This is a genomic window from Roseovarius sp. THAF9 (assembly GCF_009363715.1).
In the GTDB taxonomy this organism is placed as follows: Bacteria; Pseudomonadota; Alphaproteobacteria; order Rhodobacterales; family Rhodobacteraceae; genus Roseovarius.
In genome coordinates, this window is record NZ_CP045404.1 from 726,763 (window position 1) to 952,463 (window position 225,701).

General features: G+C 62.7%; 210 protein-coding genes, 1 tRNA gene, 3 pseudogenes and 1 riboswitch (2 of these 215 only partly in view). Of the genes and pseudogenes, 101 read left to right on the forward strand and 113 right to left on the reverse strand.

Features of this window, described 5'->3' with window-relative positions; genetic code table 11:
• On the reverse strand, nt 1-36 hold the start of the coding sequence (locus FIU86_RS03655; protein ID WP_152473822.1) for a cyclopropane-fatty-acyl-phospholipid synthase family protein. The gene continues 1,197 nt to the left of window position 1, outside the view; only the first 36 of its 1,233 coding nucleotides appear in the window; its start codon is at nt 34-36; its stop codon lies beyond the left edge, outside the window.
• Between the two features lie 265 nt (nt 37-301).
• Here FIU86_RS03655 and aspS point away from each other — a divergent pair, with 265 nt between their 5' ends.
• Entirely contained in the window at nt 302-2,080 is a 1,779-nt protein-coding gene (aspS, locus tag FIU86_RS03660; protein WP_152473823.1) for an aspartate--tRNA ligase, read from the forward strand.
• Nucleotides 2,081-2,174: 94 nt separating this feature from the next.
• On the opposite strand, the gene FIU86_RS03665 is transcribed toward aspS, so the two are convergent.
• The gene (locus FIU86_RS03665) at nt 2,175-2,651 is read right to left on the reverse strand and encodes a hemerythrin domain-containing protein (RefSeq protein WP_152473824.1); all 477 of its coding nucleotides are present in this window, start codon (nt 2,649-2,651) and stop codon (nt 2,175-2,177) included.
• Nucleotides 2,652-2,821: 170 nt separating this feature from the next.
• Between FIU86_RS03665 and FIU86_RS03670 the strand changes: the two genes are divergently transcribed.
• From FIU86_RS03670 to FIU86_RS03680, 3 genes are all read left to right on the forward strand, one after another.
• The gene (locus FIU86_RS03670) at nt 2,822-4,204 is read left to right on the forward strand and encodes a DUF1800 family protein (RefSeq protein WP_152473825.1); all 1,383 of its coding nucleotides are present in this window, start codon (nt 2,822-2,824) and stop codon (nt 4,202-4,204) included.
• A 16-nt stretch (nt 4,205-4,220) separates the two neighbouring features.
• Nucleotides 4,221-5,447 carry a DUF1501 domain-containing protein gene (locus tag FIU86_RS03675; RefSeq protein ID WP_152473826.1) on the forward strand — a complete coding sequence of 409 codons (1,227 nt, stop codon included), beginning with the start codon at nt 4,221-4,223 and terminating at the stop codon, nt 5,445-5,447.
• A gap of 61 nt (nt 5,448-5,508) precedes the next feature.
• A complete protein-coding gene (locus FIU86_RS03680) occupies nt 5,509-6,228 on the forward strand; it encodes a GNAT family N-acetyltransferase (protein WP_152473827.1) in 720 nt (239 codons plus the stop codon).
• 21 nt (nt 6,229-6,249) lie between these two features.
• On the opposite strand, the gene FIU86_RS03685 is transcribed toward FIU86_RS03680, so the two are convergent.
• Nucleotides 6,250-6,966 (reverse strand): response regulator, encoded by a 717-nt coding sequence (locus FIU86_RS03685; RefSeq protein WP_152473828.1) that lies wholly within the window; start codon nt 6,964-6,966, stop codon nt 6,250-6,252.
• Nucleotides 6,967-7,149: 183 nt separating this feature from the next.
• Here FIU86_RS03685 and mce point away from each other — a divergent pair, with 183 nt between their 5' ends.
• Together mce and FIU86_RS03695 are read left to right on the forward strand one after the other, a co-directional pair.
• Nucleotides 7,150-7,554 carry a methylmalonyl-CoA epimerase gene (mce, locus tag FIU86_RS03690; protein WP_152473829.1) on the forward strand — a complete coding sequence of 135 codons (405 nt, stop codon included), beginning with the start codon at nt 7,150-7,152 and terminating at the stop codon, nt 7,552-7,554.
• Complete coding sequence (locus FIU86_RS03695) at nt 7,554-7,832, forward strand: DUF1467 family protein (protein ID WP_152473830.1); 279 nt, start codon at nt 7,554-7,556, stop codon at nt 7,830-7,832. The genes mce and FIU86_RS03695 overlap by 1 nt, the downstream gene beginning before the upstream one ends.
• A 59-nt stretch (nt 7,833-7,891) precedes the next feature.
• Here the strand turns inward: FIU86_RS03695 and FIU86_RS03700 are convergent, their stop codons facing one another.
• Entirely contained in the window at nt 7,892-8,350 is a 459-nt protein-coding gene (locus FIU86_RS03700) for an Lrp/AsnC family transcriptional regulator (RefSeq protein WP_152473831.1), read from the reverse strand.
• A 114-nt stretch (nt 8,351-8,464) separates the two neighbouring features.
• Between FIU86_RS03700 and FIU86_RS03705 the strand changes: the two genes are divergently transcribed.
• Nucleotides 8,465-8,671 (forward strand): DUF6356 family protein, encoded by a 207-nt coding sequence (locus FIU86_RS03705; protein WP_152473832.1) that lies wholly within the window; start codon nt 8,465-8,467, stop codon nt 8,669-8,671.
• 38 nt (nt 8,672-8,709) lie between these two features.
• Here FIU86_RS03705 and FIU86_RS03710 read toward each other — a convergent pair whose 3' ends face one another.
• The 6 genes from FIU86_RS03710 to FIU86_RS03740 form a co-directional block, all read right to left on the reverse strand.
• Nucleotides 8,710-9,354, reverse strand: a complete 645-nt coding sequence (locus FIU86_RS03710) for a YitT family protein (protein WP_254703993.1) — start codon at nt 9,352-9,354, stop codon at nt 8,710-8,712.
• 145 nt (nt 9,355-9,499) lie between these two features.
• Entirely contained in the window at nt 9,500-11,707 is a 2,208-nt protein-coding gene (locus FIU86_RS03715) for an NADP-dependent isocitrate dehydrogenase (RefSeq protein WP_152473833.1), read from the reverse strand.
• 115 nt (nt 11,708-11,822) lie between these two features.
• On the reverse strand, nt 11,823-13,061 hold the full coding sequence (locus tag FIU86_RS03720) for an MFS transporter (RefSeq protein WP_152473834.1): 1,239 nt from the start codon (nt 13,059-13,061) through the stop codon (nt 11,823-11,825).
• 79 nt (nt 13,062-13,140) lie between these two features.
• Nucleotides 13,141-13,509 (reverse strand): potassium channel family protein, encoded by a 369-nt coding sequence (locus FIU86_RS03725; protein WP_152473835.1) that lies wholly within the window; start codon nt 13,507-13,509, stop codon nt 13,141-13,143.
• A 578-nt stretch (nt 13,510-14,087) separates the two neighbouring features.
• Nucleotides 14,088-14,738 carry a DsbA family oxidoreductase gene (locus tag FIU86_RS03735; protein WP_152473837.1) on the reverse strand — a complete coding sequence of 217 codons (651 nt, stop codon included), beginning with the start codon at nt 14,736-14,738 and terminating at the stop codon, nt 14,088-14,090.
• Nucleotides 14,725-16,251: a class I adenylate-forming enzyme family protein gene (locus FIU86_RS03740; RefSeq protein ID WP_152473838.1), complete on the reverse strand. Its 1,527-nt coding sequence runs from the start codon at nt 16,249-16,251 to the stop codon at nt 14,725-14,727. The genes FIU86_RS03735 and FIU86_RS03740 overlap by 14 nt, the downstream gene beginning before the upstream one ends.
• 67 nt (nt 16,252-16,318) lie before the next feature.
• Here FIU86_RS03740 and FIU86_RS03745 point away from each other — a divergent pair, with 67 nt between their 5' ends.
• From FIU86_RS03745 to FIU86_RS03755, 3 genes are all read left to right on the forward strand, one after another.
• Complete coding sequence (locus FIU86_RS03745) at nt 16,319-16,942, forward strand: helix-turn-helix domain-containing protein (RefSeq protein WP_152473839.1); 624 nt, start codon at nt 16,319-16,321, stop codon at nt 16,940-16,942.
• Between the two features lie 220 nt (nt 16,943-17,162).
• Nucleotides 17,163-18,278: an efflux RND transporter periplasmic adaptor subunit gene (locus tag FIU86_RS03750; protein WP_172977420.1), complete on the forward strand. Its 1,116-nt coding sequence runs from the start codon at nt 17,163-17,165 to the stop codon at nt 18,276-18,278.
• The gene (locus FIU86_RS03755) at nt 18,275-21,346 is read left to right on the forward strand and encodes an efflux RND transporter permease subunit (protein WP_152473841.1); all 3,072 of its coding nucleotides are present in this window, start codon (nt 18,275-18,277) and stop codon (nt 21,344-21,346) included. The genes FIU86_RS03750 and FIU86_RS03755 overlap by 4 nt, the downstream gene beginning before the upstream one ends.
• 12 nt (nt 21,347-21,358) lie before the next feature.
• On the opposite strand, the gene FIU86_RS03760 is transcribed toward FIU86_RS03755, so the two are convergent.
• The 3 genes from FIU86_RS03760 to FIU86_RS03770 all read right to left on the reverse strand — a co-directional run bounded on the left by FIU86_RS03760 (nt 21,359) and on the right by FIU86_RS03770 (nt 23,005).
• Entirely contained in the window at nt 21,359-22,054 is a 696-nt protein-coding gene (locus FIU86_RS03760; protein ID WP_152473842.1) for an EI24 domain-containing protein, read from the reverse strand.
• Nucleotides 22,051-22,629 (reverse strand): nitroreductase family protein, encoded by a 579-nt coding sequence (locus FIU86_RS03765; protein ID WP_152473843.1) that lies wholly within the window; start codon nt 22,627-22,629, stop codon nt 22,051-22,053. Before FIU86_RS03765 ends, FIU86_RS03760 begins: the two co-directional genes overlap by 4 nt.
• 136 nt (nt 22,630-22,765) lie before the next feature.
• Complete coding sequence (locus tag FIU86_RS03770) at nt 22,766-23,005, reverse strand: hypothetical protein (protein ID WP_152473844.1); 240 nt, start codon at nt 23,003-23,005, stop codon at nt 22,766-22,768.
• Nucleotides 23,006-23,133: 128 nt separating this feature from the next.
• On the opposite strand from FIU86_RS03770, the gene FIU86_RS03775 reads away from it, so the two are divergent.
• The 3 genes from FIU86_RS03775 to FIU86_RS03785 all read left to right on the forward strand — a co-directional run bounded on the left by FIU86_RS03775 (nt 23,134) and on the right by FIU86_RS03785 (nt 24,596).
• Nucleotides 23,134-23,844 carry a M48 family metalloprotease gene (locus tag FIU86_RS03775; protein WP_152473845.1) on the forward strand — a complete coding sequence of 237 codons (711 nt, stop codon included), beginning with the start codon at nt 23,134-23,136 and terminating at the stop codon, nt 23,842-23,844.
• Between the two features lie 9 nt (nt 23,845-23,853).
• The gene (locus FIU86_RS03780) at nt 23,854-24,213 is read left to right on the forward strand and encodes a YigZ family protein (protein WP_152473846.1); all 360 of its coding nucleotides are present in this window, start codon (nt 23,854-23,856) and stop codon (nt 24,211-24,213) included.
• A gap of 116 nt (nt 24,214-24,329) precedes the next feature.
• Nucleotides 24,330-24,596 carry a DUF6455 family protein gene (locus FIU86_RS03785; protein ID WP_152473847.1) on the forward strand — a complete coding sequence of 89 codons (267 nt, stop codon included), beginning with the start codon at nt 24,330-24,332 and terminating at the stop codon, nt 24,594-24,596.
• Nucleotides 24,597-24,620: 24 nt separating this feature from the next.
• Here the strand turns inward: FIU86_RS03785 and FIU86_RS03790 are convergent, their stop codons facing one another.
• The 3 genes from FIU86_RS03790 to rimO all read right to left on the reverse strand — a co-directional run bounded on the left by FIU86_RS03790 (nt 24,621) and on the right by rimO (nt 27,512).
• Nucleotides 24,621-25,319 carry a hemolysin III family protein gene (locus tag FIU86_RS03790; RefSeq protein WP_152473848.1) on the reverse strand — a complete coding sequence of 233 codons (699 nt, stop codon included), beginning with the start codon at nt 25,317-25,319 and terminating at the stop codon, nt 24,621-24,623.
• 125 nt (nt 25,320-25,444) lie between these two features.
• Nucleotides 25,445-25,951, reverse strand: coding sequence for a hypothetical protein (locus tag FIU86_RS03795; protein WP_152473849.1), 507 nt, complete (start codon nt 25,949-25,951; stop codon nt 25,445-25,447).
• A gap of 172 nt (nt 25,952-26,123) precedes the next feature.
• Entirely contained in the window at nt 26,124-27,512 is a 1,389-nt protein-coding gene (rimO, locus tag FIU86_RS03800; RefSeq protein WP_152473850.1) for a 30S ribosomal protein S12 methylthiotransferase RimO, read from the reverse strand.
• A 101-nt stretch (nt 27,513-27,613) separates the two neighbouring features.
• Here rimO and FIU86_RS03805 point away from each other — a divergent pair, with 101 nt between their 5' ends.
• Complete coding sequence (locus FIU86_RS03805; protein WP_152473851.1) at nt 27,614-29,575, forward strand: AsmA family protein; 1,962 nt, start codon at nt 27,614-27,616, stop codon at nt 29,573-29,575.
• 145 nt (nt 29,576-29,720) lie between these two features.
• Nucleotides 29,721-31,151, forward strand: a complete 1,431-nt coding sequence (locus FIU86_RS03810; protein ID WP_152473852.1) for an FAD-binding oxidoreductase — start codon at nt 29,721-29,723, stop codon at nt 31,149-31,151.
• A 165-nt stretch (nt 31,152-31,316) separates the two neighbouring features.
• Here FIU86_RS03810 and FIU86_RS03815 read toward each other — a convergent pair whose 3' ends face one another.
• From FIU86_RS03815 to FIU86_RS03830, 4 genes are read right to left on the reverse strand one after another with little or no spacing between them, the layout of a single operon-like run.
• Nucleotides 31,317-31,796: a DUF6505 family protein gene (locus FIU86_RS03815; protein WP_152473853.1), complete on the reverse strand. Its 480-nt coding sequence runs from the start codon at nt 31,794-31,796 to the stop codon at nt 31,317-31,319.
• A complete protein-coding gene (locus FIU86_RS03820) occupies nt 31,793-32,503 on the reverse strand; it encodes a biotin/lipoate--protein ligase family protein (protein ID WP_152473854.1) in 711 nt (236 codons plus the stop codon). Before FIU86_RS03820 ends, FIU86_RS03815 begins: the two co-directional genes overlap by 4 nt.
• A complete protein-coding gene (gene apbC / locus FIU86_RS03825) occupies nt 32,500-33,567 on the reverse strand; it encodes an iron-sulfur cluster carrier protein ApbC (protein ID WP_152473855.1) in 1,068 nt (355 codons plus the stop codon). The genes FIU86_RS03820 and apbC overlap by 4 nt, the downstream gene beginning before the upstream one ends.
• A gap of 2 nt (nt 33,568-33,569) precedes the next feature.
• Nucleotides 33,570-33,761: a DUF6494 family protein gene (locus FIU86_RS03830; protein ID WP_152473856.1), complete on the reverse strand. Its 192-nt coding sequence runs from the start codon at nt 33,759-33,761 to the stop codon at nt 33,570-33,572.
• A gap of 72 nt (nt 33,762-33,833) precedes the next feature.
• Between FIU86_RS03830 and FIU86_RS03835 the strand changes: the two genes are divergently transcribed.
• On the forward strand, nt 33,834-34,589 hold the full coding sequence (locus FIU86_RS03835; protein WP_254703929.1) for a cytochrome c: 756 nt from the start codon (nt 33,834-33,836) through the stop codon (nt 34,587-34,589).
• Here the strand turns inward: FIU86_RS03835 and FIU86_RS03840 are convergent.
• A complete protein-coding gene (locus FIU86_RS03840; RefSeq protein ID WP_152473858.1) occupies nt 34,583-36,541 on the reverse strand; it encodes a 4Fe-4S binding protein in 1,959 nt (652 codons plus the stop codon). The two genes, FIU86_RS03835 and FIU86_RS03840, sit on opposite strands and share 7 nt — an antisense overlap.
• A gap of 357 nt (nt 36,542-36,898) precedes the next feature.
• Between FIU86_RS03840 and FIU86_RS03845 the strand changes: the two genes are divergently transcribed.
• From FIU86_RS03845 to FIU86_RS03885, 10 genes are all read left to right on the forward strand, one after another.
• Entirely contained in the window at nt 36,899-37,468 is a 570-nt protein-coding gene (locus tag FIU86_RS03845; RefSeq protein WP_254703930.1) for a DUF3305 domain-containing protein, read from the forward strand.
• On the forward strand, nt 37,465-38,097 hold the full coding sequence (locus tag FIU86_RS03850; protein WP_152473859.1) for a DUF3306 domain-containing protein: 633 nt from the start codon (nt 37,465-37,467) through the stop codon (nt 38,095-38,097). The genes FIU86_RS03845 and FIU86_RS03850 overlap by 4 nt, the downstream gene beginning before the upstream one ends.
• Nucleotides 38,094-38,732 carry a molecular chaperone gene (locus tag FIU86_RS03855; protein WP_152473860.1) on the forward strand — a complete coding sequence of 213 codons (639 nt, stop codon included), beginning with the start codon at nt 38,094-38,096 and terminating at the stop codon, nt 38,730-38,732. The genes FIU86_RS03850 and FIU86_RS03855 overlap by 4 nt, the downstream gene beginning before the upstream one ends.
• Nucleotides 38,733-38,773: 41 nt before the next feature.
• Nucleotides 38,774-38,962, forward strand: coding sequence for a ubiquinol-cytochrome c reductase iron-sulfur subunit N-terminal domain-containing protein (locus tag FIU86_RS03860; protein WP_152473861.1), 189 nt, complete (start codon nt 38,774-38,776; stop codon nt 38,960-38,962).
• A 112-nt stretch (nt 38,963-39,074) separates the two neighbouring features.
• Nucleotides 39,075-42,185, forward strand: a complete 3,111-nt coding sequence (locus FIU86_RS03865) for a formate dehydrogenase subunit alpha (RefSeq protein ID WP_152473862.1) — start codon at nt 39,075-39,077, stop codon at nt 42,183-42,185.
• 12 nt (nt 42,186-42,197) lie between these two features.
• Complete coding sequence (fdh3B, locus tag FIU86_RS03870; protein ID WP_103762212.1) at nt 42,198-42,791, forward strand: formate dehydrogenase FDH3 subunit beta; 594 nt, start codon at nt 42,198-42,200, stop codon at nt 42,789-42,791.
• Between the two features lie 212 nt (nt 42,792-43,003).
• The gene (locus tag FIU86_RS03875; RefSeq protein ID WP_152473863.1) at nt 43,004-44,236 is read left to right on the forward strand and encodes a formate dehydrogenase subunit gamma; all 1,233 of its coding nucleotides are present in this window, start codon (nt 43,004-43,006) and stop codon (nt 44,234-44,236) included.
• Between the two features lie 12 nt (nt 44,237-44,248).
• Nucleotides 44,249-45,535, forward strand: a complete 1,287-nt coding sequence (locus FIU86_RS03880; RefSeq protein WP_254703931.1) for a c-type cytochrome — start codon at nt 44,249-44,251, stop codon at nt 45,533-45,535.
• A gap of 28 nt (nt 45,536-45,563) precedes the next feature.
• Nucleotides 45,564-45,695 carry a hypothetical protein gene (locus FIU86_RS22995; RefSeq protein ID WP_302848758.1) on the forward strand — a complete coding sequence of 44 codons (132 nt, stop codon included), beginning with the start codon at nt 45,564-45,566 and terminating at the stop codon, nt 45,693-45,695.
• A 3-nt stretch (nt 45,696-45,698) separates the two neighbouring features.
• Complete coding sequence (locus FIU86_RS03885; protein ID WP_152473865.1) at nt 45,699-47,081, forward strand: sigma-54 dependent transcriptional regulator; 1,383 nt, start codon at nt 45,699-45,701, stop codon at nt 47,079-47,081.
• 21 nt (nt 47,082-47,102) lie between these two features.
• On the opposite strand, the gene FIU86_RS03890 is transcribed toward FIU86_RS03885, so the two are convergent.
• Nucleotides 47,103-49,067 carry a cache domain-containing protein gene (locus tag FIU86_RS03890; protein ID WP_152473866.1) on the reverse strand — a complete coding sequence of 655 codons (1,965 nt, stop codon included), beginning with the start codon at nt 49,065-49,067 and terminating at the stop codon, nt 47,103-47,105.
• A 322-nt stretch (nt 49,068-49,389) separates the two neighbouring features.
• On the opposite strand from FIU86_RS03890, the gene FIU86_RS03895 reads away from it, so the two are divergent.
• From FIU86_RS03895 to FIU86_RS03930, 8 genes are all read left to right on the forward strand, one after another.
• Nucleotides 49,390-49,605, forward strand: a complete 216-nt coding sequence (locus FIU86_RS03895; protein WP_152473867.1) for a hypothetical protein — start codon at nt 49,390-49,392, stop codon at nt 49,603-49,605.
• Between the two features lie 5 nt (nt 49,606-49,610).
• The gene (locus tag FIU86_RS03900) at nt 49,611-50,528 is read left to right on the forward strand and encodes a 5-bromo-4-chloroindolyl phosphate hydrolysis family protein (protein WP_152473868.1); all 918 of its coding nucleotides are present in this window, start codon (nt 49,611-49,613) and stop codon (nt 50,526-50,528) included.
• A 2-nt stretch (nt 50,529-50,530) separates the two neighbouring features.
• A complete protein-coding gene (locus FIU86_RS03905) occupies nt 50,531-51,727 on the forward strand; it encodes a toxic anion resistance protein (RefSeq protein ID WP_152473869.1) in 1,197 nt (398 codons plus the stop codon).
• A gap of 24 nt (nt 51,728-51,751) precedes the next feature.
• Complete coding sequence (locus tag FIU86_RS03910; protein WP_254703932.1) at nt 51,752-52,693, forward strand: DUF2927 domain-containing protein; 942 nt, start codon at nt 51,752-51,754, stop codon at nt 52,691-52,693.
• A 98-nt stretch (nt 52,694-52,791) separates the two neighbouring features.
• On the forward strand, nt 52,792-53,922 hold the full coding sequence (locus FIU86_RS03915) for an SPFH domain-containing protein (RefSeq protein ID WP_152473870.1): 1,131 nt from the start codon (nt 52,792-52,794) through the stop codon (nt 53,920-53,922).
• A gap of 59 nt (nt 53,923-53,981) precedes the next feature.
• A complete protein-coding gene (locus tag FIU86_RS03920; protein ID WP_254703933.1) occupies nt 53,982-54,362 on the forward strand; it encodes a hypothetical protein in 381 nt (126 codons plus the stop codon).
• A gap of 4 nt (nt 54,363-54,366) precedes the next feature.
• On the forward strand, nt 54,367-55,470 hold the full coding sequence (locus FIU86_RS03925) for a TFIIB-type zinc finger domain-containing protein (RefSeq protein WP_152473872.1): 1,104 nt from the start codon (nt 54,367-54,369) through the stop codon (nt 55,468-55,470).
• A complete protein-coding gene (locus tag FIU86_RS03930) occupies nt 55,467-56,141 on the forward strand; it encodes a nitroreductase (RefSeq protein ID WP_152473873.1) in 675 nt (224 codons plus the stop codon). Before FIU86_RS03925 ends, FIU86_RS03930 begins: the two co-directional genes overlap by 4 nt.
• Nucleotides 56,142-56,177: 36 nt before the next feature.
• On the opposite strand, the gene FIU86_RS03935 is transcribed toward FIU86_RS03930, so the two are convergent.
• Entirely contained in the window at nt 56,178-56,522 is a 345-nt protein-coding gene (locus FIU86_RS03935; protein ID WP_254703934.1) for an Hsp20/alpha crystallin family protein, read from the reverse strand.
• Nucleotides 56,523-56,695: 173 nt separating this feature from the next.
• On the reverse strand, nt 56,696-58,594 hold the full coding sequence (locus FIU86_RS03940; RefSeq protein ID WP_152473875.1) for an acyl-CoA synthetase: 1,899 nt from the start codon (nt 58,592-58,594) through the stop codon (nt 56,696-56,698).
• Nucleotides 58,595-58,792: 198 nt separating this feature from the next.
• On the opposite strand from FIU86_RS03940, the gene FIU86_RS03945 reads away from it, so the two are divergent.
• Nucleotides 58,793-59,815 (forward strand): Fe(3+) ABC transporter substrate-binding protein, encoded by a 1,023-nt coding sequence (locus FIU86_RS03945; RefSeq protein ID WP_152473876.1) that lies wholly within the window; start codon nt 58,793-58,795, stop codon nt 59,813-59,815.
• A 159-nt stretch (nt 59,816-59,974) separates the two neighbouring features.
• Here FIU86_RS03945 and FIU86_RS03950 read toward each other — a convergent pair whose 3' ends face one another.
• Nucleotides 59,975-61,540: a 2-isopropylmalate synthase gene (locus FIU86_RS03950; RefSeq protein WP_152473877.1), complete on the reverse strand. Its 1,566-nt coding sequence runs from the start codon at nt 61,538-61,540 to the stop codon at nt 59,975-59,977.
• 263 nt (nt 61,541-61,803) lie between these two features.
• Here FIU86_RS03950 and FIU86_RS03955 point away from each other — a divergent pair, with 263 nt between their 5' ends.
• Both FIU86_RS03955 and FIU86_RS03960 read left to right on the forward strand, forming a co-directional pair.
• Complete coding sequence (locus tag FIU86_RS03955; RefSeq protein ID WP_152473878.1) at nt 61,804-62,469, forward strand: SDR family NAD(P)-dependent oxidoreductase; 666 nt, start codon at nt 61,804-61,806, stop codon at nt 62,467-62,469.
• A complete protein-coding gene (locus FIU86_RS03960; RefSeq protein ID WP_152476913.1) occupies nt 62,463-63,992 on the forward strand; it encodes a cryptochrome/photolyase family protein in 1,530 nt (509 codons plus the stop codon). The genes FIU86_RS03955 and FIU86_RS03960 overlap by 7 nt, the downstream gene beginning before the upstream one ends.
• Before the next feature lie 213 nt (nt 63,993-64,205).
• Here FIU86_RS03960 and FIU86_RS03965 read toward each other — a convergent pair whose 3' ends face one another.
• Nucleotides 64,206-65,729 (reverse strand): MORN repeat-containing protein, encoded by a 1,524-nt coding sequence (locus FIU86_RS03965; protein WP_254703994.1) that lies wholly within the window; start codon nt 65,727-65,729, stop codon nt 64,206-64,208.
• Between the two features lie 202 nt (nt 65,730-65,931).
• Here FIU86_RS03965 and FIU86_RS03970 point away from each other — a divergent pair, with 202 nt between their 5' ends.
• The gene (locus tag FIU86_RS03970) at nt 65,932-67,590 is read left to right on the forward strand and encodes an NAD+ synthase (protein ID WP_152473880.1); all 1,659 of its coding nucleotides are present in this window, start codon (nt 65,932-65,934) and stop codon (nt 67,588-67,590) included.
• A 69-nt stretch (nt 67,591-67,659) separates the two neighbouring features.
• Nucleotides 67,660-68,193 carry a hypothetical protein gene (locus tag FIU86_RS03975; protein WP_152473881.1) on the forward strand — a complete coding sequence of 178 codons (534 nt, stop codon included), beginning with the start codon at nt 67,660-67,662 and terminating at the stop codon, nt 68,191-68,193.
• 241 nt (nt 68,194-68,434) lie between these two features.
• Here FIU86_RS03975 and FIU86_RS03980 read toward each other — a convergent pair whose 3' ends face one another.
• Together FIU86_RS03980 and FIU86_RS03985 are read right to left on the reverse strand one after the other, a co-directional pair.
• A complete protein-coding gene (locus FIU86_RS03980; protein ID WP_172977421.1) occupies nt 68,435-68,686 on the reverse strand; it encodes a DUF6552 family protein in 252 nt (83 codons plus the stop codon).
• On the reverse strand, nt 68,676-69,380 hold the full coding sequence (locus tag FIU86_RS03985) for an SDR family oxidoreductase (protein ID WP_152473882.1): 705 nt from the start codon (nt 69,378-69,380) through the stop codon (nt 68,676-68,678). Before FIU86_RS03985 ends, FIU86_RS03980 begins: the two co-directional genes overlap by 11 nt.
• A 98-nt stretch (nt 69,381-69,478) precedes the next feature.
• Between FIU86_RS03985 and FIU86_RS03990 the strand changes: the two genes are divergently transcribed.
• From FIU86_RS03990 to FIU86_RS04020, 7 genes are all read left to right on the forward strand, one after another.
• Nucleotides 69,479-70,357: a LysR substrate-binding domain-containing protein gene (locus tag FIU86_RS03990; protein WP_152473883.1), complete on the forward strand. Its 879-nt coding sequence runs from the start codon at nt 69,479-69,481 to the stop codon at nt 70,355-70,357.
• Between the two features lie 683 nt (nt 70,358-71,040).
• Nucleotides 71,041-72,585, forward strand: a complete 1,545-nt coding sequence (locus FIU86_RS03995) for an ABC transporter substrate-binding protein (RefSeq protein WP_152473884.1) — start codon at nt 71,041-71,043, stop codon at nt 72,583-72,585.
• A gap of 92 nt (nt 72,586-72,677) precedes the next feature.
• Nucleotides 72,678-73,643 carry an ABC transporter permease gene (locus tag FIU86_RS04000; RefSeq protein ID WP_152473885.1) on the forward strand — a complete coding sequence of 322 codons (966 nt, stop codon included), beginning with the start codon at nt 72,678-72,680 and terminating at the stop codon, nt 73,641-73,643.
• Nucleotides 73,644-73,653: 10 nt separating this feature from the next.
• Nucleotides 73,654-74,493 carry an ABC transporter permease gene (locus FIU86_RS04005; RefSeq protein ID WP_172977422.1) on the forward strand — a complete coding sequence of 280 codons (840 nt, stop codon included), beginning with the start codon at nt 73,654-73,656 and terminating at the stop codon, nt 74,491-74,493.
• Between the two features lies 1 nt (nt 74,494).
• A complete protein-coding gene (locus FIU86_RS04010) occupies nt 74,495-76,105 on the forward strand; it encodes an ABC transporter ATP-binding protein (RefSeq protein ID WP_152473886.1) in 1,611 nt (536 codons plus the stop codon).
• A 424-nt stretch (nt 76,106-76,529) separates the two neighbouring features.
• The gene (locus tag FIU86_RS04015) at nt 76,530-78,125 is read left to right on the forward strand and encodes a peroxidase family protein (protein WP_152473887.1); all 1,596 of its coding nucleotides are present in this window, start codon (nt 76,530-76,532) and stop codon (nt 78,123-78,125) included.
• A 1,072-nt stretch (nt 78,126-79,197) separates the two neighbouring features.
• Nucleotides 79,198-83,145 (forward strand): tandem-95 repeat protein, encoded by a 3,948-nt coding sequence (locus tag FIU86_RS04020; RefSeq protein ID WP_152473888.1) that lies wholly within the window; start codon nt 79,198-79,200, stop codon nt 83,143-83,145.
• Nucleotides 83,146-83,263: 118 nt separating this feature from the next.
• On the opposite strand, the pseudogene FIU86_RS22765 reads toward FIU86_RS04020, so the two are convergent.
• Nucleotides 83,264-83,440, reverse strand: a pseudogene (locus tag FIU86_RS22765) (IS6 family transposase); the annotation flags it as partial.
• Nucleotides 83,441-83,471: 31 nt separating this feature from the next.
• A pseudogene (locus FIU86_RS04030) lies at nt 83,472-83,951 on the reverse strand (IS3 family transposase); the annotation flags it as partial.
• Nucleotides 83,952-84,177: 226 nt separating this feature from the next.
• On the opposite strand from FIU86_RS04030, the gene FIU86_RS04035 reads away from it, so the two are divergent.
• Nucleotides 84,178-85,824: a BCCT family transporter gene (locus FIU86_RS04035; RefSeq protein WP_152473889.1), complete on the forward strand. Its 1,647-nt coding sequence runs from the start codon at nt 84,178-84,180 to the stop codon at nt 85,822-85,824.
• 85 nt (nt 85,825-85,909) lie between these two features.
• Here FIU86_RS04035 and FIU86_RS04040 read toward each other — a convergent pair whose 3' ends face one another.
• From FIU86_RS04040 to FIU86_RS04070, 7 genes are all read right to left on the reverse strand, one after another.
• Nucleotides 85,910-86,935 (reverse strand): extracellular solute-binding protein, encoded by a 1,026-nt coding sequence (locus FIU86_RS04040; RefSeq protein ID WP_152473890.1) that lies wholly within the window; start codon nt 86,933-86,935, stop codon nt 85,910-85,912.
• A 31-nt stretch (nt 86,936-86,966) separates the two neighbouring features.
• The gene (locus FIU86_RS04045) at nt 86,967-87,773 is read right to left on the reverse strand and encodes an ABC transporter permease (RefSeq protein WP_152473891.1); all 807 of its coding nucleotides are present in this window, start codon (nt 87,771-87,773) and stop codon (nt 86,967-86,969) included.
• Nucleotides 87,766-88,662, reverse strand: a complete 897-nt coding sequence (locus FIU86_RS04050) for an ABC transporter permease (RefSeq protein WP_152473892.1) — start codon at nt 88,660-88,662, stop codon at nt 87,766-87,768. Before FIU86_RS04050 ends, FIU86_RS04045 begins: the two co-directional genes overlap by 8 nt.
• A 1-nt stretch (nt 88,663) precedes the next feature.
• Complete coding sequence (locus FIU86_RS04055; protein ID WP_152473893.1) at nt 88,664-89,725, reverse strand: ABC transporter ATP-binding protein; 1,062 nt, start codon at nt 89,723-89,725, stop codon at nt 88,664-88,666.
• Between the two features lie 62 nt (nt 89,726-89,787).
• Entirely contained in the window at nt 89,788-91,233 is a 1,446-nt protein-coding gene (locus FIU86_RS04060; RefSeq protein WP_152473894.1) for an amidase, read from the reverse strand.
• Between the two features lie 357 nt (nt 91,234-91,590).
• Nucleotides 91,591-91,986: a metallopeptidase family protein gene (locus FIU86_RS04065; protein WP_152473895.1), complete on the reverse strand. Its 396-nt coding sequence runs from the start codon at nt 91,984-91,986 to the stop codon at nt 91,591-91,593.
• A gap of 39 nt (nt 91,987-92,025) precedes the next feature.
• Nucleotides 92,026-92,940 (reverse strand): MBL fold metallo-hydrolase, encoded by a 915-nt coding sequence (locus tag FIU86_RS04070; protein WP_152473896.1) that lies wholly within the window; start codon nt 92,938-92,940, stop codon nt 92,026-92,028.
• 179 nt (nt 92,941-93,119) lie between these two features.
• Between FIU86_RS04070 and gltX the strand changes: the two genes are divergently transcribed.
• Entirely contained in the window at nt 93,120-94,445 is a 1,326-nt protein-coding gene (gltX, locus tag FIU86_RS04075; protein ID WP_152473897.1) for a glutamate--tRNA ligase, read from the forward strand.
• Nucleotides 94,446-94,504: 59 nt separating this feature from the next.
• Here gltX and FIU86_RS04080 read toward each other — a convergent pair whose 3' ends face one another.
• On the reverse strand, nt 94,505-94,939 hold the full coding sequence (locus FIU86_RS04080; protein WP_152473898.1) for a hypothetical protein: 435 nt from the start codon (nt 94,937-94,939) through the stop codon (nt 94,505-94,507).
• 202 nt (nt 94,940-95,141) lie between these two features.
• Nucleotides 95,142-95,732 (reverse strand): gamma-glutamylcyclotransferase family protein, encoded by a 591-nt coding sequence (locus tag FIU86_RS04085; protein ID WP_152473899.1) that lies wholly within the window; start codon nt 95,730-95,732, stop codon nt 95,142-95,144.
• A 131-nt stretch (nt 95,733-95,863) separates the two neighbouring features.
• Nucleotides 95,864-95,950, forward strand: a riboswitch (glycine riboswitch).
• A 155-nt stretch (nt 95,951-96,105) separates the two neighbouring features.
• Here FIU86_RS04085 and gcvT point away from each other — a divergent pair.
• The 3 genes from gcvT (at nt 96,106) to gcvP (ending at nt 100,613) form a co-directional block, all read left to right on the forward strand.
• Nucleotides 96,106-97,230: a glycine cleavage system aminomethyltransferase GcvT gene (gcvT, locus tag FIU86_RS04090; RefSeq protein WP_152473900.1), complete on the forward strand. Its 1,125-nt coding sequence runs from the start codon at nt 96,106-96,108 to the stop codon at nt 97,228-97,230.
• 17 nt (nt 97,231-97,247) lie between these two features.
• Nucleotides 97,248-97,607: a glycine cleavage system protein GcvH gene (gcvH, locus tag FIU86_RS04095; RefSeq protein WP_103762242.1), complete on the forward strand. Its 360-nt coding sequence runs from the start codon at nt 97,248-97,250 to the stop codon at nt 97,605-97,607.
• 153 nt (nt 97,608-97,760) lie between these two features.
• Nucleotides 97,761-100,613 (forward strand): aminomethyl-transferring glycine dehydrogenase, encoded by a 2,853-nt coding sequence (gcvP, locus tag FIU86_RS04100; protein ID WP_152473901.1) that lies wholly within the window; start codon nt 97,761-97,763, stop codon nt 100,611-100,613.
• A gap of 342 nt (nt 100,614-100,955) precedes the next feature.
• On the opposite strand, the gene FIU86_RS04105 is transcribed toward gcvP, so the two are convergent.
• The 3 genes from FIU86_RS04105 to FIU86_RS04115 form a co-directional block, all read right to left on the reverse strand.
• Nucleotides 100,956-101,831, reverse strand: coding sequence for an inositol monophosphatase (locus tag FIU86_RS04105; protein ID WP_152473902.1), 876 nt, complete (start codon nt 101,829-101,831; stop codon nt 100,956-100,958).
• A gap of 97 nt (nt 101,832-101,928) precedes the next feature.
• Nucleotides 101,929-104,430 carry an ABC transporter permease gene (locus FIU86_RS04110; protein ID WP_152473903.1) on the reverse strand — a complete coding sequence of 834 codons (2,502 nt, stop codon included), beginning with the start codon at nt 104,428-104,430 and terminating at the stop codon, nt 101,929-101,931.
• A complete protein-coding gene (locus FIU86_RS04115) occupies nt 104,427-105,125 on the reverse strand; it encodes an ABC transporter ATP-binding protein (RefSeq protein WP_152473904.1) in 699 nt (232 codons plus the stop codon). The genes FIU86_RS04110 and FIU86_RS04115 overlap by 4 nt, the downstream gene beginning before the upstream one ends.
• Nucleotides 105,126-105,174: 49 nt before the next feature.
• Here FIU86_RS04115 and FIU86_RS04120 point away from each other — a divergent pair, with 49 nt between their 5' ends.
• Nucleotides 105,175-105,801, forward strand: a complete 627-nt coding sequence (locus FIU86_RS04120; protein ID WP_254703935.1) for an arylesterase — start codon at nt 105,175-105,177, stop codon at nt 105,799-105,801.
• 131 nt (nt 105,802-105,932) lie between these two features.
• On the opposite strand, the gene FIU86_RS04125 is transcribed toward FIU86_RS04120, so the two are convergent.
• Together FIU86_RS04125 and FIU86_RS04130 are read right to left on the reverse strand one after the other, a co-directional pair.
• Complete coding sequence (locus FIU86_RS04125; protein ID WP_152473906.1) at nt 105,933-106,496, reverse strand: L,D-transpeptidase; 564 nt, start codon at nt 106,494-106,496, stop codon at nt 105,933-105,935.
• Between the two features lie 117 nt (nt 106,497-106,613).
• Nucleotides 106,614-107,780: an NAD(P)/FAD-dependent oxidoreductase gene (locus FIU86_RS04130; protein WP_152473907.1), complete on the reverse strand. Its 1,167-nt coding sequence runs from the start codon at nt 107,778-107,780 to the stop codon at nt 106,614-106,616.
• A 150-nt stretch (nt 107,781-107,930) separates the two neighbouring features.
• Between FIU86_RS04130 and FIU86_RS04135 the strand changes: the two genes are divergently transcribed.
• Nucleotides 107,931-108,254 carry a BrnA antitoxin family protein gene (locus tag FIU86_RS04135; protein ID WP_103762249.1) on the forward strand — a complete coding sequence of 108 codons (324 nt, stop codon included), beginning with the start codon at nt 107,931-107,933 and terminating at the stop codon, nt 108,252-108,254.
• A 64-nt stretch (nt 108,255-108,318) separates the two neighbouring features.
• On the opposite strand, the gene FIU86_RS04140 is transcribed toward FIU86_RS04135, so the two are convergent.
• The 4 genes from FIU86_RS04140 to FIU86_RS04155 all read right to left on the reverse strand — a co-directional run bounded on the left by FIU86_RS04140 (nt 108,319) and on the right by FIU86_RS04155 (nt 113,485).
• Nucleotides 108,319-108,780 carry a HEPN domain-containing protein gene (locus FIU86_RS04140; protein ID WP_152473908.1) on the reverse strand — a complete coding sequence of 154 codons (462 nt, stop codon included), beginning with the start codon at nt 108,778-108,780 and terminating at the stop codon, nt 108,319-108,321.
• 1 nt (nt 108,781) lies between these two features.
• Nucleotides 108,782-109,891 carry a DUF262 domain-containing protein gene (locus FIU86_RS04145; RefSeq protein WP_152473909.1) on the reverse strand — a complete coding sequence of 370 codons (1,110 nt, stop codon included), beginning with the start codon at nt 109,889-109,891 and terminating at the stop codon, nt 108,782-108,784.
• 4 nt (nt 109,892-109,895) lie between these two features.
• Entirely contained in the window at nt 109,896-111,551 is a 1,656-nt protein-coding gene (gene ettA, locus FIU86_RS04150) for an energy-dependent translational throttle protein EttA (RefSeq protein ID WP_152473910.1), read from the reverse strand.
• A gap of 80 nt (nt 111,552-111,631) precedes the next feature.
• Nucleotides 111,632-113,485 (reverse strand): bifunctional diguanylate cyclase/phosphodiesterase, encoded by a 1,854-nt coding sequence (locus FIU86_RS04155; protein ID WP_172977423.1) that lies wholly within the window; start codon nt 113,483-113,485, stop codon nt 111,632-111,634.
• A 180-nt stretch (nt 113,486-113,665) separates the two neighbouring features.
• Here FIU86_RS04155 and FIU86_RS04160 point away from each other — a divergent pair, with 180 nt between their 5' ends.
• The 3 genes from FIU86_RS04160 (at nt 113,666) to FIU86_RS04170 (ending at nt 116,590) form a co-directional block, all read left to right on the forward strand.
• Complete coding sequence (locus FIU86_RS04160; RefSeq protein WP_152473912.1) at nt 113,666-114,280, forward strand: nicotinate-nucleotide adenylyltransferase; 615 nt, start codon at nt 113,666-113,668, stop codon at nt 114,278-114,280.
• Between the two features lie 77 nt (nt 114,281-114,357).
• On the forward strand, nt 114,358-115,860 hold the full coding sequence (gene dacB / locus FIU86_RS04165; protein ID WP_152473913.1) for a D-alanyl-D-alanine carboxypeptidase/D-alanyl-D-alanine-endopeptidase: 1,503 nt from the start codon (nt 114,358-114,360) through the stop codon (nt 115,858-115,860).
• A 169-nt stretch (nt 115,861-116,029) separates the two neighbouring features.
• Nucleotides 116,030-116,590 carry a helix-turn-helix transcriptional regulator gene (locus FIU86_RS04170; protein ID WP_152473914.1) on the forward strand — a complete coding sequence of 187 codons (561 nt, stop codon included), beginning with the start codon at nt 116,030-116,032 and terminating at the stop codon, nt 116,588-116,590.
• A 14-nt stretch (nt 116,591-116,604) separates the two neighbouring features.
• Here the strand turns inward: FIU86_RS04170 and FIU86_RS04175 are convergent, their stop codons facing one another.
• From FIU86_RS04175 to FIU86_RS04210, 8 genes are all read right to left on the reverse strand, one after another.
• Nucleotides 116,605-118,383, reverse strand: coding sequence for a TadG family pilus assembly protein (locus tag FIU86_RS04175; RefSeq protein ID WP_152473915.1), 1,779 nt, complete (start codon nt 118,381-118,383; stop codon nt 116,605-116,607).
• Nucleotides 118,370-118,804, reverse strand: a complete 435-nt coding sequence (locus tag FIU86_RS04180; RefSeq protein ID WP_152473916.1) for a TadE/TadG family type IV pilus assembly protein — start codon at nt 118,802-118,804, stop codon at nt 118,370-118,372. Before FIU86_RS04180 ends, FIU86_RS04175 begins: the two co-directional genes overlap by 14 nt.
• 4 nt (nt 118,805-118,808) lie before the next feature.
• Nucleotides 118,809-119,786, reverse strand: coding sequence for a type II secretion system F family protein (locus tag FIU86_RS04185; protein ID WP_152473917.1), 978 nt, complete (start codon nt 119,784-119,786; stop codon nt 118,809-118,811).
• Complete coding sequence (locus FIU86_RS04190; RefSeq protein WP_152473918.1) at nt 119,779-120,720, reverse strand: type II secretion system F family protein; 942 nt, start codon at nt 120,718-120,720, stop codon at nt 119,779-119,781. Before FIU86_RS04190 ends, FIU86_RS04185 begins: the two co-directional genes overlap by 8 nt.
• Nucleotides 120,721-120,723: 3 nt before the next feature.
• Complete coding sequence (locus tag FIU86_RS04195) at nt 120,724-122,385, reverse strand: CpaF family protein (RefSeq protein ID WP_172977424.1); 1,662 nt, start codon at nt 122,383-122,385, stop codon at nt 120,724-120,726.
• The gene (locus FIU86_RS04200) at nt 122,382-123,590 is read right to left on the reverse strand and encodes a hypothetical protein (RefSeq protein ID WP_152473919.1); all 1,209 of its coding nucleotides are present in this window, start codon (nt 123,588-123,590) and stop codon (nt 122,382-122,384) included. Before FIU86_RS04200 ends, FIU86_RS04195 begins: the two co-directional genes overlap by 4 nt.
• A gap of 94 nt (nt 123,591-123,684) precedes the next feature.
• Entirely contained in the window at nt 123,685-123,894 is a 210-nt protein-coding gene (locus tag FIU86_RS04205; RefSeq protein ID WP_152473920.1) for a Flp family type IVb pilin, read from the reverse strand.
• A gap of 355 nt (nt 123,895-124,249) precedes the next feature.
• Nucleotides 124,250-124,684, reverse strand: coding sequence for an Lrp/AsnC family transcriptional regulator (locus tag FIU86_RS04210; protein ID WP_152473921.1), 435 nt, complete (start codon nt 124,682-124,684; stop codon nt 124,250-124,252).
• 110 nt (nt 124,685-124,794) lie between these two features.
• On the opposite strand from FIU86_RS04210, the gene FIU86_RS04215 reads away from it, so the two are divergent.
• The 3 genes from FIU86_RS04215 (at nt 124,795) to FIU86_RS04225 (ending at nt 129,357) form a co-directional block, all read left to right on the forward strand.
• A complete protein-coding gene (locus FIU86_RS04215; RefSeq protein WP_152473922.1) occupies nt 124,795-125,925 on the forward strand; it encodes a type III PLP-dependent enzyme in 1,131 nt (376 codons plus the stop codon).
• Nucleotides 125,926-126,008: 83 nt separating this feature from the next.
• Entirely contained in the window at nt 126,009-128,303 is a 2,295-nt protein-coding gene (locus tag FIU86_RS04220; RefSeq protein WP_152476921.1) for a xanthine dehydrogenase family protein molybdopterin-binding subunit, read from the forward strand.
• Nucleotides 128,281-129,357 (forward strand): DUF2235 domain-containing protein, encoded by a 1,077-nt coding sequence (locus tag FIU86_RS04225; RefSeq protein WP_152473923.1) that lies wholly within the window; start codon nt 128,281-128,283, stop codon nt 129,355-129,357. Before FIU86_RS04220 ends, FIU86_RS04225 begins: the two co-directional genes overlap by 23 nt.
• Before the next feature lie 62 nt (nt 129,358-129,419).
• On the opposite strand, the gene FIU86_RS04230 is transcribed toward FIU86_RS04225, so the two are convergent.
• The 3 genes from FIU86_RS04230 to metF (FIU86_RS04240) all read right to left on the reverse strand — a co-directional run bounded on the left by FIU86_RS04230 (nt 129,420) and on the right by metF (FIU86_RS04240) (nt 132,649).
• Complete coding sequence (locus tag FIU86_RS04230; protein ID WP_172977425.1) at nt 129,420-129,917, reverse strand: PaaI family thioesterase; 498 nt, start codon at nt 129,915-129,917, stop codon at nt 129,420-129,422.
• Nucleotides 129,918-129,988: 71 nt separating this feature from the next.
• Entirely contained in the window at nt 129,989-131,626 is a 1,638-nt protein-coding gene (locus tag FIU86_RS04235) for a calcium-binding protein (RefSeq protein ID WP_152473924.1), read from the reverse strand.
• Between the two features lie 156 nt (nt 131,627-131,782).
• Entirely contained in the window at nt 131,783-132,649 is an 867-nt protein-coding gene (gene metF / locus FIU86_RS04240; protein WP_152473925.1) for a methylenetetrahydrofolate reductase [NAD(P)H], read from the reverse strand.
• A gap of 101 nt (nt 132,650-132,750) precedes the next feature.
• Here metF (FIU86_RS04240) and FIU86_RS04245 point away from each other — a divergent pair, with 101 nt between their 5' ends.
• From FIU86_RS04245 to FIU86_RS04290, 10 genes are all read left to right on the forward strand, one after another.
• Nucleotides 132,751-133,674, forward strand: a complete 924-nt coding sequence (locus FIU86_RS04245; protein ID WP_152473926.1) for a LysR family transcriptional regulator — start codon at nt 132,751-132,753, stop codon at nt 133,672-133,674.
• 75 nt (nt 133,675-133,749) lie between these two features.
• Complete coding sequence (locus FIU86_RS04250; RefSeq protein ID WP_152473927.1) at nt 133,750-134,634, forward strand: carbon-nitrogen hydrolase family protein; 885 nt, start codon at nt 133,750-133,752, stop codon at nt 134,632-134,634.
• Between the two features lie 81 nt (nt 134,635-134,715).
• Nucleotides 134,716-134,934 (forward strand): translation initiation factor IF-1, encoded by a 219-nt coding sequence (gene infA / locus FIU86_RS04255; protein WP_005978431.1) that lies wholly within the window; start codon nt 134,716-134,718, stop codon nt 134,932-134,934.
• 88 nt (nt 134,935-135,022) lie between these two features.
• The gene (locus FIU86_RS04260) at nt 135,023-135,610 is read left to right on the forward strand and encodes a nucleoside triphosphate pyrophosphatase (protein ID WP_152476925.1); all 588 of its coding nucleotides are present in this window, start codon (nt 135,023-135,025) and stop codon (nt 135,608-135,610) included.
• On the forward strand, nt 135,607-136,632 hold the full coding sequence (locus FIU86_RS04265) for a ribonuclease E/G (RefSeq protein ID WP_152473928.1): 1,026 nt from the start codon (nt 135,607-135,609) through the stop codon (nt 136,630-136,632). The genes FIU86_RS04260 and FIU86_RS04265 overlap by 4 nt, the downstream gene beginning before the upstream one ends.
• Before the next feature lie 42 nt (nt 136,633-136,674).
• On the forward strand, nt 136,675-136,869 hold the full coding sequence (locus FIU86_RS04270) for a DNA gyrase inhibitor YacG (protein WP_152473929.1): 195 nt from the start codon (nt 136,675-136,677) through the stop codon (nt 136,867-136,869).
• A gap of 80 nt (nt 136,870-136,949) precedes the next feature.
• A tRNA-Phe gene (locus FIU86_RS04275) sits at nt 136,950-137,024 on the forward strand.
• Nucleotides 137,025-137,301: 277 nt separating this feature from the next.
• Nucleotides 137,302-138,561: a DNA (cytosine-5-)-methyltransferase gene (gene dcm, locus FIU86_RS04280; RefSeq protein ID WP_152473930.1), complete on the forward strand. Its 1,260-nt coding sequence runs from the start codon at nt 137,302-137,304 to the stop codon at nt 138,559-138,561.
• A gap of 17 nt (nt 138,562-138,578) precedes the next feature.
• The gene (locus FIU86_RS04285) at nt 138,579-139,037 is read left to right on the forward strand and encodes a very short patch repair endonuclease (RefSeq protein ID WP_302848759.1); all 459 of its coding nucleotides are present in this window, start codon (nt 138,579-138,581) and stop codon (nt 139,035-139,037) included.
• Nucleotides 139,038-139,128: 91 nt separating this feature from the next.
• Nucleotides 139,129-140,232 carry a type II restriction endonuclease gene (locus FIU86_RS04290; protein ID WP_216647200.1) on the forward strand — a complete coding sequence of 368 codons (1,104 nt, stop codon included), beginning with the start codon at nt 139,129-139,131 and terminating at the stop codon, nt 140,230-140,232.
• 108 nt (nt 140,233-140,340) lie between these two features.
• Here FIU86_RS04290 and FIU86_RS04295 read toward each other — a convergent pair whose 3' ends face one another.
• Complete coding sequence (locus tag FIU86_RS04295) at nt 140,341-141,105, reverse strand: site-specific DNA-methyltransferase (RefSeq protein ID WP_152473933.1); 765 nt, start codon at nt 141,103-141,105, stop codon at nt 140,341-140,343.
• Between the two features lie 168 nt (nt 141,106-141,273).
• On the opposite strand from FIU86_RS04295, the gene FIU86_RS04300 reads away from it, so the two are divergent.
• Genes FIU86_RS04300 through FIU86_RS04325 form a run of 6 tightly spaced genes read left to right on the forward strand, consistent with a single transcriptional unit; the run spans nt 141,274 to nt 143,439 of the window.
• Complete coding sequence (locus FIU86_RS04300; RefSeq protein ID WP_152473934.1) at nt 141,274-141,651, forward strand: hypothetical protein; 378 nt, start codon at nt 141,274-141,276, stop codon at nt 141,649-141,651.
• Nucleotides 141,652-141,704: 53 nt separating this feature from the next.
• Nucleotides 141,705-141,989 (forward strand): hypothetical protein, encoded by a 285-nt coding sequence (locus FIU86_RS04305; RefSeq protein ID WP_152473935.1) that lies wholly within the window; start codon nt 141,705-141,707, stop codon nt 141,987-141,989.
• Entirely contained in the window at nt 141,986-142,300 is a 315-nt protein-coding gene (locus FIU86_RS04310) for a hypothetical protein (protein WP_152473936.1), read from the forward strand. The genes FIU86_RS04305 and FIU86_RS04310 overlap by 4 nt, the downstream gene beginning before the upstream one ends.
• Before the next feature lies 1 nt (nt 142,301).
• Nucleotides 142,302-142,745, forward strand: coding sequence for a hypothetical protein (locus FIU86_RS04315; RefSeq protein ID WP_152473937.1), 444 nt, complete (start codon nt 142,302-142,304; stop codon nt 142,743-142,745).
• Nucleotides 142,742-143,104, forward strand: coding sequence for a hypothetical protein (locus tag FIU86_RS04320; protein WP_152473938.1), 363 nt, complete (start codon nt 142,742-142,744; stop codon nt 143,102-143,104). Before FIU86_RS04315 ends, FIU86_RS04320 begins: the two co-directional genes overlap by 4 nt.
• Nucleotides 143,101-143,439 carry a hypothetical protein gene (locus tag FIU86_RS04325; protein WP_152473939.1) on the forward strand — a complete coding sequence of 113 codons (339 nt, stop codon included), beginning with the start codon at nt 143,101-143,103 and terminating at the stop codon, nt 143,437-143,439. Before FIU86_RS04320 ends, FIU86_RS04325 begins: the two co-directional genes overlap by 4 nt.
• A gap of 15 nt (nt 143,440-143,454) precedes the next feature.
• On the opposite strand, the gene FIU86_RS04330 is transcribed toward FIU86_RS04325, so the two are convergent.
• Genes FIU86_RS04330 through FIU86_RS04340 form a run of 3 tightly spaced genes read right to left on the reverse strand, consistent with a single transcriptional unit; the run spans nt 143,455 to nt 145,561 of the window.
• A complete protein-coding gene (locus FIU86_RS04330; RefSeq protein WP_152473940.1) occupies nt 143,455-143,718 on the reverse strand; it encodes a hypothetical protein in 264 nt (87 codons plus the stop codon).
• Entirely contained in the window at nt 143,708-145,258 is a 1,551-nt protein-coding gene (locus FIU86_RS04335; RefSeq protein WP_152473941.1) for a hypothetical protein, read from the reverse strand. The genes FIU86_RS04330 and FIU86_RS04335 overlap by 11 nt, the downstream gene beginning before the upstream one ends.
• Nucleotides 145,259-145,270: 12 nt before the next feature.
• Nucleotides 145,271-145,561 carry a hypothetical protein gene (locus FIU86_RS04340; RefSeq protein WP_152473942.1) on the reverse strand — a complete coding sequence of 97 codons (291 nt, stop codon included), beginning with the start codon at nt 145,559-145,561 and terminating at the stop codon, nt 145,271-145,273.
• A gap of 247 nt (nt 145,562-145,808) precedes the next feature.
• On the opposite strand from FIU86_RS04340, the gene FIU86_RS04345 reads away from it, so the two are divergent.
• Complete coding sequence (locus FIU86_RS04345; RefSeq protein WP_172977426.1) at nt 145,809-146,945, forward strand: MobA/MobL family protein; 1,137 nt, start codon at nt 145,809-145,811, stop codon at nt 146,943-146,945.
• Between the two features lie 48 nt (nt 146,946-146,993).
• Here FIU86_RS04345 and FIU86_RS04350 read toward each other — a convergent pair whose 3' ends face one another.
• Nucleotides 146,994-148,187, reverse strand: coding sequence for a hypothetical protein (locus FIU86_RS04350; RefSeq protein ID WP_152473944.1), 1,194 nt, complete (start codon nt 148,185-148,187; stop codon nt 146,994-146,996).
• Nucleotides 148,188-148,419: 232 nt separating this feature from the next.
• Here FIU86_RS04350 and FIU86_RS04355 point away from each other — a divergent pair, with 232 nt between their 5' ends.
• The 3 genes from FIU86_RS04355 to FIU86_RS04365 all read left to right on the forward strand — a co-directional run bounded on the left by FIU86_RS04355 (nt 148,420) and on the right by FIU86_RS04365 (nt 150,357).
• Nucleotides 148,420-148,638, forward strand: a complete 219-nt coding sequence (locus FIU86_RS04355) for a hypothetical protein (protein ID WP_152473945.1) — start codon at nt 148,420-148,422, stop codon at nt 148,636-148,638.
• 143 nt (nt 148,639-148,781) lie between these two features.
• Nucleotides 148,782-149,864, forward strand: a complete 1,083-nt coding sequence (locus FIU86_RS04360) for an ArdC family protein (protein WP_152473946.1) — start codon at nt 148,782-148,784, stop codon at nt 149,862-149,864.
• Nucleotides 149,865-149,874: 10 nt separating this feature from the next.
• Nucleotides 149,875-150,357 carry a hypothetical protein gene (locus FIU86_RS04365; protein ID WP_152473947.1) on the forward strand — a complete coding sequence of 161 codons (483 nt, stop codon included), beginning with the start codon at nt 149,875-149,877 and terminating at the stop codon, nt 150,355-150,357.
• Between the two features lie 73 nt (nt 150,358-150,430).
• Here FIU86_RS04365 and FIU86_RS04370 read toward each other — a convergent pair whose 3' ends face one another.
• Nucleotides 150,431-151,192, reverse strand: coding sequence for a hypothetical protein (locus FIU86_RS04370; protein WP_152473948.1), 762 nt, complete (start codon nt 151,190-151,192; stop codon nt 150,431-150,433).
• A gap of 309 nt (nt 151,193-151,501) precedes the next feature.
• Here FIU86_RS04370 and FIU86_RS04375 point away from each other — a divergent pair, with 309 nt between their 5' ends.
• From FIU86_RS04375 to FIU86_RS04385, 3 genes are all read left to right on the forward strand, one after another.
• Nucleotides 151,502-152,203 carry a hypothetical protein gene (locus FIU86_RS04375; RefSeq protein ID WP_152473949.1) on the forward strand — a complete coding sequence of 234 codons (702 nt, stop codon included), beginning with the start codon at nt 151,502-151,504 and terminating at the stop codon, nt 152,201-152,203.
• Nucleotides 152,200-152,742, forward strand: a complete 543-nt coding sequence (locus tag FIU86_RS04380; RefSeq protein WP_152473950.1) for a hypothetical protein — start codon at nt 152,200-152,202, stop codon at nt 152,740-152,742. The genes FIU86_RS04375 and FIU86_RS04380 overlap by 4 nt, the downstream gene beginning before the upstream one ends.
• A 68-nt stretch (nt 152,743-152,810) precedes the next feature.
• A complete protein-coding gene (locus FIU86_RS04385) occupies nt 152,811-153,032 on the forward strand; it encodes a hypothetical protein (protein WP_152473951.1) in 222 nt (73 codons plus the stop codon).
• Here FIU86_RS04385 and FIU86_RS04390 read toward each other — a convergent pair.
• A complete protein-coding gene (locus tag FIU86_RS04390; RefSeq protein ID WP_152473952.1) occupies nt 153,016-154,353 on the reverse strand; it encodes a DUF6538 domain-containing protein in 1,338 nt (445 codons plus the stop codon). The two genes, FIU86_RS04385 and FIU86_RS04390, sit on opposite strands and share 17 nt — an antisense overlap.
• A 313-nt stretch (nt 154,354-154,666) precedes the next feature.
• On the reverse strand, nt 154,667-154,846 hold the full coding sequence (locus FIU86_RS04395; protein ID WP_216647201.1) for a BCCT family transporter: 180 nt from the start codon (nt 154,844-154,846) through the stop codon (nt 154,667-154,669).
• Nucleotides 154,847-154,874: 28 nt separating this feature from the next.
• Here FIU86_RS04395 and FIU86_RS04400 point away from each other — a divergent pair, with 28 nt between their 5' ends.
• Both FIU86_RS04400 and FIU86_RS04405 read left to right on the forward strand, forming a co-directional pair.
• Nucleotides 154,875-156,608, forward strand: coding sequence for a chloride channel protein (locus tag FIU86_RS04400; RefSeq protein ID WP_152473954.1), 1,734 nt, complete (start codon nt 154,875-154,877; stop codon nt 156,606-156,608).
• Nucleotides 156,595-157,656, forward strand: a complete 1,062-nt coding sequence (locus tag FIU86_RS04405; protein ID WP_152473955.1) for an extracellular solute-binding protein — start codon at nt 156,595-156,597, stop codon at nt 157,654-157,656. The genes FIU86_RS04400 and FIU86_RS04405 overlap by 14 nt, the downstream gene beginning before the upstream one ends.
• A gap of 568 nt (nt 157,657-158,224) precedes the next feature.
• Here FIU86_RS04405 and FIU86_RS04410 read toward each other — a convergent pair.
• The 8 genes from FIU86_RS04410 to FIU86_RS04440 all read right to left on the reverse strand — a co-directional run bounded on the left by FIU86_RS04410 (nt 158,225) and on the right by FIU86_RS04440 (nt 169,531).
• Nucleotides 158,225-159,217 (reverse strand): adenosine kinase, encoded by a 993-nt coding sequence (locus tag FIU86_RS04410; protein WP_152473956.1) that lies wholly within the window; start codon nt 159,215-159,217, stop codon nt 158,225-158,227.
• 10 nt (nt 159,218-159,227) lie between these two features.
• Nucleotides 159,228-160,643 carry an adenosylhomocysteinase gene (gene ahcY, locus FIU86_RS04415; RefSeq protein WP_152473957.1) on the reverse strand — a complete coding sequence of 472 codons (1,416 nt, stop codon included), beginning with the start codon at nt 160,641-160,643 and terminating at the stop codon, nt 159,228-159,230.
• Between the two features lie 34 nt (nt 160,644-160,677).
• Nucleotides 160,678-161,868, reverse strand: coding sequence for a methionine adenosyltransferase (gene metK / locus FIU86_RS04420; protein WP_152473958.1), 1,191 nt, complete (start codon nt 161,866-161,868; stop codon nt 160,678-160,680).
• A gap of 66 nt (nt 161,869-161,934) precedes the next feature.
• Nucleotides 161,935-164,601 (reverse strand): methionine synthase, encoded by a 2,667-nt coding sequence (gene metH / locus FIU86_RS04425; protein ID WP_368373151.1) that lies wholly within the window; start codon nt 164,599-164,601, stop codon nt 161,935-161,937.
• Nucleotides 164,598-165,671: a homocysteine S-methyltransferase family protein gene (locus FIU86_RS23085; RefSeq protein ID WP_368373152.1), complete on the reverse strand. Its 1,074-nt coding sequence runs from the start codon at nt 165,669-165,671 to the stop codon at nt 164,598-164,600. Before FIU86_RS23085 ends, metH begins: the two co-directional genes overlap by 4 nt.
• 15 nt (nt 165,672-165,686) lie before the next feature.
• Entirely contained in the window at nt 165,687-166,559 is an 873-nt protein-coding gene (gene metF / locus FIU86_RS04430) for a methylenetetrahydrofolate reductase [NAD(P)H] (RefSeq protein ID WP_152473959.1), read from the reverse strand.
• Between the two features lie 70 nt (nt 166,560-166,629).
• Nucleotides 166,630-168,321, reverse strand: a complete 1,692-nt coding sequence (locus FIU86_RS04435) for a methyltransferase domain-containing protein (RefSeq protein ID WP_152473960.1) — start codon at nt 168,319-168,321, stop codon at nt 166,630-166,632.
• 922 nt (nt 168,322-169,243) lie between these two features.
• Nucleotides 169,244-169,531: a DUF2218 domain-containing protein gene (locus FIU86_RS04440; RefSeq protein ID WP_152473961.1), complete on the reverse strand. Its 288-nt coding sequence runs from the start codon at nt 169,529-169,531 to the stop codon at nt 169,244-169,246.
• A gap of 124 nt (nt 169,532-169,655) precedes the next feature.
• Between FIU86_RS04440 and FIU86_RS04445 the strand changes: the two genes are divergently transcribed.
• The 7 genes from FIU86_RS04445 to FIU86_RS22775 all read left to right on the forward strand — a co-directional run bounded on the left by FIU86_RS04445 (nt 169,656) and on the right by FIU86_RS22775 (nt 176,882).
• Nucleotides 169,656-170,543 (forward strand): siderophore ABC transporter substrate-binding protein, encoded by an 888-nt coding sequence (locus FIU86_RS04445; RefSeq protein ID WP_152473962.1) that lies wholly within the window; start codon nt 169,656-169,658, stop codon nt 170,541-170,543.
• Between the two features lie 3 nt (nt 170,544-170,546).
• Nucleotides 170,547-171,500, forward strand: coding sequence for an ABC transporter permease (locus FIU86_RS04450; protein WP_152473963.1), 954 nt, complete (start codon nt 170,547-170,549; stop codon nt 171,498-171,500).
• Nucleotides 171,490-172,434, forward strand: a complete 945-nt coding sequence (locus FIU86_RS04455; RefSeq protein WP_152473964.1) for an iron chelate uptake ABC transporter family permease subunit — start codon at nt 171,490-171,492, stop codon at nt 172,432-172,434. Before FIU86_RS04450 ends, FIU86_RS04455 begins: the two co-directional genes overlap by 11 nt.
• Nucleotides 172,431-173,183 (forward strand): ABC transporter ATP-binding protein, encoded by a 753-nt coding sequence (locus tag FIU86_RS04460; protein WP_152473965.1) that lies wholly within the window; start codon nt 172,431-172,433, stop codon nt 173,181-173,183. The genes FIU86_RS04455 and FIU86_RS04460 overlap by 4 nt, the downstream gene beginning before the upstream one ends.
• A 164-nt stretch (nt 173,184-173,347) precedes the next feature.
• Nucleotides 173,348-175,303: a TonB-dependent receptor gene (locus tag FIU86_RS04465; protein WP_152473966.1), complete on the forward strand. Its 1,956-nt coding sequence runs from the start codon at nt 173,348-173,350 to the stop codon at nt 175,301-175,303.
• 206 nt (nt 175,304-175,509) lie between these two features.
• Nucleotides 175,510-176,190: a PAS domain-containing methyl-accepting chemotaxis protein gene (locus tag FIU86_RS22770; RefSeq protein ID WP_254703937.1), complete on the forward strand. Its 681-nt coding sequence runs from the start codon at nt 175,510-175,512 to the stop codon at nt 176,188-176,190.
• Nucleotides 176,191-176,255: 65 nt separating this feature from the next.
• Complete coding sequence (locus FIU86_RS22775) at nt 176,256-176,882, forward strand: methyl-accepting chemotaxis protein (RefSeq protein ID WP_254703938.1); 627 nt, start codon at nt 176,256-176,258, stop codon at nt 176,880-176,882.
• Between the two features lie 395 nt (nt 176,883-177,277).
• Here the strand turns inward: FIU86_RS22775 and FIU86_RS04475 are convergent, their stop codons facing one another.
• The 11 genes from FIU86_RS04475 to FIU86_RS04525 all read right to left on the reverse strand — a co-directional run bounded on the left by FIU86_RS04475 (nt 177,278) and on the right by FIU86_RS04525 (nt 186,822).
• Nucleotides 177,278-177,883, reverse strand: coding sequence for a chemotaxis protein CheD (locus FIU86_RS04475; protein WP_152473967.1), 606 nt, complete (start codon nt 177,881-177,883; stop codon nt 177,278-177,280).
• A 36-nt stretch (nt 177,884-177,919) separates the two neighbouring features.
• Nucleotides 177,920-179,836 (reverse strand): methyl-accepting chemotaxis protein, encoded by a 1,917-nt coding sequence (locus tag FIU86_RS04480; protein WP_152473968.1) that lies wholly within the window; start codon nt 179,834-179,836, stop codon nt 177,920-177,922.
• 25 nt (nt 179,837-179,861) lie between these two features.
• Complete coding sequence (locus FIU86_RS04485; protein ID WP_152473969.1) at nt 179,862-180,431, reverse strand: PDC sensor domain-containing protein; 570 nt, start codon at nt 180,429-180,431, stop codon at nt 179,862-179,864.
• Nucleotides 180,432-180,512: 81 nt separating this feature from the next.
• Nucleotides 180,513-181,742, reverse strand: coding sequence for a PAS domain-containing protein (locus FIU86_RS04490; protein WP_152473970.1), 1,230 nt, complete (start codon nt 181,740-181,742; stop codon nt 180,513-180,515).
• A gap of 47 nt (nt 181,743-181,789) precedes the next feature.
• The gene (locus FIU86_RS04495; RefSeq protein ID WP_152473971.1) at nt 181,790-182,140 is read right to left on the reverse strand and encodes a hypothetical protein; all 351 of its coding nucleotides are present in this window, start codon (nt 182,138-182,140) and stop codon (nt 181,790-181,792) included.
• 34 nt (nt 182,141-182,174) lie between these two features.
• The gene (locus tag FIU86_RS04500) at nt 182,175-182,561 is read right to left on the reverse strand and encodes a response regulator (RefSeq protein WP_152473972.1); all 387 of its coding nucleotides are present in this window, start codon (nt 182,559-182,561) and stop codon (nt 182,175-182,177) included.
• The gene (locus FIU86_RS04505) at nt 182,558-183,493 is read right to left on the reverse strand and encodes a protein-glutamate O-methyltransferase CheR (RefSeq protein ID WP_152473973.1); all 936 of its coding nucleotides are present in this window, start codon (nt 183,491-183,493) and stop codon (nt 182,558-182,560) included. Before FIU86_RS04505 ends, FIU86_RS04500 begins: the two co-directional genes overlap by 4 nt.
• Nucleotides 183,490-183,960 carry a chemotaxis protein CheW gene (locus FIU86_RS04510; RefSeq protein ID WP_152473974.1) on the reverse strand — a complete coding sequence of 157 codons (471 nt, stop codon included), beginning with the start codon at nt 183,958-183,960 and terminating at the stop codon, nt 183,490-183,492. The genes FIU86_RS04505 and FIU86_RS04510 overlap by 4 nt, the downstream gene beginning before the upstream one ends.
• On the reverse strand, nt 183,953-186,145 hold the full coding sequence (locus FIU86_RS04515) for a chemotaxis protein CheA (protein ID WP_152473975.1): 2,193 nt from the start codon (nt 186,143-186,145) through the stop codon (nt 183,953-183,955). Before FIU86_RS04515 ends, FIU86_RS04510 begins: the two co-directional genes overlap by 8 nt.
• A 15-nt stretch (nt 186,146-186,160) precedes the next feature.
• The gene (locus FIU86_RS04520; protein WP_152473976.1) at nt 186,161-186,523 is read right to left on the reverse strand and encodes a response regulator; all 363 of its coding nucleotides are present in this window, start codon (nt 186,521-186,523) and stop codon (nt 186,161-186,163) included.
• A complete protein-coding gene (locus FIU86_RS04525) occupies nt 186,520-186,822 on the reverse strand; it encodes an STAS domain-containing protein (protein ID WP_172977428.1) in 303 nt (100 codons plus the stop codon). The genes FIU86_RS04520 and FIU86_RS04525 overlap by 4 nt, the downstream gene beginning before the upstream one ends.
• 257 nt (nt 186,823-187,079) lie before the next feature.
• Between FIU86_RS04525 and FIU86_RS04530 the strand changes: the two genes are divergently transcribed.
• The 4 genes from FIU86_RS04530 to FIU86_RS04545 are packed head-to-tail and all read left to right on the forward strand — an operon-like array spanning nt 187,080 to nt 190,417.
• Complete coding sequence (locus tag FIU86_RS04530; protein ID WP_152473978.1) at nt 187,080-188,000, forward strand: branched-chain amino acid ABC transporter permease; 921 nt, start codon at nt 187,080-187,082, stop codon at nt 187,998-188,000.
• The gene (locus FIU86_RS04535; RefSeq protein ID WP_152473979.1) at nt 187,997-188,992 is read left to right on the forward strand and encodes a branched-chain amino acid ABC transporter permease; all 996 of its coding nucleotides are present in this window, start codon (nt 187,997-187,999) and stop codon (nt 188,990-188,992) included. The genes FIU86_RS04530 and FIU86_RS04535 overlap by 4 nt, the downstream gene beginning before the upstream one ends.
• Entirely contained in the window at nt 188,985-189,734 is a 750-nt protein-coding gene (locus tag FIU86_RS04540; protein WP_152473980.1) for an ABC transporter ATP-binding protein, read from the forward strand. The genes FIU86_RS04535 and FIU86_RS04540 overlap by 8 nt, the downstream gene beginning before the upstream one ends.
• The gene (locus tag FIU86_RS04545; protein ID WP_152473981.1) at nt 189,731-190,417 is read left to right on the forward strand and encodes an ABC transporter ATP-binding protein; all 687 of its coding nucleotides are present in this window, start codon (nt 189,731-189,733) and stop codon (nt 190,415-190,417) included. The genes FIU86_RS04540 and FIU86_RS04545 overlap by 4 nt, the downstream gene beginning before the upstream one ends.
• Before the next feature lie 114 nt (nt 190,418-190,531).
• Here FIU86_RS04545 and FIU86_RS04550 read toward each other — a convergent pair whose 3' ends face one another.
• The 5 genes from FIU86_RS04550 to FIU86_RS04570 are packed head-to-tail and all read right to left on the reverse strand — an operon-like array spanning nt 190,532 to nt 196,489.
• Entirely contained in the window at nt 190,532-192,031 is a 1,500-nt protein-coding gene (locus FIU86_RS04550) for an AMP-binding protein (RefSeq protein WP_152473982.1), read from the reverse strand.
• Nucleotides 192,028-193,431, reverse strand: coding sequence for an aldehyde dehydrogenase family protein (locus FIU86_RS04555; RefSeq protein ID WP_152473983.1), 1,404 nt, complete (start codon nt 193,429-193,431; stop codon nt 192,028-192,030). Before FIU86_RS04555 ends, FIU86_RS04550 begins: the two co-directional genes overlap by 4 nt.
• A gap of 60 nt (nt 193,432-193,491) precedes the next feature.
• Nucleotides 193,492-194,454, reverse strand: a complete 963-nt coding sequence (locus FIU86_RS04560; protein ID WP_152473984.1) for a tripartite tricarboxylate transporter substrate binding protein — start codon at nt 194,452-194,454, stop codon at nt 193,492-193,494.
• A 44-nt stretch (nt 194,455-194,498) separates the two neighbouring features.
• Nucleotides 194,499-194,963 (reverse strand): tripartite tricarboxylate transporter TctB family protein, encoded by a 465-nt coding sequence (locus tag FIU86_RS04565; RefSeq protein ID WP_152473985.1) that lies wholly within the window; start codon nt 194,961-194,963, stop codon nt 194,499-194,501.
• Entirely contained in the window at nt 194,960-196,489 is a 1,530-nt protein-coding gene (locus tag FIU86_RS04570) for a tripartite tricarboxylate transporter permease (RefSeq protein WP_152473986.1), read from the reverse strand. The genes FIU86_RS04565 and FIU86_RS04570 overlap by 4 nt, the downstream gene beginning before the upstream one ends.
• Before the next feature lie 139 nt (nt 196,490-196,628).
• Between FIU86_RS04570 and FIU86_RS04575 the strand changes: the two genes are divergently transcribed.
• Nucleotides 196,629-197,621 carry a substrate-binding domain-containing protein gene (locus FIU86_RS04575; RefSeq protein WP_302848766.1) on the forward strand — a complete coding sequence of 331 codons (993 nt, stop codon included), beginning with the start codon at nt 196,629-196,631 and terminating at the stop codon, nt 197,619-197,621.
• Here FIU86_RS04575 and FIU86_RS04580 read toward each other — a convergent pair whose 3' ends face one another.
• The 10 genes from FIU86_RS04580 to FIU86_RS04625 form a co-directional block, all read right to left on the reverse strand.
• Nucleotides 197,622-198,617 carry an NAD(P)H-quinone oxidoreductase gene (locus tag FIU86_RS04580; protein WP_152473988.1) on the reverse strand — a complete coding sequence of 332 codons (996 nt, stop codon included), beginning with the start codon at nt 198,615-198,617 and terminating at the stop codon, nt 197,622-197,624.
• Nucleotides 198,618-198,630: 13 nt separating this feature from the next.
• Complete coding sequence (locus FIU86_RS04585; RefSeq protein WP_152473989.1) at nt 198,631-200,013, reverse strand: hypothetical protein; 1,383 nt, start codon at nt 200,011-200,013, stop codon at nt 198,631-198,633.
• A complete protein-coding gene (locus FIU86_RS04590) occupies nt 200,006-200,833 on the reverse strand; it encodes an SDR family NAD(P)-dependent oxidoreductase (RefSeq protein ID WP_152473990.1) in 828 nt (275 codons plus the stop codon). Before FIU86_RS04590 ends, FIU86_RS04585 begins: the two co-directional genes overlap by 8 nt.
• Complete coding sequence (locus FIU86_RS04595; protein WP_152473991.1) at nt 200,830-202,332, reverse strand: tripartite tricarboxylate transporter permease; 1,503 nt, start codon at nt 202,330-202,332, stop codon at nt 200,830-200,832. Before FIU86_RS04595 ends, FIU86_RS04590 begins: the two co-directional genes overlap by 4 nt.
• Before the next feature lie 3 nt (nt 202,333-202,335).
• The gene (locus FIU86_RS04600; protein WP_152473992.1) at nt 202,336-202,857 is read right to left on the reverse strand and encodes a tripartite tricarboxylate transporter TctB family protein; all 522 of its coding nucleotides are present in this window, start codon (nt 202,855-202,857) and stop codon (nt 202,336-202,338) included.
• Between the two features lie 73 nt (nt 202,858-202,930).
• Nucleotides 202,931-203,914: a tripartite tricarboxylate transporter substrate binding protein gene (locus FIU86_RS04605; RefSeq protein WP_152473993.1), complete on the reverse strand. Its 984-nt coding sequence runs from the start codon at nt 203,912-203,914 to the stop codon at nt 202,931-202,933.
• A gap of 54 nt (nt 203,915-203,968) precedes the next feature.
• Nucleotides 203,969-204,682 carry an SDR family NAD(P)-dependent oxidoreductase gene (locus tag FIU86_RS04610; protein WP_152473994.1) on the reverse strand — a complete coding sequence of 238 codons (714 nt, stop codon included), beginning with the start codon at nt 204,680-204,682 and terminating at the stop codon, nt 203,969-203,971.
• Nucleotides 204,679-205,449, reverse strand: a complete 771-nt coding sequence (locus FIU86_RS04615; RefSeq protein ID WP_152473995.1) for a citryl-CoA lyase — start codon at nt 205,447-205,449, stop codon at nt 204,679-204,681. Before FIU86_RS04615 ends, FIU86_RS04610 begins: the two co-directional genes overlap by 4 nt.
• Nucleotides 205,450-205,452: 3 nt before the next feature.
• Nucleotides 205,453-206,964, reverse strand: a complete 1,512-nt coding sequence (locus tag FIU86_RS04620) for a class I adenylate-forming enzyme family protein (protein WP_152473996.1) — start codon at nt 206,962-206,964, stop codon at nt 205,453-205,455.
• A gap of 14 nt (nt 206,965-206,978) precedes the next feature.
• On the reverse strand, nt 206,979-207,788 hold the full coding sequence (locus FIU86_RS04625) for an IclR family transcriptional regulator (protein ID WP_152473997.1): 810 nt from the start codon (nt 207,786-207,788) through the stop codon (nt 206,979-206,981).
• Nucleotides 207,789-208,057: 269 nt separating this feature from the next.
• Between FIU86_RS04625 and FIU86_RS04630 the strand changes: the two genes are divergently transcribed.
• From FIU86_RS04630 to FIU86_RS04640, 3 genes are all read left to right on the forward strand, one after another.
• The gene (locus tag FIU86_RS04630; protein ID WP_216647202.1) at nt 208,058-208,567 is read left to right on the forward strand and encodes a methanogen output domain 1-containing protein; all 510 of its coding nucleotides are present in this window, start codon (nt 208,058-208,060) and stop codon (nt 208,565-208,567) included.
• 169 nt (nt 208,568-208,736) lie between these two features.
• Nucleotides 208,737-209,729 carry an ATP-binding protein gene (locus tag FIU86_RS04635; RefSeq protein ID WP_254703995.1) on the forward strand — a complete coding sequence of 331 codons (993 nt, stop codon included), beginning with the start codon at nt 208,737-208,739 and terminating at the stop codon, nt 209,727-209,729.
• On the forward strand, nt 209,722-210,159 hold the full coding sequence (locus FIU86_RS04640) for a response regulator (RefSeq protein ID WP_254703939.1): 438 nt from the start codon (nt 209,722-209,724) through the stop codon (nt 210,157-210,159). Before FIU86_RS04635 ends, FIU86_RS04640 begins: the two co-directional genes overlap by 8 nt.
• Nucleotides 210,160-210,565: 406 nt before the next feature.
• Here FIU86_RS04640 and FIU86_RS22505 read toward each other — a convergent pair whose 3' ends face one another.
• Nucleotides 210,566-210,781, reverse strand: a complete 216-nt coding sequence (locus FIU86_RS22505) for a hypothetical protein (RefSeq protein WP_172977431.1) — start codon at nt 210,779-210,781, stop codon at nt 210,566-210,568.
• Nucleotides 210,782-211,041: 260 nt separating this feature from the next.
• Here FIU86_RS22505 and FIU86_RS04650 point away from each other — a divergent pair.
• Nucleotides 211,042-211,680 (forward strand): annotated as a pseudogene (locus FIU86_RS04650) (site-specific DNA-methyltransferase); the annotation flags it as partial.
• Nucleotides 211,681-212,189: 509 nt separating this feature from the next.
• Here FIU86_RS04650 and FIU86_RS04655 read toward each other — a convergent pair.
• Nucleotides 212,190-213,155 (reverse strand): response regulator, encoded by a 966-nt coding sequence (locus tag FIU86_RS04655; protein ID WP_152474001.1) that lies wholly within the window; start codon nt 213,153-213,155, stop codon nt 212,190-212,192.
• A 317-nt stretch (nt 213,156-213,472) separates the two neighbouring features.
• Here FIU86_RS04655 and FIU86_RS04660 point away from each other — a divergent pair, with 317 nt between their 5' ends.
• Complete coding sequence (locus FIU86_RS04660) at nt 213,473-214,843, forward strand: cell wall metabolism sensor histidine kinase WalK (protein ID WP_152474002.1); 1,371 nt, start codon at nt 213,473-213,475, stop codon at nt 214,841-214,843.
• A 13-nt stretch (nt 214,844-214,856) separates the two neighbouring features.
• Here the strand turns inward: FIU86_RS04660 and FIU86_RS04665 are convergent, their stop codons facing one another.
• The 10 genes from FIU86_RS04665 to FIU86_RS22780 all read right to left on the reverse strand — a co-directional run.
• Nucleotides 214,857-216,101, reverse strand: a complete 1,245-nt coding sequence (locus tag FIU86_RS04665; protein WP_254703940.1) for a cytochrome P450 — start codon at nt 216,099-216,101, stop codon at nt 214,857-214,859.
• Between the two features lie 397 nt (nt 216,102-216,498).
• On the reverse strand, nt 216,499-217,632 hold the full coding sequence (locus FIU86_RS04670) for a two-component system response regulator (protein WP_152474004.1): 1,134 nt from the start codon (nt 217,630-217,632) through the stop codon (nt 216,499-216,501).
• A 152-nt stretch (nt 217,633-217,784) separates the two neighbouring features.
• Complete coding sequence (locus tag FIU86_RS04675; RefSeq protein ID WP_152474005.1) at nt 217,785-218,552, reverse strand: acyl-homoserine-lactone synthase; 768 nt, start codon at nt 218,550-218,552, stop codon at nt 217,785-217,787.
• Between the two features lie 187 nt (nt 218,553-218,739).
• Entirely contained in the window at nt 218,740-219,522 is a 783-nt protein-coding gene (locus tag FIU86_RS04680) for a hypothetical protein (protein WP_152474006.1), read from the reverse strand.
• A 26-nt stretch (nt 219,523-219,548) separates the two neighbouring features.
• Nucleotides 219,549-219,905, reverse strand: a complete 357-nt coding sequence (locus FIU86_RS04685) for a hypothetical protein (protein ID WP_152474007.1) — start codon at nt 219,903-219,905, stop codon at nt 219,549-219,551.
• Between the two features lie 26 nt (nt 219,906-219,931).
• The gene (locus tag FIU86_RS04690) at nt 219,932-220,798 is read right to left on the reverse strand and encodes a dynamin family protein (RefSeq protein WP_254703941.1); all 867 of its coding nucleotides are present in this window, start codon (nt 220,796-220,798) and stop codon (nt 219,932-219,934) included.
• 65 nt (nt 220,799-220,863) lie between these two features.
• A complete protein-coding gene (locus tag FIU86_RS04695; protein ID WP_254703942.1) occupies nt 220,864-222,852 on the reverse strand; it encodes a dynamin family protein in 1,989 nt (662 codons plus the stop codon).
• 212 nt (nt 222,853-223,064) lie between these two features.
• Complete coding sequence (locus tag FIU86_RS04700) at nt 223,065-224,333, reverse strand: GTP-binding protein (RefSeq protein WP_172977432.1); 1,269 nt, start codon at nt 224,331-224,333, stop codon at nt 223,065-223,067.
• Between the two features lie 19 nt (nt 224,334-224,352).
• On the reverse strand, nt 224,353-225,258 hold the full coding sequence (locus FIU86_RS04705) for a PP2C family serine/threonine-protein phosphatase (RefSeq protein WP_152476931.1): 906 nt from the start codon (nt 225,256-225,258) through the stop codon (nt 224,353-224,355).
• A protein-coding gene (locus FIU86_RS22780) for an FHA domain-containing protein (protein ID WP_254703943.1) crosses the window boundary here: on the reverse strand, nt 225,242-225,701 show its end. The gene runs 815 nt beyond the window's last position; 460 of the gene's 1,275 nt are visible here — the last part of the coding sequence; the start codon falls outside the window, past its right edge; the stop codon is at nt 225,242-225,244. Before FIU86_RS22780 ends, FIU86_RS04705 begins: the two co-directional genes overlap by 17 nt.

A 225,701-nucleotide genomic window follows, 5' to 3' on the forward strand; every position in this document is an offset into this window, starting at 1 on the left:
ATGTGTGACAAACACATCGAGCATCTTGGTCCACATGGCTCACCCCATTCTTGTCGCGCCCACAGAGGCGCATGTGCTGGTGTGAAACCTGCCGGTGTCGCGGTTTTCCCGCGTGTTTTCCGCTCGATAGCCGGAATCTTTGCGCAAAATTAACTTTCTGTAAATCTTTTAAGACGGGCCTTGGTTCCGCGCAGGCGGGAAATAGCCTTGCAGGCCTTGACTTTGCCGCCTTGCCAAGGTGTATCGGCGCGAACCGAATTGCACGCGAAATGGGCAGTTTCAGCCGCCCGGAGAGGACCTCATGCACGCATATCGCAGCCATACCTGCGCCGAGCTGACGAAATCGAATGTCGGGGACACCGTTCGCCTGTCGGGCTGGGTACACCGGATTCGCGATCATGGCGGGGTTCTGTTCATCGATCTGCGCGATCATTACGGCATGACGCAGGTGCTGTGCGATCCCGACAGCGCGGTGTTTTCCGAGGTCGAAAAGCTGCGCAGCGAGTGGTGCATCCGCATCGACGGCGAGGTGAAGGCGCGGGATGAGAGCCTTGTGAATCCCAAGATCAAGACAGGCGAGATCGAGGTCTTCATCCGCGACATGGAAGTGTTGGGCGGGGCCGGGGAATTGCCGCTGATCGTCTTCGGGGACCAGGAATACCCGGAAGAAACGCGGCTGCGCTATCGCTACCTAGACCTGCGGCGCGAGGCGATGCAGGAGAACATGAAGCTGCGCTCGGACGTGGTGGCCAGCATCCGGCGGCGGATGTGGGATATCGATTTCCGCGAGTACCAGACGCCGATCATCACCGCGTCGAGCCCCGAGGGCGCGCGCGACTTTCTGGTGCCCTCGCGCCTGCACCCGGGCAAGTTCTATGCGCTGCCGCAGGCGCCGCAGCAGTTCAAGCAGCTGATCATGGTCAGTGGCTTTGACAAGTATTTCCAGATCGCGCCGTGCTTTCGCGACGAGGACCCGCGCGCGGACCGCTCGCCCACGGATTTCTACCAGCTGGACATGGAGATGTCGTTTGTCGAGCAACAGGACGTGTTCGACACGATCCAGCCGGTGATCAAGGGCCTGTTCGAGGAGTTCGGCGGCGGTCGCGCGGTCGACCAGGAATGGCCGCAAATTTCGTACCGGGATGCGGCGCTGTGGTATGGCACCGACAAGCCGGACCTGCGCAACCCGATCAAGATGCAGGATGTGAGCGAGCATTTCCGCGGCTCGGGCTTTGCCATCTTCGCCAAGCTGCTGGAGCAGGATGGCACGGAAATTCGCGCCATTCCCGCACCCTCGGGCGGCAGCCGCAAGTTCTGTGACCGGATGAATGCGTTTGCCCAGAAAGAGGGCCTGCCGGGGATGGGGTATATTTTCTGGCGGGACCAGGGTGACGGGATGGAAGCCGCAGGGCCGCTGGCCAAGAATATCGGGCCGGAGCGGACGGAAGCCATTCGCGAGCAGCTGGGGCTGGGCGTGGGCGATGCGGCGTTCTTCCTCGGTGGCAAGCCGGCCGCGTTCGAGCGCGTGGCGGGCAAGGCGCGGGTGACGATCGGCGAGGAACTGGGGCTGACGGACGAGAACCGCTTTGCCTTTGCCTGGATCGTCGATTTCCCGATGTACGAGGCGGATGAAGAGTCGGGCGAGATCGACTTTTCGCACAACCCGTTCTCGATGCCGCAGGGCGGGATCGAGGCGCTGGAGGGCGACCCGCTGGAGGTTCTGGGGTATCAGTACGACCTGAGTTGCAACGGTTATGAGCTGGTTTCGGGCGCGATCCGGAACCACAAGCTGGAGACGATGATCAAGGCGTTCGAACTGGCGGGCTATGACGAGGCGGAAGTGCGTAAGCGGTTCGGCGGCATGGTCAATGCGTTCCAGTACGGCGCGCCGCCGCACGGGGGCTGTGCCGCGGGGATCGACCGGATCGTGATGCTGCTGGCGGACGAGCAAAACATTCGCGAGGTCATCATGTTCCCGATGAACCAGCGGGCCGAGGACCTGATGATGAATGCGCCCTCCGAGCCGACGAGCGACCAGTTGATGGAGTTGGGCCTGCGGGTGATCCCGCAGGAGGATTGAGCAGGCGCGGGGTGGGTTTTCACCCATCCTAAGTGACTGGTGAGAGGTCCCGGATCAAGTCCGGGACAGGGGTGCCGGAATGTCGCTTGCCGTCTCAGTCTTCCAGGCTGTCCTCACGCTTGTCGTCGATCAGTTTGCGTTCCTTCGACTTGCGATCTTCGAACCGCTGGCCGTAGCCTTCGATCTCGTCTTCGGGGATCACTTCCTGAGCGCGGGCAAAGACCTCGTCCTCTTCCTCGTCCATGTGGTGTTCGTAATCGTGTTTCAGCGTCTTGAAGCGGTTGAGCCAACCGGGTGAGGCCATGTCCGTTTCGTTCAGCTCTTCCATGATGTCGTCAAGTTGCTGATGTTCATGGACCGAGTGGCGGGCGGCGTCCTGGCCCCAGGTCTTGGAGATGAGCTTGGAATAGAACGTCTCTTCCTCGGCCGCCGCATGGGACTTCACGTCTTCGTAGAATTCCTGCCACGCGGACTTGCGGTCGTCGCTGTCGCCGGAGGTGTCTTCGATCCGGTTCAGCAGGGCGCGGTGGTTGTCGTGATCGGCGCGGATGGCGTCGTAGATATTGGGCATTGGCTGGTCCTCGGGATTGGCTTTCGGGAGCGAACGCGCGGCATGGCAAGGGGGTTCCCGATCGATGCGTAACTTGTTGCCGAGCCGCGAGGGGAGATGGAGCATGGCGCGTGGGATCCTGTAGGATGTCCCCCATATGAATCGCATGCTCGTTGCCGGAGAAAATGCCGATGCCGTTTGAGCCCAACCGCGCTGCTATTCGATTTGGCTGTGGTCTTTCGCCGAAGATCGCTGCGCCGTTGAATGTGGACGCGATGCTGGCCGCGCTGGAGGGGCCGGACCGCGCGGCAGAGCGGTTTCCGGTGGCCGGGTTCGAAGTGGTGGGACGCGCCACAATTGCCGTACAGCAGGCCGGGCGTGATTTCCGCAACGCCAAGAGCGAAGACGCGCGCGTCGCAGCACGTGAGGCGCGGAAAATGCACCTTCGCGGCCTGCGCGAAAAGGCCGGAGGTTGGGTTCGCAATGTGCTGTTGCGGCGGGCGTTGGCGCAGGACGGGTTCCGTGAACGGCTGGCATTCTTCTGGTCAGACCATTTCACCGCGGTTGGCCGTGCGGGGCCGCTCAGCCTAGGCTACCTGCCCTATGTGGAGGATGCGATCCGCCCGTATCTTGACGGGCGTTTTGCAGACATGTTGAAGGCTGTGATCACGCATCCGCATATGCTGATCTATTTCAAGCAGCATGTCACGGTAGGGCCCAACAGTGCCTTGGGCCAGCGTCGAAATCTGTCCCGGGACCTGAACGAAAATCTTGGGCGGGAACTGATCGAGCTGCACACGCTGGGAGTTGGGGCGGAGTATAGCCAAGCGGATGTGCGTGCCCTTGCGGAATTGCTGACGGGGATGTCCGTTGAACGCGAGACGAAATTCATGTTCCGACCGCGCTTTGCCGAACCTGGTGCGCACAAGGTGCTCGGCCGGGTCTATGGCGGCGCGGAGCTGTCTTTCGACAGGGTCGCGGCTGTGTTGGAGGACCTGGCCGCGCATCCGGCGACGGCGGCGCATCTTGCGCGCAAGCTGGCGGTGCATTTCACAGGTGACAGCCCAGATCCCGACATGGTTCGCACGATGGCCGAAGCCTACCGCGCCAGCGATGGGCACTTGTTGGAGGTCTACCAAGCCATGCTGAGGCATCCGGCGGCATGGCACGCCGGGCCGGGCAATGTGAAGCAGCCGATCGATTTCGTCGGCTCCAGTTTACGGGCCTTGGGTATTGCGCCTCGTCACGTGCCGGACGACCATCGCAAACTGAACCAGATCGTGCTGGGACCGATGGTGTTGATGGGCCAGACCTGGGGTGCGCCGCTGGGGCCGGATGGCTGGCCCGAGGCGGATACGGCGTGGATCACGCCGCAGCGGATGGCCGCGCGCCTGCAGTGGGGCATGACGGTGCCGTTCCGCCTGATGCGGCTGTTGCCGGACCCGCGCGAATTCGTCGAGGCTGCGCTGGGCCCGGATGCGCCGGAGCCGGTGCGCTTCGCCGCGAAGGCAGCGGAAACGCACGCCGAGGGCGTGGGGCTGGTGCTGGCGTCGCCGGCGTTCCAGAGAATGTAGGACAGGAGACCCGAGCATGACCGATACCTCACGTCGCGCGTTTCTTGGCCGGAGCCTTGCGCTGGGCTGTTCGCTGGCGGCCAGCCCGCTGGTGACGCCGGTGACCATGGCCAGCGCGCCGTGGGACACACGGCTGGTGGTGATCATCCTGCGCGGGGCGATGGACGGGCTAGACGTGGTGCGCCCGGTGGGCGATCCGGGCTATGCCGCGTTGCGGGGCGAGGCCGCGCCGCAGGGCGGTCTGGCGCTGGACGGCATGTTCGCGCTGCATCCCGGATTGTCCGGGCTGATGCCGCTTTGGGAGAAGGGCGAGCTGGGGTTCGTGCACGCTGTTTCGACGCCTTATCGCGACAAGCGCAGCCATTTCGACGGGCAGGACATTCTGGAGGCCGGCACGGGGCAGGACGCGCTGGGCGGTCAGCGCGACGGATGGCTGAACCGGATGTTGCAGGCGATGCCGGGGATCACCGCCGAGACGGCCTATGCGGTTGGGCGCGAGGACATGCTGATCCTGTCGGGGGACGCGCCGGTGGCGAACTGGTCGCCCGAGGCGGCGCTGGCGCTGAGCCCGCAGGCGCAGCGGCTTCTGGAGAGGGTGATGCATGACGACCCGCTGTTTCGCGCGACATTGGACGAGGCGATTGCCCTGTCGCAGACCGGTATGGCGGAGCTTGCGGGGGGCGGCACGCTGGACGCCGCTGACATGATGAACGCGATGCAGGACAACATGCGTCCCACGCGCGACCGTGACCGCGTGGGCAGCGTTGTGCGCTTTGCCGCCGAGCGGTTGCGGGGCGACAGCCGGATCGCGGCCTTTTCGCTGAACGGGTTCGACACCCATGCGCACCAGGAGCGGCATCTGGCGCGCGCGCTGGCGCCTTTGCAGGAGGCGGTTCTGACCTTGCGCGACGAGCTGGGCGATGTCTGGGGCAAGACGGCGGTGCTTGCGATGACGGAATTCGGACGCACGGCGCGGCTGAACGGCAGTCGGGGCACCGATCACGGCACGGCGGGGGCGATGCTGCTGGCGGGCGGGGCGATTCGCGGCGGGCAGGTTCTGGGCGACTGGCCGGGGCTGGCGGAGGCGAACCTGTACCAGCGCCGTGATTTGATGCCGACGCGGGACGTGCGCGCCATCGCGGGCTGGGCGATGCGCGGGCTTTTCGGGCTTGATCGGGCGCATGTGGAGGGCACGATCTTTCCCGGGCTGGAGTTGGGGGCCGACCCGAAACTGATCCTGTGACGTTTCGCTTTCCACTCAGAGCCGTGTCTGGCTATTGTCCGGCGGGAAAGATGAGGCGCAGATGACAGATGACCGCCCGGTGGGGCCGAAGATCCCCGATTGGACTGTGCCGCCGGTGCCGGGCATGGCGCCGTTGGAGGGACGCTACGTGCGGCTCGAGGCACTGGATGCGGATCGCCATGCCGCGATCCTGTTCAAGGCTTTCGACGGGCATGACCATGTGTGGGATTACATGCCGGTGGGGCCGTTTGCCTCGGCCGCGCAGTTTCACCGCTGGATGCGGGACGAGACGGCCAAGACAACGATCCTGTTCTACGCGATCTATGACAAGGACCGGGGCGCCTATGGCGGGTTCGCGTCTTACCTGCGGATCAAGCCCGAGTCGGGGTCGATCGAGGTGGGCTTCATCGCCATGGCGCCGCAGCTTCAACGGACGCGGGCGGCGACCGAGGCGATGTTCCTGATGATGCAATGGGCGTTCGACGCCGGTTACCGGCGGTACGAGTGGAAATGCGACGCGCTGAACATGCCCTCGCGACGGGCGGCGCAACGATTCGGCTTTACCTTCGAGGGGGTGTTCGTGCAGGCCTCGGTGGTCAAGGGCCGCAACCGTGACACCGCCTGGTTCGCCGTCATCGACAAGGACTGGCCGGCCCTGATGGAAGCCTACCAGTTCTGGCTGGCGCCGGAGAATTTCGACCAGGACGGCCGCCAGAGAGAACGGCTGGCCGACCTGACGCGGCTGGTGCGCCGGGGCGGCGACCCGGCGCAGGGGGGCTGACACGCCCCGGTTTGCAGGGGATCAGATGGCGACCCGCCGGCTGATCCGGTCCTGAACCATCGCGATCAGTGCTTTGACCGTGGCGTTGGGCGTGCGCCCGCGGGCGCGAAGCTCTGCCAGGTCGTTCGTGGCCTGCAAGAGCGCTTTGTCGTCGGCCGAACGGGCGACGCCATCGAGAAACTGCGCCACGTAATCCAGTACCGGGCCATCGCGATGATCTTCCAGCAGGTTGGCGGCATGGTTCATGTCGTCGCGATAGGCCATCGGGTCCGGCGTGATTTGAACCTGCGCCACAGCGCGGGGGCCGGCGGGACGGTAGGTTTCGGGCAGGGCCGCCAACACGCCCTGCTGAAAGGCCGCGAGGCTGTCGAGCGGTTTGTCGAGAAAACCGTCGGCGCCGGCGTTGATCGCCTCGGCCGCCATGTCGGTATTGCCGCTGAGCCCCAGAAGGCCTGTGACGCGTGGAATGGCCGAGGCCAGTTCCGCGATCAGGTCGAGGCCGGAGCCGTCGGGCAGGCCCAGATCGACGATGACCACGGAGGGGCGATAGACCGAAAGGTGCCGCCGCGCCGAGCGCAGGCAGTCGGCCCGTCGGATACGCGCCCCGCTGCGCAGGCACATCAGGCGGATCGCCTCGCAGGCGTATCGGCTGTCCTCGACCACGAGGATGGTCAAGCCCAGAAGCGGGCGTCGGGCAGTCGGCGTCTTGGTAAGTGTCAGGCTGTCATTTTCATCCATTGTGCTGCTCCATTCCGGCACCAGGTGAGTCGAAGCTAGGCAGGGTTGGCTAACGAAGGGTTAAGCGGTCGGTGAAAATTTTCGGGATGGCATGATTTGGCAGGTTGCGTCGGCGTGTCGCTTGCCCCCGGCGCACGTGCGGCCCATAACGTGGGCAAGAATTGACAGACCAAGGAGAGCGCCATGATCGGACGCCTTAACCACGTGGCAATTGCCGTGCCCGACCTCGAGGCGGCGGCGGACCAGTACCGCACCGCGCTGGGCGCCAATGTGGGCGCGCCGCAGGACGAGCCGGATCACGGGGTTACCGTGATCTTTATCGAGTTGCCGAATACCAAGATCGAGCTGCTGTATCCGTTGGGCGAGGACAGCCCGATCAACGGGTTCCTGGAAAAGAACCCGGCGGGGGGCATTCACCATGTCTGTTACGAGGTCGAGGACATCATCGCCGCGCGCGACCACCTGAAGGAAAGCGGGGCGCGGGTGCTGGGTAGCGGCGAGCCCAAGATCGGCGCGCATGGCAAGCCGGTGCTGTTCCTGCATCCCAAGGATTTCAACGGCTGTCTGGTCGAACTGGAGCAGGTCTGATGGGCATTGCGTCGGGTATCGTTCTGTTTCTTGTGATCTGGTTCATGACTTTCCTCGTTGCCTTGCCGATCCGGATCCAGACACAAGGCGAGGCGGGCACGACCGTGGAGGGCACGCACAAGGGCTCGCCCGAGAAGCATCACCTGCGTAAGAAATTCAAGATCGTGACGGCGGTGGCCTTTGTGCTGTGGGCGATTGCCGCCTATATCATTCTGGGCGGGGTAATCACGGTGGAAGACATCGACTTTTTCGGCACGATGTCGGGCGCGCGGAACTGAGCATGTCGCTCAAAAGTGGGAACCGGTTTTGAGCTTCTCGGACATGCGGCTGCAAAGACTCATAGCGGCAGGGCCGTGGTGTCCTTGATTTCCTCCATTACAAAGCTGGCCGAAACGTCGCGCATCGGCACGCGGGCGACGAGCGCCTGATAGAGGCGGTCGTAATCGGCCATGTCGGCCACGCGGGCGCGGATCAGGTAATCGAGATCGCCGGTCATCCGGAAGACGCCCATGATTTCCGGCATGGCGCGGGTGGCGCGGGCAAATGCATCGAGCCACTCGGCGTCATGCTGGGCGGCGCGGACCTGGATGAAAACGGTGAGGCCGAGGTTCAGCTTGGCGGCATCCAGAAGCGTGACGCGGGCGCGAATGATGCCGGCCTCCTCCATCGTCTTGATGCGGCGCCAGCAGGCGTTGCGCGAAAGCCCGACGCGGGCGCCGATGTCCTCAAGGCCGAGGGCGGCGTCGCGTTGCAATTCGCGCAGGATTTTTCTGTCAAGGTTGTCGATTTTCCACATAATAGGACTTTAGTGGGAAAGTCTCGCAAATAACAAGGATTTTAGTCAAAGATTGAGAAAACGTCTCGAAGAGGTGCTGCTAGGTTGTTGAAAGCCGAACAACAGGAGGCTTCCATGCTGACCCGTCTTTTCCTTTCCCATCCGCAGAAGGTCGATGAGACCTATTTGGAACATGCCCGGTTCGCGGGATCGTTTAGCGTTAAACTATTTGTCGCCGGGGTCTGTGCCCTGGTCCATGCGGTTCTGCCCTTCGCGTTCGAGAAGACGGCCAGCCGGATGATCGCGGAGATGTATGCCAAGACGCATGGGCGGGGAAAATAAGGGCGCAGGGGCGCGTGGGTTTCACCCACCCGCCGGATTTAGTTCGCAATATAGCGCTTGCGGTTATGGTTAAAGGTGATCACGAGGTTGAGCACCAATGCGCCCAAGAGCGACCAGCCCACCACGCTGAGCGGGAACAGGAGCGCGGCGACCGTGAAGATCACGGCGTCGGTCATCAGCTGGACGTAGCCCGCGCGGAAGCCTGTCTTCTCCTGCACCCAGAAGGCCACGACGCCAAGCCCGCCGAGCGAGCTTTTGTGGCGAAACATCGCTAGAAGCCCCATGCCGACCGTCGCGCCGAAGATCACCGCGCCGAGGGCGGGGTGCAGGTGGTCGATGGTGAAGCCGAGCGGAAGGAGATCGGTGACAACAGAGAGCAGCGCGACCGAGACGAGTGATTTCACGGTGAATTCCAGCCCGAGCTTGCCATAGGCCAGCGCGTAGAAGGGCAGGTTGATGAGGAAAAAGACCACGCCGAAGGACCACCCCGAAAGATAGCTGAGGATAACGGCCACGCCGGCGGTCTGGCCGGTGATAAGGCCCACGGTCGTTAGGATGTGGATGCCGACCCCGCAGAGGATCACGCCGAGGGCGATGCCTTGGGTGTCTTCGATCGGGGAATGGGGTACGGTGGGAGGGTCGGTGCTGTTCATCCGGGTGAGATAGGGCAGGCAGGCTGTCATTTCCACGCAGACGTGCCGCGATGCCCCCGTCTTTCGGGCCGATGCCGGATAAAGTTGCGTATCGTTCAAAGGTTGGACAGGTCTTGTAAAAAAAGCCGCCCCGGTGTCCGGCCGGGGCGGCTTTGATTTTACTATAGGCGGCCGGTTATTTGCCGATGATGCCATTCAGCGTGGGGCTGGGGCGCATCACGGCTGCAAGGCGGCCTTCGTCGGGGTGGTAGTAGCCGCCGATATCCGCCGGGCTGCCCTGGGCCGCGGCGAGTTCCGAGACGATCTGGGCCTCGTTCTCGGCCAGCGCCTCGGCCATCGGCGCGAATTCCTCGGCCAGTTTGGGATCTTTAGTTTGCGCGGCCAGCGCCTCGGCCCAGTAGCGGGCGAACCAGTAGTGGCTGTCGCGGTTGTCGGGCTCGCCGACTTTGCGCGAGGGCGAGCGGTTGTGGTCGAGGATGCCTTGGGTGGCTTCCTCGATGGTCTCGCCGAGGATGCGGGCGCGAGCGTTGTCTTTGGTCTCGCCCAGGAACTTGAAGCTTTCGCCAAGAGCGCAGAACTCGCCAAGGCTGTCCCAGCGCAGATGGTTTTCCGACTGCAACTGCTGAACGTGCTTGGGCGCGGAGCCGCCAGCGCCGGTCTCGAACAGGCCGCCACCATTCATCAGCTTCACGATCGACAGCATCTTGGCCGAGGTGGCCAGTTCGAGGATCGGGAAGAGGTCGGTGAGGTAGTCGCGCAGCACGTTGCCGGTGATGGCGATGGTGTTTTCGCCCTTGGTAATGGTTTCCAGTGACGCGCGGGTGGCCTCGCGCGGGGCCATGATCTCGAACTTGTCGGCGACGCCTTTGGATTCGAGGATGGGCTTCACGAAGGAAATCAGCTCGGCATCGTGGGCGCGATTTTCATCGAGCCAGAAGATCGCGCGGTAGCCCGTGGCCTTCTGACGTTCGATGGCGAGGTTAACCCAATCCTCGATCGGGGCCTTGCGGGCCGAGGCGGAACGCCAGATGTCGCCTTTCTTCACGTCATGCGAATGCAGCACGGTGCCGTCGTCGAGGATCATCTTGACGGTGCCGTCCTCGGGGATCTCGAAGGTGGTGGGGTGGGAGCCGTATTCCTCGGCTTTTTGCGCCATGAGGCCCAGGTTCTGAACGGTGCCAGCGGTGGCGGGGTCCAGTTTTCCGTTTTCCTTGAAGAACTTGATGGTCTCGTCATAGACCGGCGCGTAAGAGCTGTCGGGGATGACGCAGACGGCGTCGTGTTCCTTGTTGTCCGGGCCCCAGCCCTTGCCGCCCGAGCGGATGAGCGCGGGCATGGAGGCGTCGATGATGACGTCGGACGGCACGTGCAGGTTGGTGATGCCGCGGTCGCTGTCGACCATGTACATGGGCGGGCGCGCGGCACGGCAGTCCTCGATGGCGGCCATGATTTCGGCGTCGTCCTTCACGCGCTCCAAAAGGTCGCCCATGCCGGAGGCGGGGTTTACGCCCAGCTCCTTCATCCGGTCGCCGTATTTGTCGAACACCGGTTTCAGCCATTCCTTGACCGCGTGGCCGAAGATGATGGGGTCGGAGACCTTCATCATGGTGGCCTTCATGTGGAGGGAAAAGAGCACGCCCTCTTCCTTGGTCTTTTGGATCTCGTTGGCGAGGAAGGCGTCGAGGGCCGAGGCACTCATGTAGGTGGCGTCCACGACAGTGCCGGCGGGATAGCTGACGCCGTCCTTGAGGACGGTTTCGCCGTTGGTGCCTTCGAGCACGATTTTCGCGGTGGCGGCGCCGTCGAGCGTGGCGGATTTCTCGTTCGAGAAAAAGTCGTTGGCGTCCATCGAGGCCACGCGCGTCTTGCTGTCCGACGACCAGTCGCCCATGCGGTGCGGGTTGTTCTGGGCGTATTTCTTGACCGGCGCGGCGGCGCGGCGGTCGGAGTTGCCTTCGCGCAGGACGGGGTTCACAGCCGAGCCCTTGATCGCGTCATAGCGGGCGCGGACCTCTTTTTCTTCGTCGGTTTCCGGCGTCTCGGGGTAATCGGGAATATTATAGCCCTGACCCTGAAGTTCGCGCACGGCGGCGACGAGCTGTGGCACGGAGGCCGAGATGTTGGGCAGCTTGATGACGTTGGCGCCGGGTTGCTTGACCAGTTCGCCCAAGGCGGCGAGGTCGTCGGAGACGCGCTGGTCGTCTTTCAGGTGATCGGGGAAGGTGGCGAGGATGCGCCCCGCCAGCGAGATGTCGCGGGTGCCGACGGTGATGTCGGCGGCGGTGGCGAAACTTTGGATGATGGGCAGGAGGGACGCGCTGGCCAGCTCGGGGGCCTCGTCGACCTTGGTGTAGACGATATCGGGATTGGAGGTGTCGGCCATCGGAAATACCTTTCGATCAGGACATGACAAAGCGTGAGTCTTGCGCGCGTCATAGACCATGAAAGCGGTTTTGACCAGACGGTATGCGACAGTATACCGATTAAATTGTCGGCGGTCAGTGTACGGGGCTTTGCTCTCGGTCCAGCTTGCGCATGAATTGGGTTAGCAGGAGCGCCAAGCTGGCGAAGATCGCGACACCGATCAAGAGTGGCAGGGGGGTGCCGTTGAAGGCGAGGCCCACCGGGACGGCCAGCAGGATCGAGCCAACGGTAGCGAGACCGGCGGTGATCGAGGCAGCCATGCCCGCAATATGACCCAGCGGTTCCAGCGCGAGGGCGTTGAGGTTGCCCAAGGTCAGACCGATCTGGAAGAACACCGTGACCTGCCAGACGAAGTAGACCGGGAAGCTGCCGTAGCCGGAAAGGAAAGCGGCCAACACTGCGAGGGTCAGCCCGGACTCGATCATCAGGGCCATCTGGATCAGGCGGCGCATGCCCAGCCGCATCACGAGAGCGGCGTTCACGACGCTGCCGACTGCAGCGACGGCGGCAATGGCGGCGAACCAGAAGGGAAATTCCTCGGCCCGGTCATAGGTGACGTCCATGATCTGCTGGATCGAGCTGATCGAGGAAAAGAGCATGGCAAAGCAAAGCGTCTGCACGGCCATGGACAGGCGCACCATGGGATAGCGGAAGACCTCGGCGGCGGCGCCCAACAGCTTTTGCGGGCGGAAGGCGACGCGGCGGTCATGAGGCAAAGGTTCGGGCAGGCGGGCGGCCATCCAGAGCACGCTGATGCCCGAGAAGACGAGGAAAGAGACGAAGATGCCGCGCCATTCATAGAGTGCTATGATGCCTGCGCCCGCCATTGGGGCGATGGCAGGGACAAGGGTGAAGACCAGCATGATGAAGCTCATCAGCCGGGCCATTTCGCGGCCCTTGTAGAGATCGCGGATTATGGCCATGGCGACGACCCGCGCCGCGGCGGCGCCCAGCCCCTGCAGCACGCGGGCGGCCAACACTGTTTCGAGCGTAGGCGCCAGAAGGGCCAGCAGCGCACCGGCGCAATAGACGCCCGCGCCGTAGATGATGACCCGCTTGCGGCCGTAGGCATCGGACAGCGCGCCGACGAAGAACGTGCCAACGCCGAGGCCCAGCACGAAGCTGCCGATCACCAGCTGCGCCTGGTTCGGCGCGTCGGGCGACAGCTCGGCCCCGATGGCGGGCAGGGCGGGCAGCATGGCGTCGATGGTATAGGCGACCGTGGCCACCAGCATCGCCATCATCGCCACGAATTCGGCCCGTCCGATGACGGGTGCGGCGGAGGCGGCGGGATGGTCGGTGGGGGCGGTCATGACCGGGCGCTATCACGGTGCCGGGATGTGCGCCAGAGCGAGGCATGCACAGAGAGGGGGCCGTTTTCGCACAGCCCTGTCAGTCGTCGGGGCGGCGGTCGATATTGGCTTGTGAGCGTTCCTCGTCCGAAGGGCGGGGCGGGCCATGATGCAGCTTGCCCACCAGCCATTCGGTGTGTTCCTCGCGCTTGCGCATGGCGAAGGCGCCGATCTGTTGCACGGCGATGGCAAAGACGCCAAGGCCCACGAAAATAAAGACCGTGGTGCCGATCTTGCCCGCCGCCGTGGCCGGAACGAGGCTGCCGTAGCCCACGGTCGAAAGGGTGATGACGGTGAAGAAATAGCTGTCGAGCCAACTCCATCCTTCGATGTAGTGAAAGAACACAGTGCCGCCGAGGATGATGCCAGGCAGGGTCGAGAGTAGCAAAAGAAGTCGCAATCCGCGCATGTCAGCCCTCCATTCGGTGTCGCCCTCCCCAAAGGAACAGGGCTGCCGCCCAAATGGCAAGCTCTGCGAGGAAAATCGGGTGCAGGATAAAGCTGAGGATCCAGTGGCTGTGGACGGCGGGAACGGTGACGAGGTGGAAGAAACGGTCCGAGTATGGCCAGAGCCACTTGATGTCGCCTGCCAAGGTGTCGAGCAGCAGGTGCACGATGATCGAGGCGAAGAACGCGAACGCCGGGCGAGACCAGCAAGGACCGCGCGACGCGGCAGTGGCAGAAAGATGGCGGCGATCGCCGCCCAGAAGGCGGGTATGTGGACCCAGTAGTGATGATGGTGCAAGGCACGGTCGTCCACAAGGTAGAACCAGATCAGATCGAGGTCGGGCAGGATGCCACCAAGCATAGCGGACCAGAGGACCGGCCCCGAGTGGGCGAAGGCGCGGCCAGTGACGTAGCCGGCGGGCAGATGGGCGGTAATCATGGCCGCAGCCTGGGCCGGTCAGTGCGGATTAGTTTCGCAGCGATTCATGATTTTTCGCGGATCGCCTGCGCCGTTTGCACGTTCATGGGCGTCGCGGCGGTTCAGGCCTCGGATTCGTTTTCGAGGTTATCGACGATCTCGTCGATGACCTTGATCCAGAGGTCGGGAGCCTGACAGCCCGGCACGGCATGCTTGCCTGCGACGATGAAGCAGGGCACGCCGGTGACGCCCATTTCGCGGAAGGCCTCGTCGCGGCCCGCGATGCCTTCGATATCGGCGTCTGAGGCCAGTAGTTTCTGGACCACGGCGGCGTCCATCTCGGCGCTGTCGGCGATATCGCCCAGAACCTCGTGATCGCTGATATCGCGCCCGTCTTGGAAATAGGCGCGGAAGAGCGACATGGCGACGGCCATCTGGCGGCCCTCGATGCCCGCCCAGTGGATCAGGCGGTGGGCGTCCATCGTGTTGGGCGTGCGGGTGATCTTGTCGAAATTGATCGTCAGCCCCTCGGCCTCGGCCCGTTCGGCGATGGGGGCGTAGGCCTGAACCGCGCCCTCTTTGCCGCCGAACTTTGCTTCGAGGTATTCGCGCCGGTCCATGCCCTCGGGCGGCATGTCGGGATTGAGCTGGAACGGATGCCATTCGATCTCGAACGGGTGGCCGGGGCGTTCGGCCAGCGCCTTGTCGAGGCAGGCCTTGCCGATATAGCACCACGGGCAGATCGGGTCGGAGACGATATCAAGCTTGACCATGCAGGTCCTTGTAGATCGGCCGCAGGGCGCGGCGCAGGAGTTTTCCGTTGGCGCCTGTGGGCAGCGCGTCGAGGTGGAAGAAACCACGGGGGCGCTTGTAGGCGGCGAGGTTGTCGTTGACATAGGCCTTGAGCGCGTCCTCGGCAACCGGGGCGGGGGCGGTGTAGAAGGCCATGATAAGGCGGGCGTCCTCTTTGACCTCGATCTCGGTTACGGCGGATTGGGTGATGTCGGGGTGGGCGTTCAGGACCGCCTCGACCTCCATGGGCGACACGCGGAAGCCGCCGGCGTTCATCATGTCGTCCGAGCGTCCCAGATAGGTGATATCGCCTTCGGGGGACATCACGCCCTGATCGCCGGTAACAAACCAGTCGCCCTGGAAGCGGTCTGCGGTTTCCTTGGGCTCGTTCAGGTATCCCAGCATCAGGCCTGGGTCGGAGCGGTGGATGGCAATGGTGCCTTCCTCGCCCACGGGGACCGGGCCGTCTGGGCCGATCAGCGCGACGTTGCGGCCCGGCTGGGGGCGGCCCAGCGTGCCGGGGGCAGCGGGGTGATCGGGGCAGCCTGAGATGAAGGTGGAGCATTCGGACATACCGTAGGCCTCAAAAAGAGGCGTACCGGTCGCCTCGCGCCAATGGGCGTCGATTGTGGCGGAGAGCTTTTCGCCGGCGGTCAGGCCGTGGCGGAGTTTCGGCAGGTCGAATGTCTTGCCGGGGGTGACGAACTTGCGGAAGACGCCCGGGGCGGCGGCGAAGATGGTGGCGTCGTGGCGCTTCATCAGCAGCGGCAGTTGGTCGGGCGTGACGGAGGTGGCCGGGATGAGGGCGGTGGCCCCTGCCGTCCAAGGGTCCATCAGGCCGGTGCCGAGTGTGTAGGTCCAGTTGAACGCGCCCGCGTGCATCAGGCGGTCGTCCTGGCGCAGGCCGTACCAGCCGTCGACCATCATCTGCCGCGCCCAGATGGCACGATGGGCGTGCATGACCGCGCGGGGCGTGCCGGAGGTGCCGGAGGTGTAGATGATGTAGGCAAGCCGGTCGGGATCGCCCATGTCGAACGCGGCCGGGGTGTTGTCATGCATGGCGCGCAGTGCGTCCGTGCCGATGACGGGGATATCCGTCTCGGGACAAGGGATGTCGGCGCCCCGCAGGATGGCTTTTGGTTCCGTGGTCTTGAGGATGCCGGCGACCTCGCGCGCGGTCAGTTGCGAGGAAGTGGGGATGGGCACGAGACCGACGGCGATGGCGCCAAGATACGCGATGGGAAAGTCGACCGTGTTGCCGAGGCGCATGAGGACACGGTCGCTAGGTGCAAGGCCATGCTCCAAAAGGCCCGCGCCGGTGCCCAGGACAGCGGATTTCAGGCGCGCAAAGCTGTAGCGCTCGGAGCCCGAGAGCCCGAGGATTGCCAGCGCGATCTTGTCGGGCAAGTCGTCGGCATGGCGCAATACATGAGCGGCCAGGTTGAAAGGCGCTGGGCAGGGCGGAAAGGCGGTGGTGTCGGTCTCGGAGCGCATGGCCCGGAGGATTATGGCTGCCACGGCGAAGTTGCAAGCCATGGCGGCGCTGCGTATAGCGTAGGATATGGAAGACAGATCGCCCGTGAGCCTGATCAGGCTGGCCCGTGAGAGCGGGGAAGAGGACGCGGCCCAGCCGCTGAACCTTGCCGAACGGGTGCGCGATTTGCGCAAGTCGCGGGGCTGGACACTGGAACAGGCCGCCAAACAGGCGGGGCTGGCACGGTCCACCCTGTCGAAGATCGAGAACGGCGTGATGTCGCCCACCTACGAAGCGTTGAAGAAGCTGGCGGTGGGGCTGGAGATTTCCATTCCGCAGCTGTTCACGCCGCCCCAGCGCGAGCAGGTGAGCGGCCGAATGGCGGTGACCAAGCAAGGGCAGGGCACGGCGCAGGCGACCACGACTTATGAGCATGAACTTCTTGGCGATGCGCTGTTGAAGAAGCGGATGCTGCCCTATCGCGCCCGGATCCGGGCCCGATCGGTCGAGGAGTTCGATGGTTGGGTGCGCCATGACGGCGAAGAGTTCTTGTATGTCCTGACGGGGGTTGTCCGGCTTTATACCGAGTTCTACGAGCCGATCGAGATGCGCCGGGGCGACAGCGCCTATTACGACGCCACGATGGGGCACAACGTGGTGTCGGTGAGCGACGAGGATGCGACGATCCTGTGGGTGACGTCGCTGGCGTGATGGCGATGGTGCGCGTGGACGCGTGGGCTTTCGCCCACCCTACGAGCCTGTTCCTCGCGGTTTTGTGATCGCAGCGCGGACGCACTCGCCCGTGGCCAAATGACCCTTGGCCTGTTCCTCGGGACCTGCTGCCCTAGTTCGCCCTACTAGCCCGGTTAGATGGACCCGTGCGTGCGCGCGGTGTTTGACATCGGCGTGTGACCGTTCGGAGGTAAATGATTTGGGTAAGGTTTTCAGGGTCATAATCGGCCTTTGCATCGTGGCCGCCTGCGCCGCAGCGGGGATTTGGGGTACGCAGCAGATCCTGTCGCAAGGCGGATCGGGTGAAGCCGCGTCGGCGCCGCCGGCGGTGCGCGTGGAATTGACCCGGCCCGAGACGCGCCAGATCGAGGACCGGGTAAGCGGGGTCGGTACGCTGATCCCGGTGCGCTCGGTCGAGCTGGTTCCTACGGCGGCGGGGCGCGTGACGGGCGTGCCGGTCTCCTCCGGCGAAGAGGTCTCGGAAGGTGAGATCGTTGTGCAACTGGACGACCGTGCGGCCCGAGCGGCGCTGGCCGAGTCCGAGGCGACCTATGCCGAAGCTGAAGATGAATTTCGCAGGGTCGAGGAGCTCACTGACAGCAATGCCGCCGCCGAGGCGCGGTTGGAAGAGGCGCGTGCTGCCTATCGCCGGGCGGAAGCCGCGATGATGATGGCGCGCGCCGACTTGGAAGACCGGACGCTGGTGGCGCCGTTCGACGGGGTGCTGGGATTGATCGACATCGAGACGGGAACCTTCCTGAGTGGAGGCATGGCCGTCACGCGGCTGTCGGACATCACTACGATGGAACTGACCGTGTCGCTGCCTGAGCGGTATTTCGAGCGGATCAAGGTGGGGCAGGCCGTGAACGTGACGACGCCGGCCTACCCGGATGCGGAATTCGACGGTGAAGTGACGGTGCGCGCGCCGGAGGTGAACCTGGAAACCCGCAGTTTCAACATCCGAGCCGAGATCGACAATGCCGACGGCCGGCTGGTGGGCGGCATGTTCGCCGATGCCGAGATCGTTCTGGACACCTATGAGGGGCTGGCGATTGCGGATGACGCGATCATCAGCGAAGGGCTGGCGAGTTATGTCTATACTGTCGCGGACGGGGCTGCGGTGCGCACCGAGATCGAGCCGGGACAGTCGCTGGGTGCGATGACCGAAGTGCGCGAGGGGCTGAGCCTGGAGGACAGGGTCGTCGTCGCGGGGTGGGACAACCTGTCGGACGGGGCCTCGGTCGAAGTGGCCAGCGAGCCAGACGAGAGTGGCGATGCCGCACCGCAGGGCGACGCGGAGGCCAACACGCAATGACGCTGCCCGACCTTTGCATCAAGCGGCCCGTGCTGGCCACCGTCCTGTCGATCCTGATCATCGTGGTGGGCATTGCCGGGCTGACCCGGATGCCGGTGCGGGAATTGCCCGACACCACGACGGCCGAGGTGACAGTCAGCGTGCCCTATATTGGCGCCGGTCCCGGCGTCGTAGACAGCGAATTGGCCACTGTGATCGAAGGCGCGTTGTCGACGGTATCCGGCATCGACAGCATGAACACCGAATCCGAACTGGGCGGGCTGCGCACGGTCATCACCTTTCGCCAAGGCCGGGATATCGACCAGGCCGCGGCGGATGTGCGGGCTGCGGTCGAGGGTGTGGCCGGCGACCTGCCCGAAGAGGCCGAGGAACCGCAGGTGGAAAAGAACGACAGCCAGGGTGACCCCATTCTGTGGATGACCCTGACGTCCGAGAACTTGTCGGCCTCGGAACTGACGGATTACGCCGATCGGTTCATCACGGATCGGCTGGAGACGCTGAGTGGCGTGGCGGCGGTGCAGATCTATGGCGACCGGGCCTATGCAATGCGCGTCTGGCTGGACCCGCAGGCGATGGCGGCGCGGGGCGTGACCGCGAACGAGATTGCCGACGCGCTGCGCGCCAACAACCTGGAACTGCCGGCGGGGACGATCGAGAACGAGGCGCGGACATATCTGTTGCGCACCGAGACGCGGCTGTCGAGCGTCGAAGAATTCGAGGACCTGATCGTGCGGTCGGATGAAAATGGCCGGGTGCTGTTGGGCGATGTGACGCGGGTCGAGCTGGGGGTCGAGAGCGACGACAGCGAGTTCCGGGCCAATGGCGAGACGGCGCTGGGGCTTGGCGTGCTGCGGCAGTCCTCGGCCAACACGCTGTCGATTTCGGCGGCGGTCGGGGAAGAGGTGGAGCGGATCGCGGCGGACCTGCCGGGTGGGACGGATCTGCAGATCACCTCGGACGACGCGGATTTCATTTCTAATTCGATCCGGCAGGTTTTGACCACGCTGGCCATTGCCGTGGGGATCGTGGTGGCGGTGATCTACGTCTTCCTGACCTCGATCCGTACGACGGTGATTCCGGCGGTGACCATCCCCATCGCGCTGCTGGGGGCCTGTGCGGGGATCGCGCTAGCCGGGTTTTCGATCAACATCCTTACATTATTCGCGTTGATCCTGGCCATCGGGCTGGTGGTGGATGACGCCATCGTGGTGCTGGAGAATATCGAGCGCAAGGTGGAGGAAGGCGAGGACCCCAAGGAAGCGGCGCGCACGGGCGCGAACCAGGTGTTTTTCGCCGTGGTGTCGACCTCGGCGGTGCTGATCTCGGTCTTTGTGCCGCTGTCGTTGCTGGAAGGCGAGTTGGGAAAACTGTTCCGGGAATTCGGCGTGACGCTGGCCATTGCCGTTGCGCTGTCGACCTTCGTGGCGCTGACGCTGTGCCCGGTGATTGCCAGCAAACTTTTAAAGAAGGGCATGAACGACACGTGGTTTGCGCGCGGTGTGAAGCGGGTCACGAAGAGCGCCTCGGAGGGGTACCGCAAATTGCTGACCCGGGCGATCGGGGCGCCGCTGGTGGTGCTGGCGATTGCGGCGGGACTGACGGGCATGTCCTGGACGCTGTACCAGCAACTGCCGTCGCAGCTGACGCCGGCGTCGGACCGGGGCATTTTCTTCGTGTCGATCCAGGCGCCGCCGGGATCGGCCCTGCCGCTGACCGACAATGCGGTGAGCCAGGTCGAGGACCTGATCGCGCCTTACCGAGAGGACGGCGTGGTGGAGGATACCATCGCCATCGTCGGGCAGAATGGCGAGTCGGGCCGCGCCTTCGTCGTGGCGGTGATGTCGCCCTGGGGTGAGCGTGAGATGGGGCCGCGGGACGTTCTGGCCGAGCTGCGGCCTGAATTCGGCAAGATCACCCGCGCCAGTGTGCGGGCCTTCGCACCCTCTGGTCTTGATGCCGGGAGCGGATCTGGGCTGGAAGTGATCGTGACGGGGCCGAGTTTCGAAGATGCCGCCGAGTTTTCACGCCAGATGGAAGAGGCGATGCGCGCCAGCCCCGATCTGACCGGGGTGCGGCGGGATTACGAGATCAACACGCCGGGCTTCGACATCAGCGTGAACCGGGCGATGGCCCGGCAGATCGGGGTTGAGGCGCGGGATATTTCGGACGCGGTACGCACTTTTTTTGCATCGGCGGAGGTTACGGAGTTCATCTCGCGCGACCGGCAGTATCCGGTGATCCTGCAGGCGCCGGACGCGCGGCGGACCAACACCGCGGATCTGACGGGCGTCAACGTGCGAACCGCGACCGGCGAGTTGGTTCCGCTGGACGGGTTGGTGACGCTGGAGCGGCGCGCCTCGGTCAGGGCTTACAATCGGTATAATCGGCAGCCCTCGGTCGAGATCAGCGCGTCGCTGGTGGAGGGCGTGGACCTCGGCTCGGCCATCGCGACGGTCGAGGAGATTGCCGAGGACATGCCCTCGGCCATGCAGATCAGCTATTCGGGGCAGGCGGAAAGCTATCAGGAGACGTCGGGGGGTATCGCGCTGACATTCGCGCTGGCGCTCCTGATCGTGTTCCTGGTGCTGGCGGCGCAGTTCGAGAGCTTCATTCAGCCGGTGGTGATCCTGTTGTCGGTGCCGTTGGCCGTGGCCGGGGCGCTGCTGACGCTCTTTGCGCTGGGCGAGGCGATCAACATCTACACGCAGGTGGGGATGGTGATGCTGATCGGGCTTATGGCTAAGAACGGCATTCTGATCGTGGAGTTTGCAAATCAGTTGCGGGAAGAGGGCCGCAACGTGCGCGATGCGGTGATCGAGGCGTCTGCGGTGCGGTTGCGCCCGATCCTGATGACGGTGATGTCGACCGTGCTGGGGGCCGTGCCGCTGGTACTGTCGACGGGCGCCGGGGCGGCCAGTCGGTTTTCCATCGGGATCGTGATCATCGGCGGGTTCATGTCGGCGTCGGTGCTGACCCTGTTCCTGACGCCGGTTCTGTACGACCTGCTGCAGAAGGATCGGGAAAAGGCCGATGCGCCTGAGGGTGCGGGTGCGCAGCCGGCGGAATAGCGGTGCAGAGCCTCAGGGAGAGGATTTGGCCACGCGGTGATAGATATGCGTGAAGGTCGCCGCGCCCAGGATCGGGATCACGAGGTTCACCAGCGGGATTGACAGGGGCAGCGCCATCAGCGTTCCGGCCATCCAGATCGTGCCGCGATGTTCCTTCCGCAGCACCTTGGCGTTGGCGCGGCCGACGCGGCGCATCGCCGCCAGTTGGAAATACTCCATCCCCAGCAGATAGCCGTTCACGCCCCAGAAGATGAAGGGCGTGGCGGGCGGAAAGAGGGCGTAGAGGATGAAGGCCAGAAGGTTGGCCGCGACGATGACGCCGAGGAAGTTCACGCTGTCCTTTAACCCGTCGAAGAAGGGCACTGGCGGGACAGGGGTCAGGTTGGGATAGTGCCGGTCCTCGACCGCCTGTGCGACCGTGTCGAGGAAGAGCGATGTGATGGCCGAGGCGACGGGCACCATCAGGAAGACCGACAGGATCAGCATCAGGAAGAAGCCGGACCAGCCGAGCAGGTCGTCGATCCATTTCACCTCCCCGATAAGAGGTAGCGTCGTGCTGTCGCCGGTGACCCACTGGATGAACATCAGGAAGGCGGCAGTGGTGGCGACGAGCAGCAGAAACGATAGCGCCACGCCGAGCCAGAACACCTTGCGAAAGCGCGGGTCGCCCAGCTGACCGAGGGCCTTGAAGAAGGCTGTGAAGATCATTCGGTGACCCAGCTGGTGATGCTGTCGATATCCGGGCGCGGGCGTTCGGGCGGGGCCGCTGTTTCGGTGCCGAGAAAGATCAGGCCGGCGATGCTTTCGTTGTCGGCAAGCCCGAGGCCCTGGCTGATGAACTCCCGGTCATGCGTGGCCCAGCCCGTGAGCCAGTTGGCGCCCCAGCCCGAGGCCAGCGCGGCGTTCAAAAGCGCGAGGCAGACGGCCCCGGCGCTATAGGTCTGCTCGATTGCGGGGATTTTCTCGGACGGTTTACGCACCTCGACCACGGCGACGGCAAGCTGGCCATCCTCGTATTGCTTGGCGGCCTTGGCGATGTCCTCTTCCGACTTGCCCAGGGCGGCGCCGCGGTCGCGGGCCAGTGCGGCAAGGCGTGGCATGGCGGCACGATCCAGCACGATGAAGCGCCACGGTTCCAGCTTGCCGTGATCGGGCGAGCGGGCGGCGGCTGTCAGGATGGGGCGAAGCTCTTGCGCCGTGGGCGCCGGGCCGGTCAGCGTCTTGGCCGGGCGCGAGCGGCGGGTCAGCAGGAAGTCCATCGCGGCAGGATTGGGATCGGGCATGGGGGTCTTTCGGTCGTTGGTCGTCGGTGGATATGTCGGGCCGAGACGGGCGGGCGTCAACCGGTTTCGGGTATTCGCGAGAGGCAAGGAGGCTATGTGCGCCAGCGCCAGACGCGCGGCCTAGAGCCGCGTCGCATTATTTTTTGTCGCGCGACAGGGTGTAGACCCCCTCGGGCAGGTTGAGGGCGGCGCCCAGATCCTGCAGTTGGGTCATCGACAGCGTCACCTTCTGCACCCGGTCGGTGCGCGGGTCGAGCTGTTCGATGGTCACGCATTCCTCGAAGGCGTTGATGGTGACGTCCTCTTGCAAGGGCGTGCTGCCCTCATCGATCAGGGTAACAACGGTGGCGTCGAATTCGTGCTCTATCGAAAACATGCGGCCACAGTAGCGCATGGTAGTCAGAGCGCAATCGGCTTTGCGCCGCACGAGCGCGTGAGGGGGACTGGCCCTCGGCGCAAAGCCTGCTAGAACTATGGCAAAGGGAGCAATTGCAGGTGAGACAGATGCGGTGGAAGGTTCTGATTTGTGCGGTTTTCTTGGCCGGTTGCGAGGTCACGACCACGGGTGGCGAAGCGCCGCAGCCCCGGCCGACGGCCCAGCAGCAACAATCGGTCAATGCACCCTCGGGCACGCAATTGTCGCGATTCCGGCAGGTCGTGGCACGGGTCGAGCCGGTGGCCGAGCGTGAGTGCCGGGCGCGGGGTGGCAACGTGAACTGCGATTTCAACGTGGTGCTGGACGATCGCCCGGGCCGCCCGCCCAACGCGTTCCAGACGCTGGACCGCAATGGCCGGCCGATCCTGGCCTTTACCGCGTCATTGATCGCGGATGTGCGCAACGAGGACGAATTGGCCTTTATCTTCGCCCATGAGGCGTCGCACCATATCCGGCGGCACATACCGCGCCAACAGCAGAGCGCCGCGGCGGGGGCCATCCTGCTGGGCGGGTTGGCGACGCTGGCCGGGGCCGGGACGGGCGCCGTGGACGCGGCCACCAATGTGGGCGCTTCGGTGGGCGCACGCAGTTACTCCAAGGAGTTCGAACTGGAGGCCGATGCGTTGGGAACGATCATCGCCAAGAAGTCGGGCTATAACCCGATCCGGGGGGCAGAGTATTTCACGCGGATTCCGGACCCTGGCAACCGGTTTCTGGGATCGCACCCGCCCAACGCGCAGCGAATCGAGACCGTGCGCCGCGTAAATTCGCAACTCTGACGGGGTGTCATGCTGCAACTGACCGGCGTGATTTCCGACCGGGGGTCGAAATATGCCGTGTCGGGCGGCGCGGCGCAAGACCGCGCGGCCGTGGATGCCTTCCTGAAAGAGCTGAAACGCGACAAGAAATTCGCCAAGGCCACCCACAACACTTGGGCGATGCTGGATGCCGAAGGCACGGCGCTGAAATCCGATGACGGCGAGGCCGGGGCAGGCATGGTGATCGTTCGCATGCTGGAACGGGCCGACCTGCGCGAACACGTGATCGTGGTCACGCGCTGGTTCGGCGGCAAGCATCTGGGCGGCGACCGGTTTCGGCACGTGCAGGACTGCGTGACGGCTTACATGGAGGCGCTGGAGCGCGCTTGATGCAGATCAAGGCGAATCCCGGACGGTTGGGCCAGTTTCGGCAGCAGAGGTGCCCCGCCAACCTGCGGCAATAATGCCGGGCCGGCAGGCGGCGCCCTTTCGACAGGAGAGCCGCGATGCCCCAGACGAAGACGATCAAACGCCACACCGAACTGGTGGACCGGATGGCCCGCACCCTGGGTTTGGACCTGGAAGAAGAGGTCTATGCCGGGCAACTGGACCCCGAAACGCTGTGCGATACGGTGCTGCGCTGCACCGGGTGCACCGACCCGGATGGATGCGAAGCGTGGATGGCCGCGCAGGCGGGGCCGGTGGAGGCAACGCCGATCATGTGCCGCAACGGTGAGGTTTTCGCCGCGCTTAAGGCGGGGCGCCGGATCTGAAGTCGTTGGGCCGGACGTGCTGCGTTAAAGCGGTACGATGCTCTTTGCCATGGCGCCGGAGATCCCGACGAAGCAGCAGGCGGTGGCGATCAGCACGCAGGCATGCCAGATCGCGTTGCTGAATTTCAGCGTGTCCCAGCAGTAGAACACCACCGCGCCGGAATAGATGATGCCGCCTGCGAAGATCAGGGTCAGGCTGTTGGCTGGAAGCGATGGCCAAAGCGGGACGATGATGATCAGGCCCATCCAGCCCAATAGGACCTGAGGCAACCAGTGCGTGCTCATTTTCCCGCGTTCCGCCAAGAGTTTGCGCACAGCGCCCGAGAGTGCGAGGAACCACACAAGCACCAACACGGTATAGGCGAAAGGTGTGCCCAGCAGAACAGCGAGTGGTGTGATCGTGCCCGCGATCTTGACGTAGATGGCGGCGTGGTCGATCCGGCGCAGTAGCGGGCGGAAGGGCGTATGCGCGGCGAGGTGATAGGCGGCCGAGGCGCTGAGCATCAGGATCATGGCAACGCCGTAGACGACGGCCGCCGTCATCGTCCCCGCGGTCTGCTGACCCGCGTTGGCGGCGATCAGGAACGCGACCGCGACAAGTGCGCTGCCAACCCCCAGCACGTGCACGGCGCCATCGGCGATCCGTTCTGCGCGTGTGTAACTGGGGTAGGACATGTCGCGGTCCTCCGGGCTGTGGGTGTCCTGTGGTTTCGTGTCGATCATGACACTGAGATGTCTCTATTATGTTTCAGTTTCAGGGGTTTTCGTTCAAAATTTATGTGACAAGACCGTAACCAAAATGGAAACAAGGGCCTGGTCAGGCCCTTGTTTGTTGCCTTTACAGGGGGTTAGCGGGTTTGAAGCCGCTCAAGATAGACCACGGTTGACGCTGCGGCAATGCCGTAGATCACGTGTCCCACAAGCGCCACCCAAGTGATGCCGGTGAAATTCAGGAAGAAAGGCAGGCCCGCGATGCTGGTGATGCCGCCGATGGCGAAAACCCAGAGGCCGACGCCGTAAATGGCCGAGGCCGGAAGCCAGTGGAGACCGGGCAGAACACGCTTTAGTGCGGGGCGGGCGATGAAGAGCCAGCCAATCGGGTACGCCAGCAGCCCCACGAAAAAGAGGTGCATCAGGTGGCCGTAGGGCGCGGCGTTGGGTAGGCCCAGCGTTCCGAGCAGGCTGCGGGCAAGGCCCACAGGGGCGAGATTGGCAAAGCCGAGGATCGGCGAAAGCGCCTGGCCGAAAAGGTCGAAGGCGACAGTAGCGGCGGCACCGGACAGCAGGATAAGCAGTACAGTGTCGACGGAAACGGCGGGAAGGGTGCGGGGGGTGTCGGTGGTCAGGGAGGTCATGGATCGAGGTCCTTGTCAGGCTGAGGTTGCGTTTGTGCGGACAAGCTGCGGCCGAACAAGATGACAATCAACTGACAGGCCCGTGAGGACACGGGTTGGTGTAAATACTTGTGAATGTTGAAATATTTCAGGATTTCACGGGGGTGTCAGGCGCTCCACGAAACCTGTAACACTAGAGGTGTCGACCCCAAAGATCATACTCTCCAGCTTCGTCCACCTCGACGGTGACGATCTCGCCCACGGTCAGTCCCTCGGTGTTCTCGTCGATGAAAAGGCAGCCGTCGATTTCGGGCGCGTCGGCCTTGGTGCGGCAGGTGGCGACGCCGTCTTCGTCGATATCGTCGATGATGACGTCTTGCACGGATCCGACCTTGGCGGCCAGTTTATCCACAGAAATGGACTGCGCCTTTTCCATGAAGCGATCCCAGCGGTCCTGCTTGACCTCTTCGGGCACGTGGTCGGGCAGATCGTTGGAGCGGGCGCCCTCGACATTCTCGTATTTGAAGCAACCGACGCGGTCGAGCTGTGCCTCGTCTAGCCAGTCGAGCAGGGTCTGGAATTCGGCCTCGGTTTCGCCGGGATAGCCGACAATGAAGGTCGAGCGCAGGGTCAGGTCGGGGCAGATCGCCCGCCATGTAGTGATTTCATCAAGGGTTTTCGCGCCCGCGGCGGGGCGGGCCATGCGTCTCAGAACGTCCGGATGGGCGTGCTGGAATGGAATGTCGAGATAGGGCAGCACGCCGTTGTCCGGGTCGGCCATGAGCGGGATGAGCTCGCGGACATGGGGATAGGGATAGACGTAATTCAGACGGACCCAAGCGCCGAGCTCTCCGAGTGCTTTGGACAGATCGACGATATGGCTGCGTAGATCGCTACCCTTCCAAGGGTTCACGTCATACTTTCGATCCAGCCCGTAAGCGCTTGTATCCTGTGAGATAACCAAAAGCTCGCGCACGCCACCCTCGACCAGTTTCTCGGCTTCGCGCAGAATGGCATGGCCGGGGCGCGAGGCAAGGCGTCCGCGCATGTCGGGGATGATGCAGAACTTACACTTGTGGTTACAACCCTCTGAAATCTTGAGATAACTGTAGTGGCGGGGAGTCAGCTTCACGCCCGCCTCTGGCAGAAGGTCAATAAAAGGATCGGGGCTGGGCGGCACGGCGGTGTGTACCGCGTCGAGCACCTGTTCGTACTGGTGCGGGCCGGTGACGGCCAGAACGCGGGGATGGGTGCCGGTGATGTACTCGGGCTCGGCCCCCAAACAGCCGGTGACGATGACACGGCCGTTCTCGGTCAGCGCCTCGCCGATGGCGTCGAGGCTTTCGGCCTTGGCGCTGTCGAGAAAGCCGCAGGTGTTCACGATCACCGCGTCGGCTCCGGAATAGTCGGGCGAGATTCCGTAGCCCTCGGCCCGCAGGCGCGTCAGGATGCGCTCGCTGTCGACCAGCGCCTTGGGGCAGCCCAGCGACACCATGCCAATGACCGGCTGGCCCTTGCGGGGGCTTTCGGTGACGCGGGCTTTCGCGAGATCGGGGCGCAGATCGGGTGGGTTGGTGCTCATCCGCGGCGATATAGTCCCCAAAGGCCACCCGATAAAGCGGAAAAGCTGTTGTTGGGCGCAAGGCCTGCGCCTAGTCTGAAAAGAAAACGGTGGAGAGCGGTATGCGGTGGCTCATTCGCATTTTCATGATCGTGCTGGCGGCGGCGGTTCTGGGGATCGCTGCGGTGTTCTTTCTGCCCGGCGAGCGGATCGCCAGCATCGCCGCAGACCAGTTGAGCCGGATGACCGGCCGCGAGGTCACGATGAGCGGCGAGACGACCATCAGTTTCTATCCCGTGCTGGGCGTCAGTACCGGCGCCGTCACGGTGGCCAATGCCGACTGGGCTGGCGAAGCGCCAATGTTTAAAGCCAAAAGCCTGAAGATAGGGGTTGAGCCGCAGGCGCTGTTCGGCGGGGATATTCGCATCACGGGGCTGGAGGCCGTGGGCCCGCAGATCAACCTGCACCGGGCCACGGATGGGCGCGTTAATTGGGAGCTGAACATTGAGGGCGTGGCCCCGTCGGGGCAGGGCGAGGGCGGCAGCGCATCGGCGCGGTCGAACCGGTTGTCGCTGACGCTGGACCGGGCGCTGATCCAGAATGCCTCGCTGGTCTACGTGGACGAGGTCGAGGGCACCACCGTGCGCCAGTCTGGCGTGGATTTCGATCTGCGCTGGCCGGATTACGAGGGTGCCGCCGATTTCGACCTGACTTTGCGTCCCGGTGGTGAGGTGGTGGAGATATCGGGCACGCTGGAGCGTGTCGGGCATTTCATCGACGGCGGCGTGTCGGACGTGCAGGCGCGGATCTCCACCAAAGCGGGCACGGCCAGCTTTGCCGGGCGTGCGGGATCGGCGCCGGAAGTCGCGGGCCGGTTGAGCGCGGACCTCGAGAGCACGTCCGATTTCATGGCGTTGATCGGGCAGGGTCCGATGGACATCCCCGACGGGCTGGGCCGTGCTGCTGCGCTGGAGACGGATCTGACGTTCAAGGACGATCGGCTGTCCCTGCGCAACACGGCGCTGGGGTTGGATGGTAATCGGTTTACAGGAGCGGCGGACGTAAATCTTGGTGAGGACAAACCGCGTCTTAATGTGCAACTGAATGCAGGCGCCCTGGACCTGACCGGATTGAGCGCCGACGACACCGGGAGCGAAAACAGCAGCGGCAATAGTGGTGGCGTGGCAAGTGACGGATGGTCAAAGGCGCCGATCAACGCGTCGGGGCTGGCGGCGGTGAACGGAGAGTTCGCGCTGGTCGCAGACAGCATCAACTTGGGCGATTTCAAGCTGGGCAAGGTGCGGACGCTGGCCACGCTCGACCGCTCGCGGCTGGTCTTTGGCCTGCGCGAGGTGCGGGCCTATGACGGGCTGATCACGGGGCAGTTCGTGATGAACAACCGCTCGGGCCTGTCGGTGGGCGGCGACATGATTGCCACGGGCATCAACCTGAAGACATTTCTGGACGACGCGATGGATATCTCGCGCTTCGAGGCGAAGGCCGATGGCGAGGTGGATTTTCTGGGTGTCGGCGAAAGCGTGCATGCAATCATGAATTCTCTGAGCGGCGGCGGTGCGTTCAAGACCGGGCGCGGCGTGATCTCGGGCTTCGACCTCGACCGGCTGATGCGCTCGGGGAGCGGCACCGGGGGCACGACGGTGTTCGACACGCTGTATGCCACATTCACGATGGATGAGGGCAACCTGTTCAACGACGACCTGACGCTGAAACTGCCGCAGGCGAGCGCGGCAGGCGAAGGGCGCGTGGGGATGGGGGCGCGGGACATAGACTATCTGTTCACGCCGCGTCTGCTGGATGGCGGAAGCCGTGACGGGTTGGCCATTCCGGTCAAGATCCGGGGGCCGTGGGCCAACCCGAAGATCGCTCCGGATCTGGAAGCGGCAATTGACCTGAACTTCGAGGAAGAGAAGAAAGAGCTGGAGCGACAGGCCCGGGACGAGATCGAGCGCGAGGTCGAAAAACAGCTTGGGATCGAGCGGCAGGAGGGCCAGTCGCTGGAGGATGCGGCGAAGGACGCGCTGGAAGACGAGCTGGAGCGCGGCTTACTGAAGCTGTTCGATTGACGGTGCCGGAGCCACAGCCTAATCCGGTTTGCCCTTTGCCTGGAACATTTCCGAAAGGCGAATGTCGAGCTACGCTCGACTGGCGCGCGGCGTTTCGCGAAAATCTGTGGTTCAGGTTTTTCGCGAAACGCTTTAGGAGCCGGGCATGACACTGAATTCCGTGACCGAAGACTTTATCGCCCGCCTGCGCGGCGTGCTGCCCGAGGCGGCGTTTCGCGAGGTCATGCCATCCTACCTGGAAGAGCCGCGCGGGCGTTGGCAGGGGCAGGCGGGCGTGTTGGTCGCACCGGGAAGCACCGAGGAGGTCGCGGCCGTGGTGCGGGCCTGTGCCGAGGCTGGTGTGCCGGTGGTGCCGTATGGCGGTGGCACGGGGCTCGTCGGTGGGCAATTGTCGCCCGAGGGGCCGGTGCCGGTGCTGCTGAGCCTGGAGCGGATGCGGGCAGTGCGCGGCGTGTGGCCAGAGGAAAACGTGATGGTGGTCGAGGCGGGCGCGATCCTGCAAGACATCCATGCCGAGGCGGACGCGGTGGACCGGTTGTTTCCCTTGTCGCTGGCCGCCAAGGGCAGCGCGCGGATCGGGGGCAACCTAGCGACCAATGCGGGCGGTGTGAACGTGCTGCGTTATGGCAATGCGCGGGATCTTTGCCTGGGGCTCGAAGCGGTGCTGCCGGACGGGACGGTCTGGCACGGGCTGAAGCGGTTGAGGAAGGACAATACCGGCTATGACCTGCGCAACCTGCTGATCGGGTCCGAAGGCACGCTGGGGGTGATCACCGCGGCGGCGCTGAAGCTTTTCCCCAAGCCCGCCGGGGAAGGCACGGCTCTGATGGTGGTGGACAGCCCCGAGGCGGCGCTGAAGCTTTTGTCGATGGCGCGCGACCACATGGGCGAGGGGGTGTCGGCGTTCGAGCTGATGCATCGCGCCGGGTTGGACTTTTTGGCAGAAACCATGCCGGACATGCGCCTGCCGTTCGCCGAGTCGCCCGAGTGGTTCGTCCTGATCGATATCGGCTTGGCCAAGGGTCTTGATCCGGCAGAGGCGCTGGAGGCGCTGTTCGTCGAGGCGGCGGAGGCGGGATTGGTCAGCGATGGCATGATTGCCCAGTCCGAGGCGCAGCGGCAGGAGTTCTGGGAGGCGCGCGAGACGATCCCCGAGGCCAACCGTCGCATCGGCTCGATCAGCAGCCATGACATTTCCCTTCCGCTGAGCGCGGTGCCGGATTTTATCGGCAAAGGCAATGCGGCGCTGAAGAAGCTGGGGCCGTTCCGCATCAATTGCTTCGGGCATCTTGGCGACGGGAACCTGCACTACAACGTGTTTCCGCCCAAGGGCGAGGCGCGCGAAGCCTATACGGACCAGCGCGACGCCATCAAGCGGCTGGTGCATGATCTTGTACACGAGATGGACGGGTCGGTTTCCGCAGAGCACGGGATCGGGCGGCTGAAGGTCGATGACCTGGAGCGCTACGGCGATCCGGCGAAGCTGGCGGCGATGCGGGCGATCAAGGCGGCGCTGGACCCCGGAGGCATCATGAATCCCGGCGCGATTTTAAAGGCTTCATCAGATCGACAGTGAGTATTTTTGGAACAGTGAAAGCCGGGCGGGCGCTTCTGCTTCACTGTTCTTCAAATACTCATTCGACAGGCGCTGCCGCAAGGGTCAGTGCGTCACGATGCAATGTTTCCCGAGGAGGACGCATGGACGACGAGATATCCTGCGCGCCGCAGGCGCTCTGCCGGATCACTCGTCTAGGCTGCCGTGGATGGCGAACTGTTCCAGCCCGGCATCCTGTGCGGCGATGGCGCGGTAGGTTTCGCGCACGCCGGCCTCGGCCAACTCACGCGCGACCGTCAGGAGTGTGTTGGGGTCGTGCTCGTCGCACATCTCGATCATCTGTCCGATCTCGTCAGCCGCCACCGGGCGGGCGGCGTCGATGTCGGGCGCGCCGTAGACCGAGACGAAATGCTGCGCCAGCGCGTCGGTCAGCGCGGCGCGTTCGGGCTCTTCGATCTGCGTGACAGCAACGAAGGTGACGCGCCCGAAGGTTTCCAGCCCCAGCCAGCCGTTCGAGAACGCCTGCCGTTGCTTGCCGCTGAGGTCAGCCTCGGACCAGTTGGAAAACTCGAACCCGCCGGAGATGCACCATTCGCCGGTGCGGGCAGGCGAGGGATAAACGCGGGTGTCGCTCTCGTCGAAGTGAATGGCGCGGGCGAGTTTCATGTCTCAGTCTCCAGCACTGTGCTGAGCGGGATCAGGCGGGTCTCGCCGCCTGTCCGCAGCAGCAGTCCGAAATTTTCGTCGACGCCCATGTAGGTGCCTGTCTGGCCGTCGATGGTGGTGTCTTCGCCGATGCCGTGCGCGAGGCCGCGCCATTCGGCATGCAGGGTGCGGGAGCCGTCGTCTTCCCAGCGGGTGATCCAGACCAGCGTATGGCGCGCCCAGCCTTCGAGCAGGGCGACAGGGTCCACATCAGCGCAGCCTTCCTCATAGAGCGCAGTGCGGTCGGGGGCGTCGCCCGGCACGGCGTCGGTCAGCATCAGCGGCAATTCCAGCCCCACCACCAGCCAGCCGGGCATGGCGGCGGTATCGGTCGTGCCCGCCATCGTGCGCAGGCGCCCGCAGGAGGCGCCGTTGATGCGCAGGCCCCCGGCCCACTCCAAGTGCACCGCCACTTCGGGCGGGGCGATGGCGCCGAGCGCGTTCTGGAACCCGACGCCGCAGGTGGGCAGCATCGCCATTGCCTGTTCCAGCGGCACCTCGGGGGCCATGATCAGCGCCGCGGCCAGCCGGTTGGCGCCCACGTTGTGCACGATGGTCCCGGCATCGCAGCCAAGGGCCGCCATTGCGCAGGCTTTCTCGAACGGGTCGATGCCAGCGTCCACGGCGTGGCCCTGCATCAGGGGCGGGAAGGCCGGGTCGCGCGTCATGCCACGCCCTGTGCCACCAGCGCCCGCGCGATGTCACGAAAGGCCTGCGACTGCGGCGCGTCGGGTTTGGAGACCACGATGGGGGCGCCGCCGTCAGAGGCCGTGCGGATGTCGATATGCAAGGGCACCTCGGCAAGCAGGGGCACGCCCATTTTCTGTGCCTCGGCCGCGACGCCGCCATGGCCGAAGACGTGTTCCTCGTGGCCGCAGTTGGAGCAGATATGCGTCGACATGTTTTCGATCATGCCGAGGGTCGGCACCTTGAGCTGGTTGAACATGTCGATCCCCTTGCGCGCGTCCAGCAGAGCGACGTCCTGTGGCGTGGAGACGATGATCGCGCCGTCCACGTGGGCCTTTTGCGCCAAGGTCATCTGCACGTCGCCGGTGCCGGGCGGCAGGTCGACGATCAGCACGTCGAGCGCGCCCCATTGCACCTGCATCAGCATCTGTTGCAGGGCACCCATCAGCATCGGTCCGCGCCAGACCACGGCCTGGTCCTCGTTTGTCATGAGGCCCAGCGACATCATGGTGACGCCATGGTTGCGCATCGGCAGGATCGTCTTGCCATCAGGCGAGGCAGGCCGGCCCGAGACGCCCAGCATCCGGGGCTGCGAGGGGCCATAGACATCGGCATCCAGCAGGCCAACGCGGCGGCCCTCCGCGGCCAGCGCGCAGGCGAGGTTGGCCGACACGGTCGACTTGCCCACGCCGCCCTTGCCGGAGGCGATGGCGATGATGTGGTCGACGCCGGGGACACGCTGGGGGCCCTGCGGTTCGGCAGGTTTGCTTTTCGTCTGGAGGTCCGGCGGGGCCTTGGCGGAGTGGGCGGTCAGCACGGCGGACACCTCCGTCACGCCCTCGACGCCGCGCACGGCCTCCTGCGCCTCGGCCAGCACGGGCTCATAGGCTTTCGACTTGGCAGGGTCGATTTCGAGCACGAAGCGGACGGTGCCGCCCTCGACATTGAGGCCGCGGGTCACGCCCGCCGACACGATGTCATCGCCCGTACCTGGGTCTTTCACGTTCTTCAGCGCGGCGAGCACGCTTTCCCTTGTTGCCGTCACGTTCACCCGCCCTTGATCGTGCCGGTGACCACATGTTCGACATCGAGACCGTCCACGGTCAGCACGACCTTGGCTTCGAACGTCTTTCCCTCGGTACCTTCGGTGTTGCGCATCCCTTCCTCGATCGCCTGTTGCGAGGTCACGCCGACCTGCTTGAGGAACTTGCGCATGGACATGTTGAAATCGTCGCTCATTTTACTCTCCTTTTTCCAAGAGTGTTGACGCGTGGCCCGCGTGCTTTCTAGGCTTGGGCCATGCGCGGGCAAATGTTAACCCTTATTATTGGCGTGATTGTGGTGGTCTGTCTCGGGATGTCCACCACAGAAGGCCGCGCGGCAGAGGATTTTCGCCTTGGCGCGCCGCCACCGCTGACGGAAAGCGGGTTGCTGGACTACGTATTGCCGCGCTTTTCGCTGAAGACGGGGATAAGGGTCGAGGTCGTGGACCTCAATGAGGGCGGCGATATCCTGTTGGCGCCCGATGCCGAGGGGCCGCGTGTCTTCGACGGGCCACAAGCGAAGTGGCGGATGCAAATCAATACGCCGAGCCACGAGGGTGCGGCGCGGTTCGCAGACTGGTTGACCTCCGAGATCGGCCAGCGGACGGTGACCAGTTATGAGGTCGAGGGCGCGGCGCCGTTCGGCCTGCCGAAAGCGGACGCGCAAGAGGTGGCCGAGGTCAGTTTCGACGGGGATGCGGGCCTTGGGCACGACCTGTCGGTGGCGCATTGCGCCCGGTGCCACGCGGTGAGCGAGGCGACGCGGATGAACGCGATGGCCTCGACCCCCAGTTTCGCCGTGCTGCGGGCGATGGCGGACTGGGACCGGCGGTTCCAGACCTTTTATATTCTCAATCCGCATCCGGCCTTTACGCAGGTCGAGGACGTGACCGAACCGTTTCCGATCAACCGTCCGTCGCCAATCGCCCCCATGGAGATAACCATAGACGAATTGCAGGCCATCCTGGCCTACGTGTCCGGCGTGGAGCCGGCCGACCTTGGAGCGCCGATCGAGCATCAGTGATCCCGGCGTTTCGAGAAATAATCGTCGGTGGTGCGGACTTGCGGGCGCTCGCCACCCGCGAAGGGATTGTCCTTTGAGTGGAACTGCGCCTTCACCCGGCAGTCGTCGCACATCTGGATCAGCCGCGCCGCCGAGTCTTTGCCGAACATGGAATGTTTGCCCGCCAGCTTTTCGGTGATCCGGTCGATGGTGGATTTCACGCCGAAGGGCACGCCGCATTCGATGCACTGGGCCGGTTCTTCCTCGTTCAGCACGACCTGGCCCATGGCTTCGTCCGCGAGGTTGAGGCGCGGCTCGTAGCCGATGGCGTCCTCGGGGCAGATATTGGCGCAGAGACCGCATTGCAGGCAGGCGTCTTCCTGGAATCGCAGCTCTGGCTTGTCGGGGTTTTCCACGAGCGCGCCAGAGGGGCAGAGCGAGACGCAGGAAAGGCAGAGCGTGCAGGCGTCGGTGTCGACCAGAACGGCGCCATAGGGCGCGTCGTCGGGCAGGGGCAGAACCGTCTCGTCGCCATGCAGGGCCTTGGCGGCAAGGCGCGCCACCTGCCGGCGGCTGCCCATGGGCAGAACGGGCTCGGCCACCGGATCAGGGCGGGCCGCATCGGTGTAGAGCGCGTCGCAGAGCGCATCGGGCTCGGCCACGTCGAGCAGGGCAATGCGGTTATCGCCCGCGATGGCGCGTGCCAGGGGAATTTCCCGGTCGAGCGCGTCGCGTTCCGTTGTGGGCGACAGCAGGATCGTCACGTCTGTGAAACCGGAGGCAAGCGCCGCCAGCATCTCGGCATGGCCGAAGCCCGAGAGCGCGGGCACTTCCAGCGGGATCACGTCGGCGGGCAGGCCGCGGGAATAGCGGGCGGCGAGGCTGATCATTTGCTTGCCGTGGTTTTCGTCGCAGACCAGCAAGCGCGGGGCCGTGCCGCCGGCCTTGCGAAAGGTCGCGGCCAGCGTCTGGATGCGGCGAAAGAGCGTGGCCGGCGCGGGCGCGTCATAGGAGATGGCGCCGGACGGGCAAAGCGCCGAGCAGGCGCCACAGCCCGCGCAGACCATCGGATCGACGGTGACATGCTCGCCAGCGGGGGAAATTGCGCCGGTGGGGCAGACGTCGAGGCAGTTGGTGCAGCCGGTCTGCTGGGCGCGGGAATGTGCGCAAAGCAGTGGTTCGACCGCGACGTAGAGCGGTTTTTCGAACGTTCCGATCAACTGGCTGGCCTCGAGAATGGCGTCTGCCACGGCCGGAATGCTGCCGGGATCGGGGCGCAGGTAGCCTTCGCGCTTTTGCGGGGCGGGAAAGAGTGGTGTGCCGCCGGTCAGGTCGAGGATCACGTCGCATTCGGTGCGGGCGCCATCACGCGGGGCGGTCCATGTCAGGGCGCCGCGGCCCGACGGGTCGACCTGTTGCAGAGCGTCGATCTGGACAGAGAAGCCGCCCAACGCGCCGGTGGCGCGTTTCAGCGTGCCGCGAATGACGTCGTATCCCGTTGGATCGGGGGCATCGGCGTCATCTGTCATAAGGACGGTGACGCCAAGGATATCCTTGAGCTTGTTGGCGGCGGCTTGGGCCGTGTCCGCGGGACCGATGATCAGGCACAAACCCTCGGACATGACGTCGACGGATTTGCCCGAAGGCACGTCCAGCGTCGCCTCTGCCAGAAGGGCGGCCATTTTGGGTAGTTTGCTGGCGGGGTCGTCGGACCACCCGGCCCGGTTGCGCAGGTCGGTGACCGGCGGTTCGGGCATGTCCATCTCGGCGGCCAGTTCAGCGAAGAGGCGCTGTTCCTGGCGACAGCAGAGGATGGCGTCGCCAGCGGCGATGGCCTGCGCGGTGGCGTCGGTCTGGGTGGTGCACAGGCCGGAATGTACCGCGCTACAGGTGAGGCCGGTGGCGGCTTCGAGCGCGTCCTTGTCGAGCTCTTGCGAGCCCGCACAATTGCACAGAATCAATTGCTTAGTCATGATTTGCCCCGGCTTTCACTGGCGGGCCGCGCCTTGGTTCGGCGCGACGGGCTGATGGATTGCAATGCAGATCTCTCCTCATGATCCTGCAGGGGCCTTACGCCACCTTTTCTGACAAGCATGGTCAGGAATTGCGGGCGTTTGGCCTGCGATTCTTCTGCCCTTCGCGACGCTGTTGCAAGCAGGAAACCTGAGCATTTTTCTCGTCCGGTCATTCTGTCCGTCGCCCTTCCGAATTCGATCCGTGGCTGCCCAAATTGTCCAGATTCAGGTTCCGTCCACAATTGCATGCTTTTTTTCTTTGAGACGCCGGTGCAGTTGGCACAAGATAAGCGCACGGGAGGACACCAGCCACACATGATCCACAATCCGGACATGTACGCCACTATGCCTTTGGGGATCGTCATGCGCCGCACGCCGGGCGTGACGCGCTGGGCTGCGTGGGCGTGGAAGGCCGTGGCGGTTCTGCCGGGGGCCGGTCCGGCCGCGTGGCGTGTGCTCCGCGAAGAGGGCGATGTCACCGAATATCACGCCGCAACGATGACGCTGGAACTGCACGGGGCGGAAACCGAAAGCTATCTGCACGGTCTGTCGGCGCAGGTGCCCTCGGTCTACGCGGTGTTCCGCAAGACCGGCGCGGGGGAGTGCCCGCTGGAGGCGGTGCTGGTGACGGCCTCGCCCTACGAGGCGCAGGATTACGAGGATAACGGCGAGGATATCGTCGAGAAGATTCCGATGCCCGAGGGGCTGATCGCCTGGGTCCGGGACTTTGCCGAGACCTACCACACCGAAGAGGAATTCAAGAAACGCCGCCGCGACCGGGTGAAGGTCGATGCGCATGTGGACGGGATCGGCGACCCGCGGATCGTCCAGCAGCGCGACATCTACCGTTCGCCAACGCTGCGGCGGAAAGGGCGGATGCAATGAGCGCACGCGAGGATTTCTGGTCGCGCCGGAAGGCGCGGGTGGCGGCAGAGGATGCCGCCGAAGTCGAGGCGCGCGAAGAGGCGCAGCGGGCCGAGGCCCGCGCCTCGCTTGAGGAGAAAAGCGACGCCGAGGTGCTGGAATTGCTGGGCCTGCCCGATCCCGACACGATGAACCGTGGCGACGATTTCAGCGCTTTTATGGCCGAGACGGTGCCGGACCGCATTCGGCGCTGGGCGCTGCGGCGGCTGTGGGGCACGAACCCGGCGCTGGCCAACCTGGACGGGCTGTTGGATTACGGCGAGGACTTTACCGACAAGGCGATGGTGATCGAGAACATGCAGACTGCCTATCAGGTGGGCAAGGGCATGCTGACCCATGTGCAGAAGCTGGCGCGAGAGGCCGAAGCGCTGAGCGCGATGACCGATACTGAGACCGAGGATGAAGCCGGCACCGACGCAGCGGAGGCGGACGTCGAACAGGCGAGCGAAGAGGCGGACCCGCCCGGGGTGGCCGAGGCCGCGCCGGTCTACAGCTATGAGACCGCCACGCAAGAGGCGGACGCGTGGGCCGCACCGCAGCGCCGCCGAATGCAGTTCACCTTCGACGACACGGCGGAGCCCGGCACATGAGCAAGCAGGAGACGGGGATGACCACAGAGGCACGTGCCCAGATCGCGGAAGAGGACCGGCTGCGCGCCGATCTTTACGATTTCCTGGGCGTGTTGCTGGCGGCCCCGCCGTCCGAGGCTTTGTTGTCGCAGACGGCCAGTCTTTCGGGCGATAGCGAGACCGATCTCGGCGTTGCCGTCGCGGCGCTGTCGCGCATCGCCAAGCACACCAAGCCGCAGGCGGTGGAGCGCGAGTTCAATGCGCTTTTCATCGGGCTGGGGCGCGGCGAGCTTTTGCCCTATGCCAGCTATTACCTCACCGGGTTTCTGAACGAAAAGCCGCTGGCGAGCCTGCGGCGGGACATGGCGGCGCGCGGCATGACCCGGGCGCAGAACGTATACGAGCCCGAAGATAACATCGCGTCGTTGATGGAGATGATGGGCGGGCTGATCACTGGGCGGTTCGGCAAACCGGCCAGCCTGAGTGATCAGAAGACGTTCTTCAACACGCATATCGGCCCATGGGCCGGGCATTTTTTCACGGATTTGGAGGCTGCGAAGAACTCGGTTCTCTATGCTTCGGTCGGCGCTGTCGGCCGGGTGTTCATGGAGATCGAGACCGAAGGTTTCCGGATGAGCGCGGAGGGATCCGCATGAACCGGCAGGGCGACCTGTCATCACCAGAGAGGAGGACTCTCATGAGCGAGAAAACGCAAGGCAACAGCCGTCGCGATTTTCTGAAGATGGCCGCCGCAGGTGCGCCCGCGGTCGCGGTCGTAACGGCAGCCAGCACCGGCACCGCCGAAGCGGCGGAACCGGACCTGTCATCGGACAAGATGCAGGACACTGCGCACACGCGCGCATACTTCGATAGCGCCCGGTTCTGACCGGACGTGATCACTTGACCTGCCGGCGACTGGTTGCGGGACGCCCGACTGTCGGTGGATAACCTTAGTACCCAGCAATCCCAGTCGGGAAAGCTCGGGAGGAGAGAGAAACATGCTTAGGAAAAAGACCAACGGGGTTGCGCGACGCCCCCAGCGGACAAGTATCCTGTCTGAGGTCGGGGGAAAGACCATCGACCGCCGCGCGTTCCTGCGCGGCTCTGGCCTGGCCATCGGCGGCCTGGCCGCGATTGGCGCAACGGGGGGCAGTGTCACCCGGGCCAACGCGCAATCGTCCGCAGCAGCGGCGGTTGAGACAGTCAAATCGGTTTGCACGCACTGCTCGGTCGGCTGCACGGTCGTGGCCGAGGTAAGCGACGGCGTCTGGGTGGGCCAGGAGCCCGGCTGGGACAGCCCGTTCAACCTGGGTGCCCATTGTGCAAAGGGCGCCTCGGTGCGCGAGCACGCCCATGGCGAACGCCGCCTGAAATACCCGATGAAGAAAGAGGGTGGCGAGTGGAAGCGCATCAGCTGGGAACAGGCGATCAACGAGATCGGCGACGGCATGATGAATATCCGGGAAGAAAGCGGCCCGGACAGCGTCTACTGGCTGGGCTCTGCCAAGCATAACAACGAACAGGCCTACCTGTTCCGCAAGTTCGCCGCCTACTGGGGCACGAACAACGTGGACCACCAGGCCCGTATCTGTCACTCGACTACCGTGGCCGGTGTTGCGAACACCTGGGGCTACGGCGCGATGACCAACAGCTACAACGACATCCACAATTCCCAAGCGATCTTCATCATCGGCGGCAACCCGGCGGAAGCACACCCCGTCAGCCTGTTGCACGTGCTGAAGGCCAAGGAACAGAACAACGCGCCGCTGATCGTGTGCGACCCGCGTTTCACGCGCACGGCCGCCCACGCGGACGAATATGTCCGGTTCCGTCCGGGTACGGACGTGGCGCTGGTCTGGGGTATCCTGTGGCACATCTTCGAGAACGGGTGGGAAGACAAGGAATTCATCCGCACTCGTGTCTGGGGGATGGACCAGATCAAGGACGAAGTGTCCAAGTGGACGCCCGAGGAAGTGGAACGTGTGACCGGCACACCCGGCAGCCAGCTTGAGCGGGTTGCCCGGACGCTGGCCAACAACCGTCCGGGCACCGTGATCTGGTGCATGGGTGGCACGCAGCATACCAACGGCAACAACAACACCCGTGCCTACTGCATCCTGCAGCTGGCCCTTGGCAACATGGGCACGTCGGGTGGCGGCACCAACATCTTCCGCGGCCACGACAATGTGCAGGGCGCGACGGACCTTGGTGTTCTGAGCCATACGCTGCCGGGCTATTACGGCCTGTCGAATGGCGCGTGGGGGCACTGGGCCCGTGTTTGGGGCGAAGACCCCGAGTGGCTGGCCAACCAGTTCGTCACGACCAAGACCAAGGACGGCAAGGACCAGAGCCTGCAGAACCTGTCTGGCATCCCCGTCAGCCGCTGGATCGACGGTGTGCTGGAAGATCCCGAGAACATGGACAACCCCAACAAGGTGCGGGCCATGGTTCTGTGGGGCCACGCGCCGAACAGCCAGACCCGCATGACGGAAATGAAGACGGCGATGGAGCAGCTCGATATGCTGGTCGTGGTCGACCCGTATCCGACCGTTTCGGCCGTTCTGCATGACCGGACCGACGGCGTCTACCTGCTGCCGGCCTGTACGCAGTTCGAGACCTATGGCTCGGTCACCGCGTCCAACCGGTCGCTGCAATGGCGCGAAAAGGTGGTCGATCCGCTGTTCGAATCCAAGTCGGACCACGAGATCATCGGTCTGTTCGCGCAGAAGTTCGGCTTCCACGACCGGATGTTCCGTAACATCAGCATCGAAGATGACGGCGTGACGCCGAACATCGAGGACACGCTGCGCGAGATCAATCGCGGCATGTGGACGATCGGCTACACGGGTCAAAGCCCTGAACGGCTGAAGATGCACATGGAGAATCAGCACACGTTCGATCGCACCACGCTGAAGGCGCTTGGTGGCCCGGCTGATGGCGACTATTACGGTCTGCCATGGCCAAGCTGGGGCACGCCCGAGATGAAACACCCGGGCACGCCGAACCTCTATGACATGTCCAAGCCGGTGGCCGAAGGTGGCCTGACCTTCCGCGCGCGTTTCGGCGTGGAGCGGGACGGTGACAACCTGCTGGCCGAAGGCGTATACAGCGTCGGCTCGGAAATCCAGGATGGATACCCCGAGTTCACCTACCAGATGCTTGTCGACCTGGGGTGGGACAGTGACCTGACCGAGGAAGAGAAGCGCGTCATGGGCCGCGTGGCCGGTGTCGAGGGCATCGACGAAGACGCGTCGGTGGGCAACCAGGACGACGGCGAGGAAGCGCAGAACGCGGTTCCGACGGAGGGCGGTCAGACCGAAGAGGTTCAGGACACCGCCGAGGCCCAGAACCTGTCGCAGCCCAATGGCGAGCAGGGGGCCGACGAGGAAGTGGGCGAGCAGGCGATGTCGCCGTTCCCGTCCGACTTCAACGAGCAGGTCTCGGCCGTGAACTGGAAGACCGACCTTTCGGGCGGTATCCAGCGGGTCGCCATCAAGCATGGCTGTGCGCCCTTCGGCAACGCCAAGGCCCGTGCCGTCGTGTGGACCTTCCCCGACCCGGTGCCGCTGCACCGCGAGCCGCTCTATACCTCGCGGCGCGATCTAGTCGAGGACTATCCGACCTACGAGGACCGGCATGCCTATCGTCTTCCGACGCTTTACGCCTCGATCCAGAAGAACGACTTTTCGAAGGACTTCCCGATTGTCCTGACATCCGGTCGTCTGGTCGAGTACGAGGGTGGCGGCGACGAGACGCGGTCGAACCCGTGGCTGGCCGAACTGCAACAGGACATGTTCGTGGAAATCAACCCGCGCGACGCCAACAACCTTGGTGTGCGGGATGGCGAGCAGGTCTGGGTCGAAGGGCCCGAAGGCGGAAAGGTCAAGGTCATGGCCATGGTAACCAACCGGGTGGGCGAAGGCGTGGCCTTCATGCCGTTCCACTTTGGCGGGCATTATCAGGGCGAGGATCTGCGGTCCAAGTATCCGGACGGCGCCGACCCCTATGTGCTGGGTGAATCCACAAACACCGCTCAGACATACGGCTACGACTCGGTAACCCAGATGCAGGAGACGAAGGCGACTCTCTGCAAGATCACAGCAGCATAAGGAGAAGATGGAATGGCTAGAGCTAAATTCCTGTGTGACGCCGAACGCTGCATCGAGTGCAACGCCTGCGTGACCGCCTGTAAAAACGAGCACGAGGTGCCGTGGGGCATCAACCGGCGCCGCGTGGTGACCATCGAAGATGGGAACCCCGGTGAACGCTCGATCTCGGTGGCCTGCATGCATTGTTCCGATGCGCCGTGCATGGCGGTCTGTCCGGTAGACTGTTTCTACCAGAGCGAGGAAGGCGTCGTCCTTCACTCCAAGGACCTGTGTATCGGTTGCGGCTATTGCTTTTACGCGTGCCCGTTCGGCGCGCCGCAATTCCCGCAGGCCGGCAACTTCGGATCGCGTGGCAAGATGGACAAATGTACCTTCTGCGCCGGTGGCCCCGAAGAGAACAACAGCCAGGCCGAGTTCAACAAGTACGGGCGCAACCGGATCGCGGAAGGCAAGCTGCCGATCTGCGCCGAGATGTGTTCGACCAAGGCGCTGCTGGCCGGTGACGGGGACGTGGTCGCGAATATTTATCGCGAGCGTGTCGTGTCCCGTGGCTTCGGCTCGGGCGCCTGGGGTTGGGGCACGGCCTATGACCAGAAGGGCGGCTGATCGCCGTTCGACGTCACCTTGAGACCAAGTGAAAGAGGCGGGTGTGTCCCGCCTCTTTCACCCCGTCCCGTAAGAGGGAATGCCGAGAGTATCTTGAGAAACGCACTTTGACCCGCGTGGCGGCACGCCGCAAAGTCCGTTTCCCAAAATATTCGCAATACACCGCGCAGAGGTGAGGCCCGCGACGCCGGGCAGGGTAGAAAGGAAAAGACATGCAAAAGCTGTTGCTGATTTGTCTTCTGAGCTTGACGATGCTGGTCGCTCCGGGCGCGCAGGCGCAGGAGGCCGGCGAGTTGACCGCGCCCGAGGCCGCGCAGACCGACCGTTCCGCCACGGGCGGCGCGCAGACGCTGGAAGATATCCTGGCCCGGCAGCGCGGCGAGGAGGTGCCGGACCGCGCACGTGCGGGCGAGGATCCCGACAGCGCGGGCGCCATGGTCGGACAACTGGGATCGTTGGGCGGTGCCTCGGATTCCGACGTGTGGAGCGCCCTGCGCTACGGCACCGCAGACGTAACCGTGTCCTCGGGTGGGCCCGAGGCGCGCGTTCTGGTGCAGGATGGCGGCATGTGGTGGCTGGATTTCCGCCAAGGGCCGCTGATCAAGTATGGCGGCTGGCTGCTCTTGGGGACGATCGCCCTGCTGGCGCTTTTCTTCGTGATCCGGGGCCGTATCCGTATCGACGGTGAGAAGACCGGCCGCACCGTGACCCGCTTCAAGTTCTTCGAGCGGTTCGCGCATTGGCTGATGGGCGGCTCCTTCATCCTGCTGGCGATCACCGGCCTGCTTGTGTTGATGGGGCGCAAGTTCATCATCCCGGCCTTCGGGCACGAGGCCTTCGCGACCGCCGCCGTGGCCTCGAAGTGGGTTCACAACAATGTCAGCTGGGCCTTCATGCTGGGCCTGATTTTGGCCTTCATCTTTTGGGTCGTGCACAACATCCCGAACAAGACCGACCTGAAATGGATCGCCGTTGGCGGCGGCCTGTTCAAGAAAGGCGTCCACCCGCCGGCGAAGAAATTCAACGCGGGTCAAAAACTGATCTTCTGGTCGGTGATGATCCTCGGCGCGTCGATCTCGGCGTCGGGTCTGTCGTTGCTGTTCCCGTTCGAGTTGCCGATGTTCGCCAAAACCTTCGTCATCCTGAATGATATGGGCCTGCCGCAGGCGCTGGGCTTTGGCGCGCTGCCCGAGCAGTTGGCGCCGCATGAAGAGATGCAATACGCACAGTTGTGGCACGCCATCGTCAGCTTCGTGCTGATGGCCATCGTGATCGCGCATATCTACATCGGCTCGGTCGGGATGGAAGGCGCCTATGACGCGATGGGATCGGGCGAGGTCGAGGAACAGTGGGCGCGCGAGCACCACAGCCTTTGGCTGGACGAAGTGAAGCAGCGCGAAGGCGAGCCGAAACCGGCCAACACCGCGACGACGCCCGCCGAATAGATGCGCGCCCTGATGCTGGCATGCGCGGGCCTGCTGGCCGCCGGTGTGCCGGCGGCGGCGCAGGAGTTCACCACGCTGAAAGGGCATGGCGGGCCGGTCATGGGGATCGACTTGAACCCGGAAACGGGCCAGGTCGCCACGGCCAGCTTTGACAATTCCGTGGGGCTTTGGGAGGGCCGGGAGCCGCGATGGCTGGAAGGGCATGACGCGGCGGTGATTACGGTGCGGTTCCTCGATGAACATACGGCAGCTTCGGGCGGCGACGATTTCGACGTGATCTTGTGGTCCTTGCCGGACGGCGCGGCGACGCGGCTGGAAGGGCACGAGGGCAAGGTCGCCGAGATCGCACTGTCGCCGGATGGCGAAACGCTTGCGACGGCCAGTTGGGACGGTTCGATCGGGCTCTGGTCGCGCGACAGCGGTGCGGCGCGGTTCCTTAAGGGACACAACGCGTCGGTCAGCGACGTGGCCTTCAGCGCGGACGGCACGCGGCTGTACTCGGCTTCCGCGGACGGGACGATCCGCCTATGGCAGGTAAATGAACCGGACGGCGCGTCTCGCGTAGTGGTGAATGCCGGCTTTGGCGTGAACCGGCTGATCCTTGATCCGGACGACCAGTGGCTGGCCTACGGCGCGGTCGATGGCGTGACGCGGGTCGTGCACCCGATGTCGGGTGAGACGATCCGGGACTTCTCGCTCGACCGGCGGCCGATCCTGTCGATGGCCTTTCACGATGTTAGCGGGCAGTTGGCCGTTGGCGACGGGCACGGCTTTATCATGATGATCGACACGGAAGCCTGGCAAATCGTGCGGGATTTCCGCGCCATGCGGCGGGGGCCGGTCTGGGCGCTGGAGTTCTCGCCCGATGGCACGATGATCTACGCGGGCGGGATCGAGGACGTGGCATTCGGCTGGCCCGTGGCCGACCTTGACGCGTTCGACCCGGCGGGCAGCGACCAGCGCACATTCCTGCGGGACCCCGAGGCTATGCCCAATGGCGAGCGACAGTTTATGCGCAAGTGCAGCATCTGTCACGCGCTGACCCCGCCGCCCTCGCGGAAGGCGGGGCCGTCGCTGCACGGTCTCTTCGGTCGCAGGGCGGGCGCGGTGCCGGGGTATCCTTATTCGGAGATCCTCGACGGGTCTGATATCGTCTGGAATGAAGAGACCATAGATGCGCTTTTCGATATCGGCCCGGACCACTATATTCCCGGATCGAAGATGCCGATGCAGCGCATCACCGCCGGGCAGGACCGGCAGGATCTGATAGATTACATGCGCGAGGCGACGGGGCCTTGAGGCGCGCATTGAAAGGGAGAACGGAGCAATGAAAGCGATGCTTTCCGCCTTTGTCGCCACGGCCATCATCGCCGTGGTCGCGTGGTACGGTCTGCACGAGGCGGGATTTTCCGCCGGTGAGCAGAATGCCGGGGAGTCGGTTCGACTGGGAGACGAGTAAGGCATGTCCAAGCCCGCCGCCGTGCCAGCGCCCGGAGGCCCGGCCGAAAAGGCGCGGGACGATTATGGCGAGAACCTGCAACTCGCCTCGGTTCTGGTAATCGACGACGAGCCGGGGATGCGCAATTTCCTGACCAAGATCCTCGAGCCGCGGGTCAAGCGGGTCGAACAGGCGCGGTCGGCCGAACAGGCGGCGGAGATCCTGGACACTGCGCATTTCGACCTAGTGATCCTGGACAACGTCATGCCGGGCAAGACCGGGTTGGACTGGTTGTCTGAGCAGCGGCGCGTGGGGCTCTTTGCCGACACGATCATGATCACAGCCTATGCCGATCTGGACACGGCGATCCGGGCGTTGCGGACGGGCGTGGCCGATTTCGTGTTGAAGCCGTTCCGCGCCAACCAGATCCTGAACGCGATCGCCCGCGCGCTGGACCGCAAATATTTGCGGCGCGAGAACTTTCTGCTGAAGCACGAGTTGAGCGAGGGCGGGCAGGCGGCGCGCGGGCGTCTGTTGGGCAATTCGCCGGCAATCCAGCAGGTGCGCGACGTACTGGCCAAGCTGGCGCCGACGCCGGCCTCGGTTCTGTTCACCGGGGCTAGCGGCACAGGCAAGGAGATCGCCGCGCGGACGCTGCACACCATGTCGGACCGCGCCAGCGAGCCTTTTGTCGCGGTCAACTGTGCCGCGGTGTCGCCCGACCATATCGCCGAGGAACTCTTTGGCGTCGTCGAGGGACGCGACCGGACCCGCGACGGGCTGTTCCTGCATGCCGATGGTGGCACACTGTTCCTGGACGAGGTGGCGCAGCTGCCCGAACAGGTGCAGGCCGGGCTGTTGCGGGTGCTGGAGGATCGCCGGATCCGTCCGCTTGGGGCCGAGCGCGAGATTCCTCTGAACCTTCGGTTTTTCTTTGCCACCAACGCCGATTTGCAGGCCGAGGTCGATGCGGGCCGGTTCCGCGCAGACCTGTATCACCGCATCAACGTGGTTAACGTGGACATGCCGCCGCTGGCCGACCGCAGCGAGGATATCGTGGAACTGGCCGCGCTGTTCATGAGCGAATTTTCCCGGGCGCTGGCGCTGCCCGCGCTGGACCTCAACGAGGAAATTCTGCTGAAGCTGAGCCGCTACGACTGGCCCGGCAACGTGCGCGAGCTGCGCAACCTTGTCGAGCGGTCGGTGATCCTTGGCCAGTTCCCGGAGGAGTTTGCGGGCCACGGCACGGTGACGGGACAGGAGGCGATCGAGACATTGGCGCTGGTGGAGCAGCGGCATATCATGAGCGTGCTGGACGCCTGCGACGGCAACCGTGCCGAGGCGGCGCGGCGTCTTGGGGTCAGCCGCAAGACGGTGGACCGGAAATGCGCGGCCTGGGATATCTGACCGGATAGGGCGCGGAGCCGGTCACGACACGTCGCGATCCTCGGGTAGCCAGACGGTGAATTCCGCGCCGCCCGCATCGCGGTTGCGCACGGTGATAAGCCCGCCGGATTGGCGTATCAGGGTCTGGCTGACAGAAAGGCCAAGGCCGGTGCCTTCGCCCGGTTTGGTGGTGTAGAACGGGTCGAACACGGTGTTCAGCCGCTCATTCGCGATACCGGGCCCGGTATCGGCCACCACGAGCGCCGTGCCGGACCGCCTGTCGCGCCTCTCGGCGCGGATCGACAGCGACAGCTCGCCCGGCCCGTCCATCGCCTGCACCGCGTTGACGACAAGGTTGATGATGACCTGCTGCAACTCTCCGGGATTGATGCGGACCGGTGGGGCGTCGTCGGCGCGATGGGTGGTGACGGTGACATTGCGACGCGAGATCACGTGATCGACCAGCACGAGGCAGTCGTCCAGTACGGCGGCGACGTCGACATGCTCTGAAAAGGCGTTGAATTCGCTTGGACGGGCGAATTGAAGCAGCTTGCCGACGATGGCGTTGATCCGGGCGATCTGGCGGTCGATCAGGTTGAGTTCGGTCATCAGCGGCTTGGCGTCGTCGCCCAGGGTTTCGCGGATGACGTCAATATTGCCCTGGATCACCGCGACCGGGTTGTTGATCTCGTGCGCGACACCGGCCGTGATTTCACCAATGGAGGCCAGTTTTTCGCTCATCACGAGCTGCTGGTAGGTGGTTTCGAGCTTTTCGTTGGCGTCGCGCAGCTCGGCTGTACGGTCTTCGACCCGCGTGTTCAACTCGTCCGCCCAGGAGCGTAGGGCGCGGTCGCGTTCCTGCACCTGGTCGAGCAATTCGTCGAGATGCGCCGCCACCTGGCCGATTTCGTCGCGCGAGGACACCGCGCCGATGCGCGCGTCGAGCTGGCCGCCCTCGACCCGTTTCATCGTGTGGTTCATGCGTTCGAGCGGCGAGAAGATGCCGCCTGCCATGCGCAGGAACAACGGGATGGTCAGCAGCAGAACCCCGACGAAGGCCGAGAAGACAAGGATGAAGGCGCTGCGCTTTTCCGCGACGAAGGGTGCTTCTAGAAAGCCCACGTAGAGCATTCCGACGCGGCGCGAAAAGCTGTCGGTCAGAGGCAGGTAGCCGGAGATGTACCAGTCGTTCACCACGAAGGCGCGGTCAAGCCAGGTGCGGCCTTCATTCAGCACCCGGTTGCGCACCACCGCAGAGACGCGGGTGCCGAGCGCGCGCTCGCCTTCGAAGAGGCGCACGTTGGTTGAGACGCGCACGTCTTCGAGAAACAGGGTCGCGGTGCCTTGGCGCTCGACATCGGCGGCATCGTCTGACTGGTAGACGAGGGCGTTGATCGTGTCGATGAAACCGAGGTTTCGGTTGAGCAAGATGCCCCCGACCAGAACACCCGAGCCGCCCGCCGCCCGCAGGTCGGTCGCCGTGTGTACGACCATGCCGCGGTCCTCCACCGTGCGGTCGGTGGGCACTGCGGCCTCGGTCGGGATCAGAGGCAGCCGCGCGCGCGCGGCTAGGGCCGGATCTATCCCGGCAAGTTGGTCGTCCGACAGGATGTCGATTTCCGTGGCGCTGCCGCCTTTGAGGGCAGTGGCGATGACCGGCCAGTTTTCGGCGGCGGTCTGGGCAGGAGAGTCCGGTAGGTAATAGAGAAAATCCAGCCCCAGCGCCCTGCGTTCGGCGTCGAGAAACCCTGCCATGCTGGAGCCGGGGCCGGCCATGGCCTCGCGGAAACGGGTGGAGCGGGCCAGCGCGGCGACGTCGCCGCCGGTAGTTGCAAGGATCTGGTCAAGATACTGCTCGGCAATGCGCAGATCGCTTTCGACATTGGCGATCAGCAAGTTGTCGTAGTTGGCGGCCCAGCGACCGACCGCAAGCCACAACAGGAGCGGCAGCAGGACCACCAGCGGCAAGAGTGCCAGGATAAGCAGGCGCAGACGAACCGATGTCATGCCGGGGGTTGGCCCTTTGTCGTTGTGCCAAGACCTTAGGCGAAGGAGGAATGGGCGTCCATTCCGGCGGTGTGAGGTCAATTGGTTTTGCTGGCGTGACGTACGTGAACCAACTTTGAGACTCCAGTCTGTAACGGCAGGGCAAATCTTTTGTCGAAAAAGATTTGCCAAAAGCTTTGAGAAAGCTTTTGGGGGCGCCCCGAAACGAGTGGAGCCGTCGGGAACACGGGAAGCGGTTGCGATGTTTCCCCTAGCAACCCCCGAAGCGTTAACCTAAGTTTCGGGAGAGAAATGCGACATCGGACGCGGGAGTCGGCACGGCATGACGCGACTTATCATGCTGGTATTCTTGATTGTTGCCGCGGTTGCTCTGGCCGCGGTAGCCACGTCTGCTGTGGCGCGGGCGGTACGTGATGCCGGCGCGACCGGGCGTGATATCGCGGTCACCACGAGGGGAACCAGCATGCAGAAAATCGCCTACGTGGCCCTTTTTATCGTGATGCTGGGCGTCACCAGCGGCCTCCTGGGAGGGTTGTGACGCGCATGGCACGGAAGTTCGGCGGAAAATATAGCCCCGATGGCGGCGGCTCTGAGGTGGCGAAGCCGAGGGATACCTCTTCCTACCGTGGCGCGACGGTCGAACCGGCGGGCGCGCGGGCGAACCTGATGTTCGTGCCTGCCGCGGTGGTCCTGTTCACCTCGCTGACGTCAGGCGCGACCGGGCTGGCGCTTGGCGTGGTTTCCGCCGCGGTGCTGGCCCTGTCGGCGTGGCTGTTGCGTGACGGACTGAAGGCGGAGTCAGCCTATAACACACGCAAGGTGGCGCGACGGCCAGGCATCCCACGCAAACTTTTCTCGTCGGTACTGGCGGGGCTGGGGATTGCCCTGGCCGCCTACAAGGCAGAGCCGGGGCTGGTGGCGCCGGTGATCTTTGGCGTGGTGACGACGGCGCTGCATGTCTTTTCATTCGGGCTGGACCCGATGAAAGACAAGGGCATGGAAGGCGTCGACAGGTTGCAGACCGACCGGGTGGCGCGGGTGGTCGACCAGGCCGAGACCTACCTGAGCGCCATGTCCGACGCGATCCGCCGGGCCGGGGACCGTACGGCGGAGGCCCGATTGGAGCGGTTCCAGGTCAGCGTGCGCGACATGCTGCGCACCGTCGAGGACGACCCGCGCGATCTGACGGCGACGCGCAAGTACCTTGGCGTCTACCTGATGGGCGCGCGCGACGCGACGGTGAAGTTCGCCGATATCCAGTCGCGGGCACCCGACCCGAAGGCGAAGGCGGATTATCTTGAATTGCTCGGTGATCTTGAGGCGAATTTCGAGGCCAAGACCAAGACGCTTCTGGCCGACAACAACAGCGATCTCGAGATCGAGATCGAGGTTCTGCGCGACAGGCTGGCGCGCGAGGGCCTCAGATATGACACGACCCAGGAATTTCAGGAAGGACATTGATCATGTCAGAAGACGTACGCACGAAGGCCGAGGCCGCCCTGGCGGAAGTGGAAGAAGTGAACCGCGTGGTTCTGCCCGAGCCGAAGGAGGCCGGCGTCGTGGTGCCGCTGTCCGAGGCGGAGCCCGCCGTAGGTGCCGAGATCCGGCAACGGATGGACGAGATCGACATGGCCGACACCAATTCGATCGTGTCGTTCGGGTCGGCCGCGCAGGCGGAATTGCAGGAAATCTCGCAATCCATGCTGCAAGGCGTGCGCAACAAGGACGTGGGCCCGGCGGGCGACAGCCTGCGCGGCATCGTGACCACGATCCGGGGCTTTTCGGTCAGCGAGCTGGATGTGCGGCGCGAGCGATCGTGGTGGGAAAAGCTGATCGGTCGGGCCGCGCCTTTCGCCAAGTTCACCGCGCGGTTCGAGGACGTTCAGGGCCAGATTGACAAGATCACCGACGACCTTCTGAAGCACGAGCATATCCTGCTTAAGGACATCAAGTCGCTGGATCTGCTGTACGAAAAGACGCTGCAGTTCTACGACGAACTGGCGCTTTACATCGCGGCGGGCGAGGAAAAGCTGAAGGAATTGGACGAGACCGACATCCCGGCCAAGGAGGCCGAGGTCAATGCCGCGCCCGAGGACGACCAGGTGATGAAGGCGCAGGAATTGCGCGACCTGCGCGCCGCACGCGACGACCTGGAACGCCGGGTGCATGACCTGAAGCTGACGCGGCAGGTCACGATGCAGTCGCTGCCGTCGATCCGGCTGGTTCAGGAGAACGACAAGAGCTTGGTGACCAAGATCAACTCGACGCTCGTCAACACCGTGCCGCTGTGGGAGACGCAGCTGGCGCAGGCCGTCACTATCCAGCGCAGCGCCGAGGCCGCTGCGGCGGTGCACGAGGCCAATGATCTGACCAACGAGTTGTTGACGGCCAATGCCAAGAACCTGCGGGACGCCAACAAGACGATTCGCGAAGAGATGGAGCGAGGGGTCTTCGACATCGAAGCGGTCAAGCAGGCCAATGCGGACCTGATCGGCACGATCGAGGAGAGCCTGCAAATCGCTGATGAGGGCAAGGCGCGACGCGCCAAGGCCGAGCAGGACCTGCAATCGATGGAAAAGGAACTGCGCGACACGCTGGCTGCAGCCAAGTCGCGCCGCGATGGTGTGGGCGAGAATACCGGCGGCTCGGTGCCGGCATGATCGGTTGTGGGTGCCTTGCGTAACTTGTTTCGATATTTCCCCGGCGTCCTTGCGCTGGCTGGTGCACTTGCACTGGCCGGATGCGATGACCTGGTTACAGAGGATCCCCCGACCAAGCCGCAGGCGCGCCCGAACGCGATGGTGCGTGCGCCGCAGCCCAGCGGCCCGTCTGAGGCCAGCCAAGACCTTGCACGATATTACAGTCGGCTTGAAAACGACCTTGTCGTGCAGGGGCTCATGCGCCGGGATGGAGGTGGAGTCGACACGCCGTTCACTGACAACGACCTTTTGCGGAACTTCGTTCGGATCGGGTTCTTCGAGGAATACCAGCGCGACAAGGGCTTGCTGCCGTCCCAAAGCGGGCCGGTAGCGATCAAGAAATGGACCGGTCCCGTGCGGATCGGGGTCGAGTTCGGTCGCAACGTGCCGGCGGATGTAAAGTCCAGCGAACGCGCCCGGGTGGCCGCATATGCCAGCCGTCTTGCGCGGATCACAGGCCATCCGATCACGGTCAGTAATGCCTCGCCCAACTTCGTTGTGCTTTTCATGAGCAATGATGACAGGGCGCAATCTAGGGCACGCGCGTTGGAGGTGATCCCGGCTATTGCCAAGTCGAACCTGGCGATCATCACCAACTTGCCGCGGTCGACCCAGTGTTTCGTGATTTCCGCCGGAGTCAGAAGCGAGAACGATCTTGGCGTTGCGCTGGCCTATATCCGGTCGGAGTTGACCGACCTGCAACGGCTGGCCTGCATTCACGAGGAAATAGCTCAAGGTCTGGGCCTGACCAATGACAGCCCCCGGGCACGGCCCTCGATCTTCAATGACGACGAGGAATTCGCGCTGTTGACGACCCATGACGAGATGTTGCTGGAGGCGCTTTACAATCCTGCCCTGAAGCCGGGAATGGGGCTGGAGGAGGCGCGACCCATCCTGCGGCGTCTGTTTGAGAAGGGGGCGTCGTGAGGCGCGCGATGGCGAGGGTTGTGGCGTCGTCGCCGCTTGGGTTTATGATACAGGCAGATGTCCGCTTGCCGGACGGGAACTAGCGCACGGAGATTACCATGGGCATTTTTGATTTTCTTTCAGGCGAATTCATCGACGTCATCCATTGGGTCGACGATACCCGCGACACGATGGTCTGGCGGTTCGAGCGGCACGGCCACGAGATCAAGTACGGGGCCAAGCTGACCGTGCGCGAGGGGCAGGCCGCGGTTTTCGTGCACGAGGGGCAACTGGCGGACGTGTTCACGCCGGGGCTTTACATGCTCGAGACGAACAACATGCCGATCATGACGACGCTGCAGCACTGGGATCACGGCTTTCAAAGCCCGTTCAAGTCCGAAATCTATTTCGTCAACACGACGCGCTTCACGGATCTCAAATGGGGTACGAAGAACCCGATCATGCTGCGCGATCCGGAATTCGGGCCCACGCGCATTCGGGCGTTTGGCACCTACAGCACGCGCGTGACGGACCCGGCGAAGTTCCTGACCGAGATCGTCGGTACGGATGGCGAATTCACGATGGACGAGATCAGTTATCAGGTCCGCAACATCATCGTGCAGAGCTTCAGCCGGATCATCGCGGGGTCTGGTATTCCGGTACTCGACATGGCGGCCAACACCGCCGATCTGGGCAAGCTGGTCGCCGCCGAGATTTCCGCCGTGGTGGCGGACTACGGGCTGACCATTCCGGAATTCTATATCGAGAACATCTCGCTGCCGCCCGCTGTGGAAGAGGCGCTGGACAAGCGCACGTCGATGGGCCTGGCCGGAGATTTGGGCAAGTTCACGCAGTATTCGGCGGCCGAGGCAATGACGGCGGCGGCCAAGAACCCCGGCGGCGCCGGGGGTGGCATGGGCGCCGGGATCGGGGCTGGTCTGGGCATGGCGATGGCGGGTCAGATGGCCGGGCAAGGTGGTCCTTGGGGGCCAAGCGCTCATCAGCCGTCACCGGCTGCCTCGCCCGCGCCGCCCCCGCCGCCGGTTGAGCATGTCTGGCATATCGCGGAAAACGGCCAGACCCACGGACCCTATTCCAAGGCGGCTTTGGGCCGGATGGCGAGCGACGGAAAGCTGACCCGGGACAGTCATGTCTGGACCGCCGGGCAGGACGGTTGGCTGAAAGCCGGTGACGTGCAGGAACTGGCCCAGCTCTTCACCATCCTGCCGCCGCCGCCACCCGGGGCGTGAGGGTATTCAAGGCACGGCGGTTGGTCACGCAGGTTCTACATTGGACAACCGGCGTTCTTTTGTACCTTTTATTGTCCGTCGATGACCAGATCTTCGGCGTGTTGGGCTGGGCCTTTGTGGTGTCGGGCGGGTCGCTGTGCCTGCTTTGGCTTTGTTTCGGCCTTCTGAACAAGGGGCCGGGCCCGGCGCTGGACGGCGTGTTGCGCACCGCGCATCCGTGGCTGAGCCGGGGCATGTACGTTCTGCTGGCCTGGGCCGTGGTGGCACTGGCCGCCGGCGCGCTGGAGCGGCCCTTGCCGGGGCCGGAGGCGCGGACCGCCTTGCTGGTGCTGGGCGCGGCGGCGCTCTTTCACGCGATATTCCACCTTTGGCGTCACACGGCCTTGCGGGACGGCGCGCTGCGCCGCATCATCCCGGCCAAATTCCACAAGTACCTGTAGCCATATGCTCGATTCGCCGACCGTCGAACAAGAACACCGCTTTCCCTGCGACCAGTGCGGCGCCGATTTCAGGTTTGATCCCCAGGCGGGAAAGCTGATCTGCGACCATTGCGGTAACGAGGCCGAGATGGAGCAGGCGGGCCCCTGGGCCGCGCCTCTGAAAGAGCTGGATTTCGGTGCTGCGGTGAAGGGCGAGCTGGACGCGTCGGAGATCGAGGAGACCCGCGTCGTGACCTGCCCCAACTGCGCCGCGCAGGTGGAGTTCGATGCGACCGTGTACGCAAGCGAGTGCCCGTTCTGCGCAACGCCAGTGGTCACGGATACCGGCACGCATCGGCATATCAAGCCGCGCGGCGTCTTGCCGTTCAAGGTGGATGAGGAGGCGGCGCGGGGCGCCATGACCGAGTGGCTGGGCCGGCTGTGGTTCGCGCCCAACGGGCTGCAGGACTATGCCCGCAAGGGGCGCAGGATGCAGGGCATCTACGTGCCCTACTGGACCTATGATGCCGACACGAAGTCCAGCTATACCGGCGAGCGCGGCACGGTCTATTACGAAACCAGGACGGTGATGCGCGACGGCAAGCGCGAGCAGGTGCAGGTGGCCAAGGTCCGCTGGACGCCTGTGCGGGGCCGGGTGGCGCGGTTCTTCGACGATGTGCTGGTGCTGGCCTCGAAGACATTGCCGAAGCGCTACACGGATGCGCTGGAACCTTGGGAGCTGGGCGAATTGCAGCCCTACAGTCCCGAGTTCCTAGCCGGGTTCCGGGCCGAGGGGTATCAGGTGGAGTTGGAGGACGGGTTCATGCAGGCGCGGCAGATCATCGATGCCCGGATTGCGCGGGACGTGCGGTTCGACATCGGTGGCGACCGTCAGAGGATTCACTCCATCGACACGGCAGTCAGCGACGTTACGTTCAAGCATATCCTACTGCCGGTCTGGCTGGCGGCGTACAAGTACAGGGGCGAAACCTATCGCTTTGTCGTCAACGGTCGCAACGGCAAGGTGCAGGGCGAGCGGCCCTATTCGGCGATCAAGATCGCGATTGCCGTGGTGATCGGGGTCATCGTGGCGGCAGCGGTGGGTTACGGCGTGGCGATGAGCCAATGAGCGCGGATGGTGACACCCTGAAGCGGCTGATGCAGGCGCGGTATTCGTGCCGCGCCTTCCGGCCCGATCCGGTGGCGGACGCTGTGATCGAGCGGACCGTCGACACGGCGCGACACACCGCAAGTTGGAACAACACACAGCCTTGGGAACTTTTGGTGACGCGGGGCACGGAGACGGGGGCGTTCCGGCAGGCTTTGCTGAGGGAGGTGCAGACGGGAAAGCCGGGGCCGGATATGGACTGGCCAGAAAGCTATCCCGGCGAACTGGGCGAGCGGCGGCGGACCTGTGGTTATGCGCTTTACAACGCGGTCGGCATCGCGCGAGAGGATCGCGAGGCGCGGGCGCGGCAGTCGATGCGGAATTTCGAGATGTTCGACGCGCCGCATGTCGCCATCCTGCATATCCCGCAAGTCTTGGGCCCCTATGGTGCGCTGGATGCGGGCGGCTTCCTGACCGCTTTCATGCTGGCGGCGACGGCGGAAGGATTGGGAACGATCGCGCAGGCGGCGGTCGCGGCCTATCCGGATGTGATCCGGCGACATTTTGGCCTGCCGGAAGACCATGCCATTCTGTGCGCGATTTCCTTCGGCTATGCCGACGAGACGCAGCCGGTGAACCAGTACCGCACCGAGCGCGAAGACGTCGGTGCGATCCTGTCCTTCAGAGGCTGAGGCCGGGGCGAGGTCGCCCCGGCGCGATGCGCACGATCAGGCCGTCTTGATCGACACCTTGCGCGCCTCGGGCGCTTTGGGCGTCGTCTTGGGCACTGTGATGGTCAGCACGCCGTCCTTCAGCGCGGCATCGACCTTGTCGCCATCCGCGTCGGCGGGCAGGCGAAAGGTGCGGCTGAACGAGCCGAACTGACGTTCGGAAAAGAACCAAGTGTCGCCTTTCTCTTCGCGTTCGGCGGATTTCTCGCCCTTTACGGTCACGATACCATCATGGATCGACAGCTCGATGTCTTTCTCCTCCACACCGGGAAGCTCCATCTGGATACGGTAGGTGTCCTTGTCGGCTTTGGCGTCGGAGGCTGGCGAAAGCCATTCAGCCATGCGGGTTCCGAAATGCCGGAAGGGTTCATAAAAGGCAGGCCACAAACCGGTGGATTGAGACTTTTCAACCATTGCAAAACTCCTTTCCATAGCCCGCGCCGGAATGGCACGGGCGGAAGGACTTTATATGCAACTTGCAGGACGCTGCCTTGATCCCGGTCAAATGCCGTGTATCACGCTGCGTTGGCGCTGGTCTTGGTGTCATCCCACTCCCAGGGGCGGGTGAATTCGCCCAGGCATTGCGAGATGGCGGCCTCGTCCGCATCGCCGGTTTTCGACAGGCGGGCCACGAGGCCGCGCTTTTTGTCGTCGATCACCTCGGTCACCTCGGCGTTGATGCCTGCCTCGGCCAGCGCCGCGTTATAGACCCGGGTGATCGCCCGCTTGCGCAGGTCAGGCTTGAACACCTTGCCGACGGCGGTCTTGGGTAGCTCGTCCAGCACCTCGATATATTTCGGGATGGCCGCGCGTTCGTGGACGTGGACCTTGCAATGCTCGCGCAGGGCCTCGGCGTCGACCGAGCCGCCGTCGACCAGTTCGACATAGGCGCAAGGTAGTTCGCCGGAATGCGCGTCGGGCTGGCCGATGGCACCCGCGCCCGCGACCTCGGCATGGGCCATCAGCGCCTCTTCGATATCCGCGGGGTCAATGTTGTGGCCACCGCGAATGATCAGGTCCTTCGCGCGCCCGGTGATCCAGAGGTAGCCGTCACCGTCGATCCGGCCCAAGTCGCCGGTACGCAGATAGACCTCGTGATGATAGAGGTCCTTGTTCTTCGCCGCTTCGGTATAGGTGTTGCCGGCAAAGACGCCCGGGTTGGCGATGCAGATCTCGCCCACCTCGTCAGGGCTGCATTCGGTGCCGTCGGTCTTGTAGATTTTCACGTCGGTATAGGGCAGGGGAACGCCGACGCTGCCGACTTTCTTCTCGCCGGTTGGCGGGTTGCAGGAGACAAGGCAGGTGGCCTCGGTCAGGCCATAGCCTTCGATCACGGTCATGCCCGTGGCGGATTCGAACCGCTTGAAGAGTTCCAGCGGCATGGGCGCGGAACCCGAGAAGGCGTTCTTCACCTTGGAGATGTCGGCATTCACCTTGCGCTGCATCAGCGCGGCGGTGGCGGTGGGGACGGTGATGACAAAGGTCGTGCCCCAGCGTTCCAGCAGCTTCCAGAAATTGTCGAATACGCCGTCGCCGCGATACCCGGCGGGGGTGGGGAAGACCACATGCGCGCCGGACTTGATCATCGCCATCAGGATCACGTGGCAGGCGAAAACGTGAAACAGCGGCAGCGGGCACATGATGCTGTCATGTTCGTCAAAGAGCAGGCGATGGCCCAGCCAGCCGTTATAGACCATGCCGGAATACTTGTGCTGCGCGACCTTGGGCATGCCGGTGGTGCCGCCGGTGTGGAAATAGGCGGCAACGCGGTCGGCCTGCTTGTCCTCGAAAGACAGCGTCTTGGGATGCTTGCGCGCCTCGGCATTGAAGTTCTTCACGTCGGCGTGGTGGTTGTCGGGGTTCTTGGGACGGATCAGTGGGACGATCCAGCTTTTCGGGGGCGTCAGGTAGCTGACAAGATCGACCTCCAGCACGGTATGCACGCGCGGCGCGTTGCGCACGGCCTCGGCCATTTTCTGAGCCACGTCGGTTTTCGGGAAGGACCGCAGGGTCACCACGACGCGGGCGTCGGTTTCGCGCAGGATGGCACCGATCTGTTCGGGCTCCAACAGCGGGTTGATCGGGTTGGCGATGCCCGCGACCATGGCGCCAATCGTGGCGATGGCAGTCTCAAGGCAGTTGGGCATGACGAGCGCGATCACGTCATCCTCGGCAATCTTCAGACTGCGGAAGAGGTTGGCCGCCTGGCAGACACGCTCATGAAATTCGGACCAGGTCAGCGTCTGTGCCTTGTCGGTGGGCCCCGACAGAAGTTGGTAACTGACGGCCGGACGATCCGGGAAGGCGGTTGCGGTATCGGCTAGCATCTGGTGCACCGTGTTGGGCAGGTCACGTGCCTCCCACGGCATTTCGTCTTGGATACCGATCACGTCGTGACGTGTGGAAAATGTCATGTTGTCTCCTCCCGCGGCGCGTCGTCATGCGCCCTATTCTCCCGTCCGGGCAGCATGATCACGAATTGCAGGGCGCGCAAGTTTTACGCTGCGTTTTCTTGTTGCTTGCCGGGTCGTCAAAACGTCTCTTGACTCTTTTTGTCGGAAAATTCATCAATGGCTTACAAATTCACTCAGAAAAAGAAAGGCTGTTTGTTGATGGCTTATCTGACCTCTCGTTCCCTCGTTGCCGCCTTGGCGCTGACTGGTGTGGCCGTGCCCGCCGTCGCGCAGGAGGTGAACGTGTATTCCTCGCGTCACTACGACACCGACGAAGCGCTCTATGACGCATTCACCGAGGAAACGGGGATTACCGTGAACCGGATCGAGGCCGATGCGGACGAGTTGATCGCGCGGCTGGAAGCGGAAGGCGAGAACAGCCCCGCCGACGTGCTGATCACCGTGGACGCGGGCCGCATGGCGCGGGCCGAGGAGCTGGACCTGCTGGCCGCATACGAGTCGCAAACCATCGAGGACCGCATTCCCGATCACCTCGAGCATCCCGAGAATCTTTGGTACGGCATCGCCCAGCGCGCGCGCATCATCTATTACGACAAGGAAAAGGTGGAAAACCCACCGCAGACCTATGAAGAGCTGGCCGATCCCGCTTGGGAAGGCAAGATCTGCATCCGGTCGTCCTCGAACATCTACAACCAGTCGCTGATGGCCTCGATCATCGAAACCCACGGCGAGGAAGCGGCCAAGGAATGGGCGCAGGGCATCGTCAACAACATGGCACGGGACCCGCAGGGCGGCGACACCGACCAGCTGCGCGGGATTGTTTCGGGCGAGTGTGAAGTGGCAGTGGGCAACCACTACTACTTCGTGCGCGGATTTGAGTCGGACGTCGAGGGCCTGAGCGACGATATCGACAAGATCGGCTGGGTCTGGCCGAACCAGGACGGGCGCGGCACGCACGTCAACCTGTCCACCGCGGCGATGCTGAAGACGGCGCCGAACCCGGAAAACGCAATGAAGCTGATGGAATATTTCACCAGCGACACCGCGCAGACCAACCTTGCGACGGGCAATCACGAATACCCCGCCGTCGAGGACGCACCGGGCACGGCGACGACCGAGCGCCTGGGTGACTTCAAGGCGGACGAGACCACGCCCACTGCGGCCTTCAGCCGGAACGCGGCAAAGGCGCAGGAACTGTTCAACGCGGTCGGCTGGGACTAAGCAATTCGAGCAGGCATTTTATGCGGCGTCCCCAATCGGGGGCGCCGCTTTCTTTTGCAGGAACATCCGCTGAGTTTTCGGAGTGTGCTCGGTTATAAGCCGCGCGCCAGCCTCCTGCCTGGCTGCCTCGCCCGGTCTTATCCGGGCGAGGCGCTGTGGTCAGCTGACGTCCTTGTAGCTGACTTCCTTTTCGTCCTCACCGAGCTTTGCACGGCGGGTCAGAAGACGGTTAAGGGCGTTGATATACGCCTTGGCACTCGCGACCACGGTGTCGGTGTCCGCCGATTGGCCCGTGGCGATGTTGCCGCCTTCCTCCAGCCGGACGGAGACGGTCGCCTGCGCGTCGGTGCCCTCGGTCACGGCGTGGACCTGATAGAGCGACAGGTGGGCGTCATTGGGATGCAATTCGCGCACGGCCCTGAAAGTGGCGTCGACGGGGCCGTCGCCCTGTTGTGTCGCGGATTTCTCGGCCCCGTCGATGGACATGACCATCTCGGCCTCGGCCTGCCCCCCGGTGCCGCAGACCACGCGCAGGGATTTCAGCACAAGGCGATCATTCTCGGCATCCTCACCGGCGGTGACCAGCGCGATCAGGTCTTCGTCGAACACCTCTTTCTTGCGGTCGGCCAGTTCCTTGAACCGTACGAAGACATCGCCAAGCTGGTTCTCGGCCAGGTCAATCCCAAGGTTTTTCAGCTTCGATCGCAATGCAGCGCGGCCGGAGTGCTTGCCCATGACGATGTTGGTCTCGGTCAGGCCAACATCCTCGGGGCGCATGATCTCGAACGTCTCGGCATTCTTGAGCATGCCGTCCTGGTGGATGCCGGATTCGTGGGCAAAGGCGTTCTTGCCGACGATGGCCTTGTTGGGCTGCACCTGAAAACCCGACACGGTGGCGACCCGGCGCGACAGGTGCATGATCTTGGTGGAGTCGATGCGGGTGTGATAGGGGATGATGTCGTTGCGGACCTTCATCGCCATCACCACTTCTTCCAGCGCGGTGTTGCCCGCGCGTTCGCCCAAGCCATTGATCGTGCATTCAATTTGCCGCGCGCCGCCTTCGACGGCGGCCAGCGAGTTGGCCGTGGCCATGCCCAGGTCGTTGTGGCAGTGCGTGGCAAAGACCACCTCGTCGGCACCGGGCACTTCGGCGATCAGGCGGCGGATGAGGTCGGCGCTTTCTACCGGCGCGGTGTAGCCCACGGTATCGGGGATATTGATCGTGGTGGCCCCGGCCTTGATCGCGATTTCCACGACGCGGGCAAGGTAATCCCATTCCGTCCGGGTGGCATCCATCGGAGACCATTGAACGTTGTCACAGAGGTTGCGGGCGTGGGTCACCGTCTCGTGGATGCGCTCGGCCATCTCGTCCTTGTTCAGGTTCGGGATGGCGCGGTGCAGGGGCGAGGTGCCGATGAAGGTGTGGATGCGCGGCTGGGCGGCGTGCTTCACCGCGTCCCAGCAGCGGTCGATATCCTTGAGGTTGGCGCGCGCCAGCCCGCAGATCACGCTGTCCTTGGAGTTCTTGGCGATCTCGGAAACGGCCCTGAAGTCACCCTCGGACGCGATGGGAAAGCCCGCCTCGATAATGTCGACGCCCATTTCGTCCAGCAAGCCGGCGATCTCCAACTTCTCGGCATGGGTCATGGTGGCGCCGGGGGACTGTTCGCCGTCGCGCAAGGTGGTGTCGAAGATCACCACGCGGTTCTGTTCGGAATTGGTCATGTCATGTCTCGTATTTTGGTCCTAAGCCTGTGGCGCGAAAGGCTACTCCTCTGAGCGGTCGCGCCGGATCAGGGCACGCTCAGAGGCGGCTTAGGAGCAGACGCGCGGAAAGGCAAGCCGCAGGGACGGGGCTTGCGAGGCCGGAGATATGGCAGCGCCTAGACATGCGGCAAGCATAAGGACGATGGGCGGCTTTGAAAACCCCCGATCTGGCGGCGAATTGCGCCTTGAAGCTGGTCTGCCGCCCGCTAGCTTTTGGCGTCATGAAAGATGCATTGGTGATAGGCGCCTCGGGCGGGATCGGGTCCGCGCTCGTGGCGGAGTTGGAAAAGCGTGACGTGCGGGTGACCAGGCTGTCACGGTCCGGCGACGGTTTGGATGTGACGGACGAGGCGTCGGTCGAAGCGCATCTGGGGTCTTTGGACGGCGAGTTCGACCTTGTTTTCGTGGCCACGGGCGCGCTTGAGTTGGATGGCCGTGGCCCGGAGAAGTCTTTGAAAGAATTGAGCGCTGAAGCCATGGAGGCGCAGTTCCGAGTAAATTGCGTGGGACCATCCTTGGTCTTGAAACATGCGGTGCGGCTGCTGCCGCGCGACCGGGAATGCCGGTTTGCCGCCCTGTCGGCGCGGGTGGGGTCGATCGGGGATAACGGTCTTGGCGGGTGGTACAGCTATCGCACGGCCAAGGCGGCTGTGAACCAGATGATCCATGGCGGGGCGATCGAACTGAGCCGCACGCACAAGCAATCGATCTGCGTGGCGTTGCATCCCGGCACGGTGGAGACGCCACTTACCGAGAAGTTCGCGGGCGGGCATAAGACGGTAACGCCCGAGGCGGCGGCGCAGAACCTTCTGGATGTGCTGGCGGGGCTAACGCCCGAGAATACCGGGCAATTCTTTGATTGGGCTGGGGAACCGGTGCCGTGGTGAAGCGTCTGATCCTGGTGCTGGGGGACCAGCTGAGCAATAACCTGTCGGCGCTGCGCGAGGCGGACAAGGAGCGTGACCTTGTGGTGATGGCCGAGGTCGCGGACGAGGCCAGTTACGTGGGTCACCACCCGAAAAAGATCGCGCTGATTTTCGCGGCCATGCGCCATTTTGCGCAGGAATTACAGGACGATGGATGGCAGGTCGCCTATTCGCGGCTGGACGATGACGACACGTCGAAATCCATCGTCGGCGAGTTGATGCGGCGGGGGCAGGAGCATGACACGACCGAGGTGATTGCGACCCAGCCCGGGGAATGGCGGCTCGTCGAAGCGCTGGACGATGCCCCGCTGACCGTGACGGTGCTGCCCGATGACAGGTTCGTGGCCTCGCTGGATGAGTTCAACACATGGGCCGAGGGCCGCAAGTCCTTGAGGATGGAGTATTTCTATCGTGAGATGCGCCGCAAGACCGAGCTGATGATGGACGGGGATGAACCGGCGGGTGAGAAGTGGAATTACGACCATGAGAACCGCAAGCCGGCCTCGGGCGACATGCTGCGCTCGAAGCCCATGGAGTTTACGCCGGATGATGTCACGGACGAGGTTCTGGATCTGGTCGAGGAGAAATTCGGCAATAATTTCGGCGCGTTGCGGCCGTTCAGCTATGCCGTGACACGTGGCCAGGCGCTGCGGGCACTGGACCATTTTGCCAAGAATTTGCTGGATTGCTTCGGCGATTATCAGGATGCGATGTTGCAGGATGACCGGTTCCTCCACCATTCGCTGTTATCGCAGTATTTGAACATCGGACTGCTGGATCCTGTGGAAATCTGCACCCGTGTGGAAGAAGAATGGAAGGCCGGGAACGTGCCGATCAATGCGGCTGAAGGCTTCATCCGGCAGATCATCGGCTGGCGGGAATATGTTCGGGGGATCTATTTTCGGGAAGGTCCGGACTATGCCACGCGCAATGCGCTGGGGCACAAGAGGGACTTGCCGTGGATGTATTGGGGTGGCGAGACGCATATGAATTGTGTCGCTCATGCCGTTGATCAGACACGGGAATTGGCCTATGCGCATCACATCCAAAGACTGATGGTGACGGGCAATTTCGCCCTTCTGGCGGGGGTGGATCCGCACCAGGTGCACGAGTGGTACCTGGCGGTTTACCATGATGCCTATGAATGGGTGGAGGCGCCCAACGTGATCGGGATGAGCCAGTTTGCCGATGACGGGATCATCGCGTCGAAGCCTTATGTGAGTTCGGGCAATTACATCGACAAGATGTCGGACTATTGCGGTTCCTGCGCCTATTCCGTCAAGGAGAAAACAGGCGAAAAGGCGTGTCCTTTCAACCTGTTGTATTGGGATTTTCTTGTGCGGCACCGGGAAAAGTTCTCGAACAATCCGCGCATGGGGCAGATGTATGCCACCTGGGACCGGATGAAGGATGATCGCAAGGAGGCCGTTCTAAAAGGGGCGAAACGCATCCTCGATCGGCTGGATGCGGGAGAGGTCGTTTGAGGGCGCGACTCAAAAGTTAAGGGCGCGAATAGCGGCGAAATTGGGATGTCGGTATTGCGTCGGTATCCTGGTGGTATCGCGACGGTGCGAATTCTAGCGTTTTGCCGGGTTAACGGGACGCGCGGTGTTTCCGGTTGATTGACCGGGGCGCGCGTGGGTTTTCACCCACCCTACGAGGTCCCTGATCAGGTCCGGGACGGGCGGAGCGCGGGATCAGTTGCTCTCTTCGGTTGTCGGGTCGTCGGTGGTCTCGGTCTCTGCCGAGGTTCCGGTTTCAGCGGCGTCGGACGGCTCCGTGCCGGTCTCTGCGCCGGAGGCGTCTGGAGTGTCTTCCGTGTTGGCCGGTTCCGCCGCGGCGTCCTCTTCGGTGACTATGGTGGTCTGCTCGGCCAATGCGCCATCGGACCATTCGCCCGACGCCTCTTCGCCGGTAGCGTAGCGCATGGTGCCGGTGCCCTGGCGCTTGCCGTTCTCGAACGTGCCCTCGTAGACGTCGCCGTTGGTGTAGGTCGCCACGCCCTGGCCCGAGATTTCGCCGCTTTGCCATTCGCCTTCGTAGACGAAACCGTCGGGCATGGTGATCTTGCCGGTGCCGTGGCGCTGGCCGTCTACGAATTCGCCCTCGTAGACCGTGCCGTCGGCGTAGGTGGCGGTGCCTTGCCCGTGCCTCTGGCCATCCTGCCACGCGCCCTCGTAGCGGTAGCCGTCGGGATAAGTCATCACGCCCTGGCCGTGGTTCTTGGCGTTCTGAAACTCGCCTTCGTAGACCAGACCGTTGGGATAGGTCGCCTTGCCCGTGCCGTCGATCACGCCGCCGGACCACTCGCCTTCGTAAGTGGAGCCGTCGGGATAGGTGACCTTGCCCTGACCGTTGGCCAGATCGTCGCGGAACTGGCCTTCGTAGACCGAGCCGTCTGGATAGGTGACGGTGCCTTCGCCCGAGATCTTGCCCGCGACCCAGGAGCCTTCGTAGCGGTAGCCGTCGGAGCCGGTGAAGGTGCCCTGTCCGTGGCGGCTGTCGTCCTGAAACTCGCCTTCGTAGACATCCCCGTTGTTGTAGACCACGCGGCCTTGGCCCTCGCGTCGGCCCGCCACAAGCTCGCCTTCGTAGACGTCGCCATTGGGCTGGGTCAGCTTGCCGGTGCCGTTGATCTGGCCCTCGGCCCAGGTGCCTTCGTAGATCAGCCCGTCGGGCATGGTGAGCGTACCTTCGCCGTCGCGGGCGCCGCGCTTGACCTGGCCTTCATAGACCGCGCCGTCGGGATAGGTGATCGTCGCCATCCCCTCCTTGACGCCGTTCACCCAGTCTCCGTCATAGATATAGCCGCCGGGGCTTTCCATGCGGCCGCGACCGTGGTGCTGGGCGTTGCGAAAGCCGCCCTGGTAGCGCACGCCGTTGGCATAGACGGCGACACCCTCGCCGTTGATCTTGCCGTCTTCCCAGGTGCCCTCGTAGGTGCCGCCGTCGGAGAAGGTGATCTTGCCTACGCCCTCGGGCTTGCCCTTGGCGAACTCGCCCTCGTAGACCGAGCCATTGGGGAAGCGGGCGGTGCCGGTGCCGCGGATCTCGCCATCGACCCATTCGCCGGAATATTCATAGCCATTGGGCAGCGTGTAGGTGCCGGTGCCGTGCTGAAGGCCGTTGCGGAACGTGCCCTCGTAGATGCCGCCGTCGTCATATTGCTTGGTCTGGACTTCGTCCTCCTGCGACAGGGCGGGACCGGTCAGCCCGAGCATCGCGGCGAGGACGATAGATGTGACGGTTCTGCTTTGCATGTCGGCCCACTCACCCCGGTTCTGCGACAACCCCCCAACGGGTCTGACGAAACGTAATTGACCCGGGCAGGGGTGACAACGGCTTTTCCCGGTTTCGGCTTTCCCTCGCGCGTTCATCTGTTAAATCGAAAGGGAGCGATGAATTGCGGGGGTTTGAGGGCGCATGGCGGATCGGTTTCGCGTGACATTGGCACAGCTGAACGCCACGGTGGGCGACCTTGACGGCAACGCCGCGCTGGCACGCGAGGCGTGGGAGGCGGGCAAAGCCGCCGAGGCCGACCTGGTGGCGCTGCCCGAGATGTTCATCACCGGCTACAACACGCAGGATCTGGTGATGAAGCCGGTGTTTCACCAGGCGGCGATCGCGAAGATCGAGGCGTTGGCGAAGGACTGTGCGCTTGGCCCGGCGCTGGCCATCGGAGGCCCGGCGCTGGAAGGCGCGGAGCTGTATAACGCTTACTACATCCTGAAGGGCGGCAGCATCACCGCCTGCGTGCTGAAGCATCACTTGCCCAACGAGACGGTGTTCGACGAGGTGCGGCTTTATGCGTCGGGCGACGTGATGGGGCCATATGCTGTGGGCAATGTGCGCATCGGCTCGCCCATTTGCGAGGACAGCTGGCACGAGGACGTGCCCGAGACGCTGGCCGAAACGGGGGCGGAGTTTCTGCTGGTGCCGAACGGCTCGCCCTATTACCGCGGTAAGCTGGCGCATCGGCATCAGTTGATGGTGAACCGGGTGGTCGAGACGGGGCTGCCGTTGATTTACCTGAACCTGGTGGGGGCGCAGGACGACCAGGTGTTTGACGGCGGCACCTTTGCGCTGAACCCCGGTGGCGGGCTGGCGGTGCAGATGCCGCTGATGGAAGAGGACATCGCGCATATCGATCTGGTGCGCGGGGAGGATGGCTGGCGGATCGAAAAGACCGACCTGGCGCATATCCCCGACACGCTGGAGAGCGACTACCACGCGATGGTGCTGAGCTTGCGCGATTACATGCGCAAGACGGGGTTCCGGAAAGTGCTGCTGGGGCTTTCCGGCGGTGTGGACAGTGCGATTGTCGCGACCATCGCGGTGGATGCGCTTGGGGCGGAGAACGTGCGTTGCGTGATGCTGCCGTCGGAATATACCTCGCAGGCTTCATTGGACGATGCCAAGGAATGTGCCAAGGCTTTGGGCGCGCGGTATGATTTCGTGCCCATCGCCGAAGGGCGCGCGGCGATCACCAACACGCTGGAGCCCTTGTTCGAGGGCACCGAGCCGGGGATCACCGAGGAGAACATCCAGTCGCGGCTGCGCGGGCTTCTGTTGATGGCGCTGAGCAACAAGTTCGGGGAGATGCTGCTGACCACTGGCAACAAGTCCGAGGTGGCGGTGGGCTATGCCACGATCTATGGCGACATGGCGGGCGGCTATAACCCGATCAAGGATCTCTACAAGACGCGGGTGTTCGAGGTGTGCCGGTGGCGGAACGCCAATCACCGGGAGTGGATGATGGGACCTGAGGGCGAGGTGATCCCGGTCAACATCATCGAGAAGCCGCCCAGCGCGGAGCTGCGTGAGGACCAGAAGGACAGTGACAGCCTGCCGGATTATCCTGTGCTGGACGGGATCTTGCAGATCCTGGTGGACGAGGACGGCTCGATCGAGGATTGCGTCGCGGCGGGGTATGACCGCGATGATGCGGTGCGGGTGGAGCACCTGATCTACATCAGCGAATACAAGCGCTTCCAGTCCGCCCCCGGCACGCGGTTGTCGAAACACGCGTTCTGGCTGGACCGGCGCTATCCCATCGTGAACCGGTGGCGCGACGGGGGCTAGGGCTGCCGGTTTTGCATGGCCGGGAGGTGTCTGTTACGATCCGGGCAATAGTATTTGCAGGAGTTTGATATGACACGTTTTTTCACCGCAATTGCCGCGATGCTGCTGGCCGTGCCGGCCTGGGCGGCGGAGCTGAGCGAGGCGTACGAGGCCATCGGGACGATGACCGTCACGCTGGATGGCGAGGTGACGGAACTGGTCATTGCCTATGACATCGAAGGCGAGGAGGCTTACGCCGAGCAGAAGATGATCATGGGATCGTCCCTGTCGGTCAACGCCATGGGGCAGACGGTCGGCGAGGACGGCACGCCGGGGCGCCCCATGGTGCAGGTGACTCTGCTGGAGGAGTTCGGCGAGATGCGGTTCCTATCGGCGGAGATGTACGACGACCAGGGCTATGACGCACCCTTGGCGATGGGAGCCGATGGCGGTGATGGTACGCTGACCGGCTACGAGATGACGGATGACAACGTGGTCACAGTGACCGTAGAGGGCAATTTCCTGCGGCTGACGAATTACATGGATGAGCCGCGCGTGGCCGACGGGGCCGAGCCGGTGGCGGTGACGATCAGTTACGAGGCGGAACTGGAACCGCTGGAGTAAGGACGGACGGGCGTGACATCGCTGGCGTCATTGGCCTCCGCGTCTCGCGCTTGAAAGCAAAGCCGGCGTGGGAAGGCGTGCCGCGCATGTCCGGTTGCGCGTTTTATTCTGCTGCACGCGGCTCTTTGCAAGCATGCAAGCTGTGTCCGCGGAGGTGGACGTGATGCGGAGCGCAGCGAAAGTCTGGGTTGAGCCCAAACTACTGAATTTCTGCTCGGTAGCGAATGGCTGCTCTCGCCGATCAGCCGCTTGCCATACCGGCAATCATTGCGCCTAGAGCGACAAGGTGGACAAGCATGAGCGCCTTGTCGTTCCAAAGTGCGCCGACGGCGAACCATCCCACGACACCGATGAGAAACAGGTACAGGTTCCAAGGTGTCCAGCCAAACCCTGTCGCGGTATATCCCATGATCTGAACGGCGGAAGCGCCCCACTTGACCGCGAAGACAAAGCGCTCGCGCGGCAGTCCGAGGGCCAGGGTGTTAAACGGCACGGGTCAATCCTCCGTCTAGACGCAGGTTTTGTCCCGTCATGTAGCTGCCATCTTCCGACGCGAGCCATGAGATGAGAGAAGACACCTCTGATGCGAAACCGTAGCGCCCCATGGGAATACGCGCTTTGCGGTCTTCGGTTTCGGGCAAGCTGTCGATGAAGCCCGGAAGGACGTTATTCATTCGGATATTCTCTGATGCATATTTGTCCGAGTAGAGCTTCGTGAATGTGGCAAGCCCGGCCCGGAAGACCCCCGACGTTGGAAAAAGTGGGTCGGGTTCGAATGCCGCAAAGGTTGAGATGTTGATGATTGCCCCGCCGCCATGCTCCTGCATCAGTGGGGTGACAAGCCGTGTCGGACGGATCACGTTCATCAGGTAGACTTCCATCCCTTTATGCCAATCTTCGTCACTGATCTCGAGAACCGGACCTTTTGGTCCGTGGCTAGCAGAGTTCACCAACACATCGATGCGGCCCCAACGATCCTTCGCACCCTCGACCAATGCGTTCAGCGCTTGTCCGTCAAGGTTGGAGCCCGTTACGCCAAAGCCGCCAAGTTCGCCGCCGAGCGCCTCACCCTTGCCGGACGAGGACAGGATGCCGACTTTGAACCCATCTTCTGCCAGTCTGCGGGCTGCATCCGCACCCATGCCGCTGCCGCCTGCTGTGATAAGAGCTACTTTTTCTGCTGTCATATCGAGCATCCTTTCTTGGTTGAGCCATACATGATGATTTCCGTGGCAGACTTCGATTCAGAATTGATGTTATATGGCAGTAGAATTACTATTGCAGAATGTCCGAACTTCCCCCGCTCAACAGTTTGCGTGCGTTCGATGCAGCAGGCCGCCGCCTCAGTTTCCGCTCAGCCGCTGATGAACTGGGCGTTACGCAGGGAGCCGTCGCGCAACAGGTGCGCCAGCTCGAAGCGCTGCTTGGTGTGGTCTTGTTTGAGCGGGTACCGAAGGGCCTGGCTTTTACGCCAGTCGGGCGCAGCTATCACAACCGGATTGCCGGAGTGTTCGCAGACCTTCGAGCCGCAACTGCCGAACTGAAACCAGAGCCGAACAAAGTTCTTATCAGTGTCACACCGACCTTTGCTGCGAAATGGCTGATCCCCAATCTTCCGGACTTCACCGCCGCACACCCGGACATCGATTTGCGGATCATGGCGACCGAAAGAGTTTCCAGCTTCCACAGCGACGGAATAGACCTTGCAGTGCGCCAGGGATCGCCGCCGTTCGGCGCATCATTGGACGTCACGCTTATTTTTAAGCAATCACTGATCGCAGTCGCCGCGCCGAAGTTTGCAGACAAAGGCGACGCTCTTCTTGATCCAGATAAACTTGCAAGAATGCCGAAGGTCCATGACACTCATGACCAATGGCCCAGCTATCTCTCGTATTTGGGTGTTCAGGAACAGTCTCCTCGTCACCTTCATCTGAGCCAAACTTCTCTTGCGGTCGATGCCGCTATCGCCGGACAGGGTTTGGCCTTGGTAAGCCGGTTTCTGGTGGCGCAAGACCTTGAGGCCGGACGTTTGGTGGAGGTTGGCGCAGCTTGGGACGCGGGCGGCAGTGATTTCTATGTCCTCATGCCGCGAACCGCCAAAAACAATGTGTCGGTCGTCAAGGTAATGACGTGGCTTACGGCTCGTTCCGCCGAAGTTGCCTGACTGCCTTGAACCATGAGCGGCCATTCAGATCATTCGAGCGAAAGTCAGCTCTGTCCCGCATTGCAGACCTTGGACGGATCGGTTTCGCATGTCTGCTCACGGCCCAAAGCCGCCCTTGGTTTTTTGCAATGCCGCTGCGCCGCAGAATACTCAAAGCTGACCTCAGTGATGCCAGCATGCTTCACTGGCTAAACCCAGTTTTTGATACCAAGTTGGCAACTCATCGAACCACACGGTAGATTTGGAGACCTGTTCGACCGCCCGCTTAAATCGATACCTATATGACCAAGTCCCCGCTCATCGCGGATTGCCGTATGCGCGTTCTTTTTCCAATAGACCCTGCCGCCTCTAATCGGGCTCAGAACTTCATCAACGTCTTGAACCGTGTTGGCATCACGCCAGAACGGCCAAAAAAGCTGCTTCGTGCTTGTGCTAAAGTCTTGATTTTGGAAATCAGATTTTCATCAGCTGACAAACCGCCTTGACTCCCGACCGACCCGCCTATGAACCTCGGGTATGCCAGACGCCTACACAACGGAGGCAAGCACAAACGCCGAACACTCCGAGAGACCGGTAACCGGCACGCGGCGTGTAACGGAAAATTCGCGTGCTATCGGCACAACCGGGCGGTCATTTGAAAGCCCGGTAAGTTGACCATCGCGAACATCAACAGGGAGACTTAGATGAAAAAGACACTGACAGCCTCAATTCTGTACCTCGGGCTTGCGCTGCCGACAGTGGCCCAAGACTCCGGCGGCCGGCTTGACATCGTGGTGCAACCCGAACCGCCCAGCCTGATGCTGGGTCTCGTGCAGAACGGACCGACGCAGCTGGTCGCGGGCGACATTTACGAAAGCCTTCTGCGCTATGACACCGACCTGAACCCGATGCCGTCGCTGGCCAAGTCGTGGGAAATTTCCGACGATGCGCTAACCTACACATTCACGCTTCAGGACGGGGTGACTTGGCATGATGGAGAGCCTTTCACCGCCGAGGACGTAGTGTTTTCGGTCGACACCTTCCTGCGTGAAACCCATGCGCGACTTCGGGTCAGCTTGGAACACGTTGAATCCGTGACCGCGCCAGACGATCACACCGTCGTTTTCAAGCTGAAGAACCCTTTTGGTCCATTCATCGGCGTCTTCGAGGCGGGAACCATGCCGATGATCCCAAAGCATATCTACGAGGGGACAGATTTCGCCAATAACGAAGCGAACAACACGCCGATCGGTACCGGCCCGTACAAGTTCAATGAGTGGGAGAAAGGCAGCTATATCCACCTTGTGAAGAACGAGGATTACTACCTGGACGGACAGCCCTATCTGGACGAGGTGTTCTACCGCGTCATTCCCGACGCCGCCTCGCGTGCGGTAGCGTTCGAGAATGGCGAGGTCGACGTGCTGCCCGGTGGCTCTGTCGAAAACTGGGACGTGAAACGCCTGACCGAGATGGAAGGCGTCTGTTCTACCGGCAATGGGTGGGAGTATTTCGCGCCCCATGCGATGGCGTGGATGAACAACCGCGAAGGGGCCACGGCAAACAAGGATTTCCGCAAAGCTGTGATGTACGCCATGGACCGCGAGTTCGTGAAGGACGTGATCTGGAACGGGTTCGGCACTGTCGCCACCAGCCCGGTATCGTCCAAGACAAACTTCTACACCGCCGACACGATCATGTACGATCATAACCCCGACAAAGCACGCGAGCACCTGGAGGCCGCAGGCTATGACGGGGAAACCGTGCGCATCTTGCCTTTGCCCTACGGCGAGACATGGCAACGCTGGGCCGAGGCGATGAAACAGAACCTTGAAGAGGTGGGTGTCAATGTCGAAGTGGTGGCAACCGACGTCGCTGGCTGGAACCAGAAACAGGCCGAGTGGGATTTCGACATCGCCTTCACCTACCTCTACCAGTACGGAGATCCGGCCTTGGGTGTCGCGCGCAGCTATCTTTCGTCCAACATCGCCAAGGGCAGCCCGTGGAACAACGTCGCCGGGTATGAAAACGCGGAAGTGGACGAGATGTTCGCCGAGGCCGCCATCGCCGCCACCCCGGAAGAGCGTCAGGAGATCTACACCGAGGTCCAGAAACAACTGGTCGACGACGTGCCGGTCGCCTGGCTTCTGGAGATCGAGTTTCCAACGATCTATCGCTGCGACGTGAAGGATCTCGTGACCACCGCCATCGGTGTGAATGACGGGCTGCGCGACGCGTGGGTCGAGCAATAGATCCAAGTGAGGATGCAAAGCTGGCCCGGAATGACCCGGGCCAGCCTCTATTCCGCCCCTGACGACCACCGCGAACCGAGCAGGCCCAGACAATGAACCTTGCCGCCGCCATATTTGGCCGTACAGCCAAAGCCATCATCACGCTTTTGCTGGTAGTCGTGCTGAATTTCTTCCTGATCCATGCAGCCCCCGGCGACCCGGCGATGGTCATGGCAGGCGAAGCAGGCGCGGCGGACGAACAATTCATCCAGCAACTGCGCCAGCAGTTCGGGCTGGATCAACCGCTCTACGTACAGTTCTGGAATTATGTCTCGGGCGTCGTGCAACTGGACCTTGGCTACTCCTATCGTCAACAGATGCCCGTGCTGGACCTGATCCTGGACCGGTTGCCCGCGACGCTGTTACTGACGATGACAGCCTTCGGCATGTCCCTGCTTCTGGGAATCGTGTTCGGCCTTGCCGCTGCCGCACGGCAGGGCAAATGGAGCGATACCGCGATCACCACCATGGCATTGCTGTTTTATGCCACACCGCTTTTCTGGGTGGCGCTGATGGCCGTCGTGCTGTTCTCGGTGCATCTGGGCTGGTTCCCGGCCTTCGGATACGAAACCGTTGGCGCTGAATACACCGGCATAACCGCTGTGCTGGACCGGCTGAAACACCTGTTCCTGCCGGCGCTGACGCTTGGGCTTTTCTTCATGGCAGTGTACCTGCGGATGACCCGGTCCTCGGTTCTCGAAGTCAGCCAGATGGATTTCGTCAAGACGGCCCGCGCCAAGGGTCTGCGCGAGGGAACCATCCGGCGTCGTCACATACTGCGCAATGCCCTCTTGCCCGTCGTCACACTGGCCGGTCTTCAGGCGGGGCAACTGGTGGGCGGTGCCGTTCTGACCGAAACCGTGTTCGCATGGCCCGGCATCGGTCGCCTTATGTTCGAGAGCTTGACCGCGCGTGACTATAACACGCTCCTCGGTGTGTTCCTTGTCTCGGCGGCCATGGTGATCGCCTTCAACATCATCACCGATATCGTGTATCGGCTGATTGATCCGCGGATTTGAGGGGACACGCATGATCGATTTCCTCAAAAGATTCTCCCGCAACCGGGGCGCGGTGATCGGCGCGGTGATCCTGACTTGCGTTGTTCTCTTGGCCATCTTCGCGCCTCTGATTTACCCAGAAAGCCCGTGGAAGATGGTGCAGCGGCCCTTCCTCGAACCGTTCAGCACCGAGGGCTTTCCTCTGGGCACCGATACGTTGGGCCGCGACGTGGCGGCGGGGTTGGTGCATGGCGCGCGCGTGTCGCTGATCGTGGGGCTGGTGTCGACCCTGGTGGCGCTGTTGATCGGCGTGCCGCTCGGGGCATTCGCGGGCTTCTACGGAGGGCTGGTGGATGACGGCGCCATGCGTTTTACCGAGTTTTTCCAAACCATCCCGAACTTCGCGCTGGCCATCGTCCTGGTCGCGATTCTGGAACCGACGCTGCCGACGATAACGCTGGCCATCGCCATTGTCAGCTGGCCACCCGTCGCCCGCCTCGTGCGGGCCGAGGTACTGTCGCTGCGCAAGCGTGAGTTCGTCGATGCCGCACGGCTTGCTGGGCTATCAAACGCCCGTATTCTTTTCGGACATATCCTGCCCAACGCGATGTCACCGATCATCGTCATGGCCTCTTTGATGGTGGCAACGGCGATCCTGCTGGAAAGCTCGTTGTCCTTCCTCGGCTTGGGGGATCCCAATATCATGAGCTGGGGCTACATGATCGGCGCGGCGCGCACGGTGATCCGCACGGCCTGGTGGCTAAGCTTCATTCCGGGCGTGGCGATCCTGCTGACGGTTCTGGCCCTGAACCTCATTGGCGAGGGGTTGAACGACGCCCTGAACCCCCGGCTGGCAAGAAAGGGGCGCTAAGATGGAGACCGTTCTGTCGATCCGCGAGCTGGCGATATCCCTGCCGCCCGGCGCGGACCGGGACTATGCAGTTCAGAACGTGGACTTCGACCTGAAGTCCAGCGAAATCCTCTGTGTGGTCGGCGAATCCGGGTCGGGCAAGTCCATGACCGCCAACGCACTCATGGGCCTGCTGCCCGATCAGGTTGAGGTCGCCCAAGGCTCTGCCGAATTCGAAGGGCGCGACCTGCTGGCAATCCCGGACCATGAAAGGCGCAAACTGCGCGGCGACCGGATCGGCATGATCTTCCAAGAACCAATGACGGCACTCAACCCGCTGATGCGGATCGGTGACCAGATCACCGAGGTCTTCGAGGCGCATGACCGGCACAGCCCGGCCGAGCGGCGTACCAAGGCGCTGGACCTGGTCCGCGAGGTTGGCCTGCCCGACCCCGAGAAGATCATCCGCGCCTACCCGTTCCAGTTGTCGGGCGGGCAACGGCAACGTGCGATGATCGCCATGGCCTTGGCTCTTGATCCGGCAATCCTGATTGCCGACGAGCCGACAACCGCTCTGGACGTCACCACGCAGGCCAAGATCCTCGACCTTATCAAGACCATCCAGTCCCGGCACGGCATGGCGGTGATGTTCATCACACATGATTTTGGTGTGGTCGCGGAAATCGCCGACCGGGTGATCGTGATGCGCTATGGCGAGATCGTCGAGCAAGGCTCGGCGCGCGAGGTTCTGGCCAATCCGCAACACGCCTATACCAAAGCCCTGCTAGAGGCGATCCCGTCCGATCACGTGCCGACGCCGGAGCCTGTACGCGCGCAGCCGGTGTTAGAGGTCCGCAACCTGTGCAAGACCTTTGTCACCTCGGGCGGACTGTTCAAAGCCTCCCGCAGCGTGACCGCAATCGACGATGTCTCTTTCACCATCGCACGCGGCGAGGTCTTGGGGATCGTCGGAGAATCCGGCTCGGGTAAGTCCACCGTAGGCCGTGCAATCGTCCGGCTGGTGGAGGCTGACAGCGGCGAAGTCATCCTTGACGGCCAAGACATGAACGGCCTCACGGCTCAGGAGCTACGCCACGCCCGCTGCCGGGTTCAAATGATTTTTCAGGATCCTTATGCGTCACTTAATCCCCGCAAGAAGATCCTCCATGCGCTCTCCGAAGGCCCCATCGTGCAAGGCGTGTCCAAAGAGAAAGCCCATGCCCGCGCACGTGAACTGCTGAAAATCGTCGAGCTGGATGCAGGGGCCGCCGACCGCTTTCCACACGAGTTTTCCGGCGGACAGCGACAGCGCATCGGGATTGCCCGGGCCTTGGCGATGGATCCAGATCTTATCATTGCGGACGAGGCGGTTTCGGCGCTTGACGTATCCATCCAGGCCCAAGTGCTGGGCCTTTTGCGAGATCTACAAAGCCGACTGAATCTTTCGTTGATGTTCATCACTCACGACATGCGCGTCGCGGCCCAACTTTGCGATCGAGTGGCCGTGATGCAAAAGGGCAAGCTGGTGGAGATCGGCCCGGTGGCCGAGGTTTTTCTCGATCCCAGAGAGGATTATACGCGCAGCCTTCTGGCGGCTGTGCCCGGCACGACATGGGATCGACAATTGGCATGAGCGATCCTTGGACGAGGATCAGTCCAGATCGCGGCGTCGTCCAAAGCAGCAGGGTTTCGAGATACGAGGTTTGACACTTCGGCGCCACGTTCGTAAACGCCTTGGCAATTATCCAAGCGGTGGCGACTTGAATGAAAGGACCGTGCTGCGCAGGCGGTCCTTGGCTGACGTCTAGACCTTCGAACAGTGCGGTGAAGCAGTTCTCGAGCCCGTATTCTCGAGTTTGCTTATGGCTACGACAACGGGCCGATTGCAACTCTTGGATTAACGCGGCAGACCTCGCAAAGACAGTGTCGCTGCACGTAAATCCGGTCCTGTTCCAAAGACTTGCGTTTGTAAGCGCCGTCTTGTCTAGCGGATTGTGGAAAGAATCCTGAAAATAGGGCACAATCAACCTGTCCTTTATTTAGGCCAGGTATTCATCATGAGCATTTCAAAATACAAAGTACTACAGTTCGTATTTTCCATTATCGAAGCGATACCGCCATTAGACAGACTGGCAAATCGATGGGCCATAAACAGGGTCGTCAATAGGGCGCGCAACCGTCCGCATCCCTTAAGTACGGTACATGATTACGTGTCCTGGAGGGGCCTGACGGACCGACGGTGGAGCGGTCGGCACTTGCCACCGAAGGTGAAAGACGACCTTCCAGACCCAGAGACGCTCAAGGTGCTTTTTGAACGTCCAGACGGCAACCAGAGAATGTGCCCCAAATCCACAAGTCTTTTTCCAGCCTTCGCGCAGTATCTGACCGACGGATTTCTTCGAACAGAATCCGATGGCATTATTACCCCATCACTCAAAGAGTTGCTCGATCCTGAGGACTTCGACACTCGCACCCGTCTTCGTCGCAACACTTCGAACCACGAGATTGATCTTTGCACGCTCTATGGTCGGACGCATATGCAAACGCTTGCGCTCCGCCTCCGATCTGAAGAAGCCGGTCAAAAGGGGCGTTTGAAGTCGCAGATACTGAATGCAGAAGAGTACCCGCCGTTTCTTTATTCACTTGGGGATACTACGCCGCTTGAGAAATTCTCGGTTCTTGACGGCCCTTTGGTAAGCGAGGATCTGGACCAAGAGAAGCGCGATGCCTTGTTTGCCGTCGGTGGTGATCGCGTGAACTCTGTGCCTCAGACGTCAATGATCAACACGCTGCTCTTGCGTGAGCATAATCGCCTCGCTGCAGAAATTGAGACTGAAAACCCGACGTGGGACGACACACGGGTTTTCGAGACAGCGCGAAACATCATGATCGTACTCTTTATCAAGATTGTCGTCGAAGAATACATCAACCATATTTCTCCCCTGCCTTTCAAAATCCGGGCTGACCCGTCGGTTGCATGGGATGCGCCATGGAACAGGCCCAACTGGATCACCACGGAATTCAGTCTACTCTATCGATGGCATGCCTTGATCCCCGACAACGTCACCTGGGGTGGCACGTCCTACCCGATTGGGAAGACAATTCAAGACAATCGCTTCCTGATCGCTAACGGCCTGCTGAAGTCGTTCGTCGAGGTGAGCGACACAGCGGCGGCGGAGCTTGGCCCGCAAAACACTGCAAGAGAGCTCTTGGACGTAGAGGTTAGCTCGATAATGCAGGACAGAGCCTGCGATCTTGCCGGCTTTTCAGACTATTGTGCGTACCTCGGACTGGATCGACCAACTTCGACACGCACGATCTCTTCTCGCCCAGACGTCGCCGAGAAGTTGTCAGGCGCTTATGACAATGTGCGCGACGTTGAGTTTTTTGTTGGTCTTTTTTGCGAGGACCGTGTTCCGAACAGCCCGCTCCCGAGACTCGTGCTTGCCTTTGTCGCATTGGACGCCTTCAGTCAGGCGCTTACGAACCCACTGCTTTCCAAGCACGTTTTCAAACCTTCTACGTTCTCCAGAACGGGGTGGAAAACCATTCAGAAGACGTCATCAATCAGAGACCTGCTGGCGCGCAACATTCCCGAGAATATAGGCGACGCGTTCGTGGGTATGACGCGACGCGACTGGGTCCCCGAGTAGTCGAAATCAAAGCTGTTGCGCACGGCTCTGATTTCAGAAATGAAAACGCTGATGCACGATCGCACCCCACCCATTCCTGCCATTCAATATGCTCTGTTATACCGCCGTGCGGCCCGTCATCCGAGGCATTCGCCGCGCCTGCAAAACCAAACCCGGGGGAAATCACTTGATGCGGGACAATCCTCCCTTTCAGCGGCCAATCGAGTGTCGACCAAAATGGCAGAAATGAAGCTCCGAGGCGATTGTGCCAAGCGCGATCAATGCCGTCGTGCGGATCCTCGTGGCTCTCATCCTGTGGCCGCGCGCCTGTCCAAAAGGAACACCGCGCGAATGAACCAAGCATAGGAGACCGCGAACATCATCCGCAGACGGTAGTGACCAAGGGAACGCCAATCGCAATGATCGCGGCGATGGCGTCAATCAGTCTGCCTCGCCAATCTTCGTTTGGGCGCTGGATCAGACGTGAAACAACCCCGATCTTGAAGGCAAAACCCATTACGCTCGCCAACGCGGCTTCCCATCTCAGCGAACCTGCGCAGACCCTTGGCGAGGAATTGTTCCGAGGGCAGTCACCTGATCCATTCCATCGTTGATTCAGAAAAATCGACCCTGCGACACGGAATTCAGAGCGGAACGAATGCTTCACGCGTCCAATGGCAAACTGGGCTCACCCCAGTCCCGACAATGACCCTCCCACCTCAGCGGGTGCTTGGGAGTGACCCTGGTTCAACGCAAATAACAACTTTCCGGCATTTTTTTGCCTCATTGCGATATTTCAATAGGCTGGGGTTCGCTCATTTCGCATGCTGACGTGCTCGGTGCACAAACTTGGCCTCTCATGAACTTGTATCGCTTGCTGAAAGCTGTAGTACCTCTCTTATTCCGAGTGCTAGGCGTTCACGAGCAGAATGTTTCGACCAGACGTAGGGATGAGGTCCCACATCAGTAAAGCATAGCGCAAAGGCGGATCTGCCGACTTTGCGCTTCCCGCTAGGGTTTGCCCGTGCAAGCCCGAGGAAAATTCGTGTCGCGGTGTCACCGACCAGCGGCCAAATGGAAAAAAGAGAACTCAATGCCAACACACATGATCGCCGAATCCGATCTCCCTCAAACCCCTGCAGAGGCTGCAGCGTTTGTTGCTTCAGTGATGTCTGAGCCTGACATGCACATGCATGACATGGGTTCGGACATGGCGACGGAGCACATGCAGTTGATGGACCTCGTGGAGCGGAGCGAGGCGACGCATGTGGCGATTGCGCATGGGGACTGGTTTGACCCTGCGACCTGGCATGAGGGGCGTATTCCGGATGCAGGCGCACAGGTTCTGATCCCGCACGGCATACATGTCAACTATGATGGCGAGAGTGATGCCTCGCTGTTCACCGTGCGGGTCGACGGCCAGCTGGCCTTTGCCACAGATGCCGACACGCGCATGGAGGTCGACACCTTCGTCGTCGCTCCAAGCGGCCGGCTGGAGATCGGGACCGCCGACACGCCCGTCCAAGCCAATGTGAACACCGAGATCATCATCGCCAACAATGGCGACATCGACGTCAACTGGGACCCGACGCTGCTCTCGCGCGGCCTCATCTCTCATGGCGAGGTGGAGATCCACGGCGCAGAGAAGACCACATTCCTCAAGGTCGATGACGCGCCCATGGCAGGCGACACGCAGATCACGCTGGAAGAAGTGCCAGAGGGCTGGCAGGTCGGCGACACGATCGTGATCACAGGCACTCACAAGCAGGGCTGGACCTGGGACAACGACGTGCGCCGCGTCGTCCATCGAGAGAGTGAGGACGAGGAAGTCACCATCACCGCGATCAATGGCACCCAGATCACTATCGACCGCCCCCTGGAGCATGATCACGACACCCCGCGGGAGGATCTCGCAGCCTATGTCTCCAACATGTCGCGCAACATCACCGTGCGCAGCGAGGATGGCGAGGGCACCGAGGTGCATCACCGCGGCCATGTCATGTTCATGCATTCCGACGATGTCGATGTCCGCTATGCCGCCTTCGACGATCTCGGCCGCACCGACAAGTCCTTCGCCGCCGCCGATGTGGGGACCTTTTCGACCATCGAGGCCGACAGCAACGTCAAGGGCCGCTACGCAGTGCACCTGCATCGCACCGGCACGGAAGATCAGGAGTCCCCCTCCTTCCTCGTCGGCAACGCTGTCTCGGGCTCGCCGGGCTGGGGCATCGCCCATCATTCCAGCCATTCGGTCATTGTCGACAATGCCGTCTTTGATGCCTTCGGCGCGGCCTTCGCCGCCGAGGATGGCGACGAGACCGGCGTCTGGGGCGGCAATATTGCGATCCGCTCCGAGGGCATCGGTTATGGGGACTGGACAGCAAAGGATCAGAACGACGTGCAGCGTCACGACAACGGCCGCACGGGTGACGGCTTTTTCTTTGCTGGACGCCTGGTTGAGGCCAATGACAATGTCGCGGCCAATACCACCCATGGCTATGTCTGGATGCACCGCTCCGCACCAGCTGCTGCACTTTCCGATAATCTCGACCAGCCGGAAGTTGCCTATGGCGCCGGAACGATACGGCCGGACCTGGCACCCATTCAGGGCTTCGATGACAATGAAGCGTTTGGCACCCAAGTCGGACTCATTGTCGTTAAAGCCAACCACCGGCAGGAGCACGAAGTGCGCACCGTCATGGATGGATTCCTGAATTGGGAGACATCGGCAGGCGTAAATCTGTCTTATACTTCGCACTATACGGTCAAGAACATAGATCTCATCGGCACAGAGAACCGCGAGGAGCCCGCCAATGCTGAGTATGGTGTGCGTTTGGGCAACAACGCTTACGACATGGTCGTCAACGGCGCCGCAATAGATGGCTTCGCCACCGGAGTGGATGTCAGCACCAATGGCTACACGCTCCCAATTACCACTGCCGATGCCCAGAACTTCTTCATCGATGTAGAGGTTACCGATACAAATCGGGAATATATTGGTTTGGACGAGAGTCGCCACCAAATCATGAGTTCTGACGAACTGGTTCAGGACCGACTGGACTTCACCATGGGTGGAGACCTCACCCTTTCCCAAGGTGAAACCTTGTTTTTTGATGGTGTCAAAACCGACTCTATCGGTAGCCGAGACCGGCAGTTCTCCAGTATGGACGAATTTCAAGCGGCATATTTCTATGAAAACATCGTCCCTCTGCTACAAAACGAAGGCTACTACACTGCTCCAGATGGTCGGCACATTCTACTCGTCGAAGACTTCGTTGCGGACAGAGCAACGGGTGAGCTACTGAAATTTGCACATCGCGTCACGCTGCAGATGTCAGATTCACAATTGGCCGCCTGGGGCGCTGTCAATAACGGTCCGATCGACCTCACAAGCAGTGCCCCTATCGCTCGAAATGACACTGCAACCGTTGCACCAGGCCAAGCGGTGCTGATCGACGTTCTCGCGAATGATAACGATCCTGAGGGCGATGCAATCCGCATCGACGGCATGACCCAGCCCGATCAGGGCGGCGCACAGATGGGACCAGACGGCACCATCCTCTTCTTTGGGGGGCTGAATAGCGAAGGCACGGAAACGTTCACTTATTGGGTTACCGATAATGCCGGGAATTATACGCCGGCTGAGGTCACGGTTACTATTGATCCCACCGCATCACCCACACCTCAACCAGATCCCGACCCTCAAACCAATGTGGACCCGGACGCCGTCGACGAAGCGGTCACGACCGATGAAGACCAGGCCATCACCATCAACGTCCTGTCCAACGACCAGGATCCCGACGGAGACCCGCTGGTTGTCACATCTGTCGGCACGGCCGCGAACGGAATGACAACAATCAACGCCAACGGCACAATCACCTACACCCCAGACCCCGGCTTCAACGGAAACGACAGCTTCACATACACCGTGTCGGACGGACAGGGGGGAACAGACAGTGCCACGGTTTCGATCTCAGTGAGCGAAGGCAATAGCCCGATCAACGGGAGCAATCTGAACGACACGCTTAACGGTACGAGCGCGAGCGACATCATCGACGGCTTCGGCGGTAACGATCTCGTATATGGGGGCCTCGGGTTCGACAGTATTGTCGGTGCGGAAGGCAACGACACGCTCTTCGGAGAAGTTGGCTTCGACACGCTCGAGGGGGGCGTGGGCGATGACGAACTCCACGGCGGAGACCAGGCCGACCTGCTGCGTGGCGGCGCCGGAGCGGATTCGCTTATCGGCGGCGAGGGCGCGGACCATCTTCATGGCGAGACCGGCAATGACACGCTGCTTGGGGGCAGCGGCGCGGACCGTTTCTTCGGCGGTGACGGCGCCGACTGGATCGATGCCGGCTCTAACTTCGGCAATTCGGTGGACGGAGTCGAGGGCGGCGCCGGCAACGACACCATCTTCGGCGGCATCGGCTTTGACCTTCTTCAAGGCGGCGATGACGACGACGAAATCGACGGCGGCGATCAGGCCGACAATCTTTATGGCGAGGACGGCAATGACACCCTGAACGGCGGCAACGGGTTTGACCGTCTCTTTGGTGGCGAAGGCGATGACTTGCTGGAAGACTTCGAAGGCTTCGGCGGCCAGTTTGGCGGCGGCGGCAACGACACGATGCGGGGCGGTGACGACAACACCAACTTCTTCGGTCAGTTGGGCAACGACCTGATCGAAGCTGGCGGTGGCGATGACCGGATCGGTGGCAACGCCGGTTTTGACATCATCGACGGCGGTGCTGGCAACGACCTGATGTTCGGTGATTTCAACGCCGATACGTTCGTCTTCCAGAACGGCCACGGCGTGGACACGATTGGCGATTTCGATGCCCTCAATACCTTTGAGCGGATCGACCTGAGCGCTGTCAGCACGATCACGTCGCTGGCGGATCTGGACCTTGGCTCCGCCTCGACCGGGGCGGCCACACAGATGGGCGCGGACGTGGAAATCGACACAGGCGGCGGCAACCTCATCATCCTCAACAACGTGTCCATAGGTGATCTCGACGCGACTGATTTTCTTTTCTGAGGCGATAATGATGTTCTGTCTTACCCCCTGTCTCTGGGCCACTCAACTGGGCTCTCTCTAACAAGGGTTCTGTCAGACGGTTTCGAACTCGTCTCGGTTGGTCCCGTGATGTTGTGCTTTAGACCACGCAGAGATTGCGCCATTCTGCGAGAGCAGCAGCGCGGGTCCGTTTGAAATTCTGTCGGTTGTAGAGGCTGCGCTCCGCATTGAACCAGTTGTGGATTGAAGAGTGGACGGCGGCGAATTTCTGCAAACTTCGCATGCGCCGGAAGCGGGACATGGCACGTTTGGACCTGTCCCGCTTTCGTTCCGCTCCGATTGCTCGTCTATGCTGCCTCTGCTTCGAAGGCCAAGGGGCTTTTCCGGCCAAGAGCTGAGTGCCTGCGTCGTGGATTGTAGAAGCTATTGATGTACTCGAAGATGGCGATCTCAGCGTCGCGACGTGTGCGCCAGGAGCGTTGCCACAGCAATTCAGCCTTGATCGTCTCGAAGAAGGTTTCGACCGCTGCGGTGTCGTAGCCGGTCCCCGTCCCACTCATAGATGCCTGGAACCCATGCTTGCGCAGGATTTTCTGGTAGTCGTGAAACCAGTATTGGCTGCCACGGTCGGTGTGATGGATGCAGCCCTTCGGCGGTCGCCGCAAGGCAATGGCCATATTCAGGGCCCGGATCGCCAGATCGCGCTTCATTCGGTTCGACACGGCCCAACCGATCACGCGCCTTGAATGCAGATCGAGAAAGACCGCCAGATAGAGCCACCCCTCTCGGGTCCACACGTAGCTGATGTCGCCTGCCCATTTCTGATCGGCCAACAGCAGCTCCGTCCCGCCAAGCAGACTGACACGTACCTTGCGGCAAACGTCCAGCCTGGGTCTGCTTGCCTAAAAGGGCGGCGGTTGGACGGCGCAGCTTTAAGTGCTAGGTGGCCGCCAATGTTCAACCAGAATACTGCCTCACATTCGCGCCGCGCAGCCTGTGCGATTTGGGGCCGGGTCTTTGCGAAGACCGATTCATTCGAAGGAGTCACAGCATATGACAGATACATCGTCCGATGAACTGGACATTCCCTCGCCCGAAGGCAAAGTCAACACGATCGATACCAGCTACGAGGTGGGGCAGGACAATATCCAGCGGAATATTGGCCCGCTCACCTTTGACATTCACAATCCGGTCTTCCTGATTTCCTCGCTGACGGTCGTTGCCTTCGTGCTGGTGACGTTGATTTTCCAGGAGCAGGCATCGGCGGCGTTCGGCTGGCTGTTCGACTTCGTGACCAAGACATTCGACTGGGCGTTCCTGTCCGCGGCCAATATTTTCGTCCTCTTCTGCCTTTTCCTGGTCGTCAGCCCGTGGGGCAAGGTCAGGCTGGGCGGCACGCAGGCGGAGCCAGATTTCGGCTATCCCTCGTGGTTCGCGATGCTTTTCGCCGCCGGCATGGGCATCGGCCTGATGTTTTTCGGCGTGCTGGAGCCGGTCTATCACATGCAGGTCTCGGGGCCGCTGGGACTGGAGGGACCGATCAATACCGAGACCGGCGAGATCGACCAGGCCGCCCTGGCTGACGCGCGCGGGCACGGGCTGGCGGCGACGATCTTTCACTTCGGCCTGCACCCCTGGGCGGCCTATGCCGTCGTGGCGCTGAGCCTGGCGCTTTTCACCTATAACAAGCAGTTGCCGCTTTCGATCCGTTCGGCCTTTCATCCGCTGATGGGCGACCGGGTCTGGGGCTGGCCGGGGCATATCATCGACATCATCGCGGTATTCGCGACCCTGTTCGGTCTGACCACGTCGCTGGGCCTTGGGGCGCAGCAGGCGACCTCGGGGCTGCACTACGTGTTCGGTTTGCCCGAAACGCTGAATACCCAGATCTTCGTCATCATAGGCGTCACGACAATCGCGCTGATCTCGGTGGTGCGGGGCATCGACGGGGGCGTGAAGGTGCTGTCGAACGTCAATATGTGCTTTGCGGTGCTGCTCTTGTTCTTCGTGTTCTTCGCCGGCCCGACGATGCAGATCCTGAGGGATTTCTGGTCGGGCCTGTCGAGCTATGTGCAGGATGTCGTGCCGCTTTCGATGCCGTTCGGGCGTGAGGATGACACGTTCCGCGAAAACTGGACTTCGTTCTACTGGGCCTGGTGGATTTCGTGGTCGCCCTTTGTCGGCATGTTCATCGCGCGGGTCAGCCGGGGCCGGACGGTGCGGGAGTTCATCACCTGCGTGATGCTGGTTCCGACGCTGGTGGGGGTCTTCTGGATGGCGACCTTCGGTGGCACGGCGATCAGCCAGGTGGCCAGCATGGGGGCTGAGAGCGGCGTCTACCAGAACGTCATCTCGGAATATAACGACTCGCTGGCGATGTTCGCGATGTTCGGGGACATGCCGCTGACCTACGTGACCTCGACGCTGGGGATCATCCTGGTGCTGGTGTTCTTCATCACCTCGTCGGACTCAGGGTCTCTGGTCATCGACACGATCACGGCCGGGGGCAAGACGGACTCGCCAGTGGCGCAACGGGTGTTCTGGGCCACGACGGAAGGCATTGTCGCCATCGTGCTGTTGATCGGTGGCGGGCTAACGGCGCTTCAGGCGATGGTGAATGCCACGGGCATCATCTTTACCATCGTTCTGCTGTTCCTGTGCGGGGCCATCGTAAAAGGCCTGCGCGACGAGCCGCGGTAACAGACGCCCCCTTCTTCGCAAGGGGGTCGCCAAAGAAAAAAACGGGGGCCGATCGGCCCCCGTTTCCCGTCCCTCGCCGACTGGCTTATTTCTGCAGTTCGGTCCAGATCGCGGTGTAGAATTCCTGCGCCTCGGCGGGGCAGGCGGTGGTGAAACGGCCGGCGGCCTTCAAATCCTCGGGCACGACGATCTCGGGCGCGGTCTTCATGTCCTCGGGCATGAATTCCTCGGAGCCGTCGATGCCGTTGGCGTAGCGCGCGAAGGATGACAGCATGGCCGCGTTTTCCGGGTCCATGATGAAGTTCAGGAAGAGCTTGGCGTTCTCGACGTTCTGCGCATCCGACAGGACCGCGGCGCTGTCCATCCAGACCGGGTAGCCCTCTTTCGGATAGCCATAGGCCACGTCCTCGTTGTTGTTGCGGGCGCGGAAGGTCGAGCCGTTCCAGTTCACCGAGGCCATGACGTCGCCGTTCGACAGCTTTTCGGTCATGCCGTAATCCATGCTCATCCACTTGGGCTTGGCCTCGATCAGCACGTCGCGGGCTTTCTTCAGCATTTCCTTGTCGGTGGTGCAGGGCTCGCCGCCGACGTAAAAGAGCGTGAGGTTCATCACGTCCTGCATTTCCGGCACGACATTGACCTTGCCCACCAGTTCCTCGGGCGGATCGAGGAAGATGGCGGAGGTGTTGATGTCGCCGTCATAGGCGGACTTGTTCACCGCGACGCCGGTCGTGCCCCATTGCCACGGCACGGAATACTCGCGGTTCGGGTCCCATTCGACGTTTTTCCACTGGTCCGAGATGTTGCCGTAGTTTTCCATCTCGGGGATGCCCGGCTTCATCAGGAGGCCCTTGTCGATATAGACGCCCATGTAGCTGTGGGTGGGCACGACGATGTCGAAGCCGTGGCCGCCGGCCTCGATCTTGGCAAGGGCGGTGGTGTTGCTGTCATAGTCGGTGATCGTGACGTCGATGTCGTATTCCTGTTCGAACTTCTCGATCATCTCGGGGCTGGTGTAGTTGCCCCAGTTGTAGATGTTGAGCGACCCTTCGGCATGGGCCGCGCCGGCCAGTGCGATGGCCGCGACTGTGGTGGTCAGGTATGTTTTCATCGTCATTCTCCCTGTTGAGGTTGTGCGCGGGTTAGTCCCGCTTTCGGTTCAGTATAAAGAAGGCGGTCAGCAAAAGCACGGTCAGCGCCAGAAGGGCCGTCGAGATCGCGTTGACCTCGGGTGTGATGGCGCGGCGCAGCTGGCCCAGCATGTAGGTGGGCAGGGTGTCCTGCCCGGCGGATTTGACGAACTCGGTAATGATGACGTCGTCGAGCGAGATGACGAAAGCCAGCATCGCACCGGCGGCGATGCCCGGCATCATCAGCGGCAGGGTCACGTGGCGGAAGGTCTGCCAGGGGCGGGCGTAGAGGTCGGATGCGGCGGTTTCCAAGGCAAGGTCCATGCCTTCCAGCCGAGCGCGGATGGGCAGGTAGGCAAAGGGCACGCAGAAGGCCGAATGCGCGAGGATGAGGTAGGCGAGCCCGGTATAGCCGGTGGCGACCTTGATCGAGGCGAAGAAGATCAGCAGCGCCACGGCGGTCACGATTTCGGGCACCATCAGGGGCTGGTTGATCATCACGTAGATGAGCGTCTGGCCCTTGAACCGGCCGCGCCGCGTTGTGCCCAAGGCCGCCATCGTGGCGACGGTGGTGGAGATGAGCGCGGCGGAGACGGCGATCACGAGCGAGCGCACGGTCGCCTCTTGCACTTGTGTGTTGTCCCACGCCTCGACGTACCAGCGGACGGAAAAGCCGCCCCAGAGCGCGACGGATTGCGAGTCGTTGAACGAATAGATCACCATGGTGACGATCGGCGCGTAAAGCAGCACGAAGGTCGTGAGCGCGATGGCGGTGAAGCCGGGCAGGGTGGTGACGGAGAAGCTCTTGTTCCTAGCCATTGGTCTGGTCCCGTGACGTGACGCGGACATAGGCCAGCAGGGCGACCAGCACGATCATCAGCAAAAGCAGCGACAGCGCCGCGCCAAGGGGCCAGTTGCGGCCCTGGCCGAACTGAAGCTCGATGAAGTTGCCGACCATCATGTTCTTGCCGCCGCCCAGGATGCGGGGGGTGACATAGGCGCCCAGCGAGGGCACGAAGACGAGGATCGAGCCTGCGACGATGCCCGGTTTGACGATGGGCAGGATGACCCGGCGCAGCACCTTCATGCGCGTGGCGTAGAGGTCATAGCCTGCTTCCACGAGACGGAAATCGAAGCGGTCGATGGCCGCATAGAGTGGCAGCACCATGAGCGGCAGGTAGACATAGGCCATGCCGATCAGCACGGCGGTGTCGGTATAGAGGATCTGCAGCGGTTCATCGATAATGCCGAAATTCATCAGGAAGGTGTTCAGCAGGCCCTGATTGCGGACGACTTCCATGATCGCAAAGGTGCGGATCAGCAGGTTTGTCCAGAACGGAATTGTGATCAAAAACAGCCAGAAGCCGCGCTTGTTGGGCGGGCGCGTGGCGATGAACCACGCGGTGGGAAAGCCGATGGCGAAGGCGATGAGCGTGGTCAGAACCGACAGTTTCACCGAGCGCCAGAAGATCGTCAGGTGCGCGTCGGCAAAGGTGACGGTGTCGTCGAAGATGTCCCGCTCGAAGAAGACGCGAAACCACGCCTCGGTCGTGAACTCCCACACCACGCCGGAATACTCGCCCGGTTCGAGAAAGGCGTAAACCACCACGATCAGCAGCGGCCCGGCGGCGCCCAAAGCCAGCAGGATCAGCGCCGGGATCGACAGGATCCAGCCGGTACGTCCGCTGCCGTGGGTGGTTCCCGCCATGCTAGTCCTCCAGCACCCGGACGGCGCCGGGGACGAAATCGAAGGCGACGGTCTGGCCTGCGGTCAGGCCGGTGTCGCCCGAGGGCGGGCTTTGCATTCGGGCGACCACCTCGGTGTCGTCGGACATGCGCAGGTGGCAATGGGTGTCGGTGCCGAAATAGACGGTTTCGGCCACGCGGCCCTGAAGCGCGCCGTCGCCGATGCGGACCTGTTCGGGGCGCACGGCAAGGCTGACCCCGGCGCCTTGAGAGGCGGCGTCGAGGTTGTCCACGCTGATCACGTCGCCGGTGGGCAGGCGGACGCCGCCTTGTTCAACAGTGCCCGTCAAGACGTTGGTTTCGCCGATGAAATCCGCGACGAAGCGGTTGACGGGCTTGTTGTAGATCTCGCGCGGGCCGCCGATTTGCAGGATCACGCCGTCGCGCATCACGCCGATGCGGTCGGACATGGTCAGCGCCTCTTCCTGGTCGTGGGTGACGAAGACGAAGGTGATGCCGGTTTCGGTTTGCAGGCGCTTGAGTTCCAGCTGCATTTCCTTGCGCAGCTTGAGGTCGAGCGCCGAGAGCGGCTCGTCCAGCAAGAGCACCTCGGGCGCGGGGGCAAGGGCGCGGGCCAGCGCCACGCGCTGTTGCTGGCCGCCGGAGAGTTGCTGGGGTTTGCGGTCTGCGAAGGCTTCGAGTTTGACCAGCGCCAGCATTTCGGCCACGCGGGCGTCGACCTGTGCCTTGGGCGTGCCCTGCATGGTCAGGCCGAAACCGATATTGTCGGCCACGCTGAGATGCGGGAAGAGTGCGTAGCTTTGGAAGACCGTGTTCACGGGGCGGTCGTAGGGGGCCATCGTGCTGATGTCGCGCGCGCCCAGCAGGATCGTGCCCGATGTGGGCGATTCGAACCCGGCGATGAGGCGCAGAAGGGTCGTCTTGCCACAGCCCGAGGGGCCCAGAAGGGTGAAGAATTCGCCCTTGCGGATCACCAGGGACACGTCGTTCAGGGCGCGGACCAGCTTGTCGCCGGTGCCGTATTCCTTGCGGGCCGATCGGGCCTCGACCGCGGCTTCGGTCATGCAGTGTCCCCCATGCTCACCCGGTCAGTGTTTCCCGACACCCCGGCGAGATTCAAGTGTTTTCAGTCGTCTATTCCGGTCAGGGCGGGAATTTGATCAAACCATGGGCGGGCTCGTTCCAGATCAGCGCAGAGGGACATGAGGGCGGTGTCGGCCCCGAACCGGGCGGCGAGGTGGATGCCGATGGGCAGGCCGTCGGCGCCCCGGCAGAGCGGCAGGGAAACGGCGGGCTGGCCGGTGGCGTTGAAGGCGGCGGTATAGGGCGAATAGGCGAAGATGCCATCCTCGCCCATGCGGTAGGCCACGTAATCCTCGGTGTCGTGGGCGAAGCGGCCGATCTCGGCCGGTGGCTCGGCCATGGTTGGGGTCAGCAGGATATCGTGGTCTTCGAAAAAGGCGGCCATCTGGCGGCCATAGGCGTGGACGGTTTCCACGGCGTCGAGGTAATCGGTGCCGCTGACGGTCTTGGCGTAGTCCACCGCCCCGCGGGCGACCCCTTCGAGGTCGCCCTGGCGCAGCTCGCGGCCCTGTTTGGCCAGCGCGCGGCGCACCCAGGATGAGGTGCCACAGGCGACGATCTTGGTCCAGGCGTGCATCATGCCGGTCGTGTCGGCGGTCGGGCGGGCCGGGGTCACGTGGTGGCCCATGTCGTGCAATAGCGCGGCGGCGTCCTGCACGGCGACCTGGCATTCGGGGTGGATGGGCTCGCTGGTGAGGGTGGTGTCGCAAAGGGCAATACGCAGGGGCGTGTTGGGGCGGTCGAGCGACTCCATGAAGGTGCAAGGCATGGGGGGCGCCACGTAGGGCGCGCCGAGGTCGGGGCCGCACACGATATCCAGGAGGAGCGCGGTGTCGCGGACCGAGCGGGTGAGAAAGCCCTCGATCGCCATGCCGGCCCAGCCTTCGCCGGCATAGGGCCCGTCGGGGACCATGGCGCGGGTGGGCTTAAGCCCGACGAGGCCGCAGTTCGAGGCCGGGATGCGGATCGAGCCACCGCCGTCGCTGCCATGCGCGCCCGGGACGATGCCGGCGGCCACCGCCGCGCCGGAGCCGCCTGACGAGCCGCCGGGGGTGCGGCTAAGATCCCAGGGGTTGCGGGTGGGGCCGCCGTAGACCGCGGCCTCGGTTGCAGCCCCCACGCCGCCTTCGGGCGCGGCGGTGCGACCGAAAGTGACGAGGCCCGACGCCTCCAGCCGGTCGTAGATGGTGGAATTCATCTTGTAGCTGGTATTGGCCAAGAGGCGCGAGCCGAGCGAGGCGGGATGCCGGGTGGATTCCGCGCCCATGTCCTTGAGCAGAAAGGGCACGCCTGTGAGCGGTCCCTTGGGCAGGCCGTCGGCGATCATGCGGCGGGCGGTGTCGGAATAGTCGTGCACCACGGCGTTGAGCGCGGGGTTCACGGCGTGCATCCGGGCTAGCGCGGTGTCGAGGAGGTCGTCTGGCGTGACCTCGCTCTTGGCGACGAGGCCGGCGAGGGAGGTCATGTCGTGGGCGCGGTAATCTTGCATGGGGGCAGAATGCACGGGGGGCACGGGGGTGCAACGGGAATGTTGGTGAGGGATGAAGAGGAGGTCTCGGGTCAGGCCCGGGACGGGGGAGGTGTCTGGCCGCGCGATGGCCAGACCGCGGGCTGGCGATGCAGCTGTGTTTCAGGGTGCTTGATGGTTGCCGTGTCCGGAAAACCTCAGATCGACGCGCCTGCGGAGGCCAATCGCCAGCCCGTCCGGGCGGTCTGGCGATCGCGCGGCGGCGCAGCTTGCTGCGCCTTGATTCCGCGCGAAGGGCTTTTGGTTATGTGTTATCCAAGACTTCATCCGAGATCTGTTTTTCCGCGAGGTCCCGGGTCAGGCCCGGGACGGGGCTATCTATTCCCACCAGCGGTCGATGCTGGCGATGTCGTCGTCGGACCAGCCGAAATGGTGGGCGAATTCGTGGACAGTGACGTGGGCGACGAGATCGGCGAGGTCCACGTCGCCACGGTCGCGCCACTCGGCCAGGATCGGTTCGCGGAACAGCCAGACGATGTCGGGGCCGGTGGGTTGATCGAAGACCGACTTTTCCGTCATCGGGATGCCGTCATAGAGCCCCGTCAGCTCGGTCGGGTCTGTCATGTCGAGGCTGTCGAGCATCTCGGGGTCCGGCCAGTCGGCGACGTGGATCGCCACGGCCCGCGCGGCCTCGGCGAATGCCTGTGGAAAGCCCGCCACGGTGCGGCGGGCCACGTCTTCCATCCAGTCGAGCGAGGTGTCGGGCGCGGGCATGAGCTTGGTCTATGCCGCGCGCCCCAAGCTGGCAAGCGGTCAGAGGCGCAGTTGATAAGAGCTGGGCACGTAGGCATAACCGCTGTCCGATTTCTCGACGAAGCCGGTGGCGGGCCAGGGCATGTGGTAGCCGATGAAGGGCATCTTCTCGGTGGCCAGCATGTCGAGGAGCGTCTTGCGGGTCTGGCCGGCGGCGGATTTGTCCATGTCGAACTTCACCTCCCAGTCGGGATGTGCCAGCGACCAGACGTAATGGTTGGCGAAATCGGCGGCGATCATCAGGCTTTCGCCCTCGCTTTCGATCAGGTGGACCATGTGGCCGGGCGTGTGGCCGAAGGCGGCCATGGCGGTGTGGCCGGAAAAGCCCGCATCGCCGTCGCCGATCATGGAGAATTGCTCGGCCAGCGGGCGGACTTTTGCCTCGAAAGTGTCGTTGCCGGCGGCGGCCCAATGGTCGAACTCGGCGGATCCGGTGACGTAGGAGGCGTTGGCGAAGGTGGGCGTGTCGCCGTTCATTAGCCCGCCGATATGGTCGCCGTGCATATGGGTGATGACGACCGTGTCGATCATGTCGGCGGTGTAGCCTGCGGCATCGAGCGCCTCGGTGATGCCTTCGGCATTCAGGCCCGTGTCGAAAAGCACGAGTTCCGAGCCGGTGTTCACCACGGTGGGGGTGAAGAAGAACTGTGCCTGATCGGTCGGGATCATCGCGGCCTCGGAGACGGCGTTGAACTCGTCTTCCTCGACATTCAGGCCGAAGATCGTGTGCGGATCGGGGCGCGTGGCCTCGCCCGCCAGAAGGGTCGTGACCTCAAAGCTGCCCAGCTTGAAGCGACGGAAGGGCGGCGTGGCGGCGCCCAGCATAGGCGCAGCGGCCCAGGCGGGCAGGGCGGGCGCGGCAGAGAGGGCGGTGGCCGAAGCGATGAAGTTGCGGCGGGAAAGGCGGGTGGACATGTGAGACCTCCTGTTGTTGTGGTGCTGGTAGATAAAGCGCATTCGTGAAAAGGCGCGCATGTGTCGTGCGCCTTTCACGGGGTTTTGAGGCGTCGCGCCGCCGTGGCAGGCCGGAACGCCCGTGATACTGGACAAGCGCCCCCCCTTGTGACATTTGGCGCGGCAACAGGAGACACCCCATGACAACCACCCGTTTCGCGCCATCCCCCACCGGGTACATCCATATCGGCAACCTGCGCACCGCGCTGATGAACTTCCTTATTGCCCGCAAGAACGGCGGGACGTTCATCCTGCGCATCGACGACACCGACCCGGAGCGGTCGAAGCAGGAATACGTGGACGCAATCAAGCAAGACCTGGAATGGCTGGGCCTGACCTGGGACCGGGTCGAGCGGCAGTCGGAGCGGCTGGACCGCTATGCCGAGGCCGCCGACAAGCTGCGCGGGATGGGACGGTTCTACGAGGCGTTCGAGACGCCGACCGAGCTGGACCTGAAGCGGAAGAAACAGCTGAATATGGGCAAGCCGCCGGTTTATGACCGGGCGGCGCTGGAGCTTTCCGAAGAGCAGAAGGACGCGCTGCGCGCCGAGCGGGGCGACGGGGTCTGGCGGTTCAAGCTGGATCACGAACGGATCGAGTGGGACGACGGTATCCTGGGGGATATCTCTATCGACGCGGCCAGCGTGAGCGACCCGGTGCTGATCCGGGGCGACGGGCAGGTGCTGTATACGCTGGCCTCGGTCGTAGACGACACCGAGATGGGCGTGACCCATGTGGTGCGCGGGTCAGATCACGTGACGAATACCGCGACGCAGATCCAGATCATCGAGGCGCTGGGCGGCAGCGTGCCGCAATTCGCGCATCATTCGCTGCTGACTGGGCCGCAGGGGGAATCGCTGTCGAAACGGCTTGGTACGCTTTCCTTGCGCGATCTGCGGGCGCAAGGCGTGGAGCCGATGGCGCTGTTGTCGCTGATGGCGCGGCTGGGCTCGGCCGATCCGGTGGAATTGCGGACGGACATGGCGGAGCTGATCGAGGGGTTCGACATCTCGCGCTTCGGCTCGGCGCCGACGAAATTCGATGCGGATGATTTGTTCCCACTGACGGCACGGGTGTTGCAGGGGCGCGATTTTGCGGACGTGAAGGCGCATATCGTGGCGCTTGGCGTGCCCGAGGATCAGGCCGAGCGGTTCTGGAGCGTGACGCGCGAGAACATCACCACGCTTCATGACCTGGAAGGCTGGTGGATCATGTTCCGCGACGGGGCCGAGCCGGTGATCGACGACGAGGACCGCGAATTCGTGGCCGAGGCGCTGGCGCTAATGCCCGAGGGGCCGCATGACGGCGAGACCTGGGGCCAGTGGACGGCCGCGGTCAAGGAAAAGACCGGCCGCAAGGGCAAGGGGCTGTTCATGCCGCTGCGCAAGGCGCTGACCGGGCAGAACCACGGGCCGGACATGAGCCAGGTTCTGCCGCTGTTGCAGGTTATCAAGGCGAAGGGCTGAGGCGCTGGGCCGCGCTGAGACGAGGCCTTGTGAAACATCGGTGTCGAGGCCCCAGCCGGTTAACAGCCGCGCAGCGGCCCGGCTATCGTCAGCCCCTCCCTCGGGCTGGCGATTTGGCTGAGGTTGGGCGCAACGATCTTTCTGGGGATGTGCTTGGCAGGCATAAAGTGCTTCGTAAGTGCCGTCGGATCGCCACCCCAGGGGCTGACGATTGCCTCCGTCGTGAACGGCAGAAACTCCGCATAGCAGACGCTCGGTAACGGCGTAGCAAATGGCCAGAGACCCTGTTTCGCCGTGTACTTGTCATCGAGGCCATCATACTGGCGGCAAGTGACCCAGGTCAGACAGGCCGTCGGGCAAAAAACGCGGCACCTTGGCAGCTGATAGGTGCTTCTTTGCCGATGGCCTGCGTATTTGGGCAACACATCGATGCGGGTGTGCGCCGAGAGGCTTGTTGCCGGCCCTGATTCCACCTCATCAAAGTGGCCTGCCATTACCGCTTGCCTGGGATCGAGACATGTCTAGCGCCATCGTACTGATCGGACTTCTGATCGTTGCCGTTCTTTTGTTTGTATTGCTGGCGACGTCGGCGCGGGATCGCGTCTGACGGGTTTGCCTGTTGCATCGGCGGAAATCTCCCCCGATGGGTCTCGTCGTGCGAGGTAAGGCAATGCCGACGCTCGCGCGGGGTGCGACTTAGTCCCTGAGAGGGCTGAAGGTCGACACCGGCTGCACCTTGGCGCCGACCCGATCCAGCATGTCGTTCACCAGCGCCGTCTCCTTGCGCTGTAGCTTTTGGTGGCGCGGGTAGAGCGGGCGGCGGCGGTCGTCGAGGATGGGGGCGTCCCAGCCGTCGGTCGTATCGAAGAAACGCTGCACGCCATCCTCGCCGAAGACATGCAGGTAGCCCTGCACCACCACGTCGATATAGCTGAGCAGCACGGGGCTGACCGCGTCGGGGTTCTGGTGCTGGCCGTCCTCGATGGCAAAGACCACGAGGTCGGCGTCCTCCGGCAGGTGGGTGCGGACCTGGTGACGGGCGGGCACGCGCCTGTAGGCCCGCTCGCGCGCGTCGAGCGCGGCCCATTCCGCACCGGGCACGCCGGCGACGAGGCCGTCGATCTGGGCAGTGGTGTCGGGCACGGCCGTGAGATACGCCACCTCGCGCAGGGTCGTCTTGCGCCAGGCCCGCCGCCAGCCCGAAAGCTGCGCGGGGTGAGCATCTTCGTAAGCATGGGTGCCGCGATTCACAAGGCTGCCATAGCCGAAGAAAAATCCGGGTTGCACGTAGGGATCCACCTTTCTCGATTGCTCCTGATGTCAACAGGCGTGGCGGCGAAGGTCAAGGCGGACCGTCAAACTGTGATCGGCGCCTGTCATTCTGCTTGCAGAGGTCCGGGGCGGTCACTACGCTACTAAAGTATCGGAACGGGAGAACCGGCGTTGCCGGTGCCGAAGGAGCAACCGCCCCGGAAACTCTCAGGCGCAAGGACCGGCCGATGGAAGACTCTGGAGAGATCGCGGGAGTTTCCGCGGCGCCGAAGGGATAGCGATCTCAGGCGGAAGGACAGAGGGGGCATCGGTCGCGTCATGCGAGACGCGGAACGGATGCCGGTTGCCCAGCCAGATGCGCCCGGTGCGAGATGCGAAGGAGAGCCACTTGGACGATCTGCGCGAAACGCCGCTGACGGGCCTGCACAAGGCGCTGGGCGCGAAGATGACCGAGTTCGCGGGCTATGACATGCCGCTGCAATATGGCTTGGGCGTCATGGGCGAGCACTTGCATACGCGGGAAAAGGCGGGGCTCTTCGACGTCAGCCACATGGGGCAGGTCCTGATCCGGCACGAGGCGGGCTATGGCGGCGCGGCGCAGGCGATGGAGCGCTTGGTGCCGGTCAGCCTGTTGGGGCTGGGCGAAAAGCGGCAGCGTTATGGGTTTTTTACTAACGATGCGGGCGGGATCCGCGATGATTTGATGCTGACCAACCGGGGCGATCACCTGTTGGTCGTTGTGAACGCGGCCTGCAAGGCCGACGACATCGCCTGGATGCGCGAGGGGCTGCCCGAGTGCGAGGTCGTCGAGGTCACGGACCGCGCGCTGATCGCGTTGCAAGGGCCGAAGGCGGTCGATGCGCTGGCCCCGATTGCGGGCGGATGCGAGATCATGAAGTTCCTGGATACTGGAATTTTCACCTCCGATTATGGCGAGCTGTGGATCTCGCGCTCGGGCTATACCGGCGAGGATGGTTACGAAATTTCGGTGCCCGAAGCGCAGGCTGAACCGCTGGCGCGGGCGCTGTTGTTGCACGAGGCGGTGGAGCCCGTGGGCCTGGGCGCGCGCGACAGTTTGCGTCTGGAGGCGGGGTTGTGCCTTTACGGACAGGATATCGACGAACACACCACGCCGGTGGAGGCGGGGCTGAGCTGGGCCATCCAGAAAGTACGCCGCCGGGGTGGGGAGCGCGAAGGCGGCTTCCCCGGCGCCGACGTCATCCTGGACCAATTGGAGAACGGCATGGCGCGCTGCCGCGTGGGCCTGCGCCCCGAGGGCCGTGCACCGATGCGCGCAGGGACGCAAATTTTCGGTAGCGAGACGGGCGGCGAGGCCGTGGGGCACGTCACCTCGGGCGCCTATGGGCCCAGCATCGAGGCGCCGATGTCGATGGGATATGTCGCGGCGAGCCACGCCTCGGCCGGAACGACGCTTTATGGCGCGGTACGCGGCAAGCGCCTGCCCGTCCGGGTGGCGAAGTTGCCGTTCACGCCGTCAAATTTCAAACGCTGAACTTCAGGGAGACTTGCATGAAATACACCGAAGAACACGAGTGGCTGGACCAGGACGGGGACATCGTCACGGTCGGCATCACCAGCCACGCCGCCGAGCAACTGGGCGATATCGTTTTCGTGGAACTGCCCGAGGTGGGTGCAGAGGTCACCAAGGACGACGAAATCGTGGTGATCGAGAGCGTCAAGGCGGCCTCGGACATCCTGGCGCCGCTGGATGGCGAGATCGTGGAAGTAAACGAGGTGCTGGCCGACACGCCCAGCAAGGTCAACGAGGATCCCGAGGGCGATGGCTGGTTCTTCAAGATCAAGCCGTCGGATACCTCGCCGATGGACGATTACATGGATGAAGCCGCCTACAAGGATTTCATCGACTGATCCGCGCCGCCGGGCGCAAAATTTTTGAAAAATTTTGGCAAAAATCTTTTGAAGATTTTTGTGCCTCCGGCGGGGATATTTTGAGCCAGAGGAAGCGGGGGCGGTGCGGCCGCCCCGGCACAATCTTTTGTCCGACACCCGGGAGTGCCTGCCATGCCGTTCGAGCCCACCGATTACCTGCCTTATGATTTCGCCAACCGGCGCCATATCGGGCCGTCGCCCGAGGAGATGGCCGAGATGTATGCCGCGTTGGGGGTCAAGGATCTCGATCAGCTGATCGAAGAGACGGTGCCGAAGTCGATCCGGCAGGCGGAGAAACTGGATTTCGGCAAGCCGAAGTCAGAGCGCGAACTGATGCACGAGATGCGCATGGTGGCGGGGCAGAACAAGGTGTTGGTCAGCCTTATCGGCCAAGGCTATCACGGCACCGTCACGCCGCCGGCGATCCAGCGCAATATTCTGGAGAATCCGGCGTGGTATACCGCCTATACGCCCTATCAGCCCGAGATCAGCCAGGGGCGGCTGGAGGCGCTGTTGAACTTCCAGACGATGATCTGCGATCTGACGGGGCTGGAGGTGGCCAATGCCTCGCTCTTGGACGAGGCGACGGCTTGTGCCGAGGGGATGACCATGGCGCAGAGGGTGGCCAAATCGAAGGCCAAGGCGTTCTTCGTCGATCGCGACTGTCATCCGCAGAACATCGCGGTGGTGCAGACGCGGGCCGCGCCGCTGGGGATCGAGGTGATCGTGGGCGACCCGGAGAAGATGGAGGCGGACAAGGTCTTTGGCGCGCTCTTTCAGTACCCCGGGACCTATGGCCATGTGCGGGATTTCACGCCGCAAATCGAGGCGCTGCACGCCGAGAACGCGATCGGGATCGTGTCGGCGGACCCGCTGGCGCTGACCCTGCTGAAGGAACCCGGCGCGATGGGCGCGGATATCGCCGTGGGCTCGGTGCAACGGTTCGGCGTGCCGATGGGCTATGGCGGGCCGCATGCGGCCTACATGGCGTGCCGGGATGCCTACAAACGGGCGATGCCGGGCCGGATCGTGGGGGTGTCGGTGGATGCGCATGGCAACCGGGCCTACCGCCTGTCCTTGCAGACGCGCGAGCAGCATATCCGGCGCGAGAAGGCCACGTCGAACGTGTGCACCGCTCAGGCGCTCTTGGCCGTCATGGCGTCGATGTATGCCGTCTTTCACGGGCCGAAGGGCTTGCAGGCCATCGCGCAGCGTATTCACCGCAAGACCGTGCGGCTGGCCAAGGGGCTGGAGGCGGCGGGATTCAAGGTGGACCCGCAGGTCTATTTCGACACGATCACGGTGGATGTGGGCCCGTTGCAAGCGGCGGTGATGAAATCCGCCGTCGACGAGGGGATCAACCTGCGCCGCGTGGGCGAGCACCGCGTCGGCATCACGCTGGACGAGGCGACGCGGCCCAAGAATATCGAGGCGGTCTGGCGCGCCTTCGGGATCGAGAAAGCGGACGAGGATTTCAAGCCCGAGTACCGCGTGCCGGAAAAGATGCACCGGAAGAGCAAGTACCTGGAGCATCCGATTTTTCACATGAACCGGGCCGAGACCGAGATGATGCGTTATATGCGGCGGCTGGCGGACCGGGATCTGGCGCTGGACCGCGCGATGATCCCGCTGGGGTCGTGCACCATGAAGCTGAACGCGGCCGCCGAGATGATGCCGATCAGTATGCGGGAATTCGCGCGGTTGCACCCGTTCTGCCCGAAGGACCAGGCCGAAGGGTACCGCGTGATGATCGACGATCTGAGCGCGCGGCTGTGCGAGATCACCGGCTATGACGCCATGTCGATGCAGCCCAATTCGGGCGCGCAGGGGGAGTATGCGGGGCTGCTGACGATCGCGGCCTATCACGCCGCGAGTGGCGAGGGGCATCGTAATGTCTGCCTGATTCCGATGTCCGCGCATGGCACCAACCCGGCCAGTGCGCAGATGGTGGGCTGGAAGGTGGTGCCGGTGAAGTCGGCGGCGAACGGGGATATCGACCTGGAGGATTTCCGCGCCAAGGCGGAGGCCAATGCCGAGAATCTCGCCGGCTGCATGATCACCTATCCCAGCACGCATGGCGTGTTCGAGGAAACCGTGCTGGAGGTGTGCAAGATCACCCATGATCACGGCGGCCAAGTCTATATCGACGGGGCGAACCTGAATGCCATGGTGGGGCTGTCGCGGCCCGGGGATTTGGGCGGCGACGTCAGCCACCTGAACCTGCACAAGACTTTCTGCATTCCGCATGGCGGGGGCGGGCCCGGCATGGGGCCGATTGGCGTGAAGGCGCATCTGGCACCGCATCTGCCCGGCGATCCGCGCGGGCAGGAAGACGGGCCCGGGCCGGTGTCGGCGGCGCCTTACGGGTCGGCCTCGATCCTGCCGATCAGCTGGGCCTATACGCTGCTAATGGGCGGCGATGGGCTGACCCAGGCGACGCGGGTGGCGATTTTGAACGCCAACTACATCGCCAAGCGGCTGGAGGGCGCGTATGACGTGCTGTACCGGGGGCGCAATGACCGGGTGGCGCACGAGTGCATCCTGGACACGCGGCCTTTTGCCGAGAGTGCGGGCGTGACGGTGGACGACATCGCCAAGCGGCTGATGGATTGCGGGTTTCACGCGCCGACGATGAGCTGGCCCGTGGCCGGGACGCTGATGATCGAGCCGACGGAGAGCGAGACCAAGGCGGAGCTGGACCGGTTCTGCGACGCGATGCTGGCGATCCGCGAGGAAATCCGCGCCATCGAGGATGGCACGATGGACCGCGAGAACAATCCGCTGAAACATGCGCCGCACACGATGGAGGATCTCGTGCGGGAGTGGGACCGGCCCTATGACCGCGAGCAGGCCTGTTTCCCGCCGGGCGCGTTCCGGGTGGACAAGTACTGGCCGCCGGTGAACCGGGTCGACAACGTCTTTGGCGACCGGAACCTGGTGTGCACCTGCCCGCCGATGGACGAATATGCCGAGGCGGCGGAGTGAAGAAATAAGGGGCGGCCGTGAAGGTGGCCGCCCCTGATCGGTGCTGAAATAACTGCCTTAAATGAGCGGGTCCGGCCCGGGACAGGGGCGGGACCCTCGTTCGGAAGGTGGGAGAGCCCTTCGAACGATTGCCTATGGGTCGCGGCGGGGGCGCGATGGGTTCAAATTATTTTGCGGATGTGCAGGCGGGGTGCAGGAAAGGTGTGGGGCTTGCGGGTTTCAAGCCGCGCCGCCACCCGCGCTGCGTCTGACGGACGAGCGGGCTGCGTGGTGCAGGGGGTCCCGGATCGGGTCCGGGACGGGACGGCACCAGGCTTGCAGGTCTGGAGCGAAGGCTGAACGTTAAGCGGCGTCGTCCTCGACCAGTATCGCGAACGCTTCGTGCAGCTTTTGCCAGCTGGCGTCGTTCGCGGCGGCGAGCAGGTAGCCGGTTTCGATCCCGGCGTTGTAATCGCGGCCGTCGAGCATGCGCGCAACGCCGCCGGCGCGTTGGACGATCAGCGCACCGGCCGCATGGTCCCACGGGTTGAGCGTGGACGACAGCAGGAAATCGGCGTGGCCCTGCGCCAGCATCCGGTATTCATGGCACGAGCAGCGCAGCGAGCCCGTGCGGCCGAATTTCGGGATGAGCGGTGCCAGCTGTTCCTGTACCGCGCGGTCCATCAACGAGAAGTGAACGTAGCCCGAAAGGCTGTCGATCTCGCCGCCTTTCGAGGTCGAGACCGGGCGGGCGCGGCCCGTGGCGCGGGTCATCTGCGCCGGGCCGTCCTCTTCGGCGGCGATGAAATCGTCCATGACGGGATCGTAGAGCAGGCCGAAGACCGGTTTGCCGAAGCGGGTGACCGAGACGATGACGCCGAACACTGCCAGACCATTGACGAAGTTCCACGTGCCGTCGACGGGATCGAGGATGAAGGCAAGCTCGGCCTCGGCCAGCTTGCCGCGCAGAGCAGGGTCGGCGGCGGCGGCTTCCTCGCCCACGACGAGGGCGTGGGGGAACATTTGTTGCAGGCCGCGCGCGATCATTGCCTCGGCGGCGTGGTCGGCCTCGGTCACCAGGTCGTCGGGGCCGGATTTGGTGGTGACCTGGGCGCTGGCGAGGTTGCGGAAGCGCGGCATGATCTCGGCCCGGGCGGCGCGGCGGACAAGGTTGATGAGTGCGGCCTTCTGCGCCTTGGTCAGCGGCGATGAAACGGGGATGGGCAGGGTTTCCGTCATTCGGGCGCTCCTTGGGCGACTCAGGGGTGTTTGAGTTGGTGATGAAGTGCCACTGCGGTGCCGGGACCGCAACCGGGTGAAGGCCATTTTCGGGCGGTTATTCGCGGCTGCGCAAGACCTGTGCAGGGCGGGCGGAAATGGGGCCGAGAGCGAAGGCGAGACCCGCCAGCAGGCTGATGAGCGCACCACCCGCGACGATGCCGAGGGCGGGTGGCCAGGCCACGGCGAAGGAGGTTTCCATCACATAATGGCTGACGGCCCAGGCGCCCGCGATGCCCGCGCCGAGTGCGACGCTGCCGGCGGCCGCGCCAAGGAGCGCGGCGCGCAGGGACAGGCCCCAGAGGATGCGCGCGCGGCTGGCGCCGAGGACCTTGAGGATCGCCGCCTCGTAGCTGCGGGCGCGGGCGTCGGCGGCGGCGGCGCCGATCAGGACCATGAAGCCGGTGAGCAGCGTGGCGGCGGCGCCCCAGGCGGTGGCCGAGGCGAGGCTGCCCAGAAGGTCGCTGACGCGGGAGACGGCATCGCGCACGGAAATGGCGGTGATGTTGGGGAATTGGCGCGAGAGGTCGCGGAGGATGGCGGTTTCCGACTCGGCGTCGGAGTAGACCGTGGCGATATAGCTGTGGGGGGCGTTCACCAGTGCGGCCTCGTTCAGGATCATGATGAAGCCCATGCCGGCGGTGGAAAAATCGACCTCGCGGAAGGAGGTGATTTCCGCCGTCAGGTCGCGGCCGAGGATGTTGAGGGTGATCTCGTCGCCCAAAGCGAGGCCCATCTCCTCGGCCTCTTCGGCGGCGAAGCTGACCTGGGGCGGGCCATCGTAACCTTCGCACCACCAATCCCCGGCGGTGAGGGTGCTGCGATCGGGCAGGGCGGCGGCATAGCTGACGCCGCGGTCGCCTTGCAGGACCCAATGATCGCCTGCCACCTCGGCTGCGGGCTGGCCGTTGATTTCACTGATGATGCCGCGCAGCATGGGTGCCGCGTCGACGCGGGTAACGCCGGTGTCGCTGTCCAGCCGGGCCGAGAAAACGGGCATCTGGTCGCGCTGGATATCGACGAAGAAGAAGCTGGGCGCGCGGGTGGGCAGGTCGCGGGTGATGGCGTCGCGCAGGTTGCGGTCGACCTGACCCACGGCGGCCAGAACCGACAGGCCGAGACCGAGCGACAGGACCACGGCGCTGGCGGTGCTGCGCGGCCCGCCGATGGCGCCGAGCGCCCAGCCGAGCGCGGTGCGGCCCCGGGCCAGCGGGCGGATTTTGCGGGCGGCGGCACGCAGGGCGAGGCCGGCCAGGGCCAGCACGACGAGCGCGGCGGCGATGGAGCCTGCCGTCCAGTAAGTGAGTGTTGAATTGCCCGAGAACCACGCGGCGACCCAGACGAGGGCGGCGACGAGGGCGGCGGTGGTCAGGATGAACGCAGCCCCGGGGATCGTGCCGGAGGTGTCGGCATCGCGGTAGAGCGCGGCGGGGCGGATATCGCGGGCCTGGGCCAGAGGCCAGAGCGTGAAGATAAGGATGGTGAGGGCGCTGTAGATCGCAGCCTCGGCCATTGGCCCCGGATAGGGCGCGAAGACAGCCGGCACGGGCAGTTGCGCGGTGATGATGGGCGACAGGAGGACGGGCAGGCCGACGCCAAGGGCGAGGCCGAGGGTGATGCCAAGCGCGCCCAGAACGGTGACCTGCATCAGGTAGGTGAGGAAGATCGTGCGTTGGTCCGCGCCGAGGCTGCGGAGGATGGCGATGGTCTGCGTCTTGCCCGACAGGTAGGCGCGGAGCGCGGCGGATATACCGACACCGCCAACGGCCAGACCGGAAAGGCCCACGAGGATCAGAAAGGCGCCGAGGCGTTCGACAAATTCGGCCACGCCCGGCGCGCCGTTGCGGGCGTCAGACCAGCGCATGCCGCTGCCTTCGAGGGCTTGCTCGGCCTCTGCCCGTGTGCTGTCGAGGTCGGTGCCAGGGGGCAGGTCGAGGCGGTAATGCGAGGAAAAGAGCGTGCCGGGTTCAAGCAATCCCGCACCGTCTAGCGCGCTGCGCAGCACGATGGTGCGCGGGCCAAGGCCGAAGCCGCCGGTGCGGCTGTCGGGTTCGCGCTCGATCAGGGCGCGGAGGGTGAAGGATTTGGACCCGAGCGTGACGGCGTCGCCGGGGGTGGCGCCGAGGCGGTCGGCGAGGGTGGGGTGCATGACGAGGCCGTCATCCGCCAGCGCCTGATTTAGGGGGATGTCGGGCGAAAGTTCCACCGTGCCCACAAGGGGGTAGGCGGTGTCGACGGCTTTCACTTGCGTCAGGCTTCGTTCCTCGCCGAAGACGGCCATGGAGCGGAAATCGGCGATTTCGGACACTTGTGTGGCGGTGTCTTGCATCCACGCAAGCTCGTCCGGGGTGGCGAAGCGGTAGGTCAGTTCGATTTCGGCGTCGCCGCCGAGAAGCGTGGCGCCTTCGCGGGCGAGGCCCTCGGTGATGCTCTGGCGCACGGTGCCGACGGCGGCGATGGCCGCGACACCGAGGATGACGCAGGCGAGGAAGATGCGGAAACCGTGCAGGCCGCCGCGCAGTTCGCGGGCCGCGAGGCGTGCGGCGAGGCGGAGTTTCATGCGGTCCGGGCCTTGGGGGTCTGACGCTCGGAAAGGTGGCCGTCGCTGAGTTCGGCCACGCGGGCGCAGCGATCGGCAAGGCCGGGGTCGTGGGTTACGAGGACCAGCGTGGCGCCGTGACGGTCCTGCAGGCCAAAGAGCAGGTCGATGATGGCGGTGCCGGTGGTGCTGTCGAGGTTGCCGGTGGGCTCGTCCGCCAGCAGGATATCAGGGCGCGGGGCGGCGGCGCGGGCCAGCGCGACGCGCTGCTGCTCGCCGCCCGAAAGCTGCGAGGGGTAGTGGTTCAGGCGTTTGCCCAGGCCCACGGCGGTCAGCTCCTCCTCGGCGCGGGCTAAGGCGTCCGCGTTGCCAGCCAGTTCGAGGGGTGTGGCGACGTTTTCCAGCGCGGTCATGGTGGGGATGAGGTGGAAGGACTGGAAAACCACGCCGATATGGTCGCGGCGCAGGCGGGCGAGCGCATCCTCGGACATGGTCGTGAGGTCCTGGCCCAGTGCCTTGACCTTGCCGCCGGTGGCGCGTTCCAGCCCGCCCATCAGCATCAGCAGCGAGGATTTGCCGGACCCCGACGGCCCCACCAGCCCGAGCGTGTCGCCGCGGTGGACATCGAGGCTGATAGCCTCAAGTATGTCGACGGGGCCGGCATTGCCTTGCAGCGAGAGTGCGGCCTCGCGTAGCGATAACACGGGGTCTGTCATGGGGTTCTGCCTGTCTGCTTTTCGTCGTTTCACATATGGGGTCCGGGCCTTGGCGGGCAAGGTCGCGGCGCTTGTTTTCCTTGGTTTGCCGGCATTTGGTGAAGGGCCGGTGACGATCCTGGCGCTGGGTGACAGCCTGACGCAGGGATACGGGCTGGCGCAGGAGGACGGGTTCGTGCCGCAGCTGGAAGGTTGGCTGGAAGAGAACGACGTAGCCGCGGAAGTCATCAACGCGGGCGTGTCGGGAGACACCACGGCAGGCGGCGCGTCACGGGTCGAATGGAGCCTGACGCCCGAGGTCGACGCGATGATCGTGGCGCTGGGCGGCAACGATATGCTGCGCGGGCTGGACCCGGGCGAGGCGCGGGCGAACCTGAGGACGATCCTAGAGGTGGCCGAGGGGCAAGACCTGCCGGTGCTGATGGTGGGGATGCAGGCGCCGACGAATTTCGGGCCGGATTACAAAGCGGCGTTCGATGCGATGTACCCGGAGTTATCCGAGGAGTTCGGCGCGCTTTATTTCGAGAGCTTCTTCAAAGGGTTGGGCGAAGGGGAGCCGTCCGAATTGCAGAGTTATTTCCAGTCGGACGGGATACATCCGAACGCCGAGGGCGTGGCCCGGATCGTAGAGGCGATTGGGCCGGCTGTGGCGGAATTAGCAGGCGGGATCGAGTGAGGTCTCGGGGCTTTCATCCTTCGCGAGATTTCAGTCTTCACCGGAGTAAGAGGTCCCGGGTCAAGCCCGGTACGGGGAGCTTCGAGAGGCGCGGCACGCCGCGCCTCGTATTCCGCACAGTGTCCAGTGTCTTACAGAACGGTGACCACGGTGCCCAGCGGCACGCGTTCGTAGAGGTCGATCACGTGATCGTTAATCATGCGGATGCATCCATTCGACACCGAGCGCCCGATCGAGCGGGGTGCGGTGGTGCCGTGGATGCGGAAATACGTGTCACGCCCGTTCTGGAACAGGTAAAGCGCGCGCGCGCCCAGCGGGTTGCCTTTGCCGCCCGGCTGGACGTAATCGTTGCCCTTGAACTTGGCATAGGTCTTGGGCTCGCGTTCGATCATTTCATTGGTCGGGCGCCAGGTGGGCCACTTTTTCTTGACGTCGATGGTGGCGCGGCCGGTGAATTCCAGCCCGGCGCGTCCTACGCCGACACCGTAGCGGCGGGCGCGGCCCTGCTCGGTGATCAGGTACAGGAAATGCGCCTTGGGCAGGATCAGCATCTGGCCGGGGGTATACTTGGCCGAGATGTTCACATCCTGCGGCATGTATTTCGGAGCGATCTGGAACGATTGCGCGGCGGCAGGCAGTGCAGGCGCAGTGGCGGCCGCGGCCGCGGTGGCCACGAATTGGCGGCGATTGAACATGTTTTCTTCCCCTCGAAACGGCGGCAGGTGACTATGGCGATATTCCGCCACATGAGCATTTAGAAATCAAAAACAAGTGAATATCAGAAGGGCAAGTGATTCTGTGCCCGTCAAGTCTCAGTTTCCCGAAGCTGCGGCAGAGAGGTAACGGAGCGCCGCACGGGGCAGGCGCAGGGCGGTGCGGCGCAAGAGGGCGGGATATTCCGTGTCGCCCGAGAGCAGGTGCATGTAATCGCGCTTGAGCGTCGTGGACGCGGCGAAAGTGCGGGCGAAGAATGGTTGCAGGGGCCTGGCAAAGATCAGCGGCCGCAGCATCCGGGCCTGCGCGATGGCGCGGCGAATTGGCTTTGTTGCCGTTGTGTAAAGGGGCAGAGCGCGGCTGGCATCCCCTTGATCCAGCGCAGTTTTCGCAGCACGGGCGGCCAGCGCGCCGGAGTGGATGGCGTGGCCGATCCCCTCGCCGGTGATCGGATCGACGAGGCCGGCGGCATCGCCCGCCAGCAGGACAGTGCCCTTGCCGGGCGTGGGCTTGGGCGCGCCGAAGGGCAGGAAATGTCCCTTGACCTTGGCATCCTCGCCCGTGCCGAGCTTGGCCAGATAGGCGGCGAGGTGCGATTTCATCTCGGGGTTCCGGGCGTGCAGGCCGCCCAAGCCGATGGTGGTGCTGTGTTTCTTGGGAAAGGACCAGCCATAGCCCCAGTCGGCTGCGGCGAAGTCGATGCGGATGGGGGTGGCCTCGGTCGGGGCTTGCGCGGGGCCTTCGATTTCCAGTGCGAAACCGATGGTGTGTTGGGAAAAAGGCTTGCCGAACAAAGCCTTGGCGGTGGGGCTTTGAACGCCGTCGGCGGCGATAAGGAGCTTGTAGGTGAGGGTTTCGCCGTTGGCCAGAGCGACGGTATTGGCTTTGAAATCAAGGGCTTCGATGCGGTGGCCGGTATAGTCCGCGGCCCCGGCGGCAAGGGCCTGTTTCAGCAGGTGGTGATCGAAATCCCAACGCATGGTCAGGTGCAGGGGAGGGACATCTTGGAGGTCCCCAAGAGATTGATCTTTCAGATAGAATTCGAAATTTCGCCGCGTCTCGAAGAGATCGGCGGTGATCTGCATGCCGAAAATGTCGGACAGATGCGCCGCACAGCGACCCGTCACAAGCCCGCCGCAGAGTTTTTGGCGTGGAAACAATGCCTTGTCGACAAGCGCCACGCTCAGGCCCAGCGTGCGGGCCTGCATGGCGGCGGCTGTTCCGGCAGGGCCGGCGCCGAGGATGACAAGGTCGAAATCGGGCATCTTGGGACGGGGAGATAGAGCATCCCGAAGGCCGCGAAAAGACGTGTCGGTATCACGTCGGTTTCCGGGTGGTAACGCGACGGTGCGGTGAGGTTAAATTTCGGTAAGGGGCTTGGGCGAGGATGCGGGCTCGCCACAGAGGAGCCCGACATGCCCACCAAGACCGAACGCGCCGCCCGTGCCAGCCTGATGCAAAGCCTGATCTATCTGCAGCAGGAAAGCTGGATCCCCGACACGATCGCGGACGAGATCCCGGAGGCGTGGCACACGCTGGAGATGGACGTGCCGGTGGAGGAGCCGAAGGAGAAGGTGACGCTGTATCTGGACCGGTCCGTGGCGCGCTTCTATCGCGCGATGGGGAAGGGGTACCAAGGGCGGATCAACCGGCTGCTGGCGACGTATATGCAGATGCATCTGGCGAAGGAGGTGCGGTTGGAGGAGGTTTTAAGGGAGAGGGTTGGGATGGGGGAGTGAGATATAAACTGATCTCTAAAATGGTTTTGCAGCTTGATCACAATGCAATCTCTAGACCCGTTTCCTATATTCTTGTCGCAACAAGTACGGCGTCAACTATCTTCTTAGCATCTTCACAACGCTCTCTTAAGGTAGTCGCAGTTATTCCGCTATCTCCACCGTGAGCTACCGAGTTTCTAACCGAATAAGTTGAAGCTAAGGCTTCGACTTCTTTTTCACTCTCTTCCATAAATTTTTTGAATTCGTCTCGCCAGTTTACCTCAAATCTTTCAAGCAAAGTGGCTATTGCTTCGCAATTGTAGTTGGTACCCTTTTTGAAATGACTTTTGACAAAATTTATTACTTTTGGATGCGCTCTGTTGCGAAGTCTTTCTAACACAATGACTTCAATGGAACGTTCAACAAAACCGCAAATAAGCACGCTGCCAAATCGCCGCATATTCGCGGCAATTTCGTCGTCTTGAATATCACACGCCAAGGCAATTTGTGCCTCAAGTTTTCTAAAACGTTGTTCAATCGCATACATTTCAGATTTTTGAAAAAGCTTCTCTTGCGTGCTTAAGCCTCGTTTTTACTGACTCTTCATCAGCCGTGGAACGAACCCATCCTTCTCGAAACTCATCCGACTTTAATAGAGAATCGTAAGCTTTTTTGATTTCCTTAGCAGTTGGCTTAGGCCCTCTTTTGCGTAATCTACGAGCTATTTCCGACATTACGGCATCTAGCACAGCCGCGTTTAGGGATCGCACGGGCCTGAATGCGCTGCCATCCAAGGCTTGCCAGCACAGTTCAGTGGTCTCTTTAAAAGTGCTGCTTAGTGAAGCCAGTTTCTGTTGGCTGGCATCATTCATTTCTTTTGTGAACTTTGTAAGGAATGTAGCCATCGGACGTTCATACTGGTCGCCTTTTTCGAGTAAGGCTAGAACTCTCGTGACAAGCTCTTGATCTTTCGAGCGAGCGCTTGGTTTGCCGAAGATCTTACGCCAATGCTTGTCTTCATTCAGTTTGTGCGTGAGTTCCGTGAAGGCACCTTCTGCAATGCAGTTTCTAATTTCCTGCGCAGAGAGTCTAATGCCGCCAGAGTTAATCCTTTCGAACACAAAATGGATGCTGTCGATGGAATCTTTTGGACTTTCTTGACTGAAAACGACCGCATGCACGATTGAGTCGTCCAAACGCAACTGATCGTCTGGGTCTAGATCATCATAGGTTAGCCCATTCCAAGGCTCTCTTACGCCGATTAGCCGGAATGCTGTTTCTCTAAAAACGCCTTTGTAGAACGCTTGCAAAGTCTTGAGGCGTTGCTGCCCGTCAATAACGAGATTTTTTCCATCCTCCGGTCGCTTGTATAAGAAAATTCCGGGTACGGGCAGCCCCATAAGAAGCGACTCTATGAAACGTGATGCATGAGTTTTGGACCACACAAACCTCCTCTGGAAATCAGGCACAATGAAAGCGCCAGTATCCATTCGCTTAACTAATGAGTCTACTGTGTAATCAGCGCCGTAGCTTCTAATTGTGTATGAGCCTTTAGACGTGGACTCTTGCTCGGATTCGTCGTCAACGCCTTCTGCCAAAGACAAGTCCTCTTCATCTTCTGAAGGTACTTGATCGTCGATAGTTGTATCTGTTGTCATCGCGTTACCGTGCAAACTTCTTATGCTTGATCCTTTTCGGTTCTAACGCGTCTGGACCCAAACGTCTCTTCTTATCTTCCTCGTAATCCTCAAAGTTGCCTTCGAACCATTCCACGTGGGCCTCGCCTTCGAACGCCAGGATATGCGTGCAGATGCGGTCGAGGAAAAAGCGGTCGTGGGAGATGACCACGGCGCAGCCGGCGAAATCGACCAGCGCGTCTTCAAGCGCGCGGAGGGTTTCGACGTCGAGGTCGTTGGTGGGTTCGTCGAGCAGGAGGACGTTGCCGCCTTCTTTCAGGAGGCGGGCCATGTGGACGCGGTTACGTTCGCCGCCTGACAGCAGCGAGACCTTTTTCTGCTGGTCGCCGCCCTTGAAGTTGAAGGAGGAGCAATAGGCGCGGGAGTTCACCTGTGCGTCGCCCAGCTGGATGATTTCGGCGCCGCCGGTGATGGCCTCCCACACGGTGTCGTTGTCCTTGAGGTCGTCGCGGGACTGGTCGACATAGCTGAGTTCGACCGTGTCGCCGTAGGACAGCTCGCCCTTGTCCGGCTGCTCCTGCCCGGTGAACATCTTGAACAGCGTGGATTTACCGGCGCCGTTGGGGCCGATCACGCCGACGATGCCGCCGGGGGGTAGCGAGAAGGTTAGGTCCTCGATCAGAAGCTTGTCGCCCATGGCCTTTTGCAGGCCCTCGACCTCGATCACCTTGCCGCCAAGGCGGGGGCCGTTGGGGATGACGATCTGGGCGCGGGAGACCTTTTCACGCTCGGACTGGTTGGCCAGCTCGTTGTAGCGTTCGATCCGGGCCTTCTGCTTGGATTGGCGGGCCTTCTGGCCTTGGCGCATCCATTCCAACTCGCGTTCGAGGGTCTTCTGTTTGGACTTGTCCTCGCGCTTTTCCTGCTCCAGCCGCTTGGCCTTTTGCTCCAGCCACGCGGAATAGTTGCCCTCGTAGGGGATGCCGCGGCCGCGGTCCAGCTCGAGAATCCAGCCGGTGATGTCGTCGAGGAAATAGCGGTCGTGGGTGACGATCAGGATCGTGCCCTTGTAGTCGATGAGGTGCTGTTGCAGCCACGCGATGGTTTCCGCATCCAGGTGGTTGGTGGGCTCGTCCAGCAGCAGCATGTCGGGCGCTTCGAGCAGCAGTTTGCAGAGCGCGACGCGGCGTTTTTCACCGCCCGAGAGGGTGGTCACGTCGGCGTCGTCGGGGGGGCAGCGGAGCGCCTCCATCGAGACATCGACCTGGCTGTCGAGATCCCAGAGGTTGTTGGAGTCGATCTCATCCTGAAGGGCGGCCATCTCGTCGGCGGTCTCGTCCGAGTAGTTCATGGCCAGTTCGTTGAAGCGTTCCAGCTTGGCCTTGTGGGCGGCGACGCCGAGCATTACGTTTTCGCGCACGGTGAGGTTGGGGTCCAGTTCGGGCTCCTGCGGCAGGTAGCCAACCTTGGCGCCTTCGGCGGACCACGCCTCGCCGGTGAAATCGGTGTCGAGGCCGGCCATGATCTTCATCAGGGTGGATTTACCGGCGCCGTTCACGCCGACGACGCCGATCTTCACGCCGGGCAGGAAGCTGAGATGGATGTTCTCGAAGCATTTCTTGCCGCCGGGGTAGGTCTTGGAGACGCCCTGCATGTGGTAGACGTATTGATAGGCTGCCATGGTCCGTGCTCTTTTCGTAAAGGGGATACGTTGAGGCCCATGTAACCGCGCCGGGCGGCGAATTCAAACGGGATAACGCGTCAGGCGCGCGGGTGCAGGCGGGTGACGCGGGAGGTGTCCGGGTCCTTGCCGAAGTCCGCGGGCAGGGGCAGGTTGGCGGAAAGCCAGGCGATCATGTCGTCGCAGGGCTGGGGATGGGCCAGCACGAAGCCTTGGATCGCGGGGCAGCGGGCGACGCGCAGAAGGCGCAGCTGCTCGGCGGTTTCGACCCCTTCGGCGGTGACATGGGTGCCCAGCTTGCGGCACAGCTCGATGATGGATCGCACGATGGCGCGGTTGCGCGGGTCGGTGGCGATGTTGGCGGTCAGAGAGCAGTCGAGCTTGATCTCGTCCACCTCGATTTCCGAGATATGGGCAAGGCCCGCATAGCCGGTGCCGAAATCGTCGAGCGCCACGCGGGCGCCCAGGCGTTTCAGGCGTTCGACGGCGGTGGCGATGGTGCGCCCGCCGCCCTGCAGGATCGTGGTCTCGGTGATCTCGACGCAGATCTGCGCGGGCTTGAGGCCGCGCGATTGCAGCGCCCAGTCCAGAAGACCGGCGTAGTTCACGTCCGTGAGCGCCTCGGCGGAGACGTTGAGGGAGAGGGTCAGATCCTCGAACCCGGCCTCGTGCAGGCGTTTGAGCGCGTCGAGCGACAGGTGCATCGACTGGTAGTCGAGATCGGCCAATACGCCGGCGCGGCGGGCGGTTTCGAAAAACGCGCCGGGGGGCAGTTGGCCGAGGCGGGGATGGTTCCAGCGCAGAAGCGTCTCACACCCGGTGATGCGCCCGCGCGTGAGGTCAAGCTGGGGTTGCAGGTGCACGGTCAGTTGTTTCTCGGTGGTGGCGAGGCGCAATTCGCGGGCCATCCGGTTCTGCGCGATCTGAACCTGCCCCAAGGCGGGTGTGTAGAGCTGGACGCGGCTGCGGCCCCGGGTCTTGGCCTCGTAGAGGGCCTGGTCGGCGTGGTGGATGAGGGTTTCGCCGTTTTCGGTGCTGTCCTGCGCCAGGCAGGCGCCGATCGAGAGGCCCACGCGGATTGCCTGGTTGTTCCACATCAACGGGTCGTCGGTGGCCCCGAGCAGGAGTTCCGCCCGGGTCAGCAGCGCGTCCTCTGTCGCCATGCCGAGGCAGACCAGCAGGAACTCGTCGCCGCCGATGCGGCAGGCCAGATCCTGGGGGCCGCAGAAGCGGCGCAGGAGGTCGGCCACGTGAAGGAGTGCGGCGTCGCCGGCGGCGTGGCCCAGCGTGTCGTTGATTTCCTTGAACTTGTCGAGGTCCAGATGCAGTACGCCGACGCGCCGTTCAGCCAGGGCGCGGGCCACGATGTCGGAGGCGAGATATTGCGACAGTCGCTTGCGGTTGGCCAGCCCTGTCAGGTCATCGTGATGTGCGGCATGTTGCAGGCGGGCCTTGGCGCGGCGCAGGTGCTGTTCAGTCTCGACCGTGCCGGTCACGTCGCGGCAGGTGACCGCGATCTTGTGGCCCGTGGGCGTGGCCAGCAGCGTGAAGCTGTGCAGGTTCCAGAACGTCTCGCCATTCGCGCGCTTGTGCCGGGCAAGGTGGTCGCGGTCGAAGATGGCGCTTTGGATGTCATAGCGGAAGGCCGCCACCTTGGCGGGGTCGACGCGCGCGCCGTCGGGCAGAACATGGGCCATGACCTTGATCCCGCGCACGCGGTCGAGAGAAGTGGCGAACATCGCCTCGGCGGCGGGGTTCATCCATTCGACGTGACCTTCGATATCCTGGATGATGATGGCGTCCTGGGTCCGGTTCAGGAATTGCGGGCAGCAAGACAGGTCGGCCACCGGGCGCGACGGCGCGGACCCGTCCGCTGACGGACCCTGCGCCGCATCGGTGGGATGCGGGTGCGGTATGTTGCTCTGCTCTGCCACGCCCATACTCTTGCGGTACTCACCAAGTGCCGTCTTGCCACGCGGCGCTTAACATTCCGTGCGCCGTCAAAGGCTAAATCCCTAAAATTGCGCCGAATCCCGGCGCGGGGACGCGTGGTGAAAAGGCTGGACATCCAGTAGCATCCCGGCGATTTCAGGGGCGACGCAAAGGAAGAAGACATGCGTGTGCGCTTGCCGATGACGCGGCCCGGTATGGTGATCGGGCTTTTGGGGGGGTCGTTCGACCCGCCCCATGCGGGCCATGTGCATATCAGCCGCGAGGCGCTGCGGCGCTTCGGCCTTGACCGGGTGTGGTGGCTGGTGAGCCCTGGCAACCCGCTGAAGGCGCGGGGGCCGCAGCCGCTGGCGCGGCGGATGGCGGCGTGCCGGGCGCTGGTGGATCATCCGCGCATCCATGTCAGCGATTTCGAGGCGCAGGTCGGCACGCGCTATACCGCCGAGACGCTGGCGATGCTGCAAAGGATGCGACCGCATGTGCATTTCGTTTGGCTGATGGGCGCAGACAACCTGGCGCAGTTCGAGCACTGGCAGGACTGGCGGCAGATCATGGAAACGGTGCCGATCGGCGTGCTGGCCCGGCCTGGGCAGCGCATTTCGGCGCGGATGTCGAAGCCGGCGCGGATCTATCGCAGGGTGCGCATCCCGGCGCGGCAGTCGCGGGCGCTGCGCCTGGCCGCCCCGCCGGCGTGGTGTTTCGTCAATGTCCCGATGAGCGCGCTGTCGTCGACGGCGCTGCGGGCAAGGGGCGACTGGGCCGATATTTCGGAAAGTTGATCGCAAGACCGCGACATGGTGCCGGCAGGAGCGAATTGCCGATTGTGTGACATGCCGCGCTTGGTTTAATTGGGCCCATGCGTACGAAGATTTCCCGACGGTTCCTGTTGACGACGGCGCTGGCCAGCCTGGCGGGCGGCGCGATGGCGAATGCGCCCAAGGTGTCGCTGCGCCCGCAGCTGCGCCCCGAGGGCGGGGCCGAGGCGGCGCGCATTCGCTCGGTTCCTAGCGTCGACGCGCTGATCGAACGGGCCAAGCTGGGCGGCGACGTGGGATGTGCGGTCATCGACGTGAAAACCGGCAAGGTGCTGGAAGGCGTTGAGGCCGGCGAGGGCATGCCGCCCGCGAGCGTGATGAAGGCGATCACCGCGCTCTACGCGATGGAGACGCTGGGCGCGGGATACCGGTTCGAGACGCGGCTTGTCGCGACCGGGCCGGTCAAGGACGGTGTGCTGGACGGCGACCTGGTGCTGGCGGGCGGCGGTGACCCGGTGCTGGACACCAATGGGCTGGCCGACATGGCCGCGCGGCTGAAGCAGGCCGGGGTGAGCCGGGTGACCGGCAAGCTGCGGGCCTGGGACGGGGCCTTGCCCTTTACCCGGTTCATCGACGACGAGCAGCCCCAGCATGTGGGCTATAACCCGTCGCTGTCGGGGCTGAACCTGAATTTCAACCGGGTGCATTTCGAGTGGAAGCGGTCGGGCGGGGATTACACCGTGGCGATGGACGCGCGGTCGGATCGCTATCGTCCGTCGGTGCGCGTGGCGCGGATGCGCGTCGCCAAGCGCAAGGGGCCGGTTTACACCTACGAGGACGCGGGCGATCACGACGCGTGGACCGTGGCATCGGGGGCGCTGGGCAATGGCGGGTCGCGGTGGCTGCCGGTGCGGCGGCCGGGGGATTATGCCGCCGAGGTGTTCACCGCGCTGGCACAGGCACAGGGCGTGACGCTGAGCGCGGGCGAGATGTTCGAGGGCACGCCCGAGGGCAAGGTCTTGGTCAGTCACATGAGCGAGCCTTTGGTACCGATCTTGCAGGATATGTTGAAGTATTCCAACAATCTGACCGCCGAGCTGGTCGGGCTGACGGCCAGTGCCGCGCGGCTGGGCCGGCCTGTGGGTCTGGCGGATTCGGGTGCCGAGATGAGTGCCTGGGCGCAGGAGACGCTGGGCATGACGGGGGCCAGGCTGGTCGATCATTCGGGTCTGGGCGAGATGTCGCGGGTCACGCCGTTGGCCATGGCGCGGGCGCTGGCGCGGGTGCATGGCGAGGGGCGGCTGAAGCCGATCCTGAAGCCGTTTTTGATGCGCGACGGCAACGGCGGCATCATGCGGGACCATCCCGTGAAGGTCGCCTCGAAGACCGGGACGCTGTATTTCGTCAGCACGCTGGCGGGCTATGCCACGGCGCCGGACGGCACCGAGCTGGCCTTTGCGGTCTTCACGCATAACGCCAAGCTGCGCGAACCGATCGACAGCCGGTCGGACGTGAGCCCGCCGGGCGCAGCCAGCTGGAACCGGCGCGCCAAGCAGCTTCAGCAGGGGCTGATCGAACGCTGGAGCGTGATCTACGCGGGGTGAGCCTGGCCCTCCGGTCATGACGCTCAGAGGTTGCGGTGGCGGTGGGGCGCACGTCTGGCGCGGGAAAAATCCGTAAAATTGTCGATATTCCAGAAACAGTTACCTCAAATTTGCCTTAATTCGGGGCGATATTGACGCCGGAATTCAGCGCGAACAGGAGTAGCGATCAATGTCACGTATCTGGGTATTCGGATCTGTCCTTGTCACCGTCATTGCGGCCCTCAAGACCTTGCTGGTCGTTCATTTCGCCTTTGGGGGCGTCTCGGGCGCGCCGAGCCTGGTGGTGCTGTCGGGTCTTTTCGCGCTGTTCTTTGCGCTGACCGCGGTGGTGGCCTATGTCGCCTGCACGCAGCTGACCCGGCACGTGGTGCAAAAGCGCCGTGAAAAGCTGGCCCCGGGGATGAGCGAACCCGTCGCCAAGGAAACGGTCATCCTGCGCCATGCGCCGGACTGGGGCCTGTCGCAGGCCGAGGCGGACGTGGCGATTTTCGTGGCCAAGGGATTTTCCAACAGCGAAATAGCCGACATGCGCGGCAGCGCGATCACCACGGTGAAATCGCAGCTGGGCCGGATCTATCAAAAATCGGGGCTGGAATCGCGCTATCAGTTGATCGCCTTCGTCACTGACGAGGTCGTGTCGATGGCGCGCGAGGCCGAAGAACCCGTCGCAAAGGTCAGCACCAAGGATGCCCTGCCGCTGGTCGGGCGCCGCAAGCAGCACGCGGCCTGAAACGCCGGTTGGCATTACTGGACCAACCGAATGAGTTCGCAGTGATGCCCGGTCAGGGTCAGCTCACCCGATCCGAGCTCTAGCCCGACACTCTCCAACACACTGTCCACCACGCCGTCGACCGGCGTGGTGAGCGCGGCCAGAAGCTGGGCCGGAAGATTGGCGAGCAGGGTATTGACCACGGGGGCCGCGATTCCGGTCACGAGGCCCTGTTGATCGGGCTTGATCCGGATTTCAGTGTTCTCGGACGACAGGAGCGTGCTGACGGCACTGGTCGTCAGACGTTCCGAGCCGAAGCTGCGCACGGTGTCACCGGCGGCCACGTCGCCATGGGTGAATGTTATGCGGTCGGTGTTCGAGCTGCCTACGGTGACGTGACTGCGGGCCTGAACCACGAGGTCGGCCAGCACGAGGTCGGGCAGCAGCGCTACCGGGATGGTGATGCGCACGGTCAGCAGATCGGCAAAGCCGAGTGTGGCAGGGTCGATGGGCGCGCTGGCGCTGGTGCCTGCGGGCAAGGTGCCGAGGTAGAGCGCGGCGAGCGACGTGCCGTTTGCCGGATGCAGGGGCGTATGTGACACCAGAAAGGACGCGGCAGGATCGGACGGGCGCGAGGCGCTACAGCTGATCTCGTCCAGCGTGGCGGTGGCGCCGGCGAGTTCCACGTAGAGCGGCACATGCAGATCGGCGGCAGTGACCTCGCCGGCCAAGCCCGTCAGCAGGCCGGGATAGGCGTCGATATCGAGGCCAAGGCGCGCGGCGGCGCGGTGCAGTTGCACGCCTTCCTCGCCCAGGGCGACCCAGCCGGATTGCGCGGGCGGCTCGCCCGCCGTCAGTTGCGCGTCGACTCCGACGATGCCGGCGACATCCAGGTCCAACCCCAGGGAGGCGGCGTCGATATCCTCGCTGGCGACCACGGCCTTGACGATATCGAGGGCCGTGACGTCGATCTCGGTCAGGAAATCGGTGGCGGTCAGGCCCAGGCGGGTGTCGATGCCGCCCACGACGGCGGCCACGTCGATCTGTTGGCCCGTAGCGGCGCTGGCAAGCCCGGCGAGGCTGCCGGCGAGGGCGGGCGGCAGTTCGGAGGCCAGCGCGTCGAGCAGGGTGTCGACGGTGGTGACGGCGTCCAGCACCTCGGCGGGGTTGCGCGAGGTGCCGCCGGTGAGCGCGTCGAGGGTTTCCATCAGGGAGCCCAGATTGACCTGCGCGTCGGCGAGCAGGGTCAGGTCGCCCGCCCCGATCGCGGCACCGACGCCGTATTCCGCCGTCAGCACGGCGTCGAGCGCGGCAGGATCGAGATCGGCCAGATGGCTGTTCAGTGAAAAGCTGGCCGCGCCGGTCCGGGTGGCCATGGCGCTGCGGCTGAGGTCGACGGTGGGCGTCCCGCTGAAGATCTGGGCGAAATAGAGCGGTGAAGCGTCGCTGAGCGTGACCTGGGCGGCGTTCACGATCTCAGTCTCGTCGTCGAGCGGCACGAACCGCTCGGTCCGGGGAATGGCGGGGTTGCGGAAGTAGCGCCCGGTTTGCAACCCGGTGAGGGTGGAAGCGGCGCGGCCATTGTTCGTGATGGCGTCAACCGCGCGGGTCTCGGCGGCGGAGGCGTCGGCCACGGCGCTCATCGCGCCGAGGTCGCTGGCAGCCTGAAGCCGGGCGCGGTCGCGGTAGAGCGCGGCGACATCGACGCCGAGCGCGACGAAGCCGAAGAGCACGGTCAGCATCAGCGACACGATGATGGCCACGACGCCGGACTCGTCCCGGCGAAAGCGGGCAATGCGGTCAGTAAGCGACATAGGCCCGCCCCTTTATGGTGTCGATGTCGAGGCCGAGAAAGCCGTCGGCCACGTCCAGCAGCGTGCCCTTGGCGGCATAGGTGACGTTGACGGTGATGCTGCCCATCGCCGCGCCGGAATAGTCGAGCGAGGTGGAGAGCGCCTCGTCCGTCAGCAGGGGATAGCGGGTGGCGCCCTCGGCCAGATACGCGGTGGCGATGTCGCGGCGCTCGATCTCGTCCAGTCCGGCGACCGAAGCGCGGGCGGCCCCGGCGGCCAGCTGGTGCACGGAATGGCTGACGCCCATGTAGAAACCCAGCGTGATGATGCCGAGGATCAGCGCGAAGAGGATCGGCGCGATCAGTACGAACTCGATCGCGACGGCGCCGGTTGTGTCGCGGGCAAAGCGGCGGGCGGCGGTGGTGAGGGAAAGCATGGTCATGGTCTCAGCGCCCAGCGAGGATGTTGTCGAAGATCGAAAGCCCGGCGGGGCCCACCAGCACCACGAAGACCGCCGGCATGATGCAGAAGATCAGCGGGATGGTCATCAGGACAGGCAGGCGCGCGGCCTTTTCCTCCATCGCGATCAGGCGGTTGGCGCGCTGTTCCGACACGAGGTTGCGCATGGCGCGGGCGAAGGGCGTGCCGTAGGTGTCGGACTGGTCAAGCGCCTGGGTGAAAATGGCGATTTCGGGCAGCGGCACGCGCGCGCGCAGCTTGTCATAGGCGGTGCGGCGGTCGTTGGTCATGGCGATTTCGGACACCAGCTGGCGGGTCTCCGCGGCAAGCTCGGGGGCGCTGTATTGCAGTTCGCGGGAGACGCGATGGAGCGCCTGTTGCGGGCCTTGCCCGGCCTCGGACGCGATCACCAGGAGTTCCAGCAGGTCGGGAAAGCTGCGGCGGATCTGGCCCATGCGGGCGCGGCGGCGGGTATCGACCACCATGTCGATGCCCATCGACATGCCGAGCGCCACGGCCAAGACAATGGCCGAGGGGATGAGCGCAGGCATGCCGATGGGATAGACGGTCACCACCCAGACACCACCGGACAGGAAGGCGCCGACGGGCAGGACCGTTTTCAGGAAAGCGTAGATCAAAAGGGCGTCACGGCCCTGGTAGCCGGCCGAGCGCAGGTCTGCGGCGGTGTCGCGTGCCTCGCCGCCGAGGATTGCCGACAGACGTTCGCCGGCGCGCAGGACCACCCGGCGCAGCGCCGTGTGGATTCCGGCGAGCGCACCGGACCGGCGGGCCTTGCCCGTTGCAGCGTTGCGGGGGCCAAGGGCCTCGCCGTTCGCGCGGCGCAGGCGCAGCATCAGGACGGCGCGGCGGCGTTCGGTGTCGACCAGAGCGCCGAGGCCGAAGGCCACCAGCATCAGGCCTGCGAAGGCCATCCAGGACAGGATATCCACCGTGGACTCAGACATCGGGGCGCCCCATCCGGGTCATTACGAAGACCCCGAGTGCCACGCTGGTCAGAGCGCCCGCCGCCATCACCTGGCCACGCGGATCGGTAAAGAGCGGCTGGAGATAGGCGCCGTTCAGCACGAAGAGTGCCAGCGCGATGCAAAAGGGCAGGGCCGCGAGGATCATGGCGCTGGCGCGGGCCTCGGACGACAGGGCCCGGGCCTTTTTGCGCAGCTTGCGGCGTTCGCGCAATTGCCCGGCGAGGTTTTCCAGTGTCTCGACGAGGTTGCCGCCTGAATCGGCCTGAAGGGCGGTGGCCACGGCGAAAAAGCCGATCTCGGCGGTGCGCAGGCGCTGGTAGAGCGCCGCGAGACTGTCCTGAAGGGAGGTGCCGAGGCAGATCTCGCCATGGGTGCGGGCAAATTCGGCCTGCACGGGGCCCGTTGTGGTCTCGACCACGATGCGCAGGGAGTCCGCGATGGGCCGCCCGGCGCGCAGGCCGCGGGCGAAGATGTCGAGTGCATCGGGCAGCCCTTCGGTGAAGGCGGCCTGATAGCGGGCGCGAGCATGACGCAGCACGACCAGCGCCAGCAGGACCGGCAGGACCACGGCGAGCACCAGCGCGATGAGCGGGTTGAGCCTGGCGTAAAGCACCGCGAGGCCGTAGATCGACAGCGCGGCGATGGCGATCTGGATGCAGATGTCGGTGGGTGTGAGCCGCAGGCCGGTCTGGGCCAGCAGCGCCTCGATCCGGGGGGTGAGGCCGGTGATGTCGGGCGTGTCGCGAACTGTCCGGCGCGGCGGTTTGGGCGCCGTGGGGCCGGGGCCGGCGAGGCCGCGCTGCATCCGGGCCCGGTGGCGGCGGCGGGTGCGGTCGACCTGGACCAGCACGCAGAGCACGAGGCCGGTGAAGATGACGATAGAGGCGGTGAGGACGATCAGGAACAAGCTCATGGGTTATCCTCTCAGCACGGCGTCGAGGTCGGCGCTGACGCCGTAATCGGCGGCGCGGCCGGCGAATTTGGGGCGGTAGCCGGAATAGCGGTAGGTCCCGCGCACCTCGGTGCGGGTGCTGTCGGGATCGGTCTCGAAGGTGAAGAGATCCTGAAGGGTGACGACATCGCCTTCGAGCCCGGCGACCTCGGAGATCGAGGTGATGCGGCGGGTGCCGTCGCGCATCCGGGAAATCTGGACCACCAGATGCACGGCATCGGCCAGCTGGCGGCGCACGACACCGGACGCCATGTCGAAGCCCGCGAGCGCGGCCATGCTTTCGATCCGGGTCATCGCCTCGCGCGGGGAGTTGGCGTGCAGCGTGCTCATCGAGCCGTCATGGCCGGTGTTCATGGCTTGCAGGAGGTCGAGCACTTCGTCGCCGCGAATCTCGCCGATGATGATGCGGTCGGGGCGCATCCGGAGCGCGTTGCGCACCAGCGTGCGCATGGTGACCTCGCCCTTGCCCTCGACATTGGGCGGGCGCGTTTCGAACCGGACGACATGCGGCTGCTGGAAGCGCAGTTCGGCGGCGTCCTCGATCGTGACAAGGCGTTCGGTCGCGGGGATGAAGGCGGAAAGCGCGTTCATCAGTGTGGTCTTGCCCGACCCGGTGCCGCCCGAGACCAGAACGTTGAGGCGCAGGTGGGCGGCAAGGCCGAGAAAGCCCGCCATCTGTTCGGACAGGCTGCCGTTTGCCACGAGGGTTTCCATTTTCATGGGCGCGGCCGGGAACTTGCGGATGGTGATGGTGGGGCCGTCGATGGCGAGCGGTGGAATGGCCACGTTGACGCGGCTGCCGTCCTTGAGGCGGGCATCGACCATCGGCTGCGCCTCGTCGATGCGGCGGCCCACGGCGGCGACCATGCGGGAGGCGACGGCATGGACATGGGCGTTGTCGCGAAAGCGGATGGCGGTCAGTTCCAGCTTGCCGCGGCGTTCGGCATAGACCCGGTCGGGGCCGTTGACCATGATGTCGGTCACGGTTTCATCCGCCAGCAGGCGTTCCAGCGGGCCGAGGCCCAGCATGTCGGCCAGAACGGCCTGCACGAGGTCGGCGACCTCGCGCCCGTTGAGATGCATCTTGCGCTGTTCGGACAGGCCGTGGATCGCGTCGTGGATGCGGCTTTCCTGCTCGGAGCGGGGCAGGCCGGCCATCTCGGTGAAATCGAGCACGTCGGAGAGCGCCTGGATCATTTCGCCAGCCATGGCGGAGATGTCGGAGCTGGAGGCGGCGGCGGCGTTAACGGACTCGACCAGTGCGGGAAGTTTCGCCTTGGGCTGGCGCTCGGGCTCGGGCGCCGGGGGCGGTGCCGGATCAGCGGAGGGTTGCGCCTGGGCGTTCGCGGGGGTCTTCACCCTTGCAGACCCTTGCGGCTCTGCCGGAGCCTGCGCCGCAGGTGCGGTGCCGGAGGGCGCGTCGCCCCCCAGTTCGGTCACGGCCTGTGCCAGGAGGGCGCGTTGCTGGGAAAGCGGGATCGGCGTCTCGGCGGCCTCGACCACGAAGGTGAGCGCCGTGTTCACCTTTTCCTTGACCGACAGCCCGTCGGCGTCAATCTGGCGTGCGATCTGCAGCACCCGGTCGAGCGCGGCCCGGTTTTGATGTTCGATAACCTCGTGTTTCATCCGAACAGTCTTTTGCGGGACTTGGGTTGGGCCGTGGCGGCGCCGGCGGGTTGCGTCGCGGCGTCGAACACGGTGCGCACGGCGCGGGCCCATGGCGCGCGCGGTTGCAGGGTGACGAGCGGCTTGGCGGCCTTGTGCGCGCGGGCCAGCGCCGGGGCGCAACTGGGCAGGGTCGCCGTGAGCGGCATCTGAAGCGTCTTGGCGATGTCCTTGGGGCGCAGGCCCGCGTCCTTGCGGATGTCCGACAGCACGGCGAGGATCGGCAGGTCGGGGTGGTCGGCCCGGATTTGACCCAGCAGGCGGCTGGCGGCGTTGACCCCGGCAAAGCCCGCGGGCAGCACCAGCACCAGCCGGTCGAGCGTGCCGATCACGTCGGGCTGGCGCAGGACGAGGCCGCGGGGCAGGTCGACGATGACGGTGTCGAACGCCTCGCGCAGGCGGGGCAGGAGGGCGGCGATGCCGGGCTCGTAGGCGGCGGCGGTCTGGTCGCCGCGCACCTGCCCGGAATAGAGCGAGAGCGTGTCGCTGATCTGGTCCATGGTCGCGCCGATGAAGGTGCTGTCGACGCGGTCGGGGGCGCGCAGGGCATCGAAGAGACCGCGGGTTTCATCCCGGTCGAGGTCGATGGCCTGGCTGCCGAATTCCAGATCGGCATCCACCAGCGCGGTATTGCGCGCGGCGCCCTTTGGGGCGGCGGCGTGGGCGGCGAGGTTGAGGGCCAGAAGGCTGGCGCCGGTGCCGCCCTTGCAGCCGAGAACGCCGACGGTAAGACCCTGATGGGTTTCGGGCGCCGGGGTGGCCGGCGCGGCGGCGGGGCCGGGCGCGGGCGCGGTGGTGGCGGCGAGGATATCCGACGCGTTGGCCGGAAGGCAGAAATAGTCGCGGGCACCGGCCTGGCGCAGGGCTCGGTAAGTGGCGATGTCGTCGGCGGTGCCCAGCACGATCACGTCGATGCCGGCGCGGGCCAGTTCCTCGACGCATTCGGTGGCCATGGGCAGGCTGATCTGGCCCATCTCGGCCAGGATGCATTTCATCGGCGAGGCGTCGGTCAGAAGCCGCGCCGCACCGCTGAGTCCGCCGCCATGGATCGCCTTGGCCATCTGGCCGCTTTCAGTCAGCACGGCGCGGGCCGTAGCCGCGCCTGTGTCCGTGCAGACATAGGCCTGAAGCGCGGGGGCGATGCCGTCTTGGGTGTCGAAGGGCATGGGGCGGTCTCCGGTTGCGGTGGGATGGGAGAAGTGTGACTGGCGGCGCGGAGCGACCCGTTGGGGAAGAAGGGCCGCTCCGTCGCAGAGGCGGTTAGTCAGTACCTGAGCTTTGGGCGTTTTCGAGTTCGGTGTTCATGGTTTGGAAGCCGGTATTGGTGTTGGTGCCGAGCGTGGCGACGGTGCCGACGATAACGGCGCCCACGAGTGCTGCGAAGAGGCCGTATTCGATGGCGGTGGCGCCGTCCTCGTCACGGGCGAAGCTGCGGGCGATGGTCTTGATGGATTTGCGTGCGATGCTCATTGTCGTGTCTTTCTGTGGTTTTGATCAGGTTTGTGGTTGCGGGCCGGAACGACCCTGGTGTGCCCTGAACCTGACGCCTGCCGGGACAATGCGAAATCCTCCCTCGGTCGGTGGATGGCTTTACGACCCCATCGTCGGAAGGTCGTCCGACCAAGGTCGTACGGATTTCGGGACACATTCGGGCAGCTTTGTGGCGGTGCTGGCGTGCGGGTGGTTCGGCGTCCGGGGGGGGGTAGGATGCGGGACAACGGTTCTGGACGTGGCAGAAGTTGGAGATAGCCGCAGGTGGACAGATTTTCCGGCGGTGATCCGAATCGAGTCAGAGGTCCCGGGTCAGGCCCGGGACGGGTAGGCCCTAGCGGCTGCGGTCGAGCTTGGTCGCGAGGTGAATGAGCGATTCCGAGCCGCGCACGCCCTTGGCGTCGCCGATGCGGTCGAGCGTGTCGTCAAGCTCTTCGGTGGTTTCGGCCTCGAGCGTGACGATGAGGTCGAAGCGCCCGGAGGTGGTGTGGACGCGGCGCACGCCGGGCAGGGATTGCAGGCGCGACAGAACGGTGGGCTGGCTGCGGGCCTCGATCTGCACCAGCGCGGTCGCCCGCAGGGGGGCGCGGCGCGCGGCGTTGAGGCGCAGGGTGTAGCCCAAAATGACTCCGGAGGTTTCCAGCCGGTCGAGCCGCGCCTGCACCGTGGTGCGCGCAAGGCCCAGCCGGCGGGCGATCGTGGCCACGGGCATGCGGGCGTTTTCCTGCAAGAGCGCGATCAGGGCCTCGTCAAGTTCGTCTGTTTGCATGATTCCCTCGGCGTTGTGCCGAAATGATACTGCATAAAGTGCAATCTGCCCTGACAAAATCACCACGTTCCGCGGCACACTATGAAAAAGACGACCCGAGAGGCAGAGCGATGCAACATCAGACATCCCCGTGGGACACGCCCGTGGTACATCTGGCGCGCCAGAAACCCGATGCGCCGGTGCTTTATTTCAGTCCCGAGACCCTGCAGACCACCGCGCGGCGGTTCCTGAAGGGCTTTGACGGTCTGGTGACCTATGCGGTCAAGGCCAACCCGGGCGAGGAAGTGCTGGCGAACCTGGCCGCGGCCGGTGTGCGGGCCTTCGACGTGGCCAGCCCGGCGGAGATGCGGGCGGTGCGCGACGCGGCGCCGGATGCGGTTCTGCATTACAACAACCCGGTGCGGTCAGCAGCCGAGGTCGAGATGGCCGCAAAGATGGGCGTGGCGTCTGCTTCCGTGGATTGCGCGGCGGAGCTGGAGAAGTTGGCGGGCCTGCCGCGCGACATGGAGGTGACGGTGCGGCTGGCGCTGCCGGTCAAGGGCGCGGCCTATGATTTCGGCGCGAAGTTCGGGGCCGGGCCGGACGCCGCGGCGGGGCTGCTGCGGCAGGTCTCTGAGATGGGGTTTCGTCCCGGCCTCTGCTTTCATCCCGGCACGCAATGCGCCGATCCCGGCGCGTGGGGCGCCTATGTTCGGGCCAGCGCGGAGGTGGCGCGGGTGGCCGGTGTGACTTTGGAACGGCTGAACGTGGGCGGCGGGTTTGCCGCGCATCGCTCGGGCGCGGCGCCGGACCTGGAGGCGATCTTCGATCATGTGGCGGAGGTGAGCGGCGACGTGTTCGAAGTGCCGCCCCGCCTGGTCTGCGAGCCGGGGCGGGCGATGGTGGCCGAGGCGTTCACGCTCGCCGCACGGGTCAAGGCGCTGCGCCCGGACGGGAGCCTGTTTCTGAACGACGGCATTTACGGCGCGCTGGCCGAGGCGCGGGACATCGACGCGCTGACGCGGGTGCGGGTTGTCAGCCAGGACAGCGTGCCGCGCGAGGGTGCGCCGGTGGCGCGGGTGGTGTTCGGGCCGACTTGCGACAGCCTGGACCGGCTGCCCGATCCGCTGGCCTTGCCGGGGGACGTGGCCGAAGGGGATTACGTGCTGTTCGAAGGCATGGGCGCCTATTCGCGGGCGCTGGCGACGCGGTTCAACGGTTACGGTCCCGAGGGGCCGGTGACGGTGGCGCGGCTGATCTGATCGGGGGTGGACACCGCGCCGTCGGGCGTTAGGGTCGCGGTAGATTTCCCGCGCAGAGGTGTCCCCACATGACCGAGCAGCGCATGGCCAAGTTCGGCCGCTCGCAGCCTGTGAGCCGGATCGAGGATTTGCGGTTACTGACGGGGGGCGGACGGTACACGTCCGACCTGTGGCCCAAGGGGTGCTTGAGGGCCTTTGTCCTGCGGTCGGTCGAGGCGCATGCGGAGATTTCGCTGGATGCGCAAGCGGCGCGGGAGGCGCACGGCGTGCGCCTTGTGCTGACTGCGGACGACCTGACGGCGGCGGGGATCACCGAAGGGATGCCGGCGCTGTTGGTGGAAAGCCGGGACGGCAGCATGGGGTCGGCGCCGAAACGGCCCTTGCTGGCCGAAGGGCGCGTGCGCTTCGTTGGCGAGGCGATCGCGCTGGTGGTTGCCGACAGCCTGGACGCGGCGCGGGATGCGGCGGATTTGATCGAGGTCGATTATGACAGCCTGCCGGTGCACCTGGAGCGGGCGCCGGGCGGCGAAGCACTGCATGACGCGGCGCCGGAAAACCGGGCCTTCGATTTCGGCATGGGCGACGCGGACGCGGTGGAGGCGGCGGTGGCCGGTGCGGCGCATGTGGTGCGGATGCCGCTGGAGGACAATCGGGTGATCTCGAACCCGATGGAGACCCGCAGCGTTCTGGCGCAGATGGAGGAGGGCCGTCTGCACATCGCCTATGGTGGGCAGAACGTCTGGAACACCAAGGCGCATGCGGCACGGATCCTGAAGATGGACGAGGCCGATATCCGGGTCACGATCCCGGACGTGGGCGGTGGCTTCGGCACCAAGGCGCCGGATTATCCCGAGACCCTGCTGGTGGGACAGGCGGCGCGGATGCTGGAGGCGCCTGTGGCCTGGGTGGCGGACCGGACCGAGGGGATGCTGTCGGACACGGGCGCGCGGGACCTGGAGCATGACCTTGTGATGGGGTTCGATGACGAGCTGCGGATCACGGCCTACCGGGTGGACACGAGGATGAACCTAGGCGCCTATAACAGCCCGCTGGCGCAGAACATCCAGACCAACCTCTTTGCCAAGGTTATGATGGGGGTTTTTGATATCCGCGCGGCGTACCTGCATGTCGAGGGGTTTTACACCAACACCACGCCGGTCGATGCCTATCGCGGGGCCGGGCGGCCCGAGGCGATCTATGCGCTGGAGCGGTTGATGGACCACGCGGCGCGGGAGTTGGGCGTGGATGTGTGGGAGCTGCACCGGCGCAATTTCATCCGGCCCGAGCAGTTTCCCTATACCACGGCCTTTGGCGAGACCTACGACGTGGGCGATTTCGCGCGGGTGCTGGAGAGCGTCGCGCGGCACGCGGACCAGGGCGGGTTCGCGGCGCGCCGTGCGCAGAGCGAGGCGCAGGGCAGGCTGCGGGGGATGGGCTTGTGTTTCTATATCGAGAGCATTCTGGGCGACCCGGCGGAGGGCGCGCAGATCGAGTTTACGCAAGCGGGCGTGCGGTTATACGTGGGCACGGTCTCGAACGGGCAGGGGCACGAGAGCGTCTATGCGCAATTCCTGAGCGATCAGACCGGCGTGCCGGTGGAGCGCATCGAGATCGTGGCCGGCGACACTGACCGGATCGCGCAGGGCGGCGGCACGGGCGGGTCACGCTCGGTCACGGTGCAGAACAACGTGACGCTGGTGACGGTGGACGCGATGGTGGCGGCCTTCCGGCCCTATCTGGCCGAGAAGATGGGCGTCGAGGCCGACGCGATTGAGTTCGATCAAGAGACGTTCCGGGCGCCAGGGTCGAACCAGACGCCGACGCTGTTGGAGGCCGCCGCGTGGGCGCGGGCGGACGGGCGCGACGATTTGCTGAGCCACGAGAGGCGCGCGGAGCTGGAGGCGCGGTCCTTTCCCAACGGCGCGCATGTCTGCGAGGTTGAGGTCGACCCCGAGACCGGCGCGGCCACGGTCGCACGCTACACGGTGGTCGACGATTTCGGGAACCTCATCAACCCGATGCTGGTTGAAGGACAGATTCATGGCGGCGTGGTGCAGGGCATCGGACAGGCGCTGTGCGAGCGGGTGGTGTATGACGAGGACGGGCAATTGCTGACGGCGAGTTTCATGGATTACGCGATGCCGCGGGCGGACAATGTGCCGATGATCGGTTTCGAGACCGAGCCGGTGCCGTCGACCACCAACGTGATGGGCATGAAAGGCTGTGGCGAGGCCGGGACCGTGGGGGCGATGGCTGCCACGGCGAACGCGGTGTTCGATGCGCTATACGAACGGGGCGTGCGCCGGGCCGACATGCCCTTTACCCCGCACCGGGTTTGGATGATGTTGAACGGATATGAGCTGGACGAAACGCGTTAGCCGGGCTGTCCGGCGGCTGGTTGGCCTGACCCGTGGCGAGCGGGCGCGGATCAAGCACGGCCCGCGCGGGGCGGTGACTCATGTGATCATCCTAGATGGCACGATGTCCTCGCTCGAACCGGGGCTCGAGAGCAATGCCGGCCTGACCTTCAAGCTGTTGAACGAGGAGGTGGGGGCGGCTCTGTCGCTCTATTACGAACCGGGGGTGCAGTGGCCGGACTGGCGGCGGACAGGCGACGTGATGCTGGGGCGCGGCATCAACCGGCAGATCCGGCGGGCCTATGGCTATCTGGCGTCGCGCTATCGGCCCGGCGACCGGATCTTTCTGATCGGCTTCTCGCGCGGGGCCTATGCCGTGCGGTCGCTGGCCGGGGTGATCGACCGGGTAGGGCTGTTACGGGCGGAACACGCGACCGAGCGGCAGGTGAAGACGGCCTATCGCCATTACCGCGACGAGGCCAAGAGTAAGGCTGCGGCGGTCTTTACCCGGGAGCTGTGCCATGAGTCCTCGCCGATCGAGATGGTCGGGGCATGGGACACGGTGAAGGCGCTGGATTGGTCCGGCCCGTTGATCTGGCGGCTGCTGACGCCGAAGAACGCCTTTCACAGTCATGCGCTGGGGCCGCATATCCGGCACGGCTATCACGCGCTGGCGCTGGACGAGACGCGGCAGGTCTATACGCCGGTGATGTGGGAAACCGGGCCGGGACGTGCTGCGGGCGAGGGCCGGGTGGAGCAGGTCTGGTTCCGCGGCACTCACGGCGATGTGGGTGGGCAGCTGGACGGTTTCCACGCGGCACGGCCATTGTCGAACATCCCGCTGGTCTGGATGCTGGAGCGGGCCGAGGCGCATGGGCTGACCCTGCCCGAGGGGTGGCAGGCGCGGTATCCGACGGATGCGCAGGCGCCGTCGGTCGGCAAGTGGCGGGGCTGGGGGAAGATATTCCTGTTTCGCAAGGCGCGCGTGGTCGGTCAGGATCCGTCCGAGAGACTGCATGAGAGCGTGCAGGGCCGCGCCGCACCCGATGCCCCGGATGCGCAGGCGGTGATTTAGGCGGGCAAAACTTTTGAGAAAAGTTTTGGCAAATCTTTTCTGAAAAGATTTGGCGCGCGGTGTCAGGCGGCGTCCATGATCAGGCAGGTGGTGCTGGAGGTGGCGTAGAGCTTGCCGTCTTCCTTGCCGCGCAGTTCGCCAACCGCGGTGGCGGTGCGGCGGCCGCCGTGCTGAGTGGTGCCGGTGGCCACCGCGGCCATGCCCATGGGCAGGGCGCGGGTGAGGTTCACCTTGTATTCCAGCGTCGTGTAGACCTGGCCCTTGTCCAGCAGGGTCATCACCGCGCAGGCCATGCAGGAGTCGAGGATCGCGCCGTACCAGCCGCCATGCACGCCGCGCATCGGGTTGAGGGCGTTGAAACCGGGGGTGCCTTCGAACACGACGCGGCCCGTATCGGCCGAGAGGGCGGTGAAGCCGAGCGTGGCGCCGATGGGCGGGGCGCTCAGGCGACCCGCGATCATGTCGCGCATGAAGTCGAGGCCCGAGCGGGACAAAAGCGCGTCCATGTCGGGCATCTGTTCAAGGGACGTGGCGGTGAAGGGGGTTGGCGTGTCGGTCATGACGGCACGCTAGCCCGCGGCGCGATGGGTGGACAAGCCCGCCCGGATCTTCGGGCGGGCCTGACGCGGCGTCAGAGCACGAGATCGTCGATGCCGATCAGGTGCATGGCATCGGTCTTGACGATGTCGACGGACCAGTCGGCGGCGCCGTCGCCGTCGTGATCGACCTCCAGCGTGGCGCTGGCATCGCCAAGGGCCTGAAGGACGCGGACCTGCGGGCCGGTGGCGTCGAAGAGGCCGGTTTCGCTGAAACTCAGTGGACCGGTCGCGTTGTAATCGAAGATCTCGATCAGGTCGCCCTCGGCGAAATCCATGATCGTGCCGCGATGGCCCGTGTCCGAGTAGGGGTTGGATTCGAACACGAACACATCATCATCCGCGCCGCCGGTCATCTCGGCCACGCCACTGCCGGCGCTGGCGATCAGCCGGTCCTCGCCCGCGCCGCCCATCAGGGTGGCCTCGCCCGAGTTGGAATAGAGGAAGTCGTTGCCGCCGCGCCCGTCGAGCAGGTCGTCGCCGCCCATGGAGTAAAGCGCGTTGTCGGCGCCGTTGCCATAGATCTTGTCATTGCCGTCGCTGCCGATGACGTCCTCGATATCCCAGACTTTCATTTCCCATTCCGGCCAGACCGGGGTGTAGGGGCCCGAACTGCCTCCGCCGGGAAGATAGCCTTCGAGATCGGGCTTATCCTCAAACCCGGGAATGTCGGGCAGGCCGAAATCGCCGAAGGCCTGCATGACCTTTTCGCTGCCGCCGAACATGCGGGACAGGAATTCGAGTTCTTCCGCCTCGATCTTCACCGGCTCGTTGGGGAAGGGCCAGAGGCCGGCGTCCTCGATCGGCTCCCGTGTCAGGTCGTCAGACCGGATATCTTCGGTACGCGCGCGCGTGTCGGTTTCGGCGTCGGCCTTGCTGTCGGCGTCCTTGTCGCTGTCATCCTTGCTGACCTTGAAGAGCGGCTTGGCCTGCGTGCCGACCTCCTTTTGCAAATCGACAGTCCAGCCCGCGCCGCCCTCGGACATGTCGAGCTTGAGCGTGTCGTGGCCCGTGCCGCCAGAGACGGTGGCGTCGCCCTGGCCGGGGCGTAGGAAGTCGTCACCGTCGCCGCCGTAGAGTTCATCGTTGCCCAAGCCGCCCAGAATGTCGTCGTTGCCGCCGTGGCCTTCGAACCGGTCGTCGCCGTCGCCGCCCGAAAGGATGTTGGCGCCTTCATTGCCCTGAAGCCAGTCGCCATAGTCGCTGCCGGTTAGGTTCTCGATGTTCAGGAGCGTGTCCTGGTCACCGTCGAGGATGCTGTAGCCGGGAGGCACGTGGGACAGGGCGAAACCGGTCTGAAGCGAGGCCCAGACAAGGCTGTTGCTGTCGGAATAGTCGGCGGTGTCAATGCCCGCGCCGCCATCCATCGTGTCGTGGCCCGCGCCGCCGGTCACAGTGTCGTCGTCGCCGTTGCCGAATATGCTGTCGTCGCCGTCGCCGCCGTCGAGGTGGTCGTTGCCGTCCCCACCCTCGATGGTGTCATTGCCGGACTGGCCGAAGGCCACGTCGTCGCCGTCGCCTCCCTTGATGTTGTCCATGCCCGCGCCGCCATAGATCCAGTCGTTGCCGCCATTGCCATATATAAAGTCACTGCCGCCGAAGCCCTGGATCAGGTCGGCGGTCTCGATGCCTTCGAGAAGCTCGGCCAGGTTGGTGCCGTAGATGAAATTCATGAGAAACCCCTGTCATGCTGTAAATGTGTTGGATGCGCATGGGTCGGGGCGCTTAAATGGGACGTTCAAAAGAAAAAGCCCCGCCTTCGGGGGAAGGCAGGGTCAGGCTGTTGCGACAACCCCGGGTAGAGGCATGTCACAGGGATCGGGGGTGTGTCAGGCGACGTCGCGCAGTTCGACCTTGGGCGTGATGCCGAGCGCGTGACAGACGTCGCGGGTCAGTTCGGGGCGATTGAGCGTGTAGAAATGCAGGTGCTCGGCCCCGCCGTCGATCAGCTCGCTGCACAGCTCGGTGGCGAGCGCCGTGGCCAGCAGCGTTTCGCGGTCGTCGCGGGCGGCCTTGGTGAACGCCTCGTCGAGCCATGCGGGGATCTTGGTGCCGCAGGCGGCGGCGAAACGCTTGGTGCCGGCCCAGTTCTCGATCGGCAGGATGCCGGGGGTGATGGGCGCGTCGATGCCCGCAGCGGCACAGGCATCGCGGAAGCGGAAGAACGCTTCGGTGTCGAAGAAGAACTGGGTGATCGCCTCGGACGCGCCGGCGTCGATCTTGCGTTTCAGGTAGTCGATATTGGCCTGGGCATCCGCCGCCTCGGGGTGCACTTCCGGATAGGCGCCGACGCGGATCTTGAAGCGGTTCATGTCGGCCAGCGCGGAGATTAGCTCGCAGCTGTCGGCAAAGCCGTCGGGGTGGGGCGTGAAGCCGTTCGAGCCCTTGGGCGGGTCGCCGCGCAGGGCGACGATCTCGTTCACGCCGGCCTCGGCGAAGTCTTGGGCGATGGCGAGCGTCTCCTCGCGCGTTGCCTCGACGCAGGTGAGGTGGGCGGCGACGTTCAGGCCGCTGGATTTGTGCAGCGTGGCCACGGCGTCGCGCGTCAGTTCGCGGGTGGTGCCGCCGGCGCCGTAGGTCACGGAGACGAAGGTGGGGTCCAGCGGGGCCAATGACTGGACAGTGTCCCAGAGGCGGAACGACGCCTCCAGCGATTTCGGCGGGAAGAATTCGAAGGAAACGGTTGGGGTGCTCATGGCGGGTATCCTGCAATCTGTTGTTGGGTCTCTTGTCGCAGGTGCGCGTATGTGAGACAACTTCATAAAATTCATGGTTTGAATGAGGCGGGCTAATATTCATGCATATCGACTTTCGTCATCTACGCACGATCCGGGCCATTCACCAGGCCGGCGGGCTGGCCCGTGCGGCGGAGCTGTTGCACATCACGCAGTCTGCTTTGTCTCACCAGATCAAGGGGTTGGAGGATCAGGCCGGGGTCGAGCTGTTCGTGCGACGCTCGAAGCCCTTGAAGCTGTCGGCGGCGGGGCTGCGCCTGTTGCGCGTGGCCGAGAAGGTGCTGCCCGAGGTCGAGGCGCTGGAGGCGGAATTCAGCGGATTGCGGCAGGGCAGTGCGGGGCGGATGCATATCGCCATCGAATGCCACGCCTGTTTCGAGTGGCTGTTCCCGGTGCTGGAGCGATTCCGGCAGACTTGGGCGGAGGTGGATATCGACATCCGGCCGGGACTCGCGTTCGACGCGCTGCCGGCGTTGCAGAAAGAGGAGGTGGATCTTGTGGTGTCGTCGGATCCCGAGGACCTCGACGGGGTGATCTTTCAGCCACTCTTTGATTACGAGCCGCTGTTCGTGGCCTCCAGCCAGCATGTGCTGGCCAAGAAGGATTACGTCGAGGCGGACGATTTCCGGGACGAGACGCTGATCACCTACCCGGTGGATCGCTCGCGGCTGGATATCTTCACCGAACTCTTGACCCCCGCGAAGGTCGAGCCGCGCGCGGTGCGGCAGATCGAGCTGACGGCGGTGATCCTGTTGCTGGTGGCGTCGAACCGCGGCGTGGCGGTGCTGCCGGACTGGGTGCTGCGCGAACAGCGGACGAGTTCGGAGTATGTCACGCGGCCCGTCACCAAGGACGGTCTGACCAAGCGGCTCTACGCGGCGATCCGCGAGGATGAGGCGGACAAGCCCTACATGGCGCATCTTCTTCGGCTGGCGCGGGAGATTCCGCTGCGGATGCAAAGGCCGGTGGAGACGGTCGCGGAGTGAGCGCGATTCCGGTGATGAGCCGCGGGGCCGGGGCCGGTAGGGTGGCGCCGAAACCGATCTGGAGAGTGAAGTACGATGAAGATTGCGAGTGCCGCCTATCCGATTGACGCGTTGGACAGCTGGCAGGGCTATGCCGACAAGATCGAGGCCTGGGTGGCCGAGGCCGCCGGGCAGGGCGCCGATTTGCTGATGTTCCCCGAATATGCCGCGATGGAGCTGGCGATGCTGGCCGGGCGGGATGTGGCGACAGACCTGGAGCCGTCCTTGCGGGCGGTCTCGGACCGGATGCCCGAGGCGGATGCGCTGAATTCCAGGCTGGCGGGCAAATATGGCGTGCATATCCTTGGCGGCTCGGCGCCGGTCTATGACGATGCGATTGGCCCGCGTCCGGTGAACCGGGCGGCGTTCTTTGCGCCCGGCGGGGGCAAGGGCGTGGTCGACAAGCAGATCATGACACGCTGGGAGCGGGAGCCGATGGCATGCGTGGGCGGCGGGCCCTTGAAGGTGTTCGACACCGCGCTGGGGCGGATTGGCGTGCTCATTTGTTATGATTGTGAATTTCCGCTTCTGGGGCGTGCGTTGCAGGATGTGGATGTCCTGTTGGTGCCGTCCTGCACCGAGACGCTGGCCGGGTACTGGCGGGTGCGGATCGGGGCCATGGCCCGCGCGCTGGAGCAGCAATGCGTGAGTGCTATGTCGTCGCTTGTGGGGCCTGCGGATTGGTGCGAGGTCTGCGACGTGAACACCGGCGCGGGCGGCATATTCGGCCCGCCCGACAGGGGCTTTCCGCCGACGGGCGTGCTGGCCGCAGGTGACCTGGACGCACCGGGATGGACCTATGCCGAGGCCGATCTGGAAAAAATCGCGGAGGTGCGGGCGGATGGCGGCGTGCTGAACCGCACCCACTGGACCGAGCAGGCGGGCCGTGACGGCGCGCCCACAGTTGAACAGCTGCAATGATATTTGACTTGAAAAGCTGGGGGAATAGGGCCATTTAAACGCCTGTCCTGCAACCGGCAGGGCGGAAACCAAGGAGAGACCATGGCCAAGGAAGATACGCTCGAATTTCCAGGTGTCGTGAAGGAACTCCTGCCGAATGCGACATTTCGGGTCGAGCTAGAGAACGGCCATGAGATCATCGCCCACACGGCAGGCAAGATGCGCAAGAACCGCATCCGTGTTCTGGCAGGCGACAAGGTACAGGTGGAAATGACACCTTACGATCTGACCAAGGGTCGGATCAATTATCGCTTTAAATGACGTGAACCGCAGGTTTGCGCCGTGCGCGGAAGCGTTTCACCTGACGTGAGATGCGTGCGCACCCCGTTGACTATATGAGAGCGGAATGATGCAGCCGCCACGATTGATCCTGGGGTCCGGTAGCCCGCGACGCCGGGATCTGCTGGCGCAGATCGGCGTCGTGGCCGATGACGTGCGCCCGCCGGATATCGACGAGACCCCCGAAAAGGCCGAATTGCCACGTCCCTATTGTGTGCGGATGGCGCGGGAGAAGGCGCTGGCCGTCGAGGCCGGGAGTGACGATATCGTGCTGTCTGCCGATACGACCGTGGCGCTGGGCCGGCGCATTTTGGCCAAGCCCGAGGATGCAGGCGAGGCGGAGGCGTTCCTGCGCAAGATGTCGGGGCGGCGGCACAAGGTGATCACGGCGGTCGCGGTGCGCCGCGGTGACCGCATTTGGCAGCGCGACGTGGTCAGTGACGTCAAGATGAAGCGGCTGGATGACGACGAGATCGCGTTCTACCTTGGCACCGGCGACTGGCGGGGCAAGGCCGGGGGCTATGGCATCCAGGGGCCTGCGGGCGCGTTCATTCCTTGGATTCAAGGATCGTTCACGGCCATCGTGGGCTTGCCGTTGAAGGAAACCGCGGGGCTTTTGCTGGCCGCGGGATACCCTGTCTGGAAAGGAAAGACATGAAGGGACGCGTGGTGGCGCTGGGCCAGCTTGGCGCATTCGAAGCGGCGGCGCTGATGGAGGATGGGGTGCTGTCCGATCTGCTGGTGGACACCGATCAGCCGCGCCCGGGCACGATCTATCGCGCGGTGATCGAGCGGCCGGTGAAGGGGCAGGGTGGGCTGTTCGTACGCACACCCGACGGCAATGGGTTCCTGCGTCAGGTCAAGGGGATGAGCGCCGGTGGCACCGTTCTGGTGCAGGTGATGGGCTATGCCGAGCCGGGCAAGGCGATCCCGGTGACGGCGAAGGTGCTGTTCAAGAGCCGTTATGCGATCGTGACGCCCGGCGCGCCGGGGATCAACGTGTCGCGGGCGATCAAGGATGACGACCTGCAGGACCGTCTGATGCTGATCGGCAAGGACGTGATGGCGGGCGACGACAACGGGTTGATCCTGCGCTCGGCCTGCGAGGGCGCGGATGAAGAGGCGGTGGCCGAGGACGTGGCGCGCATGGCCGAGCTGGCCCGTGCGGTCATGGCCGACGCGAGCGGCAAGCCGGAGAAGCTGGTCGAGGGGCCGGGGCCGCACGAGCTGGCCTGGCGCGACTGGCCGGAACCGGAGATCTGGGACGAGGACAAGCAGGCGTTCGATCATCACGGAGTTCTGGATGCGGTCCATGCGCTGGGCTCTCCGCGCGAGGACCTGCCGGGGGGCGCTAGCATTTACGTCGAGCCGACCCGGGCGCTGGTCGCGGTGGATGTGAACGCGGGCGGCGACACCTCTCCGGCGGCGAGCGTGAAGGCCAACATGGCCGCCGCGCGGGCCTTGCCGCGGGCCTTGCGGCTGCGGGGGCTTGGCGGGCAGGTGGTGCTGGATCTGGCGCCGATGCCCAAGAAGGATCGCAAGACCTTCGAGGCCGCCCTGCGCGCCGCGTTCCGCCGCGACACGGTCGAGACGGCCCTTGTGGGATGGACGCCCCTTGGGCACTATGAGTTGCAACGAAAGCGAGACAGGCTGCCGCTGCCGAAAGCGGTTCGCCATTGACCTGAGACATCAGCTTATGACGAAACGCTTTAAAGGTGTGATATGAGTTGCCCGATTTGCGGGGAAGATACGGTAAGAAAGTACCGCCCCTTTTGTTCCGACCGCTGTGCGAACCGCGACCTAGGCGCGTGGCTGCGCGGGGATTATGCCATTCCCTCCAGCCGGTTGGACGATGCCGAGGAGGTCGCCGACGCACTGGAAGAGGCGCAGGACGCGGGCGCGGGAAAACCCCACTGAAAAGTGGCAAAAACCCACTGGACAGTCGCGTGGCCCTCGCCTAGAAAGCCCAAACCCGAACGGCGCGCCCGTTCACCCGTGCCCGGGTAGCTCAGGGGTAGAGCAGTGGATTGAAAATCCTCGTGTCGGTGGTTCGATTCCGCCCCCGGGCACCATTTTTTCGGCATTGGGTTTTATTAAGTATCTGATATCCCTCAGGAATTGCCTGTGCTTGGGTTCATAGAGCAGCGCTTTGCTCCACAACTCACTCCACATTTTGCTCCGCATTCCGCCGACTGGAGGCTTCCCTCAGGCTTGGGTATCGACATTTTACCGAGTTGCGTTTACCCAGCGTTAGAACAAATGTGGAACATTCTTCAAGAAAGGGCTTCACAGGCCCGGCGGGACGATTTATGACAGATTGACAAGAATCAACACAATGGGGCGGCAGAAATGAATCAGACAACCGGGGATTTTGCGACTCTTCTGGCGAAAGCCGGTCTCGGGATTGAGGAGGCTGCCGAACTTCTTGACATGAGCCCGCGTTCCGTCCGCAGGCACATTAAAGGGGAGAGCAAAAAGCTTGATCGCATTCGCTTGGAGCGGTTGCGTGAGATTGCTGATTCCAGGTGCTCTGGCGAGAGGCCCGATGGCTTTCGGTTCATCGACCTCTTCGCTGGTATTGGAGGGCTGCGCAAGCCGTTCGAAGAGATCGGTGGACGCTGCGTGTTCACTTCCGAGTGGGATCGGTTCAGTCAACAGACTTATGCCGCCAACTTTCCCGAACCGGCGGACAGCGATCATATCAGCGTCGGAGATATCCGCCCCTATGCCGATGACCCTTCGAAGGTTCCGGCACACGATGTTCTGTTAGCCGGGTTCCCCTGCCAGCCTTTCAGCATCGCGGGTGTCAGTAAGAAAAACGCCTTGGGGCGACCGCACGGCTTTCTTTGTGATACGCAGGGGACGTTGTTCTATGACCTCGCAAAAATCATAAAGCACCACCAGCCTCCTGCCTTCCTTCTTGAGAATGTGAAGAACCTTGAACGCCACGATGGAGGCAAGACCTTTGCCACAATCATGAACGTGCTGAAGAACGAGTTGGGCTACACCGTTCAAAGGCGTGTCATTTCATCGACACCTTGGGTGCCGCAGAAGCGGGAGCGCATTTTCATCGTCGGTTTCAAGTCCGAGGAGATTCCATTCAACTTCGATGATCTTGTTGTCCCCGAAGGCGATGGCCCGACACTGGGCAGCATTCTCGATGACGAGGTCGATCCGAAATACACCCTAACGCCAAACCTCTGGAAGTATCTGCAAGGCTACAAAGAGAAACACAACAAAGCCGGGAATGGCTTCGGTTTTTCTCTTTTCGGACCTGGCGATGTAGCGCGCACCTTGTCTGCGCGCTACTACAAGGATGGGTCGGAAATCCTGATAGCGCAGGACGGCAAGCGGCCCCGACGCCTTACGCCGCGTGAATGTGCTCGTCTGATGGGCTTCGAGAAGCCCGGTGAGGCAAAGTTCAGAATCCCGGTTTCCGATACGCAGGCATATCGCCAGATGGGCAATGCCGTTGTCGTGCCTGTCGTTCGTGCGGTTGCACAACTGATGAAACCTTTCATAGCAGAGGCACTTGCGCAGGAGGGCCGGGAGGTTCCCGAACTGAGTCAGCGAGACCTTCCGCTTGCGGAGCCGGTCGCCGGGCGCTGAGCGTGTGCGCAGACCGCGTGTCAACAACTGTCCGCAGCCGCATGATGGCGGGCATCAAGGGCAAAGATACAAAGCCCGAGAGGCTGATCCGCTCCGCTCTACACTGTCGTGGTTTTCGCTTCCGTTTGCATCGGAATGACCTGCCTGGAAAACCCGACCTCGTTTTCCCGAAATGGGAAGCCGTAATTTTTGTGCACGGGTGTTTCTGGCACGGTCATGATTGCCATCTCTTCCGTTGGCCGAAGACCCGAACAGAGTTCTGGAAGGACAAGATCGGCAGCAATATCCAGCGGGACAGCCGACAGATTGACCAACTTCATGAGTGTGGATGGCGTGTCGGTATTGTCTGGGAATGCGCACTTAAAGGCAGATATCGACAACCCGTTGAGCGCATAGCCGAAATCTGTACTCTTTGGCTGGAATCAGAAGAAACGAAAATGCAGGTGGCAGGCAATGAAGCGAGGGCAACTGATTGACTATTTCGCGGGCATAGGCGTCAAGCGCCTATCCGCTGTGGACACAGAGCCGAATAGATCGAAACAGCACGAGATCGGAACTACCCGCGACATGCGCGACCAGTTTCTTGGAGAGGTTCAATACGAGCGGTATCGTGCAATCTACATCTGGCTCGGGGAGGATCAGGAGGGTTTCACCGTCGAGGGAACAGCGACCCACTATGATGCTCGCGAGGCTATTCCTGGGCGCACCGAATGGCGGCTCTACTATCCGTCGAATCCGGTCACTGACACCATGAAAGAAGGAGATACCTTGTTCCTGGCAAAGGATAGGGAGGGTATCCTGTATTTCATTGTCGCCCCGGAGCACTCGACCAGCGAGGCGCAGCTCTTTTGGCTGTTTGGCTTGCGCCCTGCTGGGCGCTCGTTTGTGTCGCGCAAGTTTTCCGAGGAAGAGCCGGAGTTGGACTTTGCCGCTCGTTTCATCTTGGACGAAATCGGTATCGAGTTCGAAGAGCCAGCGGCGGATAAACTCGATGATATCATCGAAAAGTTCGGCACGACATTTCCGAGGACGATGGAGTTTTCGGCACTCGCGCGACTGACACTTCCGGAGGTCCGTGCAGAAGACGATCCGGATGCTGCTCTTGTCGCTTGGCTCGATCATGAGGAAGCCCTGTTCCGAAGGCTTGAGCGTCGTGTCGTAGCGGAACGGCTCGAACAGGGTTTCGTGACCCCTGACGGAACCGACGTAGATGGCTTTATTAGTTTCTCACTCGGGGTCCAGAACCGGCGAAAATCCCGGATGGGGCATTCCCTCGAAAACCATATTTCGGCGGTGTTCGACGCGTTCGGCCTCGCCTACGCTCGCGGGGCCGCGACAGAGCATAATCACAAGCCCGATTTCTTGTTCCCGGACGCGGAGACTTACCACGCAGCGCCGCCGGAGGGCGACGGACGCCTGATGATGCTCGGTGCGAAATCCACGTGCAAGGATCGCTGGCGGCAGGTGCTGGCGGAGGCTGCGAAGATACCGGGCAAGCATCTTCTGACCTTGGAGCCGGGCATATCCGAACCGCAAACTGCCCAGATGGATGCGTCGAGCTTGCAACTCGTCGTGCCCCGCCCGATCCAAGAAACCTACACCGTCGATCAACAGGCATGGCTCTGGGACCTTTCGCGGCTTGTCGAGACTGTGCGCGAACGCCAAGCCTGACGCATCGTTTTCTTGCGATTTGGATTCTTTGCCCAGGCACTATTTCTGATGCGGGCACAGGTTCGTCCTCGCTTGTGCCTCCTTGCCTCGACGCGCGATAAGCGCGACCTACGCTCCAAGGCCGCCAGCCGCCTTGGGGCGTTTCTTTTCACACTGCTTCAGCCGCTCCACGGATTTCTCGAAATACTCCGGATCAGGCTCGCAGCCGATATACGCTCTGCCCGTGTTGAGCGCGGCGACGCCGGTGGTCGCTGACCCCGAAAAGCAATCCAGAACGGTGCCGACCTCGGGTGCATAGACGCCGATGAGTTCTTCGAAGAGCGGCAGAGACTTCTGCGTCGGATGGAACCGGTCCTTGCCGTGGTGGATGGGGTAGGGATAGACGCCGAACTCGCGCGCATCCTCGATCCGTGGCTTGCCGCCGGGCTTGTGCGCAACCAGCGCCATTTCGCGTGCATTCGTCAGAAAGTTGTGGCGGGAGTTGATCGGCACCGGGTTCGTCTTCTGCCATTCAACAACGTCAATACCCTCGAAGCCTTGGCCTTCAAGCATGTCCCAAAGCGTGCTGAGTTTCCAGATATCGAAGAAGATGAGGGCGGTTCCGCCCGGCTTCAGGACGCGCTTCATCTGGCCGATGATGCCTTCGAGATCTTCTATGCTGAACTCATCGCGGTCCCACGCGCCGTAATCGGTCGAATAGTTGTTGAACTTGCCATCACCACCTTTTGAAAACCCGGAATCCTTTGAGATTATGTAGGGTGGATCGGTCATCACAAGATCAATCGAGCCCGGCTCCAGGAGGTTCAGGACTTCCTCCGCCGTCGCGTTGTGCAGTTTGACCTCTTCGGTAGAGAAAACGCTGTGCTTTGTCATTTCGCTTGGCCTCTTTCTAAGTTGTCCGCCGGAAATGTGGTCATCCCAAAAAAGAAAAAACGATTTTTCTTTGTCTCCCGTTTGGGTCGCCAACGGGAGATTTCTACCTCCTTAGAGAAGGGATGCGGAAACCGCCGGAGCCCTTCCCGGCGCAACATTGAGGAAGACATGCTTAAAGTAATCGACGGACCCAAATCCAGCACACTCAACGACAACGCAGACGGCCCGTTCGCCTTCGCGGATCGTTCTCAACTCGCCGCGCACGCGGCTACCGAATGGCTCTACGAATACGCCGCCGACAACGTCAACGCCCATGACGGGTCTTGGAGCGACTGGAACAGCGCCGAGGACATTGCCGACACTTACTGCGTTGTTCTCGAAGACGAGCACGGCAACACGCTCGAGGAACATCTCGAAGTCGCAGACCTGACGCCGCGCGGCGCGGAGATCTTGAATGCGGCAATCCGGGACGAAGGCGAAGGTATCGAGGATCTTCTCGACGCTTGGGCCGAGGACATTTGGGAAGAATCCAACCACGCCGACTAACCACCACGCCGGGCCTCCGGGCCCGGTCATTCTACCAACATTGGAGTAGCCCCATGCTTTCAGCACACGAAAAACTACAGATTGCCGCTTGGAAAGCCGAAACAGAGGCGGCGAAAGACCGCGTCCATGGCGAAGACGCGCCGAAATGGCTGATCAGCGCCGCGTATCACTTCTTTTGCGAACGAGAAAGACGTCTCGAAAAAGCAGAGAGGAAAGGCCAGTTGGTTGATGCGCAGATTGCTCATTGCTTAAAGCTTCGGGCACTCGGTGAAAGCAAGCGCGCGGACATTTTGGATAAAACCATCGACGAATACTTCGAGCGGGAGTTGGCGGCATGACTGACTTCGACGATTTCGAAGCGTTGATGGCCGAGATCGAAGGCAAGCCCACCAATCGTGCAGCAGTGCGTCCGGAAGAGCCATCAGCCATTCCGGACATTCCAGACGCTCCCGGAGCGGATGAGGATCACAAACACGACCCTCGAACCGTCCGCGCCGCAGTATTGGGGGTGCTCGGCATCATGCACGCAGACCTCGAAAATGACGGCCCGGCAGACGGGAGCGACTGGCGCGAAGCCTACAACGCCGCCGCGCAGACCCTCGCCGATGCCATCGGATGGACACCCAAAACAGAAAACAGGGAGACCTGACATGTTCAAGATACTCAATCCCGTTCGGCACTGGCAGCGCGGGAAGGCAACTCGCGCCGTGCTTGCGAACACCCCCGTCGTGCGCACCGGATATCGCTTTCCAACTGCCCAATCGTATGCCGAAGATGTCGCCCAGGATGCAATCTGGGGCAACGGCCACGCCAGCCGTCCGATCTTCGCTTTCAAAGACAAACACACGACTGAACATCGGATATCTTTCCTCGTTCCCGAGGAACAGTGGCCGGGCACGCCGACGCCCGTTGAGATTCTGCGGGTCGAGATTCCGGATTGCGGGAGCCGCGAAGCCCAGGAGTTCGTTGCCGGGCTCGCCGTCGCGTTGCGCCTGTCCGGCGCCGACTTCGCGGCCCTCATGCCGACGATCCGCGCGGCCCTCGATGCGGTGAAGCAAGCAGCCGATGTGTTCCCGGAGGAGGTTCCTCAATGACCTGCAATCATCCCAAAATCCCGGTGGCACTGCGCGAGAGCGCCGGAAAACGGGCCCGGCGTATTGCTGGGATCGTCGGCAACATGAAGCACCGCGATCTTCGGAACTATATCGATATAGATCATGACGGGGAATACTCGTGGCCTGTCGTGCGCGTTGCCTTGCCACTGACTGTCAGCGAGCGCGGCTATTTCGTGAGTCTCCGCGCGGCGAGACTTCTGCGCCCGGGTGAAGATGGCAGTAGCTCCGTAATCTCCGCGCTTGATCTGCGCGACGGGCGTAAAAGACACATCTCCAAGATCGAAAACGATGTGCTCCACCATTTCGAATGTCTCGCTGAAGAAAGGAGAACCCAATGAATCTCTCAAAAACCGCACTCGGCGCCGTCTGCGCTCTCACCTTGCAAGCAACGGCGAGCCAGGCCGAAACCAGGTCCCAGTTCATCGCCAGAAAATGCACGCAGAATGTCGTCGAGATGATGGCCGAGGCCGGAAGCCGCTGGTCTTGTGCAGAAGTCCAGAGTTGGCAGTATGACGAAGAAGCTAAGCTGAGGGCGAGAGGAAGGGCGCAAAGAGAACGCAATCGTAAAATTCAGGCATGCTACGAAGCACGCATGAAGAATGTCAATTCTATCAGGACATATGACCGGATTATGAATGAAGTTCTTGATGAATGCGGTGCGAAATACCAGTAGCGACCTTTCGCCAAATCAGACTTTCTTCAGCGCCGAGTGCAGTCTTTTGAGCGTTTCGGCAACTGCCGGCTGATCCCTTTCGTCGAGAGTGCGCATGATCCGGGGCACAATATCCCGGGCATCTTCGGGCGCGGTCTCGATAAGTCTTTCAACACCAGACCCGAGCAATACAAGACGCCGCGTTCGCGCGCGGCGGTCTTGCTTCTTTTTCTCCGCTCTCGCGCTTCGAAGCTGCTGTTCGAGACTTTCTATTTTCTGTTCAGGCGTTTTACGGGGCATTGCCGGAACCTCCTTTCGTAATGTTGGATACGGCTTTGGCGGTGTTGCTGGCTTTCACGGCTTGTGCGGTGTTGATAGCCGCAGAAACCGGGCATGTATCTTTCAAGCGCTGGACACCCGCCCCCAAGACATTCTTATTCTGGAAAGCGCCGACAGCCGCATCCAAGCCCCGGGCAGTGCTCGCCGCGCCCCGCGCGGTGGACATGCCTGCCCTGCCGGTCATCCGGGCGACGACCGGCGAAGCGGCGATGGATGACATTCCTACACCCATGCCTGCGGTCTTCGCCATCCTTGTTGTATTGTCAGCGAATGCCGAGAGTCCGGAAACCGACATGGCCTGTTCGATGTTGCGGATAATGACAACGCCGAGCCCTGCAATGAAGACATTGTAAGCGACCATCCACCAGACCAGAGGCGACCAAAGCGGCATCGGGATACCCTCCTCGCCCTCTTTCAATACCTTCGTGCTCATGCGCCGGATAAGCTCGCGTTGCTGATCCAGCGCTCGGTTGCCCGTCTTGACCGGAGGATTTTCCGGGATCGGCGTCAGAGTGATTGTTTCATAGCGCGCATCCATGAGTGCGCGGTTCTGATTGTATACTTCGACACCGAATGTCGTCATGACATACGCGGTGAGGGCGAGCAAAGACAGACCAAAGACCTTCATGCAGGTTGCCGCAACGAAGCGAACCGCGGCCCCCGCAAAAGACCGGGTTGTATCGAAGAGCAGACCGGCGAGAATGAGGGGACCGAAGGCGGCGATAATCAGGACGCGGACAACGGCGCCGATCACCAAAGCAATGATCCAGATCAGCGTCATGAGCGCTGGAATCAGGATCAGGAAGATGGCGAAGAAGATCTTGACGAGCGCAGCGAGCGCCGATGCAACCGTATCGGTGAGACGTGAGAAGAAACCCCCGGAGTCTTCTGTGTAGAACGCGCTCTCGACGATGGCGAAGCCACCGGCGATTTGCATTATGAACGAACGCTCAAAAACACAGATCATTTTGAGCGGAGCGGCATATGCCGCTTCATTGCCCAAGCTCAAATCTTCGAGTAGTTCGGTGCCCGAGCACCCGAGGTCTGCAGCGCCGGTGCCACCGGAAAATGCTCCCGACACTGCTTCCATTCCCCCGGTTCGCGCTGCGTCAGCATATCCGAATGAGAACTCGATGACGCCCGGGCCCATTGTGCGGTATGCGCTCGGAACCGGGCGGCCGTCGAATGTCGTCTGGACCGCAACAAGCGGGAGCCATACCAAGACGAAGATTGCCATCTTTTTTGCAATCCGCTCGATGAAGTCGCGGCCATTCTCTCCGGCTTTGAACATCAACTTCGCGGCTTCGAAGCCCAGCCAGATCATCATGATGATGGGCAGAAGGGCCTTCAGCACAGATGCTGTATAGATGAAGAACGCTTCTACGACCCGGAATACTGCAACAAAGAAGTAGCCGATGAAGTTGCACGAAAAGCAGGAGGGTCCGAAGTCTGAAAAGACACCGGTGCTATAGTCGAAAAGCCAGAGACTTGCCCATTCCATCCTATCGCTCCCTCATCTGAACACCGACGGACGATACGCTGCCGCGAGGTGTATCTCGCCAGTGGAAAAGGGCGGGTGGTTTCCGAAGTAGTCGGCATTGACACGTTGTTGCATCGCGCAACGCTCACGGTGTTGCTTCATGGAGAAGGTTGTCAGGTTCCCAGCAACGGCAAGGGAAACACATTCCCGGAAGGCCCGGCGGTCTGCGTTTTCGTGGGTTCTTTCGAACACTTCAAACACCGCCCAAAGGGTAGTGGAAAGCGCCAATGCGACGGCGGCTATGCGGGACAATGAAGCGATCATTTTGCAGTCCTTTCCGGTCCTGGAAAGGAAGTAGGGAAGGGAGTTCAGGGAACCAAACCGAAGCAGGCTGAAAGTCTGTAAGGCGCAGATATGCAAACTCCGTTTGCGGGGTTGCCGTGGGCACCCCCTGCGCCCTGCGGGGCGATGAACTCGCTGCGCTCGTCGCCTACGGCGTCATCAATAACCGGCGGTGCCCGCCGGGGACTATCTCCCCTTCGTTCAACCTGAACGCCGAAGGAGATCACATTTGTCTGCACCATTTGCACCCGTCAGCCGCGACGGCTGGCCGCTCAACGACACAATCGGGCGTCCGAACACCAGGGTTGTCAAAAGAAGCGAGGGCAAGAGCGCCGTGCGCGCCGCTGCATACCAGGCCCGGGCCTGTCTCGATGATCAACGCACAGGCGAGCGCTTCGATTACTCTTGGAGGGACGACTTGGAAGCCGTCGAAATCCGGGGCTGGGATGGCGATATGGTGAGTCTCTGGAACGCCGCCGAGCGCGCGGAAAATCGGAAGAACAGCCAGACCGCGCGGACATCGACATTGCCTCTTCCTGCCGATCTTTCCGACGAGGGCCGGGCCGCGTTGGTGCGTCGGTATTCGAAGTGGCTGAACGATGAATACGGGATCGCCGTCATGTCCGCGATCCACCGCCCCGATGGCTACAAGCGTGATCCAGAAACAGGCGCAGTCGATCACGGGAACCGGAACTGGCACGCGCACTTGATCGAGACCACGCGGCGCGTTGAAACCGGTGCCGATGGGACGCAACGACTCGGTGAAAAGGCCCGGGAGTTGTCGGACCATTCCAAGGGCAAAAACGGCGAAGTCCCGGTCAAGGAGAACATGCGCAAGCGCCGCGATGTCTGGTGCGAGATGATGAACGACGCGCTCGAAACCGAGCAGATTCCATATCGTGTCGATTTCTCATCCTACGCCGAGCAGGTGGAAGAAGGGCGGCGGGCTCCTCAGGAACCGACGCAGCATCTGGGGCCGGAACACCACCGGGCGGCGAAGGGCACGACGACTCGCAAAAAGACCGAGAACCAGCGACGGCGGAAGCGCAACAGCGTGCATGCCCGGGCCGTTCAGTCGGTGCTTGAAGGTGCCATGCCCATCGGCGCTTACGCAGCGTCGGCAGAAGAGCAAACCGAGCGCGAAATCGAGGAGTTCTTCCGGAAAATCCGGTGGAGTATGCGGCGCGTGAATGCCAGGCAGAAAGCCGGGGCGCTTCCACGGGAACGATCGGCGCAGACGACTTCCAGACAAACACCCAAAACCGAAGAACAGAAGATGGAAAACCGGCGGCGAGCCGCGATTACTCGGCGGGCAAATGAACGCAGGAAGTCCTTGCGAGAAAAGTCCGATGATCAGAACCGCTAAACCTTGGCGTGTCTTTTCCAAGTGGTCCAACCAAGAGCGGTGATGATGCTACTGCCAATCCACTTTAAGTTCGTCATCATACTGAAGTGGCAGTAGCATCATCGCCTCATGAGACGCAAAAAGACGCCCTAGCCTGTTCCGCTTGATGTCAAAACCAAACTCGCTGTCATCCATCAAAAACTCGATTTCCTTGCGGGCATTAGATTCCATAAGCCCGAGGACGTATTGAAAAAACGAGTGCACATCGTGGTAGCGACGTAGCACCCCCGAAATGTCAAAGACAGCCTCCTTCTTTCTGAATAACTCAAGAATAGGGTCTGCACCTTGCTCATACAGCGGTGTAAACTTATCAAAATAGACGGTTTCGATTGCATCCTTCGCTGGATCGATATTTCCGTGCAAGTTGTAGTTTCGCCGATCCATCACGCGCTTGAATGCCTTGTAGTCTTCGTGTTCAGGATCGACGCCGGCAGTGAAGGCGTCGCACTTTAGGTGCAGATCGAAGACCCTCGTATCAATATGTTGTCGAATATATTGTTCGTATTGCCGTGGGTTGCGTTTGAGCTCATCTTTGCGTGCCAGGAAGATAATCATGTTGACGAAGGACTCTGCGAGCACCGGGGTAATGAGATCAAGGGATAATGAAGCGCTGAAGACGCGATTTGCTCTCTCACCGATCTTTTCTATTTGTCGTTGATATCGCTTTATTCCGGCTTCTGTCCTTCGTTTTTGGGGGGTGAAATCAGGTGCTTGGGCTTCATCTGTCAGCAGATCGTGAAACTGGGCACAAGCATCCGCGACCATAACATAACGATTAGAGACGATGTTCCACTTCTCCAGTGCCGCGGCTACCTTGCTCATTTCAGCGCCCCATCGCGCAAAATCACTCTTCAATGTCTTTGCAAACCGGACCCAGTCTTTTGGTTTCATTTTCTTGCCAGAGACATGGACGTGCACGTCGCGATTGCCTCCTTGGATCCACAACATGAGCGGCCCTGCTTTGATCAAATAGTCCCAATGGAATAGGTTGTCGCTATCACCTTGCCTCTTTGCGAGTGTCTGGAAGCCATACGGGGCGCCAAACCTCGCCACTAAATATTTGTACACCGATAGTGGGGAAAGGTGTCTCCGGAAGACCAAAATACTCCCAGACGGATTGCCTTCCGGCTCTTTTATCCGATGAATAAAGGCAATCATCTCGTCAGGAGAGGGCTTTCTCCACTGTTCAACGTCAAAAATCATTCTTGGCAGCCTATGTTCAGTGCAGCAGAGACCCCTACACGTGTTTCACATCTCAGTTTTCCTGAGAATGTTAAAGTTTGTAGGGCCGCCTGATTTGCATGAGCAAGCCAGCAGTAGGAAGGTATCGCAATCCATTCTGTAGCATCGATGAAGTCCTTCAAAACTTTCAGGTTTGGGTTTATGACCTATGAGATTTTTCCCTACTTCCGGCTCAACCAGGAAAGGATAAATCATGACGCTACAAGAGATTGCAGATGGCTGCTGGAACATCGCCAACATCGCTGCCGATGCCGGGGCTGATGATCTCCGCAACAGGGCACTTGAAATCGGCGACACGGCATCGGAGCAAGACAAAGAGGCAGGCGACAGTGTGTCCCCATCTCTTTGCGCAATCATCGAAATGGACTTCGAGCGACTCGAGAAAGACGCAGAAGATCACGGGGTAATCTGACCCTACTCACCCTCATCACAGACGCTCTCTTCTGCATCCTGACCCCGGCCTTCGCGCCGGGGTTTCTCGTTCTTGAACGGGCCGTTTCAGTGCCGCGCGAAAGGGAACCATCTCCCTCATGTCCACTTACGAGGAGATCCCAAATGACGAAGCCGCACAAACAGAAACGCGACATCGAGCAGGAAATCACCGACAAGATCATCGGCGCGCTCGAAAGCGGCACCAAGCCGTGGCATTCGCCGTGGAACTCCGGCGTTGCGCCGGTGCCACGGCGCTCGACCGGCCAGCCTTACCAGGGCATCAACACCCTCTTGCTCTGGTTGGAAGCGTCCGAGAAAGGCTATCAATCGCCATACTGGATGACATTCAAGCAGGCCAAGGAAATGGGCGGCGCCGTTCGCAAGGGCGAGAAGGCGACGCAGATCACCTTTTTCAAAGTCTTTGAGAAAGAGGACGCGCAGACCGGCGAGGATGTGAAAATCCCGCTCCGCCGGGGCTATGTGGTCTTCAACGCTGACCAGATCGACGGGCTTCCCGAGAAATGGCACCAGGAGCCAGAGAAGGAGGCGCAGGGAGCAAAGACCGAGGACGATATGGAGCGGTTTTATCAGCGCGCGGGCGTATCCGTCGAAACCGGGACGCCGGAGGGCGGTGCGAAATACACACCCATCACCGACGTGGTGCAAATGCCGCCAAAGGCGTCCTTTCATTCAACGGAGGGATACTATCAAACCCTCGCACATGAAGCAGTGCATTGGACGGGTGCCGAAGCAAGGATGAACCGGCCCTTTGTGGCGGAGATGGCGAAGGGCACACGCGGCACAAAAGCCGATTATGCTCGTGAAGAACTGGTTGCCGAGATCGGAGCCGCTCAGACCCTTGCGAAACTCGGGCGCGCGCCGGACCTCGATCAATCCGCCGCGTATGTGGAATCCTGGCTGAAGGCATTGCGCAACGACAAGAAGTTCATTTTCCGGGCAACATCGGATGCCCAGAAAGCCAGCGATTTCCTGATCGAACGCGGCGCACCCGAGATCGCAAAAGAAAGCCAGCACACCCAGAGGGGCAGCGTGGCGCAGGCGCAACGATCAGAGAAGCCCAGCGGCCAACCCGTCGCGGCCATGAGTGCGGCGGGGGACCGGGCCGAGGAACGCCGTGCCGCGATGACTCACCGACAGCAGCAGCGGCAACAAGCCCGCAAGCATCCGCGCGCGGCCAGCCGATAGGGAGGAGATCATGGACGATACTGAAACGGGCCAGAAAATCCTGGCATTCATCGAAAAAGAAGAAGCTTCACGCGGGGCGCACATCGCTGGCGCGCTGATATTTGCGATCCTCGACCGGGACGAGCCGCTGGGTCGCATCATTTTCCGCGATCTGTCGCGCGAAATCCTGCGCGATGACGACCTTGCGAAAATTGCCGATCTTGCAACAGACCAGCGTAGCAAGGGCCAGTCCGATCAACCGCCGATACCGGGGGATCCGGCCAGGGACAGGCATGTTCGCGTTCTTAACGCGACAATGCGCCGTTCAGGCATGATACCAGACCCGGACGACAGGAAAGAAATCATCGGTGGTGCGCTTCTCGCGCGCGCGGAAGTCGATCCGGACAGCGCGGCGGGCATTCTTTCTAAGTGTAGGGAAGACCTGCGTGCAGCAGTGCGAAGCGCGGATGATGCGGAGCGCAGGGCCGAGGCGGCGCGCAAAACGCGCAGGTGAGAGATGCACAAAACGACAAGAGCCCCGGCACTTGGCCGGGGTTCTTCTGGGCTGGCAGGGGCGCGAGTATCAATCAGTTTGGCCGTTGCCCCGTGATCGGGTCATCGGATGGCAATGCCGGGCGGGAGCAAGTGATAGCCTCGAAGACCTCGACCGGGCTTTCAGCGCCCAGCATCCCAGCATAGCCCGCTGTTCCCGGATTACCCGTGTATTCAAAGAGCAGAGCGTTGGTGTCAAAGCCATCGGAATGCGCAATGGTTCTCGTAGTGTAGGAGATTTCAACCTCCGATGGATCGACGCCCGGCGCTTGCCGGAAGTTTTCCCGGTCGATGAACGCGCAGAGATTGTCCGCACGCGGAGCGCTTTCGGCTACGTGAAAACCGGACTGGGCGAACGGGTTGAACCCCAGTTCATCCGGCGTGTCCGAGAGGTTCGGAAAACCAGGCTGGTCCGGAGCATCATGACGGCCCGGGATATAGCCTTGGTCTCGTGGCAGCCAGATTGCAGCGTCTGGGGTTGAACCGCCGAAATACACCATCGCGTATGTCCGTGAGAACCGCCCCACGTCCGTCCCCGCCGTGGGCCAGTTGTGCCCGGGATTGAGCGGCTGGTATTCAGTGGGAGGTGTTTGCGACGCGCCTGTTTGCCCAACGTCCGAGCTTTCCTGCGCATAAGCTACCGAAGACGCAAGAATGCCACCGGATGCACTCAAAGCATCTCCAGTGGCCCCCCCGAAGCTTGCGGCCAGAGGGGCGGCAAGAGCCGCAACCAACCCGGCAACCATCATGTATTCCGTGGCACCCGCGCCGTTTCGATCATTCAATATTTTTCGCATCAGTTTGTCCTTTGTTGTCTCTAAAGGAGATAGAAATCTCCCGGGCGCCTCCCAAACGGGAGACGGAAAAAAGGCGTGTGATGGCAAGAAAAATGAAGAGGCAGGAAGGATGAAGGCGGAAGGCCTGAAAGTGGCTCCATGAAGAGGGAGAAGAAAAACTATCTAAGCCATTGATTTTATTGGGTGTAGATTCTCAAAATTGAGAGTCCAGCTATCAGTTTTGAACATTCTACTCTCAAAATTTTGGGTTCTGTTGAGAGTCTTTCTATCTCCGTTTGAGAGCGACTGAAGATCAATGAGGACCGAGCCATGAAGACAGGTAATGATAAAACAGCACCGATCATAGACTATGTAAAGCCGGGAGAGAACTGGCGGAGAGAAGGTGCGCATGCGCCGGAAAGATCGCCGATTGATTTCGAGGTGAACGAACAGGGCGAAACACTTTGGAAATCGAACCCGTTCTGGACCGCATTTGAGTTGCCCACGAAGAAACAGAAACACCAGATCAATGAAGACAATGTTGTTGCGGTGAATACGAGAACCGGCGACGAGACGAATACCGCCGCGATCACCAAGATCATCGAAGTGGATTCTGACCCGTTCGTAAAAGTCTTCACAAGACACCTGACGGTGTTCTTCGATTTGAAAGGGCCAGGGCAAAGGTTGGTTCAGTATCTCTTTGATGAGATCGGCAGCGATCCAAACGAAGATCATGTCTATATGTCTGCAAAAGCGGTTGTGGATTATCACAAGCGCAAGAAAGCCGAGGGCAGGGGCAAGGGGTTCAGTGCTGCGTCTTACTATCGCGGCAGAACTGAACTCATAGAGAAAGGCTTCATCGCTGCATCGACTCGCACGCACGTATACTGGTTCAATCCTGCGCTGTTCTGGAACGGCGACAGGATCAAGTTCATTACAGAGCTGAAGGCTCCCAACCAGTTGATTGAGCCTGGAGTCGCACCGGAGTTTGGTGCCGACGCCGTGGATATCACGGGAGACAACAAGCTATGAACGAACAACAAGAGTCGAAAGTGCGAGCATGGTTCGCCGAGACAATCGCGGTCTATGATGCTTGGCTTGCGGATGACGGCCAGGTGAAAGACCGGGCGGCAAGAACTTGGTTGCGCGGAGTTCAGGAGCGTATTCTCGCAGCCGCAAAGTCTGGCTCCTTTCGTCGGGCCGTAGAGGCGTATTCCGAGTTTTGCGAAGTGCTTCAGGAAGTCCCCACCGAAAAGAACCAAACGGCAGCAGAGATACCAGATGACCATACCCCCGCCACATCCTGGGCAGTCCCGCAGTCGCCAAGCAATCGTGAGCTGATACAAGCTGCCGTTCGCCTGGACGATCTGGCGCGGACGAAGGGGAAGGTCGCCGTGGCGGCTGGTCAAGTGATGCTCTTTGCGTTCGCACCGAGCCACAGTGAACCTCTAAAGCGGCGGCACTTACTGGAGTTGCAAAGACAAGATCGTGCCGCCGCTCTTTGCTTGATCGAGGAAGCCGCGAAACGCGGCGGGAAACTACCAAATATCTGGCGCGTTCGGAGAGGCTGAACGCGTTTCCGGGCCATTTTCTTTGAACCCATTTCCTGACCTCAACTAAAATGAGGTCAAGAAAAACAATGTCTTACAAGAAATCCAGCCCGTCGCGCTCCACGAAGATCGAGCAGATCGAGGAGGCCATGGCATTCTTGGAAGACGCCATCGAAGAAGGAACCGATGGCGATGCTCTGGAATGCATCTACGAGCGATTGGAGAGGGAGCTTGCCGAGTTGATCGCAAAAAACAATACAAGGGATAGAATCCGGGAACGGCGAGAGCGCCGCACTATGCTTGCTGCGTGAACATGATCCGGTGATGCCATTCAAGTTTTCTTCGGAGGTCCATTTCGTCGCCGTATACTTCTCTGCCGCGAGCCTTCTTTACAGAATGCCCCATCAGTTCCGCACGGTCGTCGTTCTCGATGAGTGCCACTTTCAAGCGAGACTCGAAACTATGCCGAAGGCCACCAATGGTGATGTTTTCGGGGAGAACATTGTGGGCGTGCAGGGCCTTATTTGCGGTCGCTGAATATGTGCCCTTGTGTCGATACTGCGGGAACCCTTCCGGGTTTCTACGCATGGCTTCCAGGGCAACACCCACCAGCGGGATTTTCCGCTTGCTCTGCTTGTTCTTGATCTCGCGTGCCCAGATGCCAGTTTCTCGCCGAATCCAGACATGGGGCACCGGCGAGTCGAGGAAAATGGAGTGCGGCGGAAGGTCGGTGATCTCCGACTGCCGAGCACCGGTTTCCGTCAGGACCAAGGTGATATCCCGGGCTTGCGGAGGCATGAAGTCCAGCGCGCCTTCGGGCACAATCCTTTCTTCTATGATGTTCAAGGGCACTTGGAGCTTCCGGCCCTCTTCTTCATCGAGCCTGCTGAAACCTTTGCCGAGACCCGAAAATGGAGAAAACGGCAACTCACGCTCATCGACGCCCAGCGACTCGTGAAACTTCTGCCACATCAGGTTCAGGAGTTGGATCTCCTTTTGCGCACTGCGCCCCAAGATGTCGCCATCTATAATCCGATCCCGCAGGGCATCCCGGAATGAGAGGGCGTCGCTCCGTGGGATATCTGTGAATACCGGATCAAGGCCCAAGAGTTCGACAACCTTCGCTGCTGGACGTGTCCAGCGGGAGCACCACGTCCCCTGCTGACGTTTGCTTTTGTGCACCACCTCTTCCGGAAACCTGCTCGGCATTGAATCCGCGACTTCCGTTATCGTGAGACGGGGGCGTTCTACGGCGCCCAATAGAGCAGTCGCAGCCGTTGAATCCGGGGCATCTTTTGCGGACTTCAGGGAAGCAAAACGCGGAAGGAGCTCGTCCAGCGGACCAGCGGCAAGTTCCTCTGCCGTGCGGTAAACAAAGCCACGGGAAGTAGCGAGTCCGCTGACCGCCTCGAAATGCTCCCTTGACCCAGGAGAAGAACGTCCAGCAAGCAATAAGTCCAGTTCCGCGAGGATCTGCTGCTCCTTCACAAGGAGCTGTGCGCGTGCCAGCTTCTCGTCGCCGGTTCGCAGGCTTCGCTGGATTTCGTGCTTGCCGGGCATGACGGAGGCATAGCGACGGGGCACCCGCATTCGCAGATGATATGTATCTCCACGCTTGACCAGTCCCGCCATGTTTTGCCCTTCCTTCGTGTAGCTGTCGGATATAAATGTGGGCGGAGAGACCTCCACCTTGCACTCCACATTTTGCTACACATTCTTTTTGGTGCGTTGTCTGAAATAATCAGTAAAACAAGGGGAATAGCAGGGCAAGTGTGGAGGTGGAGATTCCGCCCCCGGGCACCACTTCAACATCCGAGATAGTCCAGCGAAGTCTTAATCGTCTGTTAAATCAGTCGTTTCTGCTATTGGTTGTCCGGCGTGTTCCGTTCTTGTCCGCCTCAAGCCGCCATCTGTCCCAAAATCCCTGAAGACGGACAGGGGAGGATCAGATGCCCCAGATCATTTTCTGGATGACCGGAGGCAGGTTTCCGTCAGTCGTCATCATCGACAGAACGACCGTGCCTGCGTCCGCCGAGGTCACTAGGAATATGAACCGCCGCAATGCCGCCAGCAACGTCGTGCCGGGAAGCGGGCGCCGCCGCGCCTGTCCTGCCTGTTGCGTCATGCGCTGATCCGGTCGATGATCCACGGAAATGACCCTCGGAACGCAAAGCGACACGGCGCCTGCGCCCTTGCGAATGGTGATCCTCACCGGCATCGCCCTGACTGTCGGCGGGGCGGCGTCAATGGCGGCGATTGCTCTTGTCGATCTTGTTGCGCTTTTGAACACGGTTCTGCTGGTCGAACCCCGGGCGCGGGTGCAATGGGAAAGCGTTCCGGGTTTCGTGGCCGTGATGACGATCCTCGTGCCCACGCTCGGCGGTCTGATCGTCGGGCTTATCCATCGACACCTGTCGCCCGCCGGACGACCGCTTGGCCCGCCTGACGTGATCGAGGCGGTGCAGTTCCACAAACCGCTTCCCGATCTGCGCAGCGGGCTGGTCTCGACCCTGAGCGCAGCGTTGTCGCTGGGCACCGGGGCCTCGGTCGGGCAGTACGGGCCGATGGTCTATCTTGGCGCGATCTTCGGCGGGTTCGCGCATCGGCTGCGCCTGGGTGTGCCGAACCTGGCAAGCATCGCCGTCAGTTGCGGCGTGGCCGCCGCCATCTCGACCGCGTTCAACGCACCGATCGCGGGCGTGCTCTTTGCGCACGAAGTCGTCCTGCGCCACTACGCCACCCGGGCCTTTGCGCCGGTGACGGTCGCGTCGGTCGCCGGCTATGTGATTGCCAACGTTATCTTTGAACGGCCCGCCTTGTTCCGGATCGAGTTTCCGGGAGTCGCCCACGGCTACGAGTTTGGTCTCGTTGCCATTCTCGGCCTATTTGTAGCATTGGCGGCAATCGTGTTCATGCGCCTGCTGCTGGCCATCGGACCGGCCCTCGCCCAGCGGATCCGGTGGCCAGAGGCGCGCACGGCAATGGCGGGCCTTGCGGTGGGGCTTACGGCGCTTATCTTGCCCGACGTGCTGGGGATTGGCACCTCGACCCTGCGCTTTGCCACCATCGACGGCGCCTTCGGGCTTGGCGAACTGATCGTGCTGATCGCCGCCAAGATCATCCTGACCGCACTGTGCATCGGCGCGGGCTTCTCGGGCGGCGCGTTCAGCCCGTCGCTCCTGATTGGGAGCCTGATCGGCGTGCTCTTCTGGACGTTGGCCTCGGGTCTGGCGGGCGTGCCGACCTCGGGCGCGGCGATCTACGCGATCGGCGGCATGATGGCCTTTGCCAGCGCGGTGATCGGCGCGCCGCTGACCTGCATCCTGATCGTGTTCGAACTGACCCGCAATTACGACGTCACAATCGCCGCGATGGTGGCCGTGGTCTTTTCCAACCTCGTGTCACATCGCGCCTTTGGCCGGTCGCTCTTCGACGTGCAGCTTGCCCGTCGGGGCATCGATTTTTCCCTTGGCCGGGACCGGGCGCATTTCGCGGCGCTGAAGGTCGTCGATTTCCTGCAACCGCAGGCGGTGACCGCCACAGCGGATGACAGGCCCGCGGAAGTGGCCGAGCGTCTGCGCGCGCAGGGCTGGCGCGAGGCGTTCGTGCTCGACGCCGAAGGCCGGCTTCTGGGCGTTTTCAGCCCCGGCGCCCAGGAGGATCCGCCCCGAGTGGCGCAAGGCCTGGCCCCGGCCCGGCTGGTCTTTGACGACGCCACCGACCTTGCCGACGCGATGGAGCGCCTGCGCGGTTTCGTCGGCGACGCGGTGCCCGTCGTCTGCGGCGAAACGGGGCGCTACCTTGGCGCGGTGTCGGAGGCGGATCTGGTCTCGGCCTGGCTGGACGAAGGCGCGCGGCTGCGAAAGGAAGAAAATGCGTCGATCTGATCTCTTCCTGCTGATTTTTGCTATGGTCGCGACCCCGGCCCGCGCAGACGATCTTACGATCGTGTCCTGGGGCGGCGCCTACGAGACGGCGCAACGACAGGCCGTCATCGCGCCTTTTGCCGCGGAGACCGGCCTTGATGTCGATGTGGGCGTCTACGATGGAAGCTGGACGACCGTGGCCGAGCGCGGGGCGCCGGAGGGGTGGGACGTGATCGACATGCTGGCCGATCAGGCCCGTGTCGCCTGCGCGCAGGGGCTGCTGCTCAAGATCGACCCGGGCGCGCTTTTTGCGCCCGAGGCCCTGGCGGATTTCGCCCCCTTCGCGCCGGATGTTTGCGCTGTGCCGCAAAACGCCTATGCCCGCGTCATGGCCTTTGACGACCGCGCGTTTTCGGGGGTGAAACCGACCCGGATCGAGGATTTCTTCGACACCGACCGCTTTCCCGGGCCCCGCGCCGTTCAGCGCAGCCCGGACGGCATCCTGGAATGGGCATTGCTGGCCGAAGGCGTGCCGCCGGAACAGGTCTATGGTCTGCTCAGCACGGACCGCGGCCTGCGCCTGGCCTTCAGAAAGCTCGACACCATCCGCGATGACATCGTCTGGTGGCAGGACCCGGCCGCGCCGGCCGAGATGCTGGCGAATGGCCGTGCCGTGATGGCGGCGGGGTTCAACGGCCGGTTCTTCGACATGGCGCAGCGCGCGCGCGCACCGATTGACATAGTCTGGGACGGTCGCATCATCGGGATCGAGGTCTGGGCCATTGCCGCCGACACCGACGCGCCCGATGCCGCACGGGCCTTTGTGCAGTACGCCGCGGACCCGGCCACGATGGCACGGCTCGCGACGCAGATTCCCTACGGCCCGACGCGCCGCTCGGCCTTCGACAGGATCGGGATCAACCGGGATCTGGGCGTGCCGATGCGCGCGCATCTGCCGAACGCGCCGCAACACGGGGGGCGGGCGCTGGTACGGGACAGCGGCTGGCACGCGAATACCGAGGACCTGCGCCAGCGCCGCTTTCGCGACTGGCTTGCCAGTGACGACTGAGCCGGGAATGCAAATCGTCCGCTGGTCGCCCCGGGCGTGGCCTCGACCGGCGTGACGCAGTGTTGAGACGGGCGGGATTCTTTGATGCGCCGCGCGACCACCCGATGGCGGAAGTTCCGAACCTTCGGATTCATCAGGAAGGCCTTGATTTTGAGACAGTGGTGTTCGTCTGCTTAAAGCGTTTCGCGAAACACCTGAATCACAGCTTACCCGTGAAACGCTGCGGAAAACTCAATCGGTGCACGCGTTTCGTCTTTAGCTGATGGCTCAGCTTATCGGTGAAACGCTTAAATGGCCCAAAAATAAAGAACTCGACTGCGCAAACATGTGGTCGGACGTTACGTGAAGCCTGAACAGGTCAAAGAAACGCGGGCTTGTCCGTGAATGCGGAAACAGAAAGTGTTGCAAAACGCGCAAGACGATCTTGTGGCGCGCGGCAAAAGTCGTGCCCGGTATCGGCCAGCCATTGCGTCTGGCCGATACCGCAGCTTGGCGCGTCAGTGCCGGCCGGTGGCGCCTTGAAGGTTCATGGCACCCCAGACCGGCGAACTGCTGCTTGCGGTGGTACTCAGGCTGCCGGTAAGGCGATCGCCTTGGCTGCGTCACCGTCGCGCGCACCGTAGTGGACCAGCACCCGGGCCGCGCTTTCCGCCCCGAGCTTGCCAGCTTCTTGTACCGGCAGGCCGCGGGCCAGTGCCGCCAGGAATCCGCTCGCGTAGGCATCGCCCGCGCCGGTGCTATCGATGACGTCCGGCACGTCGACCGCCGGGATGTGGTGGCGACCCTCGGCATCGGCCACGATTGATCCCTTGTCGTGCTCGGTCACCGCCGCGATGGACACCCGCGTCATGGCCCAGCCAAGTGCAGCGTCCGCGCCGTCGCGTCCCGCCAGCGCGGCCACCTCGGCCTGGTTGCCGACAAGGATATCGACATGGCGTGAGACGAAGTTGCGCATGACGTCTATGTTACGCTCGACGCAACCGGCATCCGACGGTGTCAGCGCGACCTTCGCCCCGGCGGCCTGCGCCGCTTCGGCCAGGCGTTCGATCACCGCCGCGCCATGCGGGGCGTCCCATATGTAGCCTTCGATAAACAGGATATCGAACTCTTCGGGCAGGGCCGCTAGCGCCTCCGGAGGCATCAACGTGGTTGCCGCACCCAGGTAGGTGCTCATGGTGCGTTCGCCGTCCGGTGTGACCAGCACGACGCAGCGGCCGGTGCCGTGATCGCCGTTCTGTGCCACGGCAACCGGTGCGGCCAGTCCCATGCCCGACATCTCCTCGCAGAAGGCATCGCCGAGATCATCGTTGGCCACCTTGCCGAGGTAGGTTCCCCGGACAGGCGTGTCGGCCAGGTGCGCGATGGAGTTGGCCACCGATCCGCCGGACTGGCGGATACCGGGGCCGACATCCTCGAACAGGGCGTGGGCCGCGTCGGCATTCACAAGGTGCATGCCCCCCGGGGTCAGCCCGTGTCGCGTAACGACATCGGGCTCGACCGCGGCGACGACATCGACCAGCGCGTTGCCCAAACCCACGATATGCGGTGTTCGTTCGGTCATGTCTCGCTCCTCAATACCGGTAGTGTTCCGGCTTGTAGGGGCCTTCAGGCGAAACGCCGATATAGTCCGCTTGGTCTTTCGCCAGTTCGGTCAGCTTCACGCCGATCCGCTCCAGATGCAGACGTGCCACTTTCTCGTCCAGATGCTTGGGCAGGATGTAGACCTTGTTCTCGTATTCGCCGCCGTTCTTCCACAGCTCGATCTGCGCCAGCACCTGGTTGGTAAAGCTGGCCGACATCACGAAGGATGGGTGGCCGGTGGCGTTGCCAAGGTTCAGCAGGCGGCCTTCGGACAGCAGAATGATGCGGTTGCCCGAGGGCATCTCGATCATGTCCACCTGTTCCTTGATGTTGGTCCACTTGTGGTTCTTGAGCGAAGCCACCTGAATCTCGTTGTCGAAGTGGCCGATATTGCCGACGATCGCCATGTCCTTCATCTCGCGCATATGCTCGATGCGGATCACGTCCTTGTTGCCGGTGGTCGTGACGAAGATATCCGCGGTGGAAACCACGTCTTCCAGCGTCGTCACATGAAACCCGTCCATCGCCGCCTGCAGCGCGCAGATCGGATCGACCTCTGTCACGATCACGCGGGCACCGGCGCCTTTCAGCGAGGCGGCCGAGCCTTTGCCCACGTCGCCATAGCCCATGACCACGGCGACCTTGCCGGCCATCATCGTGTCGGTGGCGCGGCGGATGCCGTCGACAAGGCTTTCCTTGCAGCCATACTTGTTGTCGAATTTCGACTTGGTGACGCTGTCATTCACGTTGATCGCGGGAAACGGCAGCTGCCCTTCCTGCATCATCTTGTAAAGGCGATGCACGCCGGTCGTCGTTTCCTCGCTGACACCCTTGATCATCTCGCGCTGCTTGGTGAACCAGCCGGGGCTTTCAGCCATGCGCTTTTTGATCTGGGCGAACAGGCACGTCTCTTCTTCAGAGGTCGGCGTCTCGATCAGCTCGGTTTCACCGGCCTCGACCCGCGCGCCGATCAGGATGTAGAGCGTGGCGTCGCCGCCATCGTCCAAGATCATGTTGGCGCCGCCGTCCTCGAACTGGAAGATGCGGTCGCAATAATCCCAGTATTCCTCCAGCGTCTCGCCCTTGACCGCGAAGACCGGCGTGCCGCCCTCGGCGATCACGGCGGCGGCGTGGTCCTGGGTGGAAAAGATGTTGCACGAGGCCCAGCGGACCTCGGCGCCCAGCGCCACAAGCGTTTCGATCAGGCAGGCAGTCTGGATCGTCATGTGCAACGACCCCGCGATGCGCGCGCCCTTGAGCGGCTTGTCTTGCCCGTATTCCTCGCGCAGGGCCATCAGGCCCGGCATCTCGGTCTCGGCGATGTCCAGCTCCTTGCGGCCGAAACCGGCAAGAGCGATGTCACGGATCGCGCTGTCCGCGGGACTGACTCTCTCTGGCTTGTTCATGTCGCGTCTCCTTTCTTCGTTCTGGTGTTTCGGATCACTCTGCTGCGGCGGATACGCCGAAGGTGCGGGCCAGTTCGTCGGCCAGATCCGTGCGCTCCCAGCTGAAGCCGCCATCCTCGTCCGGAACACGTCCGAAATGGCCATAAGCGGCGGTGCGGGCATAGACCGGCTTGAGCAGGCCCAGATGCTCGCGGATGCCGCGCGGGGTCAGGCCGACCATCTCGCGAAGGGTGCTGGCCAGCTTGGATTCGTCGACCCGGCCCGTGCCCAGTGTGTCGACATAGATGGCGACCGGCTCGGGTACGCCGATGGCATAGGCCAACTGGATCTGGCACTTGTCGGCCAGCCCGGCGGCGACGACGTTCTTGGCCATGTAGCGTGAGATATAAGCCGCCGAACGGTCCACCTTGGTCGGGTCCTTGCCGGAAAACGCGCCGCCGCCATGTGGGGCGGCGCCGCCATAGGTGTCGACGATGATCTTGCGGCCGGTGAGGCCCGCATCACCGTCCGGGCCGCCGATGACGAAATTGCCGGTCGGGTTGACGATGATCTTGTCCTGCGACGGCAGGCTCCAGCCCTCTTCCTTGAAGCAGTCGGTGATGTAGGGCTCGACGAGGCTGCGCACGTCGTCCTGGCTCAGTCCTTCGGCATGTTGGGTCGAGACCACCACGGTGTCGAGGCCGACCGGCTTGCCGTTCTGGTATTTGAGCGTGACCTGGCTCTTGGCGTCGGGGCCGAACTTGGGCTGCTTGCCCGATTTGCGGTCCTCGGCCATCGTGCGCAGGATCTTGTGGGCGAACTGGATCGGGGCCGGCATCAGCTCTTCGGTCTCGTTGCAGGCGTAGCCGAACATGATTCCCTGGTCGCCGGCACCTTCCTCGCCTTTTTCGCCCTCGTCCACGCCCATGGCGATATCGGCCGATTGGGCGTGCAGGCGGCAGATGATCTCGGCATCCTTCCAGGAAAAGCCATGCTGTTCATAGCCGATGTCGCGGATCGCGTCGCGGGCGATTTGCTCGACATCCTTCAGCACGCTTTCCGGGCCGCGCACTTCGCCGGCGATGGTGACGTGGTCGGTGGTGGCCAGCGTTTCACAGGCCACGCGCGATTGCGGGTCAGCGGCGAGGTAGGCATCCAGCACCGCGTCCGAAATCCGGTCGCAGACCTTGTCGGGGTGCCCCTCGGACACCGATTCACTGGTGAATAGCCATGACTTGTCGCTCATAATTGGTCCTTTCTCCACTGTCGTGGGGTTGGGTCGCTTTTGTCAAAAATCGACTTTTTGCGGGCGTCAGGCGATCTTTCGATCGGCCGATGACTTGTCGGGCGTGTAGGACAGGCTGGGTTGCAGCCATGCCTCCACCTCGGCAATCTTCATGCCCTTGCGCTCGGCATAATCGGCCACCTGGTCGGGGCCGATCCGGCCAATGCCGAAATAGGCCGAGTCCGGGTGGGCGAAATAGAGGCCTGATACCGCCGAGGCGGGCCACATCGCGCAGCTTTCGGTCAGGGTGACGCCAGTATGCTCGGGCGCATCCAGCAGGTCGAACAGCGTGCGCTTCTCGGTGTGGTCGGGGTTGGCCGGATAGCCCGGGGCAGGGCGGATGCCGCGGTACTGCTCGCGGATCAGCGCCTCGTTATCCAGCGTCTCGTCCGCGGCATAGCCCCACAGGCTGCGGCGCACGCGGGCGTGCAATGCCTCGGCAAAGGCCTCGGCGATCCGGTCGCCCAGTGCCTGCACCATGATGGCGTCATAGTCGTTGCCCTCGGCCTTCAGCCGGTCGGCGATGTCGTGCACCTCGCGCCCGGCGGTGACGGTAAAGCCGCCCACCCAGTCCTCGGTGCCTTCGGGCGCCACGAAGTCGGCAAGACACATCTGCGGCTTGCCGTTCGACTTGCTGCGCTGCTGGCGCAGTTGCGGCATGCGGGCGGCAGCGTTCTTGCGGGTCTCGTCCGCCCAGACGACGATATCGTCGCCCTGCGCATTTGCGGGCCAGAGGCCCACCACGCCGCGCGGACTGAACCAGTCCTCTTGCTCGATCCGGTCCAGCATCTTCTGCGCGTTGTCGTAAAGCTCGCGCGCCGCCAGTCCTTTGTCGGGATCTTCGAGGATGCCGGGAAACTTGCCCTTCATCTCCCAGGTGTTGAAGAACGGCGTCCAGTCGATGAACTCCCGCAGCTTGGCGATGGTCATGTCGTCGATCACCGTCAGGCCCGGCGTCTGCGGGGCGGGGGGCGTGTAGCTGTCCCAGCCGCCGTCAAACCTGGATTTGCGCGCCTCGGCCAGCGCGGCGGTCGGCCGGTCGCCGGCGCCTTTCATCCCGTCGCGCAGCTTGTCCTGCTCGGAGACGACATCGGCCAGAAAGCCCGGTCGGGCCGTCTTGGACAGCAGCTTTGAGACCACGCCGACGGCCTTGGACGCATCATCGACATGGATCACGCCATGCTCATATTCCGGCGCGATCTTCAGCGCGGTATGCTTTTTCGAGGTGGTCGCCCCGCCGATCAGCAGCGGCAGGTCGAACTTCTGTCGTTTCATCTCGGCGGCCACGTCGACCATTCGGTCAAGCGACGGGGTGATCAGACCGGAGAGACCGATGATATCGGCGTTTTCCTTTTTCGCCGCCTCGAGAATATCCTCGGCCGGGACCATCACGCCAAGGTCGACCACGTCGTAGTTGTTGCACTGCAGCACGACGCCGACGATGTTCTTGCCGATATCGTGCACGTCGCCCTTGACCGTGGCCATCACCACCTTGCCCTTGGCTGAGGTGTCGCCCGACAGGCGTTTTTCCTCTTCCATGAAGGGCAACAGATGCGCCACGGCGGCCTTCATCACGCGGGCAGATTTCACCACCTGCGGCAGGAACATCTTGCCCGCGCCGAAGAGGTCGCCGACCACGTTCATGCCGTCCATCAGCGGTCCCTCGATCACATCGAGCGGCTTTTCGGCGCGTTGGCGGCATTCCTCTGTGTCGTCGACCACATAATCGGTGATGCCGTGCACCAGCGCGTGTTCCAGCCGCTTCTCGACCGGCAGTTCGCGCCACTTGGGATCTTCCTTTTTGGACGCCTCGCCGGTGCCCTTGTACTTGTCGGCAATCTCCAGCAAGCGCTCGGTCGCGTCGTCGCGGCGGTTCAGCAGCACGTCCTCGACATGCTCGCGCAGCTCTCCTGGGATGTCGTCATAGACGGTGATCTGCCCGGCATTGACGATCGCCATGTCCAGCCCCAGCGGGATCGCGTGGTACAGGAACGCCGAATGCATCGCCTCGCGCACCGCATTGTTGCCGCGAAAGCTGAAAGACACGTTCGAAAGCCCGCCAGAGACATGCACGTCCGGCATCGCCTCCTTGATCATTCGGGTCGCCTCGAAAAAGGCGTTGGCATAGTCGTTATGCTCCTCGATCCCCGTCGCCACGGCAAAGATGTTGGGATCGAAGATGATGTCCCAGGGTTCGAACCCGGCCTTCTCGACCAAGAGGTCGTAGGACCGCTTGCAGATGTCAAACTTGTGCTGCGCGGTCTCGGCCTGTCCGTTCTCGTCAAACGCCATGACGACCACGGCGGCACCATAGCGCCGCACGGTTCGGGCTTGTTCCAGAAACGCCTCCTCGCCTTCCTTGAGCGAGATGGAGTTGACCACGGCGCGGCCCTGTACGCATTTCAGCCCGGCCTCGATCACCTCGAACTTGGAGCTGTCGAGCATGACCGGCACGCGGCTGATGTCGGGCTCGGACGCGATCAGGTTCAGGAAGGTCGTCATCGCCTGCTCTGAATCGAGCAGCCCCTCGTCCATGTTCACGTCGATGATCTGCGCGCCGTTCTCGACCTGCTGGCGGGCCACGTCGAGCGCGGTGGCATAGTCGCCGTCCATGATCAGGTTCTTGAACTTGGCCGAGCCGGTGACATTGGTCCGCTCGCCAATATTGATGAAACTGGCAACTCCGGTACTCATGCTGCGCCCTCCTTGACGTCCGCGCCTTGTGTCTCGAACATCTCCAGACCGCTCAGCCGCATGCGCCTGACTTTCTGCGGGATCTTGCGCGGGGCCTTGCCCGCGACCGCATCCGCGATGGCGCGGATATGGTCGGGCGTGGTGCCGCAACAACCGCCCACGATGTTGACCAGCCCCGACGACGCCCATTCGGCCAGATGCTCGGCGGTTTCCTCGGGCGTTTCGTCATAGCCGCCCATCTCGTTGGGCAGGCCGGCGTTGGGATAGGCGCTGATGCGCGTGTCGGCCACCTCGGACAGGGTGCGCACGTGCTGGCGCATCTCGCCCGCGCCCAACGCGCAGTTCAGCCCGATGGAGTAGGGGCGCGCGTGGCTCATCGACACCCAGAACGCCTCGGGCGTCTGGCCTGTCAGGGTGCGTCCAGACCGGTCGGTGATGGTGCCCGAGATCATCAGCGGCGGAATGGTCAGCCCCTCGTCCGACAGGCTGTCGATGGCGAAAAGCGCGGCCTTGGCGTTCAGCGTGTCAAAGATCGTCTCGATCAGCAGCAGGTCGGCGCCTGCCTCGATCAGCGCGCGCGCCGCCTCGCCATAGGCGCGGGCCAGATCGTCGAATGTCACCGCCCGGAAGCCGGGGTCGTTCACGTCCGGGCTGATGCTGGCGGTCTGGTTTGTCGGGCCGATGCCCCCCGCGACCCAGCGCGGCCGGTCGGGCGTGGCGACCGCGTCGGCGGCCTCCCGCGCGAGGCGGACGGATTCGGTGTTCATTTCGACCACGAGGTCGGTCATGTCGTAATCGGCCTGGCTGATCGCGTTGGCGCCGAAGGTGTTGGTGCACAGGATGTCGGCACCCGCATTCAGGAAATCTTCGTGGATTTTCCGAATCATGTCGGGCTGGGTCAGGGTCAGCAACTCGTTGTTGCCGCCCACGTCGCTGGGATGATCCTTGAACCGCGCGCCGCGATAGGCGGCCTCATCCGGCTTTTCCTGCTGGATCATCGTGCCCATCGCCCCGTCCAGCACAAGGATGCGGTCTGCATTGGCTGTGGCTATGTCGTTGGTCTTGGTCATGCGTTCTTCATTCCTTCAAGCGGCGTTCTCGGCCATAATATCGGGTGTCAGCCCCAATGTCCTGCAAACGGCCAGTGTCACTTTCGGCTGGTTGAGCGTGTAGAAGTGAAAGTCGGTGATCCCGGCCTCCATCAGGCGGCGGCATTGCTCGGCGGCAACGCCCGTCGCGACCATCGCGCGAGTTTCAGGCGCTTCGTCCAGCCCGTCGAACATCTGGCCCATCCAGTCGGGCACCGAGGCGCCACAGCCTGCGGAAAACCGTTTCAGCCCCTCGAAATTGGCCACGGGCATGATCCCGGCCACGATCGGCGCGTCGATGCCCGCGGCCCGCGCGCGATCGACGAACCGCAGCACGGTGTCGGTGTCGAAGGCATATTGCGTGATCGCCCGTGCCGCGCCGTTGTCGATCTTGCGCTTGAGGTGGTCCATGTCAGCGGCGGCATCGCGGGCCTCCGGATGCACCTCGGGGTAGGCGGCGACGGAGATGTCGAAATCGCCCTTGCGGCGCAGCGCCGTCACCAGTTCGGCCGCGTCATTGTAGCCATCGTCTGGCAGGCTCTGGCCCTCCGGAAGGTCCCCGCGCAGCGCGACGATCCTGTGCATGCCGGTCTCCCAGAATGCTTCGGCCTGGCGGTCGATCTCGGCCCGGCTGGCGCCGACGCAGGTGAAATGATGCGCCACCGGCAGCCCCGTGCGGTTCGCCACCATCTCGACGATGCGCGCGGTGCGGTCCCTCGTGGTGCCCCCGGCGCCGTATGTGACCGAGAAATACTCCGGGTCGGCCGCACTCAGTTGCGCCACGGTATCGCGCAGTCGGGTCACACCGGCCTCCGTCTTGGGCGGAAAAAGCTCGAATGAAATTGACGGCGTGTCGGACGTACCTGTCATGTGCGTGTCTCCATCTCGGTGATCGGGAGGGAAAAGGCGGGGGCGCGCCACGGCGCCCCCGTCGCGGGGTTCAGTGTTTGACGGGTTTGCGGAAATGCTGGATGCCCCAGGCGAGGTGGCCGTCATCGGCGGCTTTCACCCAGTTCTGCAGGCCAACCGCCATCTTGTCGAGATACTCGGCCGAGCAGCCCTTCTCGCGCAGCTCGTCGTAATGCGCCAGAAGCTCCTCGCGAACCCGGGCATAGTGCGCCCGCAGGTCGGAAACCGCATCCTCCTGTTGTACCGTCTCGAAACCGAGCCCCTCGGCGGTCTGGCGGTAGAAGCCGGGCGAGCCCAGGCTGTTGAGCTGCAGCCGGTCATAGACGGGCTGAAGAACACCCTCGGGCACGTCATCGGCCTGCATCGGGTCGGTGAATATCAGGTGCCCGCCCGGTTTCAGCACACGGAACGCCTCGGCCAGAACCTGGTCGCGCTGGTCGGAATGCAGGAAGGCATCCTGGCTCCAGACAACGTCGACGCTCTCGTCGGCCTCTGGCACGTCTTCGAATACGCCGTGGCGAATGCTGATCTTGTCGGCCAGCCGCGCGGCGCGAACCTTGCCCAGGTTATATTCGTTCTGGGTCTCGGAGATGTTCAGACACACAGCCTCGCAACCGGTTTTCTTCACGACGGTGCGCATCGCACCGCCATAGCCCGCACCAAGGTCCAGAACCCGGGATCCGGATTTCAGGCCGGGCAGCGCCTCGATCATGCTTTCGATCGTCAGGTCGCTGGCTTCGCGGATGTTCTTGGTGGTCGCGTAACGCCCGATATGCAGGTCCTCGCCGCCCCAGATGGTCGAGTAGAACGTGTCGGCATCATCGCTGTCATAGTAGGTTTCCGCGACATCGCGGATGTCCACCCGACCATCGGCGCCGTTGCCTCCCCAGCGGGCCACATGCTCGGCCGATTTTTCGGCGACGTGGATGAAAAAGTCGGGCTCCTCCTCGGCATAGGTGTCCTGGAAGTCGCCATAGGTGCGCACCCGCTCGAACCCGGCTTCGCGGAACAGGCGGCGCATGTAATCCTTGCGGATCGGACAAAGGTTGAGCGTGTAGGACGCTCCGTCGGCGAAGTCATAGCGCATCCGGCACAGGCCTTCGTCGATATGCTCGGGCTCGGCGCTGACGTCATCGCCGCAATAATAATACTTGTGCTTGCTGGAAAACCCGCTGTCGAGCATCGCGTCATAGTTGCGCTGGTCGAGGATCAACACGCCATCATGCTTGAGCGCGGCGTAGAATTCGGCCAGGGCACGGCGGCGGTCCTGCTCTTCGTGGAGGTGAGTGAAAGAATTGCCAAGGCAGATGATTGCATCGTACTTGCCGTGAATGTCCCGGTTCAGCCAGCGCCAGTCCGCCTGAGCGGTCTTGAGGATCAGGCCGCGGCTCTGGCCGTTCTCGAACGCCTTGGCGACCATGGCCGCGTTGCCGTCGGCGGCGGTCACGTCGAAACCCGCCTCGGTCAGGCGCACCGAGTGAAAGCCGGTCCCGCAGGCCACGTCCAGCACGCGCTCCTTGCCGCGCGCCTTCAGGATGTCGATGAAGAACTGCCCCTCGCTTTGAGCGCGGCCGTCCCAGTCGATCAACTCGTCCCACTTGTCAACGAAGCTGGTAACGTATTCCTTGCGATAATGTCCCGTCTCGCGGTCTGCCAACGGATCCTTGCTGTAGGTCTGCTTGGTCATCGTCAGTTCGGCGTTGCCGGCGACGTCGCTGGTCATGTCTCTCTCCGTTTCTGATGACGGCAGCCCGCACTTGGCCGCAACCGGTCTTCCGGATTCCGCGGCGCGGAATACAGAGGCGGTGCCGTCAGGGTTGTCGTTGTTCAGTCCGCACGTCGTTGCGTGGGCAGATCCCTGTGATCAATGGCGGTCGGGTCAAATTGCGCCTCACCGCCCGGTCAGGGAACTTCGCTTGTGGAAGTTTTGACCGACCTTTGAAGTGTCTTCGGTTATCGGTTCCTAACGAGGATGATTCAACCTTTGTGTACGGAAATTACATAAAGTCGAGAGATTTCGGGTTCAAAGATTTATAAACAATGAATAATTTTTGATGCTGAAAAATTCATCGTCACAGCCACTATACCGAGAATACGGAGAATCATGCGAAATGCAGCAGGAATACATGCTTAGCTAAGCTAATTTTTACATGGGTGCCGGGCGATACCGGATGCCACATCGTCACCAATCGTCAGCTTCAAAACGTCTTCGTCCGGATGTCGTTTCCGCGCCATTACTGTCCCCTTTCGGTGCCCAATGGAATGGCCCGGTTTTAAGGGGAAAGGGCACGACTTGCGGGGTTTTATTCTCGGGGACCAATCTGGAGCGAACTTCCCCCAGCTTTCGTAGCGTGATCATGGGACAATTTCTGTCAGAACTCGTACGTGTGTGCCACGGAAGGTGAGATCCGTTTTAACCCCTGTGTGGCATAGCGGATATTGGCGTGACCGCGGCAAACCGGAACCAAGTCCCGCATAGCTGCCGGTAGGACGTGGACGCTGACATCCGGGGAGAAAGCTGTAGCGCAGATTTCTGTGTGGGGAATGTCCCGTTCAAAACCACATCACGTTCGGGGCGGGCCGAGGTTTCTTACGCTTCCGGGACGCGATGGACAGGGCCGATGAGCGCAGGCAAGGCATCCGGGTTAGGCTGCGGCCCATTCCATGCCTTCGATCTTTTCGCGGTGGGCGAAAGTCACGAGGTGGCTGTCGATGACGCCCTTGGCGGCGGGCACGTTTTCGTCCTTGTCCACTTCGAAGCGGATCGTCAGGCCCTGCGGGTCGGCCTCCATGATCGCGGGGCCGAAGGCAAAGTCTGCGCGGCCGTGGTTGCCCTCCCAGGTGGCGTCGATCTTGTGGGCGAAATGCTTGCAAAGCTGGGTAAGATATTTCGCGCCGTGCTCGGTTTCGATGCGTCCGATGAGGGTGGGCATGGCTGCCTCCTTTTCGTGATATGTTGGGCGTAGACTCTTCTTTCCCCTGCGGTTAAGCACAGCGGAGCAGCGCCTGCAAAGCCAGACTTCCCAGCCATGCAGGTTTTCAAGACAGAGGGAAGACATGCTCCGAAAATTCGCTTTTGCGCTTTGCCTTGCGGCAGGGCCGGTTGGCGCGCAGGATGTGACCGTCGAGACGTTTCGCGGTGCTGAGACCGTTGCGCAGACCCCGGAAACGGTGGCCGTCTATGACATGGCCGCGCTCGACACGCTGGAGGCGCTGGGTGTCGAGGTGGATGGTACGATTTCCAATGTCTACCTCGACTATCTGGAAGACGCGGCGGAGCGGGCAGCGCGGATCGGCACGCTGTTCGAGCCGGACATGGAGGCGCTTTATGCGTTGCAGCCTGACCTGATCATTGCCGGGGGGCGCAGCCATGACAAGGTTCCCGACCTTGTCCGGATTGCGCCAACCATCGACATGACGATCCATGTCGAGATGCTGGAAACGGGGCTGAAGCGGCTGGAGGCCTATGGCGCGATTTTCGGCAGGCAGGACGAGGCGGCGGCACTGGCCGAAGATTTGACGCGCAAGCAGGCCGAAGTGACCGAGGCCGCCGAAGGCGCGGGCCGGACGCTGATCGTGATGACGAACGGGCCGAAGGTGTCGGCCTACGGCCCGTCCGGGCGGTTCGGTTGGCTGCACACGGCCTTCGGGCTGGCGGTGGCCGCCGAAGAGGTGGCGGGCTCGGACCACGGCGAGGCGATCAGTTTCGAATTCATCCGTAAGGTCGATCCCGATGTGATCCTGGTGATCGACCGCAGCGCCGCGATCGGTGATGTGGAGACGGCGACATCGACGCTGGACAACGTGCTGGTGCGCGAGACGAAAGCGTGGCGCAACGGCAAGGTCATCACCCTCGATAGCGCGCCGATCTACATCGCGGCGGGCGGGGTTCAGGCTCTCAATGTCACCATGGACCAGTTGCTGGCCGCATTTTCCGGCACCTGAGCTGTGGGCAAGAGTGTCCTCGGGGTGGTGGCGCTGCTGGCGCTGTCGGTCGTGTCGCTGTTCATCGGCGTGATCGACCTGCGCCCGGCTGCGCTGTTGCAGGACCCCGCGGCACTGCAACTGATCGCGGTGAGCCGGGCGCCGCGCCTGTTTGCCGTGTTGATTACAGGGGCATCGCTGGCGGTGGCGGGGACGGTCCTTCAGATGCTGGTGCGCAACCGTTTCGTCGAGCCGATGACGGTGGGCAGCGGTGAAGGCGCGGCGCTGGGCATCTTGCTGGTCACGCTGTGCGCGCCGGCGGCAACGCTCTTTGCCAAGATCGCCATGGCGTCGGCGACGGCGTTCGCCTCGACCGCCGGTTTCCTGGTCATCGCCCGGCGGCTGCCGCCGACGCAGCCCTACATGGTCGCCCTCGTGGGGCTTGTCTATGGCGGGGTGATCGGGGCGGGCGTGACCTTCGTGGCCTACCAGAACGACCTGTTGCAGATGATCGGCGTCTGGGTGACCGGAGAGTTCTCGGGCGTGTTGCAGGGGCGCTACGAGACGTTGTGGCTGGCGGCCATCGCGGCGGTGCTGTGCTTCGTGGCCGCCGACCAGTTTTCGATCCTTGGGCTGGGCCACGCGGCCAGCATCAACCTTGGGCTCAATTACCGGCAGGTGATGCTGTTCGGGCTTCTGGCCGTGTCGCTGGTCAGTGCGCTGACAGTCGTGAGCGTTGGGATCATTCCGTTTGTCGGGCTGATCGTGCCCAACATCGTGTCCCGGATGATGGGCGACAACCTGCGCCGCACGCTGCCGGTGATCGCGCTGATGGGGGCGGGGCTGGTGCTGGTGGCGGATATCGTGGCCCGCGTGCTGCGCTATCCGTTCGAGATGCCCTCGGCCACGGTGCTGGGGGTCGTGGGCGCGGTTGTGTTCATTTGGCTGCTTTACCGTCCGGCGCGCCATGCACCGTAGGCGGCTGATCTTACTTGCGGTGCTGTTCGTGGCGTCGGCGGTGGCCTACATGACCATCGGCGCGCGCGGCAACTGGGGCTTCGTGCTGGAGTTCCGGGGCGCAAAGCTGGTGGCGCTGTGCCTTGTGGCGGTGGCGCTGTCGACCTCGACGGTTCTGTTTCAGACGATCACGCAGAACCGCATCCTGACGCCGTCGATCATGGGCTTCGACGAGCTTTTCGTGCTGATCGTGGCGATGGGCGTCTTCGTTTTCGGCATGACGGATGAGCTTGTCGTTACCTCCTGGGTTCAGTTCGTCGTGTCGCTGGTGCTGATGACCGGTGCGTCGCTGTTGCTGTTCGGGACGTTGTTTTTGCAGGAGCGGCCCGATCTGATGCGGATGATCCTGACCGGGCTGGTGCTGACCGTGCTGTTCCGGTCGCTGCGCACCCTGCTGGTGCGGATGCTTGACCCCAACGAGTTCAGCGTGGTGCAGGTGTCGTCCTATGCTCGGTTCCACCAGATCGAGACCGGCCTCTTGGCCATCGCGGCGGGGACCATCGGCGCGGCGTTGATCGGCGCATGGGCCATGCGGCACCGGCTGGACGTGCTGTCGCTGGGGCGCGAGGCGGCGATAAACTTGGGCGAGGACGTGCGCAGCGGCACGTTGCAGGTTCTGTTCCTGATCGGCGTGCTGGTGTCGGTGGCGACCGCGCTGGTCGGGCCGACGGCGTTCCTGGGGCTGCTGGTGGTCAGCATCGCCCACGTGGTGACGCCAACCGGGCGGCACGCGGTGCTGCTGGTCTCGGCCGCGCTGATTTCGGGCACGACGCTGGTCGGGGGGCAAGCCCTGCTGGAGCGCGTGTTCGGGCTGGTGACACCGCTGACCGTGGTGATCGACCTTGCGGGCGGCGTGCTGTTCCTGGTTCTGGTGATGAAAGGATTGAAGCGATGATTTCTGTGACGGGCGTGAGCCACGAGTTGGGCGGCAGCACGGTGCTGCACGATATCGAGCTGGAGATTCCGAAGGGAAAGGTGACTGCGCTGATCGGACCGAACGGGGCGGGCAAGAGCACGCTCCTGTCGCTGATCGCGCGGCTGGCGCGGCACCGCACGGGGCGGATCATGGTGGACGAGCTGGAGGTGGGCGTCTGCGCGTCGAACACGCTGGCGCGGCGGCTGGCAATCCTGCCGCAAAGTTCAGAGATCGCGCCGCGCCTGACAATCGCGGAATTGGTGGCTTTCGGGCGTTATCCGCACCACCTGGGGCGACCGGGCAGGGACGACCGCGAAAAGGTCGCCGAGGCGCTGACCCTGTTCGAACTGGATGCGCTGGCGCAGCGGACGCTGGACACGGTTTCGGGCGGGCAGCGGCAGCGGGCACTTCTGGCGATGATCTTTGCGCAGGACACGGAATACATGCTGTTGGACGAGCCGCTGAACAATCTCGATATCGCGGCGTCGCGGTCGCTGATGGCGCTGTTGCAGAGGCTGACGCGAGAGTACAGGCGCACGGTGGTGATCGTGCTGCACGACATCAACTATGCCTGTGCCTATGCCGATCATATCGTGACCATGAAAGGCGGGAAAATCGGTCCGCAGGGGGATGCCGAAACGCTGGTGGACGGCAAGTTGATGCAGGACATTTTCGGAACCGACGCGGTTTTCCACAAAGTCGGCGGGCGGACCTTCGTGGGGGTCTGAGCCTTCAGCACAGTGGCATTGATGCAAAAATGCCAGACCGGCCCGAGCTTTGCACGGGATGGTGCTTGCACTTTGCGCGCAGAGCCTTAAACGTCGCCGCATCACCGCCAGGGAAGCATGACCGCACGTACCCAGCTTCGACACGATTGAAATGGGACACAGTCATGAACCTCTCTCGCCTCGGTATTCTGCTGATCACGACCGCTTTCCTCCCCGTGCCTGCCGCCTTGGCGCAGGACGCCGAAGGCGCCACTTTCCTCGGGACGATCCGCATCGGCTCGCCGGAAGCGCAAGCGCTTCTGGGCAACGACGAGATCTCGGAAGAAGAGATCGAACAGCGCAACCCGCAATCCATCCGCGACGTGTTCGACGGGGAAACCTCGGTCACCACAAGCGGCGGGGCGGCGATTGCCAACAAGGTCTTCGTCAACGGTGTCGAGGAAAGCCTGCTGTCGGTTACCATCGATGGCGCGCGGCAGAACAAGTCGGCGTTTCACCATACCGGAAACGTGCTGATCGACCCTGCGCTGCTGAAATCTGTCGAGGTCAGCAAGGGGCTGGCGCCGGCGGATGCGGGGCCGAACGCGCTGGCCGGGTCGCTGGCCTACGAGACCAAGGACGCCGCCGACCTGCTGGAGGATGGCGACAATTTCGGCGGCATGACGACGCTGACTTTCGGCACGAACGAGGACCGGATCCGCGCCGGGCTGACGCTGTTCGGGCGCAGCGGCGGGTTCGAATACCTGCTGAGCGGCACGCGGTCGGACAGTGGCAGCTACGAGGATGGCAGCGGTGTGACCGTTCCCGGCTCGGAGGCGGATCTGACAAGCTACCTGGGCAAATTCGCCTATTCATCGCCCACGGGTCACCGGCTGGAATTCGCGGCGTCCCAGACCGAGGACACAGGGTTGCGGGCCGGGCAGGCGGGGCCGGGCGGCATTATCTTCATACGGCCCGACTTTGCAGGCGTTGTCGGACGGCCCAGTGTGCTTGTGCCGGCCCTGTCGAAGCGCACGTCCTATACGCTGACCTATACCAAGGACAGCGCCACGGACTGGTTCGATCCCTTCTTCCAGCTGAGCTATAACGAACAGGAGATCGACGCGTCGGGTGTCTTCGGCACGAACGAAAGCTTCAGCGGGACGTTCAAGAACCGCTTTGCCATCGCCGGCGGGGACCTGTCGGTGGGTGTCGACTTCTTCGACGAGTCCGCCTCGGGCTTCGGCCGTGGTCCGGGCCCGTTCGGCAGTTCGGGCCGCGAGGATCACTGGAACATCGGGATTTTCGCGCAGGCGCGGCAGGATGTCGGCGCGCGCGTGTCGGTGTCCTATGGCGCGCGTTACGACTGGCAGGAGTTCGAGGCCGCCAACGGCCAGACCTTCAAGGACGACGGATTCAGCGCCAATGGGTCGGTCGATTTCAAGATCATCGATGCGCTGACCCTGAACGCGGGCTACGCCCATAGCTGGGGCGGGTACGAGCTGGGCGAGGCGGCACTGATCAATTTCGGCGGTGCCTGGACCTATAACGGGTTCACCACGTCGCGGTCGGATGCGGGCCGGATCGGTCTGCGCTACGAGCGGGGGCCGTGGCAGCTGAGCGGGGCCTATTTCGAGACCTACGTGAACGACATCAACGCCGTGCTGCCCACCGGCGGCGACCGTGGTGCGATTGCCGACCTGTCCTCCAAGGGCTGGGAAGCATCGGTCGGGTACACGTGGGCCAACGGGTTCATCCGGGCCAACTATACCCATGCGGATGTCGACCTGAACGGCGCGACGATCGGCTCGACTGCCTATTACCTTGGCCGCCCGGTCGGCAAGGCGATCGCACTGGAAGGCGCCGTCGATGTCACCGACGAGTGGACCTTCGGCGGCACCGCAGAGGTCGCATTCAAGAACCGCGACACGCGGGCGCCACTGTCGGGCTACGAGGTGGTCAACCTTTACACGACTTACACCCCAAGCGACTTGGACCGGCTGGAAATGCGGCTGGAGGTGCGCAACATCTTTGACGAGACCTATACAAGCCGGTCGTCCGACGGGGTCGGGCTGGGTAACGTGATCGCGTTGACGGAGCCTGGACGCTCGGTCAGCCTGACGGCGAACCTCGCTTTCTGATCGGCTCGCGGCGCGCGATGACGTGCGGTGGCTTTTCCGGGCAGCGTAACGGGACTGTTGCCGGCCCGCGCGCGCCGGCGAGATCGAAGATGAGGGGCTTCAAACCGGCCGCATGAGTCTTGCGCGCTTCGGCCGGATCAAAGGAAGCAGTTTGTTAATTCCTGGCTGATAGGGTGCGCGGAACCCTGTCTTTGAAGGAGTGCCGGATGTTCGGGAAGAGAAAGCAAGACACCAAAGCGCGCGGCGACGTTGAGTTTGCGCAAGCGCTGGTATCTGTGATCGACCGCGCCCAGGCAGTGATCGAGTTCACGCCTGATGGCACGATCCTGAGTGCCAATGAGAATTTCCTGCATGTGTTGGGCTATTCTCTTGACGAGATCGCAGGGCAGCACCACGCCATGTTCGTGACGCCGGACTATGCGCAAAGCGAAGAGTACCGTGCCTTCTGGACGGCGCTGGCGAAGGGAGAGTTCTTCACGGACCAGTTTCCGCGCGTCTCCAAAACGGGCGAGATCGTTTGGATCAGCGCGACTTATGCCCCCGTCATAAGCTCCGATGGCACTGTCGAGAAGGTGATCAAGGTTGCCACGGACGTCACAGCGCGGCGTCTTGGAATCGAACGCATGGCAGAGGCGCTCAAAGGTCTGAGCGACGGCGATCTGGAGCATGAGGTCGCGCCGTGTGGCGTGACGGACATCGACCGGTTGGGCGATGCGTTCAATGCGGCCGCAGCACGATTGTCTGAGGCGATCATTTCAGCCAAAGAGGTGGCGGGGACCGTGGAGCGTACCGCCAGCGAGGTCGGCGAGGCGTCGATCGAGATGTCGAACCGCACCGAAAATCAGGCCGCGACCCTGGAAAGACGGCGGCCGCGATCAAGGACCTGACGGCCACGGCGGAATCCGCGGCGGAAGGCGCCAAGGACGTCGAAAGATCTGCCAGTTCCGCCCGCGTGACCGCCGAGCACGGTGGCAAGGTCGTCGAGAATGCGGTGAACGCGATGGCCAATATCGAAGAGTCGTCCAACCAGATCTCGCAGATCATCGGCGTGATCGACGATATCGCTTTCCAGACCAACCTGCTGGCGCTGAATGCCGGTGTCGAGGCGGCCCGGGCGGGAGACGCGGGACGCGGCTTTGCGGTTGTGGCCTCCGAAATCCGCCTGTTGGCGCAGCGCTCGGCCGAGGCGGCGGACGAGATCAAGACGCTGATCACCGACAGCTCGCAGCACGTCTCGTCTGGGGTGGACCTTGTCCACCAGGCGGGGGTGGAACTGAAGAAGATCGTGGCTGGCGTGGCGGATATCTATGCTCATATCAACAAGATTACCGATGGTGCTTCGGAACAGGCCGTGTCGTTGTCGGAAATCAACAGCGCGGTCGGGCAGCTCGATACCGTGACTCAGCAGAACGCTGCGATGGTCGAGCAATCCACGGCGGTCAGCAAGGTCCTGGCGTCGGACGCGCGGGAATTGTCGGTGCAGATGTCCATGTTCAGGACCGCCACGGCCGGACGTGCGGTGCAGGCCAGGCCGGGGATGGCGGCACAGGATGCGGCCCCGTTGCCAAGGGCGTCCTGAGCGGCTGATAAACCGGACCACGGGGAAGAAAGCGGGCGCACCGGTGCCCCCGGGAATGCTTGGCACCCCTGCGCGTTCGCCGGTGGCAGGCGCGGTGTTCGCTGTGTTTCAGCAAGATCCGGTCGGTCAGGTCGCGCCGTCGCTGGCGGGCTTTGGTTCTTTGGTCAGCCGTTATTGTGCGCGCAGCCCGGAAAAGTGCGATGCCTCTATGAGCTTTCCGAGAGACCATGTGCCAACTCGGACGTGATCGTTTCTGGAGATATGGATAGTGTTCCCAAGGTTTGGCTCGACTTGTTTCGCGAATGCGCGGTGGCAATAGGCACGGTTGAGGCCGGCGTTGGGACGGTATCATCGATCACGCCCACAGACGAAATGCCGGACCGAGGAGCGAAGGATTAGAAGAGCTGAATATCACCTTGCGCCGCGTTGTCGTCACGCGACTGTCGCGTGGCGACGGGCACAGCCGGGTCCGTCATGGTTGTCATGAAGCATTGCTGGACCCGGCCGGAAGCCGGCCAGAACCGAATCTTGCGACCGCGGGTGCCGCCCAAACAGCTGCCCGTCACGGTGAAGCCTTCGTTCTCGACGTACCATTGGGCGAAACTGGCATTCTTGGCCCCAATCCCGGCCCCGCCTTCGAACATCTTGGCACCGCCGAAAAGCTTAACCTCAAGCCGCCTGCGGTCGGCCCCCTTTTTCAGAAGGCCGTTGATCAGAAGTTCCATGGCATTCACGCCATAGCGCATGTTATCGCCACGGTCGCTGGTGGCGCCCGGCAGCAGGAAGTGGTTCATGCCGCCCACGCCTGCCATGGTGTCCCACATACATGTAGCGATACAAGAGCCGAGGATCGTGGTCATGATTTCGTCCCGCCGGTCCGAGATCCGGGTCTCACCCTGAAACAGCGGAATGAAGACGGCACCGTCAACGGAGCCTGGTGCCTGGCCGGTTGGACCGGCCGTTTCCGGCCGCGGTGCGTGGCGGTTGCCGAGATGCGTCATCCAGCCTCCCGGCCCCGCGTGACGGTGGAAGATCGATCAGAAGTCATGCCAGTCTTCCTGGCCGTTCACCGCCACGGAACTGGGCGCGATTGTGCTGACCGCGATGTCCGGCTTTTCCGGTGCGGCGTCTTGCGTTTCCGCCCTGGCGATTTCGTCTTCCCAGCCGGTTCTGACCGGTGCCGCGGCGAGCGAGCGTGCGGTGTCAGAGCCTGTTTCACGCAGTTCGTCGAGGTTGAACTGGCGCAGGATCTCGGACATGCGCTGTGCCTCGTGGCTGAGGCTGCGGCTGGCGGCCGAGGATTCCTCGATCACGGCCGCGTTCTGTTGGGTCACCTTGTCGAGTTCGGTCACGCTGTCCTTGATTTCGGCTAGATTGGTCGCCTGTTCGCTGGAGCCGGTGGCGATGCGCGACACCAAGTCTGAGACATGATTGACGCCGTCAATGATATCGCTGAGCGCCGTACCTGCTTGGTTGGCAAGCTCGCTGCCCTCGGTGACGTGCTCGCTGGAGCGCGTGATGAGTTCCTTGATCTCGTTTGCGGAATCCGAGGCTCGCTGCGCCAGGGCGCGTACTTCGGAGGCGACCACTGCAAAGCCGCGGCCGGAATCGCCCGCACGCGCGGCCTCGACGCCGGCATTCAGGGCGAGAAGATTGGTCTGGAACGCGATGTCGTCGATCACGCCGATGATCGCGGTGATCTGCTGCGAGGATTCCTCGATGTCGCGCATTGCCTTGACCGTGCGATCGACAACCGCGCCGCCGGTCGCGGCACGCTTCTTGTTGTCTGCAATCCGTTCGTTGGCGTCCAACGCCAGGGTAGCTGTCATCTGAACGCTGGTGTTCAGCTCTTCGATGGCGGCAGCTGATTCCTCGAGGGTCGCAGCCTGGGCCTCAGAGCGTTTCGACTGATCCTCGGCCACCTCGGAGATTTCCTTCGAGCTGGTGCGCACGCTGTCGGCGGTGGAGACGATTGTGGACAGCATGTCGCGCAGGCTCGAGACGACGTCGTTGAAGTTTTCGCAGATTTCGAGGTGGTCCGAATCGAGGCCCTCGAAATCGGCGGTCTCGATCTTGCAATCTGTCTGACCGGAAGAAAGCCGCGACATGTGTTCGCCCAACTTGTGCAGTAGTTTTTGCCGCAGCGCGGTATGCTCCTGCCGCTTGCGGGCCTCGGTTTCATCCCGGAGGAGAGTATCGCGGAACCCTTCCAAGCCTTGCGCCATCGTGCCGATCTCGTCGCCGCGGTGTACGCCGGGAATCCCGATGGTGTAATCGTGGCTGGAAACGGACTGCATGGCCCGGCTGAGTGCCTTGATCGGCCCGGTCACGAGATGCGAGACCGCAAAAACGATCATGATAAGCCCGCCGATGGCCACCAAGGCGCTGATACCCAGAACGGTGAGTATCTGCTTCTGCTGAGCGGCCAGGAAGACGCCGTTGTCCCAGGCAAAGCCGGCGACCCCTAAGAGTGTCACACCGTCCTTGGCCATAACCGGAACGGCGATTATGCCGAGATCCCCGCTTTTTTCCTGCGCCGGAGTCTTGGTTTCCATAACCCGGTTGAGCGTCTGCGACAGAAGCTTCGGCGGGGTGTCGCGCGCGTTGTGGGTGGCCAGTTGCTCGCCCGACGCGTGCCGAATGTCTATCGCGATAAGCGAGACATCTGTTTCGGTGGCCGACGAGTAAATTTCAGCCAGGCGCGCGCCGTCCTTGAACTGCATCGGTCCGCGCATCTGCTTGGACAGCATTTCGGCCAGAAACGCCTGGTCCGCCGCCTGTTTTTCAAGCGTCATGGAGCTGAGATTCTTGCTGAGCAAGGCAAAGCAAACCCCGAATGTAAGAAGGAAGCCCAAGGCGACGGCGACGGCGATTTTCGAGTGGATGCTCAGCGCCGAAAGGGGGGCAGTGACCCGGCCGAAACCGGTGTCCGAGGGTGCTGCGGTCGTGGTCATCACGGGCTCCCGTTTGGTAAAAGGTTCAGTTTGCGGAGGCGAGCATCTCGATATTGACGCCGACGGTAATCACGCCGACGAAGCTGCCGTCATCCATGATTGGAACGCTGACTTGGCTTTGGTAGGCTTGGCTGGATTCGTCGAATTCGACTTCGCCGATATGGATGCCGGACGTCTCGTGCGGCACCTGCCACTTGTCCTCGTCGCCTTGCCAGTAGTCGGACGTGACGCTGCTTTGGCCGACATTGAGGCCGCGGATATCTGTGACGAAGATCTCGGTGTAACGCCCCGCGCCCTGCATGTGGATCTCTTTGAGGTGCTTTGAAAGGTCGTTCGACAGCACCGAATCGATCAGGTCTCCGCCCGCGACGGTCTGTTGACGCCAAGTGGCGTCGAGCGCGATGATCTCGTGCTCGGTCAGGTCGGCGGTCGAGGCGTTCTGGGACCGAATGGCGCCCAAGACGACGGGATCGGTAACCCAAGCGGAGATTGTGCTGTTGGCCAAGTCGGTCAACGCTCCATCATAGTCGTTGGCGGCCTGGGCGCCGGCGACGGAAAATACCGTCGCGGCAAGTGTGGTGAGCGTGTGTTTCATGGATGCCTCCGGTGGTTGGATACAGTCAAGGTCAGCTGCATCATCGGCGATAAGATTTAAGAACCCCTGAACCGCCCCGGCTCAGAGCGATTTCGAGGTGGAGTCGATCTGGAATGCAGTGGCTGACAGGGTTGCCAGGTGCCGGTCGGTCTGGTGGTGCGCCTCCTCCAGGCGGCGAATGATGCCGACAAGGCCGCTATCGACATCGCTCATCCGGCCACTTTCGACCCGGCAGAGAAGCTTGACGAGGTCGAGGCCGTTGATCCGACGGCGCAGCTGACGGCAGACATCTGGGACGAGCTTGCCCATGTTTGCGACCTCGGACACCGCGATACGGCTGATTTCGGAGAGCGCCTCGGACTGGGCGTGCAGGATCTCGCGTCCTCCCAGGTTGCGTTCGGCTGCATCGTACTTGGCCGCGGATTGCCGTGCGGTCAGATCCATCAGGGTAGCGATCTGCGTCGCGCTTTTCGCCCGTCCGAGCGCGTTGCGCATACGCACCAGCAAGCCGGTCTCGTCGCAGCGCAGCCGCTCGATCATCTGGTACATGTCCGCCGACATCGTTTCATAGTTCTTGGAAATGGTGCCGATCGCGACACCGGCCCCTTCAAGCCGGCCGGACAGGATACGCAGATTGATCGGCTCCCCGCGGACCTTTTGGAATATGCCGATGATCTCCTGAACGAGGGTATCCGACTTGTCCATCAACTCGGTCAGGCGGACGATCTTGCCGAAGTCGGACTCGCTGCCGGTGTCGATATCTTCGCGGATCCCGAACTCGGCATCGAGCGCGGCGTAGGTAAAGGCGTCGAAATCGGGGTATCCGTGTTCTGCAAGGCGCGCGAGCATCCACTCCGCGCTTTTGTCCGGAGGCAGGCCGCGGGCCTCCTCAGTCACCATGGCGGCGTAGATGTCGCGGGTCAGTTCGAAGAATTCCGAGCGCGGCTTGATCCGAACTGAGAGATAGCCATCGCGCGTCGGCGTAACTGTTGCGAACACCCAGTAAAAGCCGCCATCGGCGGTGGAGTTCTTGACGTAGGTACAGACAGGAAGCTTGGCATGGAGCCGGTCCCACATCAGGTGAAAGAGGCCGCGGGGCATGTCGGGGTGGCGCACGACCTTGTGCGGGGCACCATTGATATACTCCTTCGACATGCGTGCGATGTCGCAGAATTCCTGATTGGCATAGTGGATGACGCCGCGGGCGTCGGTCGCGGAGGCCAACAGGTGCTCGGGCGGAAAGTCGACCTCGGCTCCGGTGGGCGCGGGATGGTCGGTTGCAGGGTCAGAGGCCGTTGCCGTGTGTTGCATCGCGAAAGGTCCTTAAAGAGGCGGCCGCTTCGGGCGTCGTGGAGGTTTCAGAACAGGATCGGCTTACCGTCACCGCACCCCAGATCGGGTTTCACGGGATCATTCAGTAACCGGTGCCGGAAATAGTCGAGGCGAACCTGGGTGAGCAGTAGGGTGATATCGAGCCGTGCCTCGGCTTCGACCGAGGTCGACACGGTTTTCAATACCCGCGAGATGTCGCGCAGGTGCTGCCAGAGTGCATCGACCCGCTGAAGGTCGTGCAGGTTGGCCGTCGCATTTTCAGGCAATTGCGCGACAAGTTCGGGAATCAGGTTATCCAGACTTTGCGCGATGCCCGCGAGGTCGTCGGTTTCCTCGGCGAGAATGTGCAGTAGGCGTGAAATGGGACGAGGCGACACGAAATGCTCCTGCTGGTTGACTGGTGCGGGGGGCTCAGAGACGGCCAACGACCTTCTCGATGCACGCCTTGAGTTGCGCGGTCTGGAAAGGTTTCTTGAGGTAATTGTTCATGCCCAGGCGGGTGCCGCGTTCGATGATTTCCTTGTCGGCTCGTCCGGTCACAAGGATGAAGCCGGTGCGGGCGATCGCACGATGCGAGCGGATCGCCTCGAGCAGTTGCAGCCCGTCCATGCGCGGCATGTTGAAGTCCGAGATCACTAGGTGCACGGGCTTGGCGGCGAGGCTGCTCCAGGCGGTGTGGCCGTCGGCCTCGGTGCGGTAATTCTTGATCCCCAACTCGTCGAGCGCCTGGGTCAAAAGCCCGCGGCTGGTGGACATGTCGTCGACGACGAGGATATGCAGTTTGTCTCTCAGGCTCATCCGAGGCCTCCGTTGCTGTCTGGGCGCTGGGCCTCAGCCGTGTTCAGATCCGCACCGCGGCGCTGGGTTCGAGGCGGGGCGTCGGGCGGAAGGCAGAAGGCGCCACGTTCCTGCTGGGTGAAGCGCATGGCGATGGATTCGGGTAGAAGCTCCGAGTGGCCAATATAGAGTGCGCCGCCCGGCAGGATCCGGTCTGCGAGCCGCTGCCACAGCCGCGCTTGCGTGTCCTCGTCGAAATAGATCGTGACATTCCGGCACATGATGACGTCGAAACCACCCTTGAAGGGCCACTCGCCATTGAGGTTCAGGCAGCGGAACGTGATCAGGTCACGTGCGCCCTGCGCCACACGCGCCATGCCGTTGGCGCCGGCCCCCCGCTCGAGATGGCGGTCGGCGAACCCGTCAGGAAGGTCACCGAGGCTCGCGGCGGGGTAGATGCCGGCGCGGGCGATGGAAAGGGCCGACTTGTCGATGTCGGTCGCCAGAATTCGCAGATTGAGTTGGGCGGCTTCGGGGCAGGCATCTAGCATGCGGAAGGCCAGGTCATAAGCTTCTTCACCGGTGGAGCAGGCGGCGGACCACAGCCGTATGCGCCCGCCCGCGCGGGCGGCGGCGGCAAGCCCGGGCAGGATATGGTCGGCAAGGTGTATAAAGTGGTGATCCTCGCGGTTGAACCGGGTCATATTGGTGGTTAGCGCGGAAATGAACGCGTCCTGCTCGGCGGCGTTGCCGGGCTGTTGCAGCCAGGTGCAGTAGACGTCGACCGAATCGATCTCCAGCGCCTTAAGTCGCTTGGCCAGGCGCCCTGACACCATCGCCCGCTTGTTGCTGCCGATATGGATGCCGGTCATGCGCTTGAGCAGGTCGGCGACGGTGGCGAATTCGTCGGGACTGATCAGAGGTGGTGCCACGGCCTGAGGGTGGTCTTTCATGCGCTCAACGGGGCCTCTCTTGGCAGAACCTCGCGGACATCGATTGCCCGGACGAGCTTGTCATCGAGTGAATGGACTCCGCGGATGAACGCCTGGGTTCGGGAGGAGGAAACATCGGGGGTCGCCTGCATCTCGGCTTCGTCCACGGTGATGATGTCGGACACGGCATCGACCAGGAAACCGATGATCTTGTGGTCGATCTGGGCGATGATGATGACGTGGCGCTTTCCCGGTTCGGTCTTGCCGAAGCCCAGCCGGAGCGACAGATCGACAACCGGAAGGACGGTGCCGCGCAGGTTCATCATCCCGACGACGAAGTCGGGCGCGTGTGGCAGGGTGGTGGTGCTTGTCCAGCCTCGGATTTCGAGAACATGCGATATTTCGATGCTGAAATCCTGGTCTTCGACGGTAAAGCAAACGATCTCGACCCGGTTGGCGGTTCTGGATCCGGTCTGGGTGTCATGCATGATGGAAGTCTCCTGTGGCGTCTGGCCAGGCGCGGTCGACCCATCCCCCCTGGCCGGGAGGGACGATCATCTGGTCGGTGTCGACGATGAGCGCGATCTTCCCGTCACCGAGAATGGTCGCAGCGGCGATGCCCGGGATTTTCTGATAGTTTTGTTCGAGGCCCTTGATCACGACTTCGCGCTGTTCGGCGATGCCGTCGACGGCGAGGGCGTAGCGATGACCGGAGTCGCCCTCGATCAGTAGCAGGGACTGGTTGCCGAGGCTGACAGGCGTGGAGCGGAAGCCGAGGGCGGTGCCGAGATCCCTGATCGGGACCATCTCGCCGTTGAGCGCTAGTACGCTGTCACCATCGCAAAGCGTGTGCACCTTGGCCTGGCCGGGTTGCAGCATCTCGCGCAGGGGCAGAGTGGGGACGATCAGCGACTGGTCTGCGATCTTGACGACCATGCCTTCAAGCACCGCCAAGGTCAGCGGCAGGGACACAGTGACCGAGGTGCCGCGACCGGGCATCGATTGTAGGCTGACGCGGCCGCCTAGGGACTGGATCTCGTTGCGGACGACATCCATCCCGACTCCGCGGCCTGAGAGGTTTGAGATTTCGCCGGCGGTTGAAAAGCCGGGGCGGAAAAGCAGGTTGTCGATGTCGCTGTCGCCGAGATCGTCCTCGGGTCTGATGAGCCCTTTCTCGATGGCGATCTGACGCACCTTTTCACGGTTGATGCCCGCCCCGTCGTCCTTGATGAGGATAACCACGCGGCCCGAGCGGTGGCTTGCCTCCAGCGTGACCGTGCCGCGTTCGTCCTTGCCGGCAGCGCGCCGCGCCTCGGGCGTTTCCAGCCCGTGGTCGATGGCGTTGCGGATCATGTGTGTCAAGGGTTCAACGAGGCGTTCCGTGACGGTCTTGTCCACTTCGGTCGCGTCACCCACGGTGACCAGACGGGCGGATTTTCCGGCCTCCCGGGCTGTTTCGCGGACAATCCGCGACATACGCTGAAAAAGGCTACGCACGGGTTGCGCGCGGATCGCCATGACGCTTTCCTGGATCGCACCGGAGAGCGTCTTGAGCTGGCTCATGGCCTCATCCACGCCGCTGTTGGCGGAGCTGGGCATTTCGTCCATCGACTGGCGCAACATCGCCTCGGCAATGACAAGCTCGCCCACGAGATTGATCAGCCGGTCGACCCTGTCCAGGTCGACGCGGATCGTGCTGGTGCGGGAACTGGCGGGTCGGGACGCGGCCGGGGGGCCGCTATTGGCCGGCGCCACCGCTTCGGATTGGTTCGGCGCCGGAGCGTCGTCGGCCGGTTGCGCCACCGCAGCTGCCGTGACCGTGTCTTTGGCCATGGCATCAGGCCGCAGCTGGATATCGGACGGCGCGGGCAGCGGCGGCAGGCCGCCGGGGCCGGTCTCGGCTGCGGAAATCTCGAGTTCGCACAGTCCCTCGACGAATTCGAAGACTTCGCGAATGGCGGCCTCGTCGACGGAGTCGTCGGCGGTGAAGGTCAGCGTCCAGCTGAGCGCGGGCTCGGACCAGGGACCGTCGCGAAGGGGCGTGAGCGCGGAGAGGTCGGCCTCGACCTCGAGCTTGCCGAGGGTTTCGAGGCTGCGGAACAGGATCGCGGGATCGTGGCCGTTGGCAAAGAGCTGTTGCGAGGCCTTGAACCGGATTGTTACCGGCGCATCAGACTCGGGGGCCGCCATGTCGTCGAGCGAGGGCAGGTCGCCATCGATCGCGAGAAAAGTCGGTTGAAAATCGGCTTCGTCGACCTCTTCAACGGTCTCTTGCTCGTCGCCGGAGGTGCCGTTGGCGGCGTTGCTGATATGTTTGAGGTCGCTGAGGATTGATGCGCCCTGTTCGGACGGCAGTTCGGTGCCCTGACTGGCGGCCTCGACGAGGTCGGCGAGGTGATCGCTGGCGGTCAGCAGCAGGTTGACGACATTGTCGCCCACCACCAGCCGTTGGCTGCGGATGTCGTCGAGCACGTTCTCGAACGCGTGGGCGAAGGAGACGAGTTGATCCAGGCCGAAGGCCCCGGCGCCACCTTTCATCGAATGGACGGCGCGGAACATGCTGTTGACGGTTTCTTCGTCGCCCGCGCCCGCCTCGAGGTCGTTCAGGCCGGAGGAGAGCTGTTCGAGCAGGTCGTCACATTCCTGAAAGAACATCTGGTTGAGGTCGTTCATGTGTTTATCCCTTCCTCAGACCACGAGACGCTGGATGATCTGAACAAGCTTCTCCTCGTCGAACGGCTTGACAATCCAGCCGGTGGCGCCGGCGTCGCGCGCGCGCTGCTTGAGCGCGTCGCCGCTTTCGGTGGTCAGCACCAGGATCGGCACGGTCGAGACCCGATCGCCCTTGCGCACCCCGTCGATGAATCCGAACCCGTCGAGCCGCGGCATGTTGATGTCGGTGATGATCAGGTCGGGATCGGCAGTTTCGAGGCGCTCGAGCCCGTCAACACCATCTTCGGCGAGTTCAACCTCGAACCCGGCGCCGGTCAGGGCCTGTTGCAACATGCTGCGCATCGTGCGCGAATCGTCGACAGCCAGAATGCGTGTCATGCGGGATCCTCTTGAACCAGGGCATTTCGAGGGATGCCGAGCAGCGCCAGCCCCTTGAGAAAATCGGGCGACGGGTCGATCAGGTCGAACGCGGTGCCGTCGGCCTGCCATTCCTGCCGGGCGCGCAGCAGAATCTCGGCCGCAAGGGCGCCGAGAAAGCCGACTTTGCCGGCGTGAAGGCGAAGTCGCGCGCCGCGGCGGTCATCGAGGCTGGCCGCCAAGGTTTCACAGGCGGCGAAATCCATGCGCTCGGGAAGGTCGAGCGGCGCGTCATCTGCTGGAGTGTCTGGTTCTGTCATGCGGGGCCCTTCACACTGCATATGCGTTACTGGCCGGATGCTAGGACGACCGGCTTAAAATGGGGTTAAGCGGCAAGCGATTGTTTTCGCGAGAAAACCCTGACCGCCCGTCCTGCAAAAGGAAGAGCAGCGCGAGTCGGGCCGTACCGCATCGGAGAAACAGAGCGCGCGTGCTGCGGGGGCTTGGCCTTGGACGCCGGGCGTGGTTTAACCCCGCGCCATCGGGCAGCGGATAGCGGCAGGGGACAGCGGCGCGGATGTCGAGCATTCTGATCATCGAACAGGTTCTGAACGGGCTTCAGTTCGGGGTGATGCTGTTTCTGATGGCCGCGGGCCTGACGCTGATTTTCGGGGTCATGGGGCTGATCAACCTCGCGCACGGGTCGCTCTACATGGTGGGCGCCTTTGCGGCGGCGGCGGTGGCGGCGGCGACGGGAAGCTTCCTGCTGGCGCTGGGCGCGGCGCTGGCCGTGGCGGCGGCGGTCGGCGCGGTCGTGGAAGTGGCGGTGATCCGGAGATTATACGCAACCGATCACCTGGACCAGGTGCTGGCCACTTTCGCGCTGATCCTGATCTTCTCTGAGGGCACGCGGTACCTCTTTGGCTCTTTCCCGCTGTACCTGGACATTCCTGACGCGCTGTCGGGGCCGGTGACGCTGCCTGGGGGGATACAGTATCCGCTGTACCGGCTGGCGCTGATCGGTGTGGGGCTGGCCGTGGCGGTAGGTCTGTGGCTGTTGATCGAACGCACGCGGGTCGGCATCCGTATCCGGGCCGGGGAGAACGATCGGGAGATGATCGCGGCGTTGGGCGTGGATATTTCGAAGCTGTACACGCTTGTTTTTGCGCTGGGTGCGGCGTTGGCGGGGCTGGCGGGCGCGCTGGTGGGCGCGATCCAGTCGGTGCAGGTTGGCATGGGCGAACCGGTGCTGATCCTGGCTTTCGTGGTGATCGTGATCGGGGGGATCGGGTCGATCCGGGGGGCCTTCGTGGGCGCGATCCTGGTGGGGCTGACGGACACGCTGGGCGGCATCTTCCTGCCCGAGCTCTTCAAGCTGTTCATGGAGCCGGCGGCGGGCACGCAGGTTGGGGCATCGCTGGCGTCGATGGCGATCTACATCCTGATGAGCGCGGTGCTGGTCTGGCGGCCCACGGGCCTGTTCGGAGCGCGGGCATGATCGGGGGAAAGCGCCGGGAATTCTGGGTCAACTTTGCGGTTCTGGCCGGGCTGGTTGCGGTGCCGCTTTGGGCGCTCGTGGCGGACGAGCCGTTCACGATCACGCTGGCGACGCGCGTGGCGATTTTGGCGCTGGCCGCGGTGGGGCTGAACATCGCGCTGGGACTGGGCGGGCTGGTGAGCTTGGGCCACGCGGTGTTCTTTGGCATCGGCGGATATGCGATGGGCATCCTGGCGCATCATGCGCAGACCTATACCGCGGTAACCGAGTGGCCGATGTTGATCGAAGGCACCAAGAACATGCCGGTCATATGGCTCGTGGCCGTCGTGGCCTCGGCGCTGGCGGCGCTGGTGATCGGGGTTCTGAGCCTGCGCACGAGCGGGGTCTATTTCATCATGATTACGTTGGCCTTTGGCCAGATGTTTTTCTACTTCGCGATCTCGTGGAGCGCCTATGGCGGCGAGGACGGCCTGTCGATCTATGTGCGCAACGGCTTTCCGGGGCTGAACACGCTGGTGCCGATCCAGTTCTTCGGCCTGTGTTTCGCGATCCTCTGTGCGGTGCTGTGGCTGAACGCGCGGCTGATGCGGTCGCCTTTCGGGCTGGCGTTGAACGCGGCACGGCAGGTGCCGGTGCGAGTGGAGACGGTGGGGCTGAACCCGATGCGTCTGAAGCTGGTGGCGTTCGTGATTTCCGGCGCGATCACGGGGCTGGCGGGAGCGCTTTTTGCCGATCTCAACCGGTTTGTCAGCCCGACGATGTTCAGCTGGCAGTTCTCGGGTGAGATCATCATCCTTGTCATTCTGGGCGGGGTTGGGCGGTTGTTCGGGCCGGTGGTCGGCGCCGCGGTCTTTGTGGTGTTGGAGCATTGGTTGGGCGGATTGACGGAGTTCTGGTTGATCTGGCTGGGGGTGATCCTGCTCTTGATCGTGTTGTTTGCGCGGGGCGGCATCGTGGGGCTCTTGGCGGGCAGGGCGGTGGCGCATGACTGAGCCGGTGCTGGAGACGCGGGGGATCACGAAGCGGTTCGGTGCGCTGACCGCGAGCGAGGACGTGTCGCTGGAGCTGAAGGCGGGGGAGATCCACGCCATCATTGGGCCGAATGGCGCAGGAAAGTCGACTTTGATCCAGCAGGTTTGCGGGCTTTTGCGCCCGGATGCGGGCGAGGTCTGGCTAGGCGGGACCGACGTGACCCGAACGGGAGCGGCGGCGCGGGCGCGGGCCGGGCTGGGCCGGACGTTCCAGGTGTCGCAGTTGGCGATGGAAGACACGGTGCTGCAGAACGTGGTGCTGGGCGCGCTGGGGGCCGTGGGGCGGCCCTGGCGGTTTTTCGGGGCGGCGTTGCGACAGGCCGATTTGCGCGACAGGGCCGAGGCGGCGCTGGCGCAGGTGGGATTGGAGGACGTGGCGGCGACGCGGTGTGCGGACCTGTCGCACGGGCAGCGGCGGCAGTTGGAAGTGGCGGTGGCGCTGAGCCTTGGCCCGCGGGCCTTCGTGATGGACGAGCCGATGGCGGGGCTGGGCGCGGAAGGCTCGAAACGGATGACGGGGTTCCTGAGTGAATTGCGCGGCACGGCGCCGATCCTGCTGGTGGAGCATGACATGGACGCGGTCTTTGCCCTGGCGGACCGGATCAGCGTGCTGGTCTACGGGCGGATCATCGCGACGGGAACAGTGGCCGAGATCCGGGCGGACCGGGCGGTGCGCGACGCCTATCTGGGGGAAGAGGCATGAGCCTGTTGCGGGTCGAGGGGCTGGAGGCAAGCTATGGCGCAAGCCAGGCGCTGTTCGGCGTGGACTTGGAGGTGGGCGCGGGCGAGGCCGTGGCACTGATGGGACGCAACGGGATGGGCAAGACCACCACCGTGCGGGCGATCTGCCGGATGATCCCCAGCCGGGGTGTCTTGCACTTCGACGGGCAGGATTTGCACAATCTGCCGAGCCACCGGGCCGCGCGGCTGGGCATCGGCCTTGTGCCCGAGGGGCGGCGGTGTTTCCGGGACCTGACGGTTGCGGAGAACCTGTTGGCCGCGGCGCGGCCCGGCCCGTGGGACCAGGCAAAGGTGGCGGATTTGTTTCCGCGGCTGGAAGAGCGTGCGGGGCAGGTGGCGGCGTCACTGTCGGGCGGTGAGCAGCAGATGCTGGCGATTGGCCGGGCGCTGATGACCAACCCCAGCCTGATGATCCTCGACGAGGCCACCGAGGGGCTTGCACCGCTTGTACGGGCCGAAATCTGGGCGGCGTTGGGGCAATTGCGGGATGCCACCGAGATGGCGCTTCTGGTGATCGATAAATCGGTGCGGGAACTGGCGCAGGTGGCGGACCGCGCGGTGCTGCTGGAGCGGGGCGAGACGGTCTGGAGCGGCAAAATGGGGGATCTGACGCCGGACGTGTCGGAGCGGTACGTGGGGGTGTGAGCCCGCGCAACCCCGGCCTTTAGGAAGCCCGCCTAGCCTCCAAGCCGGGGCCGTTTGATTTGAGCCTGGAGGTCCCGGGTCGGGCCGGGGACGGGTGTGCGCCGAGGCGCGCTGTCAGCGGGCGGCCGGTTCCAGGATATCGGCGAGTTTCAGGCGCTGGATCTTGCCCGAGGGGCCTTTGGGTAGTTCGTCGAGGAAGTGGATCTCATCGGGGGATTTGAACGTGCCGAGACGGTTGCGGCAGATCTCGATAAGGTCGGCGCCGTTTAGGGTGGAGCCGTCGCGAACGCGCACCGCCGCCTCGACGGTTTCGCCGTAGGTGGTGCAGGGCCGAGCGAAGGCGGCGGCCTCTATCACGTCGGGATGGGTGTAGAGCGCCTCGTCGACCTCGCGCGGGGCGATGTTCTCGCCGCCCTTGATGATCAGCTCTTTCAGGCGGCCGGTGACGAAGACGTAGCCCTGGGCGTCCATGCGGGCGAGGTCGCCGGAGCGCAGCCAGCCGTCGCGGAACGTGTCGCGTGTGGCATCCGGGTTCTTGAGATAGCCCTGCATCACATTGGGGCCGCGCACGGTGATCTCGCCCTCCGTATCGGCGGGGACGAGGGCGCCGGTGCTGTCCTGTATCTGGACCTCGCAGCCATAGGCCATGCCCGACGAGCCGATCTTGCGGGTGGCGGGCGGTAGCGGGTTCGATAGGATCTGGGCGGCGGTTTCGGTTAGGCCCATTGTTTCGATGATGGGTACGGAAAAGCGGGTCTCGAACGCCGATTGGGTCTCGACCGCCAGCGCCGAAGAGGCGGAGCGGCCGAAGCGCAGGCGGGTGCGGACCTCGAGGCTGGGTTCATCGGTGCCGTGCAGGAGGTGCGAGATGATGGTGGGCACGGCGGAGAACCAGGTGACTTCGGCCTCTGCCGCTTGGCCCCAGAAACGGGAGGCGGAGAATTTCGACGTGACGGCGAGCGAGCCGCCGGAGACGAGGCTGCCCATGACGGTCACGCAGAGGCCGTTGATATGGTAGACCGGCAGAATACAGAAGCCGCGGTCCGCTTGGGAAAGGTCGTGGGCGATGGCGGTGGTCCAGCCTCCGGCCAGAAGGCTGGCATGGGTGTGCAGCACGCCCTTGGGACGGCCCGTGGTGCCGGAGGTATACATCAGGAGGGCGTGGTCGTCTGGGGTGACGGGGTGCAGGTCTGCCTTGGCCTGTTCTGACAAGGGCACGGTGGCGATGCCGGTAGCGTTGGCGGCGGTGAATTGATCGGCGCAGGCGTCGTGGACGAAGGCGAAGCGAGCCTCGGAATGGTCGAGCGCGTAGGCGATGGCATCGCGGCCCGCTGCGAGGTTGATCATGGTGGCGCGGAAGCCGCCGGCAAGGGCGCCGTAAAGGGCAACGAGCCCGTCGCGGCTGTTAGGGGCCACGATGGCGACGCTTTCGCCGCGCGCGGCGCCCCGTGCGGTCAATGCCCGCGCGAAGCTGTGAGCCGCGTCCTGAAGGGTGGGCCAGCCGAGACTCGTGCCGTCCTCGGGGAAGACGATAGCGGTACCGCCCAGATCCGCGCGGGCGGCGAGCCAGTCGCGGATAGTGCCTTCGGGGGGTGTATCGCGGCTGAGCTTCATTGGCCCGCTGCCTTCCAGTAGTCGGCGAAGATATCTTTGAGCGCGGGCTCATTGGTGGGGATTTCGCGGACGATCTTGGTGGATTGCAGGAAATGCTTCCAATGGACGTTCTCGTCGATGGAGTTGCCGCCCCAGCTGCCGCAGCCCATGGAGAGCGAGAAGGGCATGCCGTTGGTGAAGGCGCCGCCGGTAGCGAAGGTATGCGCCTGGTTTACGATGATGCGGCTGGTGGGGATGGCGCGGGCCAGGGTCATGGGACGGGTGTCGTCGGTGCTGTGCAGACCGACGGAATGGCCCGCGCCCTGAAACAGCTGGATGTCGCGGGCAACGCGGATGGCGTCTTCGAAATCCGTGGCCGCGTAAAGCGCGAGCACGCGGCTGAGCTTCTCGCCGGAAAGGGGATGATCCGGGCCGATGCCGGTGGTGGGCACGGCGATATATTCGGTGCCCTTGGGGACCTTGCCCGAAAGCCCCAGCGCGTCGATCATCTTGTCGGCGTCCTGGGCGATGACGGAACGGTTGAGATGGCCGTCTGGCCAGAGTGCGGCGACAACGGCGGCCTCGTCCTCGACCACGGCGCCGCCGGCGCGGGCCATGGCCTTGACGAAGTCCTCACGCACTGCATCAACGACCACGACCGAATTTTCGGACGAGCAGGAGGTGGCATTGTCGAACGTCTTGGAGGCGCGGATCTTCTCTGCGGCGTCGTCGAGATCGGCGGTCTCATCCACGATGACGGTGACGTTGCCTGCGCCAACGGCGACGGCGGGCGTGCCTGAGGTCTGGGCGCGGTGGACGTTGTTCTGGCTGCCAGTGGCGACGACCATATCGCAGGTTTCCATCAGGCGCTGAGTCTTGTCCTTTGAACCTGGCGCGGGGACCATGCTGACAAGGTCGGGATCCTCGCCGATCTTTTCGAACTCGGCGTGGATGAATTTGATCAGTTTCTCGCAGCTGGGCACGCCCTTGGGCGAGGGAGCGACGACGATGGCGTTGCCGCATTTCAGCGCGTTGATGATGTTGTTGGCGGGCGTGGCGGCGGGGTTGGTCGAGGGCACGATCGCGGCAACAACACCCTTGGGGCGGGCGATTTCGGTGATGCCGGTGGCGGTGTCCTCGCGGATGACGCCGAAGGTGGTGACGCCCTTGATGTCGCGCATGAGGCCCAGCGTCTTGCGATGGTTCTTGGTTATCTTGTCGGGCACGTTCCCGAGGCCCGTGGTTCCCACGGCCAGTTCGGCCAATTCCCGGTTCCGGCCCGGTTCCATGATCGCCCATGCGACGGCCAGTGCGGCGCGGTCGTAGCGCTGTTGGCTGCCTTCGGCCTCGTACCGGCCTTGGGCGGCGCGGGCACGGGCGATGATGGCGTCCAGGTCTGCGATGGGGTCAGGGGCATTCATGGTGTGAAACCTTTCTGATGAGGGGCGCGCGGGTCGTGCGCGCCCCGTTGGCGTTCGACTTTAAAGACCAGCGAGGAGTTCCTTGAGTGTTTCCTCGCGGGCGGCCCACATCTCGATCACCTCGTCGCGGGACATGACGTGCATGGGCGAGCCGCCCGCTTCCATCTTGCCTTTGACGCGGCTGTTCTCGAACATGGTGGGGACGATCTCGGCCAGCTTGTCGATGATCGGTTGGGGCGTGCCCTTGGGGACCATCACGCCGCGAAAATTGACCGAGGCGTTGTCGATGTCATAGCCCTGTTCCTGCATCGTCGGCACGTCGGGCAGAAAGTCGCTACGCTCGTTGTCGAAGACGCCGAGGATCTTGACGTTACCGGCCTCTTCGGCGCGGAACGCGTCGGACAGGTTGTTGACCCCGCCCAGCACGTCACCGGCGATTACGGCCTTCATGGCGCCCGCACCACCCGCGTTGTTGGGGATGTAGGCCAGTTTGACGCCAGCGGCCTTTTCAAGCTGAAGCGCCGCAATGTGGTGGCCGACGTAAAGACCGGCGCCGGAAAAGGTGAGGCCGCCGGGGTTTTCCTTGGCGTAGTTCACCACGTCTTCCATCGAGTTGAACTGGCTGTCCGCGCCCACGACGAAAACCGCCGGGTCGGCGCCCCAGTTGGCGATGGGCTCGAAGCTGTCGGTGCCGTATTCGACGCCGCCCTCAATGGACTGGGCGATGAAGTGGGGCACGTTGTAGGCGCCCAGGGTGTAGCCGTCGGGCTCGACCTGCGTCGCGAGCCAGTTCCAGCCGACGCGGCCTCCCGCGCCGGGCTTGTTGACGATGGCGATGGGCACGCCGAGCGCGTCCTCGTTGCCTGCCGTCATGGTGACGATGCGCGCCTGAAAGTCGGTGGCGCCGCCGGCGCCATAGCTGACCATCAGCATGACGGGGCGTTCCGGGTAGTTGTCCTGGGCGCCGGCGGTGCCCGCCAGACCCATGAGCGCAATGGATGCGGCTGCAATCAGCTTCTTCATTTCTTGGTTCCTCCCTTGGAAAGTTGTCTTTTGCTTCTTGGTTTTCAGAAAAGGATCTCTCGCGGGGTGAAGACGCCGAGCAACAGCGCGAAGAGACCGTACATCACAGCCAGGAAACCGGCCGTGATCAGCACCCGTTTGACCCATGTACGCGCCGCGTCGTGGGGGGCGGGGTCGTAGAGGGACAGCAGGATGAAAAAGGCGATGGTGGACGCGGTGTAAAAGCCCAGTGTCTGCGCCGCCCAAAAGACGTAGATCAGCATGACCACGATTCCGGGCAGTATGTTCAAGGTCGCGATGCGGCCGAGGCCGGGGCCGACCTTGGTCTTGCCCAGCAGCGCCTTGCCAAAGGTCCAGACGGCCAGCGCCACGAAGGCGACCGAGATGATGCGCGGAAACAGAAAGGCGCGGGCGGGCTCGCCGGTGAAACTGAGCCAGGCGACCCAGACGCCCACGGCGGCGACAAGCCCACTGGCGACGATGTGCTGCGTGCGGGGTAGATTGGTCATGTGACCTGCTCCTCGCGTTCGAGAGTGTCTTCCTTGCTGAGGTAGCGGCGCTGGCGCAGTTCCATCCAGACCGAGTAGGCGATGGAGGCCACGACGATGCCGATCAGCGTAAGGTTCAGCGCGCCGGTGAAGAAATAGCTGCCCATGCTGGACGTGGCGTTGGCGATCATGGCGCCTTGCACGAAATTGGCCTCGGCAATGGGGCCGAGGATGAGGCCCAGCACTAGCGGCGCGGCAGAGAAGCCAAAGCGTTCGAGGAAATACATGCCGGTGCCGAGCGCGGCCATGATGTAGACATCGCCCATGGAATTCTGAACCGAGTAGCTGCCGAAGACCGCGAGGGCCAGCACCACGGCGGCCATGACCGCGTTTGGCACCTGCGCCACGCGGGCCGCCAGCCCGGCCACGTAAAGCCCGAAGACGCACATCAGGATCTGGCCGATCAGCATGGAGTTGATGAAGGTCCAGGCGACATCGGGATAGTTCTCGAACAGGTCGCTGCCGGGGAAAATGCCGTGGATCAGGAGGCCGCCTAAGAGCACCGCGGCGGTGGGCGAGCCGGGGATCGAGAGCGTCAGCAATGGCACCAGAGAGGGGCCGACCATGGCGTTGTTGGCACTTTCGGCGGCGATCACGCCTTCGCTGTGGCCGGTGCCGAATTTCTTTTGCTCGGGGCTGGTCTTGCGGGCCTGATCATAGGCCACGAGCCCTGCGATCTGGCCGCCGACGCCCGGTATGAGGCCGACGAACGAGCCGGTGAGCGTGCCTATGGAAAGCGCGCGCGAGCGGCGGAAGACCTCGCGGATCGAGTCCATGATGGGGCTTTTCTCGACCTTGAGAACCTCGGCGTCGTGCTGGTGCCGGCCCTTGGCGAACATGGTGATGACCTGCGGAATGGCGAAAAGGCCGATCAGGGCGGGGATGATGTTGATGCCGCCAGACACGCTGGAATGGAAAATGAAGCGCTGGGCCCCCATCACGTCGTCGAACCCGATGGTGGCCAGCCACAGCCCGATGCAGCCGGACAGAAGCCCTTTGACCACCGAACTGGAATCGAGCGAGCCGATGACTGTGACGCCGAGGATGGCCAGCCAAAAGAGGTGCGACGGCCCGAAGGCCAGCGCCCACTCGGCGAGTACCGGCGTGAGGAAGATCAGCAGCAGCACGCCGAAGACCCCCCCGATGGCCGAGGAAATGAACGACAGTTGCAGGGCCCTTGCGCCCTGGCCGTTCTTGGCCATGGTGTGCCCGTCCAGCGTGGTGGCGATGTTGGCGGGTGCGCCTGGGATCTTGAGAAGAATGGCGCTGACCGCGCCGCCCGCGACCGTCGAGGTATATGCCGCGCCCAAGAGGATAAGGCCCTGCGTTGCATCCAGCTTGAACGTGAAGGGAATGAGCAGGGCCACGGCCATCGTCGGCGAAAGGCCCGGCGTGGCGCCCAGGATCAGTCCGCCGATGGTGCCGATCAGAAGCAGCATGAAGTTGAACTGCGTAAACACGTCGCCGAAGTAGAACAGGAACTCCAAGCCGTATCCTCCCGTTGGCTTGTCGTGATTGACCTGAAAGGGTATGTAATGAAAACAATATTGCAAATGTTTTCATTTTTCATTGCGTGAGGTCGCGCAAGTGTCTGACAATACGAAAAGAAAAGTCGATATCATTACCGTGGCGAAGGCGGCGCGCGTGTCACCCTCGACGGTGTCGCGCAGCTTCAATCACCCGGACCTGGTGAAGGCCACGACTCGGAAAAAGATCGACGCCGCCGTGCGGCGGCTGGGTTATATCCGCAACCGCGCGGCGCAGACGATTCACGGTATCCGCAGCGGCACGATCGGGCTGATCGTGCCGACGGTGGACCAGGCGATATTCGCCGAGATGATCCAGAGTTTTTCCGAGGCGGTGGAGGAGCTGGGGTTCACCATCCTGCTGGCCTCGCACGGGTTCAACCTGGACCGCGAATACAGTCTGACGCGCAAGATGCTGGAACATCGGGTGGACGGCGTGGCGCTGATCGGGATCGCGCATACGCAGGACACGCTGGATTTGCTTGCGCAACAGGAGATGCCGACTCTGCTGCTGTGGAGCTTTTCGCCCGACGCGCCGTTTCCCTGCGTCGGGTCGGACAATTACGCCGCCGGAGCGCTGATCGGACGGCATGTGGCGGGGTTGGGACACCGCCGCGTGGCGGCGATGTTCCCGCCGGTGGAGGGCAACGATAGGGCGTCACTGCGGTTTGCCGGCGTGAAGGACGCGCTGGCGGAGGTGGGTTGCCGTATTCCCGAGGCGTGGCAGCTGGTGGCGCCCTACAGCGTGGCGACGGCGAAAAGCGCTGTGGAGGCGCTGATTGCCGAGGGCGATCTGCCGACGGCGATCATCTGCGGCAACGACGTGCTGGCCTGGGGCGCGCTGCACGCGCTGAACCGCGCCGAAATCGACGTGCCGGGGCGGGTGACGGTGACGGGGATTGGGGATTTCAAGGGCTCGAGGGAGTTCGAGCCGTCGCTGAGCACGGTGCGCATCCCGGCGCGGACCATAGGGGCGCGGGCGGCAGTGGCCATCGTGCAGCTGACCACCTCGGAGGCGGCGGTGGACGTGGCGGCGCTGATCCCGCCCGAGATCATTGTGCGCGCGACGAGCAGGCCGCCGCGCGCACAATAGCTATTCAGATACCGACAGGACGAGCTTGCCGACGTGACCGCCGGCCTCGAGCTCTGCATGGGATTCGGAGGCGTTGGCAAGGGGATGGACGGAATTGATCATCGGCTTGATCGCGCCCTGTTCAAGCAGGGGCCAGACGTGCGCGAGAAGATCGGCGGCGATGAGGCCCTTTTCCTGCGGCGTTTGCGGGCGCAGAGTGCTGCCGCACAAGGTCTGGCGCTTGCGGATCATGGACTCGATGTCCACTTGCGTTTGCCCGCCGCCGAGGAATGCGATAATGACCAGCCGCCCCGCGACGGCGAGCGAGGCGAGGTTGCGGGCGAGATAGTCGGCGCAGACCATGTCGAGGATGACATCCACGCCGCGCCCGTCGGTGAGGCGGGCGATTTCCTCCTCGAACCGGGTCGTGCGGTAATTGATCGCCTCTGTCGCGCCCAGATCGCGGCAGGCCTGGCATTTCTCGTCGGTGCCGGCGGTGGCGTAGACGGTGGCGCCCATGGCGCGGGCGATCTGGATGGCGGTTGTGCCGATGCCGCTGGCGCCGCCGTGGACGAGGACGGTTTCGCCCTCGGCCAGACGTCCGATGCGAAAAAGGTTGGTCCAGACAGTGAAGTAGGTTTCGGGGATCGCCGCGGCCTCGACCGCCGATAGGCCCGAGGGCCAGGGCAGGACCTGAGGGGCGGGGGCGACGCAATATTCGGCATAACCGCCGCCCGCGACCAGCGCGACGACCTTGTCGCCCTTGGTAAAGGACAGCACATCGTCGCCACAGGACACCACTTCGCCCGCCACTTCGAGCCCGAGCGCCTCGGTCACGCCGGGGGGCGGTGGATAGCCGCCTTGGCGCTGCAGCAGGTCGGGACGGTTGACGCCGGCGGCGGCGACGCGGATCAGCACTTCGCCCGGGCCGGGTTGCGGAACTGGAATGTAGCGGGCTTGCAAAACTTCTGGGCCGCCGGGACGTGTGGCGAAGACGGCTTGCATGGTCTGGGGCATGATGAATCTAACCTTATAGTGAGATGACTGTGCAGGTGGTGAGGAAGAGGCCAAGCGCGGCCAGCGACAGCGCGGTGAGTTTCAGGTTGCCGCGGCGAAGGAGCGGGGCGGGATCAAGCTGCATGATCCGGGTGGTGATCAGCACGTTGGCGGTGAAAGGCGTGGAGGCGGCGGTGAGGCCCCAGCCGAGGATCGCGGCAAGCGCCAGCCACATGAGGGCGGGTTCAGGCACCAGCGGGTGCAGGACACCCAGAAGGATGCTGGCCGAGACAATGGGGTTGAGCGCCGAGAGCCCGCCGATGACCATTCCCACGGGCACCAGCGCGATGAGTGCGGGCACCAGCGCGTCGGGTGGGGCAGGCAGGGCGCCGTCGAAGCTGGCGACAAACCAGGCGATGACCGCGCCGAGAAAGCCTGCGCAGGAGACGATGACGATCTCGTTGACGCCCGATTGCGCGGTTGCCGCCAGTTCGCGGTGCAGAGCGGGGGCCAAGCGCGCGACGACCTGGATCGCCCACCAGGCAAGCGAGAAGCCCAGTACCGCCAGCAGCACCGAGGCCGGCATGGAAAGATCCGCGGCCAAGTGCAGCGCGAAGGCCACCGCTACCAGCAGGGCGACGCGGGCGACGACGCGCAAGAGGATGATCTGATCGGGCACGGGGGGCATGGCGCGTGAGATGGTCGGCTGGTCCGCGTCGGGTGGCGGGACCGTGCGCGTGCCGCGCGACGCGAGATAGCCCGCGCCGAGATAGAGCGCGGCAGCGGCGAGACCGTAGGGCAGGATTTGGAAGTAGTCGACTTCGGGCAGGATCGAGAGAGTTATGATCGTCGAGAGCGCCAGCGGTGACCACATCGGCATGGCGCCGAAGCCGCGCAGCATCGAGAGGGTCAGATCCTCGACCGCGTTCTGTTTTTCCAGTGTCTCTCGGGTCTGGGCGAGCAGCGTGGCCATCAGGCTGGCGGCGCCGAAATTCAGAAAGATGCCGAAGATATGTGTGCCGAGCGTGACGAAGAGATAGCGTGCGCCGCGTGGGCGGTTTGCAACCACGGTGGCGGCCTTGCGGATATCGGGTGCGCGCGAGGCGGCGCGGCTGAGCAGGCCGAGGGCCACGAGGAATGCGGCGAGAAAAGTCATCCGCGCGAGAGCGCCGGTGGCGTCGATCCAGCCGCCGCCCCACCCCCAGAGAAAGAGCCCCAGTACCAGGCCGCCGATGATCCAGGCGGGGCGGTTGAGGCTGCGGTGGTTGAGCAGGGCGAGCGCCAGCAGGGCGAATACGGTGGGTATGTCCGGCACCGGGACGACGATGGCCATGGCGCCGGTGACCAGCAGGTAGAGCGCCAGAGCCGGGTTGAGGATCTCCCGGACTCGTCCGGGTATCACGGGTCCCTTAGCCATCGACGGCCTGACGGATGCTGGCCGAGAGGCCGCCGTCGACCACGAGTTCGGTTCCGGTGATGTAGCCTGCTTGGTCCGACGCCAGGAAAACCGCCGCCTCGGCGATGTCCCAGGCGCTGCCCATGCGACCCAGCGGGCACTGCGCGGCGCGGATGGCGCGCATCTCCGCCTCGGTTCGACCGCCGTAGCTGTTGGCCAGCGTGACGCCGATGCGGGGCGTGTCGATAAGTCCTGCGATGATGGCATTGACGCGGATGTTGTCGGGGGCGAGTTCCACGGCCAGGGCGCGGGCGAACTGGTTGGCGCCGGCCTTGGTCGCGGAGTAGGCGAGATGGGGATAGCCCACGTGCCGGATCGACGCGATCGAGGAGGTGACGGTGATGACCCCGCCGCCCCGGGCGCGCATCATCGGGATGGCGGCCTGCGCGGCCACGTGCAGCGAGGTGAGGTTGGCGTCGCTGATGCGGCGCCAGTCGGCGGGCTTGGTGTTTTCGGACGGTCCGCTTTTGCCCAGGCCCACGTTGCAGTGCAGGATGTCGAGGCGGCCGTGCTTGGCCTCAATTCCGGCAATCAGGGCGGTGACACTGGTGTCGTCGAGGACATCGACCGTTGCGGCCTCGGCGCTGCCGCCTGCGTCGGTGACGTGGGTCACGGTTTCGCGGGCCGAATCGAGGTCGTTGTCGGCGGCGATGACGTGGGCGCCTTCGCGCGCGAGGCAGATGGCGATGGCGCGCCCGATGCCGATGCCCGACGCGATAGAGCCTGCGCCGATGACAAGCGCGACGCGGTCCTGAAGGCCCGGGTCCGGCGCGCCGGTCATGCCGACCCCGAGCGCAGGGCGTCGCGCTTGGCGCGGGTTGCGCGCAGCTCGCGGCGGATGCCGACAAAGGCCGACAGGATGGTGATGACGATGAAGATCCAGCAGATCGGGCTACGAAAGAAGATCGTGATATCCTCCGAAATCAGGAACGAGCGGCGCAGGTTGTCCTCGAAAAGCGGGCCGAGGATGAAGCCCATGAGGAAGGGCGCCGCAGCCATGTCGATCTTCATCATGATGTAGCCCAGCACGCCGAAGGCCAGCATCACGCCCACGTCGAACATCTGGCTTTGCACAGCGTAGCTGCCGAACACGCAGAACATTAGGACGATGGGAAGAAGGATGTGCCGCGGGATGTCGGCGATGCGGGCGAAGTAGCGGATCGCCAGCTTGCCCGAGCCCAGAAGGACGACGGAACTGAGCATGATGCCGATGAAGATAGCGTAGATGATGGTGATATTGTCTTGGAACATCAGCGGCCCTGGTGTGAGGCCCTGAAGCATGAAGGCACCGAGAATGACCGCCGTCACCACGTCGCCCGGGATGCCGAGCGCCAAAAGCGGGATGAGCGTGGCGCCGGCGACGCCGTTATTGCCGGCCTCGGAGGCGGCGACGCCCTCGACATTGCTCTTGCCGAAGGTTTCGGGGGACTTGGACGTGCGGCGTGCCTCGCCGTAGGAGAGGAAGGCCGCCGCTGTGGCGCCTGCGCCGGGGATGGTGCCGATGATGACGCCGATGAAGCTGCCGCGGATGATGGTGACGAGGCTGGACTTGAGCTCGGCCAGGCTGACGCGGCTCTTGTCGGCGGTCTTGACCGTGAAGGGCGCCACCTTGCGGACGTAGAAGTCGATCACCTCGGGCAGGGCGAAGAGGCCGATCAGAAGGGGGATATAGCTGACACCGCCCATCAGGTTGAAATTGTCGAAGGTGAAGCGCTGGGTGCCGTAGACCAGATCGAGCCCGATGGTCGAGGTCAGCAGGCCCAGCAGGCCCGAGATCAGCCCCTTTGTCAGCGATGAGCCGGAGATCGATATTACCACGGTCAGCGAAAAGCAGATCAGCCAGAAATATTCCGGCGGGCCGAAGGCGAGAGCGAGGCCCGCGATGAGGCTGGCAAAGAATATTAGCGATAGGTTGGACAGGAAGTCGGCGATGCAGGACGCGTAAAGCGCCATGTTGAGCGCCTTGCCTGCCTGACCCTGTTGCGCCAGCGGGTAGCCGTCGAGCAGCGTGCAGGCCGCTGCCGGCGTGCCGGGTGCGCGAATGAGGATCGCCGTGATCGAGCCGCCGAAGACGCCGCCCTTGTAGACGCCGACAAGAAGCAGGATCCCGGTGACGGGATCAAGGTTGAATGTGAAGGGTAGGGCGAGGGCCACGGCCATGGTCGCCGTGAGGCCGGGGATCGCGCCCACGGTGACGCCCAGGCAGACCCCGGCGGTGATCGCCAGCAGGTTGGCCAGCGTGAAGAACATCTCGAAGCCGGTGGCAATATTCTCAAGCATGGATCACATCCGGTCTACGAAAAGGCCCATGGGCAGGGGTACCTGCGCGACGTGAGCGAAAAACAGGTAGACCAGCACCGGCACGGCGATGCCGACGCCCAAGAGGATGAGCGGGCGACGTTCGCCGCCGATGGCCATCAGTGCGATGGTCACAATGATCGCGGTAAGCGGCATTCCCAGCCGCCCGGGCATCAGAAGGTAGAGCGCCAGCAAGCCGACAAGCATCAGCACGCGGGATTTCCAGCGCGGATGTGTCCCGAGCGAGGCGTCGTCCTCGCCGGGGATATGCGCGGCGAAGATCGCCTCCAGAAGGTGGATCAGCGCGAAGATGCCCACGCCGATCGTCAAAACGTAAGGCAGGAAGACAGGGGACAGAGGCAGGTGTTTGACCGAAGCCGGTCTGGTGACGCCGTTCGGGATGACGACAAGGGCGAAAACCAACGCGGCCAGGATCGTGATCACCGCGAAGATGATTTCGCTGCCGCGGCCCCTGCGGGCGTCGGTGTCGGTATCTGGTTCGCTCATGGCTGGCCCTCCTCCATGCCGCCTGTGACGTGTGGCGGCCCGGGCGGGCCGCCACCTCGGAATTTTCGAAGGATCACTCGACCGTTACGCCGGCCTCGTCAACGACGGTCTTCCAGCTGGAAAGCTCGCCCTCGATGTAGGCGGCGAAATCCTCGGGGCTGCCGCCCTCGATCTGGCCGCCGCGCGTATCGGCGAATTTTTGGAAGCTGTCGCTTGCAAGGACCTCGTCCAACGCGTTGTTCAGCGTGGCGACAACCGCGTCGTCGGTGCCCGCGGGGGCCAGCAGACCGAACCACGAGCGCGCGGCAAAGCCGTCGAGCTCGGACACGTCCAGCTCGTCCAGCGTCGGCACGTCCTCGAGATGCTCGGAACGTTCCGGTGTGGTGACCGCCAGCGCGCGCAGGGCGCCCGACTGGATATGCGGCATCGCCGAGGGCAAGTTGTCGAACATCACGTCGACATCGCCCGACAACAGAGCCGGCACGGCCTCGCCGCTGCCGCGGAAGGGCACGTGGGTCATGTCGGCGCCGGTGCGGGCCTTGAACATCTCGCCCGAAAGGTGGATCGAGCTGCCCACGCCCGAGGACCCGAAGGTCATATTCTCGGACTTGGCGGCGTCTAGGAATTCCTGCGCAGTTTGATAGGGGCTGTCTTTGTTAACCACCATGACGTTAGGGATCGACAGGATCAGCTTGATAGGCGTGAAATCTTCGACCGGGTCGTATTGCAGGTTCTTGTAGACGGCGGGTGCGATGCCATGCGACGACACCTGCCCCATGAAGAGCGTATAGCCGTCGGGACGCGCGTTGGCCGCCTGGGTGGTGCCGAGCGTGGCGCCGGCGCCGGGGCGATTTTCGACCGTCACGGTTTCGTCCAGCACCTGCGCTAGGCCATCGGCGACTTGGCGGGCCAGAACATCGGTGGCGCCACCGGCGCTGTAGGGCACGATCAGCGTGATGCGCTTGCTCGGGTAGTCCTGTGCCATGGCCGGGCCGCCCACCGCCAGCATGGCGGTGGCGCTGACGGCGCCGATCAGGGTTCTGCGGTTGAGTTTCATCTTGGTCTCCTCCTTTGATGAAAAGTCTTGTCTTTCCTTGCGTCCGGATATTGTTCAGACGGATCCGATGGTCATGCCTCCGCAGACGTAAAGGACCTGTCCGGTCACGAACCCCGCCCGTTCCGAACAAAAGAACGACACGGCGTCGGCCACGTCCTCGGGGGTTCCGGTGCGCTTCATGGGCACCGTCGCGATGATCTTGTCGGTGCGCGGATCGCCCGGCGGGTTCACCTGGTTGAAAAGCTCGGTGGCGATGGGACCGGGGCCGAGCGCATTGACCGTGATTCCGTGCTGGCCCAGTTCCAGTGCCCATGTCTTCGTCATGCCGTGCAGACCCGCCTTGGTGGCCGAATAGGCGGTGCGCAGCTCCTTGCCCAGGGCCACGCGGCTGGAGATGTTGACGACCCTGCCCAGCCGCGCGTCCTTCATTGCGGGCAGGGCGGCTTGCAGGCAGACAAGCGGTGCGCGCAGGTTGACCGCCGCGACCTTGTCGATGGAATAAGGATCGGTCGAGGCGACATCCGCGGGCTCGACGATGCCGGCGTTGTTGACCAACCGCGTGACGCGCCGCCCGTCGCAGAATTTCTCCAGCGCGGTGCGCGTGGCCTCGACATCCGACAGCTCCAGCTCGAGCACCTCGTCGGCGTGGTCATGCTCGGGCGCGATCCGGTCCACCACGGCGATGCGCAGCCCGTCGGCCTTGAGCCGCTTTGCAATCGCCGCGCCGATGCCGCGGGCGCCGCCGGTGACTATGGCGAAATCGCTCATGCATCGTCCTCGAACGGCATGGCCTTGTCGATCGTCTCCCAGATGAAGCGACCGGAGGGTTTCTGCTGCTCTTCGGCAATATGCGCGACAAGGCCCGCGGCGCGAGAGATGACGGCGAAGCCGCGCATCAGGTTCACGGGGATGTCCATGTCACCCAGAAGCGCGGCGGTGGCACCAGTGGCGTTGATGGTGATGTGGCGGTCAAATTCCGAGTCGACGGCGGTGGACAGGGTTTTCAGGGCGCGCAGATAGCGCGGGTTGTCGGATTCCTTCTCGCCGATTTCCAGCAGCTTGAGGGCGCGAGGATCGTCAGGCTTATGCAGGTGGTGGCCAAAGCCCGGCAGGTGGGCCTTGCGGGCGCGATGTTCGCGTACAATCTCGACGGCGCGGGCGGCCTGCGCGTCGGCGTCGAGATCGACCAGTTCTGACAGGAGGCGGGCGTTGTTTTCGATCGTGCCTACGAATTGGCTGCCGACGGCCAGAAGCCCGGCGGACACGGCCCCCTGAAGGTTTTCCGGTGCCGACATGTAGATCGACCGGGTGGTGATGGCGCTGGGCGTGAGCCCGTGTTCCATCATCACGATCAGAATCGCGTTCATCACCCGTTTCTGGCTTGGCGATACTTGGCGGTTGAGGATATGCTGCATCATCACGGTGACGAAATCGCTGTCATCGGTCAGAAGCTCGTCCACAAGGTTGTGGTTGCGATAGAAGATCTCGGTGTCGGTGTAGCGGCAAAGCGAGGTCGTGGGGGCTGGCTTGGACATGTGTTATCCTTTTTCGAACGCGGCTGCATGCTCTTCGGCGAGCTGGTTTTTCTGAAGCTTGCCGATGGCGTTGCGCGGCAAGCTGTCGCGAAAATTCACGGATTTGGGCGTCTGGACAGGGCCGAGACGCTCGCGGATGAAGGCGATGATCTCGTCGCCGGTGACGGCCTTGGCATCGCGCACCTGAACGGCGGCATGCACCGCCTCGCCCCACTTGTCGTCGGGCACGCCGTAGACGGCGCAGTCGATGATCTCGGGGTGTTCGCCCATCACCGTTTCGACATCCGCCGGGTACACATTGAAGCCGCCGGTGATGATCATTTCCTTGGCGCGGCCGCGTATGAACAGGTAACCGTGCTCGTCCTTCTGGCCCAGGTCGCCGGTATGCAGCCAGCCATCGACCAGCGTCCTGGCGGTGATCTCGGGCTGGTCCCAGTAGCCGGTCATCAGAAGGTCACCGCGTATGACGATCTCGCCGGTTTCGCCGGGGGGCAGGATCTTGCCGGCCTCATTCATGATCTCGACCTGGCTGAGCATCGTCTCGCGGCCTACCGAGGCGCGCTTGGCGGGATCCTTGAGTTCCTCGGCCGAGATCATCGTGGCGATCTGCGGTGCCTCGGTCTGGCCATAAGTGGAGGCCAGGCACGGGCCGAAGATGCCTTGCGCGCGGCCGATGGCGTCGGGGCGCATGGGGCCTGCGCCATAGATCAGGTTCTTGAGATCTGCGTAATCGGCATCGCGGACGTTTTCGAGTTCCATCAGCATGTACAGCACGGTGGGTGGAACGAAAGTGGTGGTGATCCGGGCGTATTGCAGGAAATCCAGCGTCTGCTCGGGGCGGGGCCGGTCGAGCAACACGATCGTGCCGCCGGTGGCCAGCGTCGGCAAGATATAGGTGGAGGTGCCGTGGGTGATCGGTGCGGCGGCAAGGTAGCGCTGGCGTTCGCCCAGCGACCAGGCGGCGATCTGGGTGGCGATGTTGGTGTTCCAAGCACGGTAGGGCTGCATAACGCCCTTCGGCAGGCCGGTGGTGCCGCCGGTGAACTTGATCGCCTGGGTGGCGTCGAGCGGCAGATCGCACGAGGCAGGTGACTGCCCCATGTGTTTCCGGACCAGGTCGCCGGTGCTCCCGGGGCCGCCGGCGGGATCGGAGAACAAGAACGTGGTCTCGGCGCCGGTCAGCTTTTCGGCGGTTTCGGTCTGGACGATGACGATGCTGGCGCGGGTGAAGCCGACCGCGCGCACCAGCTCGGCGCTGGCGTTCATCGGTTGCAAAGGCACCCAGACTTTGCCCGCGGCCAGCACGGCCAGCCAGCAGACCAGGTGGTCAATGGTGTTGTAGCAGCAGATGCCGACGCGGCTGCCGAATTCGGGATCAAGCTCTTGCAGGCCGGTGGCCAGCGCCTGGACGCGGGCGTGCAACTGGGCATAGCTGAGCGCATCGTCGCCATGTTCGACGGCAATGTTATCGGGCCAGAGGTGCGCGGCGCGGTGGAAGAAGTGAATGGGATACATGGGTAATTCTTGCCTTACGTCGTGAAACCCGGCCGCGCGATTGCGCGGGTCATAACCGATACGATCTCCTTGCGCCGCTTGGGCGCGAGGCGGGATTTGAGCGCCGCGACCGAGATTGCCGCGCGCAGCTGACCCGATTGGTCAAACACGGCGACGGCGATGGCGCCGACGTCGGGGATGATGATGGAGGCGTTGATCAGCCAGCGATGCTCGCGCCAATGCCGCACCATGCGGCGCACGTCGGCGGCGTTGAGCTCGCCGTAGCGGCTGTAGATGTCGGCGTTGGCGGCGATTTGGCGGTCGCACTGGTCCTCGGGCAGGGCAGCGAGAAGCGCAGCGCTGCCAGCGCCTACGCCCAGCGGACGCCGCGCGCCGACCTGAAGGGTGTTGGCGCAAAGCGCGTGGGTTTCGCCAGCGGCGTCGATGCAGAGTGCCTCGTCGCCGAATGGCACGGAGAGAAACGTGGCCTCGCCGGTGGCGGCGGCAATTTCCGACAGGGCGGGCCGCAGTTCCATGCGCAGCGGATCGAACTGGCGAGGCGAGCCGGGGGCGCCGGCCAGATCAAACAAGCCGATGCCGAGAGTATAGATCTTGGAATAAGGGTCAAAGCTGAGCAGGCCGCCCTCGACCAGGCCCTGCAACAGCCGGCGGGCGGTCGCGGTCTTAAGGTTGGCCTTGCGCGCGACGGTCGAAAGGCTGACGCCGGTCGCGTTGCGGGCGGCCACGATCGGCAGCAGACGGATCGCCTTGGCCAGCGATGTCTCGGCTGTCTTGGCACTATCCGCAGCGGATGGAGCGCCGGTTTCAAGCCCCGTATCGGTCATATGTTCTCCCTTGCGAAGCCGGTTTGTTACCCGGTTTCGGACACAGACCGTCGGGGCCAGGCAGCCCGAAGTCCAGAGTAAAATGTTCAATATATGGAATTTTATTGCCAATATATGGTAATTAATTCACTATATATCTGATAAAAATTGTAAAAAGTAATTTACAAATTTCGTGATGGCTCCGCAATCAGAGCAATCGGTCTTCAGGTTTCGTTAATCCATTGGCGCTAAGCTCATGGACGAGGGCCAGCACAATGCAGGAGTTTGCTATGGAGATGTCGCCGATCGCAGGTGCGGATGAGGTGATCACCCGCAACCGGGACCAGTTTCTGCGAGAGTTGGTGAGCGAACTGGCGAACGTGTTGGAAAGCCGCGTCGGCTTGGAGGCTGCCAAGGGCTTTATCGGGCGGGTCGGATCGCAGATCGGCGAGACCATGAATGAAGAGTACCGCACGATCTTCGGCACCGAGACGTTGGATGCGAAGCAGGTGGCGCAGGCTCTGGTGGATTTGAAGAGCCGGATCGAGGGCGGGTTCAGGATAGAGTCGATCTGCCCCGACCGCATCGTGCTGACCAATTCCGCCTGCCCCTTCGCAGGACAGGTCGACGGCCGCGAGTCGCTGTGCATGATGACGACCAGCGTGTTCGGTCGGATCGCGGCCAGCAACCTGGGCTATGCCCGGGTCGAGAAGACGGCGACCATAGCCCGTGGTGATCCGGGCTGTCGTGTGGTCATTCACCTGACAGAAGGTGAGGCGGGCCGAGAGTTCTTTGGCTGAGGCGGCACGATATCCGCCTGCGGAAGTCAGCGCTTTTCGTGCGTTGCCCAAACACGTGATGCTGGTCGACCGCGCGGCCCGTGTTCAGGCGGTAAACGCCAGAGTGGAAAGGCTTCTGCAGCGACTTTTCGTAAACAGGCCAGTACCGGACGAATTGGCCTTGCCCGATGTGTTCGAGATTTCACGCGAGGAGGCGTTGCGCGAAATGATCATCGCGGCCTCGGGCGACGGTATTTTGTTACCGCTTCGCGCCGCAACCTCGGGATTGCCGCGCCGCATCCGGTTTCGCGTGGGTGCGATCCGGGATGGTGGCCGGGAAACAAGCGGGTTCGTTCTGGTCTCGGACAATGCGGATCCGCTTGGCAAGCCATTTCGGGAGTTGAACGCCGAACTGGAAAGCGCAAATGCTAAGGCGCGGCGCGAGCGGCAACACCGCCGGCTGTTACAGAAGAGCAATGACGACCTGTACGCGGCCAACGCGGAACTGAAATCCTTTGCTTACGCGGTATCGCACGACCTGAAATCGCCGGTACAGACGGTGTCGATGCTGTTATCCGAGTTGGATGAATTCGGCAGCGATAAGCTGGACGCCGAGAAGTCGGAACTTGTCAGTATGAGCCGCGAAACCCTGTCGCGCATGTCGGTGCTGATCGAGGATCTGTTGCGCTCCACGCATTTGATCGGATCGGAAATAAAACTTGCACCCTGTGCTTTGGAACGGACTGTCGAAGAGGTGATCGCAGATCTCAGGGCAGAGATCACGGGCGCGGGAGCGCGGGTGCAGACCGGCGCTTTGCCTGTCGTGCGGGGCGACGCGGTCATGCTACGTATCCTTTTTCAGAACCTTTTGTCGAACGCGATCAAGTTTCGGCACCCCGACCGCCGCCCGGAGATCGTGATCGGGGCTGGTCCGCCTGACGCGGAAGGGAGGATAAGAATCACGGTGGCGGACAACGGCATCGGGATATCGCCGGAACACCGCAGCCATGTCTTCGATCTGTTCAGCCGGCTGCACCGGCATGATGAGATTCCCGGCAGCGGGCTGGGCCTGACGATGTGCCGGCGGATCGTTCAGAACCTGAACGGCACGATCGAGGTTGACGAGAACACCGACGGCGGGTCGATCTTTACCCTCAGGCTGGAGGTTGCAGACGATGACTGACCTGGATGCCAAGTCGGATGCGGCCATTGGGACCGTAATGCTGATCGACGACGACACGTTTTTTCACGTGGCTTGCGAGCGGTTGATGCGCCGTAGCGGGCTGGTTAAAAAACTGTTGGCCTTTCCCATGGCCGAAGACGCGCTAGAGTTCCTTTCGCGACCCGACCGGCCCGAGATCGACGTGCTGTTTCTCGACGTCAACATGCCGCGCATGGGCGGCTTTGCTTTTCTGGAAGCGGCGGTGGCGCGGTTCGGCAAGGATTTTTGCCGGATGATCATCGTAATGCTGACCTCGTCGGTTGATCCACGGGATGTGGAGCGGGCAAAGCAGTTCCGCGCCATTGACGAGTTTGTCAACAAGCCGCTGGTCCACGCTCAGATCGAAGAGATCGCAGCTCGGCTGAAGTCTGGAGGCAGACCGGCCACCTGAGCATCAGTCGCCGGATGCGACAAGATTTTTGAAGTCAACCTTGCATTGCTTTGACGCCTTCACCGGGCGAAACAATGAAAGTGAGGAGGCCGGGCCGCTTGCGTTGGAAGCAGTGAGGTGTGGTATGCAGCCTGAAAGAGCCAGAGCGCGTTCAGGCTAAGGTTTTTGTTTTTGAGAACTGTCACTACCTTTTCTTCGCATCGGTATTGGCTTGGACTGGACATTGTTGTCTCCTTCGGTTGATCCAAAGTGGAGTTACGCTCCGAGAAAGACCCGTCAAAATTGCAGGATCACCCGTGAACGCTGCACCGACTTGTGCGATGCGCCGTAGCCGTCGGCTCTCGACGATGACGAGCGCCTTGCTGTCTTGGGAGTGGCGCCAGCGGAGGCTTCAGGCCTCAAAAAACTAAAGCACGTCCGCACGCAGACAGAGCGCCGTTCTGCGGAAGACATCGCGAGCCGCCGGTCGACCAGCGACTTCGACGAGTTCAAGCCTCTTTTCGAGGCCGAGAAGGCCGACATCGAGATTGGCAATCGCCAGACCCTGAAGTTCGAGCGGAAGTCCGAGATCGAGCCCGGCCGGTTCTTCATGGTCGACGGCTTGATGGCCTACGTCGCGCATGCAGGAGACGTCTTTACGAACGAACAGGGTAAACGCGATAGCCGTCTGAGGGTAATTTTTGATAATGGAACGGAGAGTAACCTTCGTGCCCGGTCCTTGCAGTAGGCGCTCACGCAGGACCCGGCGGTTCGTCGGATTACCGATCCGGACGCCGGTCCTCTCGTCAACAATGCCGCGGAGGGCGCCGGCAGCTACACAGGCACGATCTACGTTCTGCGCAGCAAGTCTGACCACCCGGTCGTCGCCGAGATCCGCCCTACAATGTAAAGACCGACGGCCATGTGGGCAGTTCCGGCAAGATCCAGCACCGCGAGTTCGCCATGGCCTCTGGCGAGATGACGGTCTCGGAGTTCACCGGCCTTTTGGAGCGCGCTTTTCGGAACATGGCGGATCACATCGTCGACGGTTCGGTCCACTATCTTTGCATGTATTGGCGGCACATGTCGGAATTGCTGGCCGCGGGGCAGGGGTTCTATGACGAACTGAAGAATCTGATCGTCTGGGCCAAGGACAATGGCGGGATGGGGACATTCTATCGCTTGCGCCACGAGTTGATATTCGTCGTCAAGAAGGGCAAGGCCGCGCACATCAACGCGTTCGAGCTAGGCCAGCACGGGCGGTACCGCACCAATGTCTGGGAGTATCGCGGGGCCAACAGCCGGCACGCGGGATGTATGGACCAGCTTGCGCTGCACCCGACCGTCAAGCCTGTGCAGATGATCGCCGATGCGATCCGGGACGCCTCGGGACGCAAAGAGATCGTGCTCGATCTCTTCGGTGGATCCGGTTCGACCGTGATCGCCACCGAGAAGACCGGCTGCCGGGGGTATCTTTGCGAACTGGATCCGATCTATTACGACCGTACTCGCCGTCGGCCCACAAACGCTGATCTGGACTAGTTGGCTATAGTGGCTCAAAGCAGAAAAATTGCGATCAAGAGGGGTAGGAAATGATCTAAAGGAAGCCCTCGACAGACATATTGTGCGACTGTTGTCTTGAAGCGATGAACCGCAGATAGTTGACGCTAAATCATCGATGCCGGTTTTTGAAAAACGTCGAGTTCTCAGGCAAAAGGTCGGTCGGATCAGTACGGCCATTAGTATGGCACTCTCAAAATCATGAAAAAACGGCAGTCCCTGAGCGAATGGGACTGCCGCGACTTTACATGAAAGGTTTAATTACCCACTCGTTACCCAGTGCCAATATGCCGTCACACGCTGCCGCGGGAACGACTTTCTTTGGGCATTAAAGCGAACTTTTGATTGTCTTTGGAAACGGTTGGTTTCTCTGCCTTGGCCAATTGCCGTAACGTGACACTCGGAAACAATCGTGCATGTGTCGCCTTGTCGGCGCTACCGAGACGCCTGTCTCATTCGACAGATCGTTACTCGCTCTTAGGAAAGGATTGCTACTTTGCCGCGTGTCTTGCAGCGATGAACTTCTGTTCCACGCTTTCGCCTGCCATCCATAAGATATCCAGAGCCGCTGACGGCAAGGACGTTCTCAACGGCACCTGGTTCCCAGCGAAAACGTGAATCCCGTAGTCTTCCAGATCGTTCAGGCGCGAGCCCAGACAAACGTTCAATTCACGCTCGAGGCTCCCGCTCGACTCGTGTACATGGTTATTCAGCAGGCAAAGGAACGTGCCGTTACCGCGATATGAAAGATAGTTCAAAGCGTTGTAGAACACTGTATTAGCGGCCTGGACCACTTCGCTCAGAAGTGGACCAATCGGCTCGAACCGAGGGTACGTTTGATTGCTTTGCGGACAGGCGATTTTTAAACCGATTGCAGCCGGGCCGCCATTGCGCGGTTTGGTCCTGTCGCGCATGTAGGCGCGCGCGGTTTCCTGCACGTAGTTCTCGAACTCAACAAAGGACAAGAGGCTTTTCACGTCCCCATCATCCGAAAGTGAAACAGGTCCGTCGTAGATCAGTTCACCGTTGACCCAAGAAAAACCGGAGCTGTTCTGGCTGTCCGGTATGGATTGCACTTCGCTGGCGCACATTTTGCCGGCCTCGAAGATCCTGCTTCGCAGCTCTCTGAAATTGAATGGCTTTGTGATGTAGTCGGTTGCGCCGGCCCGAAAGGCCATATCGAGATACGGTTTTTCATGCATGGCAGTGAGCATGACGACCGGCTTTCGTTCGCACCCTGCTATCCGCCGTATTATGCTAGTCAGATCAATGCCGTCGACTCTTGGCATCTGAATGTCCACGAGAAAACAATCGAACCCCACTTCCTCGGATTCAATCTTCTCCAACGCCTGCTCTGCGGAAATGGCCGTCGCTACGTAGTGGTGCGCCGAGATGCTCAGCGAATGATCGATAAGTTCCAGCATGCTTTCGTCATCGTCAACGGCAAGTATTCTCATGGTGTACTGCTTTCGGTTGAGGTGGCGGAGCTTGGCTATGCTGATCGGTGCAAGATACTTTCTATTGACGAAACAATAGGGTGATATTGCGCTTTTTTTTGGCAGGAAGTTCGGCAGATATCATTTCATGCCAAATGGGCTCTTCTTTGTGTCGCTTTTGACCTAGTTATTGCGCTTCGTTTGGCGCCGTGCCGAAAGTAGTGATCCAATTACAACAATCGAGATTGCCCGAGTTCCGCTAGATTAGCGGCATATTGCGACCACATCGCTGTGCAAATCTGAGCGTCTAGGGCAATCTAAAAAAGTGTGATCCACAAATGGCGCTTCTCGAAGCACACGACACTGCTGAAGCGGACGTACCGTCCGACGCCAGGCTTTTGCAGAACCTTAATGATTACACGTCCATCGCCTTTGCCTTGATTTGGCAGCGTCAGGCGATCTACTTGGCCGCAGCGGTTCTGACGGCTTTCTATGTCGATCCGACACATGCCCTGGTTTTCTATTTCGTAATCGTCCTGTGTGAACTTCAGGACGTGATCCTTGCGCGACGTGTCAAAGCGCTTAAACCTCACCAGTACCGCGAGATATACACCAATTATTACTGGATTCTTCTGAATACCGTTCTGAGTTCTGCAGCAATTTGCCTGTACGCGGTTTCAGTGGCCTGGAAACAGGAAGCCGGAGGGCATTTTGCCCCTTTGTTCTTTCTTTTCGCCGCCGCTCTGTTCGCTGCGATGAACAACCATCAATTGGTGCTTGCGCTCGCTATACGGCTCGCGATGTATGGCATTTCGTTTCTCGTCATCGTCTGCACGGACCTCTGGCTCGTGCGCCCGAGCCTCGACTCGTATATCTGGCTGCACTTCTTCACCGTGATCTTCGTGATGTATTTCCTGATCGACTGCTCGGTCGTGTTTCTGAAGCTTTATCGCAAAAACCTGGCGCAGCTGGAGGCGCTGCGGCAGGAGCACGAGCGCACCAAGGCGGCTTATGTCGCGAAGTCGCAGTTCGTTTCTACGGTCAGCCATGAATTGAGAACACCACTGACATCCATCAAGGGCACCCTTGATCTGGTCAATTGCGGCGCCTTGGGAGAGTTGCCGGAAAAGGCGTCCAAGTTGTTGGAAAGTGCTGGAAAAAACAGCGAGAGACTTGCCTGCTTGATTGACGATGTGCTTGATCTTCAGAGGATCGAAGCCAACGAAATGCAATATCGCAAAGAGATCCTAAGCGTTCAGGATCTGGTCGAAGATGCGGTCAATGGAAACCAGGGTTATGCGTCAAAGCATAACGTCTCGCTGGTCCAGGACGAAAACTCGGATAAGTCGTTGAAGATCCAAGGCGACCACAAGCGCTTGATGCAGATCATGGCCAATATGATCTCGAATGCCGTGAAATTCTCACCCGACGGCTCTAGAGTGACTGTGGGCTATGAGCGGGTCGACGCGGTGATTCGCATTCACGTTCGTGACCGAGGGTGCGGTATACCTGACGGCTCAGAGGACAAGATATTCGAGCGCTTCAGCCAGCTGGACTCGTCTGATCAGCGCAAGGCGCCGGGCAGCGGTCTGGGCATGAATATCTCCCGCGATATTGCCACACATCACGATGGCCGGATTTTCTATGAAAGCGTCGTTGATGAGGGGACGACGTTCTATCTTGAACTGCCGGACGCGACGGAATCCTGAGCCAAACGGGATCTCAGACCGGTGTCGCCTCAAGGATCATCGGACCGTCCGGGCGCATCGTGAAGGTCAGAACCGGGCGCGGTACAGGGGCATCGGTCAGTGAAAAGCGAATTTTGCGAACGACGGACGCGATCAGGATCATGATCTCGGTTTCGGCGTATTGCGCGCCGATGCAAATCCTCGGCCCATCACCGAATGGTATGAATTGCCCGCGCGGATAACTCTTACCGAGGAAACGCTCTGGCCGGTACTCATCTGGGTCTTCCCAAAGCACCGCGTTGCGATGCAATGAATAGACCGGGAAAAAGAGTGCATCGCCTTTCTTGATGGACACGTCCTTGATGGTGACGCTGTCGCTGGCGTCACGTGCGAAGAATGCGGCGGACGGGTAGAGGCGTAGCGTCTCTTGGATATGCGCCTTCAAGAGAGGCATCTTCTGCACATCTTCGAACGTGAGTGGCGCGTCAGGGTTGACCGACCGGATTTCGCTGCGGATACGCGACTGCGTCTCGGGAAAGAGTGCCAGCAGGTAAACGCCCCAAGCGATGGCGTTCGCGGACGTTTCATGGCCGGCCACGACAAACGTCAGCAGGTTGTCGACGGTGGTGTCGATATCTTCATGGTCCTCTTTCAAGGCAGCGATCATGAGGTCCAGAAAATCAAGCGGTACCGGCCGCGCCTGCGCCTCCCTCTCTTCGATCACGTGCCTCGCAAGCCTGCGCATGTCCGTCACCGGACCTTTGCTCTTCAGCCATTTTCGGCGCGGCAACCATTTGGGCAATTGCATCAGATCAAACAGAGAGATCTCGGAGATGTATTCGAAATAATTCTTCAGGCCTGCCCTGATGGTTTCGGCTGTGACCTCTTCATTGCCCGAGAAAATCACGCGCGAAATATTCGTCAGAGTCGATGCCGGCGCCATCTGCGTTACGTCGACGCGCCCGTGCCCCTCTGCCAGAGAGTCCGCCACTTCCATTCCGGTTTCTGCAAAATGTTGCGATAGCATCGGAAGGTTTCGCGCCGCGAAGAGCGGGGAATACCGTTTGCGTTGGTGTCGCCATTTGTCGCCTTCGGACAGGATCAGCCCGTTGCCGACTGCAGACCCGATTATATCCTTGGTGAATTTTGCTTTTGGGAAGCGCCGGCCTGGCCCTACGAGAAGTTCGGTGATCATTTCGGGATCGCAGATGTAATGGATGTTGAGAGGACCCCTGAGATAAGTTTGCTGCGTCGTCTCGACCGGGATGACCTCAAGCATGTTTCGCCCGGCAAGCTTGGCGAAAGCCAAAAGATTGACGGAAGTCATCGCCAACTTGGCGGCGACGGGTGTGGGAACAGATAAAGCCTCAGCGTACATAGCCGACACTCCCCGACCGTTTCACTTACCCCTACACGTTCGTCAGCCAGCGCGTCATGGTACGGCCTCGCGCACGCATGAACCTCGAAACAATGGTTGGGATACTGCTCAAAAGTTTTTTGCCGGGCCCGAAAAGACCGGAACCCCGCGCGGATTTCTTTGAATGCGCTCTGTTGGGACCGATGGCGGCGATACTGCTACCTGAGCTGTAGCGGCGGGTGACTTTCAAAACAACAATTTAGAAAGCGCTTCGCCTGTTTTAGCGAAGCGTGTGATGCGAAAGCGCATCAGTACGTGCTTAACGTGAGATCAGATAGCTCTCTTCACCGAAAAGATCATGCAGCACACGCTCGTACATACGCTTTTCCGACTGCGGTTTCATGGCCGCCAGATGACCGATGTTTTCTGCCTGGGGAAACTCAGAGCAATTCTGCAGCGCCTCCTCCAGTTGCTTGACCGCTGTCACGGATTTCTCGATCGCGCCTTTGACTGCCGTTCGAGACAGCACGCTCATAGGGACAGGGTTACTGAGCAATACCTCTATGCGATCGTCATCGATGTAGCTACGGATCCGGGCCCCGAAGAGCTCTCCGAGGTTCATTGATTTCAGCGAACCACCCGAAGACCTCGTGCCGTGGACCACAATAAGAAATATCCCGCTGCCACGATAAGAGAAAACACAGTCGAACTCTTCGGTGGCGCGCTGGATCGAAAAAGCGATGCTCTGGATCGCATCATGAAACTTCGCGGTTCCGGCGAGGTCGTAAAATAGTTTCGCGTCGTGCAACATCACCGAAACAGCGTACGACCCGAAGATCTTGGCGCGGGCCAATTGTGATGTGTAGTTGTCGAACTCGATGTAACGCAGGAAGCAATCCACGTCCCTCATCGAAATCGGGTCATCGAAATTGAATTGACCAGTTCTTGAGGTTCTGAGCTTCAGTTCACTGAGGGTTTCAGTGCTTTTTGCAGCTTCACGTCGCGCCTGAACAAGCTCGTGCGCACATTTGATGCGGCTGCGAAGTTCGTGAAAGTCGAAAGGCTTGTTAATGAAGTCGGACGCGCCGGCGTGAAACGCGGCGTCGATGTACTCTCGATCACTCATCGCGGTCAGCATCAGCACAGGGGTTTCTGCGTATTCCGGCAACACGCGCAAGTCGGCAAGCAACTCGATGCCATCGATATCGGGCATCTGGATGTCCAGAACAACGCAATCGAACGGAACGTCTTCATCCAGGATGATCTCGAAGGCATCAGCAGCAGAGCTTGCGGTTAGGACGTCGAAGTCTTCAAGCGTCTCAAGCGCAGTTTTCACCAACTCCAGAATGCTGAGTTCATCATCGACAACAAGAACCCGAAACTTGGTCTCTTCTTCAGCTGTCTGTCGCAGCTTTTCCTGAAATCGCTCTTTGCTTTGATCTGCAACTGACATTTTCCACGCTCGCCAATTTCATGTGAACGCGAACAACTTGCTAAATCAATTTGCTCAATTTGAGGCGTAAATGTCGAAAAATACGGTCTATTGTGCCAGAAATAAGATGGCACACTAATACCGTTTCCACTATTGAAACGATGGGTTGGATTTCAGCGGTTTTGCGAGGTTTGGGGAAACTGGTTCTGGAAGTCGCCAACCTTGAACAGGACGGATTGGCTGGCGAAATTGTCGACAGTGAACTTTGCGCCAATCGGCGTGGCTTTCACTCCAAGTCGTCGCGACCAACGGGCCCAGACGGCGGGAACGATTCCAAGGACGTGTACCGCGCCGTTTTCCGAAGCGGCGAGGGCCATAGAAGCGAACAAATGCTTCTGCACTTCAAGCCTTTGTGCTGCCGACACACTGTTCACGATGAAGAATCGCGTCGCTTCCCAAACATTATGCTCTACTGGCGCTTCGAAAAACAGGATGTCGGTGGGCATACCGTCCAGCAAACCGTTTTGGGCGTCTCGCAACATGTAACTGTAGATTCCGCATTGCGCAGTTGTCGGCAGCATTCGGACACCTCCAAGAACCTCACCGAACCGATGGAGAATGATCCATTGTGCCTGCGGACTATCGTATTGGTCGAATTCCATCCCGTCTGCTTCGGCGACATGCCAACCGAGACCATCCAGAAAGATGTTCTTTCTGGCCTCCAGGTATTTTGTCAGCAGCGTACCGTACTCGTGCATATTTCTGAAAGAGAGAGCGTCCGACCTGATCTCTGCATAAGATCCGATCTTGGATAACTGCGTTCGACTTCCACTACTCGTTACGTCCGGCTTGGAACGAAGCCGGTCGCTATAGGGGAACCTTGCATGTTGCTGGGTTTCAGGTTCCGGAGATGCCGGGAAGGGCAACCACGACCGGTTCATTTCTGCTCGCTTTTATATTTTCAACCGTAGATTTAGTTATGCATACAGCATGCGGTAGAAGTCCAGCTTTGATAACATAGCTATGGTGTTTTGATGCTAGTTTTTCGAAATTCGCTGTGATTGCAGCAAATTTGAAAGCTGGATTTTCGAAAACCAGACGCCAGTACGGCAAATTGTAGTCGGTGGTTTAGTGTTCGGACGTGTTGAAAACTCGTTGCCATGCGCCCACGGCCTCGAAGATGTCCGAATTTGGAAACGCCGCGAAAATCCGATCGGTCCCGTCTTCTGCAATCAATGCTTGGTCATCCGGCGTGATCGCGAAAACCGAGCAGGAAGGGCACGCTGTTTCAATGCGGGGGGCGTTTTTCCGATCTTTTGCTTTCGAAATAACGATGTCGCGAAGGCTCTGCAGCTTTTTCATGATCTCGCCGTCATTGCCATGTGTCACGATCCGACCATCGCCTCCCTGAAAGATCCACCCCAGGGACTGCGCATGTGACCCCTTGAGAAAGGCCTTCATTCGGTTTTCGAAACCCGGTTGATGCGCAACCTGGCTGATGTGTGTGGCGGTGCAGGTCCTGCCTTGTGCCATGATGGCGGGCGCCCGTCCGACAAGGCGCAACCGCATCGGGCCGGATCGCAGGAACAGGGCCTTGATCGCTTTTGCATATTCTCGCGCGACGGCACCGGCGTCGCGATATCGCTCCGCGTCGAGTTCGACTTTCCGCTCACCGATTTCCAACGCAATCAGGCGTCGGTTGGAGATCACGACCGTCGCTTCTGTCCCGGTGTCGGAACATAGGGTAAAGGTGCGCGGCAACACGGTTTCATTGATCTCCTGCGACAAACGGCTGATCAACCGCGCGAAATCCCTCGCAGGCACGTCTTCGACTTTGCGCAATGCCTCGCTTGGTGTCATCACGCGGTCAAGCATGCTGCGCAGTAGCTGCGCAGCCGCTTCATCATTCATCGTGGGCGCGGATTTCGAATGTAGTTTCACATCGCCCCCGCCAGGTCACTCAAGATATTCCGGGCTGATCGAGTGGCAAGCGAAACATCAGATGCTTCATCGCAAATGCAGCACACAACGTCGGGATTGTCTGCAAGGGATCGCACGAATATCCGGATCTCGTCGGGCATGGCCAGAATCACCAGATCATTGTCGTCTGACATCAAATCCGACAACTCGAAATTCGCCGATGCCTGGCGCAGCACTTCGTCCAGATATTCTTGTTTGTAAAGGTCGGACGCACTGGTGCGCAGCGCAAGCCCCGTCGAGATGTCGCCGAACGAGGCAAGCGTGCAGCTTGGCACCACATGCCTCAATTCATCGAGGCGCTCAGAAAGGGACATCGAGTGATCCATGGGGCTCAGGTCTGCTAGCCAGTCGCCACCCGGGCCTTGGTTGGCCTTTCGGTCCGACCGCGCATCTGGGTCAGGACACGCACGCGCTTGGGAACAACGCTCGTCGTCTGTTCTGCAACGCACGATCCGCGGCCGACGTCATTGCCGTTTTTATCAGTAGAAAGCGCAGCAGGTTCGACAGTCGAAGCGCGAGCTTCCTTAGACGAGTCTTCCTGCGGACACTCCGCCGGTTCGGTATATGACAGCGCAGAGGCCGTCATCAGGTTTTCGACCAGGTCATTGATGAAGTCTGCGGCGCCACTGGCGCGCCACTTCGTTTCATCCTCTCCGGCGGCAATCGCTTCGGTGATTGAAATGGGGAACGTGCGGCTGAACAGCCCCTGAGTTTCCTTGCGCACACGCGTCATGACGCGATCAAGGTCCCTTTCGGAATGGAACTTGTCGACTTGCGTCACCAGAAGATAGTTCTCTCCGTTGGTGCGTTCCGAAATCTGTTGCCACGTGGCGGCTTCCGATTGCCGCCAGGCTTGCGTCGCTTGCGTGCACCAAACGACGCTATCAACCTCATCCATGACGGACATCCAGACATCCGACGACATGCTCGGATCCGAGATGCCGGGCATGTCGATCAGGTCACAGATTTCCAGTGTATCGCAGGGCTTGTAGAGCCGGATGAGGCGCGTCTCTTCCAATCTGACCTGTTCGATCTCGTCGATGTCGATGCATGTTTCGACTCCATCGTGCCCCACAGCATATGCGGCCTCTTCACCATGGCTGATCAGAACCGGGGGCAGACGCGTCGCAGTGATCTTGATCGGCAGGGGATGCTCACCGAGAAATAGCTTGATCAAGGTGCTCTTGCCGGCACTGAACTCGCCCATCAGGGCCAAACGGGTTTTGCGGGGCGTCCCGCCAGATACATCGTGGGTCACCGGTGTCTCCTTTGTCATGTCGCATAGCGCCGGAAAGTCCCGAGCGTATCCTCGAGCTTTCGTTCGCGGTTCTCATTTTCGGATGCGTCGAACAGGCGTTTGGCATCGCCTTGGTGTTCGGCGTCAGAGGTCAGGCTGATCAGTATGCTTCTCTGTTCTTCCAGGAAGTGTTCCAGTTCTTCCAGCAATTCCGCCTGAATATCAGCGGTTTGTACATCCTTCATCTGGGTCATGAAGTCTTCGGTTTCGGCGCTGATGAGGTCGCTGAACTTCTTTGCGAAGGCCTTGTAGCCGCGCATCCTGCGCCACCAAAGCGACCACCAGCTATCGTTGAAATCCAGCGCGATCGTCTGGCTTAGCGACACGGGTGCGGGCACCTGTGGGACGTCCGGCACGGCAAGCTGGATGCCTTCCACGACCGGACCAAAGCCCCGGAACAACAATTGAGCGATGTCGGTCACGGCCTGTTCGTATATGGCCTTTGCGGATTTGCGTGCCTGGTTGCCCATGGCGGAATAGGCCGATCGCAAGAGCACCCGAAGACCCGTCGGATCGTATTCCCAGACATGTTCGTCGCCGTAAGTTTCAAGGTGGCCGAGCAACGAGTGTGTCGCGCGTTCGACGAAATTCGCATGGGCTCGATCGGCGCGGATCCTGTAATGGTCGAAGATGCGTGAAAGCTGCGATTCAAGCGTGGCGACAGTATCTTCTGCCATGCGCTCGAACGTTGCCATTATCTGTTCCGAACTCAGTTCGCTCGCGACGCCTTCCACCTCGACCCGGACCGTCCGGACCGCCTGTTGCGACGTTGCGATCGTGGTGGCGGAGGATGCAACGCGTTTGAGGAACGGCGCGCCCAGACTGGTCACGATCTGGTCTGACACCGCCGCCATCAGTTGCGGCAGGCCCGACATTTCCCAGATGACGCCCACGGGTGTGTCGCGGCTGAACTTTTCGCCTAGGACCGCCCTGCTGAACGACACGAGCGCATCGGCGCTGGCCTTGTGCATCGACTGCAACTCGCCTGTAAGCACCATGTTTGCCCAGTACGCGCTTCCGAACACAAGCTGCGCGTTCTCAGGGCCACCATTGGCCTTCAGCGTTGCGCGGATACTCTGCTCTATCTCCGACATCTGGTTCGCCGGGTCCGAAAGTTCATCGATCCGGTTGACGAAAATGATAACTTCGCGCGATTTCAGGTTCGAGATCATGCGAAGAAGTGCCATGTCCACGGACGTCAGTGCCTGGGTGGCCGACAGCACAACGACGCAGACCCGGCTGTCGCGCAAGGCCTGGATCGTGACCAACTCGCGCACCATGAATGTGTCGTTCACACCGGGCGTGTCCCGGATACACATGCGGAACGGAACGCTCTGACAATTCAGAAACAGTTCGGCCGAACGCGTGATGTCGGCAAAGCGCCCCTGGTCGTCCGAAATCGCGTCCTGCGTATCGACGTCGAAATCGTCGCCAAGGCAGATATAGCGTTCCAGCAAATTCTTGTCGAAATAGCTGTATTCATGCTCCTGACCCATGAGGAGTTCGAAGTTCCGACCAAGGCGCGCCTTCGACATGGTGCGCATCCGCTCGATTTGCTCCTGTATCTTGGCCAGTTCGCTGTCCGCCCCGGCACGGTCCGCAAGTTCACCGATCCGCCCTCCCTTGGTGGTCAGACGCGCCCATTCGTCTTCGGTCATGAACCGGAACCGGGCACCTTTCTCGGCACGTTTCTTCGCCGGGGTCAGGTGCAGGGATGTCACCACGGATGTCCAAGGGTTCACGTCGGATGGCAATAAGTCGGACCAACCGGTGATCGCGTTGATCAATGCTGTCTTGCCGGCTTTTACCTGGCCAAGAACGGTCACGCGTGGCTCGAACGTGGCCAGCTCGCTCTTCAGGCGATCTACCGGTTTTCTGCTTTCTTGCCCAACAAGTTCGCCGAGCGTGTCGACCGCTTTTTCCAGCGTCTCTACATCCTGCGCGAAATCCGCGAGTTTTTCCATTCCCGCGCGCAGGTTGGATGGGCTCGACGAAGCCCGGATTCGTGTTGCAGTGTCAAGTTTCGCTTCGATGTTCATCAAGGCACCTGTTGTTCGCTCTTCGCGGCGATGTCTTTTGTCTTGTCCTGCTCGACGCTCGCGCTTGAGTAGAAAATGACCAAGAATTGTGGTTATAGTTGGACGGCTGTGCGAGAAAACATTGGCTCCCCGCAGCGTCAGACAACGGCTTTCTTTTCCATCTCCTTGCGAAGTTGAAGCACCAGCGCGACTGCATCGACGGCGGCGTCTTCGCCGCGTTCAAGTTGAAAGAGCATAAGCATCTCTTCGCCATCCTGCAGGTCGCCCTTCAGTGCGTCTGTTGCGGCATCACCTGGTCCCGACCCCAAAAGGGCACTTACGGAACGGACCGCGTCGCTGCAGCTGTCGATTATCTTTTCGCTGTCCACCTCGCCGCCTTCGTCGAGCGCGTCGAGCATCTGTCCCGCGTGGCGTTGCAGCACATCCACCGCCTCGGAAAGTAGGCCGATCGGTGCCTCGTGATCTGCGTTTTCATCATAAGCGGTCTCTATCTGGCTTGATTCAGCCACGTCCGCCTCGTTGGCCGCCACAGGCTGTGGCTTTGCTTTGAGGGTCTCTGGAAGCTGCTCTGTGTTCTGCGGAATTTTCAGTGCAAGGCGATCGAGGAAGACCCGCGCCTGGTCGATGTCAGCGGTTCTGCCGTGCCGGATGTGCCGCGAGACCACTTGCATCAGGGTCTTGCCCCCACTGGCCGCCCACAAAGGATCATCGACGTGCTCTGCGCCGGTTTGCGCGGTGACGCCCTGAATGGTTGCAACGGGGAACAGCCCGAGGAACTCGTTGCTGACGATGGGCTCCAGTCTCGCGATGTTGTCGCTCAACACATCACGCATCAGCAGCTGATCCGCCTTTGTCAGGACGAGAACACTATGATCCTTGATGTGATCCGGCACCGTGGACCAAAGCCTTTGTTCTTCTGGCGTGAAATCCTGGCTGCACCAGACTACGAAATCCGCACGCGCAATCACGGCTTCAAGAGCGCTCTGGCGTTCCGCCTCCGTGCTGCCGAGGCCGACTTCAATGTAATCCTGTTGAATCAGGTTCGGGTCGGGGAGTTCCTGGCGGACGCGCAAGGCGTCGCGGGGTATCTCGCACTGCTTCAGCAGCCCGTGCACCATCGAAACCGACCCGTCCGTGCGCTCGATCAGGGCCTGTTCGGTGTCGCCGTATGAAAGTTCGAAAACCGGGACCGTTTGGTCGTTTGCGACATCGGGGTGTGCCGACATCATTTCAAGCAGCTTGGTTTTTCCGCTTCCCGCGAAACCGGTCACGACAACCTGCACCGGCCTGGTCAGCAGCGACAGAAGCCGCGCTCCGCAACGTGCATAAGGAGGTGGCAGATTGCCACGGTCAAGAGCGCGTCCAAGACGATCGATGACGGGGTTCAGCTGCTCGGCAGTGTTCATGTTGTTTCTCCGATCTGCCCTACCCGGACGCGGTTTTGGATCTCCTGACGCGCGCCAGGATCGTAAGTGTTTCCGTTTTGCCGTTCTTGAGGCGTTCGACGGTTTCATGCACGTCCGCAGGTTCCGCCATTGCGCCTTTCTTCAGCACCTTCACGACGCAGATCGCCAGATTGTCCTGATCGGGATCATCCAGATTCTTGATCTCGTCGGCCAATACGGCGCTGATCTTCTCGGCAGAGTTCTTGTGCTGGAACCTCAGCAAGCCTTCGATTTGTTCTTCCGAAATGAATTGAAGCCCATCACTCGCCGACATCAGGATGTCATCCTCTAACAGCGTGAAAGGTACCTCGGGGCAGTCTATCTGGTTGATGTCCTTGCCAATCAGAACCGAGGTCAGACAGCTTTGGTCAGGGTGCTGCATCGCATCCGCGCGGCTCATGAGCCCGGACTCGACAAGGAAATCCACCTGCGACGACAGCGCATGATTGTCGTTCAGGCGCGTCAGGGTTCCGTTGCGGAAGAGGTACAAAGGAGAGTCCCCGACGGACAGCCAGTACAAACGATCCTCTATGAAGATGGTCGCGAGCAGCGTTGCCCCCATGCCGCGAGCCTCGGGATGGGACCGCGCGTAGAGCCCCACACAGTCGTTGGCGTTCGAAGCCGCGCCTTTGAGCGCGTCGCATACCCGCGCCTCAAGAAGTTCCGGGTCCCCGGATTGCATTTTCAGGCCACTGAAAACCTCGGTAACAACGATCTTGCTGGCAATGTCCCCGGCCTGGTGTCCTCCCATGCCGTCCGCCAGCACGACAAAACCGAATGATTCGCCCGATGGGAAATCCGAGGCGAGCGCATCCTCTTGCCGCTCTCGGCGCCCAAGCTCGGTGACCATTGCGGAATCGTAGGTGAAATCAGCCTCGGTTTGCATAGGCACGGCCCATCTCTGTTTCCTGATCCCAGGAAAAGTCCTGGCAGCACAGAGGAACAAACCGCAGCGAGGTTTCACCGATCATGATGGTGTCGCCCGCGGCCAGTTCCTCGGTGCTCAGGACAGGTCGGTCGTTCCGGCGAACGATGTTCGCCTTGCCCCCATGTCCGATGAAGAAGCCTTTCTGCCGAATGTCGTATGCAATCGAGGCGTGGCCGGCGCGCGAAATGCTGTTGTCGCCAAAGTCGAGGCGCACGGTCTGATCTTCGCCTCGGCCGATCGTGCTGACACCTTGAAACAAGGTGAACGCAGATCCACGCCCGGGTCCGTCGACGACAATCAGCCAGCCGACGGGAAACGACGTGTAGGGCGCCGCACCTGCCTTGTCGTTTTCCAACATCGGATCTGCGTCAGTCTCCATGGCTGTGTTGAAACCGAGCAAC

Excerpts from the sequence above, each read along its gene's own strand:
- FIU86_RS03705 (WP_152473832.1), top strand. The coding sequence starts at position 8,465 with ATGCTGACCCGTCTTTTCCTTTCCCATCCGCAGAAGGTCGATGAGACC.
- FIU86_RS04350 (WP_152473944.1), bottom strand. The coding sequence starts at position 148,187 with ATGATTTTTGACGTTGAACAGTGGAGAAAGCCCTCTCCTGACGAGATG.
- FIU86_RS03735 (WP_152473837.1), bottom strand. The coding sequence starts at position 14,738 with ATGGTCAAGCTTGATATCGTCTCCGACCCGATCTGCCCGTGGTGCTAT.
- FIU86_RS03725 (WP_152473835.1), bottom strand. The coding sequence starts at position 13,509 with ATGCGCGGATTGCGACTTCTTTTGCTACTCTCGACCCTGCCTGGCATC.
- FIU86_RS03760 (WP_152473842.1), bottom strand. The coding sequence starts at position 22,054 with ATGATCTTCACAGCCTTCTTCAAGGCCCTCGGTCAGCTGGGCGACCCG.
- mce (WP_152473829.1), top strand. The coding sequence starts at position 7,150 with ATGATCGGACGCCTTAACCACGTGGCAATTGCCGTGCCCGACCTCGAG.
- FIU86_RS03880 (WP_254703931.1), top strand. The coding sequence starts at position 44,249 with ATGCTGGCATGCGCGGGCCTGCTGGCCGCCGGTGTGCCGGCGGCGGCG.
- FIU86_RS04665 (WP_254703940.1), bottom strand. The coding sequence starts at position 216,101 with ATGCTTGAGGTCATCCCGGTCGAGACGACGCAGCAAACTTATCTCAGG.
- FIU86_RS03845 (WP_254703930.1), top strand. The coding sequence starts at position 36,899 with ATGATCCACAATCCGGACATGTACGCCACTATGCCTTTGGGGATCGTC.
- FIU86_RS03685 (WP_152473828.1), bottom strand. The coding sequence starts at position 6,966 with ATGGATGAAAATGACAGCCTGACACTTACCAAGACGCCGACTGCCCGA.
- FIU86_RS04300 (WP_152473934.1), top strand. The coding sequence starts at position 141,274 with ATGCTTAAAGTAATCGACGGACCCAAATCCAGCACACTCAACGACAAC.
- FIU86_RS22505 (WP_172977431.1), bottom strand. The coding sequence starts at position 210,781 with ATGCGCGACGTAGGCCATCAAGCCGTCGACCATGAAGAACCGGCCGGG.
- FIU86_RS04305 (WP_152473935.1), top strand. The coding sequence starts at position 141,705 with ATGCTTTCAGCACACGAAAAACTACAGATTGCCGCTTGGAAAGCCGAA.
- FIU86_RS04260 (WP_152476925.1), top strand. The coding sequence starts at position 135,023 with ATGCAGCCGCCACGATTGATCCTGGGGTCCGGTAGCCCGCGACGCCGG.
- FIU86_RS03790 (WP_152473848.1), bottom strand. The coding sequence starts at position 25,319 with ATGATCGACACGAAACCACAGGACACCCACAGCCCGGAGGACCGCGAC.
- FIU86_RS04295 (WP_152473933.1), bottom strand. The coding sequence starts at position 141,105 with ATGACAAAGCACAGCGTTTTCTCTACCGAAGAGGTCAAACTGCACAAC.
- FIU86_RS03670 (WP_152473825.1), top strand. The coding sequence starts at position 2,822 with ATGCCGTTTGAGCCCAACCGCGCTGCTATTCGATTTGGCTGTGGTCTT.
- FIU86_RS04670 (WP_152474004.1), bottom strand. The coding sequence starts at position 217,632 with ATGTCAGTTGCAGATCAAAGCAAAGAGCGATTTCAGGAAAAGCTGCGA.
- FIU86_RS03900 (WP_152473868.1), top strand. The coding sequence starts at position 49,611 with ATGGCACGGAAGTTCGGCGGAAAATATAGCCCCGATGGCGGCGGCTCT.
- FIU86_RS04210 (WP_152473921.1), bottom strand. The coding sequence starts at position 124,684 with ATGCAAACAGACGAACTTGACGAGGCCCTGATCGCGCTCTTGCAGGAA.
- FIU86_RS03810 (WP_152473852.1), top strand. The coding sequence starts at position 29,721 with ATGACACTGAATTCCGTGACCGAAGACTTTATCGCCCGCCTGCGCGGC.
- FIU86_RS04190 (WP_152473918.1), bottom strand. The coding sequence starts at position 120,720 with ATGAGCTTGTTCCTGATCGTCCTCACCGCCTCTATCGTCATCTTCACC.
- FIU86_RS04540 (WP_152473980.1), top strand. The coding sequence starts at position 188,985 with ATGACTGAGCCGGTGCTGGAGACGCGGGGGATCACGAAGCGGTTCGGT.
- FIU86_RS04610 (WP_152473994.1), bottom strand. The coding sequence starts at position 204,682 with ATGAGCGATTTCGCCATAGTCACCGGCGGCGCCCGCGGCATCGGCGCG.
- FIU86_RS04055 (WP_152473893.1), bottom strand. The coding sequence starts at position 89,725 with ATGACCGAAGCCGCGGTCGAGGCCCGATCGGCCCGCAAGGAATACGGC.
- FIU86_RS03885 (WP_152473865.1), top strand. The coding sequence starts at position 45,699 with ATGTCCAAGCCCGCCGCCGTGCCAGCGCCCGGAGGCCCGGCCGAAAAG.
- FIU86_RS04195 (WP_172977424.1), bottom strand. The coding sequence starts at position 122,385 with ATGAAACACGAGGTTATCGAACATCAAAACCGGGCCGCGCTCGACCGG.
- FIU86_RS04205 (WP_152473920.1), bottom strand. The coding sequence starts at position 123,894 with ATGAGCATCGCACGCAAATCCATCAAGACCATCGCCCGCAGCTTCGCC.
- FIU86_RS04370 (WP_152473948.1), bottom strand. The coding sequence starts at position 151,192 with ATGCGAAAAATATTGAATGATCGAAACGGCGCGGGTGCCACGGAATAC.
- FIU86_RS03855 (WP_152473860.1), top strand. The coding sequence starts at position 38,094 with ATGAGCAAGCAGGAGACGGGGATGACCACAGAGGCACGTGCCCAGATC.
- FIU86_RS04685 (WP_152474007.1), bottom strand. The coding sequence starts at position 219,905 with ATGTCCCTTTCTGAGCGCCTCGATGAATTGAGGCATGTGGTGCCAAGC.
- FIU86_RS04130 (WP_152473907.1), bottom strand. The coding sequence starts at position 107,780 with ATGCCCGATTTCGACCTTGTCATCCTCGGCGCCGGCCCTGCCGGAACA.
- FIU86_RS03950 (WP_152473877.1), bottom strand. The coding sequence starts at position 61,540 with ATGACCAATTCCGAACAGAACCGCGTGGTGATCTTCGACACCACCTTG.
- FIU86_RS04105 (WP_152473902.1), bottom strand. The coding sequence starts at position 101,831 with ATGACGGAAACCCTGCCCATCCCCGTTTCATCGCCGCTGACCAAGGCG.
- FIU86_RS04070 (WP_152473896.1), bottom strand. The coding sequence starts at position 92,940 with ATGTCCACCCGCCTTTCCCGCCGCAACTTCATCGCTTCGGCCACCGCC.
- FIU86_RS04625 (WP_152473997.1), bottom strand. The coding sequence starts at position 207,788 with ATGACCGATACGGGGCTTGAAACCGGCGCTCCATCCGCTGCGGATAGT.
- FIU86_RS04185 (WP_152473917.1), bottom strand. The coding sequence starts at position 119,786 with ATGTCTGAGTCCACGGTGGATATCCTGTCCTGGATGGCCTTCGCAGGC.
- FIU86_RS04395 (WP_216647201.1), bottom strand. The coding sequence starts at position 154,846 with ATGACGCAACAGGCAGGACAGGCGCGGCGGCGCCCGCTTCCCGGCACG.
- FIU86_RS04320 (WP_152473938.1), top strand. The coding sequence starts at position 142,742 with ATGACCTGCAATCATCCCAAAATCCCGGTGGCACTGCGCGAGAGCGCC.
- FIU86_RS04435 (WP_152473960.1), bottom strand. The coding sequence starts at position 168,321 with ATGACCAGCGACGTCGCCGGCAACGCCGAACTGACGATGACCAAGCAG.
- FIU86_RS03665 (WP_152473824.1), bottom strand. The coding sequence starts at position 2,651 with ATGCCCAATATCTACGACGCCATCCGCGCCGATCACGACAACCACCGC.
- FIU86_RS03680 (WP_152473827.1), top strand. The coding sequence starts at position 5,509 with ATGACAGATGACCGCCCGGTGGGGCCGAAGATCCCCGATTGGACTGTG.
- FIU86_RS04550 (WP_152473982.1), bottom strand. The coding sequence starts at position 192,031 with ATGAAGCTCAGCCGCGATACACCCCCCGAAGGCACTATCCGCGACTGG.
- FIU86_RS04465 (WP_152473966.1), top strand. The coding sequence starts at position 173,348 with ATGAACCTCTCTCGCCTCGGTATTCTGCTGATCACGACCGCTTTCCTC.
- FIU86_RS04045 (WP_152473891.1), bottom strand. The coding sequence starts at position 87,773 with ATGGCTAGGAACAAGAGCTTCTCCGTCACCACCCTGCCCGGCTTCACC.
- FIU86_RS04520 (WP_152473976.1), bottom strand. The coding sequence starts at position 186,523 with ATGACACGCATTCTGGCTGTCGACGATTCGCGCACGATGCGCAGCATG.
- FIU86_RS03830 (WP_152473856.1), bottom strand. The coding sequence starts at position 33,761 with ATGAGCGACGATTTCAACATGTCCATGCGCAAGTTCCTCAAGCAGGTC.
- FIU86_RS03840 (WP_152473858.1), bottom strand. The coding sequence starts at position 36,541 with ATGACTAAGCAATTGATTCTGTGCAATTGTGCGGGCTCGCAAGAGCTC.
- FIU86_RS03780 (WP_152473846.1), top strand. The coding sequence starts at position 23,854 with ATGCTGCAACTGACCGGCGTGATTTCCGACCGGGGGTCGAAATATGCC.
- FIU86_RS03720 (WP_152473834.1), bottom strand. The coding sequence starts at position 13,061 with ATGACCGCCCCCACCGACCATCCCGCCGCCTCCGCCGCACCCGTCATC.
- FIU86_RS04440 (WP_152473961.1), bottom strand. The coding sequence starts at position 169,531 with ATGCCCACCCTCATCGGACGCATCGAAACCGAGCACGGCGCGAAATAT.
- FIU86_RS04475 (WP_152473967.1), bottom strand. The coding sequence starts at position 177,883 with ATGACGCATCTCGGCAACCGCCACGCACCGCGGCCGGAAACGGCCGGT.
- FIU86_RS04010 (WP_152473886.1), top strand. The coding sequence starts at position 74,495 with ATGGAGACCGTTCTGTCGATCCGCGAGCTGGCGATATCCCTGCCGCCC.
- dcm (WP_152473930.1), top strand. The coding sequence starts at position 137,302 with ATGAATCAGACAACCGGGGATTTTGCGACTCTTCTGGCGAAAGCCGGT.
- FIU86_RS03795 (WP_152473849.1), bottom strand. The coding sequence starts at position 25,951 with ATGACCTCCCTGACCACCGACACCCCCCGCACCCTTCCCGCCGTTTCC.
- FIU86_RS04290 (WP_216647200.1), top strand. The coding sequence starts at position 139,129 with ATGCGCGACCAGTTTCTTGGAGAGGTTCAATACGAGCGGTATCGTGCA.
- FIU86_RS04500 (WP_152473972.1), bottom strand. The coding sequence starts at position 182,561 with ATGAGCCTGAGAGACAAACTGCATATCCTCGTCGTCGACGACATGTCC.
- FIU86_RS22770 (WP_254703937.1), top strand. The coding sequence starts at position 175,510 with ATGTTCGGGAAGAGAAAGCAAGACACCAAAGCGCGCGGCGACGTTGAG.
- FIU86_RS04460 (WP_152473965.1), top strand. The coding sequence starts at position 172,431 with ATGATTTCTGTGACGGGCGTGAGCCACGAGTTGGGCGGCAGCACGGTG.
- gltX (WP_152473897.1), top strand. The coding sequence starts at position 93,120 with ATGACAACCACCCGTTTCGCGCCATCCCCCACCGGGTACATCCATATC.
- FIU86_RS03975 (WP_152473881.1), top strand. The coding sequence starts at position 67,660 with ATGACACGTTTTTTCACCGCAATTGCCGCGATGCTGCTGGCCGTGCCG.
- FIU86_RS03700 (WP_152473831.1), bottom strand. The coding sequence starts at position 8,350 with ATGTGGAAAATCGACAACCTTGACAGAAAAATCCTGCGCGAATTGCAA.
- FIU86_RS03835 (WP_254703929.1), top strand. The coding sequence starts at position 33,834 with ATGTTAACCCTTATTATTGGCGTGATTGTGGTGGTCTGTCTCGGGATG.
- FIU86_RS04160 (WP_152473912.1), top strand. The coding sequence starts at position 113,666 with ATGCGTGTGCGCTTGCCGATGACGCGGCCCGGTATGGTGATCGGGCTT.
- FIU86_RS03995 (WP_152473884.1), top strand. The coding sequence starts at position 71,041 with ATGAAAAAGACACTGACAGCCTCAATTCTGTACCTCGGGCTTGCGCTG.
- FIU86_RS04020 (WP_152473888.1), top strand. The coding sequence starts at position 79,198 with ATGCCAACACACATGATCGCCGAATCCGATCTCCCTCAAACCCCTGCA.
- FIU86_RS03860 (WP_152473861.1), top strand. The coding sequence starts at position 38,774 with ATGAGCGAGAAAACGCAAGGCAACAGCCGTCGCGATTTTCTGAAGATG.
- FIU86_RS04325 (WP_152473939.1), top strand. The coding sequence starts at position 143,101 with ATGAATCTCTCAAAAACCGCACTCGGCGCCGTCTGCGCTCTCACCTTG.
- FIU86_RS03695 (WP_152473830.1), top strand. The coding sequence starts at position 7,554 with ATGGGCATTGCGTCGGGTATCGTTCTGTTTCTTGTGATCTGGTTCATG.
- FIU86_RS04525 (WP_172977428.1), bottom strand. The coding sequence starts at position 186,822 with ATGACAGAACCAGACACTCCAGCAGATGACGCGCCGCTCGACCTTCCC.
- ahcY (WP_152473957.1), bottom strand. The coding sequence starts at position 160,643 with ATGAACAAGCCAGAGAGAGTCAGTCCCGCGGACAGCGCGATCCGTGAC.
- FIU86_RS04515 (WP_152473975.1), bottom strand. The coding sequence starts at position 186,145 with ATGAACGACCTCAACCAGATGTTCTTTCAGGAATGTGACGACCTGCTC.
- FIU86_RS03765 (WP_152473843.1), bottom strand. The coding sequence starts at position 22,629 with ATGCCCGATCCCAATCCTGCCGCGATGGACTTCCTGCTGACCCGCCGC.
- FIU86_RS04680 (WP_152474006.1), bottom strand. The coding sequence starts at position 219,522 with ATGAATGATGAAGCGGCTGCGCAGCTACTGCGCAGCATGCTTGACCGC.
- FIU86_RS04235 (WP_152473924.1), bottom strand. The coding sequence starts at position 131,626 with ATGAATTTCATCTACGGCACCAACCTGGCCGAGCTTCTCGAAGGCATC.
- FIU86_RS04040 (WP_152473890.1), bottom strand. The coding sequence starts at position 86,935 with ATGAAAACATACCTGACCACCACAGTCGCGGCCATCGCACTGGCCGGC.
- FIU86_RS03930 (WP_152473873.1), top strand. The coding sequence starts at position 55,467 with ATGAGCGCGGATGGTGACACCCTGAAGCGGCTGATGCAGGCGCGGTAT.
- FIU86_RS04675 (WP_152474005.1), bottom strand. The coding sequence starts at position 218,552 with ATGAACCGGTCGTGGTTGCCCTTCCCGGCATCTCCGGAACCTGAAACC.
- FIU86_RS04005 (WP_172977422.1), top strand. The coding sequence starts at position 73,654 with ATGATCGATTTCCTCAAAAGATTCTCCCGCAACCGGGGCGCGGTGATC.
- FIU86_RS04145 (WP_152473909.1), bottom strand. The coding sequence starts at position 109,891 with ATGACAACAGATACAACTATCGACGATCAAGTACCTTCAGAAGATGAA.
- FIU86_RS03925 (WP_152473872.1), top strand. The coding sequence starts at position 54,367 with ATGCTCGATTCGCCGACCGTCGAACAAGAACACCGCTTTCCCTGCGAC.
- FIU86_RS04510 (WP_152473974.1), bottom strand. The coding sequence starts at position 183,960 with ATGCATGACACCCAGACCGGATCCAGAACCGCCAACCGGGTCGAGATC.
- FIU86_RS03895 (WP_152473867.1), top strand. The coding sequence starts at position 49,390 with ATGACGCGACTTATCATGCTGGTATTCTTGATTGTTGCCGCGGTTGCT.
- FIU86_RS04490 (WP_152473970.1), bottom strand. The coding sequence starts at position 181,742 with ATGCAACACACGGCAACGGCCTCTGACCCTGCAACCGACCATCCCGCG.
- rimO (WP_152473850.1), bottom strand. The coding sequence starts at position 27,512 with ATGAGCACCAACCCACCCGATCTGCGCCCCGATCTCGCGAAAGCCCGC.
- FIU86_RS04535 (WP_152473979.1), top strand. The coding sequence starts at position 187,997 with ATGATCGGGGGAAAGCGCCGGGAATTCTGGGTCAACTTTGCGGTTCTG.
- FIU86_RS03865 (WP_152473862.1), top strand. The coding sequence starts at position 39,075 with ATGCTTAGGAAAAAGACCAACGGGGTTGCGCGACGCCCCCAGCGGACA.
- FIU86_RS04245 (WP_152473926.1), top strand. The coding sequence starts at position 132,751 with ATGCATATCGACTTTCGTCATCTACGCACGATCCGGGCCATTCACCAG.
- FIU86_RS04050 (WP_152473892.1), bottom strand. The coding sequence starts at position 88,662 with ATGGCGGGAACCACCCACGGCAGCGGACGTACCGGCTGGATCCTGTCG.
- FIU86_RS03905 (WP_152473869.1), top strand. The coding sequence starts at position 50,531 with ATGTCAGAAGACGTACGCACGAAGGCCGAGGCCGCCCTGGCGGAAGTG.
- FIU86_RS03955 (WP_152473878.1), top strand. The coding sequence starts at position 61,804 with ATGAAAGATGCATTGGTGATAGGCGCCTCGGGCGGGATCGGGTCCGCG.
- FIU86_RS04705 (WP_152476931.1), bottom strand. The coding sequence starts at position 225,258 with ATGCAAACCGAGGCTGATTTCACCTACGATTCCGCAATGGTCACCGAG.
- FIU86_RS04180 (WP_152473916.1), bottom strand. The coding sequence starts at position 118,804 with ATGACCATGCTTTCCCTCACCACCGCCGCCCGCCGCTTTGCCCGCGAC.
- FIU86_RS03890 (WP_152473866.1), bottom strand. The coding sequence starts at position 49,067 with ATGACATCGGTTCGTCTGCGCCTGCTTATCCTGGCACTCTTGCCGCTG.
- FIU86_RS03985 (WP_152473882.1), bottom strand. The coding sequence starts at position 69,380 with ATGACAGCAGAAAAAGTAGCTCTTATCACAGCAGGCGGCAGCGGCATG.
- FIU86_RS04400 (WP_152473954.1), top strand. The coding sequence starts at position 154,875 with ATGACCCTCGGAACGCAAAGCGACACGGCGCCTGCGCCCTTGCGAATG.
- FIU86_RS04480 (WP_152473968.1), bottom strand. The coding sequence starts at position 179,836 with ATGACCACGACCGCAGCACCCTCGGACACCGGTTTCGGCCGGGTCACT.
- dacB (WP_152473913.1), top strand. The coding sequence starts at position 114,358 with ATGCGTACGAAGATTTCCCGACGGTTCCTGTTGACGACGGCGCTGGCC.
- FIU86_RS04700 (WP_172977432.1), bottom strand. The coding sequence starts at position 224,333 with ATGAACACTGCCGAGCAGCTGAACCCCGTCATCGATCGTCTTGGACGC.
- FIU86_RS04620 (WP_152473996.1), bottom strand. The coding sequence starts at position 206,964 with ATGTATCCCATTCACTTCTTCCACCGCGCCGCGCACCTCTGGCCCGAT.
- FIU86_RS03875 (WP_152473863.1), top strand. The coding sequence starts at position 43,004 with ATGCAAAAGCTGTTGCTGATTTGTCTTCTGAGCTTGACGATGCTGGTC.
- FIU86_RS04250 (WP_152473927.1), top strand. The coding sequence starts at position 133,750 with ATGAAGATTGCGAGTGCCGCCTATCCGATTGACGCGTTGGACAGCTGG.
- aspS (WP_152473823.1), top strand. The coding sequence starts at position 302 with ATGCACGCATATCGCAGCCATACCTGCGCCGAGCTGACGAAATCGAAT.
- FIU86_RS03965 (WP_254703994.1), bottom strand. The coding sequence starts at position 65,729 with ATGCTCGGGCTGACCGGTCCCGCCCTGTCGCAGGAGGACGAAGTCCAG.
- FIU86_RS03755 (WP_152473841.1), top strand. The coding sequence starts at position 18,275 with ATGACGCTGCCCGACCTTTGCATCAAGCGGCCCGTGCTGGCCACCGTC.
- FIU86_RS04065 (WP_152473895.1), bottom strand. The coding sequence starts at position 91,986 with ATGCCCGCGCCCGACACCTCGCTCGACTGGATGGAAGACGTGGCCCGC.
- FIU86_RS04140 (WP_152473908.1), bottom strand. The coding sequence starts at position 108,780 with ATGTATGCGATTGAACAACGTTTTAGAAAACTTGAGGCACAAATTGCC.
- FIU86_RS04170 (WP_152473914.1), top strand. The coding sequence starts at position 116,030 with ATGTCACGTATCTGGGTATTCGGATCTGTCCTTGTCACCGTCATTGCG.
- FIU86_RS04340 (WP_152473942.1), bottom strand. The coding sequence starts at position 145,561 with ATGATCGCTTCATTGTCCCGCATAGCCGCCGTCGCATTGGCGCTTTCC.
- FIU86_RS04555 (WP_152473983.1), bottom strand. The coding sequence starts at position 193,431 with ATGAATGCCCCTGACCCCATCGCAGACCTGGACGCCATCATCGCCCGT.
- FIU86_RS04660 (WP_152474002.1), top strand. The coding sequence starts at position 213,473 with ATGGCGCTTCTCGAAGCACACGACACTGCTGAAGCGGACGTACCGTCC.
- FIU86_RS04655 (WP_152474001.1), bottom strand. The coding sequence starts at position 213,155 with ATGAGAATACTTGCCGTTGACGATGACGAAAGCATGCTGGAACTTATC.
- FIU86_RS03935 (WP_254703934.1), bottom strand. The coding sequence starts at position 56,522 with ATGGCTGAATGGCTTTCGCCAGCCTCCGACGCCAAAGCCGACAAGGAC.
- FIU86_RS04175 (WP_152473915.1), bottom strand. The coding sequence starts at position 118,383 with ATGTCGCTTACTGACCGCATTGCCCGCTTTCGCCGGGACGAGTCCGGC.
- FIU86_RS04695 (WP_254703942.1), bottom strand. The coding sequence starts at position 222,852 with ATGGAAAAACTCGCGGATTTCGCGCAGGATGTAGAGACGCTGGAAAAA.
- FIU86_RS03820 (WP_152473854.1), bottom strand. The coding sequence starts at position 32,503 with ATGACGCGCGACCCGGCCTTCCCGCCCCTGATGCAGGGCCACGCCGTG.
- FIU86_RS03785 (WP_152473847.1), top strand. The coding sequence starts at position 24,330 with ATGCCCCAGACGAAGACGATCAAACGCCACACCGAACTGGTGGACCGG.
- FIU86_RS03990 (WP_152473883.1), top strand. The coding sequence starts at position 69,479 with ATGTCCGAACTTCCCCCGCTCAACAGTTTGCGTGCGTTCGATGCAGCA.
- FIU86_RS04530 (WP_152473978.1), top strand. The coding sequence starts at position 187,080 with ATGTCGAGCATTCTGATCATCGAACAGGTTCTGAACGGGCTTCAGTTC.
- FIU86_RS04485 (WP_152473969.1), bottom strand. The coding sequence starts at position 180,431 with ATGAAACACACGCTCACCACACTTGCCGCGACGGTATTTTCCGTCGCC.
- FIU86_RS04405 (WP_152473955.1), top strand. The coding sequence starts at position 156,595 with ATGCGTCGATCTGATCTCTTCCTGCTGATTTTTGCTATGGTCGCGACC.
- FIU86_RS04365 (WP_152473947.1), top strand. The coding sequence starts at position 149,875 with ATGGACGATACTGAAACGGGCCAGAAAATCCTGGCATTCATCGAAAAA.
- FIU86_RS03715 (WP_152473833.1), bottom strand. The coding sequence starts at position 11,707 with ATGGCCGACACCTCCAATCCCGATATCGTCTACACCAAGGTCGACGAG.
- FIU86_RS04630 (WP_216647202.1), top strand. The coding sequence starts at position 208,058 with ATGGAGATGTCGCCGATCGCAGGTGCGGATGAGGTGATCACCCGCAAC.
- FIU86_RS04330 (WP_152473940.1), bottom strand. The coding sequence starts at position 143,718 with ATGCCCCGTAAAACGCCTGAACAGAAAATAGAAAGTCTCGAACAGCAG.
- FIU86_RS04355 (WP_152473945.1), top strand. The coding sequence starts at position 148,420 with ATGACGCTACAAGAGATTGCAGATGGCTGCTGGAACATCGCCAACATC.
- FIU86_RS22995 (WP_302848758.1), top strand. The coding sequence starts at position 45,564 with ATGAAAGCGATGCTTTCCGCCTTTGTCGCCACGGCCATCATCGCCGTG.
- FIU86_RS03745 (WP_152473839.1), top strand. The coding sequence starts at position 16,319 with ATGGAAGACAGATCGCCCGTGAGCCTGATCAGGCTGGCCCGTGAGAGC.
- FIU86_RS04060 (WP_152473894.1), bottom strand. The coding sequence starts at position 91,233 with ATGCAAGATTACCGCGCCCACGACATGACCTCCCTCGCCGGCCTCGTC.
- FIU86_RS03940 (WP_152473875.1), bottom strand. The coding sequence starts at position 58,594 with ATGACATTTTCCACACGTCACGACGTGATCGGTATCCAAGACGAAATG.
- FIU86_RS04615 (WP_152473995.1), bottom strand. The coding sequence starts at position 205,449 with ATGTCCAAGCCAGCCCCCACGACCTCGCTTTGCCGCTACACCGACACC.
- FIU86_RS03915 (WP_152473870.1), top strand. The coding sequence starts at position 52,792 with ATGGGCATTTTTGATTTTCTTTCAGGCGAATTCATCGACGTCATCCAT.
- FIU86_RS03805 (WP_152473851.1), top strand. The coding sequence starts at position 27,614 with ATGCGGTGGCTCATTCGCATTTTCATGATCGTGCTGGCGGCGGCGGTT.
- FIU86_RS04135 (WP_103762249.1), top strand. The coding sequence starts at position 107,931 with ATGCCCACCAAGACCGAACGCGCCGCCCGTGCCAGCCTGATGCAAAGC.
- metF (WP_152473925.1), bottom strand. The coding sequence starts at position 132,649 with ATGAGCACCCCAACCGTTTCCTTCGAATTCTTCCCGCCGAAATCGCTG.
- metK (WP_152473958.1), bottom strand. The coding sequence starts at position 161,868 with ATGAGCGACAAGTCATGGCTATTCACCAGTGAATCGGTGTCCGAGGGG.
- FIU86_RS04360 (WP_152473946.1), top strand. The coding sequence starts at position 148,782 with ATGACGAAGCCGCACAAACAGAAACGCGACATCGAGCAGGAAATCACC.
- FIU86_RS03850 (WP_152473859.1), top strand. The coding sequence starts at position 37,465 with ATGAGCGCACGCGAGGATTTCTGGTCGCGCCGGAAGGCGCGGGTGGCG.
- FIU86_RS04410 (WP_152473956.1), bottom strand. The coding sequence starts at position 159,217 with ATGACCGAACGAACACCGCATATCGTGGGTTTGGGCAACGCGCTGGTC.
- FIU86_RS04115 (WP_152473904.1), bottom strand. The coding sequence starts at position 105,125 with ATGACAGACCCCGTGTTATCGCTACGCGAGGCCGCACTCTCGCTGCAA.
- gcvP (WP_152473901.1), top strand. The coding sequence starts at position 97,761 with ATGCCGTTCGAGCCCACCGATTACCTGCCTTATGATTTCGCCAACCGG.
- FIU86_RS03770 (WP_152473844.1), bottom strand. The coding sequence starts at position 23,005 with ATGTTTTCGATAGAGCACGAATTCGACGCCACCGTTGTTACCCTGATC.
- FIU86_RS04595 (WP_152473991.1), bottom strand. The coding sequence starts at position 202,332 with ATGCTTGAGAATATTGCCACCGGCTTCGAGATGTTCTTCACGCTGGCC.
- FIU86_RS03945 (WP_152473876.1), top strand. The coding sequence starts at position 58,793 with ATGGCTTATCTGACCTCTCGTTCCCTCGTTGCCGCCTTGGCGCTGACT.
- FIU86_RS04270 (WP_152473929.1), top strand. The coding sequence starts at position 136,675 with ATGAGTTGCCCGATTTGCGGGGAAGATACGGTAAGAAAGTACCGCCCC.
- FIU86_RS04000 (WP_152473885.1), top strand. The coding sequence starts at position 72,678 with ATGAACCTTGCCGCCGCCATATTTGGCCGTACAGCCAAAGCCATCATC.
- FIU86_RS04265 (WP_152473928.1), top strand. The coding sequence starts at position 135,607 with ATGAAGGGACGCGTGGTGGCGCTGGGCCAGCTTGGCGCATTCGAAGCG.
- FIU86_RS03710 (WP_254703993.1), bottom strand. The coding sequence starts at position 9,354 with ATGACAGCCTGCCTGCCCTATCTCACCCGGATGAACAGCACCGACCCT.
- FIU86_RS04600 (WP_152473992.1), bottom strand. The coding sequence starts at position 202,857 with ATGAGCGAACCAGATACCGACACCGACGCCCGCAGGGGCCGCGGCAGC.
- FIU86_RS03675 (WP_152473826.1), top strand. The coding sequence starts at position 4,221 with ATGACCGATACCTCACGTCGCGCGTTTCTTGGCCGGAGCCTTGCGCTG.
- FIU86_RS04110 (WP_152473903.1), bottom strand. The coding sequence starts at position 104,430 with ATGAAACTCCGCCTCGCCGCACGCCTCGCGGCCCGCGAACTGCGCGGC.
- FIU86_RS04230 (WP_172977425.1), bottom strand. The coding sequence starts at position 129,917 with ATGACCGACACGCCAACCCCCTTCACCGCCACGTCCCTTGAACAGATG.
- FIU86_RS04455 (WP_152473964.1), top strand. The coding sequence starts at position 171,490 with ATGCACCGTAGGCGGCTGATCTTACTTGCGGTGCTGTTCGTGGCGTCG.
- ettA (WP_152473910.1), bottom strand. The coding sequence starts at position 111,551 with ATGGCAGCCTATCAATACGTCTACCACATGCAGGGCGTCTCCAAGACC.
- FIU86_RS04315 (WP_152473937.1), top strand. The coding sequence starts at position 142,302 with ATGTTCAAGATACTCAATCCCGTTCGGCACTGGCAGCGCGGGAAGGCA.
- FIU86_RS04560 (WP_152473984.1), bottom strand. The coding sequence starts at position 194,454 with ATGAAGAAGCTGATTGCAGCCGCATCCATTGCGCTCATGGGTCTGGCG.
- FIU86_RS04225 (WP_152473923.1), top strand. The coding sequence starts at position 128,281 with ATGAGCTGGACGAAACGCGTTAGCCGGGCTGTCCGGCGGCTGGTTGGC.
- FIU86_RS23085 (WP_368373152.1), bottom strand. The coding sequence starts at position 165,671 with ATGACCAAGACCAACGACATAGCCACAGCCAATGCAGACCGCATCCTT.
- FIU86_RS04035 (WP_152473889.1), top strand. The coding sequence starts at position 84,178 with ATGACAGATACATCGTCCGATGAACTGGACATTCCCTCGCCCGAAGGC.
- FIU86_RS04690 (WP_254703941.1), bottom strand. The coding sequence starts at position 220,798 with ATGGGCGAGTTCAGTGCCGGCAAGAGCACCTTGATCAAGCTATTTCTC.
- FIU86_RS04215 (WP_152473922.1), top strand. The coding sequence starts at position 124,795 with ATGCAACATCAGACATCCCCGTGGGACACGCCCGTGGTACATCTGGCG.
- FIU86_RS04605 (WP_152473993.1), bottom strand. The coding sequence starts at position 203,914 with ATGAAACTCAACCGCAGAACCCTGATCGGCGCCGTCAGCGCCACCGCC.
- FIU86_RS04080 (WP_152473898.1), bottom strand. The coding sequence starts at position 94,939 with ATGGCAGGCCACTTTGATGAGGTGGAATCAGGGCCGGCAACAAGCCTC.
- FIU86_RS04220 (WP_152476921.1), top strand. The coding sequence starts at position 126,009 with ATGGCCAAGTTCGGCCGCTCGCAGCCTGTGAGCCGGATCGAGGATTTG.
- metF (WP_152473959.1), bottom strand. The coding sequence starts at position 166,559 with ATGACAGGTACGTCCGACACGCCGTCAATTTCATTCGAGCTTTTTCCG.
- FIU86_RS04585 (WP_152473989.1), bottom strand. The coding sequence starts at position 200,013 with ATGGCTAAGGGACCCGTGATACCCGGACGAGTCCGGGAGATCCTCAAC.
- gcvH (WP_103762242.1), top strand. The coding sequence starts at position 97,248 with ATGAAATACACCGAAGAACACGAGTGGCTGGACCAGGACGGGGACATC.
- FIU86_RS04390 (WP_152473952.1), bottom strand. The coding sequence starts at position 154,353 with ATGGCGGGACTGGTCAAGCGTGGAGATACATATCATCTGCGAATGCGG.
- FIU86_RS04385 (WP_152473951.1), top strand. The coding sequence starts at position 152,811 with ATGTCTTACAAGAAATCCAGCCCGTCGCGCTCCACGAAGATCGAGCAG.
- FIU86_RS04200 (WP_152473919.1), bottom strand. The coding sequence starts at position 123,590 with ATGCCCTTCGACACCCAAGACGGCATCGCCCCCGCGCTTCAGGCCTAT.
- fdh3B (WP_103762212.1), top strand. The coding sequence starts at position 42,198 with ATGGCTAGAGCTAAATTCCTGTGTGACGCCGAACGCTGCATCGAGTGC.
- FIU86_RS04015 (WP_152473887.1), top strand. The coding sequence starts at position 76,530 with ATGAGCATTTCAAAATACAAAGTACTACAGTTCGTATTTTCCATTATC.
- metH (WP_368373151.1), bottom strand. The coding sequence starts at position 164,601 with ATGAGTACCGGAGTTGCCAGTTTCATCAATATTGGCGAGCGGACCAAT.
- FIU86_RS04505 (WP_152473973.1), bottom strand. The coding sequence starts at position 183,493 with ATGAAAGACCACCCTCAGGCCGTGGCACCACCTCTGATCAGTCCCGAC.
- FIU86_RS04310 (WP_152473936.1), top strand. The coding sequence starts at position 141,986 with ATGACTGACTTCGACGATTTCGAAGCGTTGATGGCCGAGATCGAAGGC.
- FIU86_RS04445 (WP_152473962.1), top strand. The coding sequence starts at position 169,656 with ATGCTCCGAAAATTCGCTTTTGCGCTTTGCCTTGCGGCAGGGCCGGTT.
- FIU86_RS04125 (WP_152473906.1), bottom strand. The coding sequence starts at position 106,496 with ATGTTCAATCGCCGCCAATTCGTGGCCACCGCGGCCGCGGCCGCCACT.
- FIU86_RS03740 (WP_152473838.1), bottom strand. The coding sequence starts at position 16,251 with ATGCGCTCCGAGACCGACACCACCGCCTTTCCGCCCTGCCCAGCGCCT.
- FIU86_RS03775 (WP_152473845.1), top strand. The coding sequence starts at position 23,134 with ATGCGGTGGAAGGTTCTGATTTGTGCGGTTTTCTTGGCCGGTTGCGAG.
- FIU86_RS04580 (WP_152473988.1), bottom strand. The coding sequence starts at position 198,617 with ATGCCCCAGACCATGCAAGCCGTCTTCGCCACACGTCCCGGCGGCCCA.
- FIU86_RS03970 (WP_152473880.1), top strand. The coding sequence starts at position 65,932 with ATGGCGGATCGGTTTCGCGTGACATTGGCACAGCTGAACGCCACGGTG.
- FIU86_RS04565 (WP_152473985.1), bottom strand. The coding sequence starts at position 194,963 with ATGACCAATCTACCCCGCACGCAGCACATCGTCGCCAGTGGGCTTGTC.
- FIU86_RS03815 (WP_152473853.1), bottom strand. The coding sequence starts at position 31,796 with ATGAAACTCGCCCGCGCCATTCACTTCGACGAGAGCGACACCCGCGTT.
- infA (WP_005978431.1), top strand. The coding sequence starts at position 134,716 with ATGGCCAAGGAAGATACGCTCGAATTTCCAGGTGTCGTGAAGGAACTC.
- FIU86_RS04375 (WP_152473949.1), top strand. The coding sequence starts at position 151,502 with ATGAAGACAGGTAATGATAAAACAGCACCGATCATAGACTATGTAAAG.
- FIU86_RS04545 (WP_152473981.1), top strand. The coding sequence starts at position 189,731 with ATGAGCCTGTTGCGGGTCGAGGGGCTGGAGGCAAGCTATGGCGCAAGC.
- FIU86_RS04380 (WP_152473950.1), top strand. The coding sequence starts at position 152,200 with ATGAACGAACAACAAGAGTCGAAAGTGCGAGCATGGTTCGCCGAGACA.
- FIU86_RS04640 (WP_254703939.1), top strand. The coding sequence starts at position 209,722 with ATGACTGACCTGGATGCCAAGTCGGATGCGGCCATTGGGACCGTAATG.
- FIU86_RS04335 (WP_152473941.1), bottom strand. The coding sequence starts at position 145,258 with ATGGAATGGGCAAGTCTCTGGCTTTTCGACTATAGCACCGGTGTCTTT.
- FIU86_RS04590 (WP_152473990.1), bottom strand. The coding sequence starts at position 200,833 with ATGACCGGCGCGCCGGACCCGGGCCTTCAGGACCGCGTCGCGCTTGTC.